Source organism: Enterobacter cloacae complex sp. 2024EL-00711 (genome assembly GCF_047529885.1).
Lineage (GTDB): Bacteria > Pseudomonadota > Gammaproteobacteria > Enterobacterales > Enterobacteriaceae > Enterobacter > Enterobacter ludwigii.
The window spans coordinates 228,697-459,382 of record NZ_JBLIZC010000004.1 but is presented as its reverse complement, the minus strand read 5'-3'; the positions used below and the strand labels follow the sequence as shown (position 1 = coordinate 459,382).

General features: G+C 54.6%; 215 protein-coding genes, 2 tRNA genes, 1 other RNA gene, 1 pseudogene and 1 other annotated feature (2 of these 220 running past the window's edge). Of the genes and pseudogenes, 128 read left to right on the top strand and 91 right to left on the bottom strand.

The annotated features are described in order from the left end of the window. The 6 genes from ACMVME_RS14560 to dinB all read left to right on the top strand — a co-directional run. Nucleotides 1–738: the 3' portion of a Na(+)-translocating NADH-quinone reductase subunit C gene (locus ACMVME_RS14560; protein ID WP_020882789.1), read on the top strand. 57 nt of this gene lie to the left of the window's left edge; 738 of the gene's 795 nt are visible here — the last part of the coding sequence; its start codon lies off the left edge, out of view; it ends in the stop codon at nt 736–738. Continuing rightward, nucleotides 731–1,369: an NADH:ubiquinone reductase (Na(+)-transporting) subunit D gene (locus tag ACMVME_RS14555; RefSeq protein ID WP_025205100.1), complete on the top strand. Its 639-nt coding sequence runs from the start codon at nt 731–733 to the stop codon at nt 1,367–1,369. The genes ACMVME_RS14560 and ACMVME_RS14555 overlap by 8 nt, the downstream gene beginning before the upstream one ends. 6 nt (nt 1,370–1,375) lie before the next feature. Further along, on the top strand, nt 1,376–1,972 hold the full coding sequence (gene nqrE / locus ACMVME_RS14550) for an NADH:ubiquinone reductase (Na(+)-transporting) subunit E (protein WP_014168762.1): 597 nt from the start codon (nt 1,376–1,378) through the stop codon (nt 1,970–1,972). Nucleotides 1,973–1,982: 10 nt separating this feature from the next. After that, nucleotides 1,983–3,206 (top strand): NADH:ubiquinone reductase (Na(+)-transporting) subunit F, encoded by a 1,224-nt coding sequence (gene nqrF / locus ACMVME_RS14545; protein ID WP_025205098.1) that lies wholly within the window; start codon nt 1,983–1,985, stop codon nt 3,204–3,206. Next, nucleotides 3,206–3,409 carry a (Na+)-NQR maturation NqrM gene (nqrM, locus tag ACMVME_RS14540; RefSeq protein WP_020882787.1) on the top strand — a complete coding sequence of 68 codons (204 nt, stop codon included), beginning with the start codon at nt 3,206–3,208 and terminating at the stop codon, nt 3,407–3,409. The genes nqrF and nqrM overlap by 1 nt, the downstream gene beginning before the upstream one ends. A gap of 101 nt (nt 3,410–3,510) precedes the next feature. Continuing rightward, nucleotides 3,511–4,569 carry a DNA polymerase IV gene (dinB, locus tag ACMVME_RS14535; protein ID WP_014168765.1) on the top strand — a complete coding sequence of 353 codons (1,059 nt, stop codon included), beginning with the start codon at nt 3,511–3,513 and terminating at the stop codon, nt 4,567–4,569. Nucleotides 4,570–4,623: 54 nt separating this feature from the next. On the opposite strand, the gene pepD is transcribed toward dinB, so the two are convergent. Beyond that, entirely contained in the window at nt 4,624–6,081 is a 1,458-nt protein-coding gene (gene pepD, locus ACMVME_RS14530; protein ID WP_068795179.1) for a cytosol nonspecific dipeptidase, read from the bottom strand. Between the two features lie 260 nt (nt 6,082–6,341). Here pepD and gpt point away from each other — a divergent pair, with 260 nt between their 5' ends. The 3 genes from gpt (at nt 6,342) to crl (ending at nt 8,609) form a co-directional block, all read left to right on the top strand. After that, the gene (gene gpt, locus ACMVME_RS14525) at nt 6,342–6,800 is read left to right on the top strand and encodes a xanthine phosphoribosyltransferase (RefSeq protein ID WP_010427903.1); all 459 of its coding nucleotides are present in this window, start codon (nt 6,342–6,344) and stop codon (nt 6,798–6,800) included. Nucleotides 6,801–6,905: 105 nt separating this feature from the next. Then, the gene (frsA, locus tag ACMVME_RS14520; RefSeq protein ID WP_068795178.1) at nt 6,906–8,150 is read left to right on the top strand and encodes an esterase FrsA; all 1,245 of its coding nucleotides are present in this window, start codon (nt 6,906–6,908) and stop codon (nt 8,148–8,150) included. Nucleotides 8,151–8,207: 57 nt separating this feature from the next. Continuing rightward, complete coding sequence (gene crl / locus ACMVME_RS14515; RefSeq protein WP_020882784.1) at nt 8,208–8,609, top strand: sigma factor-binding protein Crl; 402 nt, start codon at nt 8,208–8,210, stop codon at nt 8,607–8,609. A gap of 108 nt (nt 8,610–8,717) precedes the next feature. Here the strand turns inward: crl and phoE are convergent, their stop codons facing one another. Further along, nucleotides 8,718–9,770 (bottom strand): phosphoporin PhoE, encoded by a 1,053-nt coding sequence (phoE, locus tag ACMVME_RS14510; RefSeq protein ID WP_047744214.1) that lies wholly within the window; start codon nt 9,768–9,770, stop codon nt 8,718–8,720. Between the two features lie 305 nt (nt 9,771–10,075). Between phoE and proB the strand changes: the two genes are divergently transcribed. The 6 genes and pseudogenes from proB (at nt 10,076) to ACMVME_RS14480 (ending at nt 15,278) form a co-directional block, all read left to right on the top strand. Continuing rightward, on the top strand, nt 10,076–11,179 hold the full coding sequence (gene proB / locus ACMVME_RS14505) for a glutamate 5-kinase (RefSeq protein ID WP_020882782.1): 1,104 nt from the start codon (nt 10,076–10,078) through the stop codon (nt 11,177–11,179). Nucleotides 11,180–11,190: 11 nt separating this feature from the next. Next, nucleotides 11,191–12,444, top strand: a complete 1,254-nt coding sequence (gene proA, locus ACMVME_RS14500; RefSeq protein ID WP_040016762.1) for a glutamate-5-semialdehyde dehydrogenase — start codon at nt 11,191–11,193, stop codon at nt 12,442–12,444. 111 nt (nt 12,445–12,555) lie between these two features. Further along, nucleotides 12,556–12,631, top strand: a tRNA-Thr gene (locus ACMVME_RS14495). 192 nt (nt 12,632–12,823) lie between these two features. Further along, nucleotides 12,824–12,916 (top strand): annotated as a pseudogene (locus tag ACMVME_RS14490) (Arm DNA-binding domain-containing protein); the annotation flags it as partial. A 68-nt stretch (nt 12,917–12,984) separates the two neighbouring features. After that, on the top strand, nt 12,985–13,368 hold the full coding sequence (locus ACMVME_RS14485) for a hypothetical protein (RefSeq protein ID WP_236918383.1): 384 nt from the start codon (nt 12,985–12,987) through the stop codon (nt 13,366–13,368). A 194-nt stretch (nt 13,369–13,562) separates the two neighbouring features. Continuing rightward, nucleotides 13,563–15,278, top strand: coding sequence for an AIPR family protein (locus tag ACMVME_RS14480; protein ID WP_040016763.1), 1,716 nt, complete (start codon nt 13,563–13,565; stop codon nt 15,276–15,278). A gap of 452 nt (nt 15,279–15,730) precedes the next feature. Here the strand turns inward: ACMVME_RS14480 and ACMVME_RS14475 are convergent, their stop codons facing one another. Further along, nucleotides 15,731–16,372, bottom strand: coding sequence for a TetR/AcrR family transcriptional regulator (locus ACMVME_RS14475; protein WP_068795177.1), 642 nt, complete (start codon nt 16,370–16,372; stop codon nt 15,731–15,733). A 108-nt stretch (nt 16,373–16,480) separates the two neighbouring features. On the opposite strand from ACMVME_RS14475, the gene ACMVME_RS14470 reads away from it, so the two are divergent. Beyond that, nucleotides 16,481–17,173 (top strand): DAPG hydrolase family protein, encoded by a 693-nt coding sequence (locus ACMVME_RS14470; RefSeq protein WP_068795176.1) that lies wholly within the window; start codon nt 16,481–16,483, stop codon nt 17,171–17,173. Between the two features lie 184 nt (nt 17,174–17,357). Here ACMVME_RS14470 and ACMVME_RS14465 read toward each other — a convergent pair whose 3' ends face one another. Next, on the bottom strand, nt 17,358–18,740 hold the full coding sequence (locus tag ACMVME_RS14465; RefSeq protein ID WP_251858836.1) for a carbohydrate binding domain-containing protein: 1,383 nt from the start codon (nt 18,738–18,740) through the stop codon (nt 17,358–17,360). Between the two features lie 87 nt (nt 18,741–18,827). Continuing rightward, complete coding sequence (locus tag ACMVME_RS14460; protein WP_063156359.1) at nt 18,828–19,592, bottom strand: LecA/PA-IL family lectin; 765 nt, start codon at nt 19,590–19,592, stop codon at nt 18,828–18,830. A 785-nt stretch (nt 19,593–20,377) separates the two neighbouring features. Between ACMVME_RS14460 and ACMVME_RS14455 the strand changes: the two genes are divergently transcribed. Continuing rightward, nucleotides 20,378–20,737 (top strand): LecA/PA-IL family lectin, encoded by a 360-nt coding sequence (locus ACMVME_RS14455; protein ID WP_414743452.1) that lies wholly within the window; start codon nt 20,378–20,380, stop codon nt 20,735–20,737. Nucleotides 20,738–21,141: 404 nt separating this feature from the next. On the opposite strand, the gene ACMVME_RS14450 is transcribed toward ACMVME_RS14455, so the two are convergent. Next, the gene (locus ACMVME_RS14450; RefSeq protein WP_068795174.1) at nt 21,142–22,356 is read right to left on the bottom strand and encodes an L-dopachrome tautomerase-related protein; all 1,215 of its coding nucleotides are present in this window, start codon (nt 22,354–22,356) and stop codon (nt 21,142–21,144) included. A gap of 68 nt (nt 22,357–22,424) precedes the next feature. Further along, the gene (locus ACMVME_RS14445; protein WP_032681599.1) at nt 22,425–23,219 is read right to left on the bottom strand and encodes an SDR family NAD(P)-dependent oxidoreductase; all 795 of its coding nucleotides are present in this window, start codon (nt 23,217–23,219) and stop codon (nt 22,425–22,427) included. Between the two features lie 97 nt (nt 23,220–23,316). Here ACMVME_RS14445 and ACMVME_RS14440 point away from each other — a divergent pair, with 97 nt between their 5' ends. After that, complete coding sequence (locus tag ACMVME_RS14440) at nt 23,317–24,213, top strand: LysR family transcriptional regulator (RefSeq protein WP_032681597.1); 897 nt, start codon at nt 23,317–23,319, stop codon at nt 24,211–24,213. Between the two features lie 105 nt (nt 24,214–24,318). Here ACMVME_RS14440 and ACMVME_RS14435 read toward each other — a convergent pair whose 3' ends face one another. After that, a complete protein-coding gene (locus ACMVME_RS14435; protein ID WP_032681596.1) occupies nt 24,319–25,155 on the bottom strand; it encodes an alpha/beta fold hydrolase in 837 nt (278 codons plus the stop codon). Nucleotides 25,156–25,416: 261 nt separating this feature from the next. Between ACMVME_RS14435 and ACMVME_RS14430 the strand changes: the two genes are divergently transcribed. Continuing rightward, a complete protein-coding gene (locus ACMVME_RS14430) occupies nt 25,417–26,037 on the top strand; it encodes a LysE family translocator (RefSeq protein WP_032681595.1) in 621 nt (206 codons plus the stop codon). Nucleotides 26,038–26,090: 53 nt separating this feature from the next. Here ACMVME_RS14430 and ACMVME_RS14425 read toward each other — a convergent pair whose 3' ends face one another. The 10 genes from ACMVME_RS14425 to ACMVME_RS14380 all read right to left on the bottom strand — a co-directional run bounded on the left by ACMVME_RS14425 (nt 26,091) and on the right by ACMVME_RS14380 (nt 37,788). Beyond that, a complete protein-coding gene (locus ACMVME_RS14425) occupies nt 26,091–26,705 on the bottom strand; it encodes a Crp/Fnr family transcriptional regulator (protein ID WP_333053833.1) in 615 nt (204 codons plus the stop codon). 90 nt (nt 26,706–26,795) lie between these two features. Then, nucleotides 26,796–27,275, bottom strand: a complete 480-nt coding sequence (locus ACMVME_RS14420) for a hypothetical protein (protein WP_014168789.1) — start codon at nt 27,273–27,275, stop codon at nt 26,796–26,798. Next, entirely contained in the window at nt 27,272–28,051 is a 780-nt protein-coding gene (locus ACMVME_RS14415) for a winged helix-turn-helix domain-containing protein (RefSeq protein ID WP_014168790.1), read from the bottom strand. The genes ACMVME_RS14420 and ACMVME_RS14415 overlap by 4 nt, the downstream gene beginning before the upstream one ends. 17 nt (nt 28,052–28,068) lie before the next feature. Beyond that, on the bottom strand, nt 28,069–29,256 hold the full coding sequence (locus ACMVME_RS14410; protein ID WP_025205028.1) for an HD domain-containing phosphohydrolase: 1,188 nt from the start codon (nt 29,254–29,256) through the stop codon (nt 28,069–28,071). A 28-nt stretch (nt 29,257–29,284) separates the two neighbouring features. Next, the gene (locus tag ACMVME_RS14405; protein WP_153853048.1) at nt 29,285–30,457 is read right to left on the bottom strand and encodes a fimbrial protein; all 1,173 of its coding nucleotides are present in this window, start codon (nt 30,455–30,457) and stop codon (nt 29,285–29,287) included. Between the two features lie 24 nt (nt 30,458–30,481). After that, nucleotides 30,482–32,986 (bottom strand): fimbria/pilus outer membrane usher protein, encoded by a 2,505-nt coding sequence (locus tag ACMVME_RS14400; protein WP_251858834.1) that lies wholly within the window; start codon nt 32,984–32,986, stop codon nt 30,482–30,484. Between the two features lie 33 nt (nt 32,987–33,019). After that, the gene (locus tag ACMVME_RS14395; RefSeq protein WP_032681589.1) at nt 33,020–33,727 is read right to left on the bottom strand and encodes a molecular chaperone; all 708 of its coding nucleotides are present in this window, start codon (nt 33,725–33,727) and stop codon (nt 33,020–33,022) included. Between the two features lie 37 nt (nt 33,728–33,764). After that, the gene (locus ACMVME_RS14390; protein ID WP_014168795.1) at nt 33,765–34,325 is read right to left on the bottom strand and encodes a fimbrial protein; all 561 of its coding nucleotides are present in this window, start codon (nt 34,323–34,325) and stop codon (nt 33,765–33,767) included. A gap of 448 nt (nt 34,326–34,773) precedes the next feature. After that, a complete protein-coding gene (locus ACMVME_RS14385) occupies nt 34,774–36,558 on the bottom strand; it encodes a diguanylate cyclase (protein WP_414743451.1) in 1,785 nt (594 codons plus the stop codon). A 120-nt stretch (nt 36,559–36,678) separates the two neighbouring features. Beyond that, nucleotides 36,679–37,788: an AI-2E family transporter gene (locus ACMVME_RS14380; protein WP_020885256.1), complete on the bottom strand. Its 1,110-nt coding sequence runs from the start codon at nt 37,786–37,788 to the stop codon at nt 36,679–36,681. A 336-nt stretch (nt 37,789–38,124) separates the two neighbouring features. Between ACMVME_RS14380 and mmuP the strand changes: the two genes are divergently transcribed. The 6 genes from mmuP to tauD all read left to right on the top strand — a co-directional run bounded on the left by mmuP (nt 38,125) and on the right by tauD (nt 44,053). Then, a complete protein-coding gene (gene mmuP, locus ACMVME_RS14375) occupies nt 38,125–39,525 on the top strand; it encodes an S-methylmethionine permease (RefSeq protein WP_025205021.1) in 1,401 nt (466 codons plus the stop codon). Continuing rightward, nucleotides 39,512–40,444 (top strand): homocysteine S-methyltransferase, encoded by a 933-nt coding sequence (gene mmuM / locus ACMVME_RS14370; RefSeq protein ID WP_047355623.1) that lies wholly within the window; start codon nt 39,512–39,514, stop codon nt 40,442–40,444. Before mmuP ends, mmuM begins: the two co-directional genes overlap by 14 nt. A gap of 196 nt (nt 40,445–40,640) precedes the next feature. Next, nucleotides 40,641–41,603, top strand: coding sequence for a taurine ABC transporter substrate-binding protein (gene tauA / locus ACMVME_RS14365; RefSeq protein ID WP_014168800.1), 963 nt, complete (start codon nt 40,641–40,643; stop codon nt 41,601–41,603). A 10-nt stretch (nt 41,604–41,613) separates the two neighbouring features. Then, complete coding sequence (tauB, locus tag ACMVME_RS14360; RefSeq protein WP_047355624.1) at nt 41,614–42,381, top strand: taurine ABC transporter ATP-binding subunit; 768 nt, start codon at nt 41,614–41,616, stop codon at nt 42,379–42,381. After that, a complete protein-coding gene (gene tauC, locus ACMVME_RS14355; protein ID WP_014168802.1) occupies nt 42,378–43,205 on the top strand; it encodes a taurine ABC transporter permease TauC in 828 nt (275 codons plus the stop codon). The genes tauB and tauC overlap by 4 nt, the downstream gene beginning before the upstream one ends. Beyond that, a complete protein-coding gene (tauD, locus tag ACMVME_RS14350; RefSeq protein ID WP_014168804.1) occupies nt 43,202–44,053 on the top strand; it encodes a taurine dioxygenase in 852 nt (283 codons plus the stop codon). Before tauC ends, tauD begins: the two co-directional genes overlap by 4 nt. Before the next feature lie 44 nt (nt 44,054–44,097). Here the strand turns inward: tauD and ACMVME_RS14345 are convergent, their stop codons facing one another. Both ACMVME_RS14345 and hemB read right to left on the bottom strand, forming a co-directional pair. Next, entirely contained in the window at nt 44,098–45,798 is a 1,701-nt protein-coding gene (locus tag ACMVME_RS14345; RefSeq protein ID WP_020885252.1) for a lysophospholipid acyltransferase family protein, read from the bottom strand. Nucleotides 45,799–45,930: 132 nt separating this feature from the next. Continuing rightward, a complete protein-coding gene (gene hemB, locus ACMVME_RS14340; protein ID WP_020885251.1) occupies nt 45,931–46,905 on the bottom strand; it encodes a porphobilinogen synthase in 975 nt (324 codons plus the stop codon). 450 nt (nt 46,906–47,355) lie between these two features. On the opposite strand from hemB, the gene ACMVME_RS14335 reads away from it, so the two are divergent. Beyond that, complete coding sequence (locus ACMVME_RS14335) at nt 47,356–50,130, top strand: autotransporter outer membrane beta-barrel domain-containing protein (RefSeq protein WP_068795170.1); 2,775 nt, start codon at nt 47,356–47,358, stop codon at nt 50,128–50,130. A 91-nt stretch (nt 50,131–50,221) separates the two neighbouring features. After that, entirely contained in the window at nt 50,222–50,845 is a 624-nt protein-coding gene (locus tag ACMVME_RS14330) for a helix-turn-helix domain-containing protein (protein WP_014168808.1), read from the top strand. On the opposite strand, the gene ampH is transcribed toward ACMVME_RS14330, so the two are convergent. Then, nucleotides 50,842–52,008: a D-alanyl-D-alanine-carboxypeptidase/endopeptidase AmpH gene (ampH, locus tag ACMVME_RS14325; RefSeq protein WP_020885249.1), complete on the bottom strand. Its 1,167-nt coding sequence runs from the start codon at nt 52,006–52,008 to the stop codon at nt 50,842–50,844. The two genes, ACMVME_RS14330 and ampH, sit on opposite strands and share 4 nt — an antisense overlap. Before the next feature lie 204 nt (nt 52,009–52,212). On the opposite strand from ampH, the gene ACMVME_RS14320 reads away from it, so the two are divergent. The 3 genes from ACMVME_RS14320 (at nt 52,213) to ACMVME_RS14310 (ending at nt 55,190) form a co-directional block, all read left to right on the top strand. Next, the gene (locus ACMVME_RS14320; RefSeq protein WP_025205011.1) at nt 52,213–52,746 is read left to right on the top strand and encodes an isochorismatase family protein; all 534 of its coding nucleotides are present in this window, start codon (nt 52,213–52,215) and stop codon (nt 52,744–52,746) included. Between the two features lie 111 nt (nt 52,747–52,857). Beyond that, nucleotides 52,858–54,078 (top strand): peptide antibiotic transporter SbmA, encoded by a 1,221-nt coding sequence (sbmA, locus tag ACMVME_RS14315; RefSeq protein WP_014168811.1) that lies wholly within the window; start codon nt 52,858–52,860, stop codon nt 54,076–54,078. Between the two features lie 14 nt (nt 54,079–54,092). Continuing rightward, on the top strand, nt 54,093–55,190 hold the full coding sequence (locus tag ACMVME_RS14310; RefSeq protein WP_068795169.1) for a DUF1615 domain-containing protein: 1,098 nt from the start codon (nt 54,093–54,095) through the stop codon (nt 55,188–55,190). Here ACMVME_RS14310 and ACMVME_RS14305 read toward each other — a convergent pair. Continuing rightward, nucleotides 55,187–55,489 (bottom strand): DUF2755 family protein, encoded by a 303-nt coding sequence (locus ACMVME_RS14305; protein WP_020885246.1) that lies wholly within the window; start codon nt 55,487–55,489, stop codon nt 55,187–55,189. The genes ACMVME_RS14310 and ACMVME_RS14305 overlap by 4 nt on opposite strands. A gap of 248 nt (nt 55,490–55,737) precedes the next feature. Between ACMVME_RS14305 and ACMVME_RS14300 the strand changes: the two genes are divergently transcribed. Next, nucleotides 55,738–55,974 (top strand): DUF2754 family protein, encoded by a 237-nt coding sequence (locus tag ACMVME_RS14300; RefSeq protein WP_020885245.1) that lies wholly within the window; start codon nt 55,738–55,740, stop codon nt 55,972–55,974. On the opposite strand, the gene ddlA is transcribed toward ACMVME_RS14300, so the two are convergent. Next, complete coding sequence (gene ddlA / locus ACMVME_RS14295; RefSeq protein ID WP_020885244.1) at nt 55,971–57,071, bottom strand: D-alanine--D-alanine ligase; 1,101 nt, start codon at nt 57,069–57,071, stop codon at nt 55,971–55,973. The genes ACMVME_RS14300 and ddlA overlap by 4 nt on opposite strands. A 103-nt stretch (nt 57,072–57,174) precedes the next feature. Between ddlA and ACMVME_RS14290 the strand changes: the two genes are divergently transcribed. The 6 genes from ACMVME_RS14290 (at nt 57,175) to adrA (ending at nt 62,842) form a co-directional block, all read left to right on the top strand. Beyond that, nucleotides 57,175–57,858, top strand: coding sequence for an extensin family protein (locus ACMVME_RS14290; RefSeq protein ID WP_032681579.1), 684 nt, complete (start codon nt 57,175–57,177; stop codon nt 57,856–57,858). A 169-nt stretch (nt 57,859–58,027) separates the two neighbouring features. After that, entirely contained in the window at nt 58,028–59,242 is a 1,215-nt protein-coding gene (locus ACMVME_RS14285) for a multidrug efflux MFS transporter (protein ID WP_020885242.1), read from the top strand. Nucleotides 59,243–59,451: 209 nt separating this feature from the next. After that, entirely contained in the window at nt 59,452–59,712 is a 261-nt protein-coding gene (gene iraP, locus ACMVME_RS14280) for an anti-adapter protein IraP (RefSeq protein WP_014168818.1), read from the top strand. Between the two features lie 99 nt (nt 59,713–59,811). After that, nucleotides 59,812–61,227 (top strand): alkaline phosphatase, encoded by a 1,416-nt coding sequence (gene phoA, locus ACMVME_RS14275; RefSeq protein WP_020885241.1) that lies wholly within the window; start codon nt 59,812–59,814, stop codon nt 61,225–61,227. 89 nt (nt 61,228–61,316) lie between these two features. Further along, nucleotides 61,317–61,637, top strand: coding sequence for a phosphate starvation-inducible protein PsiF (gene psiF / locus ACMVME_RS14270; RefSeq protein ID WP_014168820.1), 321 nt, complete (start codon nt 61,317–61,319; stop codon nt 61,635–61,637). A 101-nt stretch (nt 61,638–61,738) separates the two neighbouring features. Then, nucleotides 61,739–62,842, top strand: coding sequence for a diguanylate cyclase AdrA (gene adrA / locus ACMVME_RS14265; RefSeq protein WP_042866570.1), 1,104 nt, complete (start codon nt 61,739–61,741; stop codon nt 62,840–62,842). A gap of 16 nt (nt 62,843–62,858) precedes the next feature. On the opposite strand, the gene proC is transcribed toward adrA, so the two are convergent. Continuing rightward, the gene (gene proC, locus ACMVME_RS14260) at nt 62,859–63,668 is read right to left on the bottom strand and encodes a pyrroline-5-carboxylate reductase (protein WP_020885239.1); all 810 of its coding nucleotides are present in this window, start codon (nt 63,666–63,668) and stop codon (nt 62,859–62,861) included. 97 nt (nt 63,669–63,765) lie between these two features. Between proC and ACMVME_RS14255 the strand changes: the two genes are divergently transcribed. The 5 genes from ACMVME_RS14255 to ppnP all read left to right on the top strand — a co-directional run bounded on the left by ACMVME_RS14255 (nt 63,766) and on the right by ppnP (nt 66,403). After that, nucleotides 63,766–64,224 (top strand): YaiI/YqxD family protein, encoded by a 459-nt coding sequence (locus ACMVME_RS14255; RefSeq protein WP_014168823.1) that lies wholly within the window; start codon nt 63,766–63,768, stop codon nt 64,222–64,224. A gap of 144 nt (nt 64,225–64,368) precedes the next feature. Beyond that, nucleotides 64,369–64,893, top strand: a complete 525-nt coding sequence (gene aroL, locus ACMVME_RS14250) for a shikimate kinase AroL (protein WP_068795168.1) — start codon at nt 64,369–64,371, stop codon at nt 64,891–64,893. Between the two features lie 44 nt (nt 64,894–64,937). After that, on the top strand, nt 64,938–65,129 hold the full coding sequence (gene yaiA / locus ACMVME_RS14245; RefSeq protein WP_013095817.1) for a protein YaiA: 192 nt from the start codon (nt 64,938–64,940) through the stop codon (nt 65,127–65,129). 237 nt (nt 65,130–65,366) lie between these two features. Beyond that, nucleotides 65,367–66,044 (top strand): AroM family protein, encoded by a 678-nt coding sequence (locus ACMVME_RS14240; protein ID WP_025204994.1) that lies wholly within the window; start codon nt 65,367–65,369, stop codon nt 66,042–66,044. A 71-nt stretch (nt 66,045–66,115) separates the two neighbouring features. Beyond that, on the top strand, nt 66,116–66,403 hold the full coding sequence (ppnP, locus tag ACMVME_RS14235; RefSeq protein ID WP_014168827.1) for a pyrimidine/purine nucleoside phosphorylase: 288 nt from the start codon (nt 66,116–66,118) through the stop codon (nt 66,401–66,403). A 45-nt stretch (nt 66,404–66,448) separates the two neighbouring features. Here ppnP and rdgC read toward each other — a convergent pair whose 3' ends face one another. Beyond that, nucleotides 66,449–67,363 carry a recombination-associated protein RdgC gene (rdgC, locus tag ACMVME_RS14230; RefSeq protein ID WP_014882739.1) on the bottom strand — a complete coding sequence of 305 codons (915 nt, stop codon included), beginning with the start codon at nt 67,361–67,363 and terminating at the stop codon, nt 66,449–66,451. A gap of 123 nt (nt 67,364–67,486) precedes the next feature. Here rdgC and mak point away from each other — a divergent pair, with 123 nt between their 5' ends. Next, a complete protein-coding gene (gene mak / locus ACMVME_RS14225) occupies nt 67,487–68,392 on the top strand; it encodes a fructokinase (RefSeq protein WP_025204991.1) in 906 nt (301 codons plus the stop codon). Between the two features lie 59 nt (nt 68,393–68,451). On the opposite strand, the gene sbcC is transcribed toward mak, so the two are convergent. After that, nucleotides 68,452–71,583: an exonuclease subunit SbcC gene (gene sbcC / locus ACMVME_RS14220; protein WP_032681574.1), complete on the bottom strand. Its 3,132-nt coding sequence runs from the start codon at nt 71,581–71,583 to the stop codon at nt 68,452–68,454. Continuing rightward, nucleotides 71,580–72,785 carry an exonuclease subunit SbcD gene (gene sbcD, locus ACMVME_RS14215; RefSeq protein WP_032681573.1) on the bottom strand — a complete coding sequence of 402 codons (1,206 nt, stop codon included), beginning with the start codon at nt 72,783–72,785 and terminating at the stop codon, nt 71,580–71,582. Before sbcD ends, sbcC begins: the two co-directional genes overlap by 4 nt. A gap of 187 nt (nt 72,786–72,972) precedes the next feature. On the opposite strand from sbcD, the gene phoB reads away from it, so the two are divergent. The 8 genes from phoB to ACMVME_RS14175 all read left to right on the top strand — a co-directional run bounded on the left by phoB (nt 72,973) and on the right by ACMVME_RS14175 (nt 83,460). Continuing rightward, complete coding sequence (gene phoB, locus ACMVME_RS14210; protein WP_008503265.1) at nt 72,973–73,662, top strand: phosphate response regulator transcription factor PhoB; 690 nt, start codon at nt 72,973–72,975, stop codon at nt 73,660–73,662. Between the two features lie 21 nt (nt 73,663–73,683). Then, nucleotides 73,684–74,979 (top strand): phosphate regulon sensor histidine kinase PhoR, encoded by a 1,296-nt coding sequence (gene phoR / locus ACMVME_RS14205; RefSeq protein WP_014168833.1) that lies wholly within the window; start codon nt 73,684–73,686, stop codon nt 74,977–74,979. A 409-nt stretch (nt 74,980–75,388) separates the two neighbouring features. Further along, nucleotides 75,389–76,708, top strand: coding sequence for a branched-chain amino acid transporter carrier protein BrnQ (brnQ, locus tag ACMVME_RS14200; RefSeq protein WP_014168834.1), 1,320 nt, complete (start codon nt 75,389–75,391; stop codon nt 76,706–76,708). An 81-nt stretch (nt 76,709–76,789) separates the two neighbouring features. Further along, nucleotides 76,790–78,163 carry a proline-specific permease ProY gene (proY, locus tag ACMVME_RS14195; protein ID WP_014168835.1) on the top strand — a complete coding sequence of 458 codons (1,374 nt, stop codon included), beginning with the start codon at nt 76,790–76,792 and terminating at the stop codon, nt 78,161–78,163. 153 nt (nt 78,164–78,316) lie between these two features. Then, nucleotides 78,317–80,134 (top strand): maltodextrin glucosidase, encoded by a 1,818-nt coding sequence (gene malZ, locus ACMVME_RS14190; protein ID WP_032681572.1) that lies wholly within the window; start codon nt 78,317–78,319, stop codon nt 80,132–80,134. Nucleotides 80,135–80,334: 200 nt separating this feature from the next. After that, on the top strand, nt 80,335–80,976 hold the full coding sequence (locus ACMVME_RS14185) for a hydrolase (protein WP_014168837.1): 642 nt from the start codon (nt 80,335–80,337) through the stop codon (nt 80,974–80,976). Nucleotides 80,977–81,024: 48 nt separating this feature from the next. Then, nucleotides 81,025–81,570 (top strand): antibiotic biosynthesis monooxygenase, encoded by a 546-nt coding sequence (locus tag ACMVME_RS14180; RefSeq protein WP_014168838.1) that lies wholly within the window; start codon nt 81,025–81,027, stop codon nt 81,568–81,570. A 21-nt stretch (nt 81,571–81,591) separates the two neighbouring features. Continuing rightward, on the top strand, nt 81,592–83,460 hold the full coding sequence (locus ACMVME_RS14175; protein ID WP_014168839.1) for an amidohydrolase: 1,869 nt from the start codon (nt 81,592–81,594) through the stop codon (nt 83,458–83,460). 70 nt (nt 83,461–83,530) lie between these two features. On the opposite strand, the gene ACMVME_RS14170 is transcribed toward ACMVME_RS14175, so the two are convergent. Both ACMVME_RS14170 and acpH read right to left on the bottom strand, forming a co-directional pair. Beyond that, nucleotides 83,531–84,133 (bottom strand): peroxiredoxin, encoded by a 603-nt coding sequence (locus ACMVME_RS14170; protein ID WP_014168840.1) that lies wholly within the window; start codon nt 84,131–84,133, stop codon nt 83,531–83,533. Between the two features lie 127 nt (nt 84,134–84,260). Beyond that, a complete protein-coding gene (gene acpH / locus ACMVME_RS14165; RefSeq protein WP_025204983.1) occupies nt 84,261–84,842 on the bottom strand; it encodes an ACP phosphodiesterase in 582 nt (193 codons plus the stop codon). Between the two features lie 92 nt (nt 84,843–84,934). Between acpH and queA the strand changes: the two genes are divergently transcribed. From queA to ACMVME_RS14130, 7 genes are all read left to right on the top strand, one after another. Next, nucleotides 84,935–86,005 (top strand): tRNA preQ1(34) S-adenosylmethionine ribosyltransferase-isomerase QueA, encoded by a 1,071-nt coding sequence (queA, locus tag ACMVME_RS14160; protein ID WP_068795167.1) that lies wholly within the window; start codon nt 84,935–84,937, stop codon nt 86,003–86,005. Between the two features lie 53 nt (nt 86,006–86,058). Next, entirely contained in the window at nt 86,059–87,186 is a 1,128-nt protein-coding gene (gene tgt / locus ACMVME_RS14155; RefSeq protein ID WP_020885227.1) for a tRNA guanosine(34) transglycosylase Tgt, read from the top strand. A gap of 22 nt (nt 87,187–87,208) precedes the next feature. Continuing rightward, complete coding sequence (yajC, locus tag ACMVME_RS14150; protein ID WP_000007630.1) at nt 87,209–87,541, top strand: preprotein translocase subunit YajC; 333 nt, start codon at nt 87,209–87,211, stop codon at nt 87,539–87,541. A gap of 27 nt (nt 87,542–87,568) precedes the next feature. Then, complete coding sequence (secD, locus tag ACMVME_RS14145) at nt 87,569–89,416, top strand: protein translocase subunit SecD (protein ID WP_014168844.1); 1,848 nt, start codon at nt 87,569–87,571, stop codon at nt 89,414–89,416. A gap of 10 nt (nt 89,417–89,426) precedes the next feature. Next, a complete protein-coding gene (gene secF / locus ACMVME_RS14140) occupies nt 89,427–90,398 on the top strand; it encodes a protein translocase subunit SecF (RefSeq protein WP_020885225.1) in 972 nt (323 codons plus the stop codon). A 142-nt stretch (nt 90,399–90,540) separates the two neighbouring features. Beyond that, complete coding sequence (locus ACMVME_RS14135) at nt 90,541–90,906, top strand: VOC family protein (protein ID WP_020885224.1); 366 nt, start codon at nt 90,541–90,543, stop codon at nt 90,904–90,906. A 14-nt stretch (nt 90,907–90,920) separates the two neighbouring features. Then, nucleotides 90,921–91,601, top strand: a complete 681-nt coding sequence (locus ACMVME_RS14130; RefSeq protein ID WP_014168847.1) for a helix-turn-helix transcriptional regulator — start codon at nt 90,921–90,923, stop codon at nt 91,599–91,601. Nucleotides 91,602–91,649: 48 nt separating this feature from the next. On the opposite strand, the gene ACMVME_RS14125 is transcribed toward ACMVME_RS14130, so the two are convergent. After that, nucleotides 91,650–92,534: a nucleoside-specific channel-forming protein Tsx gene (locus ACMVME_RS14125; protein WP_025204975.1), complete on the bottom strand. Its 885-nt coding sequence runs from the start codon at nt 92,532–92,534 to the stop codon at nt 91,650–91,652. 266 nt (nt 92,535–92,800) lie between these two features. Then, entirely contained in the window at nt 92,801–93,340 is a 540-nt protein-coding gene (locus ACMVME_RS14120; RefSeq protein WP_025204974.1) for a DUF3251 domain-containing protein, read from the bottom strand. 152 nt (nt 93,341–93,492) lie between these two features. Between ACMVME_RS14120 and nrdR the strand changes: the two genes are divergently transcribed. The 5 genes from nrdR (at nt 93,493) to thiL (ending at nt 97,099) form a co-directional block, all read left to right on the top strand. Then, nucleotides 93,493–93,942, top strand: coding sequence for a transcriptional regulator NrdR (gene nrdR / locus ACMVME_RS14115; RefSeq protein ID WP_008503337.1), 450 nt, complete (start codon nt 93,493–93,495; stop codon nt 93,940–93,942). A gap of 4 nt (nt 93,943–93,946) precedes the next feature. Continuing rightward, on the top strand, nt 93,947–95,050 hold the full coding sequence (gene ribD, locus ACMVME_RS14110; protein WP_032681566.1) for a bifunctional diaminohydroxyphosphoribosylaminopyrimidine deaminase/5-amino-6-(5-phosphoribosylamino)uracil reductase RibD: 1,104 nt from the start codon (nt 93,947–93,949) through the stop codon (nt 95,048–95,050). 87 nt (nt 95,051–95,137) lie between these two features. Then, complete coding sequence (gene ribE, locus ACMVME_RS14105; RefSeq protein ID WP_006176874.1) at nt 95,138–95,608, top strand: 6,7-dimethyl-8-ribityllumazine synthase; 471 nt, start codon at nt 95,138–95,140, stop codon at nt 95,606–95,608. 21 nt (nt 95,609–95,629) lie between these two features. After that, nucleotides 95,630–96,049, top strand: a complete 420-nt coding sequence (gene nusB / locus ACMVME_RS14100; RefSeq protein ID WP_006809908.1) for a transcription antitermination factor NusB — start codon at nt 95,630–95,632, stop codon at nt 96,047–96,049. Nucleotides 96,050–96,127: 78 nt separating this feature from the next. Next, on the top strand, nt 96,128–97,099 hold the full coding sequence (thiL, locus tag ACMVME_RS14095; RefSeq protein WP_020885221.1) for a thiamine-phosphate kinase: 972 nt from the start codon (nt 96,128–96,130) through the stop codon (nt 97,097–97,099). Between the two features lie 81 nt (nt 97,100–97,180). Here thiL and ACMVME_RS14090 read toward each other — a convergent pair whose 3' ends face one another. The 4 genes from ACMVME_RS14090 to xseB form a co-directional block, all read right to left on the bottom strand. After that, a complete protein-coding gene (locus tag ACMVME_RS14090; protein WP_068795166.1) occupies nt 97,181–98,155 on the bottom strand; it encodes an aldo/keto reductase in 975 nt (324 codons plus the stop codon). 63 nt (nt 98,156–98,218) lie between these two features. Then, the gene (gene dxs, locus ACMVME_RS14085; protein WP_020885219.1) at nt 98,219–100,081 is read right to left on the bottom strand and encodes a 1-deoxy-D-xylulose-5-phosphate synthase; all 1,863 of its coding nucleotides are present in this window, start codon (nt 100,079–100,081) and stop codon (nt 98,219–98,221) included. 24 nt (nt 100,082–100,105) lie between these two features. Continuing rightward, nucleotides 100,106–101,005: a (2E,6E)-farnesyl diphosphate synthase gene (gene ispA, locus ACMVME_RS14080; RefSeq protein WP_044857747.1), complete on the bottom strand. Its 900-nt coding sequence runs from the start codon at nt 101,003–101,005 to the stop codon at nt 100,106–100,108. Further along, complete coding sequence (xseB, locus tag ACMVME_RS14075) at nt 101,006–101,248, bottom strand: exodeoxyribonuclease VII small subunit (RefSeq protein WP_008503331.1); 243 nt, start codon at nt 101,246–101,248, stop codon at nt 101,006–101,008. A gap of 312 nt (nt 101,249–101,560) precedes the next feature. Between xseB and thiI the strand changes: the two genes are divergently transcribed. Beyond that, nucleotides 101,561–103,009, top strand: a complete 1,449-nt coding sequence (gene thiI / locus ACMVME_RS14070; protein WP_014168857.1) for a tRNA uracil 4-sulfurtransferase ThiI — start codon at nt 101,561–101,563, stop codon at nt 103,007–103,009. 45 nt (nt 103,010–103,054) lie between these two features. Here thiI and yajL read toward each other — a convergent pair whose 3' ends face one another. Further along, a complete protein-coding gene (gene yajL / locus ACMVME_RS14065; protein WP_020885217.1) occupies nt 103,055–103,648 on the bottom strand; it encodes a protein deglycase YajL in 594 nt (197 codons plus the stop codon). Then, nucleotides 103,611–104,522 carry a 2-dehydropantoate 2-reductase gene (gene panE / locus ACMVME_RS14060; protein ID WP_068795165.1) on the bottom strand — a complete coding sequence of 304 codons (912 nt, stop codon included), beginning with the start codon at nt 104,520–104,522 and terminating at the stop codon, nt 103,611–103,613. Before panE ends, yajL begins: the two co-directional genes overlap by 38 nt. Nucleotides 104,523–104,725: 203 nt before the next feature. Here panE and ACMVME_RS14055 point away from each other — a divergent pair, with 203 nt between their 5' ends. Further along, nucleotides 104,726–105,217: a YajQ family cyclic di-GMP-binding protein gene (locus ACMVME_RS14055; protein ID WP_020885215.1), complete on the top strand. Its 492-nt coding sequence runs from the start codon at nt 104,726–104,728 to the stop codon at nt 105,215–105,217. A 32-nt stretch (nt 105,218–105,249) separates the two neighbouring features. Here the strand turns inward: ACMVME_RS14055 and ACMVME_RS14050 are convergent, their stop codons facing one another. The 8 genes from ACMVME_RS14050 to ACMVME_RS14015 form a co-directional block, all read right to left on the bottom strand. Continuing rightward, the gene (locus ACMVME_RS14050; protein ID WP_068795164.1) at nt 105,250–106,611 is read right to left on the bottom strand and encodes an MFS transporter; all 1,362 of its coding nucleotides are present in this window, start codon (nt 106,609–106,611) and stop codon (nt 105,250–105,252) included. A 149-nt stretch (nt 106,612–106,760) separates the two neighbouring features. Continuing rightward, the gene (gene cyoE, locus ACMVME_RS14045) at nt 106,761–107,648 is read right to left on the bottom strand and encodes a heme o synthase (protein WP_014168862.1); all 888 of its coding nucleotides are present in this window, start codon (nt 107,646–107,648) and stop codon (nt 106,761–106,763) included. An 11-nt stretch (nt 107,649–107,659) separates the two neighbouring features. After that, nucleotides 107,660–107,986: a cytochrome o ubiquinol oxidase subunit IV gene (locus tag ACMVME_RS14040; protein WP_006176899.1), complete on the bottom strand. Its 327-nt coding sequence runs from the start codon at nt 107,984–107,986 to the stop codon at nt 107,660–107,662. Beyond that, on the bottom strand, nt 107,986–108,600 hold the full coding sequence (locus ACMVME_RS14035) for a cytochrome o ubiquinol oxidase subunit III (protein WP_014168863.1): 615 nt from the start codon (nt 108,598–108,600) through the stop codon (nt 107,986–107,988). The genes ACMVME_RS14040 and ACMVME_RS14035 overlap by 1 nt, the downstream gene beginning before the upstream one ends. After that, nucleotides 108,590–110,581: a cytochrome o ubiquinol oxidase subunit I gene (gene cyoB / locus ACMVME_RS14030; RefSeq protein WP_014168864.1), complete on the bottom strand. Its 1,992-nt coding sequence runs from the start codon at nt 110,579–110,581 to the stop codon at nt 108,590–108,592. Before cyoB ends, ACMVME_RS14035 begins: the two co-directional genes overlap by 11 nt. Nucleotides 110,582–110,597: 16 nt before the next feature. Beyond that, nucleotides 110,598–111,545: a cytochrome o ubiquinol oxidase subunit II gene (cyoA, locus tag ACMVME_RS14025; protein ID WP_008503322.1), complete on the bottom strand. Its 948-nt coding sequence runs from the start codon at nt 111,543–111,545 to the stop codon at nt 110,598–110,600. A gap of 479 nt (nt 111,546–112,024) precedes the next feature. Next, a complete protein-coding gene (gene ampG, locus ACMVME_RS14020) occupies nt 112,025–113,500 on the bottom strand; it encodes a muropeptide MFS transporter AmpG (RefSeq protein WP_068795189.1) in 1,476 nt (491 codons plus the stop codon). A 46-nt stretch (nt 113,501–113,546) separates the two neighbouring features. Next, nucleotides 113,547–114,125, bottom strand: a complete 579-nt coding sequence (locus tag ACMVME_RS14015; RefSeq protein WP_014168866.1) for a lipoprotein — start codon at nt 114,123–114,125, stop codon at nt 113,547–113,549. A 304-nt stretch (nt 114,126–114,429) separates the two neighbouring features. On the opposite strand from ACMVME_RS14015, the gene bolA reads away from it, so the two are divergent. The 9 genes from bolA (at nt 114,430) to ACMVME_RS13970 (ending at nt 124,793) form a co-directional block, all read left to right on the top strand. Then, nucleotides 114,430–114,747, top strand: coding sequence for a transcriptional regulator BolA (gene bolA, locus ACMVME_RS14010; protein WP_013095855.1), 318 nt, complete (start codon nt 114,430–114,432; stop codon nt 114,745–114,747). A 330-nt stretch (nt 114,748–115,077) separates the two neighbouring features. Next, a complete protein-coding gene (gene tig, locus ACMVME_RS14005; RefSeq protein WP_014168868.1) occupies nt 115,078–116,376 on the top strand; it encodes a trigger factor in 1,299 nt (432 codons plus the stop codon). A 260-nt stretch (nt 116,377–116,636) separates the two neighbouring features. After that, the gene (gene clpP / locus ACMVME_RS14000) at nt 116,637–117,260 is read left to right on the top strand and encodes an ATP-dependent Clp endopeptidase proteolytic subunit ClpP (RefSeq protein ID WP_020885210.1); all 624 of its coding nucleotides are present in this window, start codon (nt 116,637–116,639) and stop codon (nt 117,258–117,260) included. Nucleotides 117,261–117,386: 126 nt separating this feature from the next. Next, entirely contained in the window at nt 117,387–118,661 is a 1,275-nt protein-coding gene (gene clpX, locus ACMVME_RS13995) for an ATP-dependent protease ATP-binding subunit ClpX (protein WP_020885209.1), read from the top strand. 183 nt (nt 118,662–118,844) lie between these two features. Then, on the top strand, nt 118,845–121,199 hold the full coding sequence (lon, locus tag ACMVME_RS13990; protein ID WP_014168872.1) for an endopeptidase La: 2,355 nt from the start codon (nt 118,845–118,847) through the stop codon (nt 121,197–121,199). A gap of 210 nt (nt 121,200–121,409) precedes the next feature. Then, nucleotides 121,410–121,682 carry a nucleoid-associated protein HU-beta gene (gene hupB / locus ACMVME_RS13985; RefSeq protein WP_002444653.1) on the top strand — a complete coding sequence of 91 codons (273 nt, stop codon included), beginning with the start codon at nt 121,410–121,412 and terminating at the stop codon, nt 121,680–121,682. A 212-nt stretch (nt 121,683–121,894) separates the two neighbouring features. Then, entirely contained in the window at nt 121,895–123,766 is a 1,872-nt protein-coding gene (ppiD, locus tag ACMVME_RS13980; protein ID WP_068795163.1) for a peptidylprolyl isomerase, read from the top strand. Between the two features lie 148 nt (nt 123,767–123,914). Continuing rightward, nucleotides 123,915–124,295 carry a helix-hairpin-helix domain-containing protein gene (locus ACMVME_RS13975; RefSeq protein WP_032681557.1) on the top strand — a complete coding sequence of 127 codons (381 nt, stop codon included), beginning with the start codon at nt 123,915–123,917 and terminating at the stop codon, nt 124,293–124,295. Between the two features lie 99 nt (nt 124,296–124,394). After that, a complete protein-coding gene (locus tag ACMVME_RS13970; RefSeq protein WP_068795162.1) occupies nt 124,395–124,793 on the top strand; it encodes a YbgC/FadM family acyl-CoA thioesterase in 399 nt (132 codons plus the stop codon). A 60-nt stretch (nt 124,794–124,853) separates the two neighbouring features. Here the strand turns inward: ACMVME_RS13970 and queC are convergent, their stop codons facing one another. Then, on the bottom strand, nt 124,854–125,549 hold the full coding sequence (queC, locus tag ACMVME_RS13965) for a 7-cyano-7-deazaguanine synthase QueC (protein WP_014168876.1): 696 nt from the start codon (nt 125,547–125,549) through the stop codon (nt 124,854–124,856). Nucleotides 125,550–125,615: 66 nt separating this feature from the next. Then, nucleotides 125,616–127,316: an SgrR family transcriptional regulator gene (locus ACMVME_RS13960; RefSeq protein WP_068795161.1), complete on the bottom strand. Its 1,701-nt coding sequence runs from the start codon at nt 127,314–127,316 to the stop codon at nt 125,616–125,618. A gap of 101 nt (nt 127,317–127,417) precedes the next feature. Between ACMVME_RS13960 and cof the strand changes: the two genes are divergently transcribed. Continuing rightward, nucleotides 127,418–128,236: an HMP-PP phosphatase gene (cof, locus tag ACMVME_RS13955; RefSeq protein ID WP_068795160.1), complete on the top strand. Its 819-nt coding sequence runs from the start codon at nt 127,418–127,420 to the stop codon at nt 128,234–128,236. A 41-nt stretch (nt 128,237–128,277) separates the two neighbouring features. Here the strand turns inward: cof and ACMVME_RS13950 are convergent, their stop codons facing one another. Further along, nucleotides 128,278–129,324, bottom strand: coding sequence for a PLP-dependent cysteine synthase family protein (locus ACMVME_RS13950; RefSeq protein WP_040016790.1), 1,047 nt, complete (start codon nt 129,322–129,324; stop codon nt 128,278–128,280). 115 nt (nt 129,325–129,439) lie between these two features. Here ACMVME_RS13950 and ACMVME_RS13945 point away from each other — a divergent pair, with 115 nt between their 5' ends. The 5 genes from ACMVME_RS13945 to amtB all read left to right on the top strand — a co-directional run bounded on the left by ACMVME_RS13945 (nt 129,440) and on the right by amtB (nt 135,378). Then, a complete protein-coding gene (locus ACMVME_RS13945; RefSeq protein WP_020885204.1) occupies nt 129,440–129,898 on the top strand; it encodes an Lrp/AsnC family transcriptional regulator in 459 nt (152 codons plus the stop codon). Between the two features lie 50 nt (nt 129,899–129,948). Then, the gene (locus tag ACMVME_RS13940) at nt 129,949–131,721 is read left to right on the top strand and encodes a SmdA family multidrug ABC transporter permease/ATP-binding protein (RefSeq protein WP_068795159.1); all 1,773 of its coding nucleotides are present in this window, start codon (nt 129,949–129,951) and stop codon (nt 131,719–131,721) included. Continuing rightward, nucleotides 131,714–133,495: a SmdB family multidrug efflux ABC transporter permease/ATP-binding protein gene (locus ACMVME_RS13935; RefSeq protein ID WP_020885202.1), complete on the top strand. Its 1,782-nt coding sequence runs from the start codon at nt 131,714–131,716 to the stop codon at nt 133,493–133,495. Before ACMVME_RS13940 ends, ACMVME_RS13935 begins: the two co-directional genes overlap by 8 nt. A gap of 222 nt (nt 133,496–133,717) precedes the next feature. Then, nucleotides 133,718–134,056, top strand: coding sequence for a P-II family nitrogen regulator (gene glnK / locus ACMVME_RS13930; RefSeq protein WP_008503304.1), 339 nt, complete (start codon nt 133,718–133,720; stop codon nt 134,054–134,056). A 35-nt stretch (nt 134,057–134,091) separates the two neighbouring features. Next, nucleotides 134,092–135,378 carry an ammonium transporter AmtB gene (gene amtB, locus ACMVME_RS13925; RefSeq protein WP_020885201.1) on the top strand — a complete coding sequence of 429 codons (1,287 nt, stop codon included), beginning with the start codon at nt 134,092–134,094 and terminating at the stop codon, nt 135,376–135,378. Nucleotides 135,379–135,453: 75 nt separating this feature from the next. On the opposite strand, the gene tesB is transcribed toward amtB, so the two are convergent. Then, complete coding sequence (gene tesB / locus ACMVME_RS13920; RefSeq protein WP_020885200.1) at nt 135,454–136,314, bottom strand: acyl-CoA thioesterase II; 861 nt, start codon at nt 136,312–136,314, stop codon at nt 135,454–135,456. A 203-nt stretch (nt 136,315–136,517) separates the two neighbouring features. Between tesB and ACMVME_RS13915 the strand changes: the two genes are divergently transcribed. After that, the gene (locus tag ACMVME_RS13915; RefSeq protein WP_014168885.1) at nt 136,518–137,045 is read left to right on the top strand and encodes a YbaY family lipoprotein; all 528 of its coding nucleotides are present in this window, start codon (nt 136,518–136,520) and stop codon (nt 137,043–137,045) included. A 30-nt stretch (nt 137,046–137,075) separates the two neighbouring features. On the opposite strand, the gene ACMVME_RS13910 is transcribed toward ACMVME_RS13915, so the two are convergent. Further along, a complete protein-coding gene (locus ACMVME_RS13910) occupies nt 137,076–137,420 on the bottom strand; it encodes an MGMT family protein (protein WP_086463133.1) in 345 nt (114 codons plus the stop codon). A 137-nt stretch (nt 137,421–137,557) separates the two neighbouring features. Between ACMVME_RS13910 and ffs the strand changes: the two genes are divergently transcribed. From ffs to ACMVME_RS13895, 3 genes are all read left to right on the top strand, one after another. Further along, nucleotides 137,558–137,654: signal recognition particle sRNA small type (gene ffs, locus ACMVME_RS13905), an RNA gene on the top strand. A gap of 268 nt (nt 137,655–137,922) precedes the next feature. Then, entirely contained in the window at nt 137,923–138,174 is a 252-nt protein-coding gene (locus ACMVME_RS13900; protein ID WP_020885198.1) for a hypothetical protein, read from the top strand. Then, nucleotides 138,171–138,386, top strand: a complete 216-nt coding sequence (locus tag ACMVME_RS13895; protein ID WP_014168888.1) for a hypothetical protein — start codon at nt 138,171–138,173, stop codon at nt 138,384–138,386. The genes ACMVME_RS13900 and ACMVME_RS13895 overlap by 4 nt, the downstream gene beginning before the upstream one ends. An 80-nt stretch (nt 138,387–138,466) precedes the next feature. Here the strand turns inward: ACMVME_RS13895 and ACMVME_RS13890 are convergent, their stop codons facing one another. Next, complete coding sequence (locus ACMVME_RS13890) at nt 138,467–139,888, bottom strand: PLP-dependent aminotransferase family protein (protein ID WP_025204848.1); 1,422 nt, start codon at nt 139,886–139,888, stop codon at nt 138,467–138,469. A gap of 87 nt (nt 139,889–139,975) precedes the next feature. On the opposite strand from ACMVME_RS13890, the gene ACMVME_RS13885 reads away from it, so the two are divergent. The 3 genes from ACMVME_RS13885 to ACMVME_RS13875 all read left to right on the top strand — a co-directional run bounded on the left by ACMVME_RS13885 (nt 139,976) and on the right by ACMVME_RS13875 (nt 144,932). Then, on the top strand, nt 139,976–140,587 hold the full coding sequence (locus ACMVME_RS13885) for a YczE/YyaS/YitT family protein (protein WP_032677524.1): 612 nt from the start codon (nt 139,976–139,978) through the stop codon (nt 140,585–140,587). Nucleotides 140,588–140,665: 78 nt separating this feature from the next. Then, nucleotides 140,666–141,736, top strand: a complete 1,071-nt coding sequence (locus tag ACMVME_RS13880; protein ID WP_068795158.1) for a LacI family DNA-binding transcriptional regulator — start codon at nt 140,666–140,668, stop codon at nt 141,734–141,736. A 103-nt stretch (nt 141,737–141,839) separates the two neighbouring features. Beyond that, on the top strand, nt 141,840–144,932 hold the full coding sequence (locus ACMVME_RS13875) for a beta-galactosidase (protein ID WP_068795157.1): 3,093 nt from the start codon (nt 141,840–141,842) through the stop codon (nt 144,930–144,932). A 33-nt stretch (nt 144,933–144,965) separates the two neighbouring features. Here ACMVME_RS13875 and ACMVME_RS13870 read toward each other — a convergent pair whose 3' ends face one another. Continuing rightward, on the bottom strand, nt 144,966–145,799 hold the full coding sequence (locus ACMVME_RS13870) for a nickel/cobalt efflux protein RcnA (RefSeq protein WP_068795156.1): 834 nt from the start codon (nt 145,797–145,799) through the stop codon (nt 144,966–144,968). A gap of 134 nt (nt 145,800–145,933) precedes the next feature. Between ACMVME_RS13870 and ACMVME_RS13865 the strand changes: the two genes are divergently transcribed. After that, entirely contained in the window at nt 145,934–146,206 is a 273-nt protein-coding gene (locus tag ACMVME_RS13865; protein ID WP_020885193.1) for a metal/formaldehyde-sensitive transcriptional repressor, read from the top strand. Here the strand turns inward: ACMVME_RS13865 and ACMVME_RS13860 are convergent. Further along, nucleotides 146,199–147,764 carry an EAL domain-containing protein gene (locus ACMVME_RS13860; protein WP_032677530.1) on the bottom strand — a complete coding sequence of 522 codons (1,566 nt, stop codon included), beginning with the start codon at nt 147,762–147,764 and terminating at the stop codon, nt 146,199–146,201. The two genes, ACMVME_RS13865 and ACMVME_RS13860, sit on opposite strands and share 8 nt — an antisense overlap. 208 nt (nt 147,765–147,972) lie before the next feature. On the opposite strand from ACMVME_RS13860, the gene ACMVME_RS13855 reads away from it, so the two are divergent. Together ACMVME_RS13855 and ykgO are read left to right on the top strand one after the other, a co-directional pair. Next, entirely contained in the window at nt 147,973–148,233 is a 261-nt protein-coding gene (locus tag ACMVME_RS13855) for a type B 50S ribosomal protein L31 (protein WP_010428154.1), read from the top strand. Between the two features lie 2 nt (nt 148,234–148,235). Next, nucleotides 148,236–148,376 (top strand): type B 50S ribosomal protein L36, encoded by a 141-nt coding sequence (gene ykgO / locus ACMVME_RS13850; RefSeq protein WP_003859006.1) that lies wholly within the window; start codon nt 148,236–148,238, stop codon nt 148,374–148,376. On the opposite strand, the gene ACMVME_RS13845 is transcribed toward ykgO, so the two are convergent. Beyond that, complete coding sequence (locus ACMVME_RS13845) at nt 148,373–149,083, bottom strand: GNAT family N-acetyltransferase (RefSeq protein WP_014168897.1); 711 nt, start codon at nt 149,081–149,083, stop codon at nt 148,373–148,375. The two genes, ykgO and ACMVME_RS13845, sit on opposite strands and share 4 nt — an antisense overlap. Nucleotides 149,084–149,183: 100 nt before the next feature. On the opposite strand from ACMVME_RS13845, the gene ACMVME_RS13840 reads away from it, so the two are divergent. Then, nucleotides 149,184–150,644, top strand: a complete 1,461-nt coding sequence (locus ACMVME_RS13840; RefSeq protein WP_068795155.1) for a PLP-dependent aminotransferase family protein — start codon at nt 149,184–149,186, stop codon at nt 150,642–150,644. Here the strand turns inward: ACMVME_RS13840 and ACMVME_RS13835 are convergent. From ACMVME_RS13835 to acrA, 6 genes are all read right to left on the bottom strand, one after another. Continuing rightward, a complete protein-coding gene (locus tag ACMVME_RS13835) occupies nt 150,616–151,083 on the bottom strand; it encodes a YlaC family protein (RefSeq protein ID WP_020885189.1) in 468 nt (155 codons plus the stop codon). The two genes, ACMVME_RS13840 and ACMVME_RS13835, sit on opposite strands and share 29 nt — an antisense overlap. 117 nt (nt 151,084–151,200) lie before the next feature. Beyond that, the gene (gene maa, locus ACMVME_RS13830) at nt 151,201–151,752 is read right to left on the bottom strand and encodes a maltose O-acetyltransferase (RefSeq protein WP_020885188.1); all 552 of its coding nucleotides are present in this window, start codon (nt 151,750–151,752) and stop codon (nt 151,201–151,203) included. A 209-nt stretch (nt 151,753–151,961) separates the two neighbouring features. Next, nucleotides 151,962–152,180: an HHA domain-containing protein gene (locus tag ACMVME_RS13825; RefSeq protein WP_014168902.1), complete on the bottom strand. Its 219-nt coding sequence runs from the start codon at nt 152,178–152,180 to the stop codon at nt 151,962–151,964. Nucleotides 152,181–152,207: 27 nt separating this feature from the next. Beyond that, entirely contained in the window at nt 152,208–152,582 is a 375-nt protein-coding gene (tomB, locus tag ACMVME_RS13820) for an Hha toxicity modulator TomB (protein WP_020885187.1), read from the bottom strand. A gap of 511 nt (nt 152,583–153,093) precedes the next feature. Next, complete coding sequence (gene acrB / locus ACMVME_RS13815) at nt 153,094–156,240, bottom strand: multidrug efflux RND transporter permease subunit AcrB (protein WP_014168904.1); 3,147 nt, start codon at nt 156,238–156,240, stop codon at nt 153,094–153,096. Nucleotides 156,241–156,262: 22 nt separating this feature from the next. Further along, complete coding sequence (gene acrA / locus ACMVME_RS13810) at nt 156,263–157,456, bottom strand: multidrug efflux RND transporter periplasmic adaptor subunit AcrA (RefSeq protein ID WP_020885186.1); 1,194 nt, start codon at nt 157,454–157,456, stop codon at nt 156,263–156,265. Between the two features lie 141 nt (nt 157,457–157,597). Between acrA and acrR the strand changes: the two genes are divergently transcribed. Then, on the top strand, nt 157,598–158,251 hold the full coding sequence (gene acrR / locus ACMVME_RS13805) for a multidrug efflux transporter transcriptional repressor AcrR (protein WP_014168906.1): 654 nt from the start codon (nt 157,598–157,600) through the stop codon (nt 158,249–158,251). A gap of 113 nt (nt 158,252–158,364) precedes the next feature. After that, on the top strand, nt 158,365–161,712 hold the full coding sequence (mscK, locus tag ACMVME_RS13800; RefSeq protein WP_014168907.1) for a mechanosensitive channel MscK: 3,348 nt from the start codon (nt 158,365–158,367) through the stop codon (nt 161,710–161,712). A 1-nt stretch (nt 161,713) separates the two neighbouring features. On the opposite strand, the gene rsmS is transcribed toward mscK, so the two are convergent. Further along, nucleotides 161,714–161,899 carry a pleiotropic regulatory protein RsmS gene (gene rsmS / locus ACMVME_RS13795; protein ID WP_020885184.1) on the bottom strand — a complete coding sequence of 62 codons (186 nt, stop codon included), beginning with the start codon at nt 161,897–161,899 and terminating at the stop codon, nt 161,714–161,716. 12 nt (nt 161,900–161,911) lie between these two features. After that, nucleotides 161,912–162,439: a primosomal replication protein N'' gene (gene priC, locus ACMVME_RS13790; RefSeq protein ID WP_068795154.1), complete on the bottom strand. Its 528-nt coding sequence runs from the start codon at nt 162,437–162,439 to the stop codon at nt 161,912–161,914. A 50-nt stretch (nt 162,440–162,489) separates the two neighbouring features. On the opposite strand from priC, the gene ACMVME_RS13785 reads away from it, so the two are divergent. From ACMVME_RS13785 to ACMVME_RS13745, 9 genes are all read left to right on the top strand, one after another. After that, complete coding sequence (locus ACMVME_RS13785; protein WP_020885182.1) at nt 162,490–162,867, top strand: DUF454 family protein; 378 nt, start codon at nt 162,490–162,492, stop codon at nt 162,865–162,867. A gap of 151 nt (nt 162,868–163,018) precedes the next feature. Continuing rightward, nucleotides 163,019–163,570: an adenine phosphoribosyltransferase gene (apt, locus tag ACMVME_RS13780; protein ID WP_000127359.1), complete on the top strand. Its 552-nt coding sequence runs from the start codon at nt 163,019–163,021 to the stop codon at nt 163,568–163,570. A gap of 88 nt (nt 163,571–163,658) precedes the next feature. Further along, a complete protein-coding gene (gene dnaX, locus ACMVME_RS13775) occupies nt 163,659–165,587 on the top strand; it encodes a DNA polymerase III subunit gamma/tau (protein ID WP_020885181.1) in 1,929 nt (642 codons plus the stop codon). Beyond that, nucleotides 164,917–164,981 (top strand) — a sequence feature (DnaX frameshifting element). (Overlaps the previous gene by 65 nt.) A gap of 54 nt (nt 165,588–165,641) precedes the next feature. Next, the gene (locus ACMVME_RS13770) at nt 165,642–165,974 is read left to right on the top strand and encodes a YbaB/EbfC family nucleoid-associated protein (RefSeq protein ID WP_010428194.1); all 333 of its coding nucleotides are present in this window, start codon (nt 165,642–165,644) and stop codon (nt 165,972–165,974) included. Then, complete coding sequence (recR, locus tag ACMVME_RS13765; RefSeq protein ID WP_006809843.1) at nt 165,974–166,579, top strand: recombination mediator RecR; 606 nt, start codon at nt 165,974–165,976, stop codon at nt 166,577–166,579. The genes ACMVME_RS13770 and recR overlap by 1 nt, the downstream gene beginning before the upstream one ends. A gap of 110 nt (nt 166,580–166,689) precedes the next feature. Beyond that, entirely contained in the window at nt 166,690–168,564 is a 1,875-nt protein-coding gene (htpG, locus tag ACMVME_RS13760) for a molecular chaperone HtpG (protein ID WP_068795153.1), read from the top strand. Nucleotides 168,565–168,756: 192 nt separating this feature from the next. Then, nucleotides 168,757–169,401, top strand: coding sequence for an adenylate kinase (adk, locus tag ACMVME_RS13755; RefSeq protein WP_006809841.1), 645 nt, complete (start codon nt 168,757–168,759; stop codon nt 169,399–169,401). Nucleotides 169,402–169,526: 125 nt separating this feature from the next. Then, the gene (gene hemH / locus ACMVME_RS13750; RefSeq protein WP_068795152.1) at nt 169,527–170,489 is read left to right on the top strand and encodes a ferrochelatase; all 963 of its coding nucleotides are present in this window, start codon (nt 169,527–169,529) and stop codon (nt 170,487–170,489) included. A gap of 63 nt (nt 170,490–170,552) precedes the next feature. Beyond that, nucleotides 170,553–171,857 carry an inosine/guanosine kinase gene (locus tag ACMVME_RS13745; RefSeq protein WP_020885178.1) on the top strand — a complete coding sequence of 435 codons (1,305 nt, stop codon included), beginning with the start codon at nt 170,553–170,555 and terminating at the stop codon, nt 171,855–171,857. Nucleotides 171,858–171,946: 89 nt separating this feature from the next. Here ACMVME_RS13745 and ybaL read toward each other — a convergent pair whose 3' ends face one another. Both ybaL and ACMVME_RS13735 read right to left on the bottom strand, forming a co-directional pair. Next, nucleotides 171,947–173,623 (bottom strand): YbaL family putative K(+) efflux transporter, encoded by a 1,677-nt coding sequence (gene ybaL / locus ACMVME_RS13740; RefSeq protein WP_047744113.1) that lies wholly within the window; start codon nt 173,621–173,623, stop codon nt 171,947–171,949. Between the two features lie 229 nt (nt 173,624–173,852). Then, the gene (locus ACMVME_RS13735; RefSeq protein ID WP_068795151.1) at nt 173,853–175,061 is read right to left on the bottom strand and encodes an MFS transporter; all 1,209 of its coding nucleotides are present in this window, start codon (nt 175,059–175,061) and stop codon (nt 173,853–173,855) included. 169 nt (nt 175,062–175,230) lie between these two features. On the opposite strand from ACMVME_RS13735, the gene ushA reads away from it, so the two are divergent. Beyond that, nucleotides 175,231–176,883 carry a bifunctional UDP-sugar hydrolase/5'-nucleotidase UshA gene (gene ushA, locus ACMVME_RS13730; protein ID WP_068795150.1) on the top strand — a complete coding sequence of 551 codons (1,653 nt, stop codon included), beginning with the start codon at nt 175,231–175,233 and terminating at the stop codon, nt 176,881–176,883. Nucleotides 176,884–176,972: 89 nt separating this feature from the next. On the opposite strand, the gene ybaK is transcribed toward ushA, so the two are convergent. From ybaK to copA, 3 genes are all read right to left on the bottom strand, one after another. Continuing rightward, the gene (ybaK, locus tag ACMVME_RS13725; RefSeq protein ID WP_020885175.1) at nt 176,973–177,452 is read right to left on the bottom strand and encodes a Cys-tRNA(Pro)/Cys-tRNA(Cys) deacylase YbaK; all 480 of its coding nucleotides are present in this window, start codon (nt 177,450–177,452) and stop codon (nt 176,973–176,975) included. Between the two features lie 200 nt (nt 177,453–177,652). Further along, complete coding sequence (locus ACMVME_RS13720; protein ID WP_059305803.1) at nt 177,653–178,447, bottom strand: TraB/GumN family protein; 795 nt, start codon at nt 178,445–178,447, stop codon at nt 177,653–177,655. A gap of 50 nt (nt 178,448–178,497) precedes the next feature. Continuing rightward, nucleotides 178,498–180,996, bottom strand: coding sequence for a copper-exporting P-type ATPase CopA (copA, locus tag ACMVME_RS13715; protein ID WP_068795149.1), 2,499 nt, complete (start codon nt 180,994–180,996; stop codon nt 178,498–178,500). Nucleotides 180,997–181,104: 108 nt separating this feature from the next. On the opposite strand from copA, the gene cueR reads away from it, so the two are divergent. Next, entirely contained in the window at nt 181,105–181,515 is a 411-nt protein-coding gene (cueR, locus tag ACMVME_RS13710) for a Cu(I)-responsive transcriptional regulator (RefSeq protein WP_014168923.1), read from the top strand. Here cueR and ACMVME_RS13705 read toward each other — a convergent pair. Both ACMVME_RS13705 and ACMVME_RS13700 read right to left on the bottom strand, forming a co-directional pair. Further along, nucleotides 181,506–181,964 (bottom strand): NfeD family protein, encoded by a 459-nt coding sequence (locus ACMVME_RS13705; protein ID WP_068795148.1) that lies wholly within the window; start codon nt 181,962–181,964, stop codon nt 181,506–181,508. The two genes, cueR and ACMVME_RS13705, sit on opposite strands and share 10 nt — an antisense overlap. Then, nucleotides 181,961–182,875: an SPFH domain-containing protein gene (locus tag ACMVME_RS13700; protein WP_014168925.1), complete on the bottom strand. Its 915-nt coding sequence runs from the start codon at nt 182,873–182,875 to the stop codon at nt 181,961–181,963. The genes ACMVME_RS13705 and ACMVME_RS13700 overlap by 4 nt, the downstream gene beginning before the upstream one ends. Nucleotides 182,876–183,092: 217 nt before the next feature. Between ACMVME_RS13700 and fetA the strand changes: the two genes are divergently transcribed. Then, nucleotides 183,093–183,764 (top strand): iron efflux ABC transporter ATP-binding subunit FetA, encoded by a 672-nt coding sequence (gene fetA, locus ACMVME_RS13695; RefSeq protein ID WP_047955126.1) that lies wholly within the window; start codon nt 183,093–183,095, stop codon nt 183,762–183,764. Next, nucleotides 183,757–184,539, top strand: a complete 783-nt coding sequence (gene fetB / locus ACMVME_RS13690; protein WP_020885171.1) for an iron efflux ABC transporter permease subunit FetB — start codon at nt 183,757–183,759, stop codon at nt 184,537–184,539. The genes fetA and fetB overlap by 8 nt, the downstream gene beginning before the upstream one ends. A 49-nt stretch (nt 184,540–184,588) precedes the next feature. Here the strand turns inward: fetB and ACMVME_RS13685 are convergent, their stop codons facing one another. Genes ACMVME_RS13685 through tesA form a run of 3 tightly spaced genes read right to left on the bottom strand, consistent with a single transcriptional unit; the run spans nt 184,589 to nt 186,924 of the window. Next, nucleotides 184,589–185,443, bottom strand: coding sequence for a co-chaperone YbbN (locus tag ACMVME_RS13685; RefSeq protein WP_414743450.1), 855 nt, complete (start codon nt 185,441–185,443; stop codon nt 184,589–184,591). A 58-nt stretch (nt 185,444–185,501) separates the two neighbouring features. Beyond that, entirely contained in the window at nt 185,502–186,311 is an 810-nt protein-coding gene (locus ACMVME_RS13680) for an SDR family oxidoreductase (RefSeq protein ID WP_014168929.1), read from the bottom strand. Continuing rightward, nucleotides 186,301–186,924, bottom strand: coding sequence for a multifunctional acyl-CoA thioesterase I/protease I/lysophospholipase L1 (tesA, locus tag ACMVME_RS13675; protein WP_025206538.1), 624 nt, complete (start codon nt 186,922–186,924; stop codon nt 186,301–186,303). The genes ACMVME_RS13680 and tesA overlap by 11 nt, the downstream gene beginning before the upstream one ends. On the opposite strand from tesA, the gene ybbA reads away from it, so the two are divergent. The 3 genes from ybbA (at nt 186,895) to ACMVME_RS13660 (ending at nt 191,320) form a co-directional block, all read left to right on the top strand. Beyond that, entirely contained in the window at nt 186,895–187,581 is a 687-nt protein-coding gene (gene ybbA / locus ACMVME_RS13670; RefSeq protein WP_068795147.1) for a putative ABC transporter ATP-binding protein YbbA, read from the top strand. The two genes, tesA and ybbA, sit on opposite strands and share 30 nt — an antisense overlap. Further along, a complete protein-coding gene (ybbP, locus tag ACMVME_RS13665) occupies nt 187,578–189,992 on the top strand; it encodes a putative ABC transporter permease subunit YbbP (protein ID WP_068795146.1) in 2,415 nt (804 codons plus the stop codon). The genes ybbA and ybbP overlap by 4 nt, the downstream gene beginning before the upstream one ends. A 182-nt stretch (nt 189,993–190,174) precedes the next feature. Beyond that, nucleotides 190,175–191,320 (top strand): porin, encoded by a 1,146-nt coding sequence (locus ACMVME_RS13660; protein WP_032677564.1) that lies wholly within the window; start codon nt 190,175–190,177, stop codon nt 191,318–191,320. Between the two features lie 73 nt (nt 191,321–191,393). Here ACMVME_RS13660 and mnmH read toward each other — a convergent pair whose 3' ends face one another. From mnmH to ppiB, 6 genes are all read right to left on the bottom strand, one after another. Further along, nucleotides 191,394–192,464: a tRNA 2-selenouridine(34) synthase MnmH gene (mnmH, locus tag ACMVME_RS13655; RefSeq protein WP_068795145.1), complete on the bottom strand. Its 1,071-nt coding sequence runs from the start codon at nt 192,462–192,464 to the stop codon at nt 191,394–191,396. An 84-nt stretch (nt 192,465–192,548) separates the two neighbouring features. Further along, nucleotides 192,549–193,616 (bottom strand): 5-(carboxyamino)imidazole ribonucleotide synthase, encoded by a 1,068-nt coding sequence (gene purK, locus ACMVME_RS13650; protein ID WP_014168935.1) that lies wholly within the window; start codon nt 193,614–193,616, stop codon nt 192,549–192,551. Next, the gene (purE, locus tag ACMVME_RS13645; protein ID WP_041162452.1) at nt 193,613–194,122 is read right to left on the bottom strand and encodes a 5-(carboxyamino)imidazole ribonucleotide mutase; all 510 of its coding nucleotides are present in this window, start codon (nt 194,120–194,122) and stop codon (nt 193,613–193,615) included. The genes purK and purE overlap by 4 nt, the downstream gene beginning before the upstream one ends. Nucleotides 194,123–194,334: 212 nt before the next feature. Further along, entirely contained in the window at nt 194,335–194,544 is a 210-nt protein-coding gene (locus tag ACMVME_RS13640) for a YdgH/BhsA/McbA-like domain containing protein (protein ID WP_013095921.1), read from the bottom strand. A gap of 137 nt (nt 194,545–194,681) precedes the next feature. Then, the gene (gene lpxH / locus ACMVME_RS13635) at nt 194,682–195,404 is read right to left on the bottom strand and encodes a UDP-2,3-diacylglucosamine diphosphatase (protein WP_040016809.1); all 723 of its coding nucleotides are present in this window, start codon (nt 195,402–195,404) and stop codon (nt 194,682–194,684) included. A gap of 3 nt (nt 195,405–195,407) precedes the next feature. Beyond that, entirely contained in the window at nt 195,408–195,902 is a 495-nt protein-coding gene (ppiB, locus tag ACMVME_RS13630) for a peptidylprolyl isomerase B (protein ID WP_014168939.1), read from the bottom strand. Between the two features lie 174 nt (nt 195,903–196,076). On the opposite strand from ppiB, the gene cysS reads away from it, so the two are divergent. After that, the gene (gene cysS, locus ACMVME_RS13625) at nt 196,077–197,462 is read left to right on the top strand and encodes a cysteine--tRNA ligase (protein ID WP_020885161.1); all 1,386 of its coding nucleotides are present in this window, start codon (nt 196,077–196,079) and stop codon (nt 197,460–197,462) included. Nucleotides 197,463–197,541: 79 nt separating this feature from the next. Here the strand turns inward: cysS and ACMVME_RS13620 are convergent, their stop codons facing one another. From ACMVME_RS13620 to folD, 5 genes are all read right to left on the bottom strand, one after another. Continuing rightward, nucleotides 197,542–198,063, bottom strand: coding sequence for a metal-dependent hydrolase (locus ACMVME_RS13620; protein WP_068795144.1), 522 nt, complete (start codon nt 198,061–198,063; stop codon nt 197,542–197,544). Nucleotides 198,064–198,135: 72 nt separating this feature from the next. Continuing rightward, nucleotides 198,136–199,152: a Mal regulon transcriptional regulator MalI gene (malI, locus tag ACMVME_RS13615; protein WP_014168942.1), complete on the bottom strand. Its 1,017-nt coding sequence runs from the start codon at nt 199,150–199,152 to the stop codon at nt 198,136–198,138. 84 nt (nt 199,153–199,236) lie between these two features. Next, nucleotides 199,237–200,736, bottom strand: coding sequence for a PTS transporter subunit EIIC (locus tag ACMVME_RS13610; protein WP_014168943.1), 1,500 nt, complete (start codon nt 200,734–200,736; stop codon nt 199,237–199,239). Between the two features lie 218 nt (nt 200,737–200,954). Then, a complete protein-coding gene (gene ybcJ, locus ACMVME_RS13605; protein WP_014168944.1) occupies nt 200,955–201,167 on the bottom strand; it encodes a ribosome-associated protein YbcJ in 213 nt (70 codons plus the stop codon). Between the two features lies 1 nt (nt 201,168). Continuing rightward, nucleotides 201,169–202,035, bottom strand: coding sequence for a bifunctional methylenetetrahydrofolate dehydrogenase/methenyltetrahydrofolate cyclohydrolase FolD (gene folD, locus ACMVME_RS13600; RefSeq protein WP_014168945.1), 867 nt, complete (start codon nt 202,033–202,035; stop codon nt 201,169–201,171). A gap of 310 nt (nt 202,036–202,345) precedes the next feature. On the opposite strand from folD, the gene fimA reads away from it, so the two are divergent. The 6 genes from fimA (at nt 202,346) to sfmF (ending at nt 208,359) form a co-directional block, all read left to right on the top strand. Continuing rightward, nucleotides 202,346–202,909 (top strand): type 1 fimbrial major subunit FimA, encoded by a 564-nt coding sequence (gene fimA / locus ACMVME_RS13595; protein ID WP_020885158.1) that lies wholly within the window; start codon nt 202,346–202,348, stop codon nt 202,907–202,909. 67 nt (nt 202,910–202,976) lie between these two features. Next, on the top strand, nt 202,977–203,522 hold the full coding sequence (gene fimI / locus ACMVME_RS13590) for a type 1 fimbrial protein subunit FimI (protein ID WP_020885157.1): 546 nt from the start codon (nt 202,977–202,979) through the stop codon (nt 203,520–203,522). 34 nt (nt 203,523–203,556) lie between these two features. Next, nucleotides 203,557–204,249 carry a type 1 fimbria chaperone FimC gene (gene fimC, locus ACMVME_RS13585; protein ID WP_414743449.1) on the top strand — a complete coding sequence of 231 codons (693 nt, stop codon included), beginning with the start codon at nt 203,557–203,559 and terminating at the stop codon, nt 204,247–204,249. Nucleotides 204,250–204,263: 14 nt separating this feature from the next. Continuing rightward, nucleotides 204,264–206,825 (top strand): fimbrial biogenesis usher protein, encoded by a 2,562-nt coding sequence (locus ACMVME_RS13580; protein ID WP_068795143.1) that lies wholly within the window; start codon nt 204,264–204,266, stop codon nt 206,823–206,825. Then, complete coding sequence (gene fimH, locus ACMVME_RS13575; protein WP_020885154.1) at nt 206,818–207,825, top strand: type 1 fimbria D-mannose specific adhesin FimH; 1,008 nt, start codon at nt 206,818–206,820, stop codon at nt 207,823–207,825. Before ACMVME_RS13580 ends, fimH begins: the two co-directional genes overlap by 8 nt. 9 nt (nt 207,826–207,834) lie before the next feature. Further along, nucleotides 207,835–208,359, top strand: coding sequence for a fimbria assembly protein (gene sfmF, locus ACMVME_RS13570; RefSeq protein WP_032681530.1), 525 nt, complete (start codon nt 207,835–207,837; stop codon nt 208,357–208,359). A 51-nt stretch (nt 208,360–208,410) separates the two neighbouring features. Here sfmF and fimZ read toward each other — a convergent pair whose 3' ends face one another. The 3 genes from fimZ to ACMVME_RS13555 all read right to left on the bottom strand — a co-directional run bounded on the left by fimZ (nt 208,411) and on the right by ACMVME_RS13555 (nt 211,295). Then, complete coding sequence (gene fimZ / locus ACMVME_RS13565; protein ID WP_014168952.1) at nt 208,411–209,043, bottom strand: fimbria biosynthesis transcriptional regulator FimZ; 633 nt, start codon at nt 209,041–209,043, stop codon at nt 208,411–208,413. Nucleotides 209,044–209,855: 812 nt separating this feature from the next. Continuing rightward, entirely contained in the window at nt 209,856–210,572 is a 717-nt protein-coding gene (locus ACMVME_RS13560) for a helix-turn-helix transcriptional regulator (RefSeq protein ID WP_014168953.1), read from the bottom strand. 24 nt (nt 210,573–210,596) lie between these two features. Continuing rightward, nucleotides 210,597–211,295, bottom strand: coding sequence for an EAL domain-containing protein (locus tag ACMVME_RS13555; RefSeq protein WP_032681528.1), 699 nt, complete (start codon nt 211,293–211,295; stop codon nt 210,597–210,599). 278 nt (nt 211,296–211,573) lie between these two features. On the opposite strand from ACMVME_RS13555, the gene ACMVME_RS13550 reads away from it, so the two are divergent. From ACMVME_RS13550 to ACMVME_RS13505, 10 genes are all read left to right on the top strand, one after another. Beyond that, a tRNA-Arg gene (locus tag ACMVME_RS13550) sits at nt 211,574–211,650 on the top strand. A gap of 330 nt (nt 211,651–211,980) precedes the next feature. Continuing rightward, the gene (locus ACMVME_RS13545; protein WP_032677574.1) at nt 211,981–212,997 is read left to right on the top strand and encodes an iron ABC transporter substrate-binding protein; all 1,017 of its coding nucleotides are present in this window, start codon (nt 211,981–211,983) and stop codon (nt 212,995–212,997) included. Nucleotides 212,998–213,021: 24 nt separating this feature from the next. Continuing rightward, a complete protein-coding gene (locus tag ACMVME_RS13540) occupies nt 213,022–214,596 on the top strand; it encodes an ABC transporter permease (protein ID WP_014168956.1) in 1,575 nt (524 codons plus the stop codon). Nucleotide 214,597: 1 nt separating this feature from the next. After that, the gene (locus tag ACMVME_RS13535) at nt 214,598–215,638 is read left to right on the top strand and encodes an ABC transporter ATP-binding protein (protein ID WP_032677576.1); all 1,041 of its coding nucleotides are present in this window, start codon (nt 214,598–214,600) and stop codon (nt 215,636–215,638) included. A 217-nt stretch (nt 215,639–215,855) separates the two neighbouring features. Beyond that, the gene (locus ACMVME_RS13530; protein ID WP_068795142.1) at nt 215,856–218,039 is read left to right on the top strand and encodes a TonB-dependent receptor; all 2,184 of its coding nucleotides are present in this window, start codon (nt 215,856–215,858) and stop codon (nt 218,037–218,039) included. A gap of 102 nt (nt 218,040–218,141) precedes the next feature. Further along, complete coding sequence (gene pheP, locus ACMVME_RS13525) at nt 218,142–219,530, top strand: phenylalanine transporter (RefSeq protein WP_014168959.1); 1,389 nt, start codon at nt 218,142–218,144, stop codon at nt 219,528–219,530. Nucleotides 219,531–219,714: 184 nt separating this feature from the next. Next, nucleotides 219,715–220,953 (top strand): MFS transporter, encoded by a 1,239-nt coding sequence (locus tag ACMVME_RS13520; protein ID WP_025204781.1) that lies wholly within the window; start codon nt 219,715–219,717, stop codon nt 220,951–220,953. 15 nt (nt 220,954–220,968) lie between these two features. After that, entirely contained in the window at nt 220,969–221,994 is a 1,026-nt protein-coding gene (locus tag ACMVME_RS13515) for a sugar phosphate isomerase/epimerase family protein (RefSeq protein WP_068795141.1), read from the top strand. Further along, the gene (locus tag ACMVME_RS13510) at nt 221,987–223,129 is read left to right on the top strand and encodes a Gfo/Idh/MocA family protein (protein WP_068795140.1); all 1,143 of its coding nucleotides are present in this window, start codon (nt 221,987–221,989) and stop codon (nt 223,127–223,129) included. Before ACMVME_RS13515 ends, ACMVME_RS13510 begins: the two co-directional genes overlap by 8 nt. Nucleotides 223,130–223,204: 75 nt before the next feature. Continuing rightward, nucleotides 223,205–224,176 carry a LacI family DNA-binding transcriptional regulator gene (locus ACMVME_RS13505; RefSeq protein ID WP_025204778.1) on the top strand — a complete coding sequence of 324 codons (972 nt, stop codon included), beginning with the start codon at nt 223,205–223,207 and terminating at the stop codon, nt 224,174–224,176. Here the strand turns inward: ACMVME_RS13505 and ACMVME_RS13500 are convergent, their stop codons facing one another. Then, nucleotides 224,177–225,421, bottom strand: coding sequence for a mechanosensitive ion channel family protein (locus tag ACMVME_RS13500; RefSeq protein ID WP_014168964.1), 1,245 nt, complete (start codon nt 225,419–225,421; stop codon nt 224,177–224,179). Nucleotides 225,422–225,487: 66 nt separating this feature from the next. Next, nucleotides 225,488–226,924 (bottom strand): MFS transporter, encoded by a 1,437-nt coding sequence (locus tag ACMVME_RS13495; RefSeq protein ID WP_059306703.1) that lies wholly within the window; start codon nt 226,922–226,924, stop codon nt 225,488–225,490. A 107-nt stretch (nt 226,925–227,031) separates the two neighbouring features. On the opposite strand from ACMVME_RS13495, the gene ACMVME_RS13490 reads away from it, so the two are divergent. After that, nucleotides 227,032–227,901 carry a helix-turn-helix transcriptional regulator gene (locus ACMVME_RS13490; RefSeq protein ID WP_014168966.1) on the top strand — a complete coding sequence of 290 codons (870 nt, stop codon included), beginning with the start codon at nt 227,032–227,034 and terminating at the stop codon, nt 227,899–227,901. After that, nucleotides 227,898–228,932: a DUF2157 domain-containing protein gene (locus tag ACMVME_RS13485; protein WP_068795139.1), complete on the top strand. Its 1,035-nt coding sequence runs from the start codon at nt 227,898–227,900 to the stop codon at nt 228,930–228,932. Before ACMVME_RS13490 ends, ACMVME_RS13485 begins: the two co-directional genes overlap by 4 nt. A 121-nt stretch (nt 228,933–229,053) precedes the next feature. Here ACMVME_RS13485 and nfsB read toward each other — a convergent pair whose 3' ends face one another. From nfsB to ACMVME_RS13470, 3 genes are all read right to left on the bottom strand, one after another. Continuing rightward, nucleotides 229,054–229,707, bottom strand: a complete 654-nt coding sequence (gene nfsB / locus ACMVME_RS13480) for an oxygen-insensitive NAD(P)H nitroreductase (RefSeq protein ID WP_047357037.1) — start codon at nt 229,705–229,707, stop codon at nt 229,054–229,056. Between the two features lie 121 nt (nt 229,708–229,828). Beyond that, nucleotides 229,829–230,197, bottom strand: coding sequence for an MmcQ/YjbR family DNA-binding protein (locus tag ACMVME_RS13475; protein ID WP_414743448.1), 369 nt, complete (start codon nt 230,195–230,197; stop codon nt 229,829–229,831). After that, nucleotides 230,187–230,686, bottom strand: the 3' portion of a protein-coding gene (locus ACMVME_RS13470; protein ID WP_020885134.1) for a TetR/AcrR family transcriptional regulator. Its footprint extends 91 nt past the window's final position; the window shows 500 of its 591 coding nt (coding positions 92–591); the start codon falls outside the window, past its right edge; it ends in the stop codon at nt 230,187–230,189. Before ACMVME_RS13470 ends, ACMVME_RS13475 begins: the two co-directional genes overlap by 11 nt.

Genomic DNA, 230,686 nt, shown 5'->3' with positions numbered 1-230,686 from the left:
CTTTGCCTGGTCTGTTCCATTGTCGTGGCTGGCTCTGCCGTGGGATTAAAACCACGGCAACAGGAGCAGCGCGCGCTGGATAAACAACGCAACATCCTGGCTGTGGCCGGGTTAATGCAGGAAGGGATGAGTACAGACGACGTGGCTGAACTCTTCGCGGAGCGAATTTCGGCGCGTCTGGTGGATTTAAAAACCGGCCAGTTGCTGGATAAAGACCCGACGAAATTTAACCAGGCACTGGCACTGAAAGACCCTGAGATGAGCCTGACGCTGGAGGCATCGCAAGATCCCGCTGGCATCAAGCGTCGCAGTAACCTCGCCGAAATTTACCTTGTGCGCGATGAGCAGAAGCGGGTGCAGGAGGTCGTGCTGCCGATATACGGCAACGGGCTATGGTCGATGATGTACGCCTTTGTGGCACTCGATACGGATGGTCGCACGGTGAAAGGGATTACCTATTATGACCAGGGCGAAACGCCGGGGCTCGGCGGTGAGGTTGAAAACCCTAACTGGCGCGCGCAGTTTGTCGGCAAGAAAGTGCTCGACGATAACGGCCTGCCTGCCCTGAAGGTGATGAAAGGGGCTGCGCGTCCGGGTGACGAATATGCCGTAGACGGGCTTTCCGGGGCAACGCTCACGTCAAAAGGGGTGCAGCACAGTTTTGATTTCTGGATGGGCGAGCTGGGCTTTGGTCCTTTCCTGAAAAACGTACGTGAAGGAGCGCTGAACAATGGCTGATACGGGTGAACTGAAAGAAGTCAAAAAGGTGCTCATCGGTCCGCTGCTGGCGAATAACCCTATTACCTTACAGGTACTGGGCGTCTGTTCGGCGCTGGCGGTCACGACAAAACTGGAAACCGCGCTGGTCATGACCGTCGCGGTCACGCTGGTGACGGCATTTTCCAGCATGTTTATCTCCATGATCCGCCACCACATCCCGAATAGCGTGAGGATCATTGTGCAGATGGCGATCATCGCGTCGCTGGTGATCGTGGTCGATCAGCTACTGCGTGCTTTCGCGTATGAAACGTCAAAACAGCTCTCGGTGTTTGTCGGCCTGATTATCACCAACTGCATCGTGATGGGGCGTGCCGAAGCTTATGCGATGAAAATGCCTCCGCTGGCGAGCTTTATGGACGGGATCGGTAACGGTCTCGGTTACGGCGTTATCCTGCTGACCGTTGGGTTCCTGCGCGAGCTGATTGGCAGCGGTAAGCTGTTTGGCGTCACGGTGCTGGACACGGTACAAAACGGCGGCTGGTATCTGCCAAACGGACTCTTCCTGCTGGCCCCAAGCGCATTTTTCATTATCGGTTTGCTGATCTGGCTGATTCGTACCCTGAAGCCCGAACAGCAGGAAAAGGAGTAACCGACGATGGCTCATTACCTGAGTTTATTTGTGCGCGCGGTGTTTGTTGAAAACATGGCACTCGCGTTTTTCCTGGGCATGTGTACGTTTCTTGCCGTTTCCAAAAAGGTATCGACGGCGTTTGGTCTGGGTGTTGCGGTCACGGTGGTGCTCGGCTTATCTGTACCGATTAACAACCTGGTGTACAACTTTGTGCTGCGCGACGGTGCGCTGGTAGACGGTGTCGATCTCAGCTTCCTGAACTTCATCACCTTTATCGGTGTGATTGCGGCGCTGGTACAAATCCTGGAGATGATCCTCGACAGGTATTTCCCGTCGCTATACAACGCGCTGGGGATTTTTCTGCCGTTGATCGCGGTGAACTGCGCCATCTTTGGTGGCGTATCGTTTATGGTTCAGCGTGATTACAACTTCAGTGAATCCGTTGTGTATGGTTTCGGCTCCGGCATCGGCTGGATGCTGGCTATCGTCACCATGGCGGGGATCCGCGAAAAAATGAAATATGCCAATGTGCCTGCGGGTTTACGTGGCTTAGGGATCACCTTTATCACCACCGGGCTGATGGCGCTGGGCTTTATGTCCTTCTCCGGTGTGCAGCTATAAGGGCTAACAGATGGAAATTATTCTTGGCGTGGTGATGTTCACGCTGATTGTACTGGTGTTGTCAGGGCTGATTCTGGCGGCACGCGCGAAGCTGGTGAATTCCGGCGACGTGGTGATTGATATCAACGGTGAGCCGCAAAACCAGATCCGCACGCCGGCGGGGGATAAACTGCTCAATACGCTCTCCGGTAACGGAATCTTTGTCTCCTCAGCCTGCGGTGGCGGTGGCTCCTGCGGTCAGTGCCGCGTCACGGTGAAAGAGGGGGGAGGGGATATTCTGCCCACTGAGCTGGCGCATATCACGAAGCGTGAGGCAAAAGAGGGTTGCCGTCTGGCCTGCCAGGTCGCGGTGCGCCAGGACATGAAAATTGAGCTGCCGGAAGAGATCTTCGGGGTCAAAAAATGGGAGTGTGAAGTTATCTCTAACGATAACAAAGCGACTTTCATTAAAGAGCTGAAGCTGCGCGTGCCGGAAGGGGAAGATGTTCCGTTCCGGGCCGGGGGATACATCCAGATTGAGTGCCCGGAGCACACCGTGGCGTATACGGACTTCGACGTTCCGGATGAGTACCGTGCCGACTGGGACAAATTCAATCTTTTCCGTTTTGTGTCTGACGTTAAAGAACCGACGCTTCGCGCCTACTCAATGGCCAACTACCCGGACGAGAAGGGCATCATTATGCTCAACGTGCGTATCGCCACGCCGCCGCCGAATGTGCCTGATGCACCCCCGGGCGTGATGTCGTCGTATATCTGGTCCCTGAAACCGGGAGATAAGGTGACCATCTCCGGTCCGTTTGGCGAGTTCTTTGCTAAAGAGACCGAGGCTGAAATGGTCTTTATCGGTGGTGGCGCGGGCATGGCACCGATGCGTTCGCACATTTTTGACCAGCTCAAGCGCCTCGGGAGCAAGCGCAAAATCAGCTTCTGGTACGGGGCACGCTCGCTGCGAGAGATGTTCTATGATGATGAGTTTGAGCAACTGGCGCGTGAAAACCCAAACTTCACCTTCCATGTGGCCCTCTCCGATCCGCAACCGGAAGATAACTGGACCGGTCACACGGGGTTCATCCACAACGTGCTTTATGAAAACTACCTCAAGCAGCATCCTGCGCCAGAGGATTGCGAATTTTACATGTGTGGGCCGCCAGTGATGAACGCTGCAGTCATTAAGATGCTAAAAGATCTGGGTGTGGAAGATGAGAACATCCTGCTGGATGACTTCGGGGGGTGATGATGCTGACGTTTCTGGCAACTTTCGCGGTTTTTTTGCTTGTTGTACTCGGCATGTCTCTGGGCTGGATCATAAAGCGTAAAAGCATTCAGGGCAGCTGTGGTGGTATCTCCGCGCTCGGGATGGAAAAAGTGTGCGACTGCCCCGAACCCTGCGACGCCCGTAAAAAACGCATGGCGCGCGAGGCCCGGCGGATCCTGTAGTGAGTCCGATGTTTCCCCTCTTCCAGGAGGAGAGGGGAAACACACTTCTCAATCCTCATTTCTTTACTGTATACTTATCCAGTAATGAGTGAGGGCTTACTATGCGCAAAATTATCCATGTTGATATGGACTGCTTTTTTGCCGCAGTGGAGATGCGTGACAATCCGGCGCTGCGGGATATACCTATTGCGATTGGCGGTAGCCGTGTCCAGCGCGGTGTGATCAGCACCGCCAACTACCCTGCGCGCAAATTTGGCGTGCGCAGCGCTATGCCAACTGCCATGGCGCTAAAGCTGTGCCCTCATCTCACGTTATTGCCCGGCCGATTTGAAGCCTACAAAGAAGCCTCCCTGCATATCCGCGAGATCTTCTCTCGCTATACCTCGCTGATTGAACCTCTGTCGCTGGACGAAGCCTACCTGGATGTCACTGACAGCCTGCACTGCCACGGCTCCGCAACGTTAATGGCGCAGGAGATCCGCCGGACTATCTTCAACGAGCTCAATCTGACCGCTTCCGCGGGCGTCGCACCGGTGAAATTTCTCGCCAAAATAGCGTCTGATTTGAATAAACCCGATGGTCAGTACGTCATCACTCCGGAAGAGGTTCCGGCGTTTTTAAAAACGCTGCCGCTCGGCAAAATCCCCGGCGTGGGGAAAGTGTCTGCTGCAAAGCTGGAAAGTATGGGATTACGGACCTGTGAAGATGTACAGCGAAGCGATCTGGCCATGCTGCTTAAGCGTTTCGGTAAGTTTGGTCGCGTGCTGTGGGAGCGCAGTCAGGGAATTGATGAGCGCAGCGTGAGCAGTGAGCGGCTGCGTAAATCGGTCGGGGTTGAACGCACGCTGATGGAAGACATCCATGACTGGTCCGAGTGTGAAGTCATTATCACTGACCAACTTTATCCCGAACTGGAGCGGCGGTTAGCGAAAGTAAAACCCGACCTGCTGATTGCCCGTCAGGGCGTTAAGCTCAAGTTTAACGATTTCCAGCAGACGACGCAGGAGCATGTCTGGCCGCGACTGAATAAAGACGATCTTATCGCCACCGCGAGAAAAGCCTGGGAAGAACGGCGGGCAGGGCGGGGAGTGAGGCTGGTGGGGTTACACGTGACGCTGCTGGACCCGCAACTGGAGCGGCAGCTGGTATTGGGGTTATAGCAGGCGGATTTGTCAGCCCGGCAGGCAACGTGCTACCGGGCATCATACGGCGAATTACTTAGCAGGGATCGCTTTCAGCAGTTCAGTCAGCAGAGTCCAGTAATGACCCACGCTTTCAATATGAACCTGCTCATCCGGCGAGTGCGGGCCGGTAATGGTTGGCCCGATAGACACCATGTCCATGTTCGGATACGGTTTCTTGAACAGACCACACTCCAGACCGGCGTGGATCACCTGAATGTTCGGGGTACTGTTGAACAGACGTTGGTAAGTTTCACGCACCAGCGCCATCACCGGCGAACTGGCATCCGGCTGCCAGCCTGGGTAGCTACCTTTTGCGGAGGTGTGCGCACCCGACAGTTTACCCAGAGACTCCAGCATGCTCACCACATACTCTTTACCGCTGTCGATAAGCGAGCGGATCAGGCAGATGATCTCCGCGCTGTCATCACTCATGGTGACCACGCCCACGTTCAGGGAGGTTTCAACCACGCCTTTCGCGACGTCTGAGTTACGAATCACGCCGTTTGGCGTCGCGTTCAGCAGCTGAACGAAGGCGTCACGAGACGGGGAGGTCAGCGCCGCTTTGTCGGTAGTCACGGACTCCAGCACCACGGTCAGGTTCTTCTCTTTCGCTGACAGTTCGTTTTTCAGGATATCCAGGTATACGCTGGAAAGCTTTTTCAGCTCGTCGGCTTTTGCTGCGGGTACTGCCACGGTCGTGAAGGCTTCACGCGGAATGGCATTGCGCAGTGTGCCGCCGTTGAAATCCACCAGACGCAGATCCAGCTCAGCCGCGTGGCCAGCCAGGAAGCGTGCCAGCAGTTTGTTGGCGTTGCCCAGACCCAGGTGAATATCACCACCGGAGTGGCCGCCTTTCAGCCCTTTCAGCGTCAGCTTGAAGGTCTGGAAACCAGCAGGGATTGCTTCGCGGGACAGTGACAGGGTCGTGATGAAATCAATCCCGCCGGCGCAGCCCATGTAGATCTCACCCTCTTCTTCAGAGTCGGTGTTGATCAGAATGTCCGCCTGCAGCCAGTTCGCCTGCAGACCGAACGCGCCGTCCATGCCTGCTTCTTCCGTCATGGTCAGCAGCACTTCCAGCGGACCGTGCTCAACGCTGTCGTCCGCCAGGACCGCCAGAGCAGACGCCATACCAATGCCGTTATCTGCACCAAGGGTCGTGCCGCGCGCTTTCACCCAGTCGCCATCGATGTAAGGCTGGATAGGGTCTTTGGTGAAGTCGTGAACGGTGTCGTTGTTTTTCTGTGGAACCATGTCCAGGTGCGCCTGCAGCACAACCGGTTTACGGTTTTCCATGCCTGCGGTCGCCGGTTTGCGGATCAGAATATTGCCAACCTGGTCGCGTTCAGCATGCAGACCTTTTTCCTTCGCCCAGCCCATAATATGTTCGGCAAGCTGTTCTTCATGGTAGGAAGGGTGGGGAATGGAACAGATTTTGGCAAAAATATCCCACAGTGGCTGTGGAGATAATTGAGACAGTTCAGACACGATAAGTCTCCTTGTCGAGGCCCTGCAAAGCGAGTTGCAGGTCACAGGGTTAGCAGGTTAATAGTTACCACAAGACAGGCTTGCGAGATGCAACTGAGAATACCACTTTCTCCGGTGGCTGGTAGCATAAAGCATGTAAAAACTCAGGCTCCGGGCGCTAAACACTGGTTTTTAGTGCGTCAGATCTCTATAATCTCGCGCAACCTATTTCCCCCTCGAACACTTTTTAAGCCGTATACAAACAGGCTGGGACACTTCACATGAGCGAAAAATACGTCGTCACCTGGGACATGTTGCAGATTCACGCACGCAAACTGGCTGCGCGTCTGATGCCTTCCGAACAGTGGAAAGGCATTATTGCCGTCAGCCGTGGCGGTCTGGTACCGGGGGCGTTGCTGGCACGTGAGCTGGGTATTCGTCATGTCGATACCGTATGCATCTCCAGCTATGACCATGACAACCAGCGTGAGCTGACCGTGCTGAAACGTGCGGAAGGCGACGGTGAAGGCTTCATCGTTATCGACGACCTGGTTGATACCGGCGGTACCGCGGTGGCTATCCGCGAAATGTATCCAAAAGCCCACTTCGTCACCATCTTCGCGAAGCCAGCAGGCCGTCCGCTGGTTGACGATTACGTGATTGATATCCCTCAGGATACCTGGATTGAACAGCCATGGGATATGGGCGTGGTATTCGTACCGCCAATCTCTGGTCGTTAATTCTCTTACGCACTTATTTAACGCCCGGTGATACCGGGCGTTGTTTTTTTTAGTCTGACGCGCGTTACAATGGTCTCTATATGACGTATTCATGGAGGCAACGTAATGACGCAGGCGAATCTCACCGAGACTCTCTTCAAACCCCGTTTCAAACATCCTGAAACGTCGACGCTGGTGCGCCGGTTTAATCCGGGGACCATGCCTGCCGTCCAGTCTGCATTAGACGGTAAAAACGTGCCCCACTGGTACCGCATGATTAACCGTCTGATGTGGATCTGGCGCGGTATTGATCCCCGTGAAATCCTTGATGTGCAGGCGCGTATCGTGATGAGCGAAGCCGAGCGCACCGACAGTGAACTCTACGATACGGTCGTGGGTTATCGCGGGGGAAACTGGATCTACGAATGGTCTAAACAGGCGATGCTCTGGCAGCAAAAAGCCAGCCAGGAAGAGGATGCCACGCTCAGCGGCAAACACTGGCTGCATGCAGCCAACCTCTATGCTATTGCCGCATACCCGCATTTGAAAGGTGATGAGCTGGCCGAGCAGGCTCAGGCGCTGGCGAATCGCGCCTACGAAGAGGCCGCTCAACGCTTACCGGGCCGGATGCGCGAGCTGGAGTTTACCATCCCGGGTGGCGCGCCCATCACCGGGTTCCTGCATATGCCAGAAGGCGAAGGCCCGTTCCCGACTGTTCTGATGTGCGGTGGGCTGGATTCACTGCAAATCGACTATTACAGCCTGTATGAGCGTTACTTCGCACCAAAAGGAATCGCGATGCTGACGCTGGATATGCCCTCAATTGGCTTTTCATCCAAATGGAAACTGACTCAGGACTCGAGTCTTCTGCACCAGCATGCATTAAAAGCGCTGGAAAACATTCCATGGGTTGACCACACGCGTGTTGCTGCATTTGGCTTCCGCTTTGGCGCCAACGTCGCCGTGCGTCTGGCTTACCTTGAAGCTTCACGCCTGAAGGCCGTCGCCTGTCTCGGTCCGGTGGTGCACGCTTTGCTCAGCGATCCTACCCGGCAGGGCCGCGTGCCGGAAATGTACCTTGATGTGCTGGCCAGTCGCCTTGGCATGCATGATGCATCAGACGAAGCGCTGCGCGTTGAACTCAATCGTTACTCGCTAAAAACGCAGGGGTTGCTGGGACGGCGTTGCCCTACGCCGATGATGTCAGGGTACTGGAAAAACGATCCCTTCAGTCCCGAAGAGGAGTCACGCTTAATCACTTCGTCATCTGCGGATGGCAAATTGCTTGAGGTACCGTTCAGCCCGGTGTACCAGAATTTTGACAAAGCATTGAGAGAGATCACACGCTGGATCGCGCAGAGATTGTGTTAATAGATTGCTAAATTTTGCTGGTTTGGTAAAACAGTGGCTTCACAAAAGGAGATCGCAATGACGTTACCGAGTGGACACCCGAAAAGTAGACTGATCAAGAAGTTTATGGCTCTCGGCCCGTATATTCGAGAAGAGCAGTGTGAAGAAAATCGCTTTTTTTTCGACTGCCTGGCTGTATGCGTCAACGTGAAGCCTGCACCCGAAAAACGTGAATTCTGGGGCTGGTGGATGGAAATGGAAGCGGAAGAAAAACGTTTTACGTATAGCTACCAGTTCGGCCTGTTTAATAAAGACGGCTACTGGCAAACAGCCCCCATCAAAGACCAGGAAGTGATCGACCGCCTGGAGCATACTTTGAAAGAGTACCTCGAAAAGGCAAGAGCACTGCTGGCCACCCTGGATCTGAAGCTTGAACCCGCGGATAACTTTTCCAGCGAAGCGGTTAAGCTGACGGCGTAATCGCGATATTTATCTCTTCGCGAGGGATGGGGTGAGGGCAGTAAACCCGACCCCCTCCAGGCAAAAAAAATCCCGGCATCTACGCCGGGATTTTTTATTTCAACAATATCAGAACTGGTAGGTCATACCCAGAGCAACGATGTCATCGCTGCTCACGCCCAGTTTATTGTCGTCATCAATCTGGTTGATTTTATAATCAACAAACGCGGACATATTTTTGTTGAAATAATAGGTCGCGCCCACGTCGATGTATTTCACCAGATCTTCGTCACCCACACCTTCGATATCCTTGCCTTTAGACTGGACATAACCCAGGGACGGACGCAGACCGAAATCGAACTGGTATTGTGCAACAACTTCAAAGTTCTGAGCCTTATTCGCAAAACCACCCGAAATTGGGGTCATATTACGGGTTTCAGAGTACATCGCTGCCAGATAAATATCGTTAGCGTCATATTTCAGACCGGTTGCCCATGCTTCCGCTTTTTTACCTTCGCCGCGCGTCAGCAGGTTTTGTGCGTTAGTACGGTCAGAGTTGGTGTAGGCACCGCTGACGGCGAAGTCGCTGCCACCGAAGTCATAGGTCAGAGAGGTACCGAAACCGTCACCGTTCTGTTTTTTGACGTCGCGGTTTTCGTTTTTGCCCTGATACTGCAGGGTCATATCCAGGCCATCAACCGCACCGAAGAAGTCGGTGTTACGGTAGGTGGCAAGACCGCTCGCACGTTTGGTCATGAAGTTATCAGTCTGGGCTGAAGAGTCACCGCCGAACTCAGGGAACATATCGGTCCAGGCTTCAACGTCGTACAGTGCGCCCAGGTTACGACCGTAATCCAGAGAGCCAATGTCTTTCAGTTTCAGACCAGCAAACGCCAGACGCGTTTTCTGTGTAGAGTCGCTTTCTGCTTTGTTACCGGCAAATTCAGCTTCCCAACGGCCATAGCCCGTCAGCTGATCGTTAATCTGTGTTTCGCCTTTAAAACCGAAACGGACGTAAGTCTGGTCACCATCTTTAGTGTCATCATCGCTGATGTAGTGCATTGCTTTAACTTTGCCGTATACGTCCAGTTTATTACCGTTTTTATTATAAACTTCGGCTGCGTGTACAGATGTGGAAGCCACAACGCCCATTACCACTAATGCCAGTGTGCTCTTTTTCATTTTCGATCCTGTCTTATAAACGCGCTAAAAAAATTCGCTGGACGATAAGCTCATGCTTAAGTCCCGTGAAAAAACAGAAAGGGTTTTAACGTTACGCAATGAAACTTTTATGACAAATTAAGAATAATTTTAAAAAACTGTGATTTATTATTTCGGTAATAAAACTGTCAAATTTTGCCGCTACGCTTCCTGATCCCGCGCAACAAAGTGTTTCGCGATGTGCTAAGGCAGTTGGCAACGGGGCTGACACCTGTTAAAACGTTCGTTTGACATCATTTTCCCTTATCGTTGAACGGCAGAGAATCATGAGTGACAGCCAGACGCTGGTGGTAAAACTCGGTACCAGTGTTTTAACAGGCGGATCGCGCCGCCTTAATCGCGCCCACATTGTTGAGCTTGTACGTCAGTGCGCTCAGTTGCATGCCGCAGGGCATCGTATTGTGATTGTGACCTCCGGGGCGATTGCCGCCGGGCGTGAACACCTGGGTTACCCCGAACTCCCCGCGACGATCGCCTCGAAACAGCTGCTGGCCGCCGTGGGACAAAGCCGACTCATTCAACTCTGGGAACAGCTGTTTTCTATCTATGGCATCCACGTCGGGCAGATGCTGCTGACGCGTGCGGATATGGAAGACCGGGAGCGTTTCCTGAACGCGCGCGATACGCTGCGCGCGCTGCTGGATAACAACATCGTTCCCGTCATTAACGAAAACGATGCCGTTGCCACCGCTGAAATCAAAGTGGGTGATAACGATAACCTCTCGGCGCTGGCCGCAATTCTGGCAGGCGCTGATAAATTACTGCTCCTGACCGACCAGCAGGGGCTCTTCACCGCCGACCCGCGTTCAAACCCAGATGCTGAACTGATTACCGATGTACACGGTATCGACGATGCGCTACGCGCCATCGCAGGTGACAGCGTTTCAGGCCTCGGGACCGGCGGGATGGGGACCAAACTGCAGGCTGCTGACGTGGCATGCCGTGCCGGTATCGACACCATCATTGCCGCGGGCAGCCGTCCTGGCGTGATTGGCGACGTGATGGAAGGCATCTCCGTGGGAACCCGCTTCCACGCGCAGGCCTCCCCGCTGGAGAACCGCAAACGCTGGATCTTTGGCGCACCGCCGGCAGGCGAACTCACCGTTGATGAAGGGGCGACCGCCGCAATTCTGGAAAGAGGGAGTTCATTACTTCCTAAAGGAATTAAAAGCGTGACAGGCAACTTCTCACGTGGTGAAGTGATCCGTATCCGTAATCTCGAAGGTCGTGACATCGCCCACGGCGTAAGCCGCTACAACAGCGATGCCCTGCGCCGTATTGCGGGTCACCATTCACAGCAGATCGACGCCATTCTGGGTTATGAATATGGCCCGGTTGCCGTGCATCGTGATGACATGATTATTCGTTAAGGAGCCAGAAAATGCTGGAACAAATGGGCGTAGCCGCGAAGGCCGCCTCTTACAAACTGGCGCTCCTTTCCAGCCGCGAGAAAAACCGCGTGCTGGAAAAAATCGCTGATTATCTGGAATCGCAGTCGCAGGAGATTCTGCTCGCCAACGAGCAGGATCTGCTGGAAGCGCGTCGCAATGGCCTGAGCGAAGCAATGCTTGACCGCCTGGCGCTGACCCCGGCACGTCTGAAAGGCATCGCTGACGATGTCCGCCAGGTCTGCAATCTTGCCGATCCGGTAGGTCAGGTCATTGACGGTGGGCTGCTCGACAGCGGGCTGCGCCTTGAGCGTCGTCGCGTGCCGCTGGGCGTTATTGGCGTGATCTATGAAGCCCGTCCCAACGTTACGGTTGATGTCGCTTCCCTGTGCCTGAAGACCGGCAACGCTGCCATTCTGCGTGGCGGGAAAGAGACCTGGCGTACCAACGCCGCGACCGTAAACGTTATCCAGCTGGCGCTGGAAGAGTGCGGCCTGCCGGCAGGTGCCGTACAGGCAATCGAGAGCCCGGACCGTGCGCTGGTGAACGAGATGCTGCGCATGGATAAATACATCGACATGCTGATCCCACGCGGTGGCGCGGGCCTGCACAAGCTGTGCCGTGAGCAGTCGACCATTCCTGTGATCACGGGCGGTATCGGCGTGTGCCATATCGTGGTTGATGACAGTGCCGAGATTGAACCGGCGCTCAAGATTATCGTCAATGCCAAAACCCAGCGTCCAAGCACCTGTAATACGGTTGAAACGCTGCTGGTGCATCAGGGCATCGCCAATACCTTCCTGCCTGCTCTGAGCAAACAGATGGCCGAAAGCGGCGTGACGCTGCACGCGGATGCCAACGCGCTGGCACTGCTGAAAGACGGCCCGGCGACGGTGGTACCGGTCAAAGCGGAACAGTACGACGACGAATTTCTGTCGCTGGATTTGAACGTGAAGGTGGTTGCGAGCCTTGACGATGCCATTGCTCACATCCGTGAACATGGTACCCAGCACTCGGATGCGATTCTGACGCGCACCCTGCGCAATGCCGATCGCTTTGTGAATGAGGTGGACTCCTCCGCCGTGTACGTGAATGCCTCAACCCGCTTCACCGACGGTGGCCAGTTCGGCCTGGGCGCAGAAGTTGCTGTCAGCACGCAAAAACTGCATGCAAGAGGCCCGATGGGCCTGGAAGCACTGACCACCTACAAGTGGATCGGCTTCGGTGATGATACGATTCGTGCGTAAATAATCACGGGTGATGCAAAAATAGCCGTTTGATTCAAAAGGGCATTGACGCATCACCCGGTTAGATCTAACCTTTTGCCCCGTGGTTACGCTCGTAACCGGCCTTTCAGGGCCGATATAGCTCAGTTGGTAGAGCAGCGCATTCGTAATGCGAAGGTCGTAGGTTCGACTCCTATTATCGGCACCATCCTAACGTCTCCCAAAGTCGACTAAATTTCACCAAAATCCCTTATATCCTGCGCTCTGAAACCTTTTAGTACCTCCACGTCTACAAAAATCTCCTGAAATCAATGGTCAGTAGGTGCAAGGGTATTTGTATTTCGGTCTTAAGTAGGTATCTCCAGGTGAAACTTAATGCCACTAAGAGAAGGCTTACAAGTTGTCCGATGGTGATGGTCTGTATTTCTTGATCAAACCTTATGGCGGCAAATACTGGCGCTTAAAATATCATGTAGCCGGTATAGAGAAGCTGGGTTAGTCGGCAGAAGGTTTACGGCTGGATAGCCCGCGGTGAAATTGTAATTTCAGGCGATAAAGTGGATGTCGAAGCATCGCAGGCTAAACAAAATTCTGCTGGTGCGCGAACACCAGACTGAAATGACATGGGCGCAGGCCGCCGCATGGGTATGGAAGCATGACGGCGGGAAAGAGTTGCCGGCTGATATTGATGCTGGCCAGCGTATAGAGGCAGCAGCCGCTGAGCTGGGTTTTGATGTTCAGCACGAGCCCGATGAACAATTGCTGATTCTCTTCCGGCCGGATGAAGAAACCCACAGCTTCTATGGCAAAGACCGTGCAGCAGGCGCTTTACGGTTTCTTCGTTCTGAGCTGGCCTACGTTACCACAATGCACCCCGATACGCCGGATGACTGGAACAAAACAGGTTTAATGGCGCTCTGCCTGCTGGACGGCGAAAAACTGTAAACCCCCAGCCTAACCCAGCCCCTCAAACAGCACCGCCAGCGGGGATTTTTGGCTACACGCGCTCTAAGTTACTGTTGCTTAAAACTGTACCAATATAACCTACAATATTTGATTTAAAGAGCGGGAGATCACAAGCAGAAATCAGTCCTGTAAGGCATAATGGATAAAAATCATCTGTTTAAAAGGACTATACGATGTCGCATGTAAGTATCAATGATTTTAAGTTGCTTAATATTAAATGCCAAAAATACTTTGATTTATTCAGTAAAACTAATCAATTTGTTCAAGAAGTGAATGAACTTAAGTTACAACAAAGGTTTGGTTTTTATCTCTTCATGCTTGAATCATTATGTAATGAAAAAGATATAGATCGAATTAGTGATTACATTACAGATACTGAATACAACTCGTATTTATATGGTAACCGAAATGATGATCATGGTATTGATGCAATATTTATAGATAGTGAAGATAAGGAAATCAAGTTATTTAATTTTAAGTTCAGAGAACGATTCAAAGTTGACCAGAAGCAAAGTTTCAATGAGGCTTTTGTATCAACAAAACTTGTGAATTGTATTATGAATGAAAGTGTCGATGGATTAGAAGGCAAGTTGGCGTTGTATGTGACAAAAATCAATGAATTACTCAATGGGAATGAAGTATGGAAACTTTCTTTATATATGGTGAGCAATGAAGCTTTGCCTATAGAACATGATGAAAGTGCTATCCAACAATTGAAAAATGTATATGACATGGAAGTAATATCTATATGCCTTCCACATATAACAAGTATTATGTCAATACGTCCCGCTCCAATTAATGCGGAATTGATTATCGACAATGATTCTCTCATGTCTTATTCAGAGAGTTCAATTTCGACATCAAAATCGTATGTTATCAGACTAAATGCTGCCGATGTAATAAGAATTACTTGTCGCAATGCTGATTTGCGCGGAGATCACAATTGTGAGAACTTTGAATTACTGGCAAACGAAAAAATAGATTTTGGGGTTCTTTTCGATAACGTCAGGGGGTTTGTTCAACGCTCGCGCTATAATGCAGGTATAGCCAAAACCTTGCGTGAAGAACCAAATAAATTATTCATGTATAACAATGGGTTAACGATAGTATCTAATGATATTAAAGCTCACCCAGTAAATGGTCACAGGAAGGTTAGAATTAGTTTATCAGGAATCCAAGTCTTAAATGGTGGGCAAACGCTTAGAACACTTCATGATTTTAACGCGGTGGATAAATCAAATATTACAGAATATATTTCAAAAGGCGAACTTCTTGTTCGGATATTCAATGCGTCCAATAATGAAACTGCAAATAAAATAGCGGAATACACAAACAGTCAAAACTCTATTTCTAATGTAGACTTGAAATCATTAAGCACATTGCAAATACAACTAGAACAACTACTGGATGAGCATGGTATTATTTATTCTAGAAAAAATGGCGATACCGGGATTCATGATGAAAAAGAATACCGATACAAAATTAGTATGGAGCAATTCGGTCAGATACTTTTCGCTTATCAAGGTTTTCCTGAAAAATCTTCAAACCAAAAGCAACATATTTTTGGAAAATACTACGATAGTATTTTCAGCGAGGATAATTTTAATATTTCAAATGCACCACAGTTAGTGGAAAGTTATTACGAAATCAAAAAGGCTTATTCATCTTCAACCGATAGCATACAGAAAATAGAACAGAAGATTTTCTATATAATTTATATGCATAAAGTCAGAGAAGATTGGAGCTATGAAAAATGCATCAATATGCTTGAAGAAGCTTTATATTCTTATTATCCGCTCAGCGATGTTAGCCTCACTGATGCACGAAAAATGATTCAGGTACGATTCAGGGAATCAGTGTACGAAATGTTGTCCGATAATGAGCTTTAGTTTGTGCTTTTAAATATTAGAGGGTTCTATTTTGAACCCTCTTTTTTAATTTATAACTTATCTTCATTTCGTGCGGTAAATTTTACACCTTGGTTATCATTTGCTCAGTACTTAAAGAATAAATAAAAGTGATGATTGTTTGTCCATGTTCATAGTCGGCAGTGCGGGGGGATTTTTGGGGGTATCTTAGAAATTGAAATGAATAAAATTACTCATGAATTAATTAAATAATAGGTGTTGTTTTATTCATATTATCGCGACAAAAATCAATTAAAAACAACAAATTAAATAGTTTGTCAGTCCCAGGTTACGATCTTTTTCATATTCTATAACCAACAGTTACCGCTATGGTTAACAGTTGCTATCAGAGATGTAAGTACGTAGCGACCCGTAGTTGTATAGCTCGAACAGATACTAAGCGTGACACTCCACACGAATCGCCACGTACTATGTTATTCATCACCATGCCTGAATATAAGTAAAATAAAAGGCATACAAGAATCCAAATGTGCCTCAATATCTGCTTTCTCAACGGGATCAGTTAAACCAATCGCTGCCTGCCGAAGAGGTTCGGCGACACACATGGCGAGTATGACTTTGGCACTGGTATCTGCAGGTAACATCGGCAACCAGCCCTGTTTTTGCTGTCGTGTAATCCACTCAGTGAGTAATTGTTGGCCGCGCGCTATGCCATTTTCATTATATTTCTTGAGAAGATCATCTTTACCAGGAAATTCAGTATTGAGAAGACGAAACATTTTCACGGCGGTTACTGATAGCGCCTGACCACAAATCGCAGCCAGTAATTTTCTTAACGCCGGTAAAACGTCATTCTTATCTGTCGGATCGCTCTGCAGGAGTGGGGCATAGTTATCCGTCCAGTTTCGAACCGAAAGGCCAAGCAATTCCTCCCTGTTTTTCGCAAAGCGATAGACGGTCTTTTTGGCAACGCCTGCATGCGATGCAACCGCCTCAATTGTTGTGGCGTCATAGCCTTTGTCAAAGAGCAAGGCCATCGCGCTACCAATGATTTGTGTCTTCACCTCTTCCTCAGGGACTGAGGGACGTCCGCGTGGTTTGGTTGGTGAGGTCATCCTGGAGATTCCTTTTCGCTTGTCATACGACCATTCTATCGGTAATGTTTAGGAAACGCACTTCGTTTCCAAAATGGTGCGAACTTCCCAATGCTAATGGAGAAAAAAATGCGACAACACGATATTGCCAGGCCCTGGCTGGATTATTCGGCATTGCTTGATCCTTCTCCCATGTCGCTGGAGACAGGTATTAAACGTCTGGATGACGGGAGTCTGCTGGTCGCCGTACGCACCGATTTACATGGCTGCAAAGGACGTATGATTAACTGGTGGTTTACCTTCTTTGAAACGACGCAGCATATAAAATGGTGGCATCCCGTTGATCATGTTGAGCATCGTGGATGGGACGCCAACTGGAAGCGTGGGGAAAGTTTTTACGGCGCAAGCATCCATGCCGTTGAATCATTAGCTGAAATCCCTCCCATTCCCGCGCGTCTTAAATTCCATCACCCTGCATCGGTATTTGGCGAAATGGCTGTCGACAAGGCAATGGGGGATGGAAGTGTCTCGGCAATCATTGCCGCAAGGATAGGCTTCGGTGAAAAAACTGAACTGGATAGCCAGGGCGACCCGCTGGACGGACAAATGCTACATGTTGTCCGGGATACGCCTTTTGGGTGTGTGCTGCGTAGCCGGTTTATTCTGGGTATGAGTAATGACGACCACGCTGAACCTGCCGATGACGTTGGATTAGCGCTCATGCGACACTGTTATACAGAGTTCACGTTCTTGTCTCGTTTCCTGCCTTCTCTGTATTACGGCGAGAAAGCGAATGATGAGAAAATTGCGCTTCCCTGGTAACACGTAGGTTTAACTGCTCAAATAAACCTGTCGACGAGGGTAATCATGCCCACCGTGTATTTCCGGGCCAGACCAATATTATCTCAAGCGTGACGCACACTGGCTAAGCAGTGATGCCTGGTTTAACCAACGCGTAGCCAAACCGGCATCACTTCATATCTGAAATGAAGTCAGCGTAACAAAATCAATCGACGGATTTTACTGTGATTCCAGTAATGCTGAAATCGTTACCATCGCCGCTGGCTTTATGGCTGAAAATTTCCAGCACATTATCGCCCTGCGCCGCCGTAAACTCACCTGACAGCGTGACCCACTCGCCTTTCACGGAAAGAGCTGTAACCGAGGTAATATCCTGGCCTGCCACCCGCAGTGACAGTTCGGGTATCACCTTGTAGTCATTATCCCTGCGAGCCTGAAGGCTGAAGCGATAGCGTTTCCCCGGCTGGAGTTCCGAATAATGTTTATAAAGCAGCACACCATTGTGTGTCCGGCCTTTAACATTGGTGGTCGGAAAACGAATCATGGTCGCGCCACCTTCTGAGTAAAACTCATGCTCAGGCGTTGCCGGTCCAAATTGCCAGTTATTCAGATGATTATTCGTAAACTTACTCTCATCCAGGAATGGTGTTGGTTCGGGACTGACAGGGGCAGTGTCCGGCGCAGCGGGGGGTGAGGAGGGGGGCACCGGTTTGTTGTGATGTTCCTGACACGGGCAAGGGGGCGTTTTCTCTTTGCAACCACAGTCGCTGGCGCAAGCGTCAATCAGGTTCTTAAGCACATCAGCAAGCGTATTCACCGCCCGGACAATCTCAGGGGCCTGTGCGCACAGATCGCTGCCATTACCAGGCGTCTTCGCTGGCGTTTTACCTTCCAGCGCATCTGCTTCTTCTTTTTTGTTCGCCACGCTGTCGTGTTGCGTGGCCTTACTGGCGCAAATGGTGCTTTTTAAAACCGAGGCAAAATCGGCAATGCCGGAGGTGTAGATATAATGCTCACCACCCGTACGAAGCGCCAGGCGCTTGTATTCCCGAACCATGGCTTTCTCATCATCTGGGGTGGGATAAGGTAATGAGACATGAGGCGTGCCCAGATAGGAGTGGATTTTGACACCGTACTCCAGGGCGGTGGCAATGGCATCATCGCAGGCTTTGATGCGGTCCGCATCCAGGGTCATCTCCCCGCCTTTCAGACTTTCGTCTCCCAGCACAAAAACATTCTTTTCAGCGCCGTCACGCCAGTTGTAATGACGGATAACGTCCTCCGCAGCAGGCGCCACATCTTCCTGAGCGGGGTTCCCCTCTTTGACATACTCTCTGCCTTTCAGGGCGGACGGGTTAGCACCGGCCTCGCTCGTCAGGAACTGACGGACCGTTTTATTAAATTTGGTGCCGGCAAAAACGCCTTCGATGCCCAGAAAATCAGTTCGTAAATCCGAAGGGCAGGCTTTTCTGGCCTCCTCAATGGCGCTCTCAAGTTTTGCACAGAGCGCTTCCGCTTCATCCTTCATTGAAAGACTGCTGTCGATGATGAAAACCAAATCAACTTTTTTATTGTCCATAATGCTCATATCAGGGGCTCCATTAACGTTCATTTTTGTTTTCCAGTGAACCGGCAGGGAAGGCCGTGAATGGCACGTTGCCTCCCTGCGGGCATTTCAACCGAGCACAACAAACCTGACGTCATAGCCTCCCGTATTATTGGCGTATTCAGACGCAACATTTGTATCGTTAAAAATGAATGAAATTTCGCCATCAGCAGGGACTTCCCAGTCGCTACCGCCGCTTCCGATACCGTAAATATGCTCACCCGCTTTGATCAGTAATTTCCCCGCCAGTGCTTCTGGCAGGACAAAAGTGGGATCCGGTTTTTGCGCTGACGGATGCTGGCTGTCGCCGTCAGGTCCAAAGCTGCGACCGCGGCTGTCGTACTGAGCGGTACCGGCTGCAATCAGCATCACCTTGTCCCCTTTGCTCACGGATACGCCGGTGTGGGTCCAGTCACTGCGCGTTGCGGGAACATGACCTTTCCAGTCCGCCTTTTGAGCCGCCGCTTTCTTTTCGTCTTCAGCGATATACACAACCGCGCTGAAAGCGCCGCTGTTGTCGCGATGTGAAGAGTCACTGACCACGAGAATCAGCTCGCCGTCTTCCGGTACCGACCACTGGTAAACACCACTGCCAATGTCATAGCTTTTTCCGGATGCACTGAATCGGGCTTTCAGCACCTTATCGTTCCGTAAGACAAAGCCCTCTTTTAGCCTGCCGTATGGCGATGCCAGGGCGTAGTCTTCCTTACCGTATTTAATCCATCCTTCCGCAATAATACTGATTTTTTGCCCGGTTTTTAGTTTAAGTCCGGTATTAATACCCGTGTCAGCAGTTGCATCAATATTGCCCGACCATGCAGGTGAAACAGTCATATAATTCTCCGTAATCGTGACAGCGTAGAGCGTCCAGCTTGTCAGTGGTATGAGGTAATAAATAGCCTACAGATAATGTTTTTGTTACTAAGGGGTACGGCATTCACAATCAGAATATAAACAGATATGCCGCTCAGCAAATAATATTATGGAAATGATGCTGATGATTTTCGTTCGTCTCCCGTCTGCTGCAGTTCTGCGAATTAAATATTAGGATTAATCTCATGCTGTGTTTTGTTACTCCAGAGCGGTAATGCGTGTGAGTGAGAGGTATATGTTGAAACCAAAAAAGTAATAGGCATGGTAATTAAGTGGATACTTGTTAACCCATTCCTTTTCCGTCGTGGAGGTGAGAAATTAAGTTGAGAGGTAGAGGTTTTTTATTGGGCGGATATCACGGCAGGCGGTGCTGTAATGCGCCCTCTCACTGCTTTGTGTACCTATTATTACCGCCTGTCAGGTAAGATAATTAATTTACTAAAGGTATAATTACAGTCATGATTAAAAGTGCGATTACTCCTATAGTTAACATTAAAATCAATTATAAATCAGTGTCTTAGTTGTTGGTTGTGTCGGTGTATTTATATAAATCGCAGCGTAAAAAAAGAAATCGCATTATTCTTTCGACATAAGTCTGGAAAGGATAAATATATTCATATGCATCCATGATGAAACGTTATGAATAATAAATGTGATGTCTGTCACATGCAGGGGAGTTTTGTCTTTGATTGATGCAAAGCACGCATCAAATGTAATGTTAATGAAGTTTGATAAAGGAGAATAGCATGACGGCTAAGCCAGAATGGTCCGGAGAAGTTCCTGCAAATATTCCTGCCGGTATTAATACAGTCCTGCAACTGAATGCCGGTGATGAGATAACGATAATGGCCTCTGGCTGGATTAAATACGGTAAAGAAGAATTTGCGCTGGCGGTGCCGGATGGCAGGGTGAAAGAAGGACTCATTACCTGCAATGATAAGGTGCTGAAGGCGAGATTTGATACCTCTGGCAAAGGTTATGATATAGGCGGTGGAGTATACAAATGGGCGACTCCCCAGAGCGGTACCCTGCATCTGTATATTGCCGATACAGAGGCTGGATACTCTGATAATACCGGCAGTTTCAGCGTCAATGTATACCGGTAAGAACGGGTCGTTTCGGATACAGCGATTTCAGCCCCATTGATATGGCGGCAGGGATTATGTCCGGCGTTCTCAAACCGATATCTTATTCATTCCAATATTATTCGCAGAACTCAGCAGATGATAAGAAGACTAATCAACAATATTCTCTGGTACTCTACCGGGTGGGTGTTTTTTGGCCTGATAGTGCTCAGTGGAATCGCAGGGGGACTGGCGGCTTCAGTCCTGCATTTTACTACAACGGATGCATTCCTGGCCGCATTTTGCCTTTTTCTGTTGCTGTCATTGCCCGTTTGCTTCTGGCTGCACCGGTTATCTCGCATACACCGGCGTCAGTAATGTACACGCCCACAAGGAGAGTCCCTGTGAGCGTGTAGTGTTTCCAGTGCTGAGCATGCGCAGTCGCGTTACTGGCGCTTATCCTGCAACGCCTTCAGGGGTAAACGCCATACGTCATAGCGCTCCAGGCCAGGTTTGACCGCGCCAGCAAAATGGTCGTTCAGGCTGCTGGAGGTAAAGATCAGATCCCCGTCCGGATTGATGGCCGGCGTGTCCGGCCAGTGTACGCCGTCGTTTGACGCCATCAGGGTCATTGAGCCGCTCTTCGGTTTATACCTGACAATACCGTTGTGTGTCACATCGGTGATATAGAGGTTGCCTTTGGCATCGGTCACGATACCGTCGGTATTGCCTCCCACCGAACCAAGATCCCGGATCTGCGCCGCAATCTGCGCATCGTCAGCACCAGGCTTTCGCAGAATGTCAGTCGGTACCGCAAACGCATGGGTCCCTGTCGTCACCGTCCAGTAGAGCGTGCCGGTATCCGGAGACAGCGCAATACCGTTGATGCCAATCAGTAATGGATGACCTGGCCAGACTTCAGCCCCGTGCGAGACGACTTTCACACCCGGCTCAATCTGCAGGTCTGGATGACGGTCGAGCACGCGTCGGGCAGTGCCGGTTGCGAAATCGGCGATGATAAGACCGACGCGGTTCTCAGGCGCACTGCGCGAGCCGCTGTCGGAGATGTAAGCGACACGGCGCGTTTCATCAACAACCACATCATTGAGGAAGCTCGCCTTGCGATCTGCCACGCCATCCAGTGGAATGCGTTTGATCGTGCGGCCGGTATTCAGATCCAGCACCATCAGTTTCTGCGAACCCACGGGGGATTCCGCTTCTCCCGCGACGAACCCCATATCCAGGGCCCACAGCCAGCCATTCTTACGGTCAATATAGAAGCCAAGCACGTTACGCAGGTTCTGGTCGGGAGCGGTTTCCACGGCATTACCCTCGCGGGACGGAAATGCCGTGAGGCGCGCCGGTCCGGTCTGCACGGTCGTATCAAGAATACTTAACGTCGCGGGCGCACCGGCTGAAACCAGTCGAGGGGTACTGACAAAGGCTCTTCCCTTTGCATCAAAGTGGATGCCTGCGATGGGCGCGTTAACCGAGCCGGAAAACGGCGTCGGCGTTTCCCCCTTCTCAGGCGTATTCCAGGTTACGCCGGTATAGCTGCGCCAGCGCTCAAGAGGGGCCTGGTTCGCTGCGCTGGCTACGCTCGCAAAAGAGAACAACATTGCCATCGCGATGGCGGACATATTACGGGTACGTTTGAACATTTCTATGCTCCGGTAAATAGGGGAAAGCAGGGGACACTGATTCCCCTCAGGTCATGACGGCTGCTGTATTAAAGAATGGAGCGGAAGGTGCCGCCTTCGACGCGCACCGCAGCACCGTTAGAGGCAGCGCCCAACGGGCTTGCCAGCAGCGCGACCATCGCGGCTATCTCATCAGCATCGATCATTCGCGCGATAAGAGAGCTGGGGCGGTAGGTCTGGAAGAAATTCGCTTCGATCTCCTGGTCGGTCATACCCGGTGCAGGCGCGGTCTGGCGCAGGTATTCGATAATGCCGTCGGAGCGGGTCGCTGAAGGCAGTACGCTGTTGACCGTAACGCCCGTCCCCTTCGTGAGTTCGGCCATACCGCGCGAAACGGCGAGTTGCGCCGACTTACTGACGCCGTAATGCACCATGTCTGGCGGCGTGAACGCGCCGACTTCGCTCGACATAAATATCACCCGGCCCCAGTTGCGTTCCAGCATGCGCGGGAAGTAATGCCGTGACAGGCGAACGCCGGACATGACATTGATGTTGAACATGTTCAGCCACTCATCATCGGTGATGTCGGCGAAGTCTCGGGCTTCATAAAAGCCCAGGTTGTTGATGACAATATCGGTGTCAGGGCAGGCCGCGATCAGGGCTTTTGCCCCCTCAGCGTTTCCCAGGTCGGCAACGATGGCGGTGACCTGCGCCTGAGGCTGAGCGGCGGTAATGTCTGCCACGGCGTTTTGCAATTTCGCGTGGTCACGACCAGTAATGGTGACGGCCACGCCTTCGCGCGCCAGCGTGCGGGCGATGGCCAAACCAATCCCCGCGGTTGCGCCAGTAACGAGTGCTGTCTTACCGGTGAGTTGAAGATCCATGATTTTACCCTCTGGTGATGAATGCGCACACTTTACTCATCGCCCAACTGGAGATAAATTAGCGGAATTGAAAAACATTTGTTCCTGAAAGAGCATAATGAGCAGAAAATTCGATTATCTTGGCGATGTTGAGGTCTTCATCGCTGTCGTTGAACACGGCTCATTTACTGCTGCTGCCGTCGCCCTGTCCACCACGCCCTCGGTGTTGAGTCGTGCGGTTTCTCGCCTTGAGACGCGTCTGGGACGACAGCTTTTACAGCGAACCACCCGTCGGGTAGGCCTGACCGAGGCAGGGCGAGTTTATCTGGAGCAGGCGCGATCTGCTTTTTCCCTGCTGGATGAAGCTGAACGTAATGGGCAGGGCCAGGAAGGCGACCTGACCGGACGCGTGCGCATGAGTGTACCGACAACCTACGGGCACTATCGCCTGCCGCCCTTGCTGGCGCGATTCTCCCAACACTACCCGCGCGTTCAGGTGGATCTGAACATCACCAACCGCAACGTCGACCTGATTGCTGAAGGGTTCGATCTGGCGATTCGTTTGGGTCAGATGCCCGACAGTGGTTTAGTCGCGCGTAAACTGGAGGATGCCGCTTTGCTGCTGGTCGCATCACCCGCGTACCTTCACAGGATGGGGACTCCGCAAACGCTGGATGATTTGCACCGACACATGTGTCTGCCGTTTATTTTGCCGCGCACCGGTCGCATCGCTCCGTGGGTGTTTCGGGAAGACGAACGCGATGTGGACTGGCTACCCGTTTCACCTATCGAAACATCGGATGATGTGCTTGGCGTCGTCTCCCTGGCTGAACACGGTATGGGGATTTGCCAGAGCTATGAATTTATCGTCCAGGACAGGATACAGCGCGGTCAGCTGGTGGAGGTGCTTCCTCACCTTCGCGGACGCTCGCGGCCGTTCTCGGTGATCTTCGCGCCACACCGGCGCCAGTCCGCTGCCACCCGCGCGATGATTGATCTCCTGACCACGCAATAACGACATGTTGGGGCGCTGATAGGGGGTTTAATGCGGTGGAGGGATGGCATTAAAACGTAATTCAGGATAGCTGAATAGCTACCCTGAATAATGCTGGTAATGATTTTATTTCTTAATGAATGCCAGTATATCTGAGTTTATAACATCAGCATGGGTGGTGTGCATTCCGTGAGGGAAACCAGGATAAATAATTAACTGACTATTTTTCAGGAGTTTGTCCTGCATAATCGCTGCATTCTTATAGGGGACGACCTGATCGTCATCGCCCTGCATGACCAGAACAGGTACAGAAATCTGTTTAAGATCTTCAGTTTGGTCTGTCTCTGAGAATGCCTTAATACCCTCATAATGAGCAATCGCACCGCCGTTCATACCCTGGCGCCACCAGTTTTGAATTGTGCCCTGAGAGATTGCTGCACCGGATCGGTTAAAACCGTAGAAAGGACCTGAGGCGACATCCAGATAGAACTGGGCGCGGTTAGCGGCAAGTGCCTTTCTGAAATCATTGAAGACCTCAATCGGCGTTCCGTCTGGGTTGGCGTCAGTTTTTACCATGAGGGGAGGGACGGAGCTGATGAGAACCGCTTTTGATACGCGTCCCTGAGGTTGTCCGAATCTTGAAACATAGCGAGCAACCTGTCCTCCACCGGTGGAGTGGCCTACATGGATAACATTCTTCAGATCCAGATGCTCAACGACGGCGTTAACATCAGATGCATAATGGTCCATATCATGCCCGTGGCTCACCTGGTCTGAGCGGCCATGACCGCGGCGGTCCGTAGCAATAACGCGATAACCGTGGGCGAGGAAAAATAGCATCTGATTATCCCAGTCATCTGCGCTCAGCGGCCACCCATGGTGAAACATGATGGGTTGCGCTGATTTATCGCCCCAGTCTTTAAAATAAATACTTACCCCGTCCTGTGTGGTTACATATGGCATAGTTGTTACTCCTGTATTGATATCCTGTGGCATATAGCCTTGAACTAGCGGTATTAAAACTACGCCTTGTTACCCGTAACGTATAATCGAGTTCACCGATGAATAAAATCAGTTACGCCTTACCTGAAGTTACCTCTGCATAACCCGTAAGCCGGATAAAACACGACGCAGATTCTGGGAAGAAGAGTATCTGTACCCCCTCTTTTTGGTGTTGCAGCAATGTTAACTTTCCAATACGCTCTGTGTTTTCGGAGTAGCACCATGACTGTCACCGATGCCCTTCTTGCTTACACTCTCGCTGCCACGCTGTTGACCCTGACTCCCGGGCTGGATACCGCGTTAATTCTCCGCACTGCCGCTGCGGATGGCAGTAAAAAAGCAATTCACGTCGCGCTGGGTATTGATACGGGTTGCTTTATCTGGGGCGCGCTGGTCGCCTTCGGCCTGGGAGCTCTACTGGCTGTCTCCGAATTCGCGTATTCCTTTTTAAAGTGGTGTGGGGCCTTCTATCTCTGCTGGCTGGGCCTCCAGTTATTGTTACGCCCGCGTCAGCAGTTCTCGCTTTCCTCTGACGGTAATGCCCGCAGCAGCAACGGTTTTTTACGTGGCATGTTGGGTAACGTGCTAAACCCTAAAATGGGTATCTTCTACGTTTCTTTCCTGCCGCAATTTATTCCAGCAGGTCATTCACCGTTTGTGTGGACATTTTTGCTCGTGAGTATTCATGTGCTTATTGGCACGCTCTGGTCGTTAACGTTAATTATCGCAACCGGCTATGCGGCAGAAGTATTGAAAAAGCCCGCGGTCGTTAAATGGATGGACAGAACGACCGGCGTAGTGTTTCTGCTGTTTGCTGCCAGGCTGGCCATGAGTAAGCGCTAATTAAGCGCCACCCGTAATATCGGGTGGCTTCTGACAACACGCCATGGAAACGCTCAGTAGTGTAATAAGGTAATTTCTTTTTTATTCATTAAGACCCTCTGCTGCTCAACCAGCGCCGCCAGCGCACGCGCCAGTGTCGACTGGGAAATACCCAGTAATTGCGCCAGTTCTTTTTTAGTGAGCGGCAGTTCAATCGCGCGGTGCTCAAAGCCATACTCTTTTCGGATATCCGCGATAAGCTGGATAAAATCACTGACCTTCTGTAAACCGTCGCTCTTCACCAGTACGTTAATAAACAACTGTTTTTCTCTGGCTGAACGGGAGAGTATACGAATGATAAAGTGGGTGAACGTGCTGGTTAGCTGGCTTATCTCATAAAAATGCGTTTTTTTTAGCTCACAGATTTCCACGTCTGTAGCAGCCTGCACGCTATATTGATGCTGGCTGGTGAAGAGTTCTTCTGCACCAAAAATTTGCCCCGGCAGCAGGATCCCCTGAAGAATCTGCTGCGTATCGTAAATTTTAGCCACGCCGCTTCTCAGGGCATAGAGCGCACTTACCGGGGTGCCGCTTTGATAAATAAAGGCATTTTTCGATATACGTTTACCACGCGCCAGATCGTGGATAAACAGGGATTCCTGGCGGTCAAAAAGATAGGCCTGACACACGTCAGCAAAACCGCATTCTGAGCAACTGACACACCGGGATGTTTTCTTTTTTGTCGACACAATATCTTCCATGCGATCATCAAACTATCTTTATGACTGGATAACACAATTCATCACGGGCGACAGCGTATTACCGATAGTGATAAAACTGTCGCCATGTTTTTTCATATACATGGAATGCTCGCCGCTTAAAAAGAATACTTTAATAGCCAGAGAGGACAGATTTTCGGGCGTGTTATCATGTGCCAGCTTTTCCTGCTTGAGGATCTTCACCGTATACGCATTGCTGGAGGTATTAAGGTACTTAAACTTTACGTAGCGGGAAAAGGTGTAATTTTTGCCCTGGTAATCTATGTCGCCGTATAAATTAGATTGACCTGTTTTATCCTCGGAAAATTCAAAGGCAACATTTCCTGAAAATGTAAACGGTTGGTCATTTGAACCATCTTTATAGGAGAAATTCGCAAAGCAGCGATCGTTTATATACGTTGATGGACGTACAATAATACCCCAGAGAAGCGTGCCTGTAAGTACAGTTATTATCGTCGCGAATACCAGTGCGTTTTTCATTTCATTTCCCAGTTAAATGCATAATGGTTTTCGCAATAGATCAACGTGTTGTTTTCTGAGTCCATGGGACAAAAAGCGTAAAAAATTCTCCCGCGGCTACCATAAAACACGTTCGGCTGTATATTCACCATCAGTTGAGCTGCATGCAACGCACATTTCTCTTTGAGACTGGGCTGAGCAGAAAGCAACACGTCAATCAAATGCTTTCGCATATCACCAGAAAGATGTTCAAAAGTGTTGACGCTACACTTCCCGAGATGGCCAATCATCGTGAGTTCGTCATATCGCTGATTTGGCTGTTCCTTGCGCCAGACCCAGATATTGGCTATTAGCAGCACAACAATACCGACTGTTGCCCATATATATCGCTGTGGGAATCTTTTCTTTCTGACCCGGCGAGGGCTAATATTCTCGAGTTTAGTGACACCTTCAGTGGTGTCTATAATCTGCACATCAATATCAGAAGAAAAGAAAAAGCCCACTTTGGGAACAACAATAATCGTTTCTTCAATATCTGTCAGGGAGGTCAGGGTCTTACGTAAAATACTCACATACTGATTAAGTGAGGAGCTGGAACTGGTATGTCCTGCGGACTCCCACACCTGTTCCAGCAGATACTGACGTTCAAGAACGGCTCCCGGCGTTGCAATCAGCAACGAGAGAATACGATTCGCCGTGTTTGTCAGTTTTTTGCCTTCAGGTGCCTCAGCGCCTGGAATAGTGAGTTCACCACTTTCCGTATCGTAGACAACTGTATGGGCAATCAAATATTTCATTATTTATTCTTAGGGCGTTAACACTTCGCAACGAGCGGTTTAACAGAATTAATATTATGGCCCAGCAATGTCACAATGTCCCAGTCCAGACGATAATTTGCGGCCTCTTCACGAAGAATACTCATGGCTTTATCGCTGTCCATTCCTCGTCGGTAGGGACGGTTCTCTGTCATTGCGGTAAAAACATCCGCTACGGCCAGAATTCGTGACGGAATATCCAGCGACGCGGCGCCTAGCCGGAAAGGATAACCGCTGCCATCCAGACGTTCATGATGGTTGGCTGCCCAATCCACGATGCTGCCGAGTTCGGTAATAGGGTGTAGCATGACCAGCGTTTTGTAGCTGTGCTGCTTCATACGGGCGTATTCATGATCTTCAAGCTTGCCGTGTTTTTCGAGAATAGCGAGCGGCGTAAAGAGCTTGCCGATGTCATGTAAATAACCTGCAATGCAGATTTTTTCCTGCATATCGCGGTCATAGCCATAAAGTGCAGCCAGACGGGCCGCCACATGGGCCACGCTGGCGCTGTGAGTGCGGGTGAAGCTGCTGTATTTATCGACAATTTTTGAAATCAGCTGGCACACTTCAAGAAAGTCATGATGATCGAGCATGTCGTGTTGCAGAGGGCTAATGGCATTAAGCACCTGGTCTTGTGCCGGGTTACAGAGCCTGAACCAGAAGCCATCCTGGCGACTCGATTCATACAGGGCATTCGAAAGCACATCAGGCCACTGCTCAGGCCGTGCAAAGAAGCGGGCCAGGATATCCTCGCGCTGTGCGACAAAATCGCCTTTAACCTCGCGCAGGAACAGTTCGAACGTATCGGCCATATGCACCAGATGATGTACCAGAGGGAGCGTATTGTTGTCTGATATTGACCATTCGCTGTGATGATTTTCCAGAATGGCGGTCACCGGCTGCAGAAAACGAATGCCCGCCGTCATTGACCCACCCAACTGTTCATGGCCATCCTGAAAGCCATCACCTCCCGGCATGATGTGTGCGCGATCTTTACTGAGTGCACCAATATCATGAAGCATGCCGGCCAGAAAGGCCGTCTTGATTCCGGAGTGATCAAGTCCTGCCTGATGGCTTAAATACCAGGTGATGATTGCCGTGCGTTGCAAATGATTTACCAGGTCAGCAGAGACCGGATAAATAATTCGATGTAATAAGTTAAGCACGGTTTGAACAGATATATTCATGGAAACCCTGAGCTAAATACTAAAATAATTAATCGTAACCAAACATAATTTGTGCGGTTGCTACCACCGTTCCGGTCGAGAGCGCTGATGCGTTGTAGACTTTGTAATAGGCATGCAAATAAATATATTGTATATCCTGGATGTTATCATCTTTTGCAATGTCTAATATTTGTGTTGCATGTTCCATATTATTGCTGCTGGAGATTTTTATCTCCTCATGTTCGCCAAGGAAATAACGACTGCGAAGCGCAATGCCCACGCCGCCAGCGGTAGTCTCATCATTAACCATGACCTGGTAAGTGCTGTCGGTAGTAACCAGGTCATTACTGGATATCCAGGCCTTGATATTACGGGTGGCAGTTTTGACTCCCGCCAGATTCCCGCACTTAAACGGTATGGTAAAATCGGCACCGTTAGCTTTACCATTTATTTTTAATGTCCTCAGCGAGGCGGGGGGGAGCTTAACCGTCATGTCATGGGTCATGTTGCAGGTGGTTTCTTTCGGTTCAAACTGAATAGTAACTTTCTCGTAAGCGAGAAAATAATCGGTATTCCAGCTTTTGCGCGAGGTGTCGGTCATCATATTGTCCCACGCGCGGTAGGCATAGGTTTTACTGGATAACAAGGGTGAATCCGCTCCGCTCCCCGTACCGCTCATTACCGCCGGTATAACGCTGAGTGCACCATTAGTGGTCGTCTTGGTGTAGGCTGCGACCCCGGTGGGCGGCGTGTTTAAAAGCTCTGCGCGCAATGTATATTGTGTTGGATAGGCGAGGGAGTGGATGCCCACAATCCCGCTGACAGTCACTTTTGTTGTGCCGGTGATTTGTGCCGTCACTTTAATCCAGTAGCTGTTTTCGCCATCAGCGCTGTTAAAATTGAGATACACGGGGTTATTATTAAACCCGGTGAAATAATAAAGATGATCCTGCAATACACCACCAATCCCGACATTGCCATAGGTACAGGTCATGCTGCCAGACCAGCTTGTCGTATAGGTTCTTTCTACGACATTGGATGTCAGAAACTCCGATGAGAGATTCAGCGATTTATCCGCTTCTGCCACGTTTTTAAATAAAATGCCGCTATTTCTGCACGTATCGCCAGTAAGGCCTCTGGACTGGGGTTGAGCCAGTGCGGAAAATCCTGGTAAAAATATCAGGGCGAATACGGCTATGATGAGATAAAAAGACTTACTCATGATCGTATTAATACTCGTTTTAGATTACCGGCAGATATTGACGGCATGTTCATTGGGCTGTGCAATGACACAGGTTTTTTTTACCTTGCCTTTGCTGATATCGATATGCAGAGAATCAGGCATCGTATCGGATTTAATAAAAATCTGGCTTCCCTGTGCTACATATCCCAATTCGTTATGACCGCTATCTGAAACAAATGCGCCAAACGGTAACTGTTCACCTTTCGTATCCTGAACTTCCAGGGTGAATAATTTCCGCGTATCCGTTTTGTATTTCAGATACGTAATGCTGCCTTCATACGGGGCGATATTCAGCAAATTACCCTGTAAATCAACGTCGCTGCTTTTTGTCCCATCCTGCTCGAGATGAAAATTATTCTGCCGGTAAGGCGTTGCGCTGGTCACCAGTGCGATACCGTGCTGGTTTGTACGGGTCGATGAATCGCCGTTGACCACGGCATTTTCCACGCCGGGTGCCTCAAGGATCACAAAGTTTCGCCCATTATTCGGGGAGGCAATGACCCCTCCACGCCACGCAAGCAGATTGCCGCTCGCACCAAGGCTGGTCTGGCGATATTCACGGGCGACGGTCAGGCCGGTGTTAAGGCTGGTCACACTGTTTTTCCAGTTGGTATAGAGATCCGCCGAACGGGAGTCCCCCTCGTTATCATGGGCCAGCATCAGGCTGTAATCGACATCGTGGGAATTACCGCTCAGGCTGACGTCTGAAGACGCATATCGACCTTTCTGCACGCTGGCGTGGGTTGCGATGCTCCCACCGCTGCCGAAGAGGGACATCGGAACGGTGACGGAAAAATAGAGATTGTTCTCAGTGTTTCCACGCGTGCGCAACGAAGTGACGACATCACCCTCATAATTTGTTTCATAGTCGTAGTAGGACTGCGTCACTTCGGAACGGCGCAGTGATACGGCGTAATTTACGCTGTGCCAGGCATTGCTCCACGTCAGGTTATACTGGCGGCTGGTTTTTTGCCCGCGCCAGTAGTCACGCCAGTATGCTGAAAGCGAAAGACGGCCGAAATCATCTGACAGGGGTTGAATGATATTGGCGCTGAATGCCTGTTTGCTGTTAACCGTCGAGGAGCCTGTTCCGCCATAATCCTGAATATTGGATCGGGTCAGGACAAAATCGCTGAAGGAGGCATAGTTCTGCGTTCGGTAATAATACGATGCGAGCGTCAGGTTAGTTCGTGTTGGAAAATACTTACTCCATGAAAGGGCGTATTTTTCTCCGCGGCGCCGCTCCTCTCCCGGCAGGCGATACTGTGACTCTTCAAGAGATCCAGACAACGAGCCCGCGTAGGGTAAAGATATGGCACCCCCAAGCAATACAGATTGATAGTCAGCATTCCAGATGCTCCCGGCAGTCGCGGTAACGTAATTATTAATACCGCGTGAATAGCTAAACTGGGCAAAGCGGCTATGGTCGTTAATACCGCGCATGTCCACTTCACCGATATTGAACTGATAATCACTGGTGCCCGGTCGGAGCATGTCTGGTAAAGAGGAAAATGGAACGGCAAAGCGCTCGGTACTTCCGCCATTATTTTTTACTTCCACGGTCAGATCGCCACGTGAACCGGTCGGCATTAAATCCCGAATTGCAAAGGGGCCGGCGGGCACGGATAACTGATGAATAATATGGCCGTCCTGAAACACGCTCACGACCGCGGAACTGGTGGCGATCCCGGTGATGACAGGCATATAAACACGTTCGCTGTCGGGCAACATCTGCCGGCTCTTCGTGAGCGTCAGGCCGCGGAATCTCACGGTATCAAAGTAATCAGAGGCGGTATACGCCCGCCCGACACGCATGAGCGATTCGATAGCCACAATCGGTTTTTCGACATAGCGTGTGGTATTGACCCAATAACTTTTTCCCGGATTGCTGTAACGCATCCAGGTGGAATTATCGAGTAAATGCCAGCCTGAAAAATTCAGCCCGCTGTTCAGTGAAAGATAAAAATTATCGCTATTTGTATACCTTTCACTCAGTCCATGGAAGTTGTAATAGTTAACGTTGTAATTGGTATAAAGACCGTTAATCCCCTGATCCCATTTCTGCGGTGCCACCCAGTTTTGGCTGTCAGTTTTCACAAAGGCTTGCGGAACTTCCAGATCCAGACGCAACTCTCCCGGTACCAGCTTGCTTTTACCTCCGTGGAGTAACGTATTAATGTCAATCATGTCGGAGTGAGCATTCGCGATAGCATCATCCAGTTCCTGAATAGACAGTTGCGTGGCATCTTCTTTATGAATATGTACGGTACCCCGATCGTCATTGGCGACCGTTAAGGTGAATTTTCCACGCCAGACGTTGTTGACGTAAACGTCGAGATCGTAAGTCCCTGGCGTCATGACCAACTGGTTATTACTCCAGTCCATATCCGCTGAATTACCGACCAGCAGGCTACTGTTGAATGTCTCACCGTATGCACTAAACGAGCACAAGGCGAGGCTGATGGAATGAACCAGCAGGCTTTTTCGAAACAGCGATCTGTTCTTCATCAAAATTGAACCTGGCATGAGTACTGTCTGCGATCAGTGGAGGGTGCTGAATCTCTTGGCGCCGAAATCATCAAGCCAGGTGATTCGGTACTGATTACCCGCATGGATTTTGTCGGGAACCAGCGCACAACCAAACGGAGGAATAAAGGCGGTATCGTTCAGTAAATTATCTTTTCTGGCCTGTTTTAACTGCCCACCTTGCCAGGTCACGATTTGCGGAATGGTCAGGTAATAAGGGGAGTTGTTTTTAAGGCACACACGATCGCCAGAGGTGGAAAGGGTGACTTTTTCAATAACCGAGCTGTCCAGTTCTTCCAGAGACATTGGACGATAAAAAACTTTGATGCGGTTGCGAATAGCGACCTGGAGATAATTATCAGCTCCACCTTCCGGTACCGGAGGCACGTCCAGTACGTTCAGCCAGAATACGCTTTCCCGATCCGTTGGCAGTGACTGGGTATTCATTGCGGCGACCTTCAGGGTTTGCCCACTGTGCGCCTCCATTTTTACGACAGGCGGCATAAGGGAGAAGGGCACTTTGACCTTTTCAGGCGCAGCGGAAGCATCACCCTCATCCAGCCAGGATTGCACCAGATGCGTTTTATCACTGTCATTAACCAGCTGTACGGAAACGAATTTCGCCGCTGCCGGATAAATGACGCGAGTCTGATTAATCACGACACTGGCAAAAGCCATCTGCGAGGCGACAGCCCCGATGAGAAAGATTATTAATTTTTTCATGATGTTTAAAACCGGGGATTGCTCCCCGGTGGAGGTATTAATCGTAGCTAAAAGAGTAAGTTGCGTCGGTAACGACTTTACCGGTGGTGACAGAAGCACCGCCAAAGTTGTAGTAGTTCGCATGCATGGTCAGCGTAATACCGTCGGTGCTGGAAACATCATCCGACGTGAGGCCGGTATTGAAGGCGGTATCAAACGGTACGGCAGTCTTGCCATCGGATGTCAGGGTGATACCCACACCTTCTGCGCCGCCTTCGCTGTAGTTTTTCAGGTATTTACCGTCGTCAGACAGGTTGCTGCTGGTGAAGGTGATTTTGAGGGTTTTGGTGCCTTCGTCTGCCGCTGTGCAGTTTTTCAGGCTCATGGTGAAGTCTTTTTCGTTAGCCGTCACGATGCCCGCGGTTTTCCCCATATCGGTAAGCGTAATCGGAGACAGATTGACGGTGAAATCAGAACCATTGTTGGTCGTCACATCACAGGTTGTATCTGATACTGAACCGTTAAAGGTAATTGTGCCACCTGCGACACCCGTGCTTTCTGCCGCCATTGCTGCACCAGAAAACATGATAGCCGCTGCGATTAATGTCTTATTGAACATGTTTTATATCCCGTTTTTTCATTTTCGATGTACCTGGTACTTCCAGGGTGGGGAAACAGCGTTTCGGAACACTGTTTTACCCACTCTTTTGGTCGGGATATAAAACCATTTAATGCGCAGTTTGGTAAACGCAAATATCGTTTAAATTGATTTTTTAAATTTAAATGACTGGTTTTTAATTTTTATATAGGTTTATGTTCTTTTGGTTGAGGGACTGGAGGGGAGGTAGAGAAACGATTTCCTGTTTAAAGACGTGCTCAAAATCGTCATATGACGATCTTTGCAAGGATCCTGGACAGGCATAGAAACATTACTCTGCACAGTGAGTTACAATATTGAAACGAAATTAACATTACCAAAACAAGTACGGCAATGAAGCACGCTGTTTCAGGGAAGACAAAGAAGGGGAAAAGACACTGCCAGGAGGGATAACAGTCTCTTTTTTTAACTATTCAACTTCGAGCGTACTAAAACTGACGATACGAGAACGCCCTAATTCCTTCGCACGGTATAAGGCAACATCTGCCGCGCGTAACAGGTTGTCGCTTTCGGCATGCTGAGGGTAGCTGGCGATTCCGATAGAGACATCAACTGGACCGATTTCGGTCAGTCCACTGCGCACCGTTAACGCGTGAACGGCGTCAAAAATCTCGTTTGCGAAGGTAAAGGCAACCTCTTCATTTACCCCTGGCAGGAGTATTAAAAACTCCTCTCCGCCAAAGCGAAACGCCAGGCCATTCTCACGGACCGCCCGTTTCACAATGCTGGATACGCTTTTAATAACCTGATCACCCGCTTCATGGCCAAACCGGTCATTAATGCTCTTGAAGTGATCGATATCGATCATCATGCAACTCAGGGGTTCGCCGTTACGAATGGCCTGTGTCATTTGGGTATGAAGCGTATCTTCCAGATGATGGCGATTACGCAAGCCGGTCAGCGGGTCGAACAATGCTTTTTCAAGCAACGCATCGCGTAGCCGCTGGTTTGCCAGCGCCAGACCGAGCGCTTCGGCCATCAGTTCGAGATAAGCACGGGCAGGGGCATTTTCCGCGGTGATATTCTGGAATGAGAGCAGACCAATGGCCTCGCCCTGGGCAATAAGCGGCACGCACAGCGAACGATACGCCAGTGATTCCGGCAGATGATAGCAGGCGATATCCGGCTTACCGCTGAACGGGGGATGGCTCTGACCACGCCTTACTGCCCAGCATTCGTCAGGATGAAACGTCATCTCCTCTCCCGTGGGGGAGAGCCACTGGGCAACGCAGCGCATCTGCCAGGGATCGCGGTCAAGGACATAGAGCCGGCCAGGGACCCCCGGGGCGATATTGGGGGCAAACATCTCCGCCACGTTGATAACATCGGTAAAGTTCTCACACCCTTGCAGCCGCTGCGTCATGCGGGCCAGCAGTTCGCGGACAGCCCAGTCGGCGTCGCGCTCTTTTTCCAGCCGTTGCCGGGCAAGGCCGTTTTCACGAAAAATACGGATCGCCTGCGCCATATCGCCAATCTCATCAATCTGATTAAAATTCGGCGTTTCGACGGCGTAATCCTGCGACGCCAGACGGTGTACCACGTCGCTCAGACGCACCACGGGGCGCAGCACGCGACGTTTCAGGATAAAGCCCAGGACAAACAGAAACAGCAGGGCGGTCAGGCCAACCATCAGTTCAGAGGCCGTACGCAGCGCTTTCGATTTTTTGGTGGCATCCTGCACGGACGCAATCACCCGCTTGTCGAGGATCTGGCGAAAGTAATCAATCTGGTTTTGTGCGCGTTCCAGCGCCTGCTCATAGGGGGCACCATAAAGCAGGGCAATGGCCTGAGCATCTTCTCCCCGCTCTGTACTGGTCAGGGCCGTCTGCTGTTCATCCTGTAGCTCATCGATAATCTTGAGACCTTCCCGCAGCAGGGACAGCTCCTCATCGGACGCGCCGTTATCGCGCAGTTTATCCAGCCTCAGTTCGACATTTTTCAGGTTGTTCTCTGACTGGCTGTATTGTCTGAGGGTTTGCGGATCTTTTTTTATCACGTACAGGCGGGCTAAATCGGACTGCGCCCAGGCGTCGGTTTCAATATCCTCCGTCAGCTCATCAAAGCGCTGCCGCTGTTCAACGGCGTGACGTTCCACGGTGTCGGCATTGGATGCCATCAGCATGATGATGCCTGAGACAAGGGTCAGGCAGACCGTGGCACCATAGGCCCAGTTAGTTATCGTTGCGATTCGCACCTGTGGATCCTTTTACGACATGAGAAGGATGGCGTTCTTTCAAATTATAGAAAACGTTTGATTTAAGGCGAAAAAAAAGGCGGCACAGTGCCGCCTGGTGTGGTCTTTATCGTCATATCATCACAAATCTGGAGGGTTTTTTCCTTCCTCGATGAAATCCGCATCCAGCTCTTCGGCGTTACCCGCGTGATCGCGACCGGAGAACAGGTTCCAGCAGGCGATGAACAGCGCGGCGATCAGCGGCCCAATAACAAAGCCATTAATGCCGTACAGCTCCATCCCGCCAAGGGTTGAGATGAGGATCAGGTAGTCCGGCATTTTTGTGTCTTTCCCCACCAGCAATGGACGCAGGATATTGTCCACCAGCCCGACAATGATGACGAAGAAGCCAACGATAAAGAGACCCTGCCAGAGCTGATGCGTGGCGAACAGGAAGATGGCGGCCGGCACCCAGACAATGGCCGAGCCGACGGCCGGAACCAGCGAAAGGAACGCCATCAGCGCGCCCCAGAGTACGCTACCGTCAATGCCAGCGATGGCAAATGCAATCCCGCCGAGCGTGCCCTGAACCACCGCCACTACCGCCGTACCTTTTACCGTTGCCCGCGAGACGCCGACGAATTTGGCGAACAGATGCTGTTTGGCAAAATCAGACAGAGGAAGCGAATCAAGGATCTGGCGTACCAGATACGGACCATCTTTCAGCAGGAAGAACAGCAGATAAAGCATGATGCCGAAGCTGATCGCAAAGCCAAACGTCCCTTTACCAATCAGAAACGCGCTGCCGGCCAGATACTGTCCGCCCTGCAGGGCCACATCGGAGAGTTTTTTCTGGATCTGTGCCGCGTTCGTCAGGTTGTGGTCCGCAAGGAAGCCGCTGGCCCAGCCTGGCAGGTGGTTAAAGATGCTCGCCACCACTTCCGGGAATTGGGTGTTGTTCGCTTGCAGCTTGGTGTACACCACGTTCAGTTCAATGGCGAGCGATGAAAAGATCACCATCAACGGGATAAAGACGATGAGGCAGATAATGCCGATGGTTAACAGCGAAGCCAGTCCGTTGCGATCGCCCATCGCCGCGCGCAGCTTGTTTTTTACCGGGTTAAAGATAACGGTAAGAATGGCTGCCCATAAAATCGCGGAGAAGTAGGGGGAGAGCACGTCGAAGAAAGCCCAGGTGACAAGGGCGAGTATGAAGATAAAGAAACCTTTGGTCAGTCCGTTAAAGCGCATCAGTTGATCCTGTAACGATGAAACTGTGTCGACTATAGAACTGATTGAGGGATTTACCAAGAATTGCGCCACTGTAAAATCCCGCGTATGAACCCGCTCCTTACGGATACCACTTTCGACTGACCGAAGAACGTCAGGGTCCGCGCCATGCTGTAAGTATCTGCTTGCGGAGGTGCTTATGGCCTGGCGTCCGTTCCTGTATGTGATCCTCACAACCCACCCCAGACTCAGCGCGCGGCGCGCCCGATTACGTCTGGTCGTCTAGCTTTTTCTTAACAATCGCGGTATAACACACCTTCTTTGGATGTTTAGATGTCCATACGTATAGAAGGTAATATGCAAACACAACAAGAAAATGGGCAGCTTAAGCGCACCATGAAAACACGCCACCTGATTATGCTCTCGCTGGGTGGGGTCATTGGGACAGGGCTATTCTTCAATACTGGTTATATCATTTCAACGACCGGGGCCGCGGGAACGCTGCTGGCGTACCTGATTGGCGCGCTGGTGGTCTGGCTGGTGATGCAGTGTCTGGGCGAACTTTCCGTTGCGATGCCGGAAACCGGCGCGTTTCACGTCTATGCCGCCCGCTATCTTGGCCCGGCTACAGGCTATACCGTGGCGTGGCTTTACTGGCTTACCTGGACGGTGGCGCTCGGGTCGAGCTTTACCGCCGCCGGGTTCTGTATGCAGTACTGGTTCCCGCAGGTGCCCGTCTGGACGTGGTGCGTGGTGTTCTGCGTGGTGATCTTCGGCCTTAACGTCATCTCCACGCGCTTCTTTGCCGAAGGCGAGTTCTGGTTCTCGCTGGTGAAAGTCATCACCATTATTGCCTTTATTATTCTTGGCGGTGCTGCGGTGTTTGGCTTTATCCCGATGCAGGACGGTTCTCCCGCGCCGGGCTTAACCAACCTTACCGCCGAAGGCTGGTTCCCGCACGGCGGCCTGCCCATCCTGATGACCATGGTCGCGGTGAACTTCGCCTTCTCCGGGACAGAGCTTATCGGTATCGCGGCGGGTGAGACGGAAAATCCGCACAAGGTGATTCCGGTTGCCATTCGCACCACCATTGCCCGGCTGATCATCTTCTTTATTGGTACCGTATTTGTGCTGGCCGCGCTGATCCCGATGCATCAGGCGGGCGTGGAAAAAAGTCCGTTTGTACTGGTGTTCGAAAAGGTCGGTATTCCGTACGCGGCTGATATTTTTAACTTCGTGATCCTGACAGCCATCCTGTCGGCGGCGAACTCGGGCCTGTACGCTTCTGGCCGCATGCTCTGGTCACTCTCGAATGAAAAAACGCTGCCGCGTTGCTTTGCGCGCGTTAATAAAAACGGCGTACCCATGACGGCGATTTCTGTTTCAATGCTTGGCGGCGTACTGGCGCTGTTCTCAAGCGTGGTGGCACCGGACACGGTGTTTGTCGCACTGTCCGCCATCTCAGGCTTTGCTGTGGTGGCGGTCTGGATCAGCATCTGCGCGTCGCATTTTGTCTTCCGTCGTCGCCATCTTCAGTCTGGTCAGCCGCTTTCCGCTCTGCAGTATCGCGCGCCGTGGTATCCGCTGGTGCCGGTGCTTGGCTTTATCCTCTGCGTGGTGGCCTGTGTTGGTTTGGCGTTTGACCCGAGTCAGCGTATTGCCCTTTATTGCGGGCTTCCGTTTGTTGCCCTGTGTTATGGTGCCTACTACCTGACCCGAAACATGACATCGCAGGAGCCTGAACATGTCGCAGAATAATCCGCTTACCGCCATCCTTGAAAAACAGCCATTTGTGGTGCTGGATGGCGCGATGGCGACGGAACTGGAAGCGCGCGGTTGTAATCTTGCAGACAGCCTGTGGTCTGCCAAAGTGCTGGTTGAAAACCCGGATCTTATCCGCGACGTTCATCTGGACTACTACCGGGCGGGAGCGCAGGTGGCGATCACCGCCAGCTATCAGGCCACGCCTGCGGGGTTTGCCGCACGAGGCCTGGATGAGGCGCAATCCCGCGCGCTGATTGGCAAAAGTGTGGAGCTGGCGCGTAAGGCGCGCGAAGCGTATCTCGCGGAAAACCCTCATGCAGGCACGCTGCTGGTCGCGGGATCGGTTGGGCCGTATGGTGCATACCTGGCGGATGGTTCTGAGTATCGCGGTGACTACGTGCGAAGCGCAGAAGCGTTTACCGATTTCCATCGCCCGCGCGTGGAAGCGCTGCTGGATGCCGGGGCAGATCTGCTGGCCTGCGAAACGCTGCCATCCTTTGCTGAAATCAAGGCGCTGGCGGCGCTTCTGGCCGAGTATCCCCGGGCCCGGGGATGGTTCTCGTTTACCCTGCGTGACAGCGAGCACCTCAGCGACGGCACGCCGCTGCGCGATGTGATTTCTGCGCTGGAACGCTATCCGCAAATTGTGGCGCTGGGGATCAACTGTATCGCGCTGGAAAATACCACCGCGGCACTGAAACATCTTCACAGCCTTACCGCACTGCCGCTGGTGGTCTACCCGAATTCGGGGGAGCATTATGACGCCGTGACCAAAACCTGGCATCACCATGGCGAAGCCTGCGAAACGCTGGCGGGCTATTTACCCCAGTGGCTGGCGGCCGGGGCGAAGTTGATTGGAGGATGTTGCCGGACCACGCCGAAAGACATTGCGGAGCTAAAGGCGCAGCGCTGATGTTGTGTGTCGCCTGATGCATTCACCTCATCCCTCTCCCGTCGGGAGAGGGAGCCAGAATAAACCCCACAAAATTCACTATCCTTTGCCACTTTTTTTCTAAAAACGAATCGGAATTAACGATTCTTTTTTATTCCTTTATCAAAATTCCTGCGCCGGAAATACTGCCCTCATAACAACAAGGGGAGCAGTCACAATGGCAATTTCATCGCGAATTACACTTCTCGGCGCGCTGGCGCTGTGGGCATTTCAGGCACAGGCGGTAGACGTTACCGTCGCGTATCAAACCTCTGCGGAACCGGCAAAAGTTGCGCAGGCGGATAACACTTTCGCCAAAGAAAGCGGCGCGAAGGTGGACTGGCGTAAATTCGACAGCGGGGCGGCCGTCGTGCGCGCATTAGCGTCCGGCGATGTGCAGATTGGCAATATCGGTTCCAGTCCGCTGGCGGTGGCTGCCAGCCAGCAGGTGCCTGTTGAGGTTTTCCTGCTGGCGTCACAGCTCGGGAATTCTGAAGCCCTGGTCGTGAAGAAAAACATCACCCGGCCGGAAGATCTGATTGGCAAGCGCATCGCCGTGCCGTTTATCTCCACCACCCATTACAGCCTGCTGGCGGCGCTCAAACACTGGGGCATCAAGCCGGGCCAGGTGCAGATCATCAACCTGCAGCCACCCGCAATTATTGCCGCCTGGCAGCGTGGGGATATCGACGGCGCTTACGTCTGGGCACCTGCCGTGAATGAGCTGGAAAAAGACGGCACCGTGCTGACCGATTCCGAACAGGTGGGGCAGTGGGGGGCGCCGACGCTCGACGTGTGGGTCGTGCGTAAAGACTTCGCGGAGAAACACCCTGATGTGGTGAAGGCGTTTGCTAAAAGCGCCATTGACGCCCAACAGCCTTATCTCAGCAACCCCGATGCGTGGCTGAAAGAGACGGGCAATCTGGAAAAACTGTCGCGCCTGAGCGGCGTTCCGGAAGCGGACGTGCCGGGGCTGGTGAAAGGCAATACCTATCTCACGCCTGCACAACAGGTCCAGCAGCTCAATGGGCCGGTCAATAAAGCGATTGTCGATACCGCTACGTTTCTGAAAGAGCAGGGCAAAGTGCCTGCGGTGGCGACAGATTACAGCCAGTACGTGACCGATCGCTTTGTGAAATAAGGGGGAAGCGATGCTGAATATTACAAATCTGTCTGCTGATTACGGCGGTAAACCTGTGCTGGAGGAGATCAACCTGACGCTGGACAGCGGTGAATTGCTGGTCGTGCTGGGTCCGTCCGGGTGCGGCAAAACCACGCTGCTGAATCTGATCGCCGGGTTTGTACCGTATCAGCAGGGTTCCATCCAGCTGGAAGGGAAACGGGTCGAGGGTCCGGGTGCAGAGCGCGGCGTGGTCTTTCAGAGTGAAGGGCTGCTTCCGTGGCGCAACGTGCAGGAAAACGTCGCCTTCGGCCTGCAGCTTGCGGGGATTCACCGTGAACAACGGCTGGCGACCGCGCGTGAGATGCTAAAAAAGGTGGGGCTGGAGGGCGCTGAAAAACGTTTTATCTGGCAGCTTTCCGGTGGCCAGCGTCAACGGGTCGGGATTGCCCGCGCGCTGGCGGCAAACCCACAGCTGTTGCTGCTGGATGAGCCGTTTGGTGCGCTGGACGCCTTTACCCGTGAGCAGATGCAAACGCTGCTTTTGCGCCTGTGGCACGAAACGGGCAAGCAGGTACTGCTGATTACCCACGATATCGAAGAGGCGGTGTTTATGGCGACCGAACTGGTGTTGCTTTCGCCGGGGCCGGGTCGTGTGCTGGAGCGGTTGCCGCTCAGCTTTGCCCGTCGCTATGTGGCCGGTGAACCGGTCCGCAGTATCAAATCCGATCCGCTGTTTATTGAACAGCGCGAATATGTTTTAAGCCGCGTATTTGAACAACGGGAGGCATTCTCATGAGCATTGTCTTCAGTGAGAAAACGCGCCGCCCTCGTCTCGCGTTACGCTGGCCGTTCTCTCGCCAGATCACGCTGAGTGCGGGCACGTTGCTGGTATTGCTCGCAGTCTGGTGGGCGGTGGCAGCGCAACAGTGGGTAAGCCCGTTGTTCCTTCCGCCACCGGGACAGGTGCTGGCGAAACTCATCACTATCGCCGGGCCGCAGGGTTTTATGGATGCTACGCTCTGGCAGCATTTAGGTGCCAGTCTGGCGCGTATTCTGGTGGCGCTGCTGGCGGCGGTAGTGATTGGCATCCCGGTGGGTATCGCGATGGGGCTGAGCCCGACGGTGCGCGGCATTCTCGACCCGCTGATTGAGCTTTACCGTCCGGTCCCACCGCTGGCCTATCTGCCGCTGATGGTTATCTGGTTTGGCATCGGGGAAACCTCGAAAATTTTGCTGATTTATCTGGCGATTTTTGCCCCGGTTGCTATGTCGGCACTGGCTGGGGTGAAGAGTGCGCAGCAGGTGCGGATCCGCGCGGCGCAGTCGCTGGGTGCCAGCCGTCTTCAGGTGCTGCTGTTTGTGATTTTACCGGGCGCGCTGCCGGAGATTTTAACCGGGTTGCGCATTGGTCTCGGGGTGGGCTGGTCAACGCTGGTGGCGGCTGAGCTGATCGCCGCCACGCGCGGATTAGGGTTTATGGTGCAGTCGGCGGGAGAGTTTCTGGCGACTGACGTCGTGCTGGCAGGGATCGCGGTGATCGCCGTGATCGCCTTTGGATTAGAACTGGGGCTGCGCGCGCTACAGCGACGTCTGACGCCCTGGCATGGAGAAATACAATGAGTGAACGTCTGACCATCACCCCGCTGGGGCCATACATTGGTGCGCAGGTCTCCGGCCTGGACGTGACCCGTCCACTGAGCGATAACCAGTTCGAGCAGTTGTACCACGCGGTGCTGCGCCATCAGGTGGTGTTCCTGCGCGAACAGGCGATCACCCCGCAGCAGCAGCGTGCGCTGGCCCTGCGCTTCGGCGATCTGCATATCCACCCGGTCTATCCCCATGCGGAAGGCGTGGAGGAGATCATCGTGCTCGATACCCATAACGATAATCCGCCGGACAACGACAACTGGCACACCGACGTGACGTTTATCGAAACGCCACCTGCCGGGGCGATACTGGCGGCGAAGCTGTTGCCGGACACCGGTGGAGATACGCTGTGGGCCAGCGGTATCGCCGCCTTCGAGGCGCTGTCCGTGCCGTTCCGGACGCTGCTGAGCGGGTTGCGGGCCGAACATGACTTCAAAAAATCCTTCCAGGAGTACAAGTACCGGAAAAGCGAAGAGGAACATCTGCGCTGGCAGGATGCGGTCGCGAAACATCCGCCGCTGCTGCATCCGGTAGTGCGTACGCACCCGGTAACCGGTAAGCAGGCGTTATTTGTGAACGAAGGCTTTACGACGCGGATCGTAGACGTGACGGAAAAAGAGAGCGATGCGCTGTTAAGCTTCCTGTTTGCCCATATCACCAGGCCGGAATTTCAGGTGCGCTGGCGATGGCAGGAGAACGATCTGGCGATCTGGGACAATCGCGTGACGCAACACTATGCGAACGCGGATTATCTGCCGCAGCGTCGGATTATGCAGCGGGCGACGATTTTAGGGGATAAACCGTTTTACCGTGCGGGCTGATGCTTTCACCTGACCCTCTCCCGACGGGAGAGGGGAAAGCAGGGTTACAAATGCGCCTCAATATAGCGCTGATAGCGGTTCGCCTTCAGATAACACAAATCCACCAGCACCAGGCCATCAACGCAGTTGTTGAATGCCGGGTCGCTCCCGAAATCAATAAACTGTACGCCACCCGGTTCGCACAGCTCGGAATACTGCTTGTAGAGCGGCGGAATGCCGCAGCCCAGATTGCCGAGCAGGGATTTTAGCTTCGTCAGATCGTCGACATAATCCACGCCGCCAAACTGCGCCAGCACGTCAGGAAGCGATGCCGGGTAGGGCTGGCGTGACGCCGCGAGCGGATGGCTTGCCGGGAACCAGAGGCGGTAAAACGCCACCAGCAGATCCCGCGCAGCAGGCGGTAAGCCGCCGGATATCGAGACCGGACCAAACAGATAGCGGTAGTGGGGATAACGCGCCAGATAGGCACCAATGCCTGACCACAGATAGTCCAGACCGCGGCGCCCCCAGTAGCGCGGCTGAATAAAGCTGCGCCCGAGCTCAATGCCGTGCTCCAGCACATCCTGCATTTTGTCGTCGTAGTGGAACAGGCTGTAGCTGTACAGTCCTTCCGGCCCCCGACGCTCCACTTGTCTGGCGGTGGGCATAAAGCGATACGCACCGACAATCTCCAGGTCCTCATCGTCCCATAAGATCAGATGCAGATAATCATCATCGTAGCTGTCAGTGTCCCGGCGCTTACCGCTCCCTTCTTCCACCGCGCGAAACGCAATCTCACGCAGGCGGCCCAGTTCGCGTAGCAGTGGCGCCTCTTCCTGGCCGTTACGCTGCCAGAGATAGATGGATTTTCCATCGCCGGTTTTGCCCAGACATTCGGCCTGCGCCAGCTCGCGTTTTAGCGTAGCCCGGTCTTCCGGACGGGCAATGGCGCACTGGGTTTTAAAGACGCCAGGCACTCCCTTGCCAAGACGTATCACGTGCTGACGGCACTTTTCGGCCATCTCACGCGACGAAAGGGTGGCGCTATACCAGTCACTCCAGGCAATCTGCTGACCGATTGTAATCGGCAGCTGGCTATGGCGACGGCGGAACATCTGCTGCATCAGCAGCAGCATGGATAACGTCGGCGATACCAGCGTGCTGGCATAAAAGAGGAGGCTGTTGTGCGCCTGAATATGTACCGGCAGCAGCGGGGCGCGCAGTTTGGTGGCGAGTTTGATAAATCCCGAGTGCCATTTTTTATCGCGAATGCCTTTTCGCGTCGGCCGGGAAACTTCACCCGCCGGGAAGAAGATCAGTACGCCCGCGTTTTGCAGATGTTGTTCCATCTGTACCAGCGACGTTTTTGCCGTTCTGCCGCCCATATTATCGACCGGGATAAACAGCGAGCTTAGCGGCTCCAGGTGGGTCAGCATCCGGTTGGTCACGACTTTGACATCGCGTCGCACGCGCGAGACGGCGTACATCAGCGCCAGCCCGTCCAGAGTACCTGTCGGGTGATTGGCAATGATAACCAGAGGGCCATGTTCGGGGATTTGTTCGAGATCGCGGGCGGAAACGGTGCAGAGAATATCAAGGTGCTCCAGAACTTGCTCCACCATATCCAGTCCTTTCAGGTGGCGGTGTGCTGCGGCAAATTGCTGGAATTCTTCTTCGTAAAACAGCCTTTTTAACAGACTTTTTTGCCAGGGTGCCGGCCTCGCCTGAGGCCAAAGGTCATCGAGAACGCTATCGAGACTAAACATGATCACTCCTCCTGCCGTCTTGCGATGACAGTAGAAGGGGGAGATGTCGGTTGTATTGCAGTTTGGTGAAGTTTCGTGAGGCAGGGAGAGCAGGCCGGGTCAGGCGAAACCGCCCCCCGGCACCGTTGCGCCTTAGCGCAGAATTTTCTTCTCAGCCAGATCCAGCGCAAAGTAGCTGAAGATCAGATCCGCACCCGCGCGTTTGATCGCACCCAGGCTTTCCAGGATCACTTTCTCTTCATCGATCGCGCCCGCCATGGCGGCGAATTTGATCATCGCGTACTCGCCGCTGACCTGGTACGCGCCCAGCGGCAGCGAGGTGCGTTCGCGAATATCACGCAGGATGTCGAGATAGGCTCCCGCCGGTTTCACCATCAGGGCGTCTGCGCCCTGGGCTTCATCGAGCAGGGATTCACGGATAGCTTCCCGACGGTTGAGCGGGTTCATCTGATACGTTTTACGATCGCCTTTCAGCGCCGTACCGGCTGCTTCACGGAACGGGCCGTAGAAAGAGGAGGCAAATTTGGTGGAGTAGGACATGATGGCCGTGTCGGTAAAACCGGCAGCATCCAGCGCCTGGCGGATAGCCTGCACCTGCCCGTCCATCGCAGCCGATGGCGCGATGAAATCAGCACCCGCAGCGGCAGCAACCACCGCCTGCTTACCAAGATTCAGCAGGGTAGCATCGTTATCCACACCGTGATCGCACAGCACGCCGCAGTGGCCGTGAGAGGTGTATTCGCAGAAACAGGTGTCGGACATCACGACCATTTCCGGCACGGTCTCTTTGCAAATGCGCGACATACGGGCGACCAGACCGTCCTCTTTCCAGGCATCGCTGCCGGTGGCGTCGGTATGATGGGAGATGCCGAAGGTCATCACCGAGCGGATCCCTGCATTGGCGATACGTTCAATTTCACGCGCCAGATGTTTTTCAGGAATGCGCATCACGCCAGGCATGGCTTCGATGGCCTTGTAGTCGTCAATCTCTTCTTCGACAAAAATCGGCAACACCAGATCGTTTAAGGTCAGTGTTGTCTCTTCAAACATAGCGCGTAGTGCGGGTGACTTGCGCAGGCGACGGGGACGAGCAATTAAATCGGTCATGGTATGCCTGAGGTTTGTGGAACAAAGAGGGTTAGTGTACCTCAAAGTGAAAGAAGGTGTTTTACCAAAGTGGGCATTTTGTCGAGGGGGAAATCCCGATGCCAACGCGTCACGCGATCAATAATATATGCCTTTCCACTGGCGTTAATTGTTCACGAAATATTGGTTTTATTTCTATGATGAAGTAAATATATCATTGAAAATGATCTATTTATTTTTATTATATTTTTTATCTTTGTAAGGGGGTGTTTTAACTTACTGTTTTATAATGATTATTGATGGCGTTGTATCGCTGCTGCATTATTTTCATGTTGTTTGTCTGAATGCGGACTTAATGGAATGATTCATTGAACCTTTTCAGATTGAAAATGCATAATTCCCTCCGCAATTAAGTATTGCAAAATCGTTAGATGGACAAACTTGCTTACGTCCCTGAGGAGGGATGACCCAATGCAAACATGGAAAAAGAAACTGGTTGTATCACAACTTGCATTAGCCTGCACCCTGGCTATCGCTTCTCAGGCCAATGCGAAGGATATTTCAGGTACGACATATAATACCTTCGGATATGATAATACGGCAGCAGCACCCTGGTATTATGGTTACGCTGACTGGGATTACTCTGATGCGACGCACGATGGTGATATTTATCCGGTGATTAATAAATCCACCGTGAATGGTGTTATATCAACCTATTATTTGGATGATGGTATCAATGGTCGGGCGAATGCGCTGAGCATTTCCAACAGCACCATTAATGGCATGATCACCTCAGAATGCATGACCGCGTCATGTGCTGATGGCGTGGATACGGACGGCACAACCCATTCTCAATACGACCGTTTTAGCCTGACCGTCGATAACTCCACGATCAATGATACTTACGAGCATTATGCGTATGACGTTGTGAACGGGGAAAATACGGAAACGCACTATCTGGACACCTATGCGCTGGGCAATGCAATTACCCTGGATGTGGAATCGGATATTGTTATTCAGAATAACTCTCACATCGCCGGCATTACCCTGACTCAGGGGTATCAGGAACGGGATAATACCCCGTATGACGGTGTGGAAGGTGTGGCGAACAGCAGCAATGTCTTTACCGACACGCTGCTGGTGAAAGACTCGGTGCTGACCTCTGGCGCATACAGTGACCTGGGCACCAGCGGGTTCTATGGTCAAACCGCGAAGCCGAGCGATTACGGTGAAACCAATGCCACTGCGGCTGACGACGCGGCGCTGATTGTTGCTGCCAGTGCGTCTGACAACGCGATGCAGACCACCGCCACGTTCGATCACTCCACGATCACCGGCGATATCCTGTTCTCCAGTACCTTCGATAACAACTTCTACCCGAACGGCGATCCGGCAACCGATACGACGGCTGACGGTATATACAACCCAACCACCAACGGCTGGGATGACACCGATAAGCTGGACGTCACGCTGACCAATGGCAGCAAATGGGTCGGCGCAGCGCAGTCCAGCGTTGAGGCCATCGGCACCGCGCAGATGTATGGCCAGGGCTACAGTGACGTTGACTGGCGCACCCTCTCTCCAGATAGCATCTGGCCGGATTCCACGTTCGACAATAATGGACATGTCGCGGGTGAAGCGGTCTATCAGAGCGGTCTGTTCAACGTCACGCTGGATAACGGCTCTGAGTGGGATACCCGTAAGCTCTCTAACATCGACACGCTGACGGTGAATAATCATTCGCAGGTCAATGTTGAAAACTCGGGCCTGCTGGCTGATTCCATCACCCTGTCCAATGCTTCATCTCTGAACATCGGTGACAAGGGTGCCGTGGCAACCGACAGCCTCTATCTGGACAGCGACAGCCGTGCGGCCCTGACAGAGGAAACCGCGGAGCTGTATGCCAATACCATTACCGTGGACAACGGTGCGGAGCTGTCTCTCGGCCTCGGCCAGGTGGATACGCACAATATGGTGTTAACGGATGGCGGCGTGCTGAACGTGGCCAGCCGTGATTACGTGTTGAACAGCGATCTGAACAACGCCCGCTATATCACCAATGATATGAGCAAAGCCGATTACGACTACGGCGTTGTGGCACTCAACGCTGACGGCCATCTGGCCGTGAATGGTGACGTGGCAGGGAATTACGCCGTGCGTATCGACAACGCCACCGGCGCCGGCTCTGTTGCTGACTATAAAGGCCAGGAGATTATCCGTGTTTATGACAACAACACGGAGACCCGCGCCAGCTTCACTGCGGCAAATAAAGCCGATTTAGGGGCATATACTTATCAGGCGCAGCAGAAAGGCGACACTGTTGTTCTGCAACAGCAAGCGCTGACCGATTATGCCAACATGGCTCTGAGCATCCCGTCTGCCAACATCAACATCTGGAATCTGCAGCAGGATGCAGTTAGCGCGCGTCTGACCAATAGCCGTCATGGCCTGGTGGATAACGGCGGGGCATGGGTAAGCTACGTTGGCGGCAACTTCGACGGCGATAATGGCGTTATCAGCTACGATCAGGACGTGAGCGGTATCATGGTTGGTCTGGATACCCTGATTGACGGTAACAATGCGAAGTGGATCGTCGGTGGTGCGGCAGGTTTCGCCAAAGGCGATATCAGCGATCGCACCGGTCAGGTGGATCAGGACAGCCAGACGGCAATGATGTACGCGTCCGCGAAGTTTGCGAACGATCTGTTCATCGACAGTTCCCTGAACTACACCCGATTCAACAACGATCTCTCCGCGACCATGAGCAATGGTCAGTATGTTGACGGTAACACCACCACCGACGCCGTTGGTTTTGGGTTGAAACTGGGCTATGACTGGAAACCAAACCTCTCTGGTTATGTGACGCCATACGCGGCCGTGTCGGGTCTGTTCCAGTCCGGTGATGATTATCGCCTCAGCAACGACATGCGCATGGATAGTCAATCCTATGACAGCCTGCGTTACGAAGCGGGTGTGGATGCCGGTTACACCTTTAACTACGGCGGTGACCAGGCACTTACGCCTTACTTCAAACTCGCTTATGTCTATGACGACGCTGGTAACGATGCAGATGTTAACGGTGACAGCATTGATAATGGCGTGAAAGGCTCCGCAGTGCGGGTTGGTCTGGGTACCCAGTTTAGCTTTACGAAGAACTTCAGTGCTTACACTGATGCCACTTATCTGGGCGGCGGTGACGTTGACCAGAACTGGGGCGCAAATCTGGGTGTGAAATATACCTGGTAATAAATAAAAGCGGGGGATAAGCCCCCGCTTTTTTATAGATGACAATAAAAAATAATAGTGAACCGACAAATACGGATGTCTTGAGGTCTGCATGAACGTTAATGCGAAACCACTTTCTGAATTAAGCCGGCTCGAAGCATGTTTGATAGCAGCCAGTACCCCGTTTAAATCTGCTCCACAGCAATTAATTACCTCGGGCAAGGGGAGTGAGCCTTGTACCTACGTATTCCAGACCGGCGTTATTGAAGTTTATCGTCATTCAGACGATCTGCTGGTTGGCATTGCGTCAGCCCCTTTTATTTTTGGCCTGTCTGCCGTAGTGATTAACCACAGTCAGGAATACAGAGTCACTGCCAAAACGGCCTGTACCGGTTTTTATTTGCCCGCGGCGACCACCCGTCAACTCATTCAACAGCATTCGCTCTGGAAAGACGCGTTTTGCTGGTTATCCTGGATAAATTACATTCTGGGCAAACGCGACAGGCAACTGGTGGGAAATAACTCCTATCACCAGATCCGCGCAATGCTGCTGAATATGGCCGAGTGGGATGAAACGCTGCGTTCAAAAATTGGTGTGATGAATCATATACAGCAAAGCACGCGTATTTCACGCTCTGTCGTTGCCGAAGTGCTCGCTGCTTTGCGACAAGGCAACTACATCAATATGAGCCGGGGCAAACTGGTCAGCATCAACCGTTTGCCCACGGAATATTAAGGCTGGATGGAGGCGGTGAGCACCTGGGCTTTATTGGCGCTCAGCTCAGCCACCAGGTTATTGATGCCATCGCTCATATTGACGAAACGCGTATTTGGAGAGCGGGTGACGACCACAAACGCGCCCACGTTGGACTGCGGGATCATCGCCATATAGGTGATGAATCCACCGCCGCCACCGGTTTTCTGAATAATGCCCGGTCGGCCATTTTTGGGTGCCATATAGACCCAGCCCATGCCCAGCGCGTCGGCTTTACCCGGTACGTCCATGCCGATCACGCGGTGCAACTGGCTACGCTGGTAAATCAGGGTCTGCATGCGATCGGCCTGGTGACTGCGCGCATAGAAATCTGATGAGAGGAACTGCTGCATCCAGCGCATCATGTCGCCTGGCGTTGAATAGACCCCGCCACTGCCGATGGCTGCCAGGGTGTTATTACACGGGCTTGCGCCTTTCTCTGCCACCATCAGGCGTCGGCACTGATCCGGAGAAGGGGTAAAGGTGGTGTCCTTCATGCCGAGCGGGCGCGTTATCTGCTCTTCAAAGAGCTGCGGGTAAGGTTTGCCTGCTGCCGTCGAGAGCGCATCTGCCAGCAGGTCAAACGCCAGGTTTGAGTAAGATGCCTGTGAACCCGGGGCCGATTTCAGCGTGGCGGTGCTCAGGTAGTTCCAGCGCTGTTCGCGCGTTGGCCAGACAAAAACGTCACGGTGCGCCGCGCCGCCGGGTTGTTCGCGAGGCAGCGCGCTGGTATGGGTGGCAAGGTTTACCAGCGTGATGGGCGTGCCCTGATAGGTTGGAACGCGTGCGCCTGGCGGCGCATATTTGCTGAGCGGATCGTCGAGCTTGACCACGCCCTGATCGAGTAATTTCACCAGCATTTCGCTGGTCATCAGCTTGGTTAAGGACGCAATGCGGATCACGGAATCCAGCTGCGGGTGAACGTTATTTCCCGGTCGCGTTTCGCCAAAGCTGCGAAATACGCGCTGGTTGCCGTCGATGACCACCATCGCCATCCCGGTCGCGCCACTGCCGTAATAGATAAGGTTCGCGTAGCGATCGGCAATATCTGAAGCCAAAACGGGGGCCGTCAGCGGCTGAGCTGCCTGGGCGGTGGAGAAGCTCACCGCACACAGCGCGGCAAAAGAGAGCAGACAACGTTTCAACGAAAAGCATCCATGAATTGAATGAGAAAAGTAATGGGTATTTATACTACTAAAGCGCACGGTGCAATGCCCCGAATTGCATAACGATAGCGAGAAAAACGTAACCATGGGTAAATAAGCATAATTTCCTGGCGACCAGTCTCCCATTTTGTGACATCGGCCGTATGATAGAGGCCAGTGTCACTCAATCTTGCGGAGAACGATATGTCAGTGAAGCGTGTGGTTATGGTTGTCGATATGCAGCAAGGGGTGTTTGCAACGCCGCGTTACCAGCGCGAAAAATGTGTTTCGCTTATCAATCAGCTCACGCAGGCTGCCGAACGGGTGATTTTTATTCAGCATACCGGTGAAGGCGGTCTGGAAGAGGGGAGCGAAGGGTTTGCGCTGCTGCCTGAACTCCATCAGCCCGCTGACGCGCTTTACGTCACCAAGACTGCCTGCGATGCATTTTATAACACCGCACTTGAAGCGGTGTTACGCGAGCAAGGTATTCGCGAGTTTGTCATCTGCGGCTGTGCCACCGATTACTGTGTCGACGCGACCATCAAGAACGGGGTCAGCCGTGGCTATCACATTACCGTGGCGGAAGATGCCCATACCACGGCTAATCGTCCGGCAGCCGACGCGCCCATTCTGATTAACCATTACAACGACGTCTGGCGTGACTTTATTGCGCCGGCCAATCCTCTCGCGGTGAAACGCACCGAAACAATTCTCGAAAACTGGAAAGCGAACTAATAATTAACCCTCGGGTCTGACCTTTTTGCCTGCGCCGTCTGGCTCAGGCGAGATTTTCGTGTGGTGATGTGTTGAGCACAGCAACAGCCATAACAACAAGAAGGAAGCATTATGTTTAAGTCTTTTTTCCCAAAGCCGGGGCCTTTTTTCCTGTCGGCATTTATTTGGGCACTGATCGCTGTCATTTTCTGGCAGGCTGGCGGCGGGGCGTGGCTGGCCCGCATTACGGGCGCAACGGGTGACGTCCCGATCAGCGCCGCTCGCTTCTGGTCGCTTAGCTATCTGCTGTTTTACGCCTACTACATGGTATGCGTTGGCCTGTTCGCCCTGTTCTGGTTTGTCTATGCGCCGCACCGCTGGCAATACTGGTCGATTCTGGGAACCTCGCTGATTATCTTTGTGACCTGGTTCCTGGTGGAAGTGGGGGTGGCAGTAAACGCCTGGTATGCCCCGTTCTACGACCTTATCCAGACCGCGCTGAGTTCGCCGCATAAGGTAACCATTAACCAGTTTTACCATGAGGTGGGCATTTTCCTCGGTATCGCGTTGATTGCGGTGGTGATCGGGGTGATGAACAACTTCTTCGTCAGCCACTACGTTTTCCGCTGGCGTACCGCGATGAACGAACATTACATGGCGCACTGGCAACACCTGCGTCATATCGAAGGTGCAGCACAGCGTGTGCAGGAAGACACCATGCGTTTTGCCTCCACCCTTGAAGACATGGGCGTCAGCTTTATCAACGCCATCATGACGCTGATTGCCTTCCTGCCGGTGCTGGTGACGCTCTCGGCTCACGTGCCGGATCTGCCTCTTGTCGGTCATCTGCCGTATGGGCTGGTGATTGCGGCGATTGTCTGGTCTCTGATGGGGACGGGGCTGCTGGCGGTGGTCGGGATTAAGCTGCCGGGGCTGGAGTTTAAAAATCAACGCGTGGAAGCGGCTTATCGTAAAGAGCTGGTCTACGGTGAAGATGATGCTAACCGCGCCTCGCCACCAACCGTACGCGAGCTGTTTGGTGCCGTGCGTCGCAACTACTTCCGTCTCTACTTCCACTATATGTATTTCAATATTGCGCGCATTTTGTATCTGCAGGTCGATAACGTTTTCGGTTTGTTCCTGCTGTTCCCGTCCATCGTTGCGGGTACGATTACGCTCGGTCTGATGACCCAGATAACTAACGTTTTTGGTCAGGTGCGTGGCTCATTCCAGTATCTGATCAGCTCCTGGACCACGCTGGTGGAACTGATGTCCATCTATAAACGTTTACGCAGTTTTGAGCGTGAGCTGGACGGCCAGGAACTGCAGGAAGTCACCAATACATTTAGCTAATACAGGGAGTTGCTATGACCTTTGCCGTACCGCGTGCGTTACCGTTGTCCTTACTGGCCGCTCTGGTGCTGGTGGGGTGTGCCGAAAAAGGGGCCGCTCCGCTTAAAGAAGGGGAGAAGCCTGTTGATGTGGCAAGCGTTGTGCGGCAAAAAATGCCCGCCAGCGTGAAAGATCGCAATGCATGGGCGGATGCGCTGGCAAAAACCTTTGAAAGCCAGAAGATTGCTCCTACCGAGGAGAACATCTGCTCGGTACTGGCGGTGGCGCAGCAGGAATCAATGTACCAGTCAGACCCGGTCGTGCCGGGTCTGAACAAAATAGCCTGGAAAGAGATCGACCGCCGTGCGGAATCGATGCATATCCCGGTATTTCTCGTGCATACCGCGTTTAAAATCACCTCGCCAAATGGAAAAAGCTACAGCGAACGGCTGGACACGGTAAAAACCGAGAAACAGCTCAGCGCCATCTTTGATGATTTCATCAGCATGGTGCCGATGGGGCAGACACTGTTTGGCTCACTTAACCCGGTACACACCGGCGGGCCGATGCAGGTCAGCATTGCCTTTGCGGAAAAGCATACCGACGGCTACCCGTGGAAAATCGACGGTACGGTGCGTCAGGAGGTCTTCTCCCTGCGTGGCGGCTTGTGGTTCGGCACTTATCATCTGCTGAACTATCCGGCGAATTACAGTGAGCCGCTGTACCGCTTTGCGGACTTTAACGCAGGCTGGTATGCCAGCCGTAACGCGGCGTTTCAGAATGCGGTCAGCCGCGCGAGCGGCGTGAAGCTGGCACTGGATGGCGATCTTATTGCCTATGGCAGCAGCGAGGCTGGCACCACGGAGCGGGCGGTGCGGAAATTATCGAACAGGCTTGGCATGAGTAACAGCGACATTCGCCATCAGCTTGAGAAAGGCGATAGTCTGGCGTTTGAGAAAACCGATCTCTACAAGAAAGTCTTTACGCTTGCAGAACAGAAAAGTGGGAAAACGTTACCGAGGGCAATCCTGCCGGGTATTCAGCTGGAAAGCCCGAAGATCACGCGTAACCTGACAACCGCCTGGTTCGCAAAACGCGTGGATGACCGCCGGGCTCGCTGTATGGGGCTTTAAAAGCGACGGCGAAAACGCAGTACTAATGCCACAACGCCTAAAATCATACACCCTGCGAGGAAAGGAATCAGGCCAAACAGGGTGCTTACGCCAAAGCCAATTTCCACTCGCGGGCGTCCGTTATCCTGCACCTGCATCAGGTGTTCATAGACTCCTGGTGCATGAACCAGCATATTGAGTAGCTGCGAACCCGCCCAGAAACAGAACAAGACAAACAGGGCATAAGCGATATTACCCGCCGTGGAGGTTTTTGGTTGTTTACCGCCAAAAATCGGTTTCGACAATGTAAAGTCAGCCATCACGACCTCCCGATAAATCACTCTGTTTTATATGCGTCTTACAGGGTGAGTTTGACAGGTCATAGCATTTGTCAATATCAGAATCGTGTTAATTTACCCTAAGGAATTCTCCTGGATTGTCGAATTCTGCAGCGCATCACAATTTCTTAACTTAATTGAAACAACAGCGTGTTTCAGAATTTCCGCATCAGCCACAGACCTCGTCATAAATCTGTGAGAGGATATCTTTTTTTCCTGCCGGAGTTGTCATGAAGCTCACTTCCAAACTACGCCGTGACTGGCATTACTACGCCTTTGCTATTGGGCTGATCTTTATTCTTAACGGTGTCGTGGGGCTGTTGGGATTTGAAGCAAAAGGGTGGCAAACGTATGCCGTGGGTCTGGTGACCTGGGTTATCAGCTTCTGGCTGGCGGGGATGATTATCCGCCGTCGTCCTGAAGAGACGACAGCGGATGAGACGGAAACGGCGAAGAGTCCCGATTAACCGTTTACGGAGCTTTTCAGGGCGCTGTCCGCAGCATGACGCTCCAGCGCCAGTTCAATCAGGCGGGTGATAAGTGCTGAGTAGCTAAGCCCGCTGGCCTGCCACAGTTTTGGATACATGCTGATGTTGGTGAAGCCTGGCAGGGTGTTGATTTCATTAATCACCACCTCGTTTTCAGGCGTCAGGAACACATCCACGCGCGCCATGCCGCTGCAGCCGAGCGTCTGATAAGCGTTAATCGCGATCGCGCGGATCTTATCGTTGATTGCCGGATCGATATTCGCAGGCACAACAACCTGGGCGCCTTTATCATCAATGTATTTGGTGTCGTAAGAGTAGAAATCACTGTTTAACACCACTTCACCGCAGGTGCTTGCCTGTGGGAAATCGTTGCCCAGCACGGCGCACTCAATTTCGCGGCCTTTGATGCCCTGCTCAACCACCACTTTATGGTCAAACTCAAACGCCAGGCTGACCGCTTGCGTGAACTGCGCTTCGCTTGTCACCTTGCTGACCCCGACGGAAGACCCCTGGTTTGCGGGTTTCACAAACAGCGGCAGGCCCAGCTGACCGGAAATCTGAGCGAAGCTGTGTTGGTCACGGTTGGCGCGGGTGAGGGTGACAAACGGCGCAATATTCAGCCCCGCATCACGCAGCAGGCGCTTGGTGACGTCTTTATCCATGCAGGCAGCGGAACCCAGCACATCAGAACCGACAAACGGCAGGTTGGCCATGCGCAGCATCCCCTGCAGCGAACCATCTTCGCCAAGGGTGCCATGAACGATAGGGAAGACCACGTCAATCTGGGCAAGAGACTGCGCATTACCGGCGTCGATGAGTTGCCCTTGCACCACGCCGGGTACGGTCGCGACGCTGATTGCAGAAGGATTGAGGGCGATATGCGCCGGATCGTCAGCATTTAACAGATACTGGCTGGCATCGTTGACATGCCACTGCCCCTGTTTATCTATGCCCAGCAGCACCACGTCGAAACGGCTTTTATCGATTGCATCGACGATATTTTTGGCCGATTGCAATGAAACCTCGTGCTCCGCTGATTTTCCCCCAAAGACAATACCTACGCGCTGCTTTGCCATCTCACTCTCTTCCAGTCTGACGAAAAACCAATAACATACCACGATGCCCAGCGGGTTTCGCGGCCTTCTGCCATAATGTTTTGGGGAATGTTAAGGGGGGAGCGTGAAAGGAAAAACTCTGCTGACCGTTTTCATTATTGCGGCTGTCGCAACGGTGGGGTATCGCTGGTTGCCGTCTTACTACAACCCTTTCACGCCGCTACATCTCGACGACCCGCCAGGCCGCATTACCCAGTATAAGCTTCGGAACTTAACGCCCCAGGCGTGCACGAGCCTGTTATCACAGGCCAATCAACGCGCGCTTATCCGCACACAACCGGTCGCAGACAGCGGTGGGGAGTGTCCACTCCGTAACGTCGTCCGGGTACGTAACTTCGGTCCGGTCAGCCTGAACAGCAGTTTCCTTGCGAGCTGCCCGCTGGCGCTCAGTTCTGCCTTGTTTATCAGCCAGCAGGCCCGGCCACTCACCAGAAGCTATACGGGAAGTGAGCTGACGCGTATTGAGCATCTCGGCAGCTTTGCCTGCCGCAACATTTACCATCGCCCCGACGCGCGACGCAGTGAACATGCCACGGCAGAGGCACTGGATATCACGGCGTTTGGGCTGGCGAACGGTGAGAAGGTCACGGTACAAAACGGCTGGAAGGCGACCAAAACGCAGCCATGGCTGAAAGGCATGCTGGCGGCGAGCTGCAGCTATTACGGCAACAGCCTGGGGCCAGAGTATAACGCTGCCCATGCCAGCCACTTTCACCTGGGGATGCGCGGTTTTGGTCTCTGCCGCTGAAGCATAATATTCCGTCAGAAAATGGATGATTTGTGACTTATTTCACAAATATGATGACTGGGAAGATAAAACACCAAAGTCGGCAAGGGCGCATCTCTGGTGCGACGTCATAACGCGTAACTTGCTAATCTGTCGGCGAATTCGCCTAAAAATGAAGACTATTTCTTTTATGGAATCCTGGAAAGTAAATCTCATCTCGGTCTGGTTCGGGTGCTTCTTTACCGGGCTGGCCATCAGCCAGATATTGCCCTTCCTGCCACTGTACGTGTCGCAGCTGGGCGTTACCTCCCATGAAGCGCTCTCCATGTGGTCAGGTCTGACGTTCAGCGTCACGTTTCTGGTCTCTGCCATTGTCTCGCCGATGTGGGGCAGTCTGGCCGACCGCAAAGGGCGCAAGCTGATGCTGCTGCGCGCATCGCTGGGGATGGCGATAGCCATTCTGCTGCAGGCCTTTGCCACTAACGTATGGCAGCTCTTTTTCCTGCGAGCGGTGATGGGGCTGACGTCCGGGTATATTCCGAATGCCATGGCGCTGGTGGCCTCGCAGGTGCCCCGTGAACGCAGCGGCTGGGCGCTGAGTACGCTCTCTACTGCTCAGATAAGCGGGGTCATTGGCGGCCCGCTGCTAGGGGGCTTCCTCGCCGATCATGTGGGGCTGCGCGCGGTGTTTATCATTACGGCCATCCTGCTGGTGGTCAGTTTTCTGGTCACGCTCTTCCTCATTAAAGAGGGAGGACGCCCCGTCATCAGCAAAGCTGAACGCCTGAGCGGCAAGGCCGTTTTCGCCTCGCTGCCCTATCCGGGCCTGATGATCAGCCTGTTTGTGACCACCATGGTGATCCAGCTTTGCAACGGTTCGGTCGGCCCGATTCTGGCGCTGTTTATTAAGTCGATGGAGCCAGACAGCAATAATATTGCTTTCCTCAGCGGGATGATTGCCGCCGTCCCGGGCGTATCAGCCCTCATTTCGGCGCCACGCCTTGGAAAACTGGGCGACAGGATCGGCACGGCGCGTATCCTGATGGCCACGCTGATTTTTGCGGTGGTGCTCTTTTTCGCAATGTCGTTTGTCACTTCTCCGTTTCAGCTTGGCGTGCTGCGGTTTCTGCTGGGCTTTGCCGATGGTGCGATGTTACCCGCGGTGCAAACATTGCTGGTGAAATATTCCAGTGACCAGGTAACGGGCCGTATTTTTGGCTATAACCAGTCGTTTATGTATTTAGGTAACGTTGCCGGTCCGCTTATGGGAGCCGCTGTTTCGGCAATGGCCGGTTTCCGTTGGGTATTTGCTGCTACCGCCATTGTGGTGCTGATAAATATTATTCAACTGGCTATTGCACTGCGTCGTCGCAGACAAATGGCGGAGGCGAAGTCGGCGCGATAACCGTTTCGTGGATGTATTATATATTCTTATGGTCGCCGCATTTTTATATAACTAAATGCGGCGTTTTTTATAGAAAAACGTTTCGCTGAAAGCCGCGAGGAATCTATTTTTCCTGCCGCATCACTTTTGCATAACATAATAAATTTCTTCTCTTTGCATAATGGATTCAGAATGCTAAGTTCAGACAAAACGGATAAGGAAATAGCACCATGAAAAATCTCATTGCTGAGTTGTTGGTCAAGCTTGCACAAAAGGAAGAAGAGTCAAAAGAGTTGGTCGCCCAGGTTGAAGCGCTGGAAATTGTGGTCACCGCGCTGCTGCGACAAATGGCGAAAAACGAACAACAGACGTTGATTGAGAACGTTGAAGGCGCGCTGGAAAGCGTCAGACCCGATTCCCAGGTGCCGGTTGAGGATGCTGAAATGCTCCGCCAGTACGTAAAAAAGCTGTTAAGGCATCCTCGCAACTAAACCATCACGGAACCTGACGGCGTGTCATAGAATTGTCATGCAGGATGCCTATAGTCGCTCTGTTTTATTTTTTATGTATTTGTACATGGAGAAAATAAATTGAAACAGAGCGCACTTTTCATCGCATTACTTCCCCTGTTAATGTCACCCGCTATTTATGCCGACAATCACAATACCAGCGTGCTGGATAATCGTGCGGCCAAAGGGGATATCACCCAGCCTGGCGGCGCGCGCCGGTTGACTGAAGATCAAACCGCCGCCATTCGCGCTTCGCTGAATGAGAAACCCGCTAAAAACATTATTCTGCTGATTGGCGACGGGATGGGCGATTCCGAAATAACGGCAGCACGAAATTATGCCGAAGGCGCGGGCGGCTTTTTTAAAGGTATCGACGCACTGCCTCTCACCGGACAATATACCCATTACGCGCTGGATAAAAAAACCGGTAAACCCGATTACGTGACGGATTCTGCTGCCTCTGCCACGGCGTGGTCCACGGGTGTGAAAACCTATAATGGTGCGCTGGGTGTAGATATTCACGAAAAAGATCACCAGACCATTCTGGAGATGGCTAAAGCGGCGGGACTGGCTACCGGCAACGTCTCTACGGCTGAACTTCAGGATGCAACGCCAGCGGCGCTGGTGGCGCATGTCACCTCGCGTAAATGCTACGGCCCGTCGGTGACCAGCGAAAAATGCCCGACTAACGCGCTGGAAAAGGGCGGCAAAGGCTCGATTACGGAACAACTGTTGAACGCACGTCCTGACGTGACGCTGGGCGGCGGGGCGAAAACCTTCGCGGAAACCGCAACGGCGGGCGAATGGCAGGGCAAAACGCTGCGTGAGCAGGCGCAGGCTCGCGGCTATCAGCTGGTGAGCGATGCATCTTCTCTGGCGGCGATTACCGAAGCAAGCCAGGATAAACCGCTGCTGGGTCTTTTCTCTGATGGCAATATGCCGGTGCGCTGGGAAGGGCCAAAAGCGTCCTATCACGGCAACATTGATAAGCCTGCCGTAACCTGTACGCCAAATCCAAAACGTACCGACAGCATCCCGACGCTGGCGGCGATGACCGATAAAGCGATCTCACTGCTGAGCAAGAGTGAAAAGGGCTTCTTCCTGCAGGTGGAAGGCGCGTCTATCGATAAACAGGATCATGCGGCTAACCCGTGCGGTCAGATTGGTGAGACGGTCGATCTGGACGAAGCAGTGCAGAAGGCACTTGAGTTCGCGAAGAAAGACGGCAACACCCTGGTGGTCGTTACCGCAGACCATGCGCACGCCAGCCAGATCATCCCAGCGGATACCAAAGCACCGGGCCTGACGCAGGCGCTGAACACCAAAGATGGCGCGGTGATGGTGTTGAGCTATGGCAACTCTGAAGAAGAGTCCATGGAGCATACCGGAACCCAGCTGCGCATCGCAGCATACGGTCCGCATGCGGCAAACGTGGTAGGGCTGACCGATCAAACGGATCTGTTCTACACCATGAAAGCGGCTTTGGGGCTGAAATAATAAAAGCCCGGCGGAAATCACATCTGCCGGGTGGTTTTTTTCCTGTCACGAACCAGACTTACAGTGAATGTTCACAAAAGGATGGTGCAATGAAAACAACATTACTGGTTACTCTGCTCTCGGGTCTGTTTCTGATCTCATCGGCGAACGCGGAAGAGAAAACATTAACGCCGCAGCAGCAACGCATGACCACCTGTAATCAACAGGCGACCGCGCAGAGCCTGAAGGGTGATGCCCGTAAGACCTACATGAGCGGTTGCCTCAAAAACGGTGCCGCAAAACCGGGTGAGAAAAGCCTGACGCCGCAGCAGCAAAAAATGCGCGAGTGTAATGCGAAAGCGACCGAACAGTCCCTGAAAGGCGACGATCGCAGCAAGTTCATGAGTGCCTGTCTGAAGAAAAACGTGTAGTCCTATCGGGTGAGTGGCCCCGGCGGCTCACCCGAAATTTCATACTTTCCCCGTAAGCCCCCTCTCTATAATTTGGGAAATATTTCAGAATATTCCCAAAAATGATGAATGATGAATCTTATTACAATATAAAGCGCATTCGGGAAGAGTGGAATATGACCCTTTCTCAGGATGACCCCCACCGTACCGGGATCCCGTTTGCCCGGCGAGCCCGGCTGGCGCGTGTTGTCGGACTGGCGGCGATGTTTTTTCCCCTCTCTGGCGTGCTGGTCACCTTTTCTGTATCCGGCGTCTGGTGGTTGTTCCTGGTGGGGTGGGCATTTATCTGGCCCCATTTCGCCTGGCAGTGGTCCTGCCGCGCTGCTTCTCCTCATCAGCAGGAACATTTTAATCTGAAGATTGATGCCATTATTGCCGGGCTTTGGATCGGCATGATGGGGATCAATGCGCTACCTGCGGCAGCGCTGCTGATGATGGTGGGAATGAACATGATGGGGTCCGGCGGTTGTCGGCTGTTTTTTACCGGCATCATGTTAACCCTTCTGTCTTCCCTGGTGACGCTCCCCGTCGTGGGCCGGGTGGCTGTCTTTAACCCGGAGCCTCTGGCATGGGGCTTAACGCTTCCCGTGCTGGTGTTGTATCCGATGCTATTTGCCTGGCTCAGCCATCGTACTGCCATCAGGCTTGCTGAGCATAAACGGCGGCTGGAGCTGATGAGTACCCGCGACGGCATGACCGGCGTCTTTAATCGCCGGCACTGGGAAGTGCTGCTGAGAAATGAATTTGAACACTGTCGCCGCAACCACTGCACCGCCACGATTTTGCTTATCGATATCGATCATTTTAAGAATATCAATGACACCTGGGGCCACGATGTGGGTGATGAAGCGATCATTGCCCTGACGCGGCAACTGCAGCTAACGGTGCGTTCCGGGGATGCGATAGGCCGTTTTGGCGGGGATGAGTTTGCGGTGATCATGTCCCGGACGGCGGCAGACAGTGCCATCGCCGTGATGTCACGCGTACATGAGCGGCTGGAAACGCTGTCGTTACCGTGCGCGCCCAAGGAATCTCTGCGTATTAGCGTCGGTGTCGCGCCCTGGGGACCGCAGTTCGGGCACTATCGGGAGTGGTTAAAAGCGGCCGATGTGGCGCTGTATAAGGCCAAAAATGCCGGACGCGGCCGCACCGAGGTGGCCGCCTGACGTCCGGAGCAGATAATCAGGATTTACTCAGTTTCTCTGATTTTTCCATGCATTTTGTCATCGCTTCAATAACGGCCGAACGGAAGCCGCGTTCTTCCAGCACCCGCACCGCCTCGATAGTGGTTCCGCCAGGCGAGCAGACCATATCTTTCAGTTCACCCGGATGCTTACCGGTCTCCAGCACCATTTTGGCAGAGCCCATCACGGCCTGTGCAGCGAATTTATACGCCTGCGCTCGTGGCATACCGCCAAGCACCGCGGCGTCGGCCATCGCTTCTAAAAACATAAAGACATACGCAGGCGCTGAACCGCTCACTCCCACTACCGGATGGATCATAGATTCGGCAATGACTTCCGCTTCACCGAAGCAGCGGAAGATGTTCAGGACATCCGCCACGTCTTCCGACGTCACCAGCGCGTTAGGCGTGACGGAGGTCATGCCGGCGTTGACCAGTGACGGGGTATTCGGCATAGCGCGTACGATTTTACGGTCATGACCCAGCGCGCGCGCCAGCTGATCGAGCGTGACGCCCGCGGCAATCGATACGACCAGCGTCTCTTTGTTCAGGCTGGTGGTGATGTCGCTCAGCACTTTGATCATGATGTTCGGCTTGACGGCGCCAAAGACAATATCGGCTACCTGGGCCACTTCCTGGGCGCTTTCGGCTGCGTTGATCCCGTACCGATCGCGTAACGCGGCGACGTTGTCCGGTGATGGGGTGTAGACCCAAATCTGACCCGGCAGCACCTGTCCGCTGGCGATCAGGCCACCCAGGATGGCTTTGCCCATGTTACCGCAGCCGATAAACCCGATTTTCTTATCCATCACGATTCTCCGTCATTATGCGTTGTTTTCTCTGATTGATAGCTTAACAACGAAATGCAGGCGACAATAGTCGGCAGAACCATTATGGGGAGACAATATGGCGATTTGGGTTGATGCGGACGCGTGTCCGAATGTGATTAAAGAGATTTTATTCCGCGCGGCCGAGCGCGTGCAGATGCCGCTTACGCTGGTGGCGAACCAGAATATTCGCGTACCGCCTTCCCGATTTATTCGCGCATTGCGGGTTCCGGCTGGTTTTGACGTGGCGGATAACGAGATTGTGCGTCTGTGTAGCCCCGAGGATCTGGTGATCACGGCGGATATCCCGCTGGCCGCGGAAGTGATTGAAAAGGGAGCGGCGGCGCTGAACCCGAGAGGGGAGCGTTATTCGCCGGCGACCATTCGTGAAAGACTCACCATGCGTGATTTTATGGATACGCTTCGCGCCAGCGGCGTGCAGACCGGCGGGCCAGACAGCCTGTCCCAGCGCGATCGCCAGCAGTTCGCCGCAGAGCTTGATAAGTGGCTGCTCGAAGTCAAGCGTCGCACTGCGTAATGATAACCATTGTCACTTTGTGGTACAGTATGGCCTCCGCAGGGTTGTCATCCCGTACCGCTTTGCAGTAAAGTAAACGCAACATCTTCTGCAATTATTTCTTTACGCTCTTCGGCCATCCGGCATCAAGGGGAACACCTGGTTATGACCCAACCCATCTTTTTAGTTGGCCCCCGCGGCTGTGGGAAAACCACCGTTGGCCTGGAACTGGCACGCGCGTGCGATCGTCAGTTTGTTGATACCGACCACTGGCTGCAAACCGAAGCCGGGAAAAGCATCGCGGAAATCGTTGAGCAAGAGGGGTGGGAGAGCTTTCGCGCCCGTGAAACGGCCGTGTTGAAGGCGGTCACCACGCCGTCTGCTGTTATCGCAACCGGTGGCGGCATTGTTCTCGCCGAGTGTAACCGTCGCTTTATGCGCGAGAAAGGGATTGTCATCTACCTCAGTGCACCCGTTTCGGCCCTGGTAGGGCGGCTGGAAGCATTTCCGGAAGAGGGACAACGTCCTGCGCTGACCTCCCGGCCGCTCAGCGAAGAGGTGAGCGAAGTGCTGGCCGAACGCGATGCGTTATACCGCGAAGCGGCACACCACGTTGTGGATGCTTCCGCTTCACCCGAGGACGTGGTAATTCAGATTATTACCGCCCTGCGTTTGGCTTGTGCCAGCTAAGCGGCGTCTATACTTATAGCTCAGACATAAAAAAAGGATGAGCTATGCCAACCAGACCTCCCTATCCACGTGAAGCACGCATCGTTACCGTTGAAAAAGGTAATGGCGATCAAACCGTCACCTGGTATCAGCTGCGTGCCGATCACCCCAAACCAGACTCTCTGATCAGTGAACATGAAACTGAACAGGAAGCGCTGGATGCCAAACGGCGCTACGAAGATCCTGATAAGTCGTGAATGAATTCCTAAAGGGCTAAATACCGTGCCTGAATCACACTTTTTACTCATCGCAAATGTTAAGCAGGGGTTAATATTTAGTTATTACAGGTAACTCCGTAACGGGCAGGCGATCTTTACATTTCGCGATGGGGATCACCTGCTACGCTTGGTGCTGTTTTGTTGAAAAAACGAACTGTGCAGCGTAGTGAGCCTGTACCTGTGTGAAAGATTTAGCGGTAATGGAAGGCGATGAAGATGAAGGCGACGTTGGCGATCCTCACTATTGGTGTGGTCCCTGTAAGCGAAGTGTTACCGCTCTTAACCGAGCATGTATCTGAACAACAGATAACGCATCTAAGCCTGCTGGGGAAGATGAGTCGGGAAGAGGTCATGGAAGACTACGCTGTAGAGGCGGGGGAGGATCCCCTGGCGACGTTATTAAGTGACGGTAAACTGGCGCATGTTTCGCGTCAGAAAATCGAGCGCTCGCTGCAGAGCGTAATAGAAGTGCTCGATAATCAAGGCTATGACGTTATTTTACTGATGAGTACTGCACCTGTTAAGGGACTCATCGCGCGTAATGCGATTTTGCTGGAGCCGATGCGGATCATTCCGCCGCTGGTGGCCTCCATTGTTGACGGGCATCAGGTGGGGGTCATTGTTCCCATTGAAGAGCTCATGGACAACCAGACGGCAAAATGGCACGTACTCGAAAAAATGCCTTTGTATGCGCTGGCCAATCCCTTCTGGGACAGCGAGGCCGCGCTGATTGAGGCAGGACGGGAACTGCTGGAGAGAGGGGCCGATGTGTTGATTCTGGACTGCCTTGGATTCCACCAGCACCACCGTGACTTACTGCAAAAGGCGCTGGATGTCCCGGTGCTGTTGTCCAATGTTCTGATGGCCCGGCTGGCCGCAGAGCTGTTGATCTAATGATTTTGCGTGACAGGTGATGATCATGGCCCCTATAGTGAATTTTTATCTAAAAATATAAGGGCCAGTTCATGCTTCAAAGTAACGAATACTTTTCCGGTAAAGTGAAATCCATTGGTTTTACCAGCAGCAGCACTGGCCGCGCCAGTGTCGGCGTTATGGCTGAAGGGGAATACACCTTTGGTACAGCCGAAGCTGAAGAGATGACGGTGATCAGCGGTGCGCTCAACGTCTTACTGCCGGGGGAAACAGAATGGAAAGTTTACTCTGCCGGACAAGCGTTCAACGTCCCTGGCCACAGCGAATTCCATCTGCAGGTTGCTGAACCGACCTCTTATCTGTGCCGCTACCTGAAATAAAACGTTTTATTCCCTCTCCCTGCCGGGAGAGGGTCACTGCAGGTATTACCGCTGCGCTTCGCCGCCGAGGCCTTCTACCAGATTCTGAATTAACGCTGCCAGCTCTCCGGTCATCAGGATAAAGTCCGCGTCAAAGCGCTGGGCGTAATCTTCACGATCGATATCTTCGTTCTGATCGCGCAGCTCATCGCAGAATTTCAGACGCTTCACCGAGCCGTCATCGCACATCACAAACTGAATACGCTGCTGCCAGTCGAGTGCCAGTTTGGTCACCACTTTGCCCGCTTCAATGTGAACGGCGATCTCGTCGCTCACCAGATCCTGCTTTTTCGCGCGGATCACGCCGCCATCTTCGAGCAGGGCTTTGAGCTCGGCTTCATCAAGGATCTGGAAGCCCTGGGCCGCTGTACCGCTGCGCACCCATTCGGTCAGGGTCAGTTCAATCGGCGTTTCCAGCGCCAGCGGAACGACCGGTAACGATCCGATGCTTTTGCGCAGCAGGGCCAGCGTATCTTCCGCTTTTTTGGCGCTGGCGCAGTCCACCATGATCAGCCCGTTAACGGTATCGATCCACATCATTGTCTGGCTGAAACGGCTAAAGGCGCGCGGCAGCAGAGAGTGAAGAACTTCGTCTTTCAGCGAATCTTTTTCGGTTTTTTTCAGCTTGCGACCCTGTTCGGCTTCAAGCTTGAAAATTTTCGCTTCGAGCGCCTGCTTGACCACCGGCGTGGGCAGAATTTTTTCTTCTTTGCGGGCGCAGACGATGATTTGACCCGTGCTGCTGGCGTGGGTCAATGCATCGCTTTGTGAACCCATTGGAGGAACCCAACCGGTTTTGGCCATATCCTGGCTACCGCAAGGGGAAAAGCTATAAGCGGCTAACTGTTTTTCCATCTCTTCTGCACGCAGCGAAACGTCGCGGCTGAGACGGTAAACCATCAAATTTTTGAACCACAGCATGATAATTTCCACGGCCTTGTCGTTAAATCAGCGGGCATGATAACGAATTGTCGCATCGCTTGCATTGCTAATCGGGAAGCGGGCTTCTACTCTGTTGATAATCAAAATAATGAGGAGTGTCTTGTGCGTATTGGGATTGATTTGGGCGGCACCAAAACAGAAGTCATCGCACTGAGCGAGCAGGGGGAGCAACTGTTCCGCCACCGTCTGCCTACGCCGCGCGATGATTATCACCAGACTATCGAGACGATTGCCCGGCTGGTCGACATGGCTGAGCAGGCGACAGGGCAGACCGGCACCGTTGGGATGGGGATCCCGGGCTCAATCTCGCCCTATACCGGGGTGGTTAAAAATGCCAACTCCACCTGGCTCAACGGTCAGCCTTTTGATAAAGATTTAAGTCAGCGCCTGAACCGGGAAGTGCGTCTGGCAAATGACGCCAACTGTCTGGCCGTCTCCGAAGCCATTGACGGTGCCGCCGCAGGGGCCCAGACCGTTTTTGCGGTCATTATCGGGACCGGCTGTGGCGCAGGCGTGGCCCTGGGCGGGCGTGCCCATATTGGCGGCAACGGTACGGCGGGCGAGTGGGGACATAACCCCCTGCCGTGGATGGATGACGATGAACTTAAATACCGCGCCGAGGTGCCGTGCTATTGCGGCAAGCAGGGCTGTATTGAGACGTTTATCTCCGGCACCGGTTTTGCCACCGATTATCACCGCTTGAGTGGCCAGCCACTCAAGGGGAACGAGATTATGCGCCGGGTCGGGGAACACGATCCGGTGGCTGAGCTGGCTCTCAGCCGCTATGAAATGCGGCTGGCGAAATCCCTGGCGCACGTGGTGAATATCCTTGACCCTGACGTGATTGTGCTCGGCGGCGGGATGAGCAACGTCGACCGTTTATATGCCACGGTGCCGAATCTGGTGAAGCAGTGGGTCTTCGGGGGTGAGTGTGAAACCCCGATCCGCAAAGCGGTGCACGGGGACTCCAGCGGCGTGCGCGGCGCCGCGTGGCTCTGGCCGCTATAGCCATTCTCCCTCTCCCTACGTGAGAGGGGCAGGATGAGGGGCCCTCATGCAGGGCACCCTCACTCCACCGCAAACACCTTATCCAGCTTGCTATACCCCAGCCCGTTAATCTTCTTCACTTTGATCTGCACCGGGATTCGCTCTTTCATCGCCTCGACGTGGCTAATCACGCCAATGGTTTTCCCGGTGGCGTTCAGCGCGTCGAGCGCATCCAGGGCGGTATCCAGCGTTTCGCTGTCGAGCGTGCCGAAGCCTTCATCCAGGAACAGCGAATCGATGCGTGTCTTGTGACTCACCAGATCGGAAAGCGCCAGCGCCAGTGCCAGGCTAACAAGGAAGCTTTCGCCGCCGGAGAGGGTACGGGTATCGCGCACCGCGTCCGCCTGCCAGGTATCCACTACTTCGAGTTCCAGCGCATCGCTGACCTTGCGCTGCAGCAAATAGCGCCCGTGCAGGCGATTTAGCTGCTGGTTGGCAAGCCAGACCAGATTATCCAGCGTGAGCCCCTGGGCAAACTTACGGAACTTGTCGCCGGTGCTGGAACCTATCAGCGAATTCAGATAGCTCCAGTCATCGGCCAGCCGCGCGGCCTCTTCAATATGCTGCATGAGCGCCAACTGGTGCTGACGGTTATCGCTGTCCTGTTTAAGCTGCTGGCGGATTTCACCCTGATGAGTGGTGTTCTCCCGAAGCTGTTGCCCGAGTTGCTGTAGCTGCAACTGCAGGGTTGGCGCGTCGAGTTCCAGCCCTTCCGGTCGCTGCGTCTGATGAGCCTGCAGCTGCTGGTTTGCCTGTGCGAACAGCGCGGTTGCCTGCTGAAGCTGGTTTTCCAGGGTCTGCTTACGGTGTTCAAGACGGCGGATAGTCTCTTCATCAAGCAGTGCAGCCAGAAAGGCCTCCCGATCGGCGAAGCAGCTTGCGGTCAGTGCGGCGGTAAAATGCGTCGTGGCGTGCTGCAGTCGCTCGCTTTCGAGGCTTTCCTGCTGTTGCAATGTAGCAAGCTGGCTCTGAAGAGAAACGCATTCGTCGTGCGTTTCGCGCCAGTTATCAGGAATGGCCGGTTCGGTTTCTGTGTCGTTTGTGGCGGGCAGGGTGTCGAGCAGCGGCATCAGAGCCGTCATGCGCTCCTGCATGACGCCATGCTGAGTCTGTTTTTCCTGCCACTGTGCGAACTCGGTTTCTCGTTCGTTCAGCCAGGCAGCCTCTGTGCCTTCTTCCGGGACGTTGAGTGACAGCGTCAGCAGGGTCGTTTCCAGCGCCTGGCGCGTGGCCGTCAGCTGCTGTTGATACTGACGCGCCTGCGCGTCCTGTTCATTCAGCTGTTGCTGCAGCGTCAGACGCTGGCTCAGCTGGTAAAGCTGACGCTCATACTGCTCTTGTTCGTTCATCCACGGGGCAATATCTTCCCGAATATTCAGAGTGATATTCAGGGACGCGCAAACCGATTGCCACTCTTTAGTGAGCGCTTGCTCCTCCTGAGAGAGCGTCTGAGCGTCGTCTGTCTCACGCTGGATCTGCCGGGTCAGGGCATTCACCTGACCGAGAACTAACAATCCTTCCTCTTTAAGTGCAGCGACCTCTTTGGCTAACTGGTCGCGACGCTGCTGGTTGGCACTGAGCTCCAGCGCCTGATAGGCAGTGACCGCCGGGTGCGAGGTTGAGCCGCACAGCGGGCAGGGCTGTCCCGCCTGCAGCTGCGCACGCTCTGCCTCCAGACTTTTAATCTTCTCTTCCTGTCTGCAGAGCGTTTCAAGATCCAGGTAATGTTGGTTTTTCTCTTTGTACTGCTGGCGACGCAGCGTCAGCGTTTCATTGAGTTTTACCTGCTCTGCCTGGGCTTTCTGCAGGCTTTCACCGTTCTGGCGCAGACGCTGTTGCAGCGGCAGATAACGGGCCTGAAGCGACATCAGCCGCTGGCGGAAAGTCCGTGACTGAGCCTGTTGCTCCATCGCCACGCTGACTTCGTCAGCCGTGAGCGTCAGGGCGTTTTCCGGCATCTCTGCCAGCTTCTGGCGTAATTCAGCAATGCGCGTGGAAAGCGTGGCGATCTGATTTTTATCGCGATTCAGCTGTGCAAAATGGGCGCGCCAGCCTGCTATCTCCTGGCCCCACTGACGATACCGCTCGTGCTCTGCCAGCCATTGTGCCAGCGCCGTAAGGTCGGTCTGCAGTTGTGCATGGCTACGCTGGGCCGTATTACGGATACGCGAGCGCAGCGCGGTTTTTGCTTGTAAGCGAGCATTTACTTCAACAATGCGTTGCTTCGTTTGCCCCAGCCGGGTGGTTTGCTCTTGCTGGCTGTCCCACAGTGGTCGCAGCTGGGCGGCGGGGTGAGCAAGCTGGAGCGTTGCCAGCTCGGGCGCAGCCTCGGTCAGTGCCTGTTGCGCCTGTTGCTGCAAGGTGGCAACGCGTTGCTGCTCACGTATAAGCTCGTCATTGCGCGTAAGCCACTGAAAATCTTTCTGTTGATTCTGCTGTTGCGCCAGCAGCGTTTTTTCTTCGTCAGTAAGTGCCTGCAAACTTTGCTGTAACTGCTGCTGTTGCTCTTCACTCAACAATACGACGCCTGCAGCCTGTGCTTCATACACCTCAAGGGCGTTACGCGCGGCTTTGTGTTTCTCAAACACCATGGCGGAAATCTGCCCGTAGATCTCGGTTCCGGTCAGTTCTTCCAGCAGTTCGGCGCGGTCGGAAGGTCTGGCATTGAGGAAGGCGGCAAATTGCCCCTGAGAGAGCAGCATTGAGCGGGTAAAACGGCCATAATCCAGCCCGGTGAGGGCGGCCGTTTGTTCCAGTTTATCCGACACTTTGTCGGCCAGAATTTTACCGTCCTCACAGCGTGCCAGCTCGACGCGTGGGGCCTGAAGATTACCGTCGGGCTGATTTCGCGCGCGGTTCTGACTCCAGAAAGCGCGATAGGCAATACCTTTGACTTCAAACTCAACTTCGGCAAGGCATTCGGCCGTGTCGCGCGTCATCAAATCGTTTTGTGCCTGGGAGACTTTCTGCAGACGCGGCGTTTCGTGATACAGCGCCAGACAAATGGCGTCGAGCAGGGTCGTTTTCCCTGCGCCGGTAGCCCCGGTAATCGCAAACAGTCCGTTGCTGGCAAACGGCTCCGCGGTAAAATCGATTTTCCACTCACCCTTCAGTGAGTTGAGATTTTTCAGACGCAGGCTGAGGATTTTCATGCGTTTTCTTCCTCATCGTTCAGGGCATGCAGGGTGTGCGTAAACAGCTCGTTCAGCCGTGCGCGTTTCGCGTCGTCAATCTCCTCGTGGGAGAGCCGGCGTTCAAAAACCTCTTCCACCCTGAGTTCGCTGAGCGTTTCGCGCTGAGCGCCGAGCAGAATTTTCTCGCGCTGCTCGCGGCTGCGGCGCACCAGCAGCACCTCTACCGGCAGGTCTTCCGTGAGTACCTGAATTTTACGCTGCACATCATGCAGGTAGTCGCCGCTGGCGATCTCAATATCCAGCCAGACCGGCGGGTTTTGTTCCACGCCGCGCCACTGTTCAAGCTGGGCGGTGATGGCGTCCAGATCGCCTTTCAGCACCGCCAGCGGTTGGGTGACGGGCACTTCCAGCGTGTCGACGGCGCTGAGCTTGCCGTCGCTAAAGCTCACCAGATGGACACTTTTGGCTTTGCCGGTCTCATCAAAACTCAGCGAGATGGGCGAGCCGCAGTAGCGAATGTGCTCGCAGCCGCCGATAACCTGCGCCCGGTGGATATGCCCGAGGGCAATATAATCCGCGGGCGGGAAGTTTTGTGCCGGGAAAGCATCCAGCGTGCCAATATAAATGTCACGCACCGCGTCGCTTTTGCTGGCCCCAACGGTGGTGAGGTGCCCGGTGGCAATCACCGGAATCGCCTGGTCACCGCGAAGGGCACAGGCCTGGGCATGCTGCTGGTGGTAATAGTCGGTGATGGCCTGCAGCAAATGCTGCTGTTTTTCTGCGCCGGAAAGCCCCGCCTGGCTTTGGACAATATCGCGCGGGCGTAAAAATGGGATCGGACACAGTACCGCACCCGGCGTCCCGTCGCGCTTTTTCAGGATCTGCGGCGCATGTCCTGCGCTGGCCACCACGGTAGTATTGAGAAACGCCAGAATATCGCGGGATTCATTTAACGTTGCGACGGAATCATGGTTGCCGGCAACAATCACCAGATGACAGCCCGTTTGCTGCAGATTGACGACAAAACGGTTATATAACTCGCGCGCATAGCTGGGGGGCGAGCCGGTATCGAAGATGTCACCCGCCACAATAATGGCGTCCACCTCATGAGAGCGGGCCGTATCCAGCAGCCAGTTCAGGAACGCTTCGTGTTCAGCCGCCCGGCTTTTGCTGTAAAAATTTTGACCCAGATGCCAGTCAGAGGTGTGTAGTATGCGCATTGCTGATCCGTGGCGAAAAAAAGAAAGCAGGATTATAAACTGTCAGGGAACAGAAAATAACCGCTGTAATAAAACAACAGTTTGCCCTTTATAGTGGTACTGTTTTTCATAAATCTGTCATAAATCTGACGCATAATGACGCCGCATTACAAACTTGTAACTTAAATAAGATAAAACAGGGCAAAGTATGGCGAGACGTATTCTGGTCGTAGAAGATGAAGCTCCGATTCGTGAAATGGTGTGCTTCGTGCTCGAGCAAAATGGCTTCCAGCCGGTTGAGGCGGAAGATTATGACAGCGCGGTGAACCAGCTGAATGAACCCTGGCCCGATCTGATTCTGCTCGACTGGATGTTGCCTGGCGGCTCCGGGCTGCAGTTTATCAAACACCTGAAACGTGAAGCGCTTACCCGCGACATACCGGTTGTGATGCTCACGGCGCGCGGTGAAGAAGAGGATCGCGTACGCGGTCTGGAAACGGGGGCGGACGATTACATTACCAAACCGTTCTCACCGAAAGAGCTGGTTGCCCGCATTAAAGCCGTGATGCGCCGCATTTCACCGATGGCGGTGGAAGAGGTGATTGAGATGCAGGGACTGAGCCTTGACCCTACCTCACACCGCGTCATGACCGGTGAAAATCCCCTCGATATGGGGCCTACCGAATTTAAACTTCTGCATTTCTTTATGACTCACCCGGAGCGCGTATACAGCCGCGAACAGTTGCTGAATAACGTCTGGGGAACTAACGTGTATGTCGAAGACCGGACGGTTGACGTACATATCCGCCGCCTGCGAAAAGCGCTGGAACTGAGCGGCCACGATCGCATGGTGCAGACGGTCCGCGGCACGGGTTATCGTTTTTCAACCCGTTTCTGAACAATGACAGGAGTGTGACGCGTGCTGGAACGTCTGTCATGGAAAAGGCTCGTCTTTGAACTGATCTTATGCTGTATTCCGGCCTTCATTCTGGGGGCCTTTCTTGGATATTTGCCGTGGTTTCTGCTGGCGTCGGTTACCGGGCTTCTGATTTGGCATTTCTGGAACCTGCTGCGCCTCTCGTGGTGGCTATGGGTTGACCGAAGTATGACGCCTCCGCCGGGAAGCGGAAGCTGGGAGCCGCTGCTGTACGGTCTGCACCAGATGCAGATGCGTAACAAAAAGCGGCGTCGGGAGCTGGGAAGCCTGATCAAACGCTTCCGTAGCGGCGCTGAGTCGCTGCCGGATGCTGTCATTCTGACGACCGAAGAAGGGACGATCTTCTGGTGTAACGGCCTCGCGCAACAGCTGCTGGGCCTGCGCTGGCCGGACGATAATGGCCAGAACATCCTCAACCTTCTGCGTTATCCCGAGTTCACGCTGTACCTGAAAAAGCGTGATTTTACCCGCCCCCACAACCTGAAGCTCAATAATGGGCGCCATCTGGAAATCCGTGTGATGCCTTACAGCGACCAGCAGTGGCTGATGGTTGCCCGTGATGTCACCCAGATGCACCAGCTGGAAGGGGCGCGACGCAACTTCTTTGCCAACGTCAGCCACGAATTACGCACTCCGCTGACGGTGCTTCAGGGGTACCTGGAGATGATGCAGGAGCAAACGCTGGAAGGCGCGCCGCGCGAGAAAGCGTTGCATACGATGCGTGAACAAACGCACCGTATGGAAGGGCTGGTGAAACAGCTGCTGACGCTCTCGAAAATTGAGGCCGCCCCCTCGCTGGCATTGAATGACACCATTGATGTGCCGATGATGCTGCGGGTGGTGGAGCGCGAAGCGCAGACGTTAAGCCATAAAATGCATCAGCTGACCTTCGAGGTCGACAACACGCTCAAGGTGCTTGGCAGCGAAGATGAGCTGCGCAGCGCCATTTCTAATCTGGTGTATAACGCGGTGAATCATACGCCAGCGGGGACGGATATCGTGGTGCGCTGGCAGCACACGCCAACGGGCGCTGAGTTCAGCGTAGAGGATAACGGGCCGGGGATCGCACCTGAACACATCCCGCGTCTGACCGAGCGCTTCTACCGGGTGGATAAAGCGCGCTCACGGCAGACCGGCGGCAGCGGTCTGGGGCTGGCTATTGTGAAACACGCGGTGAATCATCATGAAAGCCGTCTCGATATTCAAAGCACGCTGGGTAAGGGAACCCGCTTCAGTTTCGTTATCCCGGAACGATTAATTGCCAAAAAGATCGCCTGACGACAGGCGTGTCAGTTTACCTTTCCACGGGCCAGCGTTTGCTGGCCCGTTTGCTTTGCAGTCAAGCGAAACGCGGCTGAATATTATACGGCTGGCTGTTTTTTGTTCGCATGATTAGCCATGGGTTTTTCTTATAATTAGCGTATTGTGCTGGTCTGATTTTTGATGCTGGCATATTGTTCTGGTTTCACGATCCCATCTTGCCTTTAAACGTTATAAGCGTTTAAATTGCGCCCCAGATACTGTCATACCGACTGTATTTGCGTGGTAAATCGAAAAACTATTCTTCTCCACGCCAGGACGGGAGCATATCCCGCTGAAATTGAGCAAATTTTCCGCTGTATCGTCCCGTCAGGGATAGCGAAAATCTCAATGTTTTCAACACCACATCCACAGGCAGTAAGGTTTTATGACCCATCACTTAAAATCGCGTGACATCATCGCGCTGGGCTTTATGACATTTGCGCTGTTCGTTGGCGCAGGCAACATCATTTTCCCCCCAATGGTTGGCTTACAGGCGGGTGAACACGTCTGGACCGCTGCGTTTGGTTTCCTGATTACTGCTGTGGGTCTGCCGGTACTGACCGTCGTCGCGCTGGCGAAAGTCGGTGGTGGCGTTGATAGCCTCAGCACCCCGATTGGCAAAGTGGCCGGCATTCTGCTGGCGACCGTCTGCTATCTGGCCGTTGGCCCGCTGTTTGCGACCCCGCGTACCGCGACCGTATCCTTCGAAGTGGGGATTGCCCCGCTCACTGGCGATGGCGCGATGCCGCTGTTTATCTACAGCCTGATCTACTTCGCGATTGTCATTCTGGTTTCCCTTTATCCGGGCAAGCTGCTGGATACCGTGGGTAACTTCCTGGCTCCGCTGAAAATCGTGGCGCTGATTGTGCTGGCGGTTGCGGCCATCGTCTGGCCCGCAGGCCCGATTAGCGATGCGATGGACGCCTATAAAAACGCCGCGTTCTCCAACGGCTTTGTGAACGGCTACCTGACGATGGATACGCTGGGCGCAATGGTGTTTGGTATTGTTATCGTGAATGCCGCACGTTCCCGCGGCGTGACGGAAGCGCGTCTGCTGACTCGCTACACCATCTGGGCTGGCCTGATGGCCGGTGTAGGGCTGACGCTGCTGTACCTGGCGCTGTTCCGCCTGGGCTCAGATAGCGCCATACTGGTCGATCAAAATGCCAACGGCGCGGCGATCCTCCATGCTTACGTACAGCACACCTTTGGTGGTGCGGGTAGCCTGCTGCTGGCGGTACTGATTTTCCTGGCGTGCCTTGTCACCGCCGTGGGGCTGACCTGCGCCTGCGCTGAGTTCTTTGCTCAGTATCTGCCGCTCTCTTACCGCACGCTGGTCTTTATCCTGGGCATCTTCTCCATGGCGGTGTCAAACCTCGGTCTGAGCCACCTGATTCAGGTCTCTATCCCGGTGCTGACGGCCATCTATCCGCCATGTATCGTGCTGGTGGTGCTGAGCTTCACCCGCCCGTGGTGGAACAACTCGTCGCGAATTATTGCGCCAGCCATGTTTATCAGCCTGATTTTTGGTATCCTTGACGGGATTAAAGCATCCGCCTTTGCGCAAATACTGCCAGCCTGGACACAGCGTCTGCCGCTGTCCGAGCAAGGCCTGGCCTGGTTGATGCCTACCGTTGTTGCACTGGTTCTGGCCATTATCTGGGATCGTGCTGCAGGGCGTCAGGTCGCATCGAACGCCCATTAATCAACGGCAACAAACTGTTTAACCACGGGGCTTAAGGCCCCGTGGTTTTTTGTTTTTTTCGAGTTGAATGGCAAGATTTAAATGGAAAGCACTAACAAACTCAAACGTGGACTCAGCACCCGCCACATTCGCTTTATGGCGCTGGGATCCGCTATCGGTACCGGTCTTTTTTATGGCTCGGCAGATGCCATTAAAATGGCCGGTCCCAGCGTTCTGCTGGCCTACATCATCGGTGGCGTGGCCGCGTATATCATCATGCGCGCCCTCGGGGAGATGTCGGTTCACAATCCGTCTGCCAGTTCGTTCTCGCGCTATGCGCAGGAAAACTTAGGCCCGCTGGCGGGCTTCATCACCGGCTGGACCTACTGCTTCGAAATTCTGATTGTGGCTATTGCCGACGTTACCGCCTTTGGCATCTACATGGGCGTCTGGTTCCCCGCGGTTCCGCACTGGATATGGGTGCTGAGCGTGGTGCTGATCATCTGTGCCGTCAACCTGATGAGCGTGAAGGTGTTTGGTGAACTGGAGTTCTGGTTCTCCTTCTTCAAAGTTGCCACCATTATCATCATGATTATCGCGGGCTTCGGGATCATCATCTGGGGTATCGGCAACGGCGGTCAGCCAACGGGGATCCATAACCTCTGGAGCAACGGCGGCTTCTTCAGCAACGGCTGGCTCGGTATGGTGATGTCGCTGCAGATGGTCATGTTTGCCTACGGCGGGATCGAGATTATCGGCATTACCGCCGGGGAAGCGAAAGACCCGGAGAAATCCATTCCGCGCGCCATCAACTCAGTGCCAATGCGTATTCTGGTGTTCTATGTGGGGACGCTGTTCGTCATTATGTCCATCTACCCGTGGAACCAGGTGGGCACTAACGGCAGCCCGTTTGTGCTGACCTTCCAGCATATGGGCATCGCGTTTGCCGCCAGCATCCTGAACTTTGTGGTGCTGACCGCCTCGCTTTCGGCAATCAACAGTGACGTCTTTGGCGTGGGCCGCATGCTGCACGGAATGGCGGAGCAGGGCAGTGCGCCTAAGGTGTTTGCCAAAACCTCTCGTCGCGGCACGCCGTGGGTGACGGTAATGGTAATGACCGTAGCCCTGCTGCTGTCGGTCTACCTGAACTACATCATGCCGGAGAATGTGTTCCTGGTGATTGCGTCGCTGGCGACCTTCGCGACCGTGTGGGTGTGGATCATGATCCTGTTGTCGCAGATTGCGTTCCGTCGCCGTCTGTCACCGGAAGAGGCGAAAGCGCTGAAGTTCAAAGTGCCGGGTGGGGTGGTGACAACCGCTGTCGGCCTGGTCTTCCTGGTCTTTATCATCGCCCTGATTGGCTATCATCCGGATACCCGTATCTCCCTTTATGTGGGCTGCGCGTGGATCGTCCTGCTGCTGCTGGGCTGGATGTTTAAATGCCGCCGCGACCGTCAGCTGGCGCAGGCACAGTAATCGTCCCTCTCCCCGCAGAGGGACTGGAAGGAGGCATCCGCTCACGCTGATGCCTCCTCCCCCGTCCTCCTCCCTCAATAAACCTCGTCATGATGAGCTAACCTTAACCACCCTGTGGCAAGGTGACGTCAATTTCATCAAAGGGGATTCGTGATGTTAAACGCCTGGCACCTTCCGGTTGCCCCATTTGTTAAGCAAAACAAAGACAACCTTGTGATTACGCTCTGGCTGGCGGGGGAAAATCAGCCTGAACGCGTGACGCTACGCGCCGAAATTGATAACGAAGAGACCGCGCTGAAAATGCATAAGCAGCGCAGCCAGCCGCAGCCCGGGATCACGGCGTGGCGGGCAAACATCGATTTAACCCGTGGACAGCCGCGTCGTCGCTACAGTTTTAAACTGCTGTGGAATAACCGCCAGCTGTGGTTTACCCCGCAGGGGTTTAGCCGTTTTCCGCCGGCCCGGCTGGAGCAATTTGCCGTCGATTACCCGGACAATGGCCCGCAATGGGTTAACGATCAGGTGTTTTACCAGATTTTCCCGGACCGCTTTGCCCGCAGCGAAAAGCGCACTGCAGACCAGGATAAGGTTTATTACCACCACGCAGCAGGTCACGACATTATCCTCAAAGCATGGGATGAACCGCTGACCGCGCAGGCGGGTGGCTCGACGTTTTACGGCGGCGATCTCGACGGAATCAGCGAAAAACTCCCGTACCTGAAAAAACTGGGCGTGACGGCGCTGTACCTTAACCCGGTGTTTAAAGCGCCGAGCGTGCATAAATACGACACCGAAGATTATCGTCATGTTGATGAGCAGTTTGGCGGCGATGCCGCGCTGCTGCGCCTGCGACAGAACACTAAAAACGAAGGGATGCGCCTGATTCTGGACGGCGTGTTCAACCACAGCGGGGATTCGCACGCGTGGTTTGACCGTCATAACCAGTCGATGAGCGGGGCATGCCATAACCCGGATTCGCCGCAGCGTGACTGGTACAGCTTTAATGAAGAGGGCTACGCGCTGGACTGGCTGGGCTACCCAAGCCTGCCGAAGCTGGATTTCCAGTCGCCTTCTCTGGTCAACGAAATCTACGGCGGTGAAGACAGCGTTGTCCGCCACTGGCTTAAGGCACCATGGAACATGGACGGCTGGCGTCTTGACGTGGTGCATATGCTGGGTGAAGCGGGCGGAGCGCGGAATAACCTTCAGCACGTTGCAGGAATCACCCGCTCAGCGAAAGCCGCGCAGCCGGAGGCCTTTGTCTTTGGCGAGCATTTTGGCGATGCACGCCAGTGGCTGCAAGCCGATGCAGAAGATTCGGCCATGAACTACCGCGGTTTTACCTTCCCGCTATGGGGATTTCTGGCGAACACCGATATCTCCTACGATCCGCAGCATATCGACGCCGAAACCTGTATGGCATGGATGGATAACTACCGCGCCAGCCTGTCGCATCAGCAGCAGTTGCGGATGTTTAACCAGCTGGACAGCCACGATACCGCACGTTTTAAATCCCTGCTTGGCAAGGATGTGGCGCGCCTGCCGCTGGCCGTTACCTGGCTCTTCACCTGGCCTGGCGTGCCGTGCATTTACTACGGTGATGAGGTGGGGCTGGAGGGGAACAACGATCCCTTCTGCCGCAAAACCTTCCCCTGGGATCCGGCGAAGCAGGACAAGGCGCTGCTCAGCCTGTACCAGCGTCTGGCTAAGCTTCGTAAACAGAACCAGGCGCTGCGTTACGGTGGCTGTCAGGTGGTGTATGCCCACGATAACGTGGTGGTGTTTGCCCGCGTCTACAACCAGCAACGCGTGCTGGTCGCCATCAACCGCGGAGAAGCCTGTGAAGTGGTGTTGGATGACTCTCCGTTGCTGCACGTGAAGGCGTGGCAACGCAAAGAGGGTAAAGGCACGATTCAGGAAGGCATTCTCTCCTTACCGGCCATTTCCGCCTCCGTCTGGTTCGGAAATTAATCGTCATCAGCAACCGGTTTATTTCCCGGTTGCTGAAAATTCCCCTAAGTTGTTCGGTTAATTTCAACAGAGGGGACAAATATCTTTACTATCCGCTCAATCAATTCTCGCTATACTCAAATTGCTTTATCAGTCAGGGCCCTTTCTCATATAGCACACCAAAACGTTGGCTTTTAACACATTGATTAAAAGGTACTTTTATGTCTATTCGTGAACTGATTGACCCGTCCAATTCCGTACTGATTTTTATCGATCACCAACCGCAAATGTCTTTTGGCGTGGCAAATATTGACCGTCAGTTATTAAAGAATAATACGGTGGCTCTGGCAAAAGCAGGCAAAATTTTTGATGTTCCGGTTATCTACACCTCTGTCGAAACAAAAAGCTTTAGCGGATACATCTGGCCAGAACTGCTGGCGGTTCACCCGGCGGTTAAACCGATTGAACGTACCTCTATGAACTCCTGGGAAGACGATGCGTTTGTTGCGGCAGTGAAAGCAACGGGCCGCAAGAAACTTATCATCTCAGCCCTGTGGACCGAAGTTTGCCTGACCTTCCCGGCGCTGATGGCTCTGGATGAAGGGTTTGAAGTTTATGTAGTGACCGATACTTCCGGCGGTACCTCCGTAGATGCCCATGAACGTGCGATTGACCGTATGGTTCAAGCGGGCGCGGTTCCTGTGACCTGGCAGCAGGTGCTGCTTGAGTATCAGCGCGACTGGTCTCGCAAAGGCACTTACGACGCGGTCATGGACCTGGTCCGTGAGCACAGCGGTGCTTATGGCATGGGCGTTGACTATGCCTACACCCTCGTTCACGGTGCGCCAGAACGCAAAGCGTAAACCTTCCAGGGCGGGGTTCTCCCGCCCATCAATGACCAGGAAACTATTATGGCGCACACATCGCATGTCACGCTGGTGATTACCCACACCTTGCTGCCGGGTCAGGCTGAGCGATACGAACAGTGGCTGGGTAAGATCATGCCCATCGCGGCGGAATTTCCGGGGCATCTTGGCGCGAACGTCATCCGCCCGACCGACGGACAACATCTGTGGACGGTGATAATCCGTTTCGACACCCTCGAACACCTCTCTGCGTGGACCCAGTCCGATACCCGTAATGCGCTGGTAAAAGAGATTGAACCGCTGCTGGCGGAAGGTGATAAAACCGAAGTGCGTACCGAGGCGGCGTTCTGGTTTACTCCACCGGAGCCTCACGTGCGTAAGCCTAAACAGTGGAAACAGTTTCTCATTACCCTGCTGGTTATCTTTCCCAGTACCAACCTGGTACCGCTGGTCACCGGTGCGTTGCTTCCTGGCCTGAAAGGTACGTTGTTGCTGCATCTGATTAACGATGCCTGTGTGGTCGCGCTGGTGGTCTGGCTGTGGATGCCCATCGTGACCCGTCTGTTTGCCGGATGGCTCAAAAAAGCCTGATTCGGCTGAAAGGAGTACGTTATGTCTCAAACTGCCACACTGATCTTAACCAAAGGTAAGATCCATACCCTCGATCGCGAAAACCCGCTCACGGAAGCGGTGGCTATTGCTAACGGCAAGATCCTGGCGACGGGCAACCACGATCGCATTATGAGCTATGCGACGCAGGGAACGCAGATTGTCGATCTGAAGGGAAGTACGGTGATCCCCGGGCTTAACGATTCGCACCTGCACCTGATCCGCGGCGGGCTGAACTACAACCTCGAGCTGCGCTGGGAAGGCGTACCGTCGCTGGCGGATGCGCTAAGGATGTTGAAAGATCAGGCCGATCGTACACCTTCACCTCAGTGGGTTCGGGTGGTGGGCGGCTGGAGCGAGTTTCAGTTCGCCGAACGCCGGATGCCGACCATCGAAGAGCTTAACGAGGCGGCACCGGATACGCCGGTGTTTGTCCTGCACCTCTACGATCGCGCCCTGCTTAACCGCGCCGCGTTGAAAGCTGTCGGCTACACCAAAGAGACGCCAAACCCGCCGGGCGGGGAGATTGTGCGTGATAACCACGGCAACCCGACCGGGCTGCTGATCGCTAAACCTAACGCGATGATCCTCTACGCCACGCTGGCAAAAGGACCGAAACTCCCCATTGAGCAGCAGGTTAACTCCACGCGCCAGTTTATGCGTGAGCTTAACCGTCTGGGGCTGACCAGCGCCATTGATGCCGGCGGCGGCTTCCAGAACTACCCGGAAGATTACGAGGTGATTGCCGAACTGCACGCCAAAGAGCAGATGACGGTGCGTATTGCCTACAACCTCTTCACCCAGCGCCCTAAACAGGAGCTGGAGGATTTTGAGCGCTGGACCGATATGCTCAAACCGGGGCAGGGCACAGACTTTTATCGTGCGAACGGGGCAGGAGAGATGCTGGTCTTCTCGGCGGCGGATTTTGAAGATTTCCTCCAGCCGCGCCCGGATCTGCCGCAAGGGATGGAAGACGAGCTGGAACGCGTGGTGCGCCACCTGGTGGAAAACCGCTGGCCGTTCCGACTGCATGCCACCTATGACGAATCCATCAGCCGGATGCTGGATGTCTTTGAGAAGGTGAACCGTGAGATTCCGTTTAACGGGCTGCACTGGTTCTTTGACCATGCGGAGACCATTACCGAGCGTAATATCGAGCGCGTCAAAGCGTTGGGGGGCGGTATTGCGGTGCAGCACCGTATGGCGTTCCAGGGCGAATATTTCGTCGACCGCTACGGCAAAGAGGCGGTGAAACACACGCCACCGGTGGCGAAAATGCTGGAACTTGACGTGCCGGTTGGGTTAGGTACTGACGCGACCCGTGTGGCGAGCTATAACCCATGGACGGCGCTCTACTGGCTGGTCTCCGGGCGAACCGTCGGCGGCCTGGCGATGTATGACGACAATAACCGCCTGCCGCGTGAGGTAGCGCTGGAGCTGTGGACCGCAGGCAGCGCGTGGTTTTCCAGCGAGCAGGGTAAAAAAGGCCGTCTGGTTGAAGGGCAGCTTGCGGATCTGGTGGTGCTGTCGAAAGATTACTTCAGCGTGACGGAAGAGGAGATCAAGGGCATTGAATCGGTGCTGACCGTTGTGGATGGCAAGGTCGTGTATGCCGCCGGTCATTTCAGTCCGCTGTCACCGCCGCCGATCCCGGTTGTGCCGTCGTGGTCACCGGTCGTGAAAGTCCCGGGGCATTACCGCTCTGCGCCGCCTGCAGCCAGTAAAGTGGGGGCGGTGGTACAGATGCACCAGTGCATTGGTAGCTGCGGAGTGCATGGCCATGCGCACGGCATTGCGCGGCAATCGGATATCCCGGTATCTGATGACCAGGCATTCTGGGGCGTGCTGGGGTGTTCGTGCTTCGCGTTTTAACATGTGAAGAGTGAGATCGTACAAAACAAAAAGGCCCGCTGATGCGGGCCTTTTCCGTAAACCGTGCCGATTACAGGCTGGATACGTTCTCAGACAGGTATTTAGCAACGCCGTCCGGAGACGCGTTCATACCTTCTTTACCTTTTTCCCACTGAGCCGGGCACACTTCACCGTGCTCTTCGTGGAACTGCAGCGCGTCAACCATGCGCAGCATTTCGTCGATGTTACGACCCAGTGGCAGATCGTTAACAACCTGGTGACGAACGATGCCGTTTGCGTCGATCAGGAAAGAACCGCGCAGTGCAACACCAGCGTCCGGATGTTCGATACCGTAAGCCTGCTGGATTTCGCGTTTGATGTCCGCAACCATTGCGTATTTCACCGCACCGATGCCGCCTTTGTCGACAGGGGTGTTACGCCATGCGTTGTGTACAAATTCAGAGTCGAAGGAGACGCCTACAACTTCTACGCCACGCTTCTGGAATTCTTCGTAACGTTTGTCGAATGCGATCAGCTCAGACGGGCAAACGAAAGTGAAGTCCATTGGCCAGAAGAACAGAACGGTCGCTTTACCGTTGGTGTGCTGTTTGAAGTTGAAGTTTTCAACGATTTCACCGTTGCCCAGAACTGCTGCAGCTGTAAAATCCGGAGCCGGACGAGTTACCAGAACCATGTGATTCTCCTGTAGATACTAAGGTTATTTGGAACGCAACGCCGCCCAGTATAGAGAGTGTTCATTGATAAGACAAAGAGGCGCTAACAATCGTTCAGCAAGCTTTCACCTATCAATGGCATTTCTGTTATAGCTGTTTGTTTTTCGCCTGGGTCATCATACGCGGATAGAACTGCCAGAACCGCGTCTCCAGCGCCTCGTAGTGGGCGTCCAGGTCATGCCAGGAGTCGCGCAGCGCGTCGAGTCGCGGTCGGCGACTCGCCATCCCGTTTAACACATTCTGTATAAAGTCCATCTCGCGATAGCGCTCAAGCCAGCGTTCTGACCAGAGATAGTTATTCAGATTCACAAAGCGCGGCGGCGAATCCGGCAAAATAATGGACACCTGCTGGTGGGCATAGCGCACGAACGCGTTTAGGGGCATCTCAGGAGAGAGTGTTTCCCAGTGCCGCGAGAGGAAATGGTCCCACATCACATCAAGCGTGATTGGCGCGACGCGCCGCGTTTCAGGGCGGAACCACGCTTTGGCTTCCTGGACTTCCGGCAGGTTATCGGTCAGCACGTCGATACGGCGATGCATAAAAATCCCGTCGACAACCTCTGCGGAGTACGCGTCGGCGGGATTACCGCGCACGAAATCGGCCAGCAGATTGCCGGAAAGAGAGCTGTCAGCGAGATGAGCAAGATGCAGGTGAGCGAGAAAATTCATGCGTTTTATTTGTCCAGGGGCGGCTAGTTGTTGCAGCAAAAGGGTGTGAGCACTAGACTATGCCGCCTGTTTTTAAGTCACGAGTATACGTCATGCGCGTCGCCGATTTCTCCTTTGAACTACCTGAATCCCTGATTGCTCACTACCCAATGCCTGAGCGCAGTAGCTGTCGTTTGCTGTCACTGGATGGGCCGACGGGCGAGCTGACGCACGGTACTTTCACCGATTTGCTCGACAAGCTCAACCCTGGCGATCTGCTGGTCTTTAACAATACCCGCGTGATCCCGGCGCGTCTGTTTGGCCGTAAAGCCAGCGGCGGCAAGATTGAAGTGCTGGTCGAACGTATGCTTGATGATAAACGTATTCTGGCACATATTCGCGCCTCTAAAGCGCCGAAGCCGGGTGCAGAGCTGCTGCTTGGCGATGATGAGAGCATCCGTGCAACCATGACCGCGCGTCACGATGCGCTGTTTGAGGTGGCGTTCAATGACGAGCGCACGGTGCTCGACATCCTGAATGCGATCGGCCATATGCCGCTGCCCCCTTACATCGAGCGCCCGGACGAAGAGGCTGACCGCGAGCTGTACCAGACCGTCTATAGCCAGAAACCTGGCGCGGTCGCCGCGCCGACGGCGGGCCTGCATTTTGATGAACCGCTGCTGGAAAAATTGCGCGCGAAAGGTATCGAGATGGCCTTCGTGACCCTGCATGTCGGTGCGGGGACGTTCCAGCCGGTGCGCGTGGACAGCATCGAAGACCACATCATGCACTCCGAATATGCCGAAGTGCCGCAAGAGGTGGTGGATGCCGTTCTGGCCGCCAAAGCACGCGGTAACCGCGTTGTGGCAGTGGGCACCACGTCGGTACGCTCCCTTGAGAGCGCCGCGCAGGCCGCCAAAAATGACCTGATTGAGCCTTTCTTTGGCGATACGCAGATCTTTATCTACCCGGGCTATCGGTACAACGTGATTGATGCCCTGGTAACCAACTTCCATCTGCCTGAATCAACGCTGATTATGCTGGTGTCCGCTTTTGCGGGTTATCAGCACACCATGGCGGCGTACAAGTCTGCGGTAGAACAAAAATATCGCTTTTTTAGCTACGGGGACGCGATGTTTATCACGTACAATCCGCAGGCTTTGAATGAGCGTGTCGGGGAATAAGTCCGCGGCACCGTTTTACAACGTTGGACTGTTTTTCTGACGTCGGAGAAAAAATGAAATTTGAACTCGATACCACCGATGGTCGCGCACGTCGCGGCCGCCTGGTGTTTGATCGCGGCGTGGTGGAAACCCCCGCGTTTATGCCTGTGGGCACCTACGGCACCGTAAAAGGGATGACGCCGGAAGAAGTGGAAGCCACTGGCGCACAGATTATCCTCGGCAATACCTTCCACCTGTGGCTGCGTCCTGGTCAGGAGATCATGAAGCTGCACGGCGATTTGCATGACTTCATGCAGTGGAAAGGCCCGATCCTGACCGACTCCGGTGGTTTCCAGGTCTTCAGCCTGGGCGACATCCGTAAGATCACCGAGCAGGGCGTACACTTCCGTAACCCGATCAACGGCGATCCGATTTTCCTCGATCCTGAAAAGTCTATGGAGATTCAGTACGATCTCGGCTCTGATATCGTGATGATCTTCGACGAATGTACGCCATACCCGGCCGACTGGGATTACGCGAAACGCTCCATGGAGATGTCATTACGCTGGGCGAAGCGTAGCCGTGACCGCTTTGACTCCCTGCAGAACAAAAATGCGCTGTTCGGTATTATCCAGGGCAGCGTTTACGAAGATTTACGCGATATCTCTGTTAAAGGTCTGGTAGAGATAGGTTTTGATGGCTACGCTGTCGGCGGTTTGGCTGTGGGTGAACCGAAGGAAGACATGCATCGCATTCTGGAGCATGTCTGCCCGCAAATCCCGGCAGATAAACCCCGTTACCTGATGGGTGTGGGTAAACCTGAGGACCTGGTTGAAGGTGTGCGCCGCGGCATTGATATGTTCGACTGCGTTATGCCAACCCGCAACGCGCGTAACGGTCATCTGTTTGTGACCGATGGCGTGGTGAAAATCCGTAACGCGAAGCATAAGAGTGACACCAGCCCGCTCGATTCCGAGTGCGATTGCTACACCTGTCGCAATTATTCTCGCGCGTACCTGCATCATCTTGATCGTTGCAATGAGATTTTGGGCGCGCGTCTCAATACCATTCATAATCTTCGTTATTATCAGCGCTTAATGGCTGGTTTACGCAAGGCTATTGAAGAGGGTAAATTAGAGAGCTTCGTGACCGATTTTTACCAACGTCAGGGTCGAACCGTTCCACCTTTGAACGTTGATTAATTTTAATAATGAGGGAATTTGAATGAGCTTTTTTATTTCTGATGCGGTAGCGGCAACAGGTGCTCCGGCGCAGGGCAGCCCGATGTCTCTGATTCTGATGCTGGTTGTGTTCGGTCTGATCTTCTACTTCATGATCCTGCGCCCACAGCAGAAGCGTACCAAAGAGCACAAAAAGCTGATGGACTCCATTGCCAAAGGTGATGAAGTGCTGACCAACGGTGGTCTGGTCGGTCGCGTAACCAAAGTGGCTGAAAGTGGCTACATTGCTATTGCCCTGAACGACACCACTGAAGTGGTTATCAAACGTGACTTCGTAGCTGCCGTTCTGCCGAAAGGCACCATGAAGGCGCTGTAATCCCAACTTTTCCCAAAGGGAACTGCCGTGTTAAACCGTTATCCTTTGTGGAAGTACATCATGCTGGTCGCCGTGATTCTCGTCGGCCTGCTGTACGCGCTTCCCAACCTGTATGGTGAGGATCCGGCTGTTCAAATCACTGGCGCGCGCGGTGTCGCCGCCAGTGAGCAAACGCTGATCCAGGTCCAGAAATCGTTACAAGAAGAAAAAATTACCGCTAAGTCTGTGGCTCTGGAAGAGGGCGCAATTCTTGCTCGCTTCGACACCACCGACACGCAGCTCCGCGCTCGCGAAGTGCTGATGGGCGTGCTGGGTGATAAATACGTCGTGGCGCTTAACCTTGCTCCTGCAACCCCGCGTTGGCTGGCTGCGTTGAATGCAGAGCCAATGAAACTCGGTCTTGACCTGCGTGGCGGTGTTCACTTCCTGATGGAAGTGGATATGGATACCGCGCTCGGCAAACTGCAGGAACAAAACATCGACAGCCTGCGCAGCGATCTGCGCGAAAAAGGCATCGCTTACACTACCGTTCGTAAAGAAGATAACTACGGTATGAGCATCACGTTCCGCGACAGCGCGGCGCGCGATCAGGCTGTAGATTACCTGACTCAACGTCACCGTGACCTCGTGATCACCTCTCAGGGCAGCAACCAGCTGCGCGCGGTGATGACCGATGCTCGCCTGAAAGAAGCCCGTGAATACGCCGTTCAGCAGAACATCAATATTCTGCGTAACCGTGTAAACCAGCTGGGTGTTGCTGAGCCACTGGTACAGCGTCAGGGTGCTGACCGTATCGTGGTGGAACTCCCGGGGATTCAGGACACGGCACGTGCGAAAGAGATTCTGGGGGCAACTGCCACGCTGGAATTCCGTCTGGTTAACTCCAACGTCGATCAGTCCGCTGCTGCCGCAGGCCGTATTCCGGGCGATTCGGAAGTGAAACAGACCCGCGAAGGTCAGCCAGTTGTGCTGTACAAACGCGTGATCCTGACCGGTGACCACATCACCGACTCCACATCCAGCCAGGACGAATACAACCAGCCGCAGGTTAACATCTCGCTGGATAGCGCGGGTGGTAACATCATGTCTAACTTCACCAAGGACAACATCGGTAAACCGATGGCAACCCTGTTCGTGGAGTACAAAGACAGCGGTAAGAAAGACGCAAACGGCCGCGCGGTGCTGGTGAAAGAGGAAGAGGTGATTAACATCGCCAACATCCAGTCTCGTCTGGGTAACAGCTTCCGCATCACCGGTATCAACAACCCGAACGAAGCGCGTCAGCTTTCACTGCTGCTGCGTGCCGGTGCGCTGATTGCACCGATTCAGATTGTTGAAGAACGTACCATTGGTCCAACGCTGGGGATGCAAAACATCAAGCAGGGTCTGGAAGCGTGTCTGGCCGGTCTGGTGGTCTCCATCCTCTTCATGATCTTCTTCTATAAGAAGTTTGGTCTGATTGCGACAAGCGCACTGGTTGCGAACCTGGTGCTGATTATCGGCATCATGTCTCTGTTGCCGGGGGCGACGCTGACCATGCCGGGGATTGCCGGTATCGTCTTAACCCTTGCGGTGGCGGTCGACGCCAACGTACTGATAAACGAACGTATCAAAGAAGAGTTAAGCAACGGTCGCTCTGTTCAGCAGGCGATTGACGAAGGCTACAAAGGGGCATTCAGCTCCATCTTCGATGCGAACGTAACAACACTGATTAAGGTTCTTATCCTGTATGCAGTGGGGACTGGCGCTATCAAAGGCTTTGCGATCACCACCGGTATCGGTGTTGCAACGTCAATGTTTACCGCTATTGTCGGCACCCGTGCCATCGTGAACCTGCTGTATGGCGGCAAGCGCGTCAAAAAGCTGTCTATCTGAGGAGTGCGTTGTGGCACAGGAATATACTGTTGAACAATTGAACCACGGCCGTAAAGTCTGGGACTTTATGCGCTGGGACTACTGGGCTTTCGGCATTTCAGGTTTACTGCTGATCCTCTCCCTTATCGTGATGGGCGTGAAAGGCTTTAACTGGGGTCTTGATTTCACCGGTGGTACGGTAATTGAGATCTCCCTGGAAAAACCGGTCGATATGGACCAGATGCGCCAGTCTCTGCAGAAAGCGGGCTTTGAAGAGCCGTTGCTGCAGAACTTCGGCAGCAGCCGTGACATCATGGTGCGTATGCCGCCGGTGCACGATGCGAACGGCAGCCAGGAGCTGGGCAGCAAGGTTGTTAACGTGGTTAACGAAACAACCAACCAGCATGCGACGGTTAAGCGTATCGAGTTCGTCGGGCCAAGCGTAGGTGCTGACCTGGCGCAAACCGGTGCGATGGCGCTGCTGGTGGCTCTGATCTCCATTCTGGTGTACGTCGGTTTCCGCTTTGAGTGGCGACTGGCGGCGGGTGTGGTTATCGCCCTGGCGCACGACGTGGTGATCACCATGGGCATACTGTCTCTGTTCCACATTGAGATTGACCTGACAATCGTGGCATCCCTGATGTCCGTTATCGGTTACTCACTGAACGACAGTATCGTGGTATCTGACCGTATTCGTGAAAACTTCCGTAAGATCCGTCGCGGTACGCCGTACGAAATCTTTAACGTGTCGTTGACCCAGACGCTGCACCGTACGTTGATCACATCCGGAACCACCTTGATGGTGATCCTGATGCTGTTCCTCTTCGGTGGCCCGGTACTGGAAGGCTTCTCGCTGACCATGCTGATCGGTGTCTCTATCGGTACGGCTTCGTCTATCTACGTCGCCTCCGCACTGGCACTGAAACTTGGCATGAAGCGCGAGCACCTGCTCCAGCAGAAAGTCGAGAAAGAAGGGGCGGATCAGCCGTCTATTCTGCCGTAAGACGACGTGTCGTTCGTTCCTTAAATCCCGGTCTGTTGACCGGGATTTTTTTTATCTACTCCTGTCAAACACTCCTGACAGTATGCTGTCAGGAGCCCTGTCGTAGACTCTTTTCGAACCCAAACAACAGGCAGGAGGATGTATGAAAAGTGTGATTAACTGGTTTGAAATTCCGGTCGCCGATATGGATCGCGCTATCAAATTTTATGAGCCCGTGATGCAGGTACAGCTGAGACGAGAGAAAATGGATGTGGCTGAGTTAGCCGTTTTCCCGCATGACGATCCGGCCACCGGCGGCGCGCTGGCAAAATTTGAGGGCATTACACCGTCCGTACAGGGCGCTATTATTTACCTGCATACTGACAACCTGGCGGCAACGCTCGATCGCATCGCGTCTGCGGGGGGCGAGTGCGTGTTTGGCCCGCTGGAATTGCCGCGTGGCATTGGCACCATAGCCTTGTTTACCGACAGCGAAGGTAATCGCGTCGGCCTCCATCAACCTGCCTGAGAGCTGAATACGATATGACCCGACGCGCTGACCGTTTGTTTCAGATTGTGCAGATCCTGAGAGGCAGGCGTCTGACAACGGCAGCGCATCTGGCGGACAGGTTGAGCGTATCGGAGCGGACCGTATACCGTGATATCCGCGACCTGTCGCTTTCCGGCGTGCCGGTGGAAGGGGAGGCGGGAAGCGGCTATCGGCTGATGTCGGGTTTTGACTTACCTCCGCTGATGCTGACGAACAAAGAATCTGAAGCGTTGATGGTCGCCATCCGTCTGCTGAAAACCTGGGGGGGCGACTCGCTCTCGCGTGAGCTTGAGTCGGCGCAGGAGAAGGTACTGGCGATCCTGCCCGAGGAGAGCCGACGTAAGGCGGAGCAGACGCGGATATATGCGCCGGATATTGCGCTTCAGCCGCATTCGCGCAGCGACTTTGATGTTATTCATCAGGCTATTTCTGCCCAGTGCGTACTGGCGCTGCATTATCGTGATGAAGCCGGGCATCTGACATGGCGTGACATTCAGCCGCTGGGGCTGTTCTTCTGGGGAGAACACTGGCTGCTGGCCGCGTGGTGTGAACGGCGTGATGACTACCGCTGCTTCCGGCTCGACAGGTGTCTGAATATTACGCTCACGCAGAGGCGTTTTAGCGAAAGCGCGGAGCGATCGCTGGCGGATTTTCTGCGTAAGGTGAAGCAATAAAAAAGCCAGCATATCAGCTGGCTTTGTCCGTTTTTGCCTTCTTTCACATCAGAAGTTGTAACCGACAACCAGGTAACCACCCCAGCCGGTAGAACGTACGCTGAAGTCGCCATTGCCGAAGTTCAGGCTTGCGTCATCGTTCCACTGACCGCCGTTATGCCAGTAACGCGCAACAACGGAGTAGTGCCAGTGATCGTAGTTCAGCGCCAGGATGTGGCTGGAGGCGATGGAGTCGTTGGTACGCGCTTTCTTACCGTTCAGGTCACGGAAGTCGTTGTCGCCCAGGTCTGAACCCCAGTCAAAGTTGGTGAAACCGATATAGCTCAGGTTACCGCCCCACAGCTGGGTAATTGGCACAAAGTATTTCACTTTGAAACGGTAGCCATCCCACTCGTTTTCGTTCGCGGCACCGTAGTTCTGCCACTGGTATTTCGCATAGACGTTCAGGGACAGGCTCATTGGCAGACCGGTATCGATGTCGGTACCCAGACCCATATACCAGGTGCTCTGACGACCGGACGCGTTACGGCCCATGTCGTAGATGTAGTTGTTCGCGAAGTACCACTCTTTGAATGGACCAAACGCCAGGCTGGTGCCCGTCAGCTTATCAATGGAGAAGCGGGGTTCGATCTCCATGAACAGGGGGGAACCGTGGTTCCAGATACCTTTCGCATCGGTGTTACCACCGAAGAAGACCGGTGCATCCATATAGCCGTAGAAATCGAACCAGTCTTTCTTGGCGAAGGCTTCGTACTCCAGGTAGGTATCGTTGCGGATCTGTGGTCCGAAACGGGTGTGATAGCTGCCGACCACGTTAACGCTCTGGTGCCACCAGTCGGAGAGGTATTGTGGTTTATCGTTTTCCGCTGCGTTAACAGTGAAAGTGGAGGAGAGTGCCAGCACGGCGCCAGCCGCGAGTAATGTTTTTTTCATAATCATGCCACTGATTGAAATTCCCTTCCGGGAGTGAAAAATGCGCGAATTGCGTTTCTAAATATTTCGTGTTTCTGCGGAGCCTATTATAGGAATCCTTGCTCACAAAAATATGTGTTGTTTCACATATCTCTCACACGCGTAATCGATTGCGTTCACGTTTGCGTACTTTAAACGGCGGGGATTGTAGCGGCAATGATTTCTGTTGCCAATCTTTGCGGATTGTAAATGTTAGCGGAGTGACATTGCACTCCGCTGAAAGGGGATTACTGCGCGGCGGGCTGGATATCGTGAATGCGGATGAAACCTAACTGATCCGGCGTAAGTCCGTTCAGCTGGATCGGAATGTCAACATCGCTCGGGGCCAGCACGCTGGCGGGTGCAGTGAACAGCTGGCTCTTCACGTTCACTTCCTGATAGTTCTCGGTGGTGCCCTGGATCTGCCCCCACTCGACGGTGCCGCTAAAGGCTGGCAGAGGATCGTTGGATTCCCCCTGAATGCGTAATGTTGCGCGAGTACCATCCGCATTGGCCGCCACGTTAACCAGCGACATTTTCAGCGTGCCAATCTGGCTGTTAAGGCGCGCCGGGGTGTTAGACCCGGGCAGCAGATAAACCCCGCTGCTGGATTTGGCATTCAGCGCGTTTTGCTGGGTGATCTTCACGGTTTCTTTGTTCAGTTTGTCCATCGCGGTATTGAGCGTATTCACGCTTTGTTTCATTTGACGGACTTCGGTTTGCTGTGCACAGGCGCTAAGGGTAAACAGACTCCCCACCAGCAATATTTTCAGGTAACGTCTTGTCATTGCGTTTATTTCCTTGAAATAACGGATCTCCGTAATGGTAGCCAGCATCGCATCAACAGGCATAGATCCTTTGTCTCAAAAAGCTCTTCCTTTGTTGTCAGGCCAGATCAGGGTAAAATGAAAATCAGTTAACCACATAACAGGGATACCGTATGCATTGCCCATTCTGCTCCGCTGTGGATACCAAAGTTATCGACTCTCGCCTTGTGGGCGAAGGGTCTTCCGTACGCCGCCGCCGGCAATGTCTGGTGTGCAACGAGCGTTTCACGACCTTTGAGGTTGCAGAGCTGGTAATGCCGCGCGTGGTAAAAAGTAACGACGTGCGTGAGCCGTTTAACGAAGAGAAACTGCGCAGCGGGATGCTCAAGGCGCTGGAAAAACGGCCTGTCAGTGCAGATGACGTCGAAATGGCGTTAAACCACATAAAATCTTACCTTCGTGGTTTGGGTGAGCGCGAGGTGCCAAGCAAGATGATTGGCAACCTGGTGATGGAGCAACTGAAAAAGCTCGATAAGGTCGCCTATATCCGCTTCGCCTCTGTGTACCGCAGTTTCGAAGATATCAAAGAGTTTGGCGAAGAGATCGCCCGCTTACAGGATTAAGCTCATGCAGGATGAGATTTACATGGCGCGAGCCATGAAGCTGGCGCAGCGCGGTCGTTTTACCACCCATCCCAACCCTAACGTCGGGTGCGTCATTGTCAACGATGGCGAGATTGTGGGCGAAGGGTTTCACTACCGTGCCGGTGAGCCCCATGCCGAAGTTCATGCCCTGCGCATGGCCGGCGAAAAGGCGCGCGGTGCAACGGCCTACGTGACGCTGGAACCCTGCAGCCACCACGGCCGTACCCCGCCGTGCTGCGAAGCACTGATTGCGGCGGGTGTCGCGCGCGTTGTCGCGGCGATGCAGGATCCCAATCCGCAGGTTGCCGGACGTGGCATGTATCGACTGCAGCAGGAAGGAGTTGATGTCAGTCACGGCCTGATGATGCAGGATGCTGAGGCGATCAACAAAGGCTTCCTGAAGCGTATGCGCACCGGGTTCCCGTACATTCAGCTTAAGCTCGGGGCCTCACTGGATGGTCGCACGGCGATGGCGAACGGCGAGAGCCAGTGGATCACCTCTGCGCAGGCAAGGCGCGATGTGCAACGTCTGCGCGCGCAAAGCCATGCTATCCTCACCAGCAGTGAAACGGTTCTGGCTGATAATCCTGCCATGACCGTGCGCTGGGATGAACTGAATGCCGATACCCAGGCGTGCTACCCGCAGGAAAACCTGCGTCAGCCGCTGCGTATTGTCATCGATAGCCAGAATCGCATCACGCCTGCGCACCGCATCGTGCAACAGCCGGGCGAAACCTGGATTGCACGCACGCAGGACGATGCGCGTGAATGGCCGCAAGGCGTACGCAGCGTCATGGTGCCAGAGCATAACGGGCACCTCGACTTAGTGGTGCTGATGATGCTGCTTGGTAAGCAACAGGTGAACAGTATCTGGGTAGAAGCGGGGCCGACGCTGGCCGGCGCGCTGCTGCAGGCCGGGCTGGTGGATGAGCTGATTGTCTACGTAGCACCTAAACTGTTGGGTAACGATGCGCGTGGTCTGTTTGTGCTGCCGGGTCTTGAAAAACTTGGTGATGCACCGCAACTCAAATTTAGCGAGATTCGTCCGGTGGGCCCGGATGTCTGCCTCCATTTAACGCCAGCGTAATTGCTCCTGAAATAGGGAAGCAGTGCGCAAAGTATTATGATAAAATCCGCCCCCCTGCGGGGCCAAATGAACCCGTAAAGGAAGAGTATGAACATTATTGAAGCTGCTGTAGCTACCCCGGACGCTCGCGTCGCCATCACCATTGCGCGTTTCAACAACTTCATCAACGACAGCCTGCTGGAAGGTGCCATTGACGCCCTGAAACGTATCGGCCAGGTTAAAGATGACAACATTACCGTTGTTTGGGTTCCAGGTGCTTATGAACTGCCACTGGCAGCGGGCGCGCTGGCGAAAACCGGTAAATACGACGCGGTGATTGCGCTGGGTACCGTTATTCGTGGCGGCACTGCACACTTCGAATACGTTGCAGGCGGTGCAAGCAATGGTCTGGCACACGTTGCGCAGGATGCTGAAATTCCTGTCGCGTTTGGCGTGCTGACTACCGAAAGTATTGAACAAGCCATTGAGCGCGCTGGTACCAAAGCCGGTAACAAAGGTGCAGAAGCTGCACTGACCGCGCTTGAAATGATCAATGTGTTGAAAGCCATTAAGGCCTGATTTTTTTGTAAGGGGAATTCCGTGAAACCTGCTGCTCGTCGCCGCGCCCGTGAATGTGCCGTCCAGGCACTTTACTCCTGGCAGTTGTCCCAGAACGACATCGCTGATGTTGAATACCAGTTCCTGTCAGAACAGGACGTGAAAGACGTTGACGTTCTGTACTTCCGTGAACTGCTGTCGGGAGTGGCGACTAATAGCGCGTATCTCGATGGTCTGATGAAGCCATACCTGTCCCGTCTGCTCGAAGAGCTGGGTCAGGTTGAGAAAGCAGTGTTGCGTATCGCGCTGTTTGAGTTGTCTAAACGTGATGATGTGCCGTACAAAGTGGCCATCAACGAAGCGATCGAACTGGCGAAAACCTTCGGCGCTGAGGACAGCCATAAATTTGTAAATGGCGTGCTGGATAAAGCCGCACCTGCGATCCGTCCCCACAAAAAGTGATCCGCAAACCGGAGTTTTGCATTGCCTGCCGGGCAGTGCGGCTCCGGTTTTTTTATTTAATTTGCTGAGGCATAACGTATGGCATGCGGCGAATTCTCCCTGATTGCCCGTTATTTCGACCGTGTCAGAACCTCTCGTCTTGATGTTGAAACCGGCATTGGTGATGACTGCGCACTTCTCAATATTCCCGAAAAACAGACGCTGGCAATCAGCACCGACACCTTAGTGTGCGGACGTCATTTTTTACCTGATATCGATCCCGCCGATCTGGCGTATAAAGCGCTGGCGGTCAACGTAAGCGACTTAGCGGCCATGGGCGCCGATCCCGCGTGGCTGACGCTGGCGTTGACGCTGCCCGAGGTGGACGAAGACTGGCTTGAAGCCTTTAGCGATGCGCTGTTTGATCAGCTCAACTACTACGATATGCAGCTGATTGGCGGTGACACCACTGCCGGGCCGCTGTCGATGACGCTTGCGATCCACGGCTATGTCCCGCTGGGCCGGGCGCTGAAACGCTCGGGCGCAAAGCCGGGTGACTGGATCTACGTGACCGGCACGCCGGGCGACAGCGCCGCAGGGCTGGCAATCCTCCAGGATCGCTTACGCGTCAAGGATGCCGACGATGCGGCATATCTGGTGAAACGCCATCTGCGCCCAACGCCGCGTATTTTGCACGGCCAGGCGCTGCGCGAGCGGGCAAGCTCGGCTATCGATCTCTCTGACGGGCTTATCTCCGATCTCGGCCATATTCTGAAGGCCAGCGGTGTGGGCGCGCGCGTAGATCTGGATCTGTTCCCGCTGTCAGAGCCATTGCTTCGCCATGTGGAACCCGAGCAGGCTCTGCGCTGGGCGCTCTCCGGCGGCGAAGATTATGAGCTGTGCTTTACCGTACCGGAGCTGAACCGGGGAACGCTGGACGTGGCGCTAGCTCACCTTGGGGCGAAGTTTACCTGTATCGGACAGATTATGCCGGAAAGTGAAGGGCTGAAATTTGTGCGTGATGGCGCGCCGGTTACGCTTGACTGGAAGGGTTACGACCACTTTGCGTGATTCGTCGGCCGGGTAGCGCTGCGCTTACCCGGCCGAGGGATTTTGTTCCCTCTCATTTTGGGAGAGGGGCAGGGCGTGGGCTTACTTAAACCCTACCACCGGATGCTGCTGGTACGGCGTTTCCAGCTCGGCGACTTGCTCAGGCGTCAGCGTTAAATCAACGGCACTCAACAACTCGTCCACCTGTTCTTCCCGCGATGTACCGATAATCGGTGCCGCGACTCCGCGTTTGCTCAGCAACCACGCCAGCGCTACCTGCGCACGCGTGGCACCGGTATCATCGGCAATCCCCGCTAAACGCTCGGCGATCAACGCATCGCTGGCTTCCGTACCTTCGTATAAGGTTTTACCGAACGCATCCGACACCGAGCGGGCGGTGGTCTCTCCCCATGGTCGGGTGAGGCGTCCGCGCGCCAGGGGACTCCATGGGATCACCGCTACGCCTTCCTGATAGCAGAGCGGCAGCATCTCGCGCTCTTCTTCGCGATAGATAAGGTTGTAGTGATCCTGCATGGTGACAAACCGTGCCCAGCCGTGCTGCGCCTGAAGATCAAGCGCTGAGGCAAACTGCGAAGCGTGCATAGACGATGCGCCGATGTAATGCGCCTTCCCGGCCTTAACCACATCGTTAAGGGCTTCCAGCGTCTCTTCAATCGGCGTGTTGTAATCCCAGCGGTGGATCTGCAGCAGGTCGACATAATCCATATTCAGGCGCCGGAGGCTGTCATCAATGGATCGCAGGATTTGCGCACGGGAAAGGCCTTCAGGCAAATCACCCACCTGGTGATATACCTTGGTGGCGACGACCACATCGTCACGGCGGGCAAAATCGCGCAGGGCGCGGCCGACAATCTCTTCGCTGCTGCCGTCGGAGTAACTGTTGGCAGTATCAAAAAAGTTAATCCCGCCGTCGAGTGCGCGTTTGATGATAAGGCGGCTGCTCTCTTCCGGCAGTGTCCAGGCGTGATTTCCCCGGTCTGGCTCGCCAAAGGTCATGCATCCCAGGCAAAGTCGGGAAACCTGAAGGTCTGTTGTTCCTAATGTCGTGTATTGCATGGTTCCGCTCCTGCTTTTTTAAACAATACGTTTAAGCATAGCAGGAGCGGAAAAGGGGAGGGATCAGGCAAGCCAGGAACGGATTTTCGACTCAATGCCGGCCGCATCCAGGCCAATCGCCGCACGGGCTTCGTCCTGGGTGCCTTGCGGAATGAAATGATCAGGCAGACCAAGGTTCAGTACCGGCACGGCTTTACGGTTAGCCATCAGCACTTCGTTTACGCCGCTGCCCGCGCCGCCCATGATGGCGTTTTCTTCCAGCGTGACCAGCACGTCATGAGATTCCGCCATGCTCAGGATCAGGGCCTCGTCGAGCGGCTTCACAAAGCGCATATCCACGAGGGTCGCATTCAGCGTTTCAGCCACTTTCGCGGCCTCCGGCATCAGCGTACCAAAGTTCAGGATCGCCACTTTCTCACCGCGACGCTTCACCAGACCTTTACCTATCGGCAGTTTTTCCAGCGGCTGCAGTTCAACGCCGACGGCATTGCCGCGCGGGTAGCGCACCGCACTAGGGCCATCCTGATAGTGGTAGCCGGTAAACAGCATCTGACGACATTCGTTCTCATCGCTTGGCGTCATGATGACCATATCCGGGACGCAGCGCAGGAACGACAGGTCAAATGCCCCCTGGTGCGTCTGGCCGTCAGCACCCACAATGCCTGCGCGGTCGATAGCAAACAGGACCGGCAGCTTCTGGATGGCAACGTCATGGATCACCTGGTCGTAGGCGCGTTGCAGGAAGGTGGAATAAATGGCGACAACCGGGTTATAACCGCCAATCGCCAGGCCTGCCGCAAAGGTCACCGCGTGCTGCTCGGCAATGGCAACGTCAAAATACTGGTCCGGGTATTTTTTGGAGAACTCCACCATGCCAGAACCTTCACGCATGGCCGGGGTGATCGCCATAAGCTTATTGTCTTTAGCGGCGGTTTCACACAGCCAGTCGCCAAAGATTTTTGAATAGCTCGGCATGCCGCCGCTGCTTTTGGGCAGGCAACCGCTGCTCGGGTCGAATTTCGGTACCGCGTGGAAGGTGATGGGATCTTTTTCCGCCGGTTCGTATCCACGGCCTTTTTTGGTCATGATATGCAGGAACTGCGGGCCTTTCAGGTCACGCATGTTTTTCAGCGTGGTGACAAGCCCCAGAACGTCATGCCCGTCCACCGGACCAATATAGTTAAAGCCCAGCTCTTCAAACAGCGTACCCGGCACGACCATGCCTTTGATGTGTTCTTCGGTGCGTTTAAGCAGTTCTTTGATTGGCGGTACGCCGGAGAAGACTTTTTTGCCGCCTTCGCGCAGCGAGGAGTAAAGCTTGCCGGAGAGCAGCTGCGCCAGATGGTTGTTCAGCGCGCCCACGTTTTCGGAAATCGACATTTCGTTATCATTAAGGATAACCAGCATGTCTGGCTTGATATCGCCCGCGTGGTTCATGGCCTCAAAGGCCATACCGGCAGTGATCGCCCCGTCGCCAATGACGCAGACGGTACGACGCTGTTTATTCTCTTTTTCGGCTGCCACCGCAATACCGATACCCGCAGAAATCGAGGTGGAGGAGTGTCCAACGCTTAATACGTCGTACTCGCTCTCGCCACGCCATGGGAACGGATGCAGGCCGCCTTTCTGACGAATGGTGCCAATTTTATCGCGACGTCCGGTCAGAATTTTATGCGGATAGGCCTGGTGGCCGACATCCCAGATGAGCTGATCGAACGGCGTGTTATAGACATAGTGCAGCGCCACGGTCAGCTCTACCGTGCCAAGCCCGGAGGCGAAATGGCCGCTGGAGCGGCTTACGCTGTCGAGCAGGTAGCGACGCAGCTCATCGCACAGCTTCGGCAGGCTCTCTTTCGGCAACAGGCGTAACTCCTGGGTGGAGTCAACTAACGCCAGTGTCGGGTATTTGGCAATATCAAAACTCATCAAAGGCTCATCGAGATAGTGTGTTTATTTATCACGCTGGATTATATAGTCCGCTAGCGCTTCCAGTGCCGAAGTATCCAGTGATTGCGCGGCCAGCTGATTCAGCGACTGGCGGGCATCCTCTATCAGATCCCGGGCTTTACGTTGGGCTTGCTCAAGACCCAGCAGGGCGGGGTAGGTACTTTTGCCAAGCTGCTGATCCGCACCCTGACGTTTACCCAATGTTGCAGTATCGCCCACCACATCCAGAATGTCATCCTGAACCTGGAATGCCAGACCGATACTTTCTGCGTATCTGTCCAGTATCGGCAGGGCTTTGCGCCCCTGTTCACCCGCGCTCAGGGCGCCCAGACGAACGGCTGCACGAATCAATGCGCCGGTTTTATGGCGATGAATACGCTCCAGCTGTTCCAGATTAACCTGACGTCCTTCCGCTTCCAGATCCAGTGCCTGGCCGCCACACATACCGGCGACGCCGCTGGCCATTGCCAGTTCAGAGATCATCGACAGACGGTCACGGTCGGCCACTTCGGTCATCGGCGCATCGCTCAGAATCGAGAACGCCAGGGTTTGCAGGGCATCCCCCGCCAGAATGGCATTCGCTTCGCCAAACTTGATGTGGCAGGTAGGCTGGCCACGACGCAGATCGTCGTCGTCCATGGCCGGCAAATCATCGTGGATCAGCGAGTAGGCATGGATGCACTCAACGGCGGCTGCCGGGGCATCCAGCGTGTTAGCGCTGATACCAAACATGTTGCCCGTGGCGTAGACCAGAAACGGACGCAGGCGCTTTCCGCCCAAGAGTGCGCCATAGTGCATGGCTTCAACCAGTGGAGTGTTCTGAAAAGGCTGTGGCTCAATAAAACGGCGCAGCGCATCGTTGGCACGCGCGACGCATGCCTGAAGCTCGTTGGCGAAATCCATTTACTCGGCGTCCGGTGTGAATGGCGTAGTTTTCGCGTCTTCGCTGTCGGACAGCAGGATCTGCACGCGCTGCTCGGCCTGCTGCAGTTTGACCTGCCCCTGGCGCGCCAGCTGCACGCCGCGCTCGAATTCATTGAGCGCCTCTTCCAGCGGTAAATCGCCGCTCTCAAGGCGGGTGACAATCTGCTCCAGCTCACTCAGCGCAGTTTCAAAACTGGCCGGTGCGTCGTTCTTCTTCGGCATAGTGAATTGACTCTTATATTCTCAGCCCCGACATGGTAACGGACTCGGGGCAATTATCAAATAACGCGCAATGTGCACAGGAGCGGCGTGAAGATGATATACTTGCGCGCCTGGATGCAGCCACGGGTGTGGGCTGCTATACACGTCATCCTTCAGGTTGTCTCTGTTTGGGCTACGTTTGCGCCTTTCCGTTACTTACTCGCGTAAGCTTGCGGGGGGCTGTGACTCGCCGCGTTGATGCCACCTGAATGATTTTGTGTATATTTCATTTTCCATTACAAGCCTTAAGCTTGCCTAAGAAACATTGCCGCCATGAAGTTTATCATTAAATTGTTCCCTGAAATCACCATCAAAAGCCAATCTGTGCGTTTGCGCTTTATTAAAATTCTCACCGGGAACATTCGTAACGTATTAAAACACTACGACGAAACGCTCGCCGTGGTGCGTCACTGGGACCACGTTGAGGTTCGCGCGAAAGATGAAAACAAACGTCAGGATATTCGCGACGCGCTGACCCGTATTCCGGGCATTCACCATATTCTGGAAGTGGAAGACGTTCCTTACACCTCCCTGCATGACATTTTTGAAAAAGCGCTGGTGCAGTACCGCGATCAGATTGAAGGCAAAACCTTCTGCGTGCGCGTGAAGCGTCGTGGTAAGCATGAGTTTAGCTCCATTGAAGTGGAGCGCTATGTGGGTGGCGGCCTCAATCAGCACGTTGAGAGCGCGCGCGTGCGCCTGACTAACCCGGACGTGACCGTTAACCTGGAGATCGAAAACGATCGCCTGCTGCTGGTGAAAGGCCGTTATGAAGGTATCGGCGGTTTCCCAATCGGCACGCAGGAAGATGTCCTGTCGCTGATCTCCGGCGGTTTCGACTCCGGTGTTTCCAGCTATATGCTGATGCGCCGCGGCTGTCGCGTACACTACTGCTTCTTTAACCTGGGCGGTGCGGCGCATGAAATCGGCGTACGTCAGGTTGCGCACTATCTGTGGAACCGCTTCGGCAGCTCCCACCGCGTGCGTTTTGTGGCGATCAACTTTGAGCCAGTGGTCGGCGAAATCCTTGAAAAAGTGGACGACGGTCAGATGGGCGTGGTGCTGAAGCGCATGATGGTGCGTGCAGCGTCCAAAGTGGCGGAGCGCTACGGCGTGCAGGCGCTGGTCACCGGTGAAGCGCTGGGCCAGGTCTCCAGCCAGACCCTGACCAACCTGCGTCTTATCGACAACGTATCGGATACCCTGATCCTGCGTCCGCTGATCTCCTACGATAAAGAGCACATCATCGATCTGGCGCGCAAAATCGGTACCGAAGATTTTGCCCGCACCATGCCGGAATACTGCGGTGTGATCTCAAAAAGCCCGACCGTCAAAGCGGTAAAGGCGAAAATCGAAGCCGAAGAAGAGAACTTCGATTTCGGCATTCTGGAGAAGGTGGTGGCGGAAGCGACCAACATCGATATCCGCGAGATTGCCCAGCAGACCGAGCAGGAAGTGGTTGAAGTTGAAACCGTCAGCGGTTTCGGTGCCAACGACGCGATTCTGGATATCCGTTCCATTGATGAACAGGATGACAAACCGCTGCAGGTTGAAGGCGTGGACGTGGTTTCCCTGCCGTTCTACAAGCTGAGCACCAAATTCGGCGATCTCGACCAGAGCAAAACGTATCTGCTGTGGTGCGAGCGCGGGGTGATGAGCCGTCTGCAGGCGCTGTATCTGCGCGAGCAGGGCTTTGCGAATGTGAAGGTCTATCGCCCTTAACCGTTTGCCGGGTGGCGGCTTCGCTTACCCGGCTTTCTTTACACGCTACGCTTCGTAAAAATTATAAATCCCCGCCGCCATCACTAACGACGACGCCACCTCGTAGGCTTTCTCACGCCCGACCAGCAGGTCGATAATCTTCAGTCCAAAATCGATCGCGGTACCCGGCCCCTGGCTGGTGAGCAGATTGACGCGCGGATCCCAGACCACACGTTTATCCACCCATTGCTCTTCAGGAATGGTCTCTTTCAGTCCCGGGAAACCGGTCATATTCCCGATCGGGAAAATGTTATGCGGCACCAGAACCGTGCCGGCTGCGGCACAAATTGCCGCAACGATGCGCCCCGACAGATGGAATTGCCTGACGGTTTCGACCAGGAGCGGGCTGTCGCGAAAATACTCCGCACCCTTCAGGCCGCCCGGCAGTACGATGATGTCGTAATCCCCGTCGGCCACCTGCACAAGCGGTGCATCGGCGAGGATTTTTACGCCGCGTGAACAGGTGATGGTCAGATTACCGTCGCTGGCGACGCTGGCGGTGGTCACGTTAATGCCGCCACGCACCATCAAATCAATGGTGGTGACGGCTTCTGTCTCTTCGCTACCAGGGGCGAGGCAGATCAGTGCTGACGCGCTCATATTCACTCTCCTTACGTTTAACCAGGTCATACAGACGGGCATTTTCCGGCACGGCAATGCCGTGGGCGCGGGCGCGTTTAAGCAAATAGCCCGTGATGTAATCAATCTCTGTGTGGCGTAATGCCCGAATGTCCTGCAACATCGAGGAGATGTTTTCTGCAGTACTTTCAATTACCTGCTCAACATAATAGCGTAAATCCTCCGCCGAGGTATGCAGGCCTTCACGTTCGATAACCGAGGCAACCTCCGCGCACAGGGTGGCAATTTCCTGCGGATGATTTTTCAGTTCCCCGTTCGGGCAGTTCCACAGCGCCGTCAGCGGATTGATCACGCAGTTAACCGCCAGCTTGCGCCACAGCTGCGGGCGGATAGTGTCATGCCAGGCCACGTCCGGCAGCACCTTCTGCAGAACATCCGCCAGATAGCTGTAGTCGCCATCCTGCGTACGGGCGGGGCCCATGTGCGTTACGCCGCTGGCGACATGCACGATAATGTTGCCATCGCGGCGTGCAGCGTGCGTGGTGGTCGCCATCAACAAGGGATGCGGGATGCTTTTCAGCTCATCAATGGTTCCCATGCCGTTATGCAGCAGCAGGATGGGGGAGTCTGGGGGAAGTTGCGCGGCCAGCGTCTTTACTGCATCTGATACCTGCCATGCTTTGAGCGTGACCAGCAGCAGATCGCTTTGCGCCAGAAAATCCGGATCGTTCGCGGTGAGTGATTCGTTGAATATACTTTCGTCTTCGTCAATCAGGTTCACACTGCAATAGGGCTGGGGCACGCGCAGCCAGCCCTGTACCTCATGTCCGTGCTTGCAAAGCGCGGTCAGCCATAGCTGTCCAAGGGCTCCGCATCCGAGCACTGTAATTTTCATTGTTCCTCCTCACCTGCAACTGCGCCAGGTGTTACGGCCTAAGTATAGCGCCGTCAGCTAAGCTTCTGTTGAGTAAACCCTGTGACATCTGTGCGGTGTTTCCTCACGTGAGCGGCCAGGGATAGCTGCAACTCGAATTATTTGGGGTATCTGCCTTGTTGCGGGTATTATGCAACGCAACAAAAATGAAGGGAGAAGAAAAGATGCCATCTTTCGATATTGTTTCCGAAGTTGATATCCAGGAAGTCCGCAACGGCGTTGAAAACGCAAGCCGTGAAGTTGAGTCACGTTTCGACTTTCGTGGCGTTGAGGCAACTTTCGAGCTGAACGATGCGAATAAGACCATTAAGGTCCTGAGCGAATCTGATTTCCAGGTTAACCAGCTGCTGGATATTCTGCGCGCCAAGCTGCTTAAACGCGGCATTGAAGGCACCTCACTGGATGTACCAGACGAGTTTGTGCATAGCGGTAAAAACTGGTTTGTCGAAGCCAAACTGAAGCAGGGTATTGAGAGCGCGGTTCAGAAGAAGATCGTTAAGCTCATCAAGGACAGCAAGCTGAAGGTTCAGGCGCAAATCCAGGGTGAAGAAATTCGTGTGACCGGTAAATCCCGCGATGACCTGCAGGCCGTTATGGCGCTGGTACGTGGCGGCGATCTGGGGCAGCCGTTCCAGTTCAAGAACTTCCGCGATTAAGACAAAAATGCCCGGCTTTACCGGGCATTTTTTCAGGCTTTGAGAGCCTGCTCGATTTCGAAGCGGTTAGTCACTTTACTGTCTATTTTGACGTAAGCGCTGCGCTCTTGTGGGGCAATAAGCACTTCACTTACCCCCTCTGTTGCTTCAAGACGCTGTTTTAGCGCGTCGGTAATCTCAACATCCTCAGGAATTTCGACCCGCAGACTGCTGACGTAGCGCGGCTCTTTCATGCTGCTGGCGACCAGCAGCCAGACCATCGCCAGCAGTGCGCCCGCGAGGAACACGGTTTGCGAATCAAACAGGCCGTCCACCCAGCCGCCGAGCGAGCCCCCGATAGCCACGCCGATAAACTGGCTGGTGGAGTAGATCCCCATTGCTGTGCCTTTATAGCCGGCCGGGGACTCCTTGCTAATCAGCGATGGCAGCAGGGCTTCCATCAGGTTAAAGGCCAGGAAGAAGAGCTGCACGCCGGCCACCAGTTCCCAGAAGTGCGGGCCGGATCCCCAGAGCACAATCTCGGCAATCAGCAGCACCGCCACGCAGCCAATGAAGACGCGCTTCATCTTGCGTTTCACTTCGGCGTAGATGATGAACGGCACGACCGAAACGAACGAAATCAGCATGGTCACCAGATAGATTTTCCAGTGCTCCGCGGCAGGGAAGCCCGCGGCGGCAAGCTGACCGGGAAGGGCGACAAAGGTCGACATCAGCAGGATGTGCAGACACATGATGCCGAAGTTAAGTTTAAGCAGGCGCGGTTCCATCAGCACTTTGCTGAAGCAGCCATTCACCATCCCGGATTCACGGTTAAGGACGTGGTTTTTGCTGTCCGGCACCACCCAAAGGGTCAGCGCAATACCGACGGTCGCCAGCACGGCAATCATCCAGAACAGGGCATGCAGGCCGAGTTTATGGGTGATGATAGGCCCGAGCACCATCGCAATCGCGAAAGTGACGCCAAAGCTCACGCCGATAAACGCCATCGCTTTGGTGCGATTCTGCTCACGGGTTAAGTCTGACAGCAGCGCCATCACGGCGGCGGCAATCGCACCAGAGCCCTGCAGGGCGCGACCAAGAATAATTCCCCAGATGGAGTGGGAGAGGGCGGCTATCACGCTGCCGAGCACAAAAATAAGCAGGCCGCCGACAATCAGCGGTTTGCGGCCAACCCGATCCGAGAGCAGGCCAAACGGGATCTGAAATACCGCCTGAGCCAGACCGTAGATGCCAATCGCCAGGCCAATCAGCGCTTCGCTGGCACCCTGTAGCGCCATGCCGTACGTGGTCAGAACAGGCAGGACCATAAACATGCCAAGCATCCGTAGCGAGAAAACAGTCCCTAAACCCCAGGTCGCGCGCAATTCGCCTGGTGTCATTTTATAATCGTTCATTACCACCTCAATTCAAAAGCAGGCCATAGTGTAGTGCGGGGAAGGGGCGGGGTAAATAAAGGGTTATTTAACAAATATTACATGCGTTATTAATGGATTCGATGAATAAAAAAGGGTGCCGAAGCACCCTTTTATTCACCTGGTGTGACTTACCAGACGTAAGTCAGCAGGTTGTGTGAATCAGGCACCATGAAATCCACGGACATCATCACCGACAGCGAAGTGATAGCGACAATGGAGAACACGAACAGCTTACGTGCCCAGACCTTGTCATCTTCCACTTTGTAGCCGCGCAGGGCCATGCCGAGCCACCAGACGCTCACCGCAGCCGCTACCGCCAGGTATTTGTACCCGGCGTAACCGCCCAGAGAGAGCATCAGCGTTGCCACGGCAAAGGCGATGATGTACAGCGTGATGTGGTTTTTAGCCACGGAAATGCCCTTCACGACCGGCAGAACCGGGATGTTCGCTGCCTGATAATCCTTAAAGCGGAAAATCGCGATGGCATAGGAGTGCGGCATCTGCCACAGGCTAAAGATAGCCAGCAGGATCAGCGCACCGCTGTCGAACTCGTTCGTGACGGCGCAGTAGCCAATCACCGGCGGCGCAGCGCCGGAGAGAGAACCAATCAGCGTTCCGTAGACGGAGTGGCGTTTCATATACAGGCTGTAAACGCCCACATAGACGACGAACCCCATCACCCCCAGCCAACAGGCCAGAGGATTAGCGCCAAACCACAGCAGCATAAAGCCAGCAATACCCAGCAAGGTGGCGTACACCAGCGAGACGGAAGGGGCGATCAGGCCTTTAACCAGCACCCGATTTTTAGTCCTTTCCATCTTCTTGTCGATATCCATGTCGATGTAGTTGTTAAATACACAACCGGATGCAACAACCAGCGACACACCGACCAGCGTAGCGATAAAGAGGGTGTAATCGATGCTGCCTTTAGAGGCCAGCAGGAACCCCCCAATGACGGAGATCAGGTTGCCAAAGATGATGCCTGGTTTCGTGACTTGCAGGTATTGCTTAAACATACTCGCCGCTCTTAGTGAACCATCATGTTGTAGTTAAGGTTCCACATAATCCAGATGGAACCGACTACCAGGATAGCGATGATAATCACGGTAAAGATGAAAGCCGTCATGTTCCAGCCTTCATCGGACTTGGTGTTCATGTGCAGGAAGCAAACCAGATGCACCAGAATCTGAATCACCGCGGTTACCAGGATTGCACCCAGAATAACCGGCTTAGACGCAGAACCGCTCATCACCATCCAGAACGGGATCACCGTCAGAATGATCGACAGGATGAAACCTGTCATATAGGTTTTTACGCTACCGTGGGAAGCGCCATGATCGTTTGAATGACTCATTACATCGCCCCCATCAGATATACAACAGAGAACACACAGATCCACACAACGTCCAGGAAGTGCCAGAACAGGCTCAGGCACAGGATACGCGTGCGGTTAGTGCTGGTCAGGCCACGACGGGAGATCTGGAACATCAGTACTGCCATCCAGATCAGACCAGACGTTACGTGCAGACCGTGGGTCCCGACCAGTGCGAAGAACGCAGACAGGAAGCCACTACGATCCGGCCCGAAGCCTTCCATAATCAGGTGATGGAATTCATAGATTTCCATCCCGATAAAGCCAGCACCAAACAGCCAGGTCAACGCCAGCCAGGAGACAACCTGGCTCTTGTTGTTTTTGTACATGGCGATAGCCGCCATGCCGTAGGTGATGGAGCTGAACAGCAGCAGCGCGGTTTCTACCAGAACGAACGGCAGTTCAAAGATGTCCTTGCCAGCCGGGCCGCCCGCAGTGCCGTTCACCAGAACGGCATACGTTGCGAACAGACAGCAGAACAGAATGCAGTCGCTCATCAGGTAGATCCAGAAACCGAAGACTTTCGTCGGTCCTGTATCGTGGTGCGCATGTTCATGCGCGTGGGCAGTAGAGTGCGCCAAAGTATCAGTTGCCATTTTTCAGCCCCGCTTTAGAAATCTCATCGAAATGCTGGTTTTCCAGTTTTTCGACTTCACGGACTGGTACGTAGTAGTCTACGTCCTCGTCAAAGCTCTTCACAATCCAGCTGATTACGATGCCGGCGAAGCCAACAATCGCCATCCACCAGATGTGCCAGATCATTGCGAAGCCAAATACCGTTGCGAAGGCGGCAATAACAATGCCCGCACCGCTGTTTTTCGGCATGTGGATCTCTTCGTAATGAGCAGGTTGCTTGTACGCTTCACCTTTTTCTTTCATTTCCCAGAATGCGTCGCGTTCATGGACCTGCGGCACAATGGCGAAGTTATAGAACGGTGGTGGAGAAGAGGTTGCCCACTCCAGCGTACGGCCACCCCATGGGTCACCGGTCAGGTCACGGTTCTGATCGCGGTCGCGAATAGAAACGTAGAACTGAATCAGCTGAGACGCGATACCACAAGCAATCAGCACGGCACCGCCCGCTGCAACCATCAGCATTGGGTGGAACTGTGGATCAATCTGCTGGCTCAGACGACGGGTCATACCCATGAAGCCCAGCACGTACAGCGGCATAAATGCAACGAAGAAGCCGATGATCCAGAACCAGAATGCGCGTTTACCCCATTTTTCGTTCAGGGTGAAACCGAACGCTTTTGGCCACCAGTAGGTTACGCCAGCGAAGCAGCCGAAGACCACACCACCGATGATAACGTTATGGAAGTGCGCAATCAGGAACAGACTGTTGTGCAGAACGAAGTCAGCACCCGGTACCGCCAGCAGTACACCGGTCATCCCACCCACGGAGAAGGTGACGATGAAGCCGATAGTCCACAGCATTGCTGAGTGGAACACGATACGGCCCTGGTACATGGTGAACAGCCAGTTGAAGATCTTAACCCCGGTAGGGATTGCGATAATCATGGTTGTAATACCGAAGAAGGCGTTTACGTTCGCGCCAGCACCCATGGTGAAGAAGTGGTGCAGCCAAACGATGAACGACAGAACGGTAATACACACGGTTGCCCACACCAGAGAGGTGTAACCAAACAGACGTTTACGCGAGAAGGTTGCTGCGATTTCGGAGAACACACCGAAGACCGGCAGAACCAGGATGTACACTTCCGGGTGACCCCAGGCCCAAATCAGGTTGATGTACATCATCATGTTGCCACCCATATCGTTGGTAAAGAAATGGGTGCCCAGGTAGCGGTCCAGGGTCAGCAGCGCGATGGTGACGGTCAGAATTGGGAATGATGCAATAATCAGGATGTTGGCGCACAGAGATGCCCAGGTAAATACCGGCATCTTGAACATGGTCATGCCAGGGGCACGCATCTTGATAATGGTCACGAAGAAGTTGATACCGGTCAGGGTTGTACCGACACCGGAGAGCTGAAGTGCCCAAATCCAGTAATCGACGCCAACGCCCGGACTGTACTCAATTCCCGAAAGCGGCGGGTAAGCCAGCCAGCCGGTCTGAGCAAATTCGCCCACACCCAGTGACAGGTTAACCAGGATAACGCCGACAACCGTGAACCAGAAGCTCAGGTTGTTCAGGAACGGGAACGCTACGTCGCGCGCGCCGATTTGCAGCGGAACGACAACGTTCATCAGACCGATAACCAGCGGCATCGCCACGAAGAAGATCATGATAACGCCGTGGGCGGTAAAGATCTGGTCGTAGTGATGCGGCGGCAGGAAGCCGGCTTCACCCGCAGACGCGAGTGCCTGCTGGCTACGCATCATGATCGCATCCGCAAAGCCACGAATTAACATGACGATACCGACGATGCAGTACATGATACCCAGTTTTTTGTGGTCAACCGAAGTCAGCCACTCGTTCCACAGGTAGCTCCACTTACCAAAGTAAGTGATCAAGGCCAGTAAGGCTGCGCCACCGATGATAATTGCAGCAACCGTAACCACGATAATGGGTTCATGGTAGGGCACTGCATCCAGTGTCAATTTTCCGAACATTTTCTTCCTCGGCCCCTTAGTGAGCGGTTTCCGCGTGGCTCATGTCCATGCCTTCCATACCTTCGTGTGCGCTATGCTCACCTTCAGGCTGGGTCATGTCCATGCTCTTGCCGTGATCCATAAATTTGCCAATAACGTCTTTGAACAAATCTGGTTTCACGTTAGAGAAGTACTCCACCTTGTTATATTCGCTAGGTGCTGCCACTTTTTCGAACGCCGCCATGTCAGACATGGTGTTTGGAGACTGCTTCGCTTTTTCAACCCACTGGTCGAAAGCGGCACGGTCTGGCGTCGCGATAGCTTTGAACTTCATACCTGAGAAGCCCGGGCCGCTATAGCTGGCGGAGATACCATCGTAGGTGCCTGCTTCATTCGCGATCAGGTGCAGGTTAGTCTGCATACCGGCCATCGCGTAAATCTGGCTACCCAGACGTGGGATGAAGAAGGAGTTCATTACGGAGTTGGAGGTCACTTTGAACTGAACCGGAGTGTTCGCCGGGAAGGCGATTTCATTCACGGTGGCAATGCCCTGTTCCGGATAGATGAAGAACCATTTCCAGTCCATGGAGACCACTTCAATGGTAATCGGTTTTTCATCGTGAACCAGCGGCTTGCTTGGCTCAAGTGCGTGAGTGGTTTTCCATGTCAGTACGGCAAGGAACAGGATGATCAGGATAGGTACCGTCCAGACCACAGCTTCCACTTTATTGGAGTGTGACCAGTTAGGGCTATACTTCGCATCTTTATTGCTCGCACGATACTTCCAGGCGAAACCAACAGCCATCAAAATGGCTGGAATAACCACAATCAACATCAGGCCAAAAGCCGTCAATATCAGTGAACGTTGTTCCAGTCCAATCTGTCCTTTGGGGTCAAGTAGTGCAGAATCGCAGCCACTGAGTAATACAGTGCCTGCGAATAATGACAACCATCCCAAACTTTTATTGTATTTCCTGAGTCTCATTTAACGACCTCAATTCCACGGGAGTCTGGTGGCGTTTAAAGTGTGGGGGCATTTTACGGGAAGGTTACATTACTGTAAACATCATTAGACCTGTGTCAGGAAGGTGTTACCGGGTTCTGCCGCACATGTCACAAGTGTTGCAAATTATGTCGCTTTTTAAGACGTAAGCCGCATGGCATGGGCTTTATAACGAAAGGACCCCCAAGCATACCCTAAAAGGGGCAATTGGTATAACCATTGTGAAAAATAAACAAAAAATTAACAATTAATTATCAATAAAAAGACAACTAAAAAACGAAAAATCAAACTCTCTGATGCTGAATCGTTTAATGAAAAATAGCGTTCTGCAATTGACTCCAATAATTTCCGAATCCTATCCCGCACAAAACAACAAATATTTTTTTTAGCGGCTGGCGGCTATTTCACCGTTATAATTTCGGTTCGTGATTACAACGGGAAATAACCTTTCGGATTTTACTTCAGGTTAACTGCGTTTTACGCAGCGCCATGAAATCGAGCAGCCCACCAGTCAGGATCCCGGCAACCGCCAGCAGCGCGCCGGCATCCAGCAGAAGCGCTTCGAGAGGCAGTACCTGAGAGGTGGTGGCATTAATAATGAGCACCACGAGCCACAGCACCAGGGCAAAGCAACCCGCCATTAACAGTCGTAACGCAAAACGGTAAGCGCGATGATATTCCGTGCGTGGCATAAAGTGTTCTGTTCGCTGGGTATATTCCAGCGTCTGGCGACAGACCAGTAGCAATAAGAGTCCAGGCACTGCCGCTACCACGGAGAAGAGGTAGAACGTTGGCCAGCCATGGGCTTCAACAAACCAGCCGGCAATCGGCCCGACATACACGCGACCAACGGCGGAAAGCGCCGAGAGCAGAGCGAACTGCGTCGCGGAAAACGATTTGTTGCACAGGGTCATCAGCAGGGCAACAAACGCCGCTGTCCCCATACCGCCGCACAGGTTTTCAAAAAACACCGCGGCGCCCATGCTGATCATATGCTTATCCGTCACCGACAGCAGCCAGTAACCGGCGTTCGATGCCCCCTGCAGGATGCCGAAGATCAGCAGTGCGCGAAAGAGCGTCAGACGCTGCATTAATACGCCGCCGTACAGGGCCCCGACAATAGTCGCAAACAACCCGAGCGTTTTGTTCACCACGCCGACTTCGCCGGCATCAAACCCGACCCCGCGAATTAAGAAGGTGGTGGTCAGGCTCATCGCGAAGGCATCGCCGAGCTTATAAAGGACGATTAACAGCAGGATAAGCCAGGCGTTGTTGCGGCCAAAGAAGTCGCGAAGAGGTTCGGCAACGGCCTGCTCCAGAGAACGTGGAACCGGGATCACATCGCTCGGTTCGGGGGCGAGCAGGGTGGCAATAATACAGGGGATCAACAGGGCGGCCATCAGCCAGTACATGCCCTGCCAGCCGAGATAACGGTCGGCCACCCACAGCGCCAGACCACCGGATACCAGCATCCCCAGACGATAGCCCAGCACGCTAATGGCTGCGCCGGCTCCCCGCTCTTCTGCAGGCAACACGTCCGTCTTCCAGGCATCAAAAACGATATCCTGCGAGGCAGAACAGAAGGCGATTACCACCGCAAGGGCGGCCATCCAGCGAAGCTGCGTCGTGGGTTCAAGAAAGCCCATCGCCGCGATTGCGATCAGCAACAGGACCTGGGTCATCACTAACCAGCCGCGACGACGGCCCAGGAACGGCGGGGTATAACGGTCCATCACCGGCGACCACAGGAACTTAAAGACGTAAGCCTGGCCGACGAGGGAGAAGAAACCAATGGTTTTGAGATCGATATTCTCGACGGTCATCCAGGCCTGCAGCGTGCCGGAGGTGAGGGCGAGAGGTAAACCGGAGGCGAAACCAAGGATCAGCAGGATGGCTGATTTAGGTTGCTGGAAAATGCGTAAGTAATGACTCGACATGTTCATATAAAGCTGACCCGGTGAAACACCGGGTCAGGAAGCGGGATTAACGCGCGTTTTGCTTGATGAAGTCGTGGATGCTGGTGTCCTGCGCCATATCGGAAATGGTGTCAGTCAGCACGCTGTTAACCGCGTTAGCAATATTTTTGTTGGACGCCTGGAACGCGCCTTCAACAGAGTAGCTCGCACGGTAGTTTTTGGTCATCTTGTTGCCGTTCTTCGCGGTTGCGATGATGGCGATATCCGCTTTGGTGGAGATGTTGTAGCGAACGTTACCCTGGGACACGTCAGCGTACAGGTTGTTCACGATGATCTGCAGATCAACCGCACCGCTTGGGCCAATCATATAGCCGCGGGAAGTCATCTGTTTCTCGAGCACTTCCTGCAGCAGGAAGCGCAGGTCGCGTGAGGCGGTCAACGTCACCTGCTGGTTGTCGCGGGTCACTTTAGCCAGGGCTTGATCCTGACGCTGATCGGCACCGTTAATGCTCACGGTTACGCCCATCAGGCTAGGATCCTGCTGAGGCAGGGTAATCTTAGGGGAGACATCAATGGTTGTAGGCGGGGTAGCGCAGCCTGCCAGCATAAAAAGTGCTACCAACGGAAAGAAGAGTTTTTTTAACATTTTCAGGTTCTCAACGAATCGTAAGCATTACAGAGAAAAATTGCCGCCATCATAACATCGCTAACGGCCAGGGGAAGTGGTCAACGCATGTAAATTCATCGCCTTGTCCGAAAACTGACCAGCCCCGCCTTTTTCTCCACGCGCGAAGGTCAAAAGGTATGAGTCTCACAGTGAACTTCATTCGTCTGAATGAGAAAATAAGACGAAAGCTAAATATTTGTTGTCTTGTTGTAATGGAAACGGTAAAAGCGGCTAATATTTAAAGGGATGGGTGACATCCTGGCGTTGTCGGAGGAGTGATTTCATGATGATACGTGAACAGATAGAAGATAAATTAAGGGCAGCGTTCAACCCTGTGTTCCTCGAAGTCGTCGACGAAAGCTATCGTCATAACGTGCCGGCAGGTTCTGAAAGCCACTTTAAAGTGGTTCTGGTCAGCGATCGCTTCACGGGAGAACGTTTCCTGAACCGACATCGCTTGATCTACAGCACCTTGACGGAAGAACTCTCCACAACCGTACATGCGCTGGCATTGCACACCTATACCATTAAGGAATGGGAAGGCTTGCAGGATACGGTATTTGCATCGCCGCCGTGTCGCGGCGCAGGCACCATCGCCTGATAAATCGGATTTGCAACGGCTGGAGCTTTTCCAGTATGTTGCATACAGATTTCCTCAAAACGGCCTTCGGGCCGTTTTGTTTTGTCTGAGTTTTGAGCGGATGGTGCGTTTTTAAGGCTAAAAATAGCCTTAAAGTGTGAAAAAAGCCGCAGCAACATGCCCCAACCGTTCTCGACTCACCTAAGTGATGCCGCTATAATGCCGCGTCTTAATGAATGTCTTCGGGATGATTCTGGCGACAGGGAATGTGAATCTGCACTAAGAGAGCATCCCGGTATAACAGACAGATTCAGAGTTGACCGAGCACTGTGATTTTTTTGAGGTAACAAGATGCAAGTTTCAGTTGAAACCACTCAAGGCCTTGGCCGCCGTGTAACGATTACTATCGCTGCTGACAGCATCGAAACTGCTGTGAAAAGCGAGCTGGTCAACGTAGCAAAAAAAGTACGTATTGACGGCTTCCGTAAGGGCAAAGTACCGATGAATGTTGTTGCTCAGCGTTATGGCGCTTCCGTGCGTCAGGATGTGCTGGGTGAACTGATGAGCCGCAACTTTATTGATGCGATCATCAAAGAAAAAATTAATCCGGCCGGTGCGCCGAATTACGTTCCAGGCGAATACAAACAGGGCGAAGACTTCACCTACTCCGTAGAGTTCGAAGTGTACCCGGAAGTTGAGCTGAAAGGTCTGGAATCTATCGAAGTTGAAAAACCTGTTGTTTCCGTGACTGACGAAGACGTTGACGGCATGCTGGACACTCTGCGTAAGCAGCAGGCGAACTGGAAAGAGAAAGAAGGTGCTGTTGACGCGGAAGACCGTGTGACTATCGACTTCACCGGTTCTGTAGACGGCGAAGAGTTCGAAGGCGGCAAAGCGTCTGACTTCGTACTGGCAATGGGCCAGGGTCGTATGATCCCAGGCTTCGAAGACGGTATCAAAGGTCACAAAGCGGGCGAAGAGTTCACCATCGACGTGACCTTCCCGGAAGAGTACCACGCTGAAAACCTGAAAGGTAAAGCAGCGAAGTTCGTTATCAACCTGAAGAAAGTTGAAGAGCGCGAACTGCCTGAACTGACTGAAGAATTCATCAAGCGTTTCGGCGTGGAAGATGGTTCTGTAGCCGGTCTGCGTACCGAAGTGCGTAAAAACATGGAACGTGAGCTGAACGGCGCTGTACGTAACCGTGTGAAATCTCAGGCGATTGACGGTCTGGTAAAAGCGAACGAAATCGACGTTCCGGCTGCCCTGATTGACAGCGAAATCGACGTTCTGCGCCGTCAGGCTGCACAGCGTTTCGGTGGCAACCAGCAGCAAGCGATGGAACTGCCACGCGAGCTGTTCGAAGAGCAAGCTAAACGCCGCGTTGTTGTTGGCCTGCTGCTGGGCGAAGTGATTCGTACCCACGAGCTGAAAGCTGACGAAGAGCGTGTGAAAGGCCTGATCGAAGAGATGGCTTCTGCATACGAAGATCCATCAGAAGTGATCGAGTTCTACGGTAAGAACAAAGAGCTGATGGACAACATGCGCAATGTTGCCCTGGAAGAACAGGCTGTTGAAGCGGTACTGGCGAAAGCGAAAGTGACCGAAAAAGCGACCTCTTTCAACGAACTGATGAACCAGCAGGCGTAATTTCGCCCCCAGGGTTTAAAGTTTGAACAAAAAACCCGTTGCCTTCCGGCGACGGGTTTTTTTTATCACGGCTTTACCCCAGGAAGAGTGCTAAAACGCCCTTTCAGTGTTAGCGTAACAACAAAAGGTTGTTATGCTTGAAATAGGGCAGTATGAACCCCATAAGTGTGTAATCACGATGATTGAGACTGGCTGATAATCCGTCCGTAAGGTTACAATCAGTACAGCAGGTGTTTTCAATTTTGATCCAGGAGACGGAAATGTCATACAGTGGCGAACGAGATAACTTTGCACCCCATATGGCTCTGGTGCCAATGGTTATTGAACAGACCTCACGTGGTGAGCGTTCTTTTGATATCTATTCCCGTCTGCTCAAGGAGCGCGTTATCTTTTTGACCGGCCAGGTGGAAGACCACATGGCTAACCTGATCGTGGCGCAGATGCTGTTTCTGGAAGCGGAAAACCCGGAAAAAGACATTTACCTGTACATTAACTCGCCGGGCGGCGTGATCACGGCAGGTATGTCCATTTATGACACCATGCAATTCATCAAGCCAGATGTCAGCACTATCTGTATGGGTCAGGCTGCATCTATGGGTGCGTTCCTGTTGACCGCAGGGGCTAAAGGTAAGCGTTTCTGCCTGCCAAATTCCCGCGTGATGATTCACCAGCCGCTGGGGGGTTATCAGGGGCAGGCGACGGATATTGAAATCCACGCCCGCGAAATTCTGAAAGTAAAAGCGCGCATGAATGAACTTATGGCGCAGCATACGGGTCAATCTCTTGAGCAGATCGAGCGCGATACCGAGCGCGATCGTTTCCTCTCTGCCTCTGAGGCTGTTGAGTACGGCTTAGTCGACTCCGTTTTGACCCATCGTAATTGATGCCCGTGACGCGAGTGTGCCGCTATACTCAGGTAGGGCGGCATGTTGCTAAAAGCAGCTTGCGTCTGAAAATGGCATTTGCGTCGTCATGTGCGGCACAAAGAACTTAAAAAGAGGTTTGGACTCATGACAGATAAACGCAAAGATGGTTCGGGCAAACTGCTGTACTGCTCTTTTTGCGGCAAAAGCCAGCATGAAGTGCGTAAACTGATTGCCGGGCCGTCCGTGTATATCTGCGACGAATGTGTTGACTTATGTAACGACATTATTCGCGAAGAGATTAAAGAAGTAGCACCTCACCGCGAGCGCAGCGCGCTGCCAACGCCGCATGAAATTCGTCATCATCTTGACGACTATGTCATCGGTCAGGAGCAGGCGAAAAAAGTGCTCGCCGTGGCGGTATACAACCACTACAAACGCCTGCGTAACGGTGATACCAGCAATGGCGTAGAACTGGGTAAAAGTAATATTCTGCTGATCGGCCCAACCGGTTCCGGTAAAACGCTGCTGGCTGAAACGCTGGCGCGTCTGCTGGATGTTCCGTTCACAATGGCCGATGCCACCACCCTGACCGAAGCCGGTTATGTGGGTGAGGACGTAGAAAACATCATCCAGAAACTGCTGCAGAAATGCGATTACGATGTACAGAAAGCGCAGCGCGGGATTGTTTACATCGATGAGATCGACAAGATCTCCCGTAAATCTGACAACCCGTCCATCACCCGTGACGTATCGGGTGAGGGCGTGCAGCAGGCGCTGCTGAAGCTGATCGAAGGTACGGTTGCAGCCGTTCCACCGCAGGGTGGCCGTAAACATCCTCAGCAGGAGTTCCTGCAGGTTGATACGTCCAAGATCCTGTTCATCTGTGGTGGTGCGTTTGCCGGTCTGGATAAAGTGATCTCTCACCGTGTTGAAACCGGCTCCGGCATTGGTTTTGGCGCGACGGTGAAAGCCTCGTCCGAAAAGCCGAACGAAGGCGAGTTGCTGTCACAGGTTGAGCCAGAAGACTTGATCAAGTTTGGTCTGATTCCTGAGTTCATTGGCCGTCTGCCTGTTGTGGCAACGCTGAACGAACTGAGTGAAGACGCGCTGATCCAGATCCTGAAAGAGCCGAAAAATGCGCTGACCAAGCAGTATCAGGCGCTGTTCAATCTGGAAGGCGTTGAGCTGGAATTCCGTGACGAAGCGCTGGACGCGATTGCCAAGAAAGCGATGATCCGTAAAACCGGTGCGCGTGGCCTGCGTTCTATCGTGGAAGCGGCGCTGCTTGACACCATGTACGATCTGCCGTCGATGGAAGATGTTGAGAAAGTGGTGATTGATGAGTCGGTCATTAGCGGCCAGACCAAGCCATTGCTGATTTATGGCAAGCCGGAAGCGCAACAGGCATCTGGCGAATAATTCACCAAATCATACAAGCAGTTAATCAAAAAGGGGGGATTTTATCTCCCCTTTTATTTTTCCGTATACGCGGCGTTGAATGTGTGGGAAACATCCCCATATACTGGATACATGTTAATGGTTATGTGAAGCACAGTGACATGACCAGTTTACCTGGCGGACACTAAACTAAGAGAGAGCTCTATGAATCCTGAGCGTTCTGAACGCATTGAAATCCCCGTATTGCCGTTGCGCGATGTGGTGGTTTATCCGCACATGGTCATACCCTTATTTGTAGGGCGGGAAAAATCTATCCGTTGCCTCGAAGCCGCCATGGATCATGATAAAAAAATCATGCTGGTGGCGCAGAAAGAAGCATCAACGGATGAGCCGGGTGTAAACGATCTTTTCACCGTCGGGACCGTGGCCTCTATTTTGCAGATGCTGAAGCTGCCTGACGGCACCGTTAAGGTGCTGGTAGAAGGCTTGCAGCGTGCGCGTATTACCACCCTGTCTGACGATGGCGAGCATTTCTCTGCCAAGGCAGAGTACCTCGAATCACCTCAGCTGGATGAGCGCGAGCAGGAAGTGCTGGTGCGCACCGCGATTAGCCAGTTCGAAGGCTATATCAAGCTGAACAAGAAAATCCCACCAGAAGTGCTGACGTCGCTGAACAGCATCGACGATCCTGCGCGTCTGGCGGACACCATCGCTGCACACATGCCGCTGAAGCTGGCAGACAAACAGTCCGTGCTGGAGATGTCCGACGTTAACGAACGTCTGGAATATCTGATGGCGATGATGGAGTCAGAAATCGATCTGCTGCAGGTTGAGAAGCGTATTCGTAACCGCGTTAAAAAGCAGATGGAGAAATCTCAGCGTGAGTACTATCTGAATGAGCAAATGAAAGCCATTCAGAAAGAGCTCGGCGAGATGGATGATGCGCCGGACGAAAACGAAGCGCTGAAGCGTAAGATCGACGCGGCGAAAATGCCGAAAGAGGCCAAAGAGAAAGCCGAAGCAGAACTGCAGAAGCTGAAAATGATGTCTCCAATGTCGGCTGAAGCGACCGTCGTGCGCGGCTATATCGAATGGATGGTTCAGGTTCCCTGGAATGCCCGCAGCAAGGTCAAAAAAGACCTGCGTCAGGCGCAGGAGATCCTGGATACCGACCACTACGGCCTTGAGCGCGTGAAAGACCGCATTCTTGAGTACCTCGCAGTCCAGAGCCGTGTGAACAAAATCAAAGGCCCGATTCTGTGCCTGGTGGGACCACCGGGGGTAGGGAAAACCTCTCTGGGTCAGTCCATCGCCAAAGCGACCGGACGTAAGTATATCCGTATGGCGCTGGGTGGCGTACGCGATGAAGCGGAGATCCGCGGTCACCGTCGTACCTACATCGGTTCTATGCCGGGTAAACTGATCCAGAAGATGGCGAAAGTGGGCGTTAAAAACCCGCTGTTCCTGCTCGATGAGATCGACAAAATGTCTTCGGACATGCGTGGCGATCCGGCGTCTGCTTTGCTGGAAGTTCTTGATCCAGAACAGAACGTTGCGTTCAGCGATCACTACCTCGAAGTGGATTACGACCTGAGCGATGTCATGTTTGTCGCGACCTCGAACTCCATGAACATTCCGGCGCCACTGCTGGACCGTATGGAAGTGATTCGTCTCTCCGGTTATACCGAAGACGAAAAACTGAACATTGCGAAACGGCACCTGCTGCCGAAGCAGATTGAGCGTAACGCGCTGAAAGCCAACGAGCTGACCGTTGAGGACAGCGCGATTATTGGCATCATCCGCTACTACACCCGTGAAGCGGGCGTGCGTAGCCTTGAGCGCGAAATCTCTAAACTGTGCCGTAAGGCGGTTAAACAGCTGCTGCTGGATAAGAGCCTGAAACACATCGTGATCAATGGCGACAACCTGCATGCCTATCTGGGCGTTCAGCGCTTTGACTATGGTCGCGCGGACAATGAAAACCGCGTGGGCCAGGTCACCGGTCTGGCATGGACGGAAGTGGGTGGCGATCTGCTGACCATTGAAACCGCCTGCGTCCCGGGTAAAGGCAAGCTGACCTACACCGGCTCTCTGGGTGAAGTGATGCAGGAGTCGATTCAGGCCGCGCTGACCGTGGTACGCGCGCGTGCGGAGAAATTGGGCATCAACCCTGATTTCTACGAGAAACGCGATATCCACGTGCACGTGCCTGAAGGGGCAACGCCGAAAGATGGCCCAAGCGCAGGTATTGCCATGTGTACCGCACTGGTTTCCTGCCTTACCGGCAACCCGGTGCGTGCCGATGTGGCAATGACCGGTGAGATTACGTTGCGTGGCCAGGTGCTGCCAATCGGTGGGTTAAAAGAAAAACTGCTGGCGGCACACCGTGGTGGGATCAAAACCGTATTGATCCCTTATGAAAATAAACGCGATCTGGAAGAGATTCCGGACAACGTGATTGCCGATCTGCAGATTCATCCTGTGAAGCGAATTGAGGAAGTTCTGACTCTCGCCCTGCAGAATGAACCTTCCGGAATGCAGGTTGTAACCGCAAAATAGTGACCTCGCGCAAAGAGCGTCAATAAAAGTAAGGCTGGTAAGTCATTTCGCACTTGCCAGCCTTTTTTTGTATAGCTAATTTAGATTGCTGATTAGGCCAGCCATCAACAACGGGTGTTGTAAGGTCATGGCAGGCCTGATATAACTGCTGCGCGGTCGCGTTGTGAAGGATTCAGGCGCGATATAAATTATAAAGAGAGGAAGAGAACAGTGAATAAATCTCAACTGATTGACAAAATTGCTGCTGGTGCTGATATTTCTAAAGCTGCAGCTGGACGTGCGTTAGATGCATTAATTGCTTCTGTTACTGAATCTCTGCAGGCTGGGGACGACGTTGCACTGGTAGGCTTCGGTACTTTTGCTGTTAAAGAGCGTGCTGCCCGTACTGGCCGCAACCCTCAGACCGGTAAAGAGATCACCATTGCTGCCGCTAAAGTGCCGGGTTTCCGTGCAGGTAAAGCGCTGAAAGACGCAGTAAACTGATTGCTTTCCCATCTCAGGGAAGCCGAATAGTACAAGGGCGCATCATTTGATGTGCCTTTTTTGTTTGTCCAGGCCTGATTTGTGCGAGTTTATGCGAGTTGTGGGCTGACAATCGCACCGTTTTCTTGTCACAATACGCCTTTACGCGCGACGGGCAGGATTTTCCGTTAGCGTCAGGTAACCAGTCACCTACAGCGGAGTGTTGTTACACCATGATGGACAGCTTACGCACGGCTGCTAACAGTCTCGTGCTCAAGATTATTTTCGGTATCATTATCGTGTCGTTCATATTGACCGGCGTGAGCAGTTACCTTATCGGCGGTGGCGCGAACTATGCCGCAAAAGTGAATGGCCAGGAGATCAGCCGTGGTCAGTTCGAGAATGCTTTTGCCGGTGAACGTAACCGTATGCAGCAACAGCTGGGCGACCAATTCTCTGAACTCGCGGCAAACGAAGGGTATATGAAATCCCTGCGCCAACAGACCCTGAACCGTCTGATCGACGAAGCGCTGCTGGATCAATACGCGAAAAAGCTGGGCCTGGGCATCAGCGATGAGCAGGTTAAAAAAGCCATCTTATCGACTCAGGCTTTCCAGTCTAACGGCAAATTCGACAATGCGCGTTACAACGGCATCATTAATCAGATGGGCATGACTGCCGATCAATACGCTCAGGCTCTGCGTAATCAACTGACAACCCAACAGCTCATCAATGCCGTCGTTGGCACTGATTTCATGCTCAAAGGTGAGACGGAAGAGCTGGCAGCCCTGGTTGCACAGCAGCGCGTGGTACGTGAAGCGACCATTGATGTGAATGCTCTGGCGGCGAAGCAGCAGGTTAGCGACGCGGACATTAACGCCTATTACGAGCAGAACAAGAATAACTTCGTTGCTCCAGAACAGTTCCGTGTGAGTTACATCAAGCTGGATGCTGCCGCGCTGCAGGAAACAGCCTCCGATGCGGAAATTCAGTCTTATTACGATCAGCATCAGGATCAGTTCACTCAGCCGCAGCGTAACCGCTACAGCGTGATCCAGACCAAAACTGAGGCAGACGCCAAAGCCGTGCTGGATGAGCTGAATAAGGGCGCTGATTTCGCCTCCCTCGCGAAAGCAAAATCCACCGATATTATCTCTGCTAAAAACGGTGGTGATATGGGCTGGCTGGAAGAGAGCACCACGCCTGACGAACTGAAAAATGCCGGTCTGAAAGACAAAGGCCAGCTTTCGGGTGTCATTAAATCTTCCGTTGGTTTCCTGGTGGCGCGTCTGGATGATATCGAGGCCGCGAAAACCAAGCCGCTGGCTGACGTTCGCGATGATATCGCAGCGAAAGTGAAGCAGGAAAAAGCGCTGGATGCTTACTACGCGCTGCAACAGAAAGTCAGTGATGCTGCCAGCAACGACAACGAATCTCTGGCGGGTGCTGAGCAGGCAGCAGGGGTGAAAGCGGTTGAGACCGGCTGGTTCGGTCGTAGCAACCTGCCGGAAGAGCTGAATTTCAAACCGGTTGCTGATGCCATCTTCAACGGTGGTCTGGTTGGCGAGAATGGCACGCCGGGCAGCAACTCTGACATCATTACCGTCGACGGCGATCGTGCGTTTGTTCTTCGCGTCAGCGAGCACAAACCAGAAGCGATTAAACCGCTGGCAGAAGTGAAAGATCAGGTGGTTGCTCAGGTTAAGCACAACAAAGCGGAACAGCAGGCAAAACTGGATGCTGAGAAGATTCTGGTTGACCTGAAAGCGGGTAAACAGGATGCGCTGAAAGCGGCAGGTCTGAGCTTCGGTGAGCCAAAAACGCTGAGCCGTACCGGTCAGGATCCTGTGAGTCAGGCAGCGTTCGGTCTGAGCCTGCCTGCGAAGGACAAACCAAGCTTCGGTACCACTACCGATATGCAGGGTAACGTCGTTCTGCTCGCACTGGATGACGTGAAAGCAGGCACGATGCCTGAAGAGCAGAAGAAAGCGATGGTGCAGGGTATTACCCAGAACAATGCCCAGATTGCTTTCGAAGCGATGATGAGCAACCTGCGCACAGAAGCCAAAATCAAGCTCGGTGACGTGATGACTCAGCAGCAATAATTACGTATTTGCTCGCATATTTTCGTAACGCTCTGCAATAACTAAAGGCCGCTTTCGCGGCCTTTTCCATTTCTGCAATCTGCCGTTTGTGCCGGGTTATAACGCTGGATATTGTGGCCTGGCTGTCAACAAACAAGGAGATAACAGCATGAAATGTGGAATCAAGGCTCTGTTCATTACTCTGGCGATTGCCACCACCGGGATGAGCGCAGGTGCGCTGGCGACGACACCTGCGGCGAAAACACCGGCGGTGCAAACCAGGCCTGACGCAGCGGCACCCGCAGCTGGCCAGACGAAAGCCACGGATGCCGGAAAAAGCGCGGATGATGACGGTACGCGAGTCAGTATCAATTCGGCATCGGCAGAGGATCTCGCCCGGGTAATGAATGGCGTAGGGCTAAAAAAAGCGCAGGCGATAGTCAGCTATCGCGAAGAGTACGGTCCTTTCAAAACGGTTGACGATCTTAAGCAAGTGCCCGGTATGGGCGGAGCGCTGGTTGAGCGCAACCTCTCACACCTGACGTTGTAATCACATAATTACTTGCACGGCGGCAAAATTTTGCCAGGATAAAGAGGTCATACCAGTCATGACCTCTTATCCTATAACAACAGTAAAGGCTATTGCGCTATGCAGACAAAAATCAAAGTACGCGGCTACCACATCGATGTTTACCAGCACGTCAACAACGCCCGTTATCTTGAGTTTCTTGAAGAAGCGCGCTGGGACGGTCTGGAAAGCAGCGAAAGCTTTCAGTGGATGACCTCGCACAACATCGCGTTCGTGGTCGTCAACATCAATATCAACTACCGTCGCCCGGCCGTGCTGGGTGATGTGTTGACCATCACCAGCCAGCTTCAACAGTTAAACGGCAAGAGCGGCGTGTTAACCCAGGCGGTGACGCTGGATCCTGAAGGCCTGGCCGTTGCCGATGCGCTGATCACCTTTGTCTGTATTGATCTGAAAACCCAGAAAGCGCTGCCGCTGGAAGGGGAGTTGCGGGAAAAACTGCAGTTGATGATCGTCTAGACGCGTTGTGTTCATGACCCGTGCTGTCGATATTCTGTTCGCCAGCACGGTCAAAGAGGCTTATTTGAGCCCGGTTTTTTTCTTCATCGCCGACATCACGCCCGCTTTATCGGCCAGATAGTGATTCAGTCCGTTTGCGCGCAGATTACAGGCCGCACACTGGCCACAGCCATCACCTTTAATGCCGTTGTAGCAGGTAAGGGTTTCGCTGCGAACCATGTCCAGTTTGCCCCAGTAGTCTGCCAGTGCCCAGGTTTCCGCTTTATCAAGCCACATCAGTGGCGTTTCAAAGCGCGTCTCTTTTGCCATCCCCAGATTCACGGCGTGGTTGAGAGCCTTCACGAACTCGTCACGGCAGTCAGGGTACCCGGAGAAGTCGGTTTCACACACGCCCGTGATCACCGCTTCGGCTTTCACCTGGTAGGCGTAGATCGCCGTCAGCGTCAGGAAGAGAATGTTGCGGCCTGGCACAAAGGTGTTCGGAATGCCGCTGGCATCAGGTTCATAGTCAGGAACGGGAATACTGTCGCGGGTGAGGCTACTGACGGCCAGTTCATTTAACAGCGTAACGTCCAGCACCTTATGCGCGCGCGCGCCCAGTTTCAGCGCCAGTTCACGGGCGACGTCGATTTCAGCGCGATGTCGCTGACCATAATCGAAAGTGACACAGTGAACTTCATCGTACTGATGAAGCGCCTGAACCAGGCAGGTAGTGGAATCTTGTCCTCCGCTGAACACGACGACGGCACGTTTCATAAATCATCTCGACAGTTACGGTAAAAACATCATGTTACCGTCTGACTACGGCGACGACCAGCTTCTTCACGATTTGGGGGCCGGGAGCCAGGCTTCGGTGAAATCGAACCAGCCGCGGGTATTAAGCCGTATGCCATTGACTCCCGGGGGGGCGCTGATTTGGTACTGGTAGTTAAACAACGGCGTCAGCACCGCGCTCTCCATGAGTTGGGTGAAAATAGCTTTCAGCCCGCGATGCCGGGCATGCGCGTCAGCCTGAGTCTGAACGGCATCCAGCGTCGCCTGCAGATGGGCATATTGCGGCGCGCTCAGCAGATGCGGCCATAGCGCATCGCAGCGAAGCCACTGCTCAAGGGTGTATTCCGGTGCTTCGCCAATCAGCCTGTCTCCCATCATGAGGTCCGCGTCGGCAAGATGCTGACATCCGTCCCACGTTTTGGCATTGTGAAAGATGACCGTTAACGTGCAGCCCTGGCGGGAAAGATACGCTTTTAGCTGACTCGCCATGGTATGTAACTCGACGGGCAGATGGTAAATCAGGGTCAGCGTCTCAGGCAAAGGGACATCCGTGAGATCCGGCCACTCAGGAATACGCCAGCCCGGCAGCAACTCCTGCGTTGGGGTGATAAGCCCCTCATCCAGAGGAAGAGTATGTAGAAGCGTTGAGAGGTGAATGATGTTGATAAGACGTCTTGCCTGCATTTCGCTAAGACGCGGGCTGCGCTTCAGCGTGAGGTAGCAAAACCCCAGGCTGATGCTGTTACTCACCAGCCGCAAACGGGTCAGTTCGTCAGGCTCTCCGATGGCGATTTGTACCGGATGCCGGCAGCTGGTTCCAAGCCCCTGATCAAATAGCTGAGGGGTGATCCAGAACTCGATGGCCTTCAGTAGCGGGTGGCTAAGGTGATACTGCTCATGGCTTTCCAGACGAACCAGGTCCGGCTTATACGCGGTGAGCCTGAAAGGTCCGCTGCCTGTCATCGGTTGTGCCGGGTGCGCCACACGGCTGCAATAGGTTGCCAGCCGATGTGCCAGCCAGTAGTCGGGCTTGTGTAAAATAAACGTCAGACACTGCGGATGGGTAACTTCAATGCGCAGCACGCTCTGAAAAAGCCTGTGCATGGCCGGGAGCGTCAACATCGCATTCAGACTCTCCTGTAACTGGACCGTTTCGACTTTATCACCGTTATGCCAGTGAAGCGTGGAGCGAATATAAAAATGCCAGCGCAGCCCGTCCTCCGACACGTCCCAGTGATGGGCAAGATCGCCCGTCGGTTCGCTGCTGTTACCGTGAAAACGCGTCAGCCCAGAAAAGACCTGTCCTGCCAGATGCTGTTCCGCCCGACCGGGTAAAAAGCCGGGATGCAGTGGATCCAGCGAGCGGTAATAGGGAATGCGCAGCGTCGGCGTATCGTTTTGCCACTGGCCGCCTAAAAACGGATGAAGCAGTGACCGCAGCTCCTCCGGTGCCAGCTGGGCCAGCTCAAGCGCGTTATGCTGCTGCCCACGCTTCAGCGCCTCTTCCATCATCGCATTGCGCAGTGACTCCGGGGTGACGTGGAAAGTTAGCTCCCCACGCTTACCGCGGCCAGACTGCGCTCGCCAGCTAAGCCAGCCCGCCTCCTGCGCCTGACGCAGTAATGTACGGACATGCCGTTCGCTGCAAAAGCAGCGGGCGGCCAGCTCGCTGATGGTGGCCTGCTGCGTCGCGCCAGCGGAAGGCTGCCACAAACGGTGGTACTGGTTGAGTCGGTTAAGCTGGCGCATGAGAAACCCTGAACAATAATTATCATCTATTCACTATTACTTCCGTATATCTCACGCAATACTGATGCACAAGTTAACCGCATCACATTTCAGGAGTAATCATGGCTCGTCTCGCTGCGTTTGATATGGACGGTACGTTGTTAATGCCGGATCACCGTCTGGGTGAGAAAACCCTGAGTACCCTGAAGCGCCTGCACGAACGTGATGTCACCCTGACGTTTGCCACTGGCCGTCATGTGCTGGAGATGCGCCATTTGCTGGGGGCATTTTCCCTGGATGCTTTTCTTATTACCGGCAACGGGACACGCATTCACTCTGTCGAAGGCGATGTTCTCCACCGTCAGGATCTCAACCCGGAAGTGGCAGATATCGTATTGCACAGCACCTGGGACACCCGGGCCAGCGTTCATGTCTTTAACGATAACGGCTGGTTTACCGGGCATGACATTCCGGCATTGCTGCACGCCCATGTCTACAGTGGTTTCCGCTATCAGCTTATCGATCTGCGCCGTATTCCGGCTCACGCGGTGACGAAGATCTGTTTCTGCGGCGATCATGGCGATCTTTGTCGCTTACGCATTCAGCTGAATGACGCGTTAGGCGACCGGGCGCACCTGACCTTTTCAGCGGTGGACTGTCTCGAGGTTTTGCCGGTTGGGTGTAATAAAGGATCGGCGCTGGCGGTACTGAGCGATCACCTGGGCTTAACGATGCAGGAATGTATGGCGTTTGGCGACGCCATGAACGACCGCGAAATGCTGGGCAGCGTTGGTCGCGGTCTGATCATGGGAAATGCGATGCCGCAGTTGAAGGCAGAGCTTCCCCATCTACCGGTTATCGGACACTGCGGTAACGAAGCAGTGTCTCATTTTTTGACGCATTGGCTGGACAACAACAACCTCCCATATTCCCCCGAATAGTGAGACCCTTCCAGCAAGCCAGACCCCGGTCTGGCTTTTTTTTATTTCACCAGCTGCGTAATCTGCGCTTTCCACGGCTCAATATCGCCGATGTTTGCCTGAACCCACTGCGCATTGTAATAGGTCTCAAGATAGCGCTCGCCGCTGTCGCAGAGCAGGGTGACGATAGAGCCGGTGCGCCCCTCTTCACGCATGCGAGCCGCAAGCTGCAGGGCTCCCCACATGTTGGTGCCGGTAGATGCACCGACTTTACGACCAATCTGTGTCTCCAGCCAGTGCGCGGTTGCCACGCTGGCGGCATCCGGCACGCGGAGCATTTCATCCACTACGTCCGGAATGAATGAAGGCTCCACGCGCGGGCGGCCAATACCTTCAATCTTACTGCCCACCGGGCTGCGCAGATCGGCATTGCGGCTTTGCCAGTAGTCCAGGAACACCGAGTTCTGCGGATCCACCACCATCAGCTGCGTATCATAGCCCTGACAGCGGATGTAACGTCCCAGGGTGGCTGAGGTGCCGCCAGTACCGGCGCTCATCACGATGTACGACGGAACAGGGTGAGGTTCGTGGGTCATCTGGCGGAAAATACTGTCGGCAATGTTGTTATTGCCGCGCCAGTCTGTGGCTCGCTCGGCAAAGGTGAACTGGTCCATATAGTGGCCATTCAGCTCACGGGCCAGCATTTCAGACGCGGCGTAAATTTCGCAGGCGCTTTCCACAAAGTGGCAGCGTCCACCGTAAAATTCGATCTGCTCAATTTTTCGTTTCGCGGTGCAGGAGGGCATCACGGCGATAAACGGCAGGCCCAGCAGGCGGGCAAAGTAGGCTTCGGATACGGCGGTTGAACCGGAGGAGGATTCAATAATCGTGGTTCCCTCCTTAATCCAGCCGTTACACAAACCGTATAAAAAGAGCGAACGCGCCAGGCGATGCTTCAGGCTACCGGTGGGATGGGTGCTTTCATCTTTCAGGTACAGCTGGATGCCAGCAAAACCCGGCAGAGCCAGGCGAATGAGATGGGTGTCCGCCGAGCGCTGATAGTCGGCATTGATTTCGCTGATGGCATGTTTAACCCAGGCGCTATTCATCGTATTTATCCGTTTGTCATTTTGTGCCCAGCATAGCGAAAAGCACAGAAAAAATTGTTGCTATATGGCCTTTAAAATAGAATGAAGGGAGAAAATTTTTCTCTGTGAGGTGGGTATGCTAGATAAAATAGACCGTAAGTTGCTTTCTTTACTGCAAAGTGACTGTACCCTCTCTTTGCAGGCACTGGCAGATGCCGTTAATCTGACCACCACGCCGTGCTGGAAGCGCCTCAAGAAGCTTGAAGATGACGGCATCCTTCTGGGGCGAGTCGCGCTTTTAGATCCCGAAAAACTGGGGCTTGGGTTGACGGCATTTGTCCTGATAAAAACCCAACATCACAGCAGCGAGTGGTACAGCCGCTTCGTAACACAGGTCTCCGAGATGCCGGAGGTGCTCGGTTTCTGGCGCATGGCGGGAGAGTATGACTATCTGATGCGCGTCCAGGTGGCAGACATGAAGCGTTATGATGATTTTTACAAGCGGCTGGTGAACAGCGTACCGGGCTTGTCGGACGTCACCTCGAGCTTCGCCATGGAACAGATTAAATACACCACAGCACTACCCATTGATTAATTGAATAACTTCCCGGCGTAGCCGGATCCATACCTTCAGGAACAAACCGCGTGCGATTATTTGCCCAATTAAGCTGGTACTTTCGTCGGGAGTGGCAACGCTACCTCGGCGCTGTGGCCCTGCTTATTATCATTGCCATCCTGCAGTTAATTCCACCGAAAGTGGTGGGATACGTGGTGGATGGCGTTACAGAACAGCATTACACCACCGCACGGGTGTTGATGTGGGTCGGCACGCTGGTGCTGACGGCCATCATTGTCTATCTGCTGCGCTACGTCTGGCGGGTACTGCTGTTTGGCGCGTCCTATCAGCTGGCCGTCGAACTGCGTGAAGATTTTTATCGTCAGCTGAGCCGCCAGCATCCCGAGTTCTACCTGCGTCATCGCACCGGGGATCTTATCGCTCGCGCCACCAATGACGTTGACCGCGTCGTGTTTGCCGCCGGGGAAGGGGTGTTAACGCTGGTGGACTCTCTGGTGATGGGCTGTGCGGTTCTGATTGTGATGTCCACCCAGATAAGCTGGCAGCTCACGCTGCTGGCGTTGCTGCCTATGCCGCTGATGGCGCTGGCGATCAACCGCTATGGCGAACAGCTTCATGAGCGCTTCAAGCTGGCGCAGGCGGCGTTTTCCTCGCTGAATGACCGTACGCAGGAGAGCATGACCAGCATCCGCATGATCAAAGCGTTTGGCCTGGAAGATCGACAATCCGCGCTGTTTGCAGCCGATGCCGCCGACACGGGGGCGAAGAACATGCGCGTTGCGCGTATCGATGCGCGGTTTGACCCGACAATCTATGTCGCGATTGGCATGGCAAACCTGCTGGCCATTGGTGGCGGGAGCTGGATGGTGGTGCAGGGCTCGCTAACCCTCGGGCAATTGACCAGCTTTGCCATGTACCTGGGGCTGATGATATGGCCGATGCTGGCACTGGCCTGGATGTTTAACATCGTAGAGCGCGGCAGCGCCGCCTACAGCCGTATTCGCGCGATGCTTGCCGAAGCGCCAGTGGTGAATGACGGTAGCGAATCGGTACCGGAAGGGCGCGGCGTGATGAATGTCGACGTCCGTAAGTTTGTGTATCCGCAAACGGAACATACGGTACTGGAGAACGTCATCTTTACGCTCAAACCGGGTCAGATGCTCGGTATCTGCGGTCCGACAGGCGCCGGGAAAAGTACCGTACTCTCCCTGCTTCAACGTCACTTTGACGTCACGCAGGGCGATATTCGCTTCCATGATATTCCGTTGACGAACCTGCTGCTCGATGACTGGCGCGGTCGTCTGGCGGTGGTCAGCCAGACGCCGTTTCTCTTTTCTGACACCGTGGCGAATAACATTGCCCTTGGACGCCCGGCGGCAACTCAGGAAGAGATTGAGCACGTCGCGCGCCTGGCCAGCGTCCATGACGATATTCTGCGTCTGCCACAGGGCTATGAAACGGAAGTGGGTGAGCGTGGCGTTATGCTTTCCGGCGGGCAAAAACAGCGTCTCTCGATTGCCCGCGCGCTGCTGCTGAATGCCGAAATCCTGATCCTTGATGATGCGCTCTCCGCCGTCGATGGTCGCACCGAGCACCAGATCCTGCATAACCTGCGACAGTGGGGGGATGGAAGGACGGTGATCATCAGTGCACACCGGTTGTCGGCGCTGACGGAAGCCAATGAAATTCTGGTATTACAGCACGGGCACATTGCCCAGCGCGGACAGCATGAACAGCTTGCGGAGCAACCGGGCTGGTATCGCGATATGTATCGTTATCAGCAGCTTGAAGCGGCGCTAGACGACGCCCCGGAACAGGATGAGGAGAACGCTAATGCGTAAGACCGTGACGCAGTGGCCGACGCTAAAACGCCTGCTGGCCTATGGTTCTCCGTGGCGAAAACCGCTTTCACTTGCCGTGCTGTTGCTGTGGATTGCCGCGATTGCAGAAGTGAGCGGTCCGCTGCTCATCAGCTACTTTATCGACAATATGGTGGCGAAAAGCTATTTGCCGCTGGGGCTCGTCGCGGGGTTAGGTGTGGCCTACGTTGGGCTACAGCTGACTGCGGCGTCACTGCATTACGCCCAGTCTCTGCTCTTTAACCGGGCGGCCGTGGGCGTGGTGCAGAAGCTACGTACGGATGTGATGGATGCGGCGCTGCGCCAGCCGTTGAGCGAGTTTGATACCCAGCCGGTTGGGCAGGTGATATCCCGGGTGACCAACGATACCGAGGTGATCCGCGATCTGTATGTCACCGTCGTGGCAACCGTGCTGCGCAGCGCGGCGCTGATTGGCGCCATGCTGGTGGCGATGTTTAGCCTCAACTGGCGTATGGCTCTGGTGGCGATCACCATCTTCCCGGCCGTATTGATTGTAATGGTCATCTATCAACGCTACAGCACGCCGATTGTGCGTCGGGTGCGCGCCTATCTGGCCGATATCAACGATGGCTTCAACGAAGTGATCAACGGCATGAGCGTCATTCAGCAGTTCCGCCAGCAGGCTCGCTTTGGTGAGCGCATGGGGGAAGCCAGCCGGTCGCACTATATGGCGCGTATGCAGACGCTGCGACTGGACGGTTTCCTGCTACGTCCGCTGCTGAGCCTCTTCTCGGCGCTGGTTCTCTGTGGCCTGCTGATGCTTTTCGGGATGAGCGCGAATGGAACAATTGAAGTTGGGGTTCTGTACGCTTTTATCAGCTATCTGGGACGCCTTAATGAACCGTTGATAGAACTCACCACCCAGCAGTCTATGTTGCAACAGGCCGTGGTGGCGGGAGAGCGCGTGTTCGAACTGATGGACCGGCCACGTCAGACCTACGGCGATGATGAGCGTCCTTTGCAAAGCGGAGAGATTACGTTTGATAAGGTCTCGTTTGCTTACCGTGAAGACCGTCTGGTGTTGCAGGACATCTCTCTTGATGTGCCGTCGCGCGGCTTTGTGGCGCTGGTGGGGCACACCGGTAGCGGCAAAAGTACCCTCGCCAGCCTGTTGATGGGCTATTACCCGGTCAGTCAGGGTGAAATCCGTATTGATGGTCGTCCGCTCGCATCACTGAGCCACAATGTGTTGCGCAAAGGCGTTGCAATGGTGCAGCAAGACCCGGTAGTCATGGCCGATACCTTTTACGCCAACGTCACCCTGGGGCGGGATTATACCCAGCAACAGGTGTGGGATGTGCTGGAAACCGTGCAGCTGGCAGAGCTGGCGCGCGGCTTTAGCGATGGGATCAATACCCGGCTTGGTGAGCAGGGGAATAACCTCTCGGTGGGACAAAAGCAGCTTCTGGCCCTGGCGCGGGTGCTGATTGAAACGCCGCAGGTGCTGATACTCGACGAAGCGACCGCCAGCATCGACTCTGGTACTGAGCAGGCTATCCAGCTGGCGCTGGCCGCGGTGCGTGACCACACGACGCTGGTGGTTATCGCACACCGTCTTTCAACGATTGTCGACGCAGACACCATCCTGGTGCTGCATCGCGGTCAGGCCGTCGAACGCGGTACGCACCGGGAGCTGCTCGAAGCAAAAGGGCGCTACTGGCAGATGTATCAGCTGCAGCTGGCCGGTGAAGAGCTGGCCGCCAGCGTGCGTGAGGACGAGTCCCTCAGCGCCTGATGCACCAAAACAAGGCAGCGCGCTAACAGTCATTACTGTTGGTGCAAAACTGAAACGCACCGTGCACTGTCATGGTGCGTTTTTTTTCACCGGTTCGTTAAACATGCTCGTGTAATGCTCATTGCAGCGCGTTTCCCTCAGGTTTTCATTTCTGGCACACCCCTTGCAATGTCTTCTGCGTATTAGCGGCGGCCATTACCGAATTCTGACTGGAGGGGATCTATGAAGCTGGTTACGGTTGTAATCAAACCATTCAAACTCGAAGACGTGCGTGAAGCATTGTCTTCCATGGGTATTCAGGGACTGACTGTCACCGAAGTGAAAGGCTTTGGTCGTCAGAAGGGTCATGCCGAGCTTTACCGCGGGGCAGAATACAGCGTTAACTTCCTGCCAAAAGTAAAAATTGATGTCGCGATTGCTGATGACCAGCTTGATGAAGTTATTGATGTCATTAGCAAAGCGGCCTACACCGGCAAAATTGGCGACGGCAAAATTTTCGTTGCCGAATTGCAGCGCGTCATTCGCATCCGTACCGGCGAATCTGACGAAGCGGCACTGTAAGTAACTCCTGGCACACAGTGATAGGGATCGAGAAAATGAAGATAGCAACAATCAAAACGGGTCTGGGTTCGCTGGCACTGCTGCCGGGCCTGGCACTGGCTGCCCCTGCGGTGGCAGACAAAGCCGATAACGCCTTTATGATGATCAGCACCGCGCTGGTGCTGTTCATGTCCATTCCGGGCATTGCGCTGTTCTACGGCGGCCTGATCCGTGGCAAAAACGTTCTCTCCATGCTGACGCAGGTTGCCGTCACGTTCGCGCTGGTTTGCGTGTTGTGGGTGGTCTACGGTTACTCTCTGGCCTTCGGCACGGGCAATGCGTTCTTCGGAAACTTTGACTGGGTCATGCTGAAAAACATCGAACTGACCGCGCTGATGGGCAGTTTCTATCAATATATTCACGTTGCCTTCCAGGGCTCGTTCGCCTGTATCACCGTCGGGCTGATCGTCGGTGCGCTGGCTGAGCGTATTCGCTTCTCCGCCGTCCTGATCTTCGTGGTGGTCTGGCTGACGCTCTCCTATGTGCCGATTGCGCACATGGTCTGGGGTGGCGGTCTGCTGGCGAGCCATGGCGCGCTGGACTTCGCAGGCGGTACCGTTGTACACATCAACGCCGCGGTGGCGGGCCTGGTAGGGGCATACCTGATTGGCAAACGCGTGGGCTTCGGTAAAGAAGCGTTCAAACCGCACAACCTGCCAATGGTCTTTACCGGTACAGCGATCCTTTACTTTGGCTGGTTCGGCTTCAACGCCGGTTCAGCAAGCGCAGCAAACGAAATCGCCGCACTGGCCTTCGTGAATACGGTTGTGGCAACGGCGGGTGCGATCCTCTCATGGGTGTTTGGTGAATGGGCGGTACGCGGTAAGCCTTCGCTGCTGGGTGCCTGTTCAGGTGCAATTGCCGGTCTGGTTGGTATCACGCCAGCTTGTGGCTACGTCGGTGTTGGCGGCGCGCTGCTTGTCGGGTTGGTCGCCGGTCTGGCGGGTCTGTGGGGTGTGACGGCGCTGAAACGTGTTCTGCGCGTCGATGACCCGTGCGATGTCTTCGGTGTACACGGCGTCTGCGGCATCGTCGGTTGTATCATGACCGGTATCTTCGCGGCGAAATCGCTGGGCGGCGTGGGTTACGCAGAAGGCGTCACCATGGTTCACCAGGTGCTGGTGCAGCTGGAAAGTATCGCCATCACCGTCGTGTGGTCTGCCGTTGTGGCCTTCATCGGCTATAAGCTGGCGGATATGACCGTCGGTCTGCGTGTTCCGGAAGAGCAGGAACGCGAAGGTCTGGACGTCAACAGCCACGGCGAGAATGCGTACAACGCCTGATAAGCAAAACGGCAACCCAGGGTTGCCGTTTTCGTTTTGTTCCCTCTCCCGTCGGGAGAGGGCCGCAGTACAGCATCACCCGCGGTTACGCATTACCCCTTCCTGCACCGTCGACGCGACCAGCACGCCATCCTGAGTGTAAAACTCACCGCGCACAAAGCCGCGCGCGCTTGACGCCGAGGTACTTTCCACGCTGTAGAGCAGCCACTCGTTCATGTCGAACGGACGATGGAACCACATGGAGTGATCGATGGTGGCCACCTGCATCCCTTTTTCAAGGAAGCCCACGCCGTGCGGCTGCAGCGCCACCGGCAGGAAGTTGAAATCTGAAGCATAACCCAGCAGATACTGATGAACGCGGAAATCTGCGGGCACGGTACCGTTAGCGCGGATCCAGACCTGGCGCTTTGGCTCGGCCGTGTGGCCTTTCATCGGGTTATGGAATTCGACAGGGCGGATCTCAAGCGGTTTATCGCAGAGAAACTTCTCCTTTACCTGCGGTGGAAGCAGATGCGCCAGCGCACGAGCGATATCGGTCTCGGATTTGAGATCGTCTGGCGACGGCGCGGGTGGCATCGTTTTCTGATGCTCATAACCCGGTTCCGGCGCCTGGAACGAGGCGGTCATGTAAAAGATAGGCTTGCCATTCTGAACCGCCGCGACACGACGCGCGCTAAAGCTGTTGCCATCCCGCAATACCTCAACGTCATACACGATGGGTTTCGCGCTATCACCAGGGCGTAAGAAGTAGCTGTGAAATGAGTGCACCAGACGGTCTGCAGGGACGGTCTCCTTTGCTGCGTAGAGCGCTTGTCCTACGACTTGCCCGCCGAAGACCTGGCGTAAGCCGAGATCTTCGCTCTGTCCGCGAAAGAGTCCTTCCTCAATTTTTTCCAGATTCAGTAATGTCAGCAGATTGTTCAGTGCCTGACTCATAGTTGTCCTCAATAAACGCCGTAGCGAAAGATAGGCAGAGTATAACGCAGAAATGAAAGTGGTCCGATGGGTAGAATAATCTGAATATCTGGACGATTTTAGGCATAAATCAGTGATCTGTGCCAAACTTATCTGTGTTATGTGATTGAAACGACATCGGATGGGATCGATCCCGCTGGTGCATTGATGATAAGGAGACTTCAATGAAACTCGTGCCCATGCTAAGTGGTGTAGCAATTGCGGTGGCGTTGTCCGCCTGTGCAGGAAAGAGCGCCCAGGTGCCGGTGCCAGCAGCAGATCCAAACGGGATTAATACACTCTCACAGCAGTCCATTCAGCAGCCTAACGTTTCCGGGACTATCTGGATTAAACAGAAAGTCGCGTTACCGCCAGATGCGGTATTAACGGTAACCCTGTCTGATGCTTCCCTGGCAGACGCGCCGTCTAAAGTATTGGCCCAGCGTGCCGTGCGTACGGAAGGTAAGCAGGCACCGTTTAGCTTCGTGTTGCCGTATAACCCATCAGACGTGCAGCCTAATGCCCGTATCCTCCTGAGCGCAGCAGTAACGATCAACGATAAACTGGTGTTTATCACCGATACGGTGCAGGAAGCGATTAACCACGGCGGGACAAAAGTTGACCTGAACCTGGTTCCGGTACAGCAAACCGAAGTGCCGGTTGCGCCACAGACTAACCAACCGTCTCTGCCAACCCCTCCGACCCAGATGTAACGCTTTAAACCCTCTCCTTCGGGAGAGGGTTTAATACACCCAGCGGTACTTTTGCAAATCAATCTGTCCTGACCCCGACACCTGCACCCCTTCTGACAGTAACGCCTGACGCTGGCGCTGCAGATCCGGCCCGGTCAACGAGATTGTCCCATGACGATTTACCACCCGATGCCAGGGCAGGGTGCTTCCTTCGGGCAACCTTTTCAGTACGCCACCGACCTGCCGCGCCGCACGCGGAGAACCGGCCAGACGCGCTACGTCGCCATAGGTGGTGACATAACCTTCCGGCACAGAGGCCACAATTTGCCATACGCGTTGTGGAAAGGAGTCATGTTCGTCCATACGTCTACCTGTGGGGAATGTCTGGACAGTCATGTTAAACGAAGATAAACCCAATTGCTGCGCCAGTTTGCGCAAGAAACCAGCATCCAGTTGCGGGTCGCTTGCAATTGGCGGTAAGCACAGGGATAATGCGCCAGCGCGTTGGTTATCAACGCTCTCAATGGGGGCTCTGTTGGTTCTCCCGCAACGCTACTCTGTTCACCAGGTCAGGTCCGGAAGGAAGCAGCCAGGGCAGACGACGTGTGTGCCGGGATGTAGCTGGCAGGGCCCCCACCCATTTCTGCTCTCATCAACACTCTCCCTGTTTCTCTTCGCTTCGAATAGCCTTTAATCCACAACGTTATTAGGACTTTACTGACTGCATGTAATATATATTTCATTGCATTGAAATATTACTGTCATAAACCTGTAATAATAGACTGTCATTTTAATATCGGATGTCTTTTTTCTGTCATAACTTAAAAATATATATCTGGATAACATTGGTAAGTTCGTGTATTAAATAAAGTACTTATTCCGAAGGGAAGTGACAAACATGGCTACTGCGGTGTTAAACGTTAAGATTGATCAAGCGCTAAAAGAAAGACTTCGCCACTATGCAGAAGTTAATAACGAGAATTTAAGCGTGACGACAGAGAAACTGCTGCTGCTGGCATTCGAAGCGGTAGAAGAGGCGGGAGTATCGGAAGAGGATATTGATAACCAGCATACGGAAGAAGAGAGTGTTTCTCCATTTACTCCTAAAGAAATCAAGGCTCTACGTAAAATTCTTAAGAAGAGAAAATGAAACAACAACTGTCAACTGCCAGTGACTACAACGAGGCCTGCGATCTGTTGCGTTCAGGCTACGTGAAGCATGTACGTCTTGGCTGGAATGTAGGAAGTGATGAGTTCTTTCGTATTGCGTCTGACTGGTGTGATACCGGCGCAAAAATAAAGAAAGACGGTGAAAATTTCGTTATTTCACTGAAAGGTTTTCCTATTCCTCCTCAGCACTAAATCTTGAATGGTGAAAACTGCTGACTGTATCTGTGACAGTCAGCAGTTTTTATTTTATGATCCACTTCAAATTTTTTATATCAAACCAGACTTCTTTTTATTGATGGCACGTTTTTATTCAAGGCGAGCCACAAGGGTTTAATTCTCAGTAATGCCTGTTCAAGCTCAGCCGGATCGAGTGAAAAGGGCATACGTAAATACCGATCAAACGCACCCGATAAACCAAACCGCGTGCCGGTCCCCAGGTTGATTCCCAGTATCTCTGCGCGTGCAGCAAGCTGTGTTGCCAGCATCCCCGGCAGTTCAATCCAGTAGGAAAGCCCGCCTTCCGCTTCATGGAATGTCCATTCAGGGAAGTGCTCGCGCAACAGCGCGCCGCATTGGTCTCGTCGTTCCGCCAGCATCTTCCGGCGAGCAGGCAAAAACGTTTCGCTGTTATTGATAAGCCACAGCGTCGCCAGCTGTTCGAGCATGGGCGATCCTAAATCCAGTGTATCCCGCGTCTGGGCAAGCGTAGCGATGGTGCGCGAGGAGGCACGGATCCAGCCAAGACGAAGGCCGCCCCAGAAACTTTTTCCGGCAGAGCCTAACGTTATCACGGTGGCCTGCGGGTTAAATGACGCCAGCGGCGGCGGCGGGGGCGAGTCAAACCACAGATCCACCATCGTTTCATCTACTACCAGCGTCGTGCGGGTTTGCGCGGCAATCTCGGTGATTGCCTGACGGGTGGGAATATCCATGCATCGCCCGGTCGGGTTATGAAAATCGGGCATCAGGTATGCCAGGCGCGGCGCTGTCTGGGCAAGCGTTGCGGCAAACCCATGGGTATCCCAGCCCGTTTCCGGCAGCGACACGCCCACTGGACGGCACTGCGCTCCCTGAATGGCGGCGATCGCCAGCGGGTAAGTGGGATGATCGACCACGACGCGATCCCCCGGGCCGGTCATCATTCGCAGGACCAGCGCAAAACCGCTGACCGCGCCATTGACCACCATCACCTCGTCTGTCCGGGTCGGAAGCCCCCGCGCGGTATAGCGTGCGGCGATGGCTTCCCGCAGCGCCGGTAACCCAAGCTGATCGTAACCCGTAAGCGAGAGATGTTGCGTAATGGCCGTGAGCGCATGGGTATAGGCCTGGTGGATCTCAGGCCCGGCATTGAGCGCCGCGGTGGAGAGATCCAGCGCGGCACTGGCTGCTGAAAGGGTTGGCACGGCGCGTGTGTCGGGCAGGATCACGCGTGAACCGCTGCCGTGGCGGCTTTCAAGATAACCTTCCTCACGCAGATGGGCGAGTGCGCTGCTGATGGTGGTCCGGCTCACATCCAGCGCAGTGGCCAGCTCCCGCTCGCCGGGTAGACGGGTGTTAAGCGCCAGCCGGCCATCAAGAATTAACAGGCGTAACGCATCCGCCAGCTGACGCCAGAGCGGGGTCCGGGACGAGGTTTGTTGCCAGTGGCCTAACAGGCGTACCAATGACTGGCTTCCGAAGCGGCGTGATGACATGTGCAGTCCACTATTTGAAAACTGGACATTAATCATAATGCCATTTTCGCTCAAGATGAAAGCCTGGTTCACTGGAGAAGATAAAAAATGGTACGTCGTCTGCTACAACTGTATGTCGGTTTAGGGCTGTATGGGCTTTCAACCACGATGTTTATTCGTTCGGATCTGGGGCTCGATCCGTGGGACGTCTTCCACCTGGGCGTGGCGATCCAGCTGGGGTTGAGCATTGGGATGGTGATTATTTTAACCGGTGCGGCGGTACTCCTGCTGTGGATCCCGCTGCGTCAGATGCCTGGTCTGGGAACCCTCAGTAACGTGATTATTATTGGCCTGGCGGCAGATGCCTCCATGGCCCTGATCCCCGAGGTGACCTCGCTGCCCCTGCGTATCGCGCTGCTGGTGGCCGGAATTGTCGTGAACGCGATAGCCACCGGTATGTATATCGGTGCCGGTTTCGGGGCGGGCCCGCGCGACGGTCTCATGACCGGGATCCATGCCCGTATGGGATGGTCCATCCGCAGCGTGCGTACCTCGATTGAAGTGTCCGTGCTGCTGATTGGGTGCATGCTGGGCGGAACGTTTGGGATAGGCACCGTCGCGTATGCTCTGACCATTGGCCCGCTTATCCAGATCTGCTTGCCTCTGTTCCGTTATAAGCCTCGCGTTGAGAAGACTCCCCAGCCGGAGCGGGTTGTTTAATTCTGCGAAGCGCTCACATGTTTTCATGGCGTCGCTGTGTCAGAATAGTGGCCTTCGAATGACGCGATGCCAGAATGCATGAAAGCAATCACTCTTTATGATGTTGCCCTCCTTGCGGGGGTTTCTTATCAGACCGTTTCCCGTGTGATTAACGACGCGGAGCATGTCTCTGCCCGCACGCGGGAAAAAGTGCAGCAGGCGATGGCAGAACTGCACTACGTCCCCAATCTCAGAGCACAACAGCTGGCGGGTAAACGTACCCGTACGCTTGGCCTTATTACTACCGATCTGGCGCTGCACGCCCCTTCGCAAATTGTTTCGGCGGTAAAATCCCGGGCGGTTGAGCAGGGGGCGAGCGTGCTTATCTCAATGGTGGAACATCAACAGCAGTGCCAGTCTGCCCTTCAGGCGTTGCTGGCGCAGCGTGTGGAAGCTCTGCTGGTGAATGTGCCGCTGGAGGATCCTCATGCTGAAGCGCTAAAAGCCCTCGCATCGCCCATTCCGGTGCTGTTTCTGGATGTCTCGCCCTCGGCTCAGGTAAACAGTCTTGTGTTTAATGCAGAGCAGGGTGCTCGTCTCGGGATTGAGCATCTGCTTTCGCTGGGGCATGAGCGTATAGCGCTGCTGAGTGGACCGGAGAGCTCTGTCTCCGCCCGGGCACGTCTTGCAGGCTGGAACGCCACGCTGGCACAGGCCGGGCTTGAGGCTGTCGCGGTGGCGCACGGCGACTGGAGTGCGGCAAGCGGCTATGAGAAAGGACATTTGCTGTTATCTGCCGCGCAACTCCCGGATGCGATAGTGGTCGCGAACGACCAAATGGCGCTGGGGGTGATGCGTGCCTGTGCGGAAAAAGGGACCGTGATCCCGGGCCAGATGTCGGTTGTCGGGTTCGACGATACGGCAGACAGCGCCTGGTTTTCTCCCCCACTGACCACCATTCGCCAGGCTTTTCGCGAGGCCGGCGAGCGAAGCGTGGAGTGGCTGCTGGCGCCAGTCGAGGGTGACGCATGCTGGCAGGTTCAGCTTCCGGTGACGCTGGTGACCCGCCATTCTACCGCTCGCCACGATCCGCAGCAGATCGAACGCGAGGATCTTGCACAGCAGCTCAGGAGCCTGGCGTTAGCGGCTGAGCAACTTGCCCGCCGGTAAGACTTTTGTGATCTGACTCGCTACCCCGCGATCCGATGCTTTACCGCACCCGGTAGCCAGGGCATGTTAGCTAAAATTGTGAGCGCTTCGCAGAGAGGTTAATATGTCCAACACTCCATCGCTGACCCTCAGCGCACTTCTGGCTCGTCGGGACTGGGAAAATCCCGGAGTCACCCAGTGGAACCGCCTGGCAGCACATGCTCCCTTGCACAGCTGGCGTGACGAACACTCCGCCAGAGAAGACGGGGGAACCGTCAGCCGATGCCTTCTTAACGGGGAGTGGCGTTTTAGCTTCTTTCCTGCACCAGAGCAGGTTCCTTCGGTATGGGTCGGTGAAGATTGCGCCGATGCCGTGCTGATGCCCGTGCCCTCTAACTGGCAGATGCAGGGGTTCGACACGCCCATCTACACCAACGTGACCTATCCGATCCCCGTAAACCCACCGTTTGTGCCGCAAGAAAACCCAACAGGTTGTTACTCGCTCACATTTGAGATGGATGATGCCTGGCTGCAGAGCGGCCAAACCCGCATTATCTTCGATGGCGTGAACTCGGCGTTTCATCTGTGGTGTAACGGCCGGTGGATCGGTTATTCACAGGACAGCCGACTGCCCGCCGAATTCGATCTCTCAGCGGTGCTGCGTCCTGGCGAGAACCGCATTGCGGTCATGGTGTTGCGCTGGTGCGACGGGAGCTATCTGGAAGATCAGGACATGTGGCGCATGAGCGGGATTTTCCGCGATGTGTCGCTACTGCATAAGCCAGAGACGCACATTGCCGATTATCAGGTTGTGACTGACCTGAATGCGGAGCGGGATCGCGCGGTGCTGAAGGTGGATCTCGCGCTCGCAGGCGCACAGTTTGCGGAGTGTGAGGTGGCGTTTACCCTGTGGCGCAACGGCGAAAAATGCGCCAGTGCCACCGGGCGGCCGGGCACTGCCGTTGTCGATGAGCGCGGCGGCTGGGCCGAGCGGCTAACGGTGGCGCTCCCCGTTGAGGCGCCCGCCTTGTGGAGTGCGGAAACGCCGGAACTTTATCGCCTGACGATGACCCTTCTGAACGCGCAGGGTGAGGTGCTGGAAACGGAGGCCTGCGATGTGGGGTTCCGCCGCATAGAGATCAGCAATGGCCTGCTGAAGCTCAACGGTAAACCCCTGCTGATCCGTGGCGTTAACCGGCATGAGCATCACCCGGAAAACGGCCAGGTGATGGATGAAGCGACGATGCGCCGCGATATCGAACTCATGAAGCAGCACAACTTCAACGCCGTGCGCTGCTCGCACTATCCGAACCATCCGCTGTGGTACACGCTTTGCGACCGCTATGGTTTGTATGTCGTCGACGAAGCCAATATTGAAACCCACGGCATGGTGCCGATGAGTCGCCTTGCTGACGATCCGCGCTGGCTCCCTGCCATGAGCGAACGCGTCACCCGCATGGTGCAGCGCGACCGCAATCATCCTTCGATTATCATCTGGTCGCTGGGGAATGAGTCCGGCCATGGCGCGAACCATGACGCACTGTATCGCTGGCTGAAAACCACCGATCCGACGCGTCCGGTGCAGTACGAAGGCGGTGGGGCGAATACGGCAGCGACCGATATCGTGTGCCCGATGTATGCCCGGGTCGATCAGGATCAGCCCTTCCCGGCGGTACCGAAATGGTCTGTTAAAAAATGGATCGGCATGCCGGATGAAACGCGTCCGCTTATTCTCTGTGAATACGCCCACGCGATGGGGAACAGCTTCGGTGGTTTTGCCAAATACTGGCAGGCGTTTCGCCGCCATCCTCGCCTGCAGGGGGGATTTGTCTGGGACTGGGTTGACCAGGCGCTGACCAGAAAAGACGACAATGGCACACCGTTCTGGGCCTACGGGGGAGACTTTGGCGACACGCCCAATGACCGCCAGTTCTGCCTTAACGGGCTGGTTTTTCCCGATCGCACACCGCATCCGGCACTGTATGAAGCCCAGCGCGCTCAGCAGTTTTTCACCTTTACGCGGGTAAGTACGTCTCCGCTGGTGCTTGAAGTCCACAGCGATTACCTGTTCCGTCATACCGATAACGAGGTGCTGCGCTGGACCCTTGTCCGTGACGGCAGCGTGCTTGCCAGGGGGGACGTGACGCTCTCCATTGCTCCCCAGGGCACACAGCGTCTGGACATCAACCTGCCAGCGCTGGCGCCTGAAGCGGGTGACGTCTGGCTGAACGTTGAAGTGCACCAGCCGCGGGCGACGCCGTGGTCACCGGCAAACCATCGCTGCGCGTGGGAGCAGTGGCCGGTTCCGACGCCCCTGTATATCGCCCCGCCAGCGCCAGAAGGTGTACCGCCGGTGTTAACGCAAACTGGCGACGTGTTTGAGCTGGTGCATCAGCAGCAACGCTGGCAGTTCAACCGCGCATCAGGACACCTGACGCAATGGTGGCGCAATGGCGTTGAAACGCTGCTCTCACCGCTGACGGATAACGTTAGCCGCGCACCGCTGGACAATGATATTGGCGTGAGCGAGGCCACGCGAATCGATCCGAATGCGTGGGTGGAGCGCTGGAAAGCGGCAGGCATGTACGAGCTCACCCCGCGATTACTGCACTGTGAAGGAGAGCAGCATGCAGCCGAGGCGGTGGTGAAAACCCTGCATGTCTGGGAGTATCGCGGTAAGGCGCTCTTCCTGAGCCGTAAAGTCTGGCGGGTGGACGATAGGGGCGTTTTGCATGGCGATATTCAGGTCGATATTGCGTCTGATATCCCGGAACCGGCACGCGTAGGCCTGAGTGTTCACCTTGCCGCAACGCCGGAAACGGTTCAATGGCTGGGGCTTGGGCCACATGAAAATTACCCGGACAGAACGCTGGCGGCTCAGCAGGGGCGCTGGACATTACCGCTGGAAGCCATGCACACGCCTTACATCTTTCCGACAGAAAATGGTTTGCGCTGTGATACCCGTGAACTGCTGCTGGGCGCGCATCGGCTGAATGGCCTGTTCCATTTCTCCGTCAGCCGCTATAGCCAGCAGCAGTTGCATGAGACAACTCACCATCATCTGTTGCGCGAGGAGCCGGGGTGTTGGCTTAACCTGGACGCGTTCCATATGGGCGTGGGCGGTGATGACTCGTGGAGCCCCAGCGTCTCGCCGGAATTTATTCTGCAGAAACGCCAGCTTCGCTATACCTTCAACTGGCAGCAGAACCCTGACTGAGCAAAGAGGCGGCCACAGCAGTGGCCGCCTTGCTTACGCCAGGATACCGCTCAGGCCGTGCAGGCTCATGTAAATCCCGACCACAGTAATCAGGGCGGCGGAGATCCACGGTGCTTTTCGTGAAAACTCGCTGAAACCCGGCCAGCGTTTTGTCGCATGCTTAAGGCTCAGGGCGGCAATTGCACCGGAAGCGACCAGCGTTAACGCCAGACCAATACTGAAGCTGAATACCAGCGTTGCGCCGAGGGCAAAATGCTTCAGCTGCAGGCAGATGAGCAGGACCGTGATTGAGGCCGGGCAGGGGATAAGCCCTCCGGTCAGGCCAAACAGTGCAATTTGTCCGGTGGTAACGTTCTGGCCGTTGAAGCGGCGGTTAATATCCTGTGCATGCGCGCGCTGGTGGGCGTCCTGCCACTCTTCTTCAACCAGTGGATGCCCATGGTCGTGATGATCATGATGGTGGTCATGGTCGTGATGATCATGATGATGGTCATGGTGATCGTGATGATGGTGGTGATCGTGTGGCTGACTCTCCTTCCAGGTTCGCCAGGCCATCCACAGGGCGATCAGCACGATCAGTATCCCCGAGACCAGCTGGAACCAGGGCTCAGACGTATGCGCATCCCAGCCCCGGCCAAACCATAATCCTGCCATGGCAATGATCCAGACCACCGCCGTATGGGAAAGCGTTGCCGCCAGACCAAGCAACACCGCCTGTTTCAGCGTACCGCGAATAGCCACAATAAACGCGGCCATCATCGTTTTGGAGTGGCCCGGCTCCAGGCCATGCAGCGCGCCGAGGAGGATAGCGCTGGGTACAAACAGCCAGGCATTGCCCTGCTGCAGGAGTGAAGCAAAATCGTTCATGGAAAATTCCGGAGTGGAAAGCGTGTTCAGATACTACTCCCCCCCAGTAGTCTAATACTACCCCCCAGTAGAAAAATACTCAGGGGGAGTAGAGCATGATATGCTTTAAAAGCCATACGATGAGGGAGACAGAGATGTCACATACGGTTCGCGACAAGAAGATGTTATTGACTCGCCTGAAGAAAATTCAGGGGCAAAGCGCTGCCCTGGAAAAAATGCTCAATAGCGACCACGAATGCGCCGACGTGTTACAACAGCTGGCGGCGATCCGCGGCGCGGTAAACGGCATGATGATGCAGGTGATCGAAGGTCATCTCACCGATCATGTGGTGAAAGAGCCTGAAGAAGCTCAGCGCGAAGCCGATCTTGGCGTCGTGTTACAGGTGATCAAATCCTATCTTAAGTAGGATGTGTTTTGAGGTTATCTTCCGCCCAAAGAATAAAGTCCGCTTTCGGTAACGCCTTGCTGTAGTACCAACCCTGCCCATACTGCACGCCGTGACGACGTAGCCAGGCGAGTTGCCCTTCGGTCTCCACGCCTTCCGCAACCATCGCCAGCTTCAGCGATTTTGCCATTTCAATAATGTGTGGCGTCACGTTTTTATATTCCAGTGCATCCACAAACGCTTTATCAATTTTTAGCGTGTCGACATCCAAATCCTGCAGGTAGCTCAGGCTGGAATAGCCCGTACCGAAATCATCAATATAGATTGCGTGGCCTGAATGACGAAAGGCGGCTATGGCCGGAGCGCTGATTTTAGGATCGGCAAAGCCGCGCTCGGTTAACTCAAGGGCGATCTGTTGCGGATGGACTTTCCACTTATTCATTAAGTGGCTCAACAGTGGCGGGAGTTTTCCCGAGGTCAAATCGGCCGGCGCGAGGTTAATGGAAATATGCTGACCGGCGTGAAGGTGCAGCCAGTAGCCCATATCCTCAAACACCTTTTCAATGACCAAATGCGTCAGCTGCGAGATGAGCCCCGTTTGCTCAGCAAGCGGCACAAAAATATCCGGTGAAAGGCTGCTCCCGTCAGGCTGGGGCCAGCGGGTTAGCGCCTCTGCGCCCACAATCTTCCCGCTAGAGAGTTCAATAATGGGCTGGTAATGAACCACAAATTCCCGGTTATTGATGGCGTCAAGCAGGCGGTTGCGTGGCGACTGGATGCGACGCAGCAGTCGTAAAACAAAGAGTGCGGCAAGCAGACTTATCAGTATGCCGAACGGCAGCCAGATGAGAAGTTGCTTGTGCCAGGTTTCAGCCAGCGGTTTTAACGCCGCCCAGGCGACCACCGTAAACCCCAGTTCAGGAACAGGCTTCATAATGTATATCGAGCCGTTGTACTGAATGCGGGTGACGCCCTGATCCTTAACCAGATTGCGGATATGCGGATCGAGCTTGCTGCTGCTGGCAAAAATGAGATGTGATTTGCTGCCCACCAGGGCGGCATCTGTGGCGATCTCACCGAAAGGGATCACATCGACAAGCGAGGCAGGATCCACCAGCACCAGATAGTGGCCCCGACCCAGGACCGCCATGTAGCGGCTAAAACCGAGATCGTTTTGCGTGGTGAGCCATGTGCCATAACCATCTTCCGTGATTCGCATGGGCGGCGGGAAAGGGGCCGACTGACTGGTTTGTTCCAGGGACGAGCAAAGGGGTTCAAGATTGTTGATATAAATAACTTCCTGAACATAACGCCATGAAAAAGCGACCCGCCGCATCTCCCTTAAATGCATAACGCTACAGGGGATCCCTTTAAAGGTCTGCAGGCTATTGAGCGCTTCCTTTGCATCATCCACTACCCTGGCGGTACGTATCAGCACGCGTGAGGCATAGCTATCCAGCGCATCGACAAACTTATCTTCCGCCTGGCGATGTGCCAGCCAGATGCTCAGGCTAATCGGAACCAGTACCGCAATGATAAGTACGCCGGTCACCAGACTGACCAGATGTCGGGTTTTCATGGTGCTGTCTCCTTCCTCTTATGCCCGCTCCTGGGCGCTGAAAAACCTGCCAGAGGAGAAAGATTTTACCGCTAAATGATAAAGTTATAGCACGCGCAGGTCATGATTTACGGCACAACAGAAAATATCGTCGGGGCAGAGGGGTTGTTTTTTCAGCAGGGGTTAGATATCATTTTGTTATGTTATAACAAAACATAAAGAGTTTACGATGAAACCAGATATCCACCCAGCCTATCGCACCGTGGTGTTCCACGACACCAGTGCTAATGAATACTTTAAAGTCGGCTCAACCATTAAGACCGACCGCGAAATTGAACTCGACGGTGAAACGTATCCGTATATCACCATCGAGGTCTCTTCAAAATCGCACCCGTTCTACACCGGCAAGCAGAAAACGTTCTCGACGGATGGCAGTGCGGCGCGCTTCCGTAAGCGTTTCGGCGGCTTTCTTAATGCGAAGCGGGGATAACCATGCAGGTACTTAACTCATTGCGCAGTGCAAAACAGCGTCACCCGGATTGCCAGATAGTCAAACGCAAGGGACGCTTATACGTGATTTGCAAATCCAATCCGCGCTTTAAGGCGGTTCAGGGACGTAAGAAAAGACGCTAGACGCGTGCTTCGCGCCAGCTTTCCAGGGATCTTTTTTGGTTGCCATCGGCAGTAAAATTGTCGGTGGCAAGCCAGCCTTCAAAGGCACTCGCCAGCGCCGGCCACTCTTTGTCGAGAATCGAAAACCAGTCGGTATCCCGGTTATGACCTTTCGTGACCAGTGCCTGACGAAAACGCCCCTCAAACTGAAAGCCAAGACGCAGTGCCGCCTTGCGCGAAGGCGCATTCAGGCTGTTGCACTTCCACTCGTATCGACGATACCCAAGGGTGTCGAACACGTATCGCATCAGCAGATATTGCGCTTCCGTCGACATCGGCGTGCGGCTGAGCAGCGGGGAGAAATGAACATGTCCCACCTCCACAACGCCGTTGGTTGGATCGATCCGCATCAGAGCCAGCGTGCCGACCGGAGACTGGGTCTGGTTGTCGATAACGCTAAAGTGAATCGGATCGGATAAGTCACGCACGCTCTCTACCCACCCTGCAAACGCCTCTGCGCTGGCATCCGGCTCACGCAACAGCCACGTCCAGCTGCGGGTATCTTCGGCCAGAGAATACGCGCTGAACAACGCCTCAGCGTGCTCCACCCGCAGCGGCTCAAGGCGACAATAGTGGCCCTGAAGCACCACACGTGAAGGGTGCTGGCGGGGTTGCCAGTCGATAAGTGCTTCGCCTACTGGCTGTCCAAACTCATTGAATGTTTTCATTTTACTGTCCGTGACGTTGATAAGAACGCCAGACTAGTGAATTACTGGTTCCTTAAAAAGTGCCACTCAGCTATGTTTTGGTGGTACCACGGGAGGCGAGATGAACATACCGGGCGATGAATTTTATACTTTGCTGAATGCCGCGTTGAAAGCGCGGGGGGAAGAGACGCTACAGCGCGCGCTGTATCATGCATTGCGTGAGGCGATACTGTGCGGCCGGCTACACGCCGGGAGCCGGCTTCCCGGTTCGCGAATGCTGGCTCAGCAGCTCTCGCTTTCACGGAATACCGTCAATGCGGCGCTGGAACAGCTGACGCTCGAAGGGTATCTGCTGCGTAACCGCCAGGGGACGCGGGTGGCGCAGCTGGCGCAGCGTACGCTCGTTCAGGCATTGCCGGACTCTGCCGTCGCGCTCGGCAGCCGGGTCGCCTCGCTGCCTGCGCCGGTGCCGCGTGATACCCCGGTTCCGGCATTTACGCCGGGAACACCGGCCATCAACTACTTTCCCCTGCCGCTGTGGCGGCGCTTGTACGACCGGGTTCTGCGCGAAGAGGGCAGCGCGCTGTTAGGGTATGGCGATCCTGCCGGAGAGCCGTCGCTGCGGGCGGCCATTGCTCGCCACCTTGCCCTTTCGCGCGGCATTGACTGCGATGCCAGTCAGATAGTAATGACCGAAGGTGCGCTTGAGGGGGTAAACCTTTGCACGATGCTGCTGAGCGAACCCGGCAGCGTCGCGTGGGTGGAAGATCCTGGCTATGGTGGGGCTAAAAGCGCCTTTGCCAAAGCGGGCTTAGTCATGACGGGGATGCCGGTTGATGACGAAGGCATGTTCTGGGAAGGGCTGGATACGCCGTCCCCTGCGCTTATTTTCACCTCACCTTCGCACCAGTTTCCGTACGGAAGCGTGCTCAGTGCGCGGCGACGCCTGGCGCTGCTGGATCTGGCCCGGCAGCATAACGCCTGGATTATTGAAGATGATTACGACAGTGAGTTTCGTTATTCCGGTGAGCCCGTGCCCGCAATGCTGGGAATGGTCAACAATGCGCCGGTTGTCTATCTCGGTACCTTCAGCAAAACCCTCTTTCCGTCGCTGAGAATGGGGTTCATGGTGTTACCCCCGTCGCTGGCAAAAGCGGCCCGTCCGGCCATTGGCGCGCTGCTGCGTGGCGGGCATCGCGCCGAACAGCGAACCCTGGCGCTGTTTATTGAGGAAGGACATTATGCCCGCCACCTTGCCGCCATGCGCCGGCTCTACCGTAAGCGCTACCGACAGCTGCGTGAGGTGCTGAGTGCTGAGCTTCATACTCCGCATCGCATTCTGGCAGGTGAAGGGGGGATGCATCTGACGCTGGCAATAGACGGCATCGACGACCAAAAAGTGGTCGAGCAGGCGAGGGCGTTTCAGCTGGCACCCGCTGCACTGAGCGGGTATTACCTGGAGCCGAAGCAGGGGCAAACCGGTCTGGTGTTAGGTTACGGCAATACCTCTGCTTCTCAGTTTGTGTCGGGTATCCGACGCATACAGGCTTTAATCACACAGCAGCAGGACGGGAAAGGGTAAAGACATCATAAAAAGAGAGCTGACCTTTGGTGGATACCATCTTCTGCAGCTTCTCTTTTTGCACCGTTTCAACCGCGGGGGAGTGCATGATGCTTTCGATCAGCTCCGGCGGCACGTAACGCGTGTTGTACCATTCACCGTTATAGCAAACCCGGAAATCAAGGACGTCGATATCTTCGTAGCGGTAGCGGGGATTAACGTCAAAAAAGAAAAAGGCGTTAAACACCACAAACAGAATGACAAGCAGCCAGACGGAGTCCACCAGAGTTTCGGACTTCAGCATCACAATCAGTGTCGCCAGCCAGGCGGCATACATTGCGACAAACAGTCCAGGGTGTTTGCGAATAAAGCTGATGCTAAAGCGCGGGCGATTGTCGCGCTTTTCGCGGTGATTAAGATCGTCGATGGTGGCAGTAAGCAGGCGCTGTATCTCGGTCATTTTTTGCCTTTATGAGAATTGACAATACAGGATGTCTGCCAATTTTAGGGGAGCCATTTGGCTGAAAAAAGTAACAGTCAGGCGCTAAAAGACCATAACAGTTGACTCCCCGTCACTTTACAGCCGTTTAATGATTGTTGCCGGATTGCCGCCGACGACGACATTCGCCGGGACGTCTTTCGTTACGATAGCGCCAGAGGCCACCACCACATTATCACCCAACGTAACGCCCGGGTTAATAACCGCACGTCCGCCAATCCAGACGTTGTTGCCGATGGTCACCGGCTTGCCAAACTCCACGCCGCTATTACGCGCGTCGGCGTCCAGCGGATGGGTTGCCGTGTAAATATGCACCCCTGGCGCGAGCATGCAGTTGTCGCCAATATGTATCGGGCAGACATCCAGCATCACGCAATCGAAATTGGCGTAAAATTCTTTGCCCAGATAAATGTTATATCCATAGTCACAGCGGAAGCTCGGCTCAATATAGGCCCCTTCGCTTTGCCCGAGGAGTTCCGCCAGAATGTTCTGGCGTTCGAGTTTCTCATCAGGTGCAGTGTGGTTATAACGGTGAACCAGGTGTCGGGCGCGTAATCGGTCGGCCCGTAATGTTTCATCACCAGGGCGGTAATGTTCACCTGCAATCATCTTCTGCTTTTCTATGCTCATTGGGAACCTCACTGGTCGTCTTTACCGTAGGGTAATCGGAACAGGATAACAGGGGAACGTTCCCGGAAAATCACTGTGACTATAATCACAATAATATTGCGGATGAGCACGTTTTACACGGAGACCTGCACTGGGGCAGGAGGGTATAGCCAGAAAGTTGAATACAGCTGAGAAAGTGGCGTAGAACCTCTACAGACACACTTCAAAGATTAACGGACAAATCTCCACACGGACGTTGGGATTTTGTCATACAGCTTATTCATGGTCAGTTCAGCAAGACGGTGGTCAGCCGCTGAATAAAATACCGCCAGTTCATTATCAGAAAGCTCGTATTTATTCTTTTCAATTACACGTTCAAGCGTGTCTATTGACTGACAGCGTCGCAAACGCATCAAATAATCGATTTTTGTGAGTGGTTTTTCAGACATAAATTTACCTTACTAATTGTAATAATTTTAACAGGAAAGACTAACGGGGTTAGCTCTGCTCACGTTGATGAAGCAACGAAATAGTCGGTTGCCCGATTTACGCCATTTCTGCAAATCTTGCGCATTAATGCCGTAGCTGCTGAACAACATAAAGGTGTCATCCAGGTATTCATCAATTTGCTCAATCAGCTTATTATCTTCATTGTACTTAATTTTATAATTAAGTGCGAAGGTTGCAATATGCTCGATCAACTCGTTTAACTGTAAATTGATGGCAGACGTTGGGTCGTTTACCCAGCCATGGTTACTTTCATCAAGATTGGCAAGGCAGTCATGGTACAAGGATTCGCAGAGAAATTTCAACTGCGCGATATCATGCCTTTTTGGCGAGTACTCGTCCATAGCGCATCCCCTTCTGAGTGATTTCTTACTCACCGAACATCATGTCGGGATGGATACAACATACTTAGCCGCACGGGTGCTGTGTTCCTGATAACTCTAACTATAATCCACTCTGATCAAGATTTCACCGCGCTATTACGAAAAATTACAAATAAAAGCACTGACTGCGAGCCTTTACGCAAATGTGCCTTCAGAACTAAACATTTTTATCCAGATTAACGCGGAACTTTTTTCGCTCCCTTACGTTTCATTGGCTTAGCGTAAACAATCCTAAGATGTCCAAATCCGGAGTTCTCTTTGTCTGAAGATATGGTTAGGAATATTCCTAATCACTTAAGCAGGGAAATGAAATTAAAAAAATCCTGAATTCACCGATTACGTTATCACTTAATTATGATATGTCATTTTAGGCGGCAGGAAATAAATAGAAGCACAATAAGCCTATTTTATGATTTTTTTCTGAAAAAGAAAAAGGCCGCTAATGCGGCCTTTTTATCATGTGAAACCGGTATCAGTGCGGTTCTACCGAATGACTGTGCTCAATATCTTCATTCTTGCGGCTAAAGCGGCGGCGAACCACCACGAAGAATACCGGAACGAAGAAGATAGCAAGTACGGTTGCGGTAACCATACCCCCCATAACGCCTGTACCGACGGCGTTCTGTGCACCGGAACCCGCACCGGTACTGATAACCAGCGGCATTACCCCGAGGATAAATGCCAGCGATGTCATCAGGATTGGGCGCAGACGCATACGCACCGCGTCAAGGGTCGCCTCAATCAGGCCTTTACCTTCTTTCTCCATCAGATCTTTGGCGAATTCAACGATAAGTATCGCGTTCTTCGCCGACAAGCCAATGGTTGTCAGCAGGCCCACCTGGAAGTACACGTCGTTGGTTAATCCACGGAACGTTGCCGCAAGCAGCGCACCGATAACCCCCAGTGGCACCACCAGCATAACGGAGAACGGAATCGACCAGCTCTCATACAGTGCCGCCAGACACAGGAAGACCACAATCAGTGAAATGGCGTACAGGGCAGGGGCCTGGTTTCCGGACAGACGTTCCTGGTAGGACATACCGGTCCAGTCATAGCCGATACCCGCAGGCAATTTACCTGCCAGCTCTTCCATCAGGTTCATGGCTTCACCGGTGCTTCGGCCTGGTGCGGCCTGACCCAGGATCTCCATGGATGGCAGCCCGTTATAACGTTCCAGACGCGGCGAACCGTATTCCCAATGCGACGTAGAGAAGGATGAGAACGGCACCATCTGACCGTTGTTGCCGCGAACGTACCAGTTGTTGATATCGTTCGGTAACATACGGTATTGCGCTTCTGACATCACGTACACTTTCTTCACACGACCACGGTCGATGAAGTCGTTGACGTAGCTACCGCCCCAGGCCGCGCCCAGCGTGGTATTGATGTCACTGATGGAAACGCCCAGTGCCTGTGCTTTCTCCTGATCGATGTCGATTTTGTACTGAGGCGTATCTTCCAGACCGTTAGGACGCACGCCGACCAGAAGGTCAGGGTGTTTCGCCACTTCACCGAACAACTGGTTACGTGCCTGCGTCAGTTTTTCATGACCCAGACCGCCCTGGTCAATCAGCTGGAAGTCGAAACCTGTCGCTGTCCCCAGTTCAACAATCGCTGGCAGGTTAAAGGCGAAGACCATCGCATCTTTAATCTGTGAGAACGTGCCCATTGCACGGCCAGTAATCGCCTCAACTTTGTTCTCTTCGCCCGGACGTTCTGACCAGTCTTTCAGAGAAACGAAGGCAATACCGGTGTTCTGACCACGACCCGCAAAGCCAAAGCCGTTAACCGCAAACACGGATTCAACGTTGGCTTTCTCTTTGGTGAGGTAGTAATCCGTCACTTCATCCAGCACCTTCTGGGTACGTTCTTGCGAGGCACCCGCCGGCAGCTGTGCCATCGTCAGGAACACGCCCTGGTCTTCATCTGGCAGGAACGAGCTTGGCAGACGAACGAACAGATAGGCCATACCCACCACGATGATGATATAGAGCAGCAGGTAACGACCGGTGCTGCGCAGGATGTTACCCACGCTATCGGTGTAGTGATGCGTGCTCTTATCAAACATGCGGTTAAACCAGCCGAAGAACCCTTTATGCTCGCCGTGACCGCCTTTCTGAACAGGTTTCAGCATGGTGGCACACAGTGCAGGCGTCAGGATCAATGCAACCAGTACCGACAGCGCCATCGCCGAGACAATGGTGATGGAGAACTGACGATAAATTGCACCGGTTGAGCCGCCGAAGAAGGCCATCGGGATAAATACCGCAGACAGTACCATCGCGATACCGACCAGCGCGCCCTGGATCTGGCCCATGGATTTACGGGTTGCTTCCTTCGGCGGTAGACCTTCTTCCGCCATAACACGCTCGACGTTTTCTACCACCACGATGGCGTCATCCACAAGCAAGCCGATGGCGAGCACCATCCCGAACATTGTCAGGGTGTTTATCGAGTAGCCAAAGATGGCCAGTATGGCGAAGGTGCCGAGCAATACGACCGGTACGGCGATGGTTGGGATCAGCGTCGCGCGGAAGTTTTGCAGGAACAGATACATGACCAGGAATACCAGGATGATCGCTTCTGCCAGGGTTTTAACCACTTCGTGAATCGAGATTTTGACGAACGGCGTGGTGTCATACGGATAAACGATCTTCAGGCCTGACGGGAAGAACGGTTCCATCTTCTTCAGTTCCGCACGGATAGCCGTCGCGGTGTCCAGGGCGTTAGCACCTGTCGCCAGTTTGATCCCGAGACCGGAAGCTGGCTTGCCGTTAAACTTCGCAATGATGTCGTAGTTTTCGCCACCCAGTTCCACTTTCGCCACGTCGCGCAGACGAACCTGCGAACCGTCCTGATTCACCTTCAGCAGAATTTTGCTGAACTCATCGGCGGAGGTCAGACGGGTCTGTGCGATGATCGAGGCGTTAAGCTGCTGGCCTTTCACCGGCGGGGTACCGCCTAACTGACCGGCGGCAACCTGGGCGTTCTGCGCTTTGATGGCGTTGATCACGTCCACCGGCGTCAGCTGGAAGTTGTTCAGTTTGTTCGGATCCATCCAGATACGCATCGCGTACTGAGAACCGAACAGCTGAACGTCACCCACACCAGACGTACGGCTGATGGCGTCCTTCATGTTGGCGCCCACGTAGTCGGAAATATCTTCCTGCGTCATGGTGCCGTTGGTGTTGATCACGCCAACAACCATCAGGAAGCTACTGGACGATTTCTCGACGCTCACACCCTGCTGTTGTACTTCTTGTGGCAGCAACGGCATGGCGAGCTGCAGTTTGTTCTGGACCTGAACCTGCGCGATGTCAGCATCAGTACCTGACTGGAAGGTCAGGGTGATCTGTACCGTACCGGTTGAGTCACTGTTTGAGGACATGTACATCAGGTTATCGATACCGTTCATGTTCTGTTCGATAACCTGTGTCACGGTGTCCTGCACCGTTTTTGCATCAGCCCCGGGGTAGGTTGCGGAAATTGTTACCGCCGGTGGCGCAATCGTTGGATATTGCGCGACAGGCAGCTTCAGGATCGCAAGTCCCCCAGCCAGCATGATGATTATGGCGATCACCCATGCAAATATGGGGCGATCGATAAAGAAATTAGGCATGTCTTAACGGCTCCTGTTTAAGTTAAGACTTGGTTTGTTCTGACTGGCCAGCGGCCGAAGCTTGTTGTTTATCGTCAGATTTCACTTCCTGTGCTTTGACCTGCGCGCCAGGACGAACTTTTTGCAAACCAGTAATAATCACGCGATCGCCATCTTTCAGACCTTCCGTCACCAGCCATTTATCGCCAATCGCCTGCGTGGCAGTGATGTTGCGCGTTTCGACTTTGTCATCAGCCCCGACAACCAGTGCACTCGCGTCGCCACGAGGCGTACGGGTGACACCCTGCTGAGGCACCAGAAGTGCGGTTGGGTTGGTGCCTTCTTCCAGACGCGCGCGAACGAACATACCAGGTAAGAGTGTCTTATCCGGGTTCGGGAAAATCGCACGTAAGGTGATGGAACCGGTGGTTTGGTCGACCGTCACATCGGAGAATTCCAGTGTGCCTGCCTGCGGGAACTTGATACCGTCATTGGTCACGAGCTCCACTTTGGCTTTACCGTTTTCCTGCTTCAGCGTGCCATTTGCCAGCTCTTGTTTCAGGCGCAGGAAATCGTTGCTGGACTGGGTCACGTCAACGTAAATCGGATCAAGCTGCTGCACGGTGGCCAACGCGTTGGTCTGACCGTTCTGCACCAGCGCCCCTTCCGTGACGGAAGATTTACCGATGCGACCGCTGATTGGGGAGGTCACTTTGGTATAGGCGAGGTTGATACGCGCTGTTTCCACTGCAGCTTTCGCGGCAATCACGGCGGCGTTGGTCTGCTGTGCATCAGACAGGGCAGTGTCATAATCCTGTTGACTGATGTACTTGGTACCGAGCAGTTTTTTGTAACGGTTCAGCGTCAGTTGGGAGATTTTGGCTGCAGCTTCTGCTTTCGCCAGATCGCCTTTCGCGCTCTCATAGGAGGCCTGGTAGGTTGCCGGATCAATCTGATACAGAGACTCGCCAGCTTTCACTTCACCACCCTCGGTGAAGTTACGTTTCAGGATGATACCACTCACCTGAGGACGCACTTCTGCGATGCGGTATGCGCTGGTACGGCCCGGTAATTCTGTCGTTATCTGGAGAGGTTCGGACTTGAGCGTCACCACGCCAACTTCTGGCACCTGCTGAGCTCCTTGTTGAGCCTGTTTGTCGTCACATCCTGTTAGCGCTAAGCTGCCTGAGAGCATCAGAACGACCGCCAGAGGCGTTAACCCTCTGTTTTTGTTCATATGTAAACCTCGAGTGTCCGATTTCAAATTGATCAATGGTCCTGAGTCCAAAAACCCATTGCTGCGTTTATATTATCGTCATGCTATGGTACATACATTCACAAATGTATGTAAATCTGACTCCTGTAAATTCACTAACGTATGGCACGAAAAACCAAACAACAAGCGCTTGAAACCCGACAACACATTCTGGATGTGGCTATGCGTTTGTTTTCTCAGCAGGGTGTTTCGTCAACCTCGCTGGCGCAGATTGCTCAGGCCGCGGGCGTCACGCGGGGAGCGATTTACTGGCATTTTAAAGACAAGACAGATCTGTTCAGTGAAATCTGGCAACTCTCAGAGTCCAGCATTAGCGATCTTGAGACTGAGTATCGGGCAAAATTCCCCGAGGATCCACTCTCAGTATTAAGAGAAATATTAGTATATATCCTTGAAGCAACGGTAGTTGAAGAACGTCGCAGGTTAATGATGGAAATCATCTACCATAAATGCGAGTTGGTTGGAGAGATGGCGGTCGTCCAGCAGGCGCAGCGCAGCCTGTGTCTGGAAAGCTACGATCGCATTGAACAGGTCCTCACCCAGTGCATGCAGGCGAACCAGCTGCCGGCGACGTTAATGACCCGACGGGCGGCAGTCCTGATGCGCAGTTATATTTCCGGCCTGATGGAAAACTGGCTTTTCGCCCCGGACTCCTTTGACCTGAAGAACGAAGCCCGCAGCTATGTCGCTATTTTCCTGGAGATGTGCCAGCTCTCCCCGACGCTGCATGGCAAGTCAGGCTCGCTAACAGCCTGACGCGATTCCAGGATTTCTCTTAGAGGCTCACGTTCGCGCTATTCTGCTTCAGGCGAGCGTGATATCCTGCACGCCGGACTATTTTCGGTCATCTTCTGACATCATTCACAACTATGCTGCACACCAATCGCTCGCAACATCCTGTTCTTGTATTTTTATTGGCGACGCTGTTTTTCTTCGCAACGGCACCGCTTTCCTGGGCCCGCGCCGATAACAACAATGACATCCCTTCACGCAGTGATGTTCAGTCGCAACTCGACACCCTGAATAAACAAAAAGATCTCTCTGCTCTGGATAAGCTCGTTCAGCAGGATCTGACGGAGACGCTGGAAACGCTTGATAAAATTGAGCGTGTTAAAGCGGAAACCACACAGCTTCGGCAGAAAGTGGCGCAGGCGCCTGAAAACATGCGTAAGGCCACGGAATCGTTGAATGCCCTGAGCGATGTGGATAATGACGACGAAACCCGTAAAACGCTCGCGACCCTGTCGTTGCGTCAGCTGGAATCGCGCGTCGCACAGCTGCTCGACGATCTGCAAACGGCGCAGTCCGATCTCGGTACGTACAACAGCCAGCTTGTCTCCCTGCAAACCCAGCCCGAGCGCGTGCAAAATGCGATGTACGCAGCCTCTCAGCAGCTGCAGCAGATCCGCAACCGTCTGAACGGTACGTCGGTTGGCGAAGGCACCCTGCGCCCAACGCAGCAAACGCTGCTGCTGGTGCAGCAGGCCTTACTGAATGCACAAATCGAACAGCAGCGTAAAAGCCTGGAAGGGAATACGGTGCTGCAGGATACGCTCCAGAAGCAGCGCGACTACGTAACGGCGAACATTAATCGTCTGGAACATCAGCTTCAGCTGTTGCAGGAGGCGGTTAACAGTAAGCGCCTTACGCTGACGGAGAAAACGGCTCAGGAAGCCGTCTCACCGGACGAAACTGCCCGCATTCAGGCGAACCCGCTGGTGAAACAGGAGCTCGAGGCTAACCATCAGCTGAGCCAGCGCCTGATACTGGCAACAGAAAGCGGTAACTCGCTGGTTCAGCAAAATATCAGAGTGAAAAACTGGCTGGACCGCGCGCTGCAGGCTGAACGCAACATTAAAGAGCAGATTGCGGTTCTGAAAGGCAGCCTGCTGCTGTCGCGTATTCTCTACCAGCAACAGCAGACGCTGCCGTCCGCCGATGAGCTCGAGGACATGACCAACCGCATTGCGGATTTGCGTCTGGAACAATTCGATGTGAACCAGCAGCGCGACGCCCTTTTCCAGAGCGATACGTTTGTCGCCAAATTGGAAGAGGGCCATTCCAGTGAAGTGAACCCGGAAGTTCACGACGCCCTGCTGCAGGTTGTGGATATGCGCCGCGAGCTGCTCGACCAGCTCAACAAACAGCTCGGCAACCAGCTGATGATGGCGATTAACCTGCAGATCAACCAGCAACAGCTGGTGAGCGTGTCGAAAAGTCTGCAGGAGATCCTGACCCAGCAGATTTTCTGGGTTAACAGCAACAAGCCGATGGACTGGGACTGGATTAAATCCTTCCCTGAAACGCTGAAGGCGCAGATTAAGAGCATGAAAATCACCGTAAACTGGGAGAAAGCCTGGCCTGCGGTGATGATTGCCTTCCTGGCGGGGCTCCCGCTGCTGCTGATTGCCGGCCTGATCCGCTGGCGTCTGGGCTGGCTGAAGAAATACCAGGATAAGCTGGCGTCTGAAGTGGGGCAACTGCGTAACGACAGCCAGCTGCACACGCCAAAAGCGATTCTGATCGATCTGATCCGCGCGCTGCCGGTCTGCCTGATTATTCTGGCGGTGGGGCTTATCCTGCTGACGATGCAGCTCAACATCAGCGACCTGCTGTGGGCGTTCAGTAAAAAACTGGCCCTGTTCTGGCTGGTGTTTGGCGTGTGCTGGAAAGTGCTGGAAAAAGACGGCGTTGCGGTGCGTCATTTCAACATGCCTGCGCAACTGACCAGCCACTGGCGTCGTCAGATTGTACGCGTCAGCCTGGCGCTGTTGCCGCTGCACTTCTGGTCCGTTGTCGCTGAGCTGTCTCCGCTGCACCTGATGGACGATGTCATGGGCCAGCTGGTTATTTTGCTGAACCTGCTGCTCATTGCCATCCTGATGTGGCCGATGTGCCGCGACAGCTGGCGGGATAAAGAGTCTCACAACATTCGTCTGGCCACCGTGACGGTACTGGCGATTATTCCGCTGGCACTGATGGTGCTCACGGCGACGGGGTACTTCTATACCACGTTGCGCCTGTCCGGACGCTGGATTGAAACCGTCTATCTGGTGATCGTCTGGAACCTGCTCTATCAGACCGTACTGCGCGGCCTGAGCGTGGCGGCTCGCCGCATCGCTTATCGTCGTGCCATCGCGCGTCGTCAGCATCAGGTGAAAGAGGGGGCTGAAGGCGCGGAGCCACAGGAAGAGCCAACCATCGCGCTGGAGCAGGTTAATCAGCAGACACTGCGTATCACCATGCTGGTGATGATCGCGCTGTTTGCGGTGATGTTCTGGGCGATCTGGTCTGATTTAATCACCGTCTTCGCCTACCTCGACAGTATCACCCTCTGGCAATACAACGGCACCGAAGCGGGCGCCGCGGTAATGAAAAGCGTGACCATGGGCAGCCTGCTCTTTGCCCTGGTATCGTCAGTGGTGGCCTGGGCGTTGATTCGAAACCTGCCAGGCCTGCTTGAGGTGCTGGTGCTGTCGCGTCTGAACCTGCGTCAGGGGGCGTCGTATGCCATCACCACCATCCTCAACTACGTCATTATTATTGTCGGGGCGATGACGGTCTTTGGATCGCTTGGCGTCTCGTGGGATAAATTGCAGTGGCTGGCGGCTGCGCTCTCTGTCGGTCTCGGTTTTGGCTTGCAGGAGATCTTCGGTAACTTTGTTTCCGGTCTGATCATCCTGTTCGAACGTCCGGTGCGTATCGGTGATACCGTCACCATCGGCACCTTCTCGGGAACGGTCAGCAAGATCCGTATTCGTGCCACCACCATCACCGACTTCGATCGCAAAGAGGTGATCATCCCGAACAAAGCGTTCGTCACCGAGCGACTGATCAACTGGTCGCTCTCCGACACCACAACGCGCGTCGTCATTCGACTGGGTGTGGCCTACGGCTCCGATCTGGATAAAGTGAAAGAGGTGTTGTTAAAAGCCGCGAAATCGCATCCTAAGGTGATGCACGAGCCCGCCCCAGATGTGTTCTTCACCACCTTTGGGCCGAGCACGCTGGATCACGAGCTGCGGTTATACGTGCGTGAACTGCGCGATCGCAGCTACACCGTGGATGAGCTGAACCGCACTATCGATCGTCTGTGCCGTGAAAACAACATTAATATCGCCTTCAACCAGCTTGAAGTTCACCTGCGTAACGAGAAAGGTGATGAGCATACGGAAGTGAAGCGCGAGATTCAGGGTGACGATCCTACCCCGGCGTAATTCAGGTTCCCTCTCCCGGAGGGAGAGGGGCAGGGTGAAGGCGACTGGCCTTCACCTTGCCTTCAAAATCCGTCTTCACTATCTCAAGTGCTTTCAGCACCGTCTGGGCGGGGATATCATGATTCTCCAGCAGCATAATCAAATCGACGGCCAGCTTGACCTCATCGGGCGCATTTTCCAGTGACATTTACGGCTCCTGTTAACGGGGCAGACGTTCAATGACGCGTTCAATTTCATCCAGCGCCTGACGGCAACGAACGATGCGGCCCTCGAGGGCGCTAATCTCTCGCATTAATAACTGCTGCTCTTCCAGCGTCTCGCTTGCGTTCAGGCGCGTTTCCCGCTCCCGCTTCATCTCAAACAGACGGCGCGCAAACTCCTGGTTCTCCAGCCGCTTTCGCTGCCATTTACCGAGACCCGGCGACGCGCTGTCCCAGACGCGTAGCGGCCAGGCGGTCATTTCACGGTGCAGGGCGGTGATCTGCTCGGTGAGATGTTCCGCAAGCCAGGCGACCTGTTGCTGTTGGTTGTTCTCAACCGCATGGCGCAACTCATCAAGATTCGTCTGCGCCTCAGCAACATAATCCTGGATGCGCGTGCTGCGGGTACGAAAAAGCTGCCGGTCAAAGCGCGGCTTCAGCGTAGCATGCCCCATTAACGGCGTAGCCTGCGCGCGCAGGGTGGACAGCTGATTTTGCAGCGTCTCCAGAAGCAGGGCTGTTTTCAATACGCTCTCCAGTGGTAAAGTAGCCGTTCAGTTTGATAACGATTCGCATTATGCAGCGTACTATTTTAATCATCATTGGCTGGCTCGCGGTAGTGTTAGGCACGCTGGGCGTGGTTTTGCCCTTATTGCCCACCACGCCTTTTATCCTGCTGGCAGCCTGGTGCTTCGCCCGTTCATCGCCGCGCTTTCACCACTGGCTGCTGTACCGCTCCTGGTTTGGCGGCTATTTGCGCCACTGGCAAAAACATCGGGCAATGCCGCCCGGTGCGAAGCCGCGTGCGATCGCGGTGATCCTGATTACCTTTGCCATTTCATTATGGCTGGTGAAAATGATGTGGGTGCGCATTCTGTTGCTGACGATCCTCGCCTGTCTGCTTTTCTTTATGTGGCGGATCCCCGTGGTTGATGAAAAGCAACAAAAGCACTGAAGCCTTATAATGGCTGTTGCAATTATTGCGCGCAGCCAGTAAATTCGACCGTTTTCGAGCACAGCTGCGCCTGGTCAAAGGTTAAACAATTGTTACCCTGGCCGACTCGTTGCGCGCTGTGAGTAACACTGTTTCATTTAGGCACAAACCGATGACCGCAACTGCACAGCAGCTTGAATATCTGAAAAACAGCATCAAAAGTATCCAGGACTATCCAAAGCCTGGCATTCTTTTCCGTGATGTCACCAGCTTGCTGGAAGACCCGAAAGCGTACGCGCTCAGCATTGAACTGCTGGTCGAGCGTTATAAAAACGCCGGGATCACCAAAGTAGTGGGTACCGAAGCCCGTGGATTCCTGTTTGGCGCGCCGGTCGCGCTGGCAATGGGTGTTGGCTTTGTGCCGGTGCGTAAACCGCGCAAACTGCCGCGTGAAACCATCGCAGAGAGCTACGAACTGGAGTACGGCACCGATCAGCTGGAAATCCACGTTGATGCGATCAAGCCTGGCGATAAAGTGCTGGTGGTTGACGATCTGCTGGCGACCGGCGGCACGATTGAAGCGACCGTGAAGCTGATCCGTCGTCTGGGTGGTGAAGTGACCGACGCGGCATTCATCATTAACCTGTTCGATCTGGGTGGCGAACAGCGCCTGGAAAAACAGGGCATTACCAGCTACAGCCTGGTGCCTTTCCCGGGTCATTAATCCCGGTTTTCACAACCTCGCTCAATGGGTGAGGTTGTGATAGCATTCCCCTCCATAAATTCACCTTCCAGCGTTGCAGAGCCTGCCCATGAGTTATCAGGTGTTAGCCCGTAAATGGCGACCACAAACCTTTGCTGACGTTGTCGGTCAGGAGCATGTGCTGACGGCCCTGGCGAACGGCTTGTCGCTAGGTCGCATCCATCACGCTTATCTTTTCTCCGGCACCCGCGGCGTCGGTAAGACCTCTATTGCCCGTTTGCTGGCAAAAGGTCTGAACTGCGAAACCGGGATCACCGCCACGCCGTGCGGCGTGTGTGACAACTGCCGTGAAATTGAGCAGGGGCGCTTTGTCGATCTGATTGAGATCGACGCCGCCTCGCGCACGAAAGTGGAAGATACCCGCGATCTGCTCGACAACGTGCAGTACGCGCCGGCGCGTGGCCGCTTCAAGGTCTACCTGATCGATGAAGTGCACATGCTGTCACGCCACAGTTTCAACGCCCTGCTGAAAACGCTGGAAGAGCCGCCCGCGCATGTGAAATTCCTGCTGGCGACCACCGATCCGCAAAAGCTGCCGGTCACTATTTTGTCGCGCTGCCTGCAGTTCCATCTGAAGGCGCTGGACGTCGAGCAGATCCGCGCTCAGCTTGAACATATTCTTGATGAAGAGAAGATTGTCCACGAACCGCGCGCCCTGCAGTTGCTGGCCCGCGCGGCAGACGGCAGCCTTCGTGATGCCTTAAGTCTCACCGACCAGGCGATTGCCAGCGGTGACGGTAAACTCTCGACCGACGCGGTCAGCACCATGCTCGGCACGCTGGATGACGATCAGGCGCTCTCTCTCATCGAAGCGATGATTGCCGCCAACGGTGAACGCGTCATGTCGCTGGTGAACGCCGCGGCTGCCCGGGGCATTGAATGGGAAGCGCTGCTGGTTGAGATGCTGAGTCTGCTGCACCGCGTGGCGATGCTGCAGCTTTCTCCGTCCGCCATCGGTGCCGATATGGCGGTTATTGAACACCGGATGCGTGAACTTGCGCGCACCGTCCCACCGGCTGACGTGCAGCTTTATTACCAGACGCTGCTGATTGGCCGCAAAGAGCTGCCGTTTGCGCCGGATCCCCGGATGGGCGTTGAAATGACCCTGCTGCGTGCGCTGGCGTTCCATCCGCGCATGCCTCTGCCGGAGCCGGAAGTGCCCCGACAGTCTTTTGCTCCGGTCGCCCCCACTGCGGTGATGTCGCCTCAGCAGGTGCCACCGCAGCCAACGGCTCCCCCGCAGCAGAACGTACCGCTGCCGGAGGCCACCAGTTCGGTGCTTGCCGCACGAAGCCAGTTGCAACGTGCTCAGGGAGCAACCAAACCAAAAAAGAGTGAACCGGCAGCGCCAGGAAGAGCGCGGCCGGTGAACAACGCCGCGCTTGAACGACTGGCTTCGGTTACGGAGCGCGTTCAGTCGCGCCCTGCACCGTCCGCGCTCGAGCAAAAAGCCCCGGTGAAAGAAGAGGCTTACCGCTGGAAGGCAACGACCCTCGTTGAAGAGGTGAAAGAAGAAGTTGCCACACCGAAAGCGCTAAAAAAGGCGCTGGAGCATGAAAAAACACCTGAGCTTTCCGCGAAACTTGCCGAAGAGTCTATTGAGCGTGACGCGTGGGCCGCAGAGGTCAGTAAACTGCAGTTGCCGAAGCTGGTTGAGCAGGTCGCGCTGAATGCCTGGAAAGAGCAGGACGGTCATCAGGTACGTTTACACCTGCGACCGGGTCAGCGGCACCTGAATTCCCCTGGCGCGCAAAAAGCGCTGGCCGAGGCGCTCACCGCATTACACGGTGCACCGGTTGAATTGACTATCATTGAAGATGATAATCCGGCGGTGCGAACGCCACTGGAATGGCGTCAGGCGATTTATGAAGAGAAGCTCGCGCAGGCGCGCGAGTCGATTATCGCGGATAACAATATCCAGACTCTGCGCCGGTTCTTCGACGCCGATCTGGATGAAGAGAGTATTCGCCCCATTTGATCGTGAGTCTGACTTACGGTTGTAATCCTTAAACGTGAAAGAAGAGAGAAGCCTATGTTTGGTGGAAAAGGCGGTCTGGGTGGCCTGATGAAGCAGGCTCAGCAGATGCAGGAAAAAATGCAGAAGATGCAGGAAGAGATCGCTCAGCTGGAAGTCACGGGTGAATCCGGTGCCGGTCTGGTCAAGGTGACCATCAACGGTGCGCATAACTGCCGTCGCGTTGAAATCGACCCAAGCCTGCTCGAAGACGACAAAGACATGCTGGAAGATCTGGTTGCAGCCGCGTTTAACGATGCTGCGCGCCGTATCGATGAAACTCAGAAAGAGAAAATGGCCTCTGTTTCCAGCGGTATGCAACTGCCGCCTGGCTTCAAGATGCCATTCTGATGCAAACCAGTCCGCTGCTCACGCAGTTAATGGAAGCACTGCGCTGTCTGCCGGGTGTCGGCCCGAAGTCGGCGCAGCGCATGGCGTTTACGCTATTGCAGCGCGACCGCAGCGGCGGGATGCGCCTGGCGCAGGCTTTGACCCGTGCCATGTCAGAAATTGGTCACTGTGCGGATTGCCGTACCTTTACCGAGCAGGACGTGTGTAACATCTGCACTAATCCGCGTCGTCAGGAAAACGGTCAGATTTGCGTGGTGGAGAGTCCGGCGGACATCTACGCCATCGAACAGACCGGGCAGTTTTCTGGCCGCTATTTTGTGCTGATGGGGCATCTCTCCCCGCTGGACGGTATTGGCCCGGACGATATCGGTCTCGATCGCCTTGAACAGCGTCTTGAGTCCGAAACGATCAAAGAGGTGATCCTCGCCACCAACCCAACGGTGGAAGGGGAAGCTACGGCTAACTACATCGCCGAATTGTGCGCACAGTATGGCGTTGACGCCAGCCGCATCGCTCACGGCGTGCCAGTGGGCGGTGAGCTGGAGATGGTGGACGGCACCACGCTGTCCCACTCTCTGGCTGGACGTCACAAGATTATTTTCTGACCAAACGGAGGCTGCAATCGCGGCCTCCGCTTGAAATTCTCCCCTCGTATCCCCATCTCTCCCTCAACGTTTTAAAACCCCATTAAATGGCATTGTTGAGGTCGACATAGATGAAAGGACAAGAAACCCGTGGTTTCCAGTCAGAAGTAAAACAGCTTCTGCACCTGATGATCCATTCCCTGTATTCCAACAAAGAAATCTTCCTGCGTGAGCTGATTTCCAACGCCTCCGATGCGGCGGACAAGCTGCGCTTCCGCGCCCTGTCTAACCCGGATCTGTACGAAGGCGACGGAGAGCTGCGCGTGCGCGTCTCTTTTGATAAAGAGAACCGTACCCTGACTATCGCCGATAACGGCATTGGTATGAACCGCGACGAGGTCATCGACCATCTCGGGACCATTGCTAAATCCGGTACCAAAGCGTTCCTCGAATCAATGGGCTCCGATCAGGCGAAAGACAGCCAGCTGATCGGCCAGTTCGGTGTGGGCTTCTACTCGGCGTTCATCGTTGCGGACAAAGTTACCGTACGTACCCGTGCAGCAGGCGACAGTGCGGATCACGGCGTCTTCTGGGAATCTAAAGGCGAAGGCGAATACACCGTTGATGACATCACCAAAGCGGACCGCGGTACCGAAATCACCCTTCACCTGCGTGAAGGCGAAGATGATTTCCTGAATGACTGGCGCGTGCGCTCCATCATCAGCAAATACTCCGACCATATTGCCCTGCCGGTTGAGATTGAAAAACAGGAAGAGAAAGACGGTGAAACCGTGGTGTCCTGGGAGAAAATCAACAAGGCGCAGGCGCTGTGGACGCGCAATAAGTCTGAAATTAAAGACGACGAATACAACGAATTCTACAAACACATCGCCCACGACTTTACCGATCCGCTCACCTGGAGCCACAACCGTGTGGAAGGTAAGCAGGAGTACACCAGCCTGCTGTATATCCCGTCACAGGCGCCGTGGGATATGTGGAACCGCGATCACAAGCACGGTCTGAAGCTGTACGTCCAGCGCGTGTTTATCATGGATGACGCCGAGCAGTTCATGCCGAACTACCTGCGCTTTGTGCGTGGTCTCATTGACTCCAACGATCTGCCGCTGAACGTCTCCCGTGAAATTCTGCAGGACAGCACCGTCACCCGCAACCTGCGTAATGCACTGACCAAACGTGCGCTGCAGATGCTGGAAAAACTGGCGAAAGACGATGCAGAAAAATACCAGACCTTCTGGAAACAGTTCGGTCTGGTGCTGAAAGAGGGCCCTGCGGAAGATACATCCAACGTTGAAGCCATTGCTAAACTGCTGCGTTTCGCTTCCACTCACACCGACTCCTCTGCGCAGACCGTGTCGCTGGAAGAGTATGTCTCCCGCATGAAAGAAGGGCAGGAGAAGATCTACTACATCACCGCCGACAGCTACGCCGCGGCGAAGAGCAGCCCACATCTTGAGCTGCTGCGTAAGAAAGGCATCGAAGTACTGCTGCTGTCTGACCGCATCGACGAATGGATGATGAACTACCTGACCGAGTTCGACGGTAAGGCGTTCCAGTCCGTCGCCAAAGCCGATGAGTCGATCGATAAGCTGGCCGATGAAGTGGACGAAAGCGCGAAAGAAGCGGAGAAGGCGCTGGAGCCTTTCGTTGAGCGCGTGAAAACGCTGCTGGGCGAACGCGTGAAAGAGGTGCGTTTCACTCACCGTCTGACCGATACCCCGGCCATTGTCACCACGGATGCGGATGAAATGAGCACCCAGATGGCGAAACTGTTCGCCGCGGCGGGCCAGGCGATGCCAGAAGTGAAATATATCTTCGAGCTGAACCCGGATCATCCGCTGGTGAAACGCGCGGCGGATACGCAGGACGAAGCACGCTTTGCCGAGTGGGTTGAGCTCCTGCTGGATCAGTCTCTACTGGCCGAGCGCGGCACGCTGGAAGATCCTAACCTGTTCATTAAACGTGTGAATGCGCTGCTGCTGGCGTAATTGACCCGCCTCCCCCTGGTCTTCCCCCTCTCCTGTGGGAGAGGACCGGGGGAGGGCACCAGACCGCTCCTTCCCGTTAATCTCCCTTCATTAACCGTTTCAGCCCGCCTGCCTTCCTTGAGCCATATCCGTTCTGGTGGTATTGTTTAGCGCTTTTGAAAAATTGAATCGACTTTTGAGGGGATTTTCGCAATGCGTATTATTCTGCTTGGCGCTCCGGGCGCGGGTAAAGGAACTCAGGCTCAGTTCATCATGGAGAAATACGGTATTCCGCAAATCTCCACCGGTGATATGCTGCGCGCCGCTGTTAAATCTGGCTCCGAGCTGGGTAAACAAGCGAAAGACATCATGGACGCAGGCAAGCTGGTGACCGACGAGCTGGTTATCGCTCTGGTCAAAGAGCGCATTGCTCAGGAAGACTGCCGTAACGGTTTCCTGCTGGACGGCTTCCCACGCACCATTCCTCAGGCTGATGCCATGAAAGAAGCGGGCATCAACGTGGACTACGTGCTCGAGTTCGACGTGCCGGACGAGCTGATCGTTGACCGTATTGTTGGTCGTCGCGTACACGCTGCCTCTGGCCGCGTTTACCACATCAAATTCAACCCGCCTAAGGTTGAAGGTAAAGATGACGTTACCGGTGAAGAGCTGACCACCCGTAAAGACGATCAGGAAGAGACCGTGCGTAAACGTCTGGTGGAATACCATCAGATGACCGCTCCGCTGATCGGTTATTACACCAAAGAAGCGCAGGCGGGTAACACCAAATACGCGAAAGTTGACGGCACCAAAGCCGTTGCTGACGTTCGTGCAGAGCTGGAAAAAATCCTCGGCTAATTGCACCTCTCTCACCCGGGCTCTCCGGGTGAGAAAAATTCTCATCTTACCTATTGCAGCAATGGGTTTCGTTTAAACGCTTTTCCGCTACAATTGAAAACCATTCAAATGGTTAAGAGGCGTGAATGAGTCAGGCGAAAACCGGCATCCTGCTTGCCAATCTGGGTACACCAGATGCACCGACATCAGAAGCGGTAAAACGCTACCTGCGACAATTTTTAAGCGACACGCGCGTCGTGGATACCCCAAGACTGTTGTGGTGGCCGCTGCTGCGTGGCGTCATTCTGCCGATTCGTGCCCCACGTGTAGCAAAGCTTTATCAGTCCGTCTGGATGGAAGAGGGCTCACCGCTGATGGTGTATAGCCGTCGGCAGGAAAAAGCGCTGGCCGCCCGCCTGCCGGATATGCCCGTCGCGCTGGGCATGAGCTACGGTAAACCGTCACTGGAAAGCGCGGTCGACTCGCTGCTGGCGCAGGGCGTCGACCACATTGTGGTGCTCGCCCTTTATCCGCAGTATTCCTGCTCGACAGTTGCCGCCGTCTGGGATGAGCTGGCTCGTATTCTGGCGACCCGCCGCCGTATTCCTGGCGTGACCTTTATTCGCGATTACGCCGATAACGAACGCTATATTAAAGCGCTTGCCAGTAGCGCGCGCGCGTCGTTTGAAAAACATGGCGAGCCGGATCTGCTGTTGCTCTCCTATCACGGGATCCCGCAGCGCTTCGCCAATGAAGGGGATGATTACCCGCAGCGCTGCCGCGATACTACCCGTGAGCTGGTCTCAACCCTCGGCCTGCCGCCAGAGAAAGTGATGATGACCTTCCAGTCGCGTTTTGGCCGCGAGCCGTGGTTAACGCCTTATACCGACGAAACCCTCAAAATGCTCGGTGAGAAGGGCGTGAAACATATTCAGGTGATGTCTCCCGGTTTCTCCGCTGACTGTCTGGAAACGCTGGAAGAGATTGCCGTGCAGAACAGAGAGTTCTTCCTCGAGGCGGGCGGAACGAAATACGAATACATTCCGGCCCTTAACGACTCGCCTGAGCATATTGAGATGATGGTGTCACTGGTGACAAACAGCCGCTGATCGCACTATGGGCCGGGTTTGTGCTACCATTCCCGGCCCATAATCCTTGCACAGTTCAGACCCATGAAATTTCCCGGTAAACGCAAATCTAAACACTACTTTCCCGTTGATGCCCGCGATCCGCTCCTGCAGCAAATCCAGCCGGAAAATGAAACCAGCGCCGCATGGGTCGTCGGTATCGATCAGACGCTGGTGGACATTGAAGCTAAAGTGGATGATGCGTTTGTCGCTCGTTACGGTCTGAGCGCCGGTCATTCGCTGGTGATTGAGGACGATGTTGCCGAAGCCCTGTATCAGGAGCTGACGCGCGAAAACCTGATCACCCATCAGTTTGCCGGTGGCACTATCGGCAACACCATGCACAACTACTCGGTGCTTGCCGACGACCGCTCTGTGTTATTGGGCGTCATGTGCAGCAACATCGAAATTGGTGGCTACGCCTACCGTTATTTGTGCAATACCTCCAGCCGCACCGATCTGAACTACCTTCAGGGCGTTGACGGGCCGATTGGCCGCTGCTTCACGCTGATCAGCGATTCCGGCGAACGTACCTTTGCCATCAGCCCCGGCCACATGAATAAGCTGCGTGCAGAGAGCATTCCGGAAGCGGTGATTGCGGGCGCGTCTGCACTGGTGCTGACGTCGTATCTGGTGCGCTGTAAACCCGGTGAGCCGATGCCGGAAGCCACCATGAAAGCGATTGAGTACGCGAAGAAATACAATGTGCCGGTCGTTCTGACGCTGGGCACCAAATTCGTGATAGCCGACAACCCCGAGTGGTGGCAGGCCTTCCTGAAGGAACACGTCTCGATTCTGGCGATGAACGAAGAAGAGGCTGAAGCGTTGACCGGCGAGAGCGATCCGCTGCTGGCCTCCGATAAAGCGCTCGACTGGGTCGATCTGGTGCTCTGCACTGCCGGACCGGTAGGGCTGTATATGGCAGGCTTCACGGAAGAAGAGAGCAAACGCAAAACGCAGCATCCACTGCTGCCAGGCGCCATTGCCGAGTTTAACCAGTACGAGTTCAGCCGCGCGATTCGCCATAAAGATTGCGAAAACCCGCTGCGTATTTACTCCCACATCGCGCCGTATATGGGCGGGCCAGAAAAGATCATGAACACCAATGGCGCGGGAGATGGCGCACTGGCGGCGCTGCTGCATGACATCACTGCGAATGCCTACCATAAAACCAACGTCCCGAATTCCAGCAAGCACAAATTCAACTGGCTCACCTATTCGTCGCTGGCGCAGGTGTGTAAGTACGCGAACCGCGTGAGTTATCAGGTGCTGAACCAGCACTCGCCGCGCTTAACCCGCGGTCTGCCGGAGAGGGAAGATAGCCTCGAAGAAGCTTACTGGGACCGATAAAGGCAAAACGGCAACCTTGCGGTTGCCGTATTCGTGTTTGTACCCTCTCCCGGTAGGAGAGGGGCAGTCAAGGGCTGCAGGAGGCACGCTTACCCTGTCACCACCTCGTCAACCGGCGGTTTCGTTAACAGCGTCAGCATCGCTTTTGCAATTTCGCGTTCACCCATCACCACCTGATCCGCACCCCGTTCGGTAATGTACTCCACCTCATCGTCATAATGGGCACGGGCAATGATCTCAATATTCGGGCATTTTTCACGTGCGGACGCCACAATTTCACCCGCTTCATAGCCGTTTGGAATGGTCAGCAGCAACCAGCGCGCGCAGTCCAGATGCGCGAGATTCATGATCTCTTCGTTTGCCGCATTGCCCAACACCGCGCGAACGCCGCGCTCGCGCAGCTCGTCGACACGGGTACGTGATGTTTCAATCACCACCAGCGGGATCCCCTGCGCCATCAGCTTCTCACCGAGCAGGCTTCCTACGCGGCCAAAGCCGACCAGCAGGGCATGATTGCAAATATCCACCGGGATCTGCTTCTCTTCTTCGATAGCTTCTTCCAGCGTCTGCTCTTCCAGCGTTTCGGTTTTATCGAGGTATTTTTCCAGCAACGCAAACAGGACCGGGTTCAGCATGATGGAGAGGATCGCTCCGGCGAGGACCAGGTTTTGCCCGGCCTGCGGCAGCAGATTCAGCGCCATACCCAGGCCTGCCAGAATAAAGGCGAACTCACCAATCTGCGCCAGGCTGGCGGCGATGGTCAGAGCGGTACGCGGCGAGTGGCCAAACATCCGTACCAGGAAGAAGGCGGCAACCGACTTACCAAAGATAATAATCGCCAGGGTGCCCAACACGGCCAGCGGCTGCTGAACCAGAACCATCGGATCAAACAGCATCCCGACGGAGACAAAGAACAGGACGGCGAAGGCGTCGCGCAGCGGCAGCGTATCGTGCGCCGCACGGTGGCTCAGCTCGGATTCGTTCAGCACCATCCCGGCGAAGAACGCGCCCAGTGCAAAGGAGACGTCGAACAGTTCAACGGCACCAAAGGCAATCCCCAGCGCCAGGGCAAGGACAGACAGAGTAAACAACTCACGGGAGCCGGTGGCCGCGCTGCGGGACAGGATCCACGGCACCAGACGGCGGCCCACCAGCATCATAATGGTGATAAACGCCACCACTTTCCCGATGGTGATGCTCATGTCCAGCGCCAGCGTCGCAAAGCCGACGCTCTCTTTTTCCATCATACCGGCGACGGCAGGCAGCAACACCAGCGTCAGCACCATCACCAGGTCTTCCACAATCAGCCAGCCTATCGCGATTTGTCCGCGCTGGCTGTCGATAAGCTGCCTCTCCTCAAGCGCGCGCAGCAGTACGACGGTACTGGCGGTTGAAAGACACAGCCCAAAGACGATACCGGTCATCAGCGACCAGCCAAGCACTGTCGAAAGCGCCATTCCCAGCAGCGTCGCTACGGCTATCTGTGCGATCGCTCCCGGTATGGCGATCGACTTTACCGCCATCAGATCCTTCAGTGAGAAATGCAGACCTACGCCAAACATCAGCAGAATCACGCCTAATTCCGCCAGTTCGGGCGCCAGTTTGGTATCCGCCACGAAACCTGGCGTAAAGGGACCCGCCAGCACACCCGCTAACAAATAGCCCACCAGAGGCGAAATACGCAGTTTATTGGCAATCATGCCGAGGATAAAAGCGAGCACAAGTCCACCAACAATGGTGGTGATAAGCGGTGTGGCGTGATGCATTCCGTCTCCTTTCGTTGTGGGTGTTCCATTTGGTTAAAAAACCAAAAACCGAGTAATAGTTTATGACAATTTTTGCCGTTATGTTTATGAATAATTGTTGAAGTTTGAATAAAACAGCAATATGCGTGTAAAAAAGCGCATTTTGATAAATTAGGCGGGGGGATGCAGAAGAAACCCTTATGGCATCAGGGGGTCAGGTCGCCAAAGTAAAACTTTAGCGACCGTTATATTACGATTTATAGCGGTTATCAGGCAGAAATATGGTCAACATCCCCAGAAGCGGCAGGAAAGCACAGATTTTATAGACCAGGAAGATACTGGTGTGGTCGGCAATCATGCCCAGCACTGCTGCACCAAGGCCGCCCATGCCGAAAGCAAAACCGAAAAAGAGCCCAGAAACCATACCGATACGGCCTGGCAGCAGCTCTTGCGCGTAAACAAGGATGGCGGAAAACGCCGAGGCGAGGATAAACCCAATAATCACGGTCAAAATCCCCGTCCACTCCAGGCTTGCATACGGCAAAATAAGGGTAAACGGGGCCACGCCGAGGATAGAGCCCCAAATGACGTATTTGCGCCCGATTTTATCGCCCACAGGCCCGCCGATTACCGTCCCTGCAGCCACCGCAAACAGGAAGGCAAACAGGTGAAGCTGGGCGTTTTGGACCGATAATCCGAATTTTTGCATCAGGTAAAAGGTGTAATAGCTGCTGATGCTCGCCATATAGAAGTATTTCGAGAAAATCAGCACCAGAAGCACGGAGACGGCCAGAATGACCTTATCGCGAGGAAGGGGATTGATAACCTTCGCTTTAGGTTTACCTTTGTTCACGCGATGCTGCGCGGCATACCAGCGGCTGATCTGAATCAGTACGATAATCGCCAGCAAGGCTGCCAGCACAAACCACGCCACGTTACCCTTGCCGTACGGAGCGATGATCACCGCTGCCAGCAGTGGGCCGAGGGAGCTGCCAAAGTTACCGCCCACCTGAAAGAGCGATTGCGCCAGCCCGTGACGGCCCCCGGAGGCCATGCGCGCCACGCGTGAGGACTCCGGGTGAAAAACCGACGACCCCGTGCCCACCAGCGCGGCGGCAATCAGCACAGCTTCAAAGCTGCCTGCCATTGCCAGCAGAACCAGCCCGCTCAAGGTAAAACACATGCCAATCGGTAGCGACCACGGCATAGGATATTTATCCGTCCAGTAGCCCACGACCGGTTGCAGAAGCGAGGAGGCCAGCTGGAAGGTCAGGGTGATCATCCCGATCTGCACGAACGTTAACGAAAACTCGGACTGCAGCAGCGGGTAGATCGCGAGAATCAACGACTGGATCATGTCGTTGAGCAGATGTGAAAGACTGATTGCGCCTAACACTTTAAACGAGGTGCGCGACGCCTGAGGGCCAGACACGGGCTGGGTTGATTCACTGATTGCCATAGAGATGAATACCACGTCTTTTGTGATTAGAAATGCAGGGTGTAATTATTATCCAACTAACATACCCGGCAGTGACATTTGAATAAAGTCGCAATTCTGAAAACTTATTTGTCTATTCTTATTAGTCACTGTAATTTTTGCCTTTGTCTATTGGTCAGGGAGAGAGAAGATGAAGTTAATGAAGCGGAGCGTCGCGCTGGTGCTGATCGCCGCCTGGGGTCTGGTTAGCCTGCCCGTGCAGGCCTATGAAAAAGATAAAACCTATAAAATCACCATTCTGCATACCAACGATCACCACGGCCATTTCTGGCGCAGTGAATACGGCGAATACGGTCTGTCGGCACAAAAAACGCTGGTGGATGGCATTCGTAAAGAGGTGGCAGCCCAGGGAGGCAGCGTACTGCTGCTGTCGGGGGGCGATATCAATACCGGTGTGCCGGAATCTGATTTACAGGATGCGGAGCCTGATTTCCGCGGCATGAATCTTATTGGCTACGATGCGATGGCCGTCGGTAACCATGAATTCGATAACCCGCTGACGGTGCTGCGTCAGCAGGAAAAATGGGCCAAATTCCCGTTCCTCTCTGCCAACATCTACCAGAAAAGCACCGGCGAGCGACTGTTCAAACCCTGGGCGCTGTTTAAGCGTCAGGATCTGAAAATTGCGGTCATCGGGTTAACCACCGACGATACGGCGAAAATCGGCAACCCTGAGTTCTTTACCGATATCGAATTCCGTAAACCGGCAGACGAAGCGAAGCTGGTCATTCAGGAATTGCAGCAGAACGAAAAGCCGGATGTCATTATTGCCACCACCCATATGGGCCACTACGACAATGGTGAGCACGGCTCGAATGCGCCGGGTGACGTGGAGATGGCTCGCAGCCTGCCTGCAGGCTCGCTGGCGATGATTGTGGGTGGTCATTCACAAGACCCGGTCTGCATGGCGTCAGAGAATAAAAAGCAGGTCGACTACGTGCCAGGCACGCCGTGTGCTCCGGACCGTCAAAACGGTATCTGGATTGTGCAGGCGCACGAATGGGGTAAATACGTGGGGCGTGCGGACTTTGAGTTCCGTAACGGCGAGATGAAGCTGGTGCACTATCAGCTCATTCCGGTCAACCTGAAGAAGAAAGTGACTTACCCTGACGGGAAGAGTGAACGCGTACTCTACACCCCGGAAATTGCCGAGAACGCGCAGATGCTCTCCCTGCTGACGCCCTTCCAGAATAAAGGCAAGGCGCAACTGGACGTGAAGATTGGTACGCTGAATGGTCGTCTGGAAGGGGACCGCAGCAAAGTTCGCTTTGTGCAGACCAATATGGGGCATCTGGTGCTGGCGGCACAAATAGCGCGCACAAATGCCGATTTTGGCGTGATGAGCGGCGGCGGCATCCGCGACTCCATCGAAGGCGGAAACATCACCTATAAAGATGTGCTGAAGGTTCAGCCGTTCGGTAACATCGTGGTGTATGTCGACATGAGCGGTAAAGAGGTGATTGACTATCTCACCGCCGTGGCGCAGATGAAGCCGGACTCCGGCGCTTATCCGCAGTTTGCCAACGTCAGCTTTGTGGCGAAGGACGGCAAGCTCAACGACCTCAAAATCAAAGGCGAGCCGGTCGACCCTGCCAAAACCTACCGCATGGCAACATTAAGCTTTAACGCCACCGGTGGTGACGGTTATCCGCATATCGACAATAAACCGGGCTATGTGAATACCGGGTTTATCGATGCGGAAGTGCTGAAGCAGTTTATCGAGCAGAATTCACCGATCGACGTGAATACCTATGAGCCGAAAGGCGAGGTGAGCTGGCAGTAGTGCGGTTTTGTGCCGGGGGGCGGCTACGCCTGACCCGGCCTGTATGAGAATCGTCGGCCCGGTAAGCACAGTGCCTCCGGGCCAATTCCTCAATCCCGTCGCGCAATATCCGCAAATGTCGCGTCCAGTATTTTCGCCAGATCGCCTGCGGACAGTTCAATATCCAGCCCGCGTTTGCCGCCGGAAATATAAATGGTGTCGAACGTCTGCGAAGGGGCATCAATCAGCGTCGGCAGGCGTTTTTTCTGCCCGAGCGGGCTGATACCGCCAACAAGGTAACCGGTAGTGCGTTGCGCAACCATCGGATCGGCCATATCCACCTTCTTTGCCCCCAGCGCTTTGGCCACTTTCTTGAGATCCAGTTGCCCGGCAACGGGCGTTACCGCGACGGCGAGGTGTTTCATATCACCGTTCACCGCCACCAGCAGCGTCTTATAAACCCGATCGGCGTTCAGCCCCAGTTTGCGCACCACTTCATCACCAAAATTCGTTTCGCTGGGATCGTGATCGTAGGTGTGGATCCGAAAGGGAATGTTGTTTTTTTCGAGTAATTTAACGGCGGGAGTCATAGCTATCCTTCTTACGACAGACAATTCATGCTGACAGCATACGCCTGACGTTTGTCTAAAAAATAGCACCATCTTGCGCAATAGTATTGGCAGTGATGGTCACTTTGAGCGACAATCGGCTCAACCGAAGGTCTCCTTCGGCATAATAAAAACGATGAAATTCCTCTTTGACGGGCCAATAGAAATATTGGCCATTTTTTTTATTTCAGCAGTGACGGCAAATTCCCTTCTCCGTACAAATGTAACGCCCCGACAGCGACCACGTAACGTCCCGCAGGTAACGCAAGCAGCGTCTGCTGCCAGGCTTTGTTGCGCTCGTTCATCAGCACATCATACAACGATTCACTGAACGTCGACGGCAGCGCCAGTTTACCGTCCGTGGGCGGCGCATTCAGCCACCAGCCGATCATCGTTTGCAACAGACGCGCGTTGGTGTGCCAGTGGGTCAGGGTATCATCCAGCAGCATCAGCCCATCATCAGGAAGCTGGCGCAGCAGGGCTATCTGGCTGTCCGTGCCTTCGAGCTCAATGACTGACAAATGGCGTGCTCTCGCGGCATTCAACAGCTGGTAATCAATACCGTAATCCCCGCGTAGCCCCAGACGCTGCGCCTGAGTTGCCTGCAGGACCATCGCGATTTGCCACAGCGGCAGTGTGTCCAGCATGGAGAGCGACACGCCCGTCTCATCTGCGACGCGCGTCAGTTCAGCGAACTGCGTGTCGTTCAGACGTTCAGCCAGGGGGAGATCGCTTTCGAGGCCGGCAAACGGCGACGTCTGGCCCGAAATATCCGCTTCAACGACCAGCGCATCGGCGCTCTTCAGCAGTTTCATCAGACCGGCTGGCAGCGGGGACATATCCTGCGTGCCCATATGGATGCTGCCCACCAGGTGAAGGTGCTGCCCGCCGGGAAGCGAGATGTCCATGCCGGGCCAGGCATAACGGCGGGGGAAGAGGGCGCGAAACGATGTTTTTATACGATTAAACAGACTCATACGCGCTCCATAAACGGAAAGGTTCATGCTAGCGCGTAGGAGAAGAAGGTTCAATCTTTCGGTTTAAACCGCAACAACCGGTTTGCGTTGCTCACCACGGTAATGGACGAGAGTGCCATCGCCGCACCCGCGACAACCGGGTTCAGCAGCGTGCCGGTCAGCGGCCACAAAATACCGGCGGCAATCGGGATACCGAGCGAGTTGTAGACGAAGGCGCCCAGCAGGTTCTGCTTCATGTTGCGCAAGGTGGCTTTTGAAATCGCCAGCGCGTCCGCAACGCCCATCAGGCTGTGACGCATCAGGGTGATGGCGGCCGTCTCAATGGCGACATCGCTACCGCCCCCCATCGCAATACCCACTTCTGCCTGTGCCAGCGCCGGCGCATCGTTAATCCCGTCACCGACCATCGCCACCTGGCGACCCTGGCTTTGTAGCGTCTTGATGGCATCTGCTTTGCCGTCAGGTAACACCCCGGCAATGACCTCGTCAATCCCAGCTTCCCGGGCGATGGCGTTCGCCGTCACAGGATTATCCCCGGTCAACATCACCAGGCGATAGCCCGCACGATGCAGGCGTTGCAACGCCTGCACGCTGTCCTGGCGTAGCGGATCGCGAATTGCCAGCAGCGCCGCGGCTTTGCCATCAACGGCAAGCAGAACCGGGGTTGCGCCCTGAGAGGCCTGAGCTTTCAGGTCTTGTTCCAGGGCTGAAGTCTCAACGCCGTGCTCCTTCAGCAGTGCCTGATTCCCCAGCAGCAGCGTGTGCCCTTCGGCGGTACCGCTGACGCCTAAACCGCGCAGGGTACGGAAATTGCTCACCTGCGGCAGGCTGGCATTCCCGGCTTTCTCAATAATGGCGTGGGCCAGCGGGTGGCTGGAGCCTTGTTCAAGCGCCGCGGCGAGACGCAGCGCGTCATCCTGCGTGATGCCTGCGGTTATCACGGCCACTACCTGCGGTTTCCCTTCCGTCAGCGTGCCGGTTTTATCAAACACCAGCGTGTCCAGCGTGCTCGCCCGCTGCAGCGCATCGGCATCCCGTACCAGCACACCAAATTCAGCGGCACGGCCTACGCCTGAGATGATCGACATTGGCGTGGCAAGACCGAGCGCGCAAGGACAGGCAATGATCAGCACCGTGGTGGCAATCACCAGGGTATAAACAATTTGCGGTGCCGGGCCGAAGACATACCAGATAGCCGCGCTCAGCAGCGCGATACCGACCACGACCGGCACAAATATGGCGGAGATTTTATCGGCCAGCTGACCAATTTCCGGCTTACTGCTCTGTGCCTGACGCACCATGCGAATAATGCGTGACAGCGTGGTATGGCTGCCGACGGCACTGGCGGTGAAAAGCACGCTACCGTCCTGCACCACCGTACCGGCATGAATGGCATCGCCCTGGGCTTTCTGTTGCGGGACGGGTTCGCCGGTCAGCATCGCTTCGTCAAACCAGGCTTCGCCCTGAGTGATTTCACCGTCGACGGGAACGCGGTCGCCGGTGGTCAGGCGCAGCGTCATGCCGGGTTGAACTTCAGCCAATGGGACATTTTTTTCACCTGAATCCGTCACGACGCGCGCGGTCGGTGGGGTTAAATCCAGCAGGCGTTCCAGCGCTTTGGAGGAGCGCTGACGGGCGCGCGCTTCAAGCATATGGCCGAGGTTAATCAGGCCGATAATCATCGCGCTCGCTTCATAATAGAGATGACGCGCTTCCATCGGGAACCACTGGGGCCAGACGTTGACGCTCATGGAGTACAGCCACGCCGCACCCGTGCCGAGTGCGACAAGGGTGTCCATCGTCGCGGTGCGATTTTTCAGGCTTTTCCAGGCGCTGGAGTAGAAGTGACCGCCTGCGAAGACCATCACGGCAAGCGTAATCAACCCAATGACCAGCCACAGCGTGCGGTTATCGTCGGTGACCATCATATTGTCACCGATCATACCCCACACCATGACCGGCACCCCGACCAGCAGCGCGACGATGGCCTGCCAGCGGAAGCGTTTCATGGTGGCGACGGCCGTTTCCTGCTGGCGTTCACGACGTTTGAGGTCATCTTCGATGGCCTCTGCGCCGTAGCCCGCTTTTTCAACGGCCTGCACTAAATCTGCGGCGGAGGCACTGCCCATCACCAGCGCAGTACGCTCCGCAAGATTGACCCGTGCCTGCGCGACACCCGGTACAGCCTGCAAGGCATTTTGTACCCGGGAGACGCAGCTGGCGCAGCTCATGCCGTTGATCAGCAGCTGTTGGCTGTCATCAATATCATCAGCTACCGGAAGCTCAGGAGTGGCCGCTGTCAGTGCTTCCGACGGGGATGATGACTCTGCCAGCGGTTTAGCCTTTGGGTGGCTCAGCTCCGCCCCATAACCAGCCTGTTTGATCGTATCAATCAGCGCATCCGCACTGGCGCTACCGGTGACGGCGGCGTGATCAAGGGTCACTTCAGCGCTGTCTACATCAGGACGCTGTTCCAGACTTTCTTTAACGCGTTTGACACAGTGGCCGCAGGAGAGGCCGTCCAGTGTCAGGTCAATAGTGTGAGACATAACAAAACTCCCGTATAATGATCTGGTCAGATGTTGACCGGCATAACGCTTTTCGCTAACTGTTATGAAGGTTAAACCTTCCATCAAGGGGAAGGTCAAGGGGGAAATGTGAATATCAGTGATGTTGCGAAAAAAACCGGATTGACCAGCAAAGCGATCCGTTTTTATGAAGAGAAGGGGCTGGTGACACCGCCGCTGCGCAGTGAAAATGGCTACCGCAGTTATACGCAACTGCATCTTGATGAACTGACGCTGCTGCGCCAGGCGCGGCAGGTGGGATTTAACCTTGAAGAGTGCGGCGAGCTGGTCACCTTATTCAACGATCCGGCGCGCCATAGCGCAGACGTGAAAAAACGTACGCTTGAGAAAGTGGCTGAGATTGAACGCCACATTACCGAGTTACAGGCGATGCGTCAGCAGCTTCTGGCGCTGGCTGAATCCTGTCCGGGGGATGACAGCGCCGACTGCCCGATTATCGATAATCTGTCCGGCTGCTGTCATCGTAAGGCTCATGCCTGACAGGCTTTAACCCGCAGGGTTATCCCTTCCACCGCAATGACCTCAACCTGCGTGCCGGCGCTGAGGTCATCGTCGGCCACCACGGGCCATGAACTGTCGCCTACGCGCATATGTCCGCGCCCGTTAACCAGCGCCGTGTCGAGCGTAAAACGTTTGCCGACAATCTGCTGCCCGCGCTGATTGAGGTGGGCGTCGAGCGGTTTCTGCCCTGTCACCTGGCGGTTAAGCCAGCGCCACCACAGCCAGGCGGCCAACAGCGTCAGCACGGCAAATAATGCCCCCTGCCACGCCCAGTCCAGGGGCAGTAGCCAGACCACTAACCCGGTAATGACAGCGGCAACACCGCTCCAGAGCAGGTAACCGTTGCCGCCAAGCATCTCCGCGGCCAGCAATAAGCCACCGAGGCTTAGCCAGAATGCATGAGGATGTGCGACGATTAGCTCAATCATTTTTTGCGCTCGTTTCCGCTGTCTTTGATAAGTTCCGTGATCCCGGCGATGGAGCCCATCAGGCTGCTGGCATCCAGCGGCATCATCACCACTTTGCTGTTGTTCGCGGAGCCAATCTCTTTCAGCGCGTCAGTGTATTTTTGCGCAACGAAGTAGTTCACCGCCTGGATATCACCTGCCGCAATTGCTTCAGAGACCATCTGGGTGGCGCGGGCTTCCGCTTCTGCAGAACGTTCACGGGCTTCCGCCTGTAAGAAGGCAGACTGGCGTTCACCTTCCGCTTTCAGGATCTGCGACTGTTTTTCCCCTTCGGCTTTCAGGATCTCTGCCTGACGCACCCCTTCAGCTTCCAGAATGTAGGCGCGTTTGGTCCGTTCAGCTTTCATCTGCGCGTTCATGGAGGCGATCAGCTCTGCCGGCGGGCGCACGTCGCGGATCTCAATACGGGTGACTTTGATCCCCCACGGGTTGGTGGCCTCGTCGACAATGTGCAGCAAGCGGGTGTTAATGCTGTCGCGCTGAGAGAGCATCTCGTCCAGCTCCATTGAACCGAGCACGGTACGAATGTTGGTCATCGTCAGATTTACGATAGCCAGCTCCAGATTGCTGACTTCATAGGCCGCTTTTGGGGCATCAATAACCTGAATAAAACAGACCGCATCAATGGTGACGTTGGCGTTATCCTTGGAGATCACTTCCTGGGAAGGAATATCCAGCACCTGTTCCATCATATTGATTTTACGTCCAATCCTGTCCATGAAAGGGACAATCAGGCTTAAACCCGGCTGGAGCGTGTTGGTGTAGCGGCCAAAGCGTTCAACGGTCCACTGATACCCCTGTGGGACAATTTTGACGCCAGCGCCGACAATAACCAGCGCAACGAAAATAAGGACAGGTATAACGATAAGCATAAAAACCTCCTGTTTTGCATGCTGTGACGAAGGGAACTGCGTGTGTGTTATAAGTCAGTATATCGGCTATCGGGCTGAAATTCGCCCCTGTAAAGAAGGGGGCGCGACGAATACCGGTAAAACCTTTACTCCAGCCATCGACACACCCTATTCGCGCTGCGTTCGTGAAAGGATTATTCTACGCGTGGTTGCAATAAAGGTGGTTACAGGATGCATGATGAACAATAAAAATACGCTCTTGCAGGTCAGGGATGTCGGTTTTCGTGTGGCAAACGCCACGATCCTTCAACATGTCGATTTTTGTCTTTCCCCGGGTGAGTTCAAACTGATAACAGGGCCGTCAGGCTGTGGCAAAAGTACGTTATTAAAGATTGTCGCTTCACTGCTCAGCCCCACTGAGGGCGCTATTCTGTTTGAAGGGCAGGATATCGCGACACTGTCGCCAGAAAGCTATCGCCAGCAGGTCTCTTACTGCGTGCAAACCCCTTCGCTGTTTGGGGACACGGTTTATGACAACCTGGTCTTTCCGTGGCAAATCCGTCATAAAACGCCGGAGCCAGAAAAATTTATCGCCGATCTGGCCCGCTTTGGCCTGTCGAAAGAGACGCTGACAAAATCCATCAATGAATTATCGGGCGGCGAAAAGCAGCGTGTTTCGCTGATTCGCAATCTGCAGTTTTTGCCGAAGATATTGTTACTGGACGAGATCACCAGCGCGCTGGATGAGGTGAACAAACGCAACGTTAACGAGATTATTCATCGTTACGCAAGCGAGCAGAATATTGCCGTGCTGTGGGTTACGCACGATTCAAACGAAATTACCCATGCGGATGACGTCATTACGCTTGAGCCGCAGGGCGGGAAAATGCAGGAGGCAAACCGTGGGTGAACATAATATTACGAATACGTCGCTGGCGTTTTCGATGGTGCTGGTACTGATCGCTATTGTGGTGAGCTACCGGGAAAAGCTGGGTCTGGAGAAAGATATTATCTGGAGTATCTGCCGTGCGGTTATCCAGCTCATTATTGTCGGCTATGTGCTGAAGTATATTTTTAACGTCAACCACGCGGTGCTGACGCTCCTGATGGTGCTATTTATCTGCTTTAACGCGGCGTGGAACGCGCAGAAACGCAGTAAGTATATCGATAAGGCGTTTGTCTCATCGTTTATCGCCATTACAACCGGGACGGCGCTGACGCTGGCGGTGCTGGTGGTGTCCGGCTCAATCGAGTTTACGCCAATGCAGGTTATCCCTATTTCCGGGATGATTGCGGGGAACGCTATGGTGGCTGTAGGACTGTGTTACAACAACCTCGGCCAGCGATTTAGCAGTGAACAACAGAAGCTGCAGGAGAAATTAAGTCTGGGGGCGACACCGAAAATGGCCTCGGCGGTACTGATCCGCGACAGCATCCGCTCGTCGCTGATCCCAACGGTGGATTCCGCAAAAACGGTTGGGCTGGTTAGCCTGCCGGGAATGATGTCGGGGCTGATTTTTGCCGGTATCGATCCGGTCAAAGCCATTAAATATCAGATCATGGTGACCTTTATGCTGCTCTCTACGGCCAGCCTGTCGACCATCATTGCCTGCTATTTAACCTATCGGAAGTTCTACAACGCGCGCCATCAGCTGGTGGTGACGCAGTTGAAAAAGGCGGGGTGACCGCCTCTTTTGCAGGCCCGGTGAGCGCAAACGGCACCGGGCCTGTTCATCAGTAGAGCAGGGCGTACAGCTGACGGCGGTACGTCGACGCCAGCGCATCGCCGGTGCCCAGCGCGGCCAGGATCTCCTGGAACATTTTCCGCGCCTGACCGTAGGCGGCACCCAGATCGTTTTGCAGATGGCTGAACAGCAGTGCCAGCGCTTCTTCGTTACGTCCCACCTGATGCAGCTGCAGCGCCAGCTGGCTTGCCAGCGCGGCATCGGTCGGGTTATCGGCAACCTGCTGTTGAAGCTGCTGGATCTCCGGCGTATCCGCCGCCTGTTTCAGCAGATCGATCTGCGCGACCAGACCCTGATAACGGGTATCCTGATCCTGCAGTGGAATGGTCTTCAGCACAGCTTCCGCATCGTCGGAACGGTGCAGGGCAATCTGCGTTTCCGCAAGGAGCAGGCCAATCTGGCTGTCCTGTTTCGACAGCTGCCACGCCTCTTTGAGCAGCGGCAGCGCTTCGTCGTATTTGCCTTCCTGCATCAGTCCCATGGCTTCCTGCGCCTTCAGCTCTTCCTCGCGCGGCAGGACTTTATCCAGCAGGGCGCGGATCGCTTCTTCAGGCTGTGGCCCCTGGAAGCCATCAACAGGTTGACCATTCTGGAACAGATAGACGGTAGGAATCGCGCGCAGGCCAAACTGAGACGCCACCATAGGCTCAGCGTCACAATCCAGTTTGGCGAGAATGAACTGGCCATTGTATTGCGCGGCAAGGCTTTCGAGTACCGGCGTCAGCTGCAGACAGTGTTGACTACGCTCAGACCAGAAGTAGAACAGCACCGGTTTGGTCATGGACTGTTCGAGGGTCTGTTGCAGATTTGCTTCAGTAATATTGACGATATTCTGTACGGACATGCGGCCTTCTCTTTTATCGGTTTGTTATTTACATGGGGGTTAGCGACGACGCTTCAACTCAACCGTGTAAAATTTTGTCCATCATCCGGCCCGGCAGCAGGCGTTTTAACCAGCCTACCGCATGGGTTACCAGCGTCACCGGATAGCGCATTTTTGGGTTTTCGCTCTCAAAAGCATGGCGCACTTTAGCGACGACTGCTTCCGGCCCGAGCGTAAAGCGTGCGGCGATACCGGGGTTTTCGACCGGTTTATCCGCCTGGGTCTGGTTAACGTTTTCCGTAAAGCGGGTGCGGATAGGGCCCGGCTCGATCAGGCTGACCTTAATGCCGCTGTGACGCAACTCCATGCGCAGGGCATCGGACCAGGCCTCCAGCGCATATTTACTGGCGGCATAGGCCCCGCGGCCCGGGGTTGAAATCAGCCCCATCACGGAGGAGGTCATCACAATGCGTCCTTCACCGTGCGGCAGCATGGCGGGGAGCAGGCGCATGGTGAGCTGATGGACGCCGAAGAAATTGGTGGAAAACTGTTTTTCCAGCTGCTCGCGGGTGAGCGTGTCCAGGGGACCATACACGCCGTAACCGGCATTGTTAAAAAGGCCGTACAGACGGTTGTCGGTCAGGGCCAGCACCTCATCGGCTGCGCGTTCCACGCTTTCCGGTGAGTCTAAATCCAGTAACACACCGGTAAAGCCCAGCCCGTTCATGCGTTCGACGTCGTCGGGTTTACGGCAGGCCGCCAGTACCCAATATCCCTGACGCTTCAATTCGAGTGCACTTTCAAGACCGATTCCGCTGGAACATCCTGTAATTAAGACCGATTTTTGCATAACTTTACCTGTCAGGATCTCCGCTGAATTAGGAGTCATGTTTAACTAAAGGGGCCAGCCGTGTTGCCATCCAGTCGGCAATAAACGGCTGCGCATCGCGATTGGGGTGGATCCCATCGTCTTGCATCCACTGGGGTTTGAGATAGACCTCTTCCATAAAAAATGGCAGCAGCGGAATATCAAACTCGTTGGCAAGCTTTGGGTAGATCGCGCTAAAGGCTTCATTATACCGACGTCCATAGTTGGCGGGCAGGCGAATTTGCATCAGCAGCGGTTGCGCATTCGCGGCCTTAATATCCTTAAGGATCGTGCGCAGGGTCTGTTCCGTTTGCTGAGGCTGGAAACCACGCAAGCCATCATTACCGCCCAGCTCAACCAGCACCCATCGCGGTTGATGCTGTTTGAGTAAGGCTGGCAGGCGCGACAAGCCTTGCTGCGAGGTATCACCGCTGATGCTGCCATTAATAACCGTTGTCTTACTCTGCCATTTGTCATTGAGCAGAGCTGGCCAGGCCGCGTTGGCCGCCATGCGATAGCCTGCACTCAGGCTGTCACCGAGAACCAGTAACGTGTCCGCTGCCGCCGCGCGGAAGGTCATCAGGATTAAAAACAGGAAGGGCAAATGCCAGCGGAAAACATTGTTGAAGTTCATCGTCTTAAGAAGTCCGTCGGTCAGGGGGAACACGAGCTTTCCATCCTCACCGGAGTTGAACTCGTTGTCAAACGCGCCGAAACCATTGCGCTGATTGGCGAGTCCGGCTCCGGGAAGTCCACGCTGCTGGCCATTTTAGCCGGTCTGGACGACGGCAGCAGTGGAGAGGTCAACCTGGTCGGGCAACCGCTGCATCAGCTTGATGAAGAGGCGCGTGCCGCGCTCCGTGCACGTCATATCGGGTTTGTCTTTCAGTCCTTCATGCTGATCCCGACGCTCAATGCCCTGGAAAACGTTGAACTGCCGGCGCTGCTGCGCGGCGAGAACAGCCGTGAAAGTCGCGCCCACGCGAAGGCATTGCTGGAGCAGCTTGGGCTTGGCAAACGCCTCGACCATCTTCCGGCGCAGCTTTCCGGCGGGGAGCAACAGCGTGTGGCCCTGGCCCGGGCGTTTAACGGCCGCCCGGACGTGCTGTTTGCGGATGAGCCTACCGGAAACCTCGACCGTAAGACCGGGGATAAAATTGCCGACCTGCTGTTTTCGCTCAACCGCGAACACGGTACCACGCTGATTCTGGTGACCCACGATCCGCAACTGGCTGCCCGCTGCGACCGTCGCCTGCGGCTGGTTAACGGTGAACTGCAGGAGGAAGCATGATTGCCCGCTGGTTCTGGCGCGAATGGCGCTCGCCCACGCTGTTGATTGTCTGGATGGCGTTAAGCCTGGCGGTAGCCTGCGTGCTGGCGCTGGGCAGCGTCAGCGATCGCATGGAGAAAGGGTTAAGCCAGCAAAGCCGCGAGTTTATGGCCGGAGACAGGGCGCTGCAAAGCTCGCGTCCCGTCCCGCCGGGCTGGCTTGAGGAGGCGCGTAAGCGTGGACTGAAGGTGGGGGAACAGCTGAGCTTTCAGACCATGACCTTTGCCGGCGATACGCCGCAGCTGGCGAGCGTCAAAGCCGTCGACGACCTTTACCCGCTGTACGGTGAATTGCAGACCAGCCCGCCTGGCTTAAAGCCGAAACCGGGGACGGTGCTGCTGGCGCCACGTTTAATGGCGCTGCTGAACCTGAAAACGGGTGACAGCATTGACGTGGGTGACGCCACGCTCCGTATCGCCGGGGAAGTGGTTCAGGAACCTGACTCCGGCTTTAACCCGTTCCAGCTTGCCCCGCGCTTGCTGATGAATACCGCTGATGTGGCGAATACCCATGCCGTACAGCCGGGAAGCCGCGTCACCTGGCGCTATAAGTTTGCGGGAACGCCCGCCCAGCTTGACGCGTATGAAAAATGGCTGCTGCCGCAGTTAAAACCAGAGCACCGCTGGTACGGACTGGAGCAGGACGAAGGGGCGCTTGGTAAATCTCTCGAACGTTCTCAGCAGTTCCTGCTGCTTTCAGCGCTGTTAACCCTACTGTTGGCCGTGGCGGCGGTGGCGGTGGCCATGGGGCACTACTGCCGCAGCCGATACGATCTGGTGGCGATCCTCAAAACCCTCGGCGCGGGCAGCGCCCAGCTGCGTAAGCTGATTGTCGGCCAGTGGCTGATGCTGCTGGTGTTGTCAGCACTCACCGGTGGGGCGATGGGGCTGCTGTTTGAAAAGCTGCTGATGGTCATGCTGAAACCGGTACTGCCTGCCGCACTTCCACCGGCCAGCCTCTGGCCGTGGCTGTGGGCGATTGGCGCGATGATGGTGATCTCGGTGCTGGTGGGGCTTCGCCCGTACCGGCTGTTGCTCGCGACGCAGCCGCTGCGCGTGCTGCGCCGTGACGTGGTGGCCAACGTCTGGCCGCTGAAGTTCTATCTTCCTGTCATTGTTGCGGTTTCGGTTGGGTTGTTGGCCTGGCTGATGGGCGGCAGCACGCTGCTGTGGGCCGTACTGGCCGGGGCGGTGGTGCTGGCGCTGCTGTGTGGTGTGGTCGGCTGGGTGCTCCTTAATGTGCTTAAAAAGCTGACGGTGAAGTCGCTTCCCGTGCGGCTGGCGGTGAACCGTCTGCTGCACCAGCCCTGGTCTACGCTGAGTCAGCTGTCTGCCTTTTCGCTGTCGTTTATGCTGCTGGCACTGCTGCTGGTGCTGCGCGGCGATCTGCTGGATCGCTGGCAACAGCAGCTTCCGCCGGAAAGCCCGAACTATTTCCTGATCAATATCGCCCCTGAGCAGGTGACACCGCTGAAGACGTTCCTGGCGGAACACCAGATTGTGCCGGAGTCGTTCTACCCCATCGTCCGCGCGCGTCTGACGCAGATCAACGGCCAGTCCACGGAGGGAAACAAGGATGAATCGCTTAACCGCGAACTGAACCTGACCTGGCAGGAGAAACGTCCAGATCACAACCCGATTACCGCCGGCAGCTGGCCGCCGAAAGCGGGTGAAGTGTCGATGGAAGAGGGGCTGGCGACGCGTCTGAACGTCAGGCTGGGCGACAGCGTGACCTTTACCGGCGATACCCAGGACTTTAGCGCTAAGGTCACCAGCCTGCGTAAGGTGGACTGGGAAAGCCTGCGGCCGAACTTCTTCTTTATTTTCCCCGCAGGCGCACTGGACGGGCAGCCGCAAAGCTGGCTCACCAGTTTCCGCTGGGAAAACGGCAACGGTATGCTGACCCGGCTGAACCGCGAATTTCCGACGGTCAGCCTGCTGGATATTGGCGCGATCCTTAAACAGGTCGGGCAGGTGCTGGAGCAGGTCAGCCGGGCTCTGGAGGTCATGGTGGTGCTGGTGACGATTTGCGGCGTACTGTTGCTGCTGGCCCAGGTGCAGGTCGGGATGCGGCAGCGTCATCAGGAGCTGGTGGTCTATCGCACGCTCGGGGCGAGTAAGCGACTGCTGCGCACCACGCTGTGGAGCGAGTTCGCCCTGCTGGGGCTGGTCTCGGGTCTGGTGGCGGCGATGGGTGCTGAGACGGCGTTAGCCGTGCTGCAGACCCGCGTCTTCGATTTCCCGTGGGAGCCTGACTGGCGACTGTGGTTCACGCTGCCGGTCTGCGGTGCGGTGCTGCTGTCGCTGTGCGGCGGCTGGCTCGGCACGCGATTGCTAAAAGGGAAAGCGCTGTTCCGTCAGTTTGCCAGTTAGTTCAAATCCGTGATAATTACGCACCGGTTTATCTGCTGGTGCGTAATAATTTAGCAGCACAAATCGGTAATACCCATGCGTTTAGTAGCACAAAACATTAAAAACCCGCGCACACAGCAAGATTATTTCCAGTTAATATTCACCTGCTAAATATTTAGCAGCGTGTCTATAAAGGAAAAATAATGACTATAAAAAAATCAGCGCTGGCAGTAACAATTGGCGCAGCAGTGGCATTGACCTCCTTCGCATCTCAGGCGGAAATCACGGTTCTTAAACAAGACCCTCAGGCAGGTAACCCGCTGAGCCGTCTTAACTTTACCGTTGGCGGCAGTATTCGTCCTCAGTTCAACATGATGTCGGGCGACGGCGATAAAGGATCCTACAAACGTAATGGCTTCGACGGCGGCACCCGTTTCCGTTTCGCAGCAGATTACTATCTGTTTGATGACATCAGCTGGATCAGCTACTACGAGCTGGGTGTGAACATTCCGGCGCTGTTCAACTGGGATAATCACTACGCTGAAGGTGCTAACGACACCTCTCGCCGTATGCTGTACACCGGTCTGAAGAGCGACACCTGGGGTACGCTGACCTTCGGTCAACAGAACAGCGTTTACTATGATGTGGTTGGCGTGAAAACCGATATCTGGGACTACGACATGATTGGTCAGGCTCCAGGTAACGGGATAAACGGTGACTACGACGGCTCTTATCGTTCACGCAAAATGCTGAAATATAAGAAAACCGTAGGCGATGCGGATATCTATGCATCCTACCTGTTTGAAGACAGCGAATACCTGCCGGGCAATGGCCTGCGTTACAAACGTAAAGGCGGCGGTTCACTGGGTCTGGATTACCACCTGACCACCGATCTGACCTGGGGCGCAGCGTGGAACTACACCCGCGCGGACATGCGTAACCCGGACAACGGCGACAGCAAATCTTACGACCAGAATATCCTCGGTACCGCGCTGAGCTGGACGCCGGATAACTGGACCTTCTCGGCTGGCGGCGGCTGGTACCAGAACTTCCTGACCACCAAAAAAGTGTCTACTGACAACTACTTTGCCGGTGATGCATGGGGTATTGAATACTTCGCAGGGTACAAATTCCCAATCGATCAGTATGCGGTGAAATCCATCCAGCCTTACTTCATGGGTGACCGTATTGAGTACGTGAATGGTCGTAACTACCAGCGTATCGATAACGGCGTGGGTGTTAGCGTCCAGCTGGACTACGGTTTCCGTGTTGATTACGAACACGTGTTCACCTCCAGCACGGATAACCTGGGCGACATGAACCTGGTGCGTCTGCGTTACGACTTCTAAGTTCAGTCAGCAGGGGAGTCACCCCGATATGAAAACGGCAACCCTGGGTTGCCGTTTTCTTTTTGCGCGTGATTCAGCGATTGAGCCAGTCAGCAACGTCCTCAAACGTTCCGCGATACACAATCTTCTCCGCCTTTTTTGCCAGCTGCCAGGTGTACATCGGGTCGTAATAGTCGTTCAGCAGCGGGGCAAGCCAGCGTAAATGCGCGTCGGTGCTGCCAGAACGTTGTTGCTCCTGCAGGGCGGAATCCAGCAGCGCCGTAAAGTCTGCAAAGCGCTGCAGCCCCAGACGGCGGCGAATGGCAAACAGGCCGTGGTGCAGGTATTCGCTGTACGCGTTCCAGCCCGCCTCTTCGCCAAAGGCAGCAGAAAAATCCGCCCACATATGGTCGAAATACTCTTCACGCAGGCGTTCAAGACGGACATCAAACGGGTCTTCTACTACCACAACAGGCGCCTGAACCATGCGGTCTCGCAGGCATTCCGGCAGGTGGTTGGAGCCAATCATCCGCCCTTCATCCTCAAGCACCCAGCGTGCGGCCTCTTTTTTCAACAGCACGACGGCGAGCTGGTTTTCGAAACTCGCCTGCGAAAGCTGTGGTGTAAGCGTGCGGCCAAACGACGAGCCGCGATGGTGTGCCAGCCCTTCCAGATCCACACCCTGCGCGTGCTGTTTCACCAGCAACGTTTTGCCGCTCCCGGTACAGCCGCCGATCAGCACCATCGGTTTTTGCACCTGCTCAGCGGTTACCTCAATTGCGGTCTGACGCAGCGCTTTATAGCCGCCTGCGATCAGCGGGTAATCCACGCCGCGCGCTTTCAACCAGGCCTGAGTGATATGCGAGCGTTGACCGCCACGCGCGCAGCAGAGGTAGCCGGTGGGGTGGGAGAGGCAGGCTTCGCGCCAGGCGTTAATGCGCATCTCACGGGTGCTGCCTGCGACCAGACTATGGCCGAGTGCAAGCGCAGCGTCCGGCCCCTGGCGTTTATAGCAGGTACCGACGGCGGCGCGTTCATCATCGTTCATCAGAGGCAGGTTGATTGCCGCAGGCATCGCGCCCTGGGCGAATTCGATCGGCGCGCGAACGTCGATTAAAGGGGTATCGGATGCGAGGATCGCGCGATAGTCCGTTCCATCGTTCATGGTTTTTCCAGAAGAAAACTAAGCTGCAATGGGCGGGGATTGTACGCCGGGGAGGGGGAAGGTCAACTCCCCGGCAGAGGAGTATTACTTAAGCTTTGATTGCGCCCAGATAATTCCGCTCGCGTATTCCGGCGGCAGGAGAGGAATAATCGCTTCCAGCGTGGCGCTCAGACGATCGGTGTCGGTATCGTTCAGGTTCAGGTGACCGACCTTACGACCCGGACGCACCTCTTTGTCATACCAGTGCAGATGCACCAGCGGCAGCTTGAGCCAGTCGTAGTTCAGATCGGTACCGATCAGGTTGATCATCACCGACGGGCTGTTGACCACCGGCTGCGGCAGCGGCAGGTCAGTGATGGCGCGCAGGTGCAGCTCGAACTGGCTGATGGACGCCCCGTTTTGGGTCCAGTGACCACTGTTGTGAACGCGCGGTGCCAGTTCGTTAATCAGCAGACCGGACGGCGTGACAAAACACTCCATCGCCATGACGCCGACGTAACCGAGTTCGTGCATGATGGCAGAGAGCATCTCTTCTGCCTGCGCCTGCTGTTCAGCACTGGCTTGCGGGAATGCAACGCTGGTACGCAGGATCCCGTCCTGATGCAGGTTATGCGTCAGCGGATAAAAAACGGTATGGCCGTCCTGCCCGCGAGCGCCCACCAGCGAGACTTCACCGCTGAAGTTAATGCCCTGCTCAACGATGCACTCCCCGTAGCAATCGTCCGGCAGCTCGTGAGTGTCATCGGCGCGCAGACGCCACTGTCCACGACCGTCGTACCCGCCGACGCGACGCTTCACAATTGCCAGATCGCCCAGCATTGCGAATACATCCTTCCACTCGCTTTTATCGGACAACAGCTGCCACGGCGCAGTCGGCAGCCCGAGCTTATCGAACAGCTGCTTTTGCGTCAGACGGTCAGCAATAATGGGAAAGACGTCGCGGTTAACGAAGGCATTATGACGTGCCAGCTCGCGCGTCAGGGCCGTTTGTGGCCAGCGTTCAATCTCCGCGGTGATCACACTCTGGTGAAACGGCACGGCTTCCGGTTCGTCATCCAGCCCGACGGGCCACACGGCAATACCCAGCGGCTCACCGGCCTGACGCAGCATACGGCCTAACTGACCATTACCGAGGACGCATACCTGCTTCATGCCGCACCCCGCGGGTCCGGATTGTCCAGCACCTCGTCGGTCTGGGCTTTACGCCAGTCCGCCAGACGCTGATGTAACGCTTTATCGTGAGTCGCCAGGATCTGCGCGGCGAGCAGGGCAGCGTTGGCAGCGCCCGCTTTACCAATGGCCAGCGTGCCGACCGGAATACCACGCGGCATCTGAACGATGGAATAGAGGCTATCGACACCATTTAACGCAGCGCTTTGCACCGGAACACCCAGAACCGGTACCAGCGTTTTGGCGGCAATCATGCCTGGCAGATGTGCTGCGCCGCCCGCACCGGCAATGATCACCTCATAACCCTTCTCTTCGGCGCTTTCGGCGAAGCTGAACAGTTTGTCTGGTGTACGGTGTGCGGAGACCACTTCAACGTGGTGCGGAACATTCAGGATTTCAAAGATTTCGGCGGTGAACTGCATGGTAGCCCAGTCGCTTTTGGACCCCATCACGATGGCGACACGCGCCGGATTATTGCGGGAAGACATGCGTCTTAAAACTCCTGTGGTGCGAAACACACTGCTTTCGAGGGCACAGAGAATAGCATGTAATAGGGGCAAGGAAAACGGTTGCGCGGTTAAAAACTGAGCCGTTGTGGCTCTCAGGAGATAACAAAACAGACCGCGTTCTGGCGGTCTGTTTTATCAGGCATCGATGTGCTTTGATGTGCTTTTGACGGACGGCACGGTCAGCAGACGTCTTATTTGGTCAGTTCTGCCGTCATGTGAACGCGGTTGTTAAACTGAGCGCTGGTGATTTTGTAAGACGCGCCCTGTTCAGCAGCCTGAGCGGCAATTTTCGCTTCTGCGCGGTCAAGGGTAGAGGCCGTGGCGCTGACGCTCTGGGCGAAAGAACCGAAAGAGATCAGAGAGAGTGCGGCAACTGCAACGAAAGTTTTGATGGATTTCATGGTCGTATTCCTTAAATGTTTTATCTGGGATAGGGCGTGTTGCCCTGATGTGATAAATAATAGGCCGACCACGGGCTGATTAAAATCGAAACAATTTGCCGATATTGTTCAAAAAAATAGAATGATTTTTTGGCGAGTTAAAACGGGAAAGCGATCAGTTCCACACCGTCAGGCGTGACGCTGACCATAGAACCTTCGCTGTGCCAGGCCCCCAGGACGACGCGGTGGGCCGCTTCGCCGTTGGCGGTAAGGGTATGCACATCGGGACGATGAGTATGGCCGTGGATCAACCACTGAACGCGGTGTTTTTCCATGACCCTGACTACCGCCTGGGGATTAACGTCCATAATAGCCATGGATTTGCCGCTGTTGGCGGCCTTACTGTCGGCACGCATTCTGGCTGCGATCCGCTTGCGGATAAACAGCGGCAGAGCCAGGAATAGTTTTTGGATCCACGGGGTATGAACCTTAGCGCGAAACGCCTGATAGCCGGTGTCGTCAGTGCAAAGTGTGTCACCGTGCATGATTAACACCTTTCGGCCATAAAGGTCGAGTACCTGCTCTTCCGGCAGCAGCGTCATGCCGCTTTCGCGGGCGTAGCGCTTGCCGAGCAGGAAATCACGGTTGCCGTGGATAAAGAAGCAGGGGACGCCGGAATCGACCAGCGCGTTAATGGCAGCCGCCATCTCACGGTGCAGCGGGTTGGGATCGTCGTCGCCAATCCAGGCTTCAAACAGGTCACCCAGAATGTAAAGTGCATCGGCACTTTTCGCTTCACCGCGTAAAAAACGCAGAAAACCGGCGGTGATCGCCGGTTCTTCTGTTTGCAGGTGCAAATCTGCAATAAAAAGTGTCGCCACGAATTACTCGCTGACGGTCACGCTGTTAATCACGACGTCTTCTTTTGGAACGTCCTGATGCATGCCGCTGCGGCCGGTCGCCACGGCTTTGATTTTGTCGACTACGTCCATACCTTCAACCACTTCTGCAAAGACGCAGTAGCCCCAACCCTGCAGGCTTTCGCCGGAGAAGTTCAGGAAGTCGTTGTCAGCAACGTTGATGAAGAACTGGGCTGTTGCAGAGTGAGGAGCCTGCGTACGCGCCATCGCCAGCGTACCACGGGTGTTTTTCAGACCGTTGTTCGCTTCGTTTTTGATCGCTTCTTTCGTCGCTTTCTGGTTCATGCCAGGTTCGAAACCGCCGCCCTGGATCATAAAGCCGTTGATCACGCGGTGGAAAATAGTGTTGTTGTAGAAACCTTCGCGGCAGTAGTCCAGGAAGTTTTTAACTGTTTCAGGCGCTTTGTCATCAAAGGTTTTGATTACGATATCGCCATGATTAGTGTGGAAAGTAACCATTTTTGCATCCTGTTCCGTTATTGTGGTACGTCGACCCGCGTTTGGGTCATCTATAGGGGCTTGTTATAGCATAACCACAGGATGCGATCACCTTGCATTGTGTGCTGCTTCAGGTTTGAATTACAGGTAGAATAACCGGTTTTCAACCACACACGTGTTTACATGGAATCTTCGATGTTAAAAATCTTTAATACAATGACGCGCCAAAAAGAGGAATTTAAACCTATCCATGCCGGGGAAGTCGGCATGTACGTGTGTGGTATTACGGTTTACGATCTCTGTCATATCGGCCATGGCCGTACCTTTGTTGCATTCGACGTTGTCTCGCGCTACCTGCGTTTTCTGGGCTACAACCTGAAATACGTGCGTAACATCACCGACATCGACGACAAAATCATCAAGCGTGCGAACGAAAATGGCGAAAGCTTTGTTGCGCTGGTGGATCGTATGATCGCGGAAATGCACAAAGATTTCGACGCCCTGAATATTCAGCGTCCGGACAGCGAGCCGCGTGCCACCCACCATATCCACGAAATTATCGACATCACCGAAAAGCTGATCGAACGTGGTCACGCCTATGTGGCCGATAACGGTGACGTGATGTTCTCCGTGCCGACTGACCCTACCTACGGTCAGCTTTCCCGTCAGGATCTGGATCAGCTGCAGGCCGGTGCACGCGTTGATGTGGTGGACGTGAAGCGTAACCCGATGGACTTCGTGCTGTGGAAGATGTCCAAAGAGGGCGAACCAAGCTGGCCTTCCCCGTGGGGCGAAGGGCGTCCTGGCTGGCACATTGAGTGCTCGGCGATGAACTGCAAACAGCTGGGCAAACATTTCGATATTCACGGTGGCGGTTCGGATCTGATGTTCCCGCACCATGAAAACGAAATTGCACAGTCAACCTGTGCGCATGGCGGCGAGTACGTGAACTACTGGATGCACTCCGGGATGGTGATGGTTGACCGTGAGAAGATGTCTAAATCTCTGGGCAACTTCTTCACCGTGCGCGACGTGCTGAAATATTACGATGCGGAAACCGTGCGCTACTTCCTGATGTCTGGTCACTATCGCAGCCAGCTGAACTACAGCGAAGAGAACCTGAAACAGGCGCGTGCGGCGCTGGAGCGTCTGTACACTGCCCTGCGCGGTACCGATAAATCTGTACCCGCGGCAGGCGGTGAGGCGTTTGAAGCGCGCTTTATTGACGTGATGAACGATGACTTCAACACGCCGGAAGCCTACTCCGTGCTGTTTGATATGGCGCGTGAAGTTAACCGTCTGAAGTCAGAAGATATGGCGGCGGCGAATGCATTGGCCTCCCATCTGCGTAAGCTCTCTTCGGTACTGGGTCTGCTGGAGCAGGAACCGGATCTGTTCCTGCAAAGCGGTGCGCAGGCGGACGATAGCGAAGTGGCGGAGATTGAGCAACTTATCAACGCGCGTCTGGAAGCGCGTCAGGCGAAAGACTGGGCGGCAGCAGATGCCGCGCGTAACCGTCTCACGGAAATGGGCATCATTCTGGAAGATGGCCCGCAGGGGACCACCTGGCGTCGAAAATAATTCTGGTGCGCGCTGATGCCCTCTCCCACCGGGAGAGGGTGCAAACACGAAAAACGGCAACTGGGTTGCCGTTTTGCTTTTACCTCCGTTTCCACCACAACAGCCCCATCAGCACAACCCCTGGCAGCCACACCCACAGCAGTTCCGACATAATCACCTGATGCCCGTAGGGCGTGGTATAGCGTGACAGCGCAAACGGCGCGACCTTAATGATCTGCCACGGTGCAAAAAACCGTTCATCTGACCACGGCCACAGCCAGCCGACGCCTTTCCCTCCGGTGGTGATGGAATCCAGCAAGCTGTGCGACAGCAGAGACACGGTTAAGAACAGCCAGCAGCGGGTCAGACTTGCCCGAAACCATCGTCGGCCCATCAGTACGCAAAGTATCGGCACCACAAAGGCAAACAGCAGGGAGTGGGTAAAGCCGCGGTGGCCGAACACATTGCCGTAGGCAACGCCGAACTTAAACGCCAGCACGTCGGCGTCCGGCAGCATGGCGAGGACGACGCCGGCAAACAGCAGGCGGGGAGGGATGATTTTACTTCCCAGGCCTAAGCCCAGACACAAAGGCACTGCAGCGTGGGTGATAACGGTAGGCATTGCGATTATCCATGGCAAAGCAGGGAAATATAGCAGCGAATGGGCGCAATGAGGATGGTGTTAGCGTCTTATTTATGCCGATTCCCGGGCAATAAGCTGCCCGGAAAGGGTGATACGCTGTGTTTGCAGATCCGGCTCTTTTAGCTTGCGGATGATCAACCCCGCCGCCTGACGCCCCGTCTCCTCACTGGCGGAGGAAACGTAGGTAAACGAGGGAGACGTCAGGTTCACGTGCAGCATATCTTCAAAACCGACCAGCGCGACCTGCTGGGTGAGAAACACATCTTTCCCCACGGTGCGCCCCACCTGATGAATGCCGGAGATGGAGCCGATCATCGCATCCGGCGAGTGGCAGAGCAGGGCGGTAATGGTGTTGTTTTTTTCCAGCAACTGGCGGGTGGCGAAACCTGCGGCCAGCGTGTCATCGCTACACGCAGGCGAGTATTCCTCACGCCAGACCAGGCCGTTCTGGGTCATCGCGCTGCGAAAGCCGAGCAATCGCTGCTCGCGGATAAGGCAGCCTTCACGACCCCCAATGTAGGCAATGTTGCGGTGCCCGCGCTCGATAAGATAACGCGCGGCAAGGTTCGCCGCCTGGCGGTTGTCGCGCATCACCAGATTGCATTTTTCATCCAGCAGGGACTGAGAGACCACCACCAGCGGCAGCGGGCACTGGCGGATGTGTTCCGGCAGCGAGGATGCCCGGGTGTCAGAGGCCAGATAGATAACGCCGGCGACCCCCTGCTGTTTAAACGACAGCAGGCAGCGCTCAAGATGTTCATGGTCGTTCAGCGGCTGGCCGAGGAAAACCATATACCCCTGTCTCTCCAGCTCCTGGACGATGCTCGCCATCACCTTAATGGAAAAGCTGTCGCTAAAGTCGCGCAGGATCAGGCCGATCAGGTTGGAGGTGTTAGCGCGGAGATTGGCAGCGGCGACGTTGTGAACATAGCCCAGCGTAGTGATGGCAGCATTGACCTTCGCGATCGTTGCGTCTGAAATCTTCCCTTTCTGGCGCAGCACCAGCGACACGGTGGAGACCGAAACGCCCGCATGCTTTGCGACATCAATGATGCTGACTTTCTTCAAAACCGCTCCCTGAAATTTACCGATTATCAGCCAGATAAGACAACGTCCCCCAGCGTACAGGAGACGTGTCGTTCAGGCATCTTATTATTTGCCAATCATGGTGGACATGGTCTGGGCGATAAACTGTGCTCTGGCACCGAAAATCACCTGAATACCGTTATCACCGACGAACACTACGCCGCGGGCGCCAAGGCCGTTCAGACCGTCCTTATCAACCGCTTCACTTTTTGCCACTTCCAGGCGCAGACGGGTGATGCAGGAGCCGACGGAGTCGATGTTGTGCGCGCCGCCCAGCAGGTTGATGATCTCTGTGGCGAGTTCTGAATCTGACTTATCGTCCGCACTGGCGGTCACTTCTGTACGGCCCGGCGTTTTCACGTCGAAACGACGGATCACAAAGCGGAACGTGAAGTAGTAAATCAGGCCCATCGGAATGCCGATAATAATGGCGTTCAGGAAATTGGTTTTGTAGCCGTTAAATGACGGCAGGATCCCGAACGACAGGTAGTCGATAAAGCCCGCAGAGAACGATTTGGCGATATGCGCATGCAGTAGATACATGGTCATGTACGCCAGACCGGCCATGATGGCGTTAAAGACGTACAGAATAGGGGCGACGAAGATAAAGGTAAATTCAACCGGCTCGGTGATCCCCGTCAGGAAGCAGGTGAGCGCCGCAGAGAATAAAATACCGGCCGCGATTTTTTTATTTTTGGTGTGTGCTTCGTGGTACATCGCCAGACACGCCGCAGGCAGCGCGAACAGCATCAGCGGGAATTCACCCTGCATGAACTTACCGGCGTTCTGGTAGCTGTCGCTGCTGAAGGATTTGACCCCTTCTTCCAGCATCTTGAACCAGATGGTCTGGTCGCCGTGAATCACTTGACCGGCCTGGGTGGTGTAATCCCCAAACGAATACCAGAAAGAGGGATACCAGATATGGTGCAGGCCGAGTGGGATCAGCGCACGTTCCACCAGACCGAAGATAAAGGTCGAGGCTGCCTGATTATCGCCATTAACCACCACGGAGAGCGCATCGATGCCCGCCTGGATATGCTGCCAGACATACGGCAACAGCAGGCCGAGCAGGAAAGAGAGAAACGCTGTCGCAATCGCGACAAAGCGTTTTCCGGAGAAGAACCCGAGGAACTCTGGCAGCTGCAGGGTGTGAAAACGGTTATAGCACCAGGCGGCGAGAATCCCGCAGATCAGGCCGCCGAAGACGCCCATCTGCAACGTCGGGATGCCGACCACCATCGCGTATTTGCCGCCCTGTGACGCCATTTCCGGCGTGATGCTCAAGACGGTGCTGATGGTGATGTTGGTGACAAACACCGAGACCGCCGCCGAGAGCGCGGCAATGCCGGACTCGGATGCCAGCCCCACGGCGGAACCAATGGCAAACAGCATCGGCAGGTTATCAAAGATAACCCCGCCCGCGTTCATCATCAGCGGCAGGTGAAACTTATCGCCAAAGGCCAGCAGCAGGCCCGCAGCGGGAAGCAGTGAAATTGGCAGCATTAACGCGCGACCAATCATCGATAATTTAGAGAGCGATTTAACAAACCCTGATATCAGACTCATGCTGATTTCCCCCGAGTAGCGCTTTTTTGGCGCTGTTATTGTAAGTAGAACGTTTTAGTAGAACGTTCTACTTATCGTGGGGAAAGAGTGAAAAACGCGCAACAGAATTTTCACTTTTCAACAGATGAAATAGTGATTATTTGAAGTCGATCGATAATTAACCGTGATGGGTGTGGGGGAATGTGGGTTCCCTCTCCCGACGGGAGAGGGGGAGAGCATCAGGCGGTCACCGTCACGGTTTGCCCTTCAAAGCTCACGGTCTGACCCGCGACAATTTTGCAGCGCTTGCGGGTTTCCACTGCGCCGTCCACCTTAACAAGCCCGTCGGCAATGGCGATTTTGGCCTGTGCGCCGCTTTCGGTCCAGCCTTCCAGCTTCAGCAGATCGCACAGCTCAACGTGCGGGTGTTTACCTAATGAAAATGTGGCCATCTTACGCGTCCTCTACGTCGTGGTACTCTTCGCATGCCTGCAAAGTATTCTGAATCAGTGTGGCAACGGTCATCGGGCCTACGCCGCCCGGAACTGGGGTAATGTAAGAGGCGCGAGCCGCAGCATCTTCGTAAACCACGTCACCAACCACTTTCCCGTTTTCCAGACGGTTAATACCGACGTCCACAACGATCGCGCCTTCTTTAATCCATTCACCCGGAATAAAGCCCGGCTTCCCGACCGCCACGATCAGCAGATCGGCGTTTTCTACGTGATGACGCAGATTTTTGGTGAAGCGGTGGGTCACGGTGGTGGTGCAGCCAGCGAGCAGCAGCTCCATGCTCATCGGACGGCCGACAATGTTTGATGCGCCAATGACCACGGCGTTCAGACCGTAGGTATCGATGTTATAACGCTCCAGCAGCGTAACGATACCGCGCGGCGTGCACGGACGCAGACGCGGGGCGCGCTGGCACAGACGGCCCACGTTGTACGGGTGGAAACCGTCAACGTCTTTGTCGGGGGCGATACGTTCCAGCACCTTCACGTTGTCGATGCCTGCTGGCAGCGGCAGCTGAACCAGAATACCGTCGATCGCGTTGTCGGCATTCAGGGTATCAATAAGTTCCAGCAGTTCTGCTTCGCTGGTGGTTTCCGGCAAATCGTAAGAGCGGGAGACGAACCCCACCTCTTCACACGCTTTGCGTTTGCTGCCGACATAAATCTGCGATGCCGGGTTGCTGCCGACCAGCACAACGGCCAGCCCGGGGGCGCGTTTTCCGGCAGCTTTACGCGCCTTCACTTTTTCCGCGACCTCAGAGCGCACCTGCTGCGCAATCGTTTTACCGTCAATAATCTTTGCTGCCATCAGAGAGAAGATTCCGTCTGTAACGTTTGAAAGGGGGGATTGCCTGTATTTTGTCAGAAGCGAGCGCTGCTGTCAGTCACCCTTTGCGAGTTTTCATCAGGAGGCCGTAAAAACCCTTCTGAGGGGATGGTCAATTTCTTAGGCAGGATTAGGATGTGACCTGGCGAAATGACAGCGTTTTGACATATTTTAAAATACATTCATGAGCTACTTTGTCTCCTCCGAAATAAGCTTTCAATTAATCAATTGAACGTATTTCTTATTCCCGATTATTCGCGGGAAGGGTTATTTACATTTTAAAGGAATAGACATGAAACTCAGCAACATTGCTTCTACTGTTATTGCTACTCTGGCCCTGGTTGCGGGTGCCGCAAATGCAGAAGATACAGCCACTCCGGTTACCGTAAATGGCGGTACCGTACACTTTAAAGGTGAACTGGTTAATGCTGCATGTTCAGTAAATACTGATTCTTCCGAGCAGACGGTTAACCTGGGCCAATACCGTACCGCGAAGTTCACGAAAGTGGGTGACACCACCTCTAATATTCCGTTCACCATTGAACTGAATGATTGTGACCCGCTGGTTGCGAAAACAGCCGCAGTTGCGTTCACCGGTCAGATCGACGCGACCGACAAAACCCTGCTGGCGGTAACCTCTGGTAACAACGACAACTCCGCGAAGGGCGTGGGCATCGAGATCCTCGACAGCAAATCCACCACCCTGACTCCAGATGGTTCAACCTTCTCTGCCGCGCAGAACCTGATCGAAGGGACTAACACCCTGAACTTCACCGCGCGTTACAAATCAACGGCTGCGACCACCGAGCCAGGCCAGGCAAACGCTGACGCCACTTTCGTAATGAAATACGAGTAATTCCTCCGCACAGGGATGTTCAGGCCTCAGGGAAGAGGCCGTCATACGCTAAGGCCAGGAACGAAGGATGACAAGGACCGGAACACTACTGCTGTTAACCCTTGCGATGGCCTGCCAGGCCTCAGCACATACCGTGGTGATCGACGGCGGCAAAGTTCATCTCAGAGGTGAGCTGGTGAACGGCGGCTGCGCCGTGGCACCCGACAGCCAGAACATGCGCATCGAAATGGGGCAGTACCGAACCAATTCATTTTCCGGTGTGGGCAGTTTTTCCACGGTCAATGTGCCCTTCACCGTGCGGCTGCTGGATTGCAGCGTGGATGTCTCGCGCACCGTAGGCATCCAGTTTCAGGGCGTTACGCCAGCAGAAGATCCGCAGGTTTTTCTGGCGACATCGCGGCCAGGTGAATCACCGATAAGCAGCGGCGTCGGGCTGGCTCTTTTTGACGAACAACAACGTCAGATTATCCCGAACGCAACGGCCGTCAGCTGGTTGCCGGTGAATACCAGTGAGCTTGCGTTTCATTTTAGCGCCCGCTATCGGGCTATTTCCGAACACCTCGTGCCAGGCAATATTCAGTCGGATGTCTGGTTTACGTTGATTTATCCATAACACCTGCGAACACATTATTAAAGGTACGGTTGTGATGAATACCCTAATTAAACCAGGACTGTTTTTATCGTTAATTTTAATGATGGTTTCTGCATGCGCAAATGCTTCCGGCGGTATTGCGCTGGGGGCCACCCGCGTTATTTATCCGGCAGATGCAAAGCAAACTTCGCTGGCGATCACCAACAGCAATAAACAAGAGCGCTATTTAATCAACGCGTGGATCGAAAATGCGAATGGGCAAAAAGAAAAAACCTTTGCCGTGACCCCGCCGCTGTTTGTCAGCGAGCCGGACAGCGAAAACACGCTGCGCATTATTTATGCCGGGCCCGCGCTGCCTGCCGATCGTGAATCGCTCTTCTACATGAACGTGAAAGCGATCCCGTCCGTGAACAAAGCGAAAACGGAAAACAATAACGTGCTGCAGCTGGCTATCCTGTCGCGGATCAAGCTGTTTGTCCGCCCGACAAATTTGCCGGTGCAGCCGGAAGAGGCGCTCTCGCAGCTGCGTTTTGAGCGCGTCGGCAACCACCTCAAAGTCAGTAACGCTTCGCCGTATTACATCACGCTGGTCAATATGAAGCTGGGCGGACAGACGCTGGATAACCTGATGGTTGCGCCTAAAAACTCGGCGCAGCAGGTACTGCCAGCCGCCGCAAGCGGTACGCTCTCCTGGCAGAGCGTGAATGACTACGGTGCCATTACGCCGGCGCGTAGCGTCAACCTGTGAGCAGAGTCAGCGCGATGAATAATCACCAGGGACGTTACTGCCCGGTCGCACTGGCGCTGATGGCAGCGCTCTGGCCACAGGCTGGCTGGAGCGAAAGCTACTTTAACCCGGCCTTCTTGTCCGATGACACCGCCAACGTGGCGGATTTATCGCGTTTTGAACAAGGTCACCAGCAGGCGCCTGGCGTTTATCGCGTGGATATCTGGCGTAACGATGAGTTTATCGCGACGCAGGATGTGCGCTTCGAGCAGGCCGACAATACACCGCCGGTTGCCGGTGGGCTGTCGCCGTGCATTACGCGCGTGATGCTGGAGCGTTTTGGCGTCAATATCGCGGCCTTTCCTGAGCTGGTTAACGTGAAAGGGGAGACCTGTATTCCCCTGGCGAAGGCTATTCCCGGCAGTGAGATCGCGTTCAACTTCGCCTCGCTGCGCCTGAATATCAGCCTGCCACAGGTGGCGATGCAGAACAGCGCACGCGGTTATATTCCGCCCGATCAATGGGATGAAGGGATCCCTGCCGCGCTGGTGAACTACAGCTTTACCGGCAACCGCGGGAGCGAGGACGACAGCTATTATCTGAACCTGCAGAGCGGGCTGAACTATGGCGCGTGGCGTTTACGCAATAATGGCGCATGGCGTTATACGCAGAATAACGGGCAGCGGCACAGCAACTGGCAGAATATTGGCACCTGGGCGCAGCGCACCGTGATCCCGCTGAAAAGCGAGCTGGTACTGGGCGACAGCAATACCGGTAATGACGTTTTCGACAGCGTGGGTTTTCGCGGCGGGCGGCTCTTCTCGTCTGACAGCATGTACCCGGACAGCCTGCAGGGCTACGCACCAACCGTTCGCGGCATCGCCCGAACGCCCGCCAAAGTGGTCGTTCGACAAAACGGCTACGTTATCTATCAAAGCTATGTACAGCCTGGCGCCTTTGCCATCACCGATCTCAACCCAACCTCATCAAGCGGTGACCTTGAGGTGACGGTTGAAGAGAAGGATGGCAGCCAGCAGCGCTATACCGTGCCGTATTCCACCGTGCCCCTCCTGCAGCGCGAAGGGCGCTGGAAGTATGACCTGGTGGCCGGGGATTACCGCAGCGGCAACAGCGAACAGGATACGCCATTCTTCACGCAGGGTACGTTAATTACCGGGCTTGGCGACGGCTACACGCTGTACGGCGGTACCCAGCTGGCGTCACGTTATACCGCGGTGGCCATCGGGGCCGGGAAAAACCTCGGTGACTGGGGGGCGGTGTCGCTCGATATCACCCATGCCCGCAGCCAGCTCGCGGATGACAGCCGCCATGAAGGGCAGTCGCTGCGTTTCCTCTATGCAAAATCGCTTAACGGATTCGGAACCAACTTCCAGCTGCTGGGCTACCGCTACTCCACAAAAGGGTTCTACACCCTGGACGATGTCGCGTGGCGTTCAATGGAAGGCTACCAGTATGCCGACAACCAGGATGATGACGGTGTGCCGGATGTGGAGAGTTATCACAACCTGACGTGGAATAAAAAAGGGCGCTTCCAGCTCAATATTTCCCAGTCGCTGGGGGATTACGGCTCGGTCTATATCTCCGGTAGTGAACAGACGTACTGGGGCACCGATGAGTCCAACCTCTGGTATCAGCTGGGGTACGCGGGTGGCGTGAAGGGCGTCAACTACTCCGTGTCCTGGTCATGGAACAAATCGGTCGGGATAGACGGCACGGACCGAATCGCGTCGTTTAACCTCTCCGTACCGTTCAGCCTCTTTACCCGCCAGGGTTTTCGTCGGGACAGCGCCATTGACCGCGCCTATGCCACGGCGTCAGCCAGCCGTAATAGTGATGGCGACACAAGCTGGCAAACCGGGGTCAGTGGGACGTTGCTGGAAGATCGCAACCTGAACTACAGCGTGACCCAGGGCCACACCAGCAATAACGGCTCAAGCGGAAGCGCCAGCGCGAACTGGCAGGCAACCTACGGCACGCTGGGGGTTGGCTACAACTACGCACGCGACCAGCACGATCTCAACTGGCAGCTCTCCGGCGGCGTGGTCGGCCATGCGGATGGCGTAACCTTCAGCCAGCCGCTGGGTGATACCAACGTTCTGATCAAAGCGCCGGGAGCATCGGGCGTGAGCGTGGAAAACCAGACCGGTGTGAAAACCGACTGGCGTGGCTATGCGGTGATGCCGTATGCCACCGTCTACCGCTATAACCGCGTGGCGCTGGATACCAACACCATGAGCAATAACACCGATATCGAAAATAACGTGAGCAGCGTGGTGCCGACAAAAGGGGCGCTGGTACGCGCCAGCTTTGATACCCGTATTGGCGTGCGCGCCCTGCTGACCGTCACGCGCGGCAACCAGCCTGTGCCATTCGGTGCCGTGGTGCGTGAAACCCAGAGCGGCGTCACCAGTATGGTGGGCGATGACGGACAGATTTACCTGAGCGGCCTGCCGCTGGAAGGTGAACTGCTGATCCAGTGGGGCAACGGGATGCAATCCCAGTGTCGTGCGCACTACAGCTTGCCAGAAAAGAGCCTGCAACAGGCAATCACACTTAAGGGGATTCGCTGTGAGTAAAATCCATTGCCTGGCTTTATCACTTCTCTCTATTTTGCCCGTGGGGAATGCCTTAGCCACCGTGTGTGTGAATGAAAAGGGCGTCCCTACGGAGGTGCATTACGACCTGACGGATAAATTTAACAGTTCGAATAACCAGATCGGGCAGGTGGTGACGCTCAGCGAGAAATCGCAGTGGGTGGGGGTGAATGCCGTCTGCCCGAAGGGTACCACCGGGAACACGACCAAACGTAGTTATGTTACCGATTACCCGGTCACGGGAACAAGTGATGGCTATCAGTACCTGAAGCTAAACGACTATCTGGATGGGGCAATGAAAATTACGGACAGCTTTGCTGGCGTATTTTATCCGCCCAAAAGTTACATCCAGATGGGGAGTCACCCGAACGTCTCTAAAAACAAACCGTTTGGCGTTCAGGATTCCAGCCTCGTCTTTCGCCTCAAAGTGACCCGACGGTTTATAAATATGGTGGTGATCCCGCGGGCGACCATGTTCCGCGTCTATGTAACCACTACCTCTTCTGATCCGTTAACCTCGCCGGTCTACACCATCAGCTACAGCGGGACCATTCAGGTGCCGCAAAGCTGCGCCATCAATGCGGGGAATATCGTGGAGTTTGACTTCGGCGATATCGGGGCCTCCCTGTTCAGCAAGGCCGGGGCGGGTAACAAACCGGAAGGGGTAACCGCACAAAGCAAAACCATCGCCATCAAATGCACCAACGTGGAAGCGAACGCAATGCTGACGATGCGCGTTGAGGCAGAAAAGGTCTCCAGCAACGCGGTGGTGTCGGATAACCCTGATGTGGGGTTTGTGATTGCCAACGAAAGCGGTACCCCGCTAACGCCCAACAACCTGACCAGCAAAATTCCGTTCCGGCTCGACGACAGTGCGCAGGCGCAGGTGGGGATCCGGGTCTGGCCGGTCAGCGTGACGGGGAATAAGCCTGCGGAAGGCCGTTTCACGTCACGGGGTTATCTGCGTGTGGATTACGATTAAGGGGAAGAGATGCGGAACCGGAACTGGCATTTCGCCGCAATGACACTGATGATGCTTCACGCCAGCGCGCAGGCAGCCACTGCGCTGGGGGAGATCAATATTCAGATGTACGGCAACATTGTTGATTTTACCTGTGTGGCCGAGGGCAGCGATAGCGACAAGACCGTCACGCTGGGAACCTGGCCCACGAAACAGCTCAGCACCACGGGAAGCCGCACGCAGCCCATGCCGTTTACGCTGAAGCTGACCGGCTGTCCGCCTGGTGCGGCGTCCATCACGTTTTCGGGTAAAGCCGACGGAAGCAATAACGGGTTACTGGCGCTCAATGACGCCAGTACGGCAAGCAACGTTGCCGTCGAGATCAGGGATGCGGATAAAACGCGTCTGGCACTTCAGGAGGCCAGCCAGCCGGTAGCGGTTGATGCGCAGGGAAATGCGACATTGTCATTTTATGCCAATTATATTGCCACTGCTGATAACCCTCAGCCTGGACGGGCTGATGCTGATGCCACCTTCATGATTAATTATAATTAGCGCTGACCGCACTCCCTGCAGCTCGGATAAGCTGCAGGGAGTGAATTCAGGTTATAGCAGTTCGTGTGCTTTGGCATAATCAATTAATTCAACGATGCTTTGCACACCCAGCTTGGAATAAATATTGGATTTATGTGCGCTGATGGTTTTGTTGCTTAATAGCAACTGCTCTGCAATCTCCTTATTGGATAAACCATTTGCCAGGTAACGTAATACCGTCACCTCACGATTCGATAATGGCATATCCGCGACCATCCCTTTCCCCGAACCCAAATGGTTTATAAAATTCAACGTTTCCGACGGGAAAAAAGAATAGCCCATCAGGATCATTTCAACGGCGTTGTAGATCTCGCCCAAATCTTTTCGTTTACTGACAAAACCATTTGCCCCGGCGCGAATGGCGCGTCCCGCGTAAAAAGACTCGGATTTTGAAGAGAGGAACAGGACCTTGATGTCTTTATTTAAGTTTCTGATTCTCTTCAGTAAAGCGAAGCCATCTGTGCCCGTAAGTTCGATGTCCAGGATCACCAGATCGATAGGGTGGTTACGGATACAGTCAAGGACTTCATGGCTGTCGCCAGACTTGAGTTTGACTGTGATGTTTTTATTTTTCTGTAGCAGGACTTCTATCGACATTCTGACGATAGGGTGTTCGTCCATAATGATAACGGATGCCGGTTTCATTTTTAATGCCTCAGACTGTTAAAAGCGTTATGCCGAGTTTGGTTAAAACTCTCGAAATGCCGGAAGGATAAATGTGCAGATCCTTATACCGTAGTATTTCCCTGGAAAGAGCGAAAGCATCCTTGTTAACGTAGTGAAGAAATCTATGCCTCAGCGCGGTCATCTCATTTGGCTGGTGTTGGCAAAAAGGTTTTTCTTATTCATATTTGATACGCGTCTTATTATACCGTGTAAGTTTTTTCCGAAAACCCTGTAAATTACCCCTCGCTTATTACTTTGTATTATCTTCTGGATCCGAATAGCTATTTTTTTAAAATTAGATTAAATATCCTGTTATCCCATTTACCGCATCTTTTGATCTTTATGTAATAACAAAAAATGACATATCACACTGTATGTTGATCAAATGTTAACAAATCGACGGCCGTTTTCAGGGGCTGAAAGCGGGAACGGATGGTGAAAAAGTGTTCACAGAGGGCACCAGACCTTCGTTTGAAAGTGATCGGGTCGTCGCCGGAAAGGGCACCCGTCGTACAGCAGAACATACTACAGACTTCGCTTTTGACTGCCAGGCAGTCTCGCCGAGCCGCTTGTTTTTACATCATTATCGTCTTATTAACTCCTTTATCAAACACTTAACGCACGGAGGAAAGTGCTGCAGATTATTCATTCTGTGACATTTCACATGGTTTAAGCCCGTAAATTAGGAATAGTTATAAAATTGAAATTATTGTTAAAATTTAACAAATAAGTAACATGATTGATAAGTAAATTCCTAAAGGTCTTTAGGAAATAAGGGCTTAGTGGGTGGGTTAGAAGGTGCAGTCTGAGAGGTTATTGAGAAGGTGCAGCAGTTCCTGGCGATGGGTCAGACCCAGTTTCAAAAGAATGCAGCTGAGACGATAGATAATGCGGCTATAGGGGCGATTCTGCATCAACGCTATCTGGCGAAGGGTCTTCCCCCGCGATAACTCCTGCAAAATAGGCCATTCGGTGCGGGAGAACCAGTCTTTATCGCAGCCCTGGGGAGGGCTGGTATCCATCAGGCTGTGCTGGAAAGCAGACGGCGTCAGTTGACGTTCGAGCACGTGAAAAGGGCCCGCCGCTTTGCAGAACAGGCGAGTATCGTAATTATCCGCCCTGACTAACAGATAGGGCGTCAGAAAAGGGGGATAGAGGCTATGCCTTCTGAGCTGATCCAGCTTGTCGATCAGCGCAGTGGAGCGGCTTTCAATATCCACCACCAGGCGGGCGGAAGGCCACTGGGCCAGGGCGCTAAACGCATCCTCCAGCGTGGGATAGTCGCAACAGCTGCTCAGGGGGAATTGGCCGTTGAGAAAACCGGTGCGTAGAAAATGATCCTCCGTCACCAGAATGATAAACGGAGCGTCTGTTTTGCGGGGCTGGCTGATGGACTGACTCAAAAATTCGAGCCGGTCGAAGAAGGGGGGAGCAAAAGGCGAGTGCGTAAATCCCAGTGCATCACTTCCTGTACGCCGCCGCCGGTAACGGCGCACTGTCATTCGCATGGCCTCCCCCCTGGAAATGGCTTTTTAATCCTCCGGCCATGTCCAGGACGGCCAGTAATAGCCCTGGCCGAGTTCTGCGCCTGCCTGCAGTGCCCAGGTACAATCCTGCTCAGTCTCAATACCTTCAATAAGCACTTTCCCGGCAAGCTGAAAGCACCGGGACACCAGTTGCCGTAGCGCGGGCGTGGCGCGTAGACGCCAGAATGCATCCTTATCGATTTTTACGCCGCTTAACGGTAACCGGCAGGATAAAAAGGGCGGGATGAGTGTTTCATCAATGTCATCCAGCCAGATACCGTGACCTTGTCTTATGAGCTGCAACAGGCTCCGGGTAACGGTCTGCCTCTGCGCGGCTGACAGCGTTAAAAAAGCACTGGGGTCGACAAGTTCAATATTCAGCGGCGGACATTTTATCCGGCTAAGCCGCTGAAAAGCGTCGGGCTCTGTCAGGACGGTTATCGGCAGATTAATGAAAAAATTATTACAGTGCGGGGTATTTTTTAACGCGGTGAGCTGTACTTCAAGCAGCGTTATCGACCAGTCTGCAGACTGATGGCGGAAAAAGGCTTCGCTATGCTGCGTTTCAGACAGGACGCTAAGGACCTCCACGCCGACCCTGCGTAAAGAGGAGAGGGCGACGATGGGCTCAAGTTTGATGCCGACGATGTCCTGAGAAAGGTACTGTAACCGGGGGGGCGTATAGGTCAGGTTTTGCGCTGTCACTCCATGGTCCTGTTGTCTGTCAGCCTCCAGGCGGCCGGGATACCTCACACTAGTGTGACGAGCTGACGCTCAGGAAAACAGCAGGCGTTACTTAAATGCAACTAAGCCTTTTCGCAGCGCGAAATTCTACGACGGAAAAGCGATGAATGTTGAAAAAACAGCCGTATTTACAATCGGCTAGCGGTAATTGCCCCTGAAAGCCGAAAAGGCATTGACTCACCTGTCATTGACCGTATAATTCCAGGCGTTTCACCACCGCGAAGTTCACTCTTCTCAGTGCGCCCTTAGCTCAGTTGGATAGAGCAACGGCCTTCTAAGCCGTAGGTCGTAGGTTCGAATCCTACAGGGCGTGCCATTTACTGCCTTCACCCTTTTTCGCTTCCACTCTCCCGTTTTACGCTAAATACACGTTTATGCCGATCTCATTCTGTCGATTAAATAATCGGGAAATAAATAGAACGCTAATGAATATTTGTTATTTTTCCAGCCTAAGGCTTTCTTAATCTTTATTTCATCCATTTTTATAATCTGGATTTTTATCATATTTATCCGCTGTATAAGAATATTTTACACTTTTACGACTAAACTTGATTGATACTAATTATCATTAGCGTTTTTGTATGCTTTAATCCTGTCCCACAACGCTATGCGTGGTAAATCACCCTGGTCTATAAAGGATATGTTCATGAATTCTCGCCTGTTGTCATGCTTCTCGCTTGCCTTGTTGTCTTCATCTCTTTTCCTTTCCACACAAGCACTTGCCGCTGATAACAACGAAGGTATCGTTGTTTATAACGCGCAGCATGAAAATCTGGTGAAGGCGTGGGTTGACGGTTTTACCAAAGAAACAGGTATTAAGGTGACGCTGCGTAATGGCGATGACAGCGAGCTGGGTAACCAGCTGGTTCAGGAAGGCACGGCATCACCTGCAGACGTGTTTCTGACGGAAAACTCGCCATCAATGGTTCTGGTGGATAATGCCAAACTGTTCGCGCCACTGGATGCAGAGACCCTGAAGCAGGTGCCTGCGGAATTTCGTCCTGCGCACGGCCGCTGGATCGGGATTGCTGCGCGTAGCACGGTGTTTGTCTATAACCCGGAAAAATTGAGCGAACAGCAATTGCCAACATCGCTGATGGATCTGGCGAAACCTGAGTGGAAAGGCCGCTGGGCGGCATCGCCGTCAGGCGCGGATTTCCAGGCGATCGTAAGTGCGATGCTGGCCCTGAAAGGCGAGCAGGCCACCCTTGAGTGGCTGAAGGCGATGAAAACCAATTTTGTGGCCTACAAAGGTAACAGCACCGTGATGAAAGCCGTTAATGCCGGCCAGATTGATGGCGGTGTGATTTATCACTACTACCGTTTTGTCGATCAGTCCAAAACGGGTGAAAACAGCAAAAACACCCAACTCTACTACTTCAAACATCAGGATCCGGGTGCCTTTGTCAGCCTTTCCGGCGGTGGCGTACTGGCGTCCAGCAAACACAAAGAACAGGCTCAGGCATTCATCAAGTGGATCACCGGCAAAGAAGGTCAGGAGAGCCTGCGCACCAATAACGCGTTTGAATATGCGGTTGGCGTGAACGCGGCCTCTAACCCGAAACTGGTTCCGCTGAAAGATCTGGATGCGCCGAAAGTGGAACCTTCAACGCTTAACAGCAAAAAAGTTATCGAGCTGATGACGCAAGCCGGCCTGCTGTGATCCTGAGAGTTAAGTGAACGCCTTATGTCTGGTCTGAGTCTCGACATCGGAAAAAACAGGATGCAGGAGCCTGCCCGCAGGCGACCTGCGCTGCCGATGGTTGCGTTAGCTGTCTTATTTTCATTAATGGCGCTTCTGCCTCTGGGTTTTATCATTGCCATTGGCATTGAGACGGGCTGGGAGACCATTAAGACGCTGGTGTTCCGCCCGCGTGTTGCTGAACTGCTCAGCAACACGCTGTGGCTGACGGCCTTAGCGGTTCCGCTTTGTATTGTGACCGGCGTGGCGATAGCCTGGCTCACGGAGCGTACCCGGCTGGCCGGGCGGGGAATATGGTCTGCGCTGGCGGTCGCCCCGCTGGCAATCCCCGCGTTTGTACAAAGCTATGCCTGGGTGAGCGTCGTCCCCTCCCTGCACGGTCTTTCCGCGGGAGTATTTCTCTCTGTTTTAGCCTACTACCCGTTTATCTACATGCCGGTTGCCGCGGTACTGCGCCGCCTCGACCCGACGCTTGAAGATGTGGCCGCGTCGCTCGGCACGCCGCCGTGGCGGGTCTTTTTCCGCGTAGTGTTGCCGCAGCTCAAGCTTGCTATCTGCGGCGGGGCGCTGCTGGTCGCGCTGCACCTGCTGGCGGAATACGGCCTGTACGTGATGATCCGCTTTGATACGTTCACCACCGCGATTTATGACCAGTTTCAGTCTACCTTCAGCGGCCCGGCAGCCAATATGCTGGCGGGTGTGCTGGCCTTATGCTGTCTGGCCATCTTAATGCTGGAAGGGGTGACGCGCGGAAAAGCACGCTATGCGCGCATCGGCGGCGGGGCCGCACGTGAACAGAAACGCTGGCCGCTGAAGCCGGTCGCGGCCACGCTGGGCCAGCTGTTTTTCCTCACGCTGATCGTGCTGGCGCTGGGCGTACCGTTAATTGTGCTCTGTCGCTGGGTCTGGCTGGGCGGTATTGAGAACTGGATGAGCGCGGACCTCTGGCACTCCCTGCGCCAGACGCTCATGCTCGGCGTGGGTGGGGCACTGCTGACCACGGCCTGCGTGATCCCCATTGCGTGGCTCGGTATCCGTTATCCGCACCGCGTCTTCCGGATGCTGGAAGGGTGTATCTACATCACCAGCTCGCTGCCGGGGATTGTGACCGCTCTCGCGCTGGTAACGGTGACGATTCATTACGCCCGCCCCATTTATCAGACGGAAATTACATTGTTCCTCGCATATCTGCTGATGTTTATGCCCCGCGCGCTCATCAACCTGCGGGCCGGGATTGCCCAGGCGCCGGTAGAGCTGGAAAACGTGGCGCGTAGCCTTGGCAGCACGCCTGCGAAGGCGCTGTGGAGCGTCACCATGCGGCTGGCCGCGCCGGGTGCCGCCGCGGGGGCTGCGCTTGTTTTTCTCGGCGTCAGCAACGAACTGACCGCCACGCTGCTGCTCTCTCCGCTGGGAACACGCACGCTTTCCACCGGTTTCTGGGCGCTGACCAGTGAGATCGATTATGTTGCCGCCGCGCCGTACGCGATGCTGATGATCCTGATTTCACTCCCGCTGACCGCCATCCTCTACGTGCAGTCGAAAAAAATTGCAGGACTATGACATGCTTGAATTAACGTCCATTTCTAAATCCTTTTCCGGTGTGCAGGTGCTCGACAGCTTAAACCTGAGCGTTGCGCCGGGGAGCCGGACGGCGATAGTCGGGCCGTCCGGGTCAGGCAAAACGACGCTGCTGCGCATTCTTGCCGGCTTTGAAACGCCGGACGCCGGGCGGATAGTGATGCAGGGCCGAACGCTGTTTGACGAAAACAGCTTCGTTCCCGCCCATCTGCGCGGCATCGGCTTTGTTCCCCAGGAGGGGGCGTTATTCCCGCATCTCAGCGTTGCAGACAACATTGCCTGGGGGCTGGACGGCACGCGCCACGAAAAGCGCCAGCGCGTAGAGGCGCTGATGGAGATGGTGTCGCTGGACAGGCAGCTCGCGACCCACTGGCCGCATGAGATTTCTGGCGGACAGCAGCAGCGTGTGGCGCTCGCCCGCGCGCTGGCTCAGCGTCCTTCATTGATGCTGCTGGATGAGCCGTTCTCGGCGCTCGATACCGGTCTTCGCGCCATGACCCGCAAAGCGACCGCTGACCTGCTGGCGGAAGCGGGCGTTGCCTCGATTCTGGTGACGCACGATCAAAACGAAGCGTTATCTTTTGCCACCCAGGTGGCAGTAATGCGTTCCGGGCGCTTTACCCAGGTGGGTACCCCGTATGACGTCTACACTCAGCCTGTTGATGAAGAGACCGCGCTGTTTCTGGGCGACGCGGTGATCCTGCCCGCTCAGCTTACCGCCGGCCATGCGGTGTGCGCGCTGGGTGAGATACCCACCAACAATACGCATGCCACCGGGCAGGGCAGAGTCATGATGCGCCCTGAACAACTGCGCGTGACGGCGTGCGCGCCGCATGAAAGTCCGGTGTCGATAATTGATGTCGATTTTACCGGTCATTTGTCCACGCTCACCCTGGCGTTTGCCGGGCAGCAGGAGCCTGTTGTTCTGAAGACCGTAAGCCAGCCTGGCTGGAATCCGGGTACGGCTGTGCGTATTGATGTTGCGGGAACCGCCCGCGTTTTATCGTTCTCCCGCCGCGCCTGAAAGACCGTCCCGGAAACGGGGCGGTTATGCGCCACGCTATCCCGTCCATACGTCCTCCTGCTTTCCCGCGCCTGTTAACCGATTTTCTCACGCAGTGACGTGCGTTTACGCTTGCCAACAATCATGTAATGCGTATATTTCTCATTTGCATTGCACTTGATTACATTCTAAGGCCCGACAACGGGCCCTTTTTGCGCGCACGTTTAATGAGTTAATTATGAACAACACGAAAAGGCATAAAACGCTGCTGGCTCTCGCCATCGGCGCGGTCACGCACTCTGCCCTGGCGGCGGATGAAAAGAAAGAAGACACCCTGATTGTCCAGTCTGCGCCTGCCAGCGATTTTAAACCCGGCGGCGACCAGCTTGTGCCGGCGTTCCTTGACGGGCAGGTGGCGAACGGTGGACGCATGGGGATGCTGGGGCAGCAGAACGCCATGGACGTGCCGTTTAATATCATCAGCTACACCTCGAAGCTGGTAGAAGATCAGCAGGCGAAAACCATTGCTGATGTGGTCGCTAACGACGCGGGGGTGCAGTACGTTCAGGGTTACGGCAACAGCGCCGAAACCTTCCGTATCCGTGGCCTGAAGTTTGACGGAGATGACATGACCTTCGGCGGCCTGTCTGGCGTTCTGCCGCGTCAGGTGGTGGATGCGCAGATGGTCGACCGCATTGAGATTTTTAAAGGGGCAAACGCCCTGATGAACGGCGCGGCAAGTTCAGGCGTGGGGGGAATGATTAACCTTGAGCCGAAACACGCGGATGAAACGCCGCAGGCAAAAGTGGGCGTCGATTACACCTCTGATTCCCAGTTTGGCACCACGCTGGATGCGGGCCGTCGCTATGGCGACAACGACCAGTTTGGCGCGCGCGTGAACCTCGTCCATCGCGAAGGGGAAAGCGGGGTGCCCAACGATCGCCGCCGCACTACGCTGCTCTCCACCGGCCTCGACTACAAAGGCGACAATTTCCGCACCTCTCTGGATGTGGGGTATCAGAAGAAAACCTTCCATGGCAGCCCGACCAGCGTCAATATCTCCGCCGTGGATTTCGTGCCTGAACCGCCGAAAAACGATCGCAACTTCTCGCAGAAATGGGCCTACAGCAACATCGAAAATGAATTCGGGATGTGGCGCAGCGAGTACGACATTACCGATAACTGGACGGCCTATACCGGCCTCGGCGCACAGCACGCTCACGAAGAAGGGATCTACAGCGCGCCGAAGCTGCTGGATAAAAGCGGTAAGGCGACGGTCAGCCGTCTTGATACCAACCGCATCAGCGATTCCGTCAGCGGGATGGCGGGTATTCGCGGTAACTTTGCTACCGGCTTCGTAACGCATAAAGTCAACGTCGGTTACTCCGCGATGACCAAAAATGAAAAAATCGGCTGGAAAATGTCGTCGGCGGCGGATAACCCAACCACCAATATCTATCACAACACCGGTGTGGATATGCCGGACAGCTCCAGTTTCAACGGCTCAGGCGGAAATTACAGCGATCCGCTCACCAGCGGGCGTACCCGGACGCAGGGCTGGCTGTTGAGTGATACGCTGGGCGTGCTGGACGACAAACTGCTGTTTACCGCCGGGGCGCGTCATCAGAAGGTGGTCATTCGCGGATACAACAAAATTACCGGGCAGGAGAATAAAGCAGACGGCTTCGACGGCAGCCGCTGGATGCCTACCTACGGCGTGGTTTACAAGCCGTGGGAGGCGATCTCCCTGTATGCCAACCACACCGAAGCGCTGCAGCCGGGTCAAACAGCTCCCAACACCGCCACCAACTACGGGCAGAGCACCGGCATCGTTCACTCTAAGCAGAACGAAGTGGGCGTGAAGGCGGATTTTGGTCGCGTGGGCGGCTCCCTGGCGCTGTTTGAGATCAAAATGCCGTCGGCGATCCTCAACAGCAACGGTCATTATGGTCTTGATGCCGAGCAGCGTAACCGCGGCGTGGAGCTGAATGTGTTCGGTGAGCCCCTGCTGGGCGTCCGTCTGAACGCCAGCGCTACCTGGCTGCAGGCGGAGCTGACCAAAACCAACAACGGCCTCAACCAGGGCAATGATGCGATTGGCGTTCCGAATTTCTATGCCGTTCTGGGCGCAGAGTATGACATCAAACCGATTGATGGCCTGACCGCTACCGCGCGCGTGAACCACTCCGGCACGCAATACGCGGACCTGGCGAACACCAAAAAGCTGGACAGCTACACTACGCTGGATCTGGGTATGCGTTATCGCTTCGCCGTTAACCACAATCAAAATCAGATGACGGTGCGTGCGGGTATCGACAACGTGACCAATGAAAACTACTGGTCCAGCGTGGATGATTCAGGTACCTACATCACCCAGGGCGAACCGCGTACCTTTAAAGTCTCGGTGGGCTACGCATTCTGAGAACGCCGCTCGTTATCCGGGGCAGGGATGCCCCATTCCCTTGCTACCACCAGCCTGAAGTGTTAAAACGTGCCCCTTCTAAAAAAGAGACAGGGGTAGGGCGTGAAAGACGCGTCATCCGCTTCAGGCACCGGTAGCGCTGAAGCTTCGTCGGAACAGAATCCGACGCTGCAACGTGGTTTGCAAAATCGACATATACAGTTAATTGCCCTCGGTGGGGCTATCGGTACCGGGCTGTTTCTCGGCATCGGCCCGGCCATTCAGATGGCGGGGCCGGCGGTATTGCTGGGCTATGCCCTCGCCGGGATTATCGCCTTCCTGATCATGCGCCAGCTTGGCGAGATGGTCGTCGAAGAGCCTGTGTCAGGCTCTTTCGCGCATTTTGCGTATAAATACTGGGGCCCGTTTGCGGGGTTCCTCTCCGGCTGGAACTACTGGGTGATGTTTGTGCTGGTGGGGATGGCAGAGCTGACCGCCGCTGGCATCTACATGCAGTACTGGCTCCCGGATGTGCCCACCTGGATTTGGGCGGCGGCCTTCTTCATTATCATCAATGCCATCAACCTTGTGAACGTCCGTTTGTACGGTGAAACCGAGTTCTGGTTTGCGCTCATCAAGGTGCTGGCGATTATCGGCATGATTGGTTTTGGCCTGTGGTTGCTGTTCTCGGGTCACGGCGGTGAGCGTGCCACGATCGACAACCTGTGGCAGCACGGGGGGTTCCTGGCGACCGGCTGGAAGGGGCTTATCCTTTCGCTGGCGGTGATCATGTTCTCTTTCGGCGGGCTGGAGCTGATTGGTATCACCGCCGCTGAAGCGCGCGACCCGCATAAAAGCATTCCGAAAGCGGTCAACCAGGTGGTGTACCGTATTCTGCTGTTCTACATCGGTTCGCTGGTGGTATTGCTCGCGCTCTATCCCTGGGTTGAGGTGAAATCTAACAGCAGTCCGTTTGTGATGATTTTCCACGATCTCAACAGCAATGTGGTGGCCTCAGCGTTGAACTTCGTTATTCTGGTGGCGTCACTTTCGGTCTATAACAGCGGCGTCTACTCTAACAGCCGGATGCTGTTTGGCCTCTCCGTGCAGGGGAATGCGCCGAAGTTCTTAACCCGCGTCAGCCGTCGCGGCGTGCCGGTGAATTCTCTGCTGTTGTCCGGTGCGATCACCTCTTTGGTGGTGGTGATCAACTACCTGCTGCCAAAAGAGGCGTTTGGCCTGCTGATGGCGCTGGTGGTTGCCACCCTGCTGCTGAACTGGATCATGATCTGCCTGGCGCACCTGCGTTTTCGTGCCGCGATGCGTCGCAAGGGACGTGAGACGCAGTTTAAAGCGCTGCTTTATCCGGCAGGAAACTATCTCTGCATTGCTTTCCTCGGGTTGATCCTTGTGCTGATGTGCACCATGGACGACATGCGGCTTTCCGCGATGCTGCTCCCGGTGTGGGTAATCTTCCTGTTTGTGGCGTTTAAACTTTCCCGCAAGCAATAATGCATGCCGCCCTCTCCCGGTGGGAGAGGGCGAGCCATCCGGTTTCTCATCCTAACGCGATAAACCTCTTTATCGTGACCCCTCTCCCAAATCTCTCCTGATCCACAGGATCTTTATTTTGTAATCGATTACTTTTCATTTGATGGTATTTGTAATCGATTACTTTTCTAGGGTGAGGCTCATTATGGTGTCAACAACTGAAAGTAGTGGAAAGGTGATAGCGCAGCACCGGCTGCTGGTTCCGCGTCTGTCGCTGATGATGTTTCTGCAGTTTTTTATCTGGGGTAGCTGGTCGGTCACGCTGGGTCTGGTGATGACCCAGCACAACATGTCGTTGCTGATTGGTGATGCGTTCTCCGCCGGGCCCATCGCCTCTATTTTGTCGCCGTTCGTGCTCGGGATGCTGGTGGATCGCTTCTTCGCCTCGCAGAAGGTGATGGCGGTAATGCACCTGGCCGGCGCGGCTATCCTGTGGTTCGTTCCGGGGGCGCTGATCGCTGAAAATGGTGCGCTGCTGATCGGCCTGCTGTTTGGCTACACGCTTTGCTATATGCCGACGCTGGCGTTAACGAACAACATCGCGTTTCACAGCCTGGCAAACGTCGATAAAACCTTCCCGGTGGTGCGCGTGTTCGGCACTATCGGCTGGATTGTCGCGGGGATCTTTATCGGCGTTACCGGCGTGGCCTCCAGCGTCACGATCTTCCAGGTTGCGGCGGCGAGCTCCGTGCTGCTGGCGCTCTACAGCCTGACGCTGCCGCACACGCCCGCCCCGGCAAAAGGGCTGCCGGTCCAGGTTCGCGATCTGTTCTGCGCTGATGCGTTTGCCCTGCTGAAAACCCGCCACTTCCTGGTCTTTTCCGTCTGCGCAATGCTGATTTCCGTGCCGCTTGGCACCTACTACGCTTACACCGCCTCATATCTGGCGGATGCCGGGATTGCTGATGTCAGCACCGCGATGTCGTTCGGCCAGATGTCAGAGATTGTCTTCATGCTGGTGATCCCGCTGCTTTTCCGTCGTCTGGGCGTGAAAGTCATGCTGCTGGTCGGCATGCTGGCGTGGTTTGTCCGTTACGCGATGTTTGCCATGGGGGTGAGTGAGGAGGGACGTTTCCTGCTCTATCTCGGCATCCTGTTGCACGGTGTGTGCTATGACTTCTTCTTTGTGGTGGGCTTTATCTATACCGACCGCGTGGCGGGCGAAAAGGTGAAAGGCCAGGCGCAGAGCATGATCGTGATGTTCACCTACGGCATCGGCATGCTGCTTGGTTCGCAGATTTCTGGCGCGCTGTATAACCGTCTGGTGGCGGGACAGGCCGTGCCGCAGGCGTGGGTCACCTTCTGGTGGATCCCGGCGGTGGCGGCAGCGGTGATTGCGCTGATTTTCCTTCTCACGTTCAAATATGACGATGACAAGGCGTAACGTTCAGGAGGTGGTATGAGAACGATTAAGGGACCCGGTATTTTCCTGTCGCAGTTTATCAGCGCAGAAGCGCCGTTTAACTCGCTGGATGGGCTGGCAGGCTGGGCAGCAGGTAAGGGCTACAAAGCCGTGCAGATCCCCTGCAATCATCCGCACATTTTTGACGTGGAGAAAGCGGCTGAGAGCCAGGCTTACTGTGACGACATTACCGGCACGCTGGCGGAGCACGGGCTGGCGATCAGCGAGCTGTCGACCCATCTGGAAGGGCAGCTTATTGCGGTGAACCCGGTCTACGGCGACGCGTTTGACCATTTCGCGCCGGCAGACGTGCGGGGTAACGACGCGGCCCGTCGGTCGTGGGCGACCAGCAAACTGAATCAGGCGGCGGCGGCCTCCGCAAAATTAGGCCTGACAGCGCACGCCACTTTTTCTGGATCGCTGGCGTGGCCATTTTTCTACCCGTGGCCGCCGCACAACGCGCAGCGTTTTCAGGACGCTTTCCAGACGCTGGCAACCCGCTGGCGGCCCATTCTGGACACCTTTGATGAGCACGGCGTCGATGTCTGTTATGAGCTGCATCCGGGGGAAGACCTGCATGACGGTGTGACGTTTGAGCGTTTTCTGGCGCTGGTGGACAACCACCCGCGCTGCAATATTCTCTACGATCCCAGCCATATGCTGCTTCAGCAGATGGACTACCTGACGTTTATCGATCTCTACCATGCGCGCATTAAAGCGTTTCACGTCAAAGATGCAGAGTTTCGTCCTAACGGGCGCAGCGGCGTATACGGTGGCTACCAGCCGTGGCTTCATCGTCCGGGTCGCTTCCGGTCGCCGGGCGACGGGCAGATCGACTTCACCGGTATTTTCAGCAAACTGACCCAGTACGACTACGAGGGCTGGGCAGTGCTGGAGTGGGAGTGCTGTCTTAAAGATGGCGATACCGGTGCCCGCGAAGGCAGCGAATTTATCCGTCGTCATATCATTCCGGTATCCGGGCGCGCGTTTGACGATTTCGCCGCGGGAGGCAGCCATGATTAACGTCGGGATCGTCGGCAGCGGCTTTATCGGCCCGGCGCACATTGAGGCGCTGCGGCGTCTCGGCAGTGTGCAGGTGGTCGCCCTGTGCGACAGCTCGCTTTCACAAGCGCAGGAAAAGGCGCGCCAGCTGAATGTGCCCCATGCTTACGGGAACGTTGAGGCGCTGCTCGCCCATCCGGATCTGCACGTGGTGCATAACTGCACGCCAAACCATCTGCACGCAGAGATTAACCGCCAGATTTTGCGGGCGGGTAAGCATGTTTTTTCCGAAAAGCCGCTGTGTATGACCCCGGAGGAGGCCCGCGAGCTGGTGGCACTGGCTGAGCAGGCGGGCGTGGTACACGGCGTCAGCTTTGTCTATCGCCAGTTTGCGATGGTGCGCCAGGCGGCCAGCATGAGGCGCGAGGGCAGTCTCGGTCGGCTGTTTGCCACGCATGGCAGCTATCTGCAGGACTGGATGCTGCTGGAAACCGACTATAACTGGCGGGTGGATGCCGCGCTGGGCGGTGCGTCGCGCGCGGTGGCGGATATCGGCTCCCACTGGTGCGACACGGTGCAGTTTGTGACCGGGCGGCGGATCACCGACGTGATGGCCGACCTCGCCATCGTCTGGCCAACGCGCAAGGCCAGTGCGGCGGGAAACCGGACCTTCACGGATGATCGCAGCGCGAACGATGAAGACAGACCGGTCACCACCGAAGATTTTGGCTCGGTGCTGGTGCGCTTCGACGATGGCAGCAAAGGCAGTTTTAACGTCTCGCAGGTCAGCGCCGGGCGCAAAAATCGGCTGACGTTTGAAATTAACGGCAGCGAACGGTCCGTGGCGTGGGATCAGGAGGTGCCGCAGCAACTCTGGATCGGCCATCGCGCGCAGGCAAACCAGACCCTCTCCGACGATCCAAACCTGATGAACCGTGACGTGGCCGAAAGCGCCCATTTTCCCGGCGGACATATCGAAGGCTGGCCTGATGCCTTTAAAAATATGATGGCGCAGTTTTACCGCGCCGTGATGCAGGGGGAGATGCCGGCACAGCCGCTGTTTGCGACGTTCCATGACGGCGCGAACGTCATGTATATCATTGATGCGATAGTGAAAAGCCATCAGCAACAGCGCTGGGTGCGCGTTGCGTATTGACGCGTTGCCCGGTTCGCCGGGCAACGAATTTATGGTAGCCTGCATAAAACGTTAACCGCAGGAAATGCCGTCGCTATGTCCATTCAGAAAATCGCTCAGCTTGCCGGGGTGTCCGTGGCAACGGTCTCTCGCGTGCTTAACAACAGCGATACCGTGAAAGCGAAAAACCGCGAACGCGTCCTGCAGGCGATCAAAGAGAGTAATTACCAGCCCAACCTGCTGGCGCGCCAGCTGCGGACTGCCCGCAGCTATATGATTCTGGTAATGGTGTCGAACATCGCTAACCCGTTCTGCGCCGAAGTGGTGAAAGGCATTGAAGAGGAAGCCGAAAAGAACGGCTACCGCATTCTGCTGTGCAACTCCGGCTCTGACATTGAACGCTCGCGTTCGGGGCTGAGTTTGCTGTCCGGTAAAATTGTCGACGGCATTATCACCATGGATGCCTTCTCAAAGCTTCCTGAACTGGCCGCCCTGATTGGCGCTGCGCCGTGGGTGCAGTGCGCCGAATACGCCGATGCCGGTGCGGTCTCCTGCGTCGGGATTAACGATGTGGACGCCTCGCAGCATGCGGTCAGCCAGCTTGCCGACGGTGGGCGCGGGCGGATCGCGATGATTAACCACGACCTGAGTTATAAATATGCCCGCCTGCGCGAGCGTGGCTATAAGAGCGTTATCCACCTGAAAGATCTGGCTTACCAGGCGGTGGAATACGCCAGCGATCTCAGCTTCGGCGCCGGAATGGCGGCGATGCAAAACCTGCTGAAGGAAAACCCGCCTGACGCGGTCTTTGCCGTTTCCGATACCCTGGCGGCAGGCGCATTGCATGCGATCCAGCAGGCGGGATTACGCGTGCCGGAAGACATTGCGGTAGTCGGGTTTGACGGTACGGAACTGGCGGAGATGATTTCGCTCACCACCATCGAACAGCCGTCGCGGGATATTGGGCGCAAGGCGGTCGATTTGTTGTTGAATAAAATCGATAACCCGGATGCGCCCACGGAAAGAGTGATGATGGACTGGCGCTTTATCTCCCGCGCCAGCGCCTGATTATTTCGCTATTACGCCAGCCAGCGAGCGAATATCGTTTCCGGTCGGAGACTGATGAATACGCAGACCAAATTCATCCACCACGGCGAATATATGGTCGAAAATATCGGCCTGAATCGCCTCATATTCCGCCCAGACGACTGTGTTAGTGAACGCGTATATTTCAACTGGCAGCCCGTTAGCTTCTGGTGCTAACTGACGAACCATCAGCGTCATATCTTTACGGATCCGCGGGTGATTACGCAGATATTCATTTAAATAGGCGCGGAAGGTTCCAATATTGGTCATTTTGCGCAGGTTCAGCACCGATTCGCCTTCACCGTTTTCCTGATTCCAGAGCGAAATTTCTTCGTGACGCGCCGCCATGTACGGCTTAAGCAGCTTCGCCTGAATCAGCTGCTGTTGCTCCTGCTCGTCGAGGAAGTGGATGCTGGTGGTGTCTATATTCAGGCTACGCTTGATGCGTCGCCCGCCGGAGGCCGACATGCCGCTCCAGTTGATAAAGGCATCAGAGACCAGCGCCCAGGTCGGAATGGTGGTGATGGTGTTGTCGAAGTTGCGCACCTTCACGGTGGTCAGGCCAATGTCCGTGACCGTGCCGTTGGCTCCGTATTTTGGCATCTCCAGCCAGTCACCGAGTTTAAGCATGTCATTGGCGGAGAGCTGGATCCCGGCGACAAGCCCGAGGATCGGGTCTTTAAACACCAGCATTAACACCGCAGCCATGGCGCCCAGGCCGCTAATCAGAATGGCTGGCGACTGACCAATCAGCAGCGAGATAATTAAAATCCCCACCAGAATAGCGCTCACCAGTTTTATCCCCTGGAAGATGCCCTTCAGCGGGAGCTGCGAGGCTGTCGCCATCTTTTGCGAAAGATTGAAAATGACGTCCAGCAGCGAGAAGAACGAGAGCAGGGCATACACCATCACCCACAACTTTGCGCAGGTGGTGAGCATTTCCGCGGCTTCGCTGCCTTTTTGCAGCCACAGTACCGCCTGAACGTTGACAATTATCCCCTGCAGGGTAAAAGCGACGCGGTGGAATAGCTTGTTCTGGGTAATGATTTGCAACCATAAATGGCTGCTGGCCTGCGCGCGCTTCTCAAAGGCCCGCAGGACCACTTTGTGCAGAATAAAATGAACGATGAGTGCGGTAAGAAAAATAATACCAAAGATAATCACTAAAGAGGTGGTGTGATTAATTTCAATGCCTAACTCTTCAACCTGAGCAATTAATTCCTGCATAACGTCTCCTGTATTGATGCAGCCCCATAATGGCGGCTGCGGATCTATTATGCAAATTCGTCAGGGTTATTTGACGGCGTGGCAGGTCGTCACCACCGGCAGGCACAGGTGATGGCGAACCCGCAGCGTCGCCAGCGCGAGGATCACCATCAGGCCAGTTTCCACCGCGAGGAAGAGGGTGATCGCCTGGGTGTAATCTCCGTGATGATTTTGCAGACCGTGCAGCAAAATCGCGCCAAAGATGGCCGGACCGAGTCCAAGCGCCGCCTGCTGCAGCGTGCTCAAAATGGCGCTCGCCGCCCCGGCGTCATCAGGCTGAATATCGCGCATGCCAATACGATAAAAACTGTTCACGATCAGCGCCTGACCGTAGCCGACCAGCCCGGTCGCGGGTGCCAGCGTCAGCGCGGTATTGTGCATTCCCCAGAGGCGGAAGGTGACAATCAGCGCCAGCAGGCCCGCTATCTGGATCGCCAGACCGGTGAGCAGAATGGTACTGGTGCTGTAGCGGGCAATCAGACGCGGGGCAAACCACGCTGAAATAAAGTAGGTAACACCCAGGGCGATAAAACTGTTGCCAGACTGCCACGGCGCCATCCCCAGACCGGTTTGCATGGTTAACGCCATGCAGAACATAAAGCCGGACCAGACGCTAAAAAAGAGCAACGCAATCAGCACGCCAAAGCGGATACTGCGCAACTGCAGCAGGCGCGGCGGGATCAGCGGATGCGCATCGTCCCGTTCTTTTTTGCGGGCGTTGAGGGCCATTAACCCGGCAAGCGGAATAATGGCGATAAGCGCGACCTTAAGCGGCCAGAACCAGTGCCACTGCGGGCCAAGCGCCATCGGGAACAGCAGGCAGCAGAGGATGATCGCCAGCAGGACGGTGCCCGTCCAGTCAATGCTTGATGGCGTGTCGCGGCGGGTTTCCGGCACGTAGCGGCGGCTCATGGCCAGCACCACCAGACAAATTGGCACGTTGATAAAGAAGGCGTTACGCCAGCCGAGGCCGGCAATGTCCGCCGATACCAGCCAGCCTCCGCCCATCTGGCCGACGATAAACGCGATGCCGCCGATGCCGCCAAAGAGGCTGATGGCCTTCGCGTGGGCCGTGCCTTTCAGCGTTACGTGCAGGGTGGCGAGAATTTGCGGCATGATCAGCGCCGCGCCAGCCCCCTGAAGAATACGGGCGCCCAGCAGTTGTTCAATGTTGCCTGCCATTCCGCACAGCAGTGAGGCCAGGCCAAAGCTCGCCACGCCCCACATGAAAAGACGTCGGCGGCCAAGGTTATCCCCCAGCTTGCTGCCGAGGGCAAGGCAGACAGCAAAGGCCACACCGTAAAGGGCAACAATTAATTCCAGCTCGGTGGCCGTAGCGTGCAGCGAGTGGGTGATAGCATCCAGCGCCACGTTGGTGATTGAGGTATCAATCAGCGGCAGCATCTGGCCGGTTAACAGCAATATCAGGCCTGCGCGGCCCGGTGAAACGACTGACGTATTCATGGTAACTCCATTGCGTCATTCAACAGATGGTCGTAGCATCAACGATCTGATAAACGGGTACCAGTTCTTGCTTATACTGGTACTGGCACTACCATGCAGGGGGATTTATGGCGCTGATGTCTGAACCCGTCGTCTCGCTCAAGGATGACACCCGAAAACAACTTGGTGCGTTTTTACGCGCCCGACGCGAAAGCCTCGATCCGCAGCGGCTCGGCCTGCCGCGCAGCGGTCGACGCCGCACGCCCGGGCTGCGCCGTGAAGAGGTGGCCCTGCTGGCGGACGTCGGGGTGACCTGGTACACCTGGCTTGAGCAGGGCAGGGACGTCAATCCGTCCAGCGCGGTGATGGCCGCCGTGGCAAAAGCGCTGCAATGTACCCCGACCGAAGCGCGCCATCTTTTTGTGCTGGCCGGGCTACCGCCGGGTGAAGCACCGCAGGCCACCTGCTGTGAAGGGATCAGCGAAGGCACGCGCCGCCTGCTTGATACGTTAATGCCGAAACCGGCCAGCATTCAGAAACCCAATTTCGACATCGTGGCGTGGAACGACAGCTTTGGTCATCTGATGGGGGTCGATTTCAATGCGATCCCCCCGGAAGACCGCAACTGTATTTATCTGTTCCTCACCCACCCGGCATGGCGCGCCCGTCTCGGCAGACGTGACGATGTGCTGCCCGTCTTTGTCTCCTATTTCCGGGCGGCGATGGCCGAGCACCGGGGTGACCCGCTGTGGGAAGCCAAACTGGCGCGCTTCTTTGCGGTATCTGAGGAGTTTAAAAATCTGTGGCATCAGCGCAATGACGTGCGCGGTGTGGAAAACCAGCTCAAGTTGTTTACCCATCCTGAGCTTGGGGAATTTACCCTGCAGCAGATGTACTGGTACTCTGCTCCACGAAACGGTTCCCGGTTGCTGGTGTATCTGCCAGTGGATGAAGCCGGGGAGAGAGCAATGGAATGGCTGACGGAGCAGGCAAAATGAAGGTTACCGGCAAACAGGAGCGGCTGCTACGCCGCGCACTCAACGAGTGGCAACAGGAAGGCACATTAACCGCTGACGACCACCAGCGGCTGGCCGGTACGCTTCAACGCGTGACCATGGACTGGCAGCGGCTGAGCCGCTACGCCTTCTGGACGGCACTCGCCTGCGTCATTATCGCCATCGGCAGCCTGTTCTCGGACAGCGAACTGATGGCGCGCATTATCGAATTCTTCGCTTTTTCCTCCCTTGCCCGCATCGGGCTGCCGGCGATCCTGGCCGTGCTGTTTTATTTGTGGGGCTTCAGCCGCCAGCGGCGGGAGACGCAGTGGCATTACAGTACCGAAGCGATTTTGTTCCTCGGAGTCTTGTTTACCGCCATCGCGCTCTGGCAGCTGGGTGAACGGCTGGATAACGGCAGCGGCCACATCGCCCCCCTGTTCCTGGCCGGCTGTGCCGTCTATGGCCTGGTAGGCTTTTTCGGCCGCTCCGGGCTGGTCTGGCTGTTTTTCTTGCTCTCGCTTGGCAACTGGTTTGGCGCGGAGACGGGCTATATGTCCGGCTGGGGCGCTTACTGGCTGGGGATGAACTATCCGGTGCGCTTTATCTTTTTCGGCGGCGCGCTGCTGGCCCTGTGCTGGATCCTGTGCGCTGTGCTGCAGTCCCGTCATCTCTACACCACCAGTAAAGCGATGGGGCTGACGTATCTCTTTGTCGCCCTGTGGATCATGTCGATATTTGGTAATTACGATATCGATAACTGGTACAGCGTGACCCAGGCCTCGTTGCTGCCGTGGGCGCTGCTGTTTGCGGTGGCGGCGGTTCTCTGTATTTACATCAGTCTGAAAACCGACGACGGCATGCTGCGCGGGTTTGGCCTGACGTTCCTCGCCATTAACCTCTATACCCGCTACTTCGAATACTTCTGGGATGGGATGAACAAGGTGGTGTTCTTCCTGATTCTGGCGGCGTCGCTGGCGGTGATAGGGCGGTATGCGGAGCGGATCTGGCATGCCGGGCGTGCGGAGAAGTAAGTTTTACGCGTTTTTATTGGGAAGACGCAGAAAACGCCGTCTGTGTGAGATGTTGGTTCAATGGCGAAACCAGGCAGATGACGCGTGATTGAAAACGGGCCGCAGTTGCAGCCCGTTTGTCTTAGCACTCGGTCACAATCGTGCTCAGCGGCAGGCGAGATTTTGGCAGCGCTGCGTTGAAATCTTCCACGCTGTGGTGTCCAACCGGGACCACCACCAGGCTGGTGAAGCCTTTCTCTTTCAGGCCAAACTCGTCGTCGAGGATGGCGGCGTCAAAACCTTCAATGGGTACGGCATCCAGGCCCAGCGCGGCCACGCCTAACAGGAAGTTACCGACGTTGAGGTAAACCTGTTTCGCCATCCACTGGTCGTCATCTTTCAGATCCACGCGGTGCATATCGGCGAAATAGCAGCGACCTTTGTGATTCGCCGCTTTTGCTTCTGGGGTGTTGAAGCGACCGTCGGCCTCTTCCTGATCGACGACGCGCTCAAGCCACGCATCGTCCATGGCGGTTTTCGCACAGAACACCACCACATGAGAGGCGTCCATCATTTTGCGTTCGTTGAACACGTAAGTGCCTGCCGCAGATTTGGCCACGCGCGCTTTACCTTCCTCAGTGCTGGCAATAATAAAATGCCACGGCTGGGAGTTCGTGCTGGACGGGCTGTACTGCAGCAGGGTTTTGATCTTCTCCGCTTCTTCAGCGGTCAGTTTCTTGCTTGGGTCAAACGCCTTGGTGGAGTGGCGTTTCAGGGCAACGGAAATGATATCCATAACAACTCCTGGTGATAAAATTCGCCCGCGTGCGGGCGCGAAAAGGAGTGCAGATTACCGTGCGAAGCGGGAAAAGATAAGTGCATTTTGAGCGCTTAATCTGTTCGTCTCAGACGAACAATCAGCGCGGCCTGATCCATTTCTGGTCTTTTTTCGGCAGCTTATCGACGACCAGATTCCAGGAGTCGTTGATGAGATCGGCCACCAGTTCCGGCGTAACATCGTCGGTGCCGTAGATTGAAATCCAGTGCTTTTTATTGAGATGATACCCCGGCTCAACGCCGCGGTAGATCTGCTGGTTTAACAGGGATTTTTCCGGATCGGATTTCAGGCTGACATGCGGTCGCCCGTGAGCAACCGCAACAATCATGAAAATCTTGCCACCCACTTTAAACACATCAAATTCCGGCCCGAACGGCCAGCAGTGTTCGGTGAACGGCAGTTCCAGCGCCACGCGTTTGGCGTGTTCCTGCAGCGATTTACTGTCCATCAATATCCTCGGAGGCGAGTCCACGCCACATGGCTTCAAAGCCCAGCGCTTTAAAATCGACGGCGCGGGACGGATCGCGGGTGGCAAATTCCATGGTGGTTTCGGCAAGCGATAAGAACATGGCATCACCAAAGGTACGAAACTCATCGGACATAAATACCGGGCGCACTGCGCGACGGCACAGTTCATGCAGTTCCGGGAACATCTCCTGCACGGCCTGCTCCGTTTCGGCGCTGATCTTCTCGCTGACGCCAAGCTGGCGAATGGCGGCGTGAGCGACAGGATTACGGATGCCCCAGTCCACGTAGCTGTTCCAGATATTGCGGGTATGTTCTTTGGGAAGGGTGAGCGTGCGATCAAGCTCCGCCAGCATCGTCTGGCAGAGATCCTGCTTCAGGTGCAGATAGAGGGCATTCAGCAGATCGTCTTTGGTAGCAAAGTAGCGGAACAGTGTGCCTTCAGCGACGCCCGCATTCCGGGCAATTAAGG

Excerpts from the sequence above, each read along its gene's own strand:
- tauC (WP_014168802.1), top strand. The coding sequence starts at position 42,378 with ATGAGCATTGTCTTCAGTGAGAAAACGCGCCGCCCTCGTCTCGCGTTA.
- sbcC (WP_032681574.1), bottom strand. The coding sequence starts at position 71,583 with ATGAAAATCCTCAGCCTGCGTCTGAAAAATCTCAACTCACTGAAGGGT.
- mnmH (WP_068795145.1), bottom strand. The coding sequence starts at position 192,464 with ATGAACGATGGAACGGACTATCGCGCGATCCTCGCATCCGATACCCCT.
- ACMVME_RS13910 (WP_086463133.1), bottom strand. The coding sequence starts at position 137,420 with ATGACTGTCCAGACATTCCCCACAGGTAGACGTATGGACGAACATGAC.
- cof (WP_068795160.1), top strand. The coding sequence starts at position 127,418 with ATGGCTCGTCTCGCTGCGTTTGATATGGACGGTACGTTGTTAATGCCG.
- ACMVME_RS13770 (WP_010428194.1), top strand. The coding sequence starts at position 165,642 with ATGTTTGGTGGAAAAGGCGGTCTGGGTGGCCTGATGAAGCAGGCTCAG.
- hemH (WP_068795152.1), top strand. The coding sequence starts at position 169,527 with ATGAGTCAGGCGAAAACCGGCATCCTGCTTGCCAATCTGGGTACACCA.
- cyoA (WP_008503322.1), bottom strand. The coding sequence starts at position 111,545 with ATGAGACTCAGGAAATACAATAAAAGTTTGGGATGGTTGTCATTATTC.
- ACMVME_RS14285 (WP_020885242.1), top strand. The coding sequence starts at position 58,028 with ATGGAATCCTGGAAAGTAAATCTCATCTCGGTCTGGTTCGGGTGCTTC.
- ybcJ (WP_014168944.1), bottom strand. The coding sequence starts at position 201,167 with ATGGCCACATTTTCATTAGGTAAACACCCGCACGTTGAGCTGTGCGAT.
- ACMVME_RS14395 (WP_032681589.1), bottom strand. The coding sequence starts at position 33,727 with ATGAAAAAATTAATAATCTTTCTCATCGGGGCTGTCGCCTCGCAGATG.
- ampG (WP_068795189.1), bottom strand. The coding sequence starts at position 113,500 with ATGTCGAGTCATTACTTACGCATTTTCCAGCAACCTAAATCAGCCATC.
- ACMVME_RS13685 (WP_414743450.1), bottom strand. The coding sequence starts at position 185,443 with ATGTCCGTACAGAATATCGTCAATATTACTGAAGCAAATCTGCAACAG.
- ACMVME_RS14180 (WP_014168838.1), top strand. The coding sequence starts at position 81,025 with ATGGCGCACACATCGCATGTCACGCTGGTGATTACCCACACCTTGCTG.
- tauD (WP_014168804.1), top strand. The coding sequence starts at position 43,202 with ATGAGTGAACGTCTGACCATCACCCCGCTGGGGCCATACATTGGTGCG.
- ACMVME_RS14405 (WP_153853048.1), bottom strand. The coding sequence starts at position 30,457 with ATGAGTAAGTCTTTTTATCTCATCATAGCCGTATTCGCCCTGATATTT.
- ACMVME_RS14450 (WP_068795174.1), bottom strand. The coding sequence starts at position 22,356 with ATGTTCAAACGTACCCGTAATATGTCCGCCATCGCGATGGCAATGTTG.
- ACMVME_RS14130 (WP_014168847.1), top strand. The coding sequence starts at position 90,921 with ATGACCCGACGCGCTGACCGTTTGTTTCAGATTGTGCAGATCCTGAGA.
- ACMVME_RS14345 (WP_020885252.1), bottom strand. The coding sequence starts at position 45,798 with ATGTTTAGTCTCGATAGCGTTCTCGATGACCTTTGGCCTCAGGCGAGG.
- ACMVME_RS14455 (WP_414743452.1), top strand. The coding sequence starts at position 20,378 with ATGACGGCTAAGCCAGAATGGTCCGGAGAAGTTCCTGCAAATATTCCT.
- ACMVME_RS13505 (WP_025204778.1), top strand. The coding sequence starts at position 223,205 with ATGTCCATTCAGAAAATCGCTCAGCTTGCCGGGGTGTCCGTGGCAACG.
- ACMVME_RS13660 (WP_032677564.1), top strand. The coding sequence starts at position 190,175 with ATGACTATAAAAAAATCAGCGCTGGCAGTAACAATTGGCGCAGCAGTG.
- htpG (WP_068795153.1), top strand. The coding sequence starts at position 166,690 with ATGAAAGGACAAGAAACCCGTGGTTTCCAGTCAGAAGTAAAACAGCTT.
- ACMVME_RS13865 (WP_020885193.1), top strand. The coding sequence starts at position 145,934 with ATGTCACATACGGTTCGCGACAAGAAGATGTTATTGACTCGCCTGAAG.
- ACMVME_RS14015 (WP_014168866.1), bottom strand. The coding sequence starts at position 114,125 with ATGTTAAAAAAACTCTTCTTTCCGTTGGTAGCACTTTTTATGCTGGCA.
- ACMVME_RS13640 (WP_013095921.1), bottom strand. The coding sequence starts at position 194,544 with ATGAAATCCATCAAAACTTTCGTTGCAGTTGCCGCACTCTCTCTGATC.
- psiF (WP_014168820.1), top strand. The coding sequence starts at position 61,317 with ATGAAAACAACATTACTGGTTACTCTGCTCTCGGGTCTGTTTCTGATC.
- ACMVME_RS14335 (WP_068795170.1), top strand. The coding sequence starts at position 47,356 with ATGCAAACATGGAAAAAGAAACTGGTTGTATCACAACTTGCATTAGCC.
- ACMVME_RS14435 (WP_032681596.1), bottom strand. The coding sequence starts at position 25,155 with ATGCCATATGTAACCACACAGGACGGGGTAAGTATTTATTTTAAAGAC.
- nrdR (WP_008503337.1), top strand. The coding sequence starts at position 93,493 with ATGCATTGCCCATTCTGCTCCGCTGTGGATACCAAAGTTATCGACTCT.
- acrB (WP_014168904.1), bottom strand. The coding sequence starts at position 156,240 with ATGCCTAATTTCTTTATCGATCGCCCCATATTTGCATGGGTGATCGCC.
- thiL (WP_020885221.1), top strand. The coding sequence starts at position 96,128 with ATGGCATGCGGCGAATTCTCCCTGATTGCCCGTTATTTCGACCGTGTC.
- ACMVME_RS13515 (WP_068795141.1), top strand. The coding sequence starts at position 220,969 with ATGAGAACGATTAAGGGACCCGGTATTTTCCTGTCGCAGTTTATCAGC.
- ACMVME_RS13705 (WP_068795148.1), bottom strand. The coding sequence starts at position 181,964 with ATGATTGAGCTAATCGTCGCACATCCTCATGCATTCTGGCTAAGCCTC.
- fimI (WP_020885157.1), top strand. The coding sequence starts at position 202,977 with ATGACAAGGACCGGAACACTACTGCTGTTAACCCTTGCGATGGCCTGC.
- ACMVME_RS13890 (WP_025204848.1), bottom strand. The coding sequence starts at position 139,888 with ATGTCATCACGCCGCTTCGGAAGCCAGTCATTGGTACGCCTGTTAGGC.
- ACMVME_RS13855 (WP_010428154.1), top strand. The coding sequence starts at position 147,973 with ATGAAACCAGATATCCACCCAGCCTATCGCACCGTGGTGTTCCACGAC.
- ACMVME_RS14400 (WP_251858834.1), bottom strand. The coding sequence starts at position 32,986 with ATGAAGAACAGATCGCTGTTTCGAAAAAGCCTGCTGGTTCATTCCATC.
- brnQ (WP_014168834.1), top strand. The coding sequence starts at position 75,389 with ATGACCCATCACTTAAAATCGCGTGACATCATCGCGCTGGGCTTTATG.
- ACMVME_RS13540 (WP_014168956.1), top strand. The coding sequence starts at position 213,022 with ATGTCTGGTCTGAGTCTCGACATCGGAAAAAACAGGATGCAGGAGCCT.
- ACMVME_RS13975 (WP_032681557.1), top strand. The coding sequence starts at position 123,915 with ATGAAATGTGGAATCAAGGCTCTGTTCATTACTCTGGCGATTGCCACC.
- ACMVME_RS14050 (WP_068795164.1), bottom strand. The coding sequence starts at position 106,611 with ATGAACGATTATAAAATGACACCAGGCGAATTGCGCGCGACCTGGGGT.
- ACMVME_RS13735 (WP_068795151.1), bottom strand. The coding sequence starts at position 175,061 with ATGGCAATCAGTGAATCAACCCAGCCCGTGTCTGGCCCTCAGGCGTCG.
- ACMVME_RS13875 (WP_068795157.1), top strand. The coding sequence starts at position 141,840 with ATGTCCAACACTCCATCGCTGACCCTCAGCGCACTTCTGGCTCGTCGG.
- ACMVME_RS14055 (WP_020885215.1), top strand. The coding sequence starts at position 104,726 with ATGCCATCTTTCGATATTGTTTCCGAAGTTGATATCCAGGAAGTCCGC.
- ACMVME_RS13840 (WP_068795155.1), top strand. The coding sequence starts at position 149,184 with ATGAACATACCGGGCGATGAATTTTATACTTTGCTGAATGCCGCGTTG.
- ACMVME_RS14430 (WP_032681595.1), top strand. The coding sequence starts at position 25,417 with ATGACTGTCACCGATGCCCTTCTTGCTTACACTCTCGCTGCCACGCTG.
- ACMVME_RS13860 (WP_032677530.1), bottom strand. The coding sequence starts at position 147,764 with ATGAAAACCCGACATCTGGTCAGTCTGGTGACCGGCGTACTTATCATT.
- adk (WP_006809841.1), top strand. The coding sequence starts at position 168,757 with ATGCGTATTATTCTGCTTGGCGCTCCGGGCGCGGGTAAAGGAACTCAG.
- mmuM (WP_047355623.1), top strand. The coding sequence starts at position 39,512 with ATGTCGCAGAATAATCCGCTTACCGCCATCCTTGAAAAACAGCCATTT.
- ACMVME_RS14320 (WP_025205011.1), top strand. The coding sequence starts at position 52,213 with ATGTCAGTGAAGCGTGTGGTTATGGTTGTCGATATGCAGCAAGGGGTG.
- ACMVME_RS14465 (WP_251858836.1), bottom strand. The coding sequence starts at position 18,740 with ATGAGCATTATGGACAATAAAAAAGTTGATTTGGTTTTCATCATCGAC.
- phoE (WP_047744214.1), bottom strand. The coding sequence starts at position 9,770 with ATGAAAAAGAGCACACTGGCATTAGTGGTAATGGGCGTTGTGGCTTCC.
- ACMVME_RS13545 (WP_032677574.1), top strand. The coding sequence starts at position 211,981 with ATGAATTCTCGCCTGTTGTCATGCTTCTCGCTTGCCTTGTTGTCTTCA.
- ushA (WP_068795150.1), top strand. The coding sequence starts at position 175,231 with ATGAAGTTAATGAAGCGGAGCGTCGCGCTGGTGCTGATCGCCGCCTGG.
- thiI (WP_014168857.1), top strand. The coding sequence starts at position 101,561 with ATGAAGTTTATCATTAAATTGTTCCCTGAAATCACCATCAAAAGCCAA.
- proA (WP_040016762.1), top strand. The coding sequence starts at position 11,191 with ATGCTGGAACAAATGGGCGTAGCCGCGAAGGCCGCCTCTTACAAACTG.
- fimZ (WP_014168952.1), bottom strand. The coding sequence starts at position 209,043 with ATGAAACCGGCATCCGTTATCATTATGGACGAACACCCTATCGTCAGA.
- lon (WP_014168872.1), top strand. The coding sequence starts at position 118,845 with ATGAATCCTGAGCGTTCTGAACGCATTGAAATCCCCGTATTGCCGTTG.
- ACMVME_RS14170 (WP_014168840.1), bottom strand. The coding sequence starts at position 84,133 with ATGGTTCTGGTAACTCGTCCGGCTCCGGATTTTACAGCTGCAGCAGTT.
- ACMVME_RS13880 (WP_068795158.1), top strand. The coding sequence starts at position 140,666 with ATGAAAGCAATCACTCTTTATGATGTTGCCCTCCTTGCGGGGGTTTCT.
- ACMVME_RS13945 (WP_020885204.1), top strand. The coding sequence starts at position 129,440 with ATGCTAGATAAAATAGACCGTAAGTTGCTTTCTTTACTGCAAAGTGAC.
- acpH (WP_025204983.1), bottom strand. The coding sequence starts at position 84,842 with ATGAATTTTCTCGCTCACCTGCATCTTGCTCATCTCGCTGACAGCTCT.
- ACMVME_RS14390 (WP_014168795.1), bottom strand. The coding sequence starts at position 34,325 with ATGTTCAATAAGACATTAATCGCAGCGGCTATCATGTTTTCTGGTGCA.
- ACMVME_RS14460 (WP_063156359.1), bottom strand. The coding sequence starts at position 19,592 with ATGACTGTTTCACCTGCATGGTCGGGCAATATTGATGCAACTGCTGAC.
- copA (WP_068795149.1), bottom strand. The coding sequence starts at position 180,996 with ATGTCTCACACTATTGACCTGACACTGGACGGCCTCTCCTGCGGCCAC.
- dnaX (WP_020885181.1), top strand. The coding sequence starts at position 163,659 with ATGAGTTATCAGGTGTTAGCCCGTAAATGGCGACCACAAACCTTTGCT.
- ACMVME_RS13900 (WP_020885198.1), top strand. The coding sequence starts at position 137,923 with ATGGCTACTGCGGTGTTAAACGTTAAGATTGATCAAGCGCTAAAAGAA.
- ACMVME_RS14310 (WP_068795169.1), top strand. The coding sequence starts at position 54,093 with ATGACCTTTGCCGTACCGCGTGCGTTACCGTTGTCCTTACTGGCCGCT.
- ACMVME_RS13500 (WP_014168964.1), bottom strand. The coding sequence starts at position 225,421 with ATGCAGGAATTAATTGCTCAGGTTGAAGAGTTAGGCATTGAAATTAAT.
- ispA (WP_044857747.1), bottom strand. The coding sequence starts at position 101,005 with ATGGATTTCGCCAACGAGCTTCAGGCATGCGTCGCGCGTGCCAACGAT.
- cysS (WP_020885161.1), top strand. The coding sequence starts at position 196,077 with ATGTTAAAAATCTTTAATACAATGACGCGCCAAAAAGAGGAATTTAAA.
- sfmF (WP_032681530.1), top strand. The coding sequence starts at position 207,835 with ATGCGGAACCGGAACTGGCATTTCGCCGCAATGACACTGATGATGCTT.
- ACMVME_RS13530 (WP_068795142.1), top strand. The coding sequence starts at position 215,856 with ATGAACAACACGAAAAGGCATAAAACGCTGCTGGCTCTCGCCATCGGC.
- tig (WP_014168868.1), top strand. The coding sequence starts at position 115,078 with ATGCAAGTTTCAGTTGAAACCACTCAAGGCCTTGGCCGCCGTGTAACG.
- ACMVME_RS14555 (WP_025205100.1), top strand. The coding sequence starts at position 731 with ATGGCTGATACGGGTGAACTGAAAGAAGTCAAAAAGGTGCTCATCGGT.
- maa (WP_020885188.1), bottom strand. The coding sequence starts at position 151,752 with ATGAGCATAGAAAAGCAGAAGATGATTGCAGGTGAACATTACCGCCCT.
- nfsB (WP_047357037.1), bottom strand. The coding sequence starts at position 229,707 with ATGGATATCATTTCCGTTGCCCTGAAACGCCACTCCACCAAGGCGTTT.
- proC (WP_020885239.1), bottom strand. The coding sequence starts at position 63,668 with ATGGATAAGAAAATCGGGTTTATCGGCTGCGGTAACATGGGCAAAGCC.
- ybaL (WP_047744113.1), bottom strand. The coding sequence starts at position 173,623 with ATGCATCACGCCACACCGCTTATCACCACCATTGTTGGTGGACTTGTG.
- ACMVME_RS14475 (WP_068795177.1), bottom strand. The coding sequence starts at position 16,372 with ATGACCTCACCAACCAAACCACGCGGACGTCCCTCAGTCCCTGAGGAA.
- ACMVME_RS13535 (WP_032677576.1), top strand. The coding sequence starts at position 214,598 with ATGCTTGAATTAACGTCCATTTCTAAATCCTTTTCCGGTGTGCAGGTG.
- dinB (WP_014168765.1), top strand. The coding sequence starts at position 3,511 with ATGCGCAAAATTATCCATGTTGATATGGACTGCTTTTTTGCCGCAGTG.
- tauA (WP_014168800.1), top strand. The coding sequence starts at position 40,641 with ATGGCAATTTCATCGCGAATTACACTTCTCGGCGCGCTGGCGCTGTGG.
- ACMVME_RS14380 (WP_020885256.1), bottom strand. The coding sequence starts at position 37,788 with ATGCGCTTTAACGGACTGACCAAAGGTTTCTTTATCTTCATACTCGCC.
- rdgC (WP_014882739.1), bottom strand. The coding sequence starts at position 67,363 with ATGCTGTGGTTCAAAAATTTGATGGTTTACCGTCTCAGCCGCGACGTT.
- ACMVME_RS13895 (WP_014168888.1), top strand. The coding sequence starts at position 138,171 with ATGAAACAACAACTGTCAACTGCCAGTGACTACAACGAGGCCTGCGAT.
- ACMVME_RS14415 (WP_014168790.1), bottom strand. The coding sequence starts at position 28,051 with ATGAAATATTTGATTGCCCATACAGTTGTCTACGATACGGAAAGTGGT.
- queA (WP_068795167.1), top strand. The coding sequence starts at position 84,935 with ATGCGCGTCGCCGATTTCTCCTTTGAACTACCTGAATCCCTGATTGCT.
- phoB (WP_008503265.1), top strand. The coding sequence starts at position 72,973 with ATGGCGAGACGTATTCTGGTCGTAGAAGATGAAGCTCCGATTCGTGAA.
- panE (WP_068795165.1), bottom strand. The coding sequence starts at position 104,522 with ATGAAAATTACAGTGCTCGGATGCGGAGCCCTTGGACAGCTATGGCTG.
- ACMVME_RS13610 (WP_014168943.1), bottom strand. The coding sequence starts at position 200,736 with ATGAGTCTGATATCAGGGTTTGTTAAATCGCTCTCTAAATTATCGATG.
- ppiB (WP_014168939.1), bottom strand. The coding sequence starts at position 195,902 with ATGGTTACTTTCCACACTAATCATGGCGATATCGTAATCAAAACCTTT.
- crl (WP_020882784.1), top strand. The coding sequence starts at position 8,208 with ATGACGTTACCGAGTGGACACCCGAAAAGTAGACTGATCAAGAAGTTT.
- ACMVME_RS14185 (WP_014168837.1), top strand. The coding sequence starts at position 80,335 with ATGTCTATTCGTGAACTGATTGACCCGTCCAATTCCGTACTGATTTTT.
- apt (WP_000127359.1), top strand. The coding sequence starts at position 163,019 with ATGACCGCAACTGCACAGCAGCTTGAATATCTGAAAAACAGCATCAAA.
- queC (WP_014168876.1), bottom strand. The coding sequence starts at position 125,549 with ATGAAACGTGCCGTCGTCGTGTTCAGCGGAGGACAAGATTCCACTACC.
- glnK (WP_008503304.1), top strand. The coding sequence starts at position 133,718 with ATGAAGCTGGTTACGGTTGTAATCAAACCATTCAAACTCGAAGACGTG.
- fimA (WP_020885158.1), top strand. The coding sequence starts at position 202,346 with ATGAAACTCAGCAACATTGCTTCTACTGTTATTGCTACTCTGGCCCTG.
- ACMVME_RS14135 (WP_020885224.1), top strand. The coding sequence starts at position 90,541 with ATGAAAAGTGTGATTAACTGGTTTGAAATTCCGGTCGCCGATATGGAT.
- yajC (WP_000007630.1), top strand. The coding sequence starts at position 87,209 with ATGAGCTTTTTTATTTCTGATGCGGTAGCGGCAACAGGTGCTCCGGCG.
- ACMVME_RS13720 (WP_059305803.1), bottom strand. The coding sequence starts at position 178,447 with ATGAGTCTGTTTAATCGTATAAAAACATCGTTTCGCGCCCTCTTCCCC.
- gpt (WP_010427903.1), top strand. The coding sequence starts at position 6,342 with ATGAGCGAAAAATACGTCGTCACCTGGGACATGTTGCAGATTCACGCA.
- ACMVME_RS13510 (WP_068795140.1), top strand. The coding sequence starts at position 221,987 with ATGATTAACGTCGGGATCGTCGGCAGCGGCTTTATCGGCCCGGCGCAC.
- ACMVME_RS13560 (WP_014168953.1), bottom strand. The coding sequence starts at position 210,572 with ATGCGAATGACAGTGCGCCGTTACCGGCGGCGGCGTACAGGAAGTGAT.
- cyoE (WP_014168862.1), bottom strand. The coding sequence starts at position 107,648 with ATGTTTAAGCAATACCTGCAAGTCACGAAACCAGGCATCATCTTTGGC.
- tauB (WP_047355624.1), top strand. The coding sequence starts at position 41,614 with ATGCTGAATATTACAAATCTGTCTGCTGATTACGGCGGTAAACCTGTG.
- yaiA (WP_013095817.1), top strand. The coding sequence starts at position 64,938 with ATGCCAACCAGACCTCCCTATCCACGTGAAGCACGCATCGTTACCGTT.
- ACMVME_RS13970 (WP_068795162.1), top strand. The coding sequence starts at position 124,395 with ATGCAGACAAAAATCAAAGTACGCGGCTACCACATCGATGTTTACCAG.
- ACMVME_RS14445 (WP_032681599.1), bottom strand. The coding sequence starts at position 23,219 with ATGGATCTTCAACTCACCGGTAAGACAGCACTCGTTACTGGCGCAACC.
- amtB (WP_020885201.1), top strand. The coding sequence starts at position 134,092 with ATGAAGATAGCAACAATCAAAACGGGTCTGGGTTCGCTGGCACTGCTG.
- tomB (WP_020885187.1), bottom strand. The coding sequence starts at position 152,582 with ATGGACGAGTACTCGCCAAAAAGGCATGATATCGCGCAGTTGAAATTT.
- yajL (WP_020885217.1), bottom strand. The coding sequence starts at position 103,648 with ATGAGCGCGTCAGCACTGATCTGCCTCGCCCCTGGTAGCGAAGAGACA.
- ACMVME_RS14090 (WP_068795166.1), bottom strand. The coding sequence starts at position 98,155 with ATGCAATACACGACATTAGGAACAACAGACCTTCAGGTTTCCCGACTT.
- frsA (WP_068795178.1), top strand. The coding sequence starts at position 6,906 with ATGACGCAGGCGAATCTCACCGAGACTCTCTTCAAACCCCGTTTCAAA.
- proY (WP_014168835.1), top strand. The coding sequence starts at position 76,790 with ATGGAAAGCACTAACAAACTCAAACGTGGACTCAGCACCCGCCACATT.
- ACMVME_RS13885 (WP_032677524.1), top strand. The coding sequence starts at position 139,976 with ATGGTACGTCGTCTGCTACAACTGTATGTCGGTTTAGGGCTGTATGGG.
- ACMVME_RS14125 (WP_025204975.1), bottom strand. The coding sequence starts at position 92,534 with ATGAAAAAAACATTACTCGCGGCTGGCGCCGTGCTGGCACTCTCCTCC.
- ACMVME_RS13620 (WP_068795144.1), bottom strand. The coding sequence starts at position 198,063 with ATGCCTACCGTTATCACCCACGCTGCAGTGCCTTTGTGTCTGGGCTTA.
- purK (WP_014168935.1), bottom strand. The coding sequence starts at position 193,616 with ATGAAGCAGGTATGCGTCCTCGGTAATGGTCAGTTAGGCCGTATGCTG.
- mmuP (WP_025205021.1), top strand. The coding sequence starts at position 38,125 with ATGCAAACACAACAAGAAAATGGGCAGCTTAAGCGCACCATGAAAACA.
- ACMVME_RS13845 (WP_014168897.1), bottom strand. The coding sequence starts at position 149,083 with ATGAAAACATTCAATGAGTTTGGACAGCCAGTAGGCGAAGCACTTATC.
- ACMVME_RS14440 (WP_032681597.1), top strand. The coding sequence starts at position 23,317 with ATGAGCAGAAAATTCGATTATCTTGGCGATGTTGAGGTCTTCATCGCT.
- ACMVME_RS13950 (WP_040016790.1), bottom strand. The coding sequence starts at position 129,324 with ATGAATAGCGCCTGGGTTAAACATGCCATCAGCGAAATCAATGCCGAC.
- ACMVME_RS13785 (WP_020885182.1), top strand. The coding sequence starts at position 162,490 with ATGCAGCGTACTATTTTAATCATCATTGGCTGGCTCGCGGTAGTGTTA.
- clpX (WP_020885209.1), top strand. The coding sequence starts at position 117,387 with ATGACAGATAAACGCAAAGATGGTTCGGGCAAACTGCTGTACTGCTCT.
- ACMVME_RS14410 (WP_025205028.1), bottom strand. The coding sequence starts at position 29,256 with ATGAATATATCTGTTCAAACCGTGCTTAACTTATTACATCGAATTATT.
- ACMVME_RS13825 (WP_014168902.1), bottom strand. The coding sequence starts at position 152,180 with ATGTCTGAAAAACCACTCACAAAAATCGATTATTTGATGCGTTTGCGA.
- tesA (WP_025206538.1), bottom strand. The coding sequence starts at position 186,924 with ATGAACTTCAACAATGTTTTCCGCTGGCATTTGCCCTTCCTGTTTTTA.
- ACMVME_RS13870 (WP_068795156.1), bottom strand. The coding sequence starts at position 145,799 with ATGAACGATTTTGCTTCACTCCTGCAGCAGGGCAATGCCTGGCTGTTT.
- ACMVME_RS14240 (WP_025204994.1), top strand. The coding sequence starts at position 65,367 with ATGAAGGCGACGTTGGCGATCCTCACTATTGGTGTGGTCCCTGTAAGC.
- ACMVME_RS13495 (WP_059306703.1), bottom strand. The coding sequence starts at position 226,924 with ATGAATACGTCAGTCGTTTCACCGGGCCGCGCAGGCCTGATATTGCTG.
- acrR (WP_014168906.1), top strand. The coding sequence starts at position 157,598 with ATGGCACGAAAAACCAAACAACAAGCGCTTGAAACCCGACAACACATT.
- ACMVME_RS14175 (WP_014168839.1), top strand. The coding sequence starts at position 81,592 with ATGTCTCAAACTGCCACACTGATCTTAACCAAAGGTAAGATCCATACC.
- nqrM (WP_020882787.1), top strand. The coding sequence starts at position 3,206 with ATGATGCTGACGTTTCTGGCAACTTTCGCGGTTTTTTTGCTTGTTGTA.
- xseB (WP_008503331.1), bottom strand. The coding sequence starts at position 101,248 with ATGCCGAAGAAGAACGACGCACCGGCCAGTTTTGAAACTGCGCTGAGT.
- ACMVME_RS13485 (WP_068795139.1), top strand. The coding sequence starts at position 227,898 with ATGAAGGTTACCGGCAAACAGGAGCGGCTGCTACGCCGCGCACTCAAC.
- ACMVME_RS13490 (WP_014168966.1), top strand. The coding sequence starts at position 227,032 with ATGGCGCTGATGTCTGAACCCGTCGTCTCGCTCAAGGATGACACCCGA.
- malZ (WP_032681572.1), top strand. The coding sequence starts at position 78,317 with ATGTTAAACGCCTGGCACCTTCCGGTTGCCCCATTTGTTAAGCAAAAC.
- ACMVME_RS14480 (WP_040016763.1), top strand. The coding sequence starts at position 13,563 with ATGTCGCATGTAAGTATCAATGATTTTAAGTTGCTTAATATTAAATGC.
- adrA (WP_042866570.1), top strand. The coding sequence starts at position 61,739 with ATGATGAATGATGAATCTTATTACAATATAAAGCGCATTCGGGAAGAG.
- clpP (WP_020885210.1), top strand. The coding sequence starts at position 116,637 with ATGTCATACAGTGGCGAACGAGATAACTTTGCACCCCATATGGCTCTG.
- mscK (WP_014168907.1), top strand. The coding sequence starts at position 158,365 with ATGCTGCACACCAATCGCTCGCAACATCCTGTTCTTGTATTTTTATTG.
- nqrE (WP_014168762.1), top strand. The coding sequence starts at position 1,376 with ATGGCTCATTACCTGAGTTTATTTGTGCGCGCGGTGTTTGTTGAAAAC.
- ACMVME_RS14300 (WP_020885245.1), top strand. The coding sequence starts at position 55,738 with ATGAAGCTCACTTCCAAACTACGCCGTGACTGGCATTACTACGCCTTT.
- tesB (WP_020885200.1), bottom strand. The coding sequence starts at position 136,314 with ATGAGTCAGGCACTGAACAATCTGCTGACATTACTGAATCTGGAAAAA.
- fimC (WP_414743449.1), top strand. The coding sequence starts at position 203,557 with ATGAATACCCTAATTAAACCAGGACTGTTTTTATCGTTAATTTTAATG.
- ACMVME_RS13475 (WP_414743448.1), bottom strand. The coding sequence starts at position 230,197 with ATGGACAGTAAATCGCTGCAGGAACACGCCAAACGCGTGGCGCTGGAA.
- hemB (WP_020885251.1), bottom strand. The coding sequence starts at position 46,905 with ATGACCGATTTAATTGCTCGTCCCCGTCGCCTGCGCAAGTCACCCGCA.
- ACMVME_RS13680 (WP_014168929.1), bottom strand. The coding sequence starts at position 186,311 with ATGACTCCTAATTCAGCGGAGATCCTGACAGGTAAAGTTATGCAAAAA.
- ACMVME_RS13915 (WP_014168885.1), top strand. The coding sequence starts at position 136,518 with ATGAAACTCGTGCCCATGCTAAGTGGTGTAGCAATTGCGGTGGCGTTG.
- folD (WP_014168945.1), bottom strand. The coding sequence starts at position 202,035 with ATGGCAGCAAAGATTATTGACGGTAAAACGATTGCGCAGCAGGTGCGC.
- ribD (WP_032681566.1), top strand. The coding sequence starts at position 93,947 with ATGCAGGATGAGATTTACATGGCGCGAGCCATGAAGCTGGCGCAGCGC.
- ppnP (WP_014168827.1), top strand. The coding sequence starts at position 66,116 with ATGCTTCAAAGTAACGAATACTTTTCCGGTAAAGTGAAATCCATTGGT.
- ACMVME_RS14305 (WP_020885246.1), bottom strand. The coding sequence starts at position 55,489 with ATGGCTGACTTTACATTGTCGAAACCGATTTTTGGCGGTAAACAACCA.
- proB (WP_020882782.1), top strand. The coding sequence starts at position 10,076 with ATGAGTGACAGCCAGACGCTGGTGGTAAAACTCGGTACCAGTGTTTTA.
- ACMVME_RS14330 (WP_014168808.1), top strand. The coding sequence starts at position 50,222 with ATGAACGTTAATGCGAAACCACTTTCTGAATTAAGCCGGCTCGAAGCA.
- purE (WP_041162452.1), bottom strand. The coding sequence starts at position 194,122 with ATGTCTTCCCGCAATAATCCGGCGCGTGTCGCCATCGTGATGGGGTCC.
- ddlA (WP_020885244.1), bottom strand. The coding sequence starts at position 57,071 with ATGGCAAAGCAGCGCGTAGGTATTGTCTTTGGGGGAAAATCAGCGGAG.
- ybbA (WP_068795147.1), top strand. The coding sequence starts at position 186,895 with ATGCCAGCGGAAAACATTGTTGAAGTTCATCGTCTTAAGAAGTCCGTC.
- ACMVME_RS13580 (WP_068795143.1), top strand. The coding sequence starts at position 204,264 with ATGAATAATCACCAGGGACGTTACTGCCCGGTCGCACTGGCGCTGATG.
- nqrF (WP_025205098.1), top strand. The coding sequence starts at position 1,983 with ATGGAAATTATTCTTGGCGTGGTGATGTTCACGCTGATTGTACTGGTG.
- ACMVME_RS14120 (WP_025204974.1), bottom strand. The coding sequence starts at position 93,340 with ATGACAAGACGTTACCTGAAAATATTGCTGGTGGGGAGTCTGTTTACC.
- ACMVME_RS13520 (WP_025204781.1), top strand. The coding sequence starts at position 219,715 with ATGGTGTCAACAACTGAAAGTAGTGGAAAGGTGATAGCGCAGCACCGG.
- dxs (WP_020885219.1), bottom strand. The coding sequence starts at position 100,081 with ATGAGTTTTGATATTGCCAAATACCCGACACTGGCGTTAGTTGACTCC.
- cyoB (WP_014168864.1), bottom strand. The coding sequence starts at position 110,581 with ATGTTCGGAAAATTGACACTGGATGCAGTGCCCTACCATGAACCCATT.
- ykgO (WP_003859006.1), top strand. The coding sequence starts at position 148,236 with ATGCAGGTACTTAACTCATTGCGCAGTGCAAAACAGCGTCACCCGGAT.
- aroL (WP_068795168.1), top strand. The coding sequence starts at position 64,369 with ATGACCCAACCCATCTTTTTAGTTGGCCCCCGCGGCTGTGGGAAAACC.
- ybbP (WP_068795146.1), top strand. The coding sequence starts at position 187,578 with ATGATTGCCCGCTGGTTCTGGCGCGAATGGCGCTCGCCCACGCTGTTG.
- sbcD (WP_032681573.1), bottom strand. The coding sequence starts at position 72,785 with ATGCGCATACTACACACCTCTGACTGGCATCTGGGTCAAAATTTTTAC.
- fetA (WP_047955126.1), top strand. The coding sequence starts at position 183,093 with ATGAACAATAAAAATACGCTCTTGCAGGTCAGGGATGTCGGTTTTCGT.
- recR (WP_006809843.1), top strand. The coding sequence starts at position 165,974 with ATGCAAACCAGTCCGCTGCTCACGCAGTTAATGGAAGCACTGCGCTGT.
- bolA (WP_013095855.1), top strand. The coding sequence starts at position 114,430 with ATGATGATACGTGAACAGATAGAAGATAAATTAAGGGCAGCGTTCAAC.
- ACMVME_RS14420 (WP_014168789.1), bottom strand. The coding sequence starts at position 27,275 with ATGAAAAACGCACTGGTATTCGCGACGATAATAACTGTACTTACAGGC.
- rsmS (WP_020885184.1), bottom strand. The coding sequence starts at position 161,899 with ATGTCACTGGAAAATGCGCCCGATGAGGTCAAGCTGGCCGTCGATTTG.
- ACMVME_RS13960 (WP_068795161.1), bottom strand. The coding sequence starts at position 127,316 with ATGCGCCAGCTTAACCGACTCAACCAGTACCACCGTTTGTGGCAGCCT.
- acrA (WP_020885186.1), bottom strand. The coding sequence starts at position 157,456 with ATGAACAAAAACAGAGGGTTAACGCCTCTGGCGGTCGTTCTGATGCTC.
- ACMVME_RS13935 (WP_020885202.1), top strand. The coding sequence starts at position 131,714 with ATGCGTAAGACCGTGACGCAGTGGCCGACGCTAAAACGCCTGCTGGCC.
- ACMVME_RS13745 (WP_020885178.1), top strand. The coding sequence starts at position 170,553 with ATGAAATTTCCCGGTAAACGCAAATCTAAACACTACTTTCCCGTTGAT.
- sbmA (WP_014168811.1), top strand. The coding sequence starts at position 52,858 with ATGTTTAAGTCTTTTTTCCCAAAGCCGGGGCCTTTTTTCCTGTCGGCA.
- ribE (WP_006176874.1), top strand. The coding sequence starts at position 95,138 with ATGAACATTATTGAAGCTGCTGTAGCTACCCCGGACGCTCGCGTCGCC.
- ACMVME_RS14485 (WP_236918383.1), top strand. The coding sequence starts at position 12,985 with ATGTCGAAGCATCGCAGGCTAAACAAAATTCTGCTGGTGCGCGAACAC.
- ACMVME_RS14470 (WP_068795176.1), top strand. The coding sequence starts at position 16,481 with ATGCGACAACACGATATTGCCAGGCCCTGGCTGGATTATTCGGCATTG.
- ACMVME_RS13700 (WP_014168925.1), bottom strand. The coding sequence starts at position 182,875 with ATGCTTATCGTTATACCTGTCCTTATTTTCGTTGCGCTGGTTATTGTC.
- ACMVME_RS14255 (WP_014168823.1), top strand. The coding sequence starts at position 63,766 with ATGGCGATTTGGGTTGATGCGGACGCGTGTCCGAATGTGATTAAAGAG.
- ppiD (WP_068795163.1), top strand. The coding sequence starts at position 121,895 with ATGATGGACAGCTTACGCACGGCTGCTAACAGTCTCGTGCTCAAGATT.
- iraP (WP_014168818.1), top strand. The coding sequence starts at position 59,452 with ATGAAAAATCTCATTGCTGAGTTGTTGGTCAAGCTTGCACAAAAGGAA.
- ACMVME_RS13835 (WP_020885189.1), bottom strand. The coding sequence starts at position 151,083 with ATGACCGAGATACAGCGCCTGCTTACTGCCACCATCGACGATCTTAAT.
- ACMVME_RS14035 (WP_014168863.1), bottom strand. The coding sequence starts at position 108,600 with ATGGCAACTGATACTTTGGCGCACTCTACTGCCCACGCGCATGAACAT.
- tgt (WP_020885227.1), top strand. The coding sequence starts at position 86,059 with ATGAAATTTGAACTCGATACCACCGATGGTCGCGCACGTCGCGGCCGC.
- ACMVME_RS14040 (WP_006176899.1), bottom strand. The coding sequence starts at position 107,986 with ATGAGTCATTCAAACGATCATGGCGCTTCCCACGGTAGCGTAAAAACC.
- ybaK (WP_020885175.1), bottom strand. The coding sequence starts at position 177,452 with ATGACTCCCGCCGTTAAATTACTCGAAAAAAACAACATTCCCTTTCGG.